This is a genomic window from Stieleria magnilauensis (genome assembly GCA_007753675.1).
In the GTDB taxonomy this organism is placed as follows: Bacteria; Planctomycetota; Planctomycetia; order Pirellulales; family Pirellulaceae; genus Stieleria; species Stieleria magnilauensis.
Map to the genome: position 1 here is coordinate 4,836,114 of CP036432.1, position 230,686 is coordinate 5,066,799.

Sequence of the window (230,686 nt, forward strand, 5' to 3'; positions counted from 1 at the left end):
TCAAAGGGAGGGTGGTAGGAGCGCCAGTGTCAGGAGAACCCGTCGATTCTGTTTTGGATACAGACGACAGCGACGACCTGTTTGTCCTTACCCAAAACGGTATCAACTTGGTGGTCTACCGATATTCGGTCGACTCGGGAGACGATTCGGTGGTCAGGGGCCCCTTCGAGAGTTTTCGCAAACCAGTTGAAGGCACAGACGCTAAAATCGAGATCCAGCCGGTTCGCAATAACCAACCCCGAAAAGTTTATATTGTCGAAAACGACATCGTCACCGTCACGCAGCGAGAGGGCGGCGGTGGCGACTTGAGACGGATCCAAGGGGTCAATTTACCCGCCAGCGAGCAAACCAGTGCACAACTAGACTCCACTGACGTGGAGTTCAACGACGACGGCTCGGAAATCTACATCAACAATGATGCGCAGATACAGACCTATCAACTGGCCGCAGGCGGAGACACCGATGGACAATTTGTCAACCCGGCTGGCAACCCCATAGGCGGTCCGGTACCGATCGCGACTTCAGATTTGCCCGTCTGGAACTTCATCGGCACCGACTCGCTAGCCCGAGATCCACGAAGTGGCAGATTCATCGCCCCCACGGCAAACGACGAGATCACGGTCTTTTCAAACTCGTTGGAAGCCATCCAGACGATCGTCGACGGTGCGCCACCGACCTTCGAGGCCGACTCACTGAAGAAGCTGGTGTTCACGAAGTTTCGGCCCGGGCGGGGCAGCGCCTACGGCATTGCTGAGGGTCCCGAAGGAGGCTATCTAGTCGAGTTTACACGGTCGAAGAAGACCGAAGGAGAATTTAACCCGAGGAGCATCTTGACTCCCGACGATTGGGAATTCGATCTTTTGCGAGACAAGAAACTCGAATTCGCGGAGGACCTGGTGCTGGCCGACGACAAGCACCTGTACGTGGCGACCGCCGGGTCCAACGGGTCCAACGGAGGAATCCAACTTTTCCAGCGTGACCGGGGCACCGGCGACATTGACTTTCAGACAACCTTCGAGGCCTTCGCTCCCTTCGACGACGCCAGGACCTTGAAGCTCAGCCCCGATGGCACAAAGCTCTGGGCCAGTTCATATGACACGATTCGATCTTGGACCCGAGACCCGGACACAGGTTTCCTGACAGAGCCGAAATCCGCACCCCTTTCGCAGCCGACGGAACTTTTCGTCGATCCGGATTCCGATTTGTTGTTCGTCGCCCTCGGTGGCACCGACGGCGGGATCGCCACACGATTGCAAAGCGATGTCAGCAACTCGGTCCAATTCGAATCGCTAGCCAATGCGACCAGCGTCAAACGCATCGGCAATCAATTGTATGCCGGCACAAGCGACGGAATACTGAAGGTCTACAACGTTGACAAAGATGGACAGCTAACACTGCTTCAAACTGCGTCCGGTGGTTCGGGTGGATCCGGCTCGCTTGCGGACATCGTCGATATCGTCTCTAGCAGACGCGATCGATTCGTTTTTGCCGGTTCCGTCGAAGGAACAATCCTCGCCTACGCGCGGGACCGTTCGACCGGTCGGCTGGCATTTGCGCAGCGGATTACGCAGGGCATCGGAAGTTTTAATGCTGCCGAAGGAATCGAGGGCATGACCTCAATGACCTTTGACTTGTCCGAGCAAGACTACTTTGCGGACTTGCTGTATGTCGCCAGTCCCAGCGGCTGGTCGGCAATTCAAGTCCTACCCAGCTTTGCAACGAGTGGTGCCAGCTACCGCGTCGGGTTTGACGGAAACTTCGGTTCCTTGGAAGTCGGTTCGAACGTTTCGACGCCCGGCGGCGACTTCACGGACATCGTCAGGTCTTCCGGGACCGGCAACATCCCGTTGACGATCCGAACCTTCGGTGGTGCTGATGAAATCTCGATTGCCAGCCAGCCTAGTTCCTTGACGCTCGACACCGGTGACGGCAACGACTTTGTCAGTTTGCGTTCGGTGTCGGGGGGCGAAACCGATGTCGACCTCGGTAACGGCGAAGATACGATCGAAGTGAATCTGCCGGGGATCCAGTCCCCTGCTCCGGTCGATGTCGATGGCGGACCGCATTCCAGCGGTGATCAGTTGATCTACATATCGGGAAGCCTGACGGTCGAGGAGCCGCCCTCGGAACTCACTACTCCGACAGGTCAGATCACGATTGGGACCGACAAGATCATTGACTGGGTCGAGATCGAATCACTCTTGGCGCTGGACAACTTGACGGCCGACATCACCAGTGATGATCCGGAAATCGCCGAAGGTGATGAGTTAACGCTGACCGCAACGGCCAGTTCAATCGGCCGCACCATCCCCGATTCGAGTTTCTTATGGGACCTCGATAGTGACGGACTTTATGGCGATGCCATTGGCGGTTCGATCACGCTCGGCTGGGATGAACTTCAGAATCTGGGAATCGACGATGACGGAAGTTACCCGATCTCCGTACAGGTCCAATTCGATGGGTTGCGAAGTGTTGATGTGACCACCCTGACGGTCAACAATACCGTACCGAGTCCCGAAATCACCGTCAGCCCCACCACGGTTGAACAATTCAGCACGATCAGTTTGGTCCTCGCTTCTGACGATCCCGGTAACGATACGATCGAGCGTTGGGAGATCGACTGGGAAAGTGATGGCACCATCGATGACATCTACTTCATTCGGGCCGGAACCGTCACGCATGTCTATCGGACAGCAGGAACCAAGGACATCACGGCGACCGCTTACGACGAAGATGGCGGACCTTATGCAGCACCGACGGCAACGGTCCAGGTCAACGCGATCCCACCCCGCGTGAGGGCGATCACCGGGGATCAGAGCCTGGACGAAGGCGACACGGGAACGTACACGTTGACGGCCAGCACGCTGGAAGCGGGCGGCGGCACGACGACGGCGGTTTCTTGGCTGGTCAATTTTGGTGACGGGACAATCGAAAGCGTCTCCGGCTCAACAGCCGGTCCAACCGTCACGCACACGTATGCCGACGACGGCATGTACACCATCAGTGCTCTCGTCGTTGAAAGCGACGGGACGATCGTGCCCGCTACGACCACCCTGACGGTCAGCGTCGCGAACGTCGCCAACCCGATGATCTCGGTTCCGGCCGATTTTCAATCGAACACCGGACTGGACTTCCTGGGTGCCGAAGGCCGACCGTTTGAGTTGATTCTGACCAATGACGACCCGGGCGACGACACCACCACCGAGTGGCGAATCGATTGGGACGGCGACGGTCCGCTGCCGCCGCAATCCTATACCGACGCCCCGCAAAACCTCACCACCGTCGAGTTCATCTACACGTCCGAGTTCCCGCCCCCGCTGGAAATCAGAGCCGTGATGATTGACGAAGACGGTGAACATCCGACCAATGTGCTGTTTGGCGAAATCGCCAATACGCCCCCGACTCCGCTGATCATTGGAGAAACAAACAACGCGGTTGAAGCTTCACCCTTCGTCGTGACGCTTGATCCGGGAACCGAGTGGATCAACACCCAGATCGTTCGCTGGCGAATCGAACGCAGTGACGGAGCGGAAGTGGAAATCGTCCAGCTTGATCAGCCCTCGACGACCGTCACCACCACGCTCGAATTCCCCGACGGAGATGGGAGCGCGATCACGATCAATGCCTTCGCGATCGATGACGAAGACCAGGAATTCCTGGCGACGCTCAGCGTCCCAGTGCTCAATGTGCCTCCGACCATTCAACTGTCCGGTCCTCCGGAGATCGAAGAAAATAACCTGTTCACGCTCACGTTTGGAGAAATCGTTGATCCGGCGGTCATTGACACCGTTGAGTTCTACACTGTCCATTGGGGCGATGGGACCTCTACGACCTACACCGCTGCCGAAGTTGCCAGCGCGAACGGCGTCGTCGAACACCTGTACGTTGATGACCCGCCGGGCATCCCGGACTTTAGGACAACCCTCAGCGTGGATCTGGAAGACGAAGACGGACTCGCCCCCGAAGCAGGCACCTTCTCCTTCTTCATTGAGAACATCGATCCGGTTGCGGACCCCGGAGGACCGTATCAGATCTTGATTCCCGAGACACAGATCGAGTTGCTCGGAAGTGCGACGGATCAGAGTCCGGAAGACACGTTCACGTTCGAATGGGATTTTGACAATGATGGTGAGTTCGACGATGCGGCCGGACCGACACCAATCTTTGATGCAGTCGCTGCGGGAGCCAGTCCGGGACAGATCTTTTACGTCGCTCTTCGCGTCACCGATGACGACGGAGGAGTCAGCGAACCCGTCACGACCACCGTTCAGTATTTGTCGATTCCTGAAATCACTGATCTCGTGCTGCCGACCGATCCGATCCTGGAAAATCAGCCGTTCACACTGACTGTCCTGTTCGAAGACACCGATCCCAAGCAAACCCATACCGTCACAGTGCTCTGGGGCGACGAAACGTCCAGCGAAGTTCTCTTGTTGGGCGGTGAAAGAGAAGTAGAGATTCCCCATACCTATCTCGATGATGATCCGACCGGAACTCCGGTCGATCCCTACGACATCACGGTGACCGTCGCCAATTCCGCGGCAGATGATGAAGCTTCGACGGCCGTCGATGTCAACAATGTGAATCCCGAAATCGCTTCCTTTACCAGCGACGCCAACTCGCTTAGAACGAAAAGCGTCGACAACCTGGTCTTGGTCTCTGGTGATGTCTCCGATGTCGGCAGCGAAGACACGCACGTCGCGGTGATCGACTGGGGAGATGGGAGCGAATTGGATACGCTCGACGTTGATCAATTGACACGGGGCTTTGCCGCACAGCATGACTATCCCGGGCCCGGGATTTACGAAATCACCGCCACGGTGATCGACGATGACGGTGGTGTCTCGGAGATCGCCACAACGGCTGCGGTGATCCAGGGCGTCGGTCTGGTCGATGGCACGCTATTCATTATCGGCACCGACGGCCGTGATCACGTCACGTTGCACTACAAGGAGAAAAAGGACGAACTCGATCTCAATGTGAAATTCAACCAGGGCGCCGGTCAAAATCATGTCAAAACGACGTTCCAGGCATCGTCAATTCAGCGAATCGTCGCATTCTTGTGTGGTGGCGATGATCACTACCAAGGAAAAATCGATGGCAACAAGGGATCATCGATCTCGATTCGTCAAATCGTCTTCGGTGGTGATGGACGGGACCACTTGCAGGGCGGCGATACCGAAGATGCGCTACTGGGCGGATCTGGGAAAGACGACATCAAGGGCCGCGGCGGTAACGACCTGCTGATCGGCGGTTACGGCGAAGACAAGATCTACGGCGATTACGGGGATGACCTGTTGATCGGTGATGCAATCGGTGCCGACGAAAGTGCGGTGACAACGGTCGGGCGTCTGGATGCGGCACTCCAGTCTTGGGCCGACGCCGCGGATCCAGGCGGTGCCGTGAGTGCGCTTTCTGGCATCATCGACGACGGGGACGACGATCGGCTGCACGATCGCAAAGGAGCCAACGAGTTCATCGAGGGATCGAGTGATCAGCCTTGGATCTGGTGGCTCGATGTTGACGGCAACGGTAAATCAACGGCGCTCGACGCATTGTTGATCATCAACCGTCTATCGCGGACCGACCGTGCCGCAGGCGAAGCGGAAGGGTACGTGCCCGAGACGGATCTCTACGACATCAACCAGGATGGACGCGTGACTTCGCTCGATGCCCTCCAGGTCATCAACGCATTGACGCGTTCGGCAACTCAGTCTGCGGGTGCAGCCCCGAGGTACACACCGCCGGTTGCATCTTGGCAGGACGAGGTCGACACGCTGATGAGTGATCGGGACCGACTGGAACGCTTGTATCCTTCGCTTGACCCACCCATTTTTTGACCCACCGGATCAAAGGGGTCAGGACTCTTTTGTTGAGCGCCACCGGATCAAAGGGGTCAGGCCTCTTTTGTTGAGCGAAATGCATCAAAGAGGCCTGACCCCTTTTCACTCGGCCGGACTCTTTTGTTGAGCGAAACGCATCAAAGAGGCCTGACCCCTTTTCACTCGGCTAGCGGTAGGGCGCGAGCCCTCCGGTGCTTCGGGAACGATGAGGGACCGGAGGGCTTGCGCCCTGCCGCTAACACCTCGTCAAACGCAGGGACTAAATGCTTCACAGCGTTGCCCGGACGGGGTCGCAGCGAATCCCAGCAAACCCGGGCAAGAATCAACGACCGAGCGACGTGACCGCACACGAGGTCGCGCAAGCCCAGCGGGCTGACAGAGTGCTTGCCGGGCCCGTCAGGGCCCGGACTCAGATGCACCTTCGGCGCAGGCCTGGAAGGCCGACACAGTACGCGGCGGGTCGAGGCCGCAGCATGGACTCTGTCGCCCGTCCAGGGCTGTTTCAACAGAGAATGTCTTCAATCCGGCGGCTCGCACCGCCGGCAGACACTGTGTCTGCCCGCCGGGCATCACCCGGGCACTACGCTTGCTCTAATCGTTGCCACTTTCTCCACATCGTCCACTTCTCGAATCAACTGGCCGCCGTTCATCAGCGTTGTGCGGGCAACAGCGCCTCGATCTCATGGGTGCACTTCCAATATCCAAAGCCGCTCGACTCCCAAGGATCGCCGCGTCGTGTGGTCGCTCGGTTTGGTCTTTCAATCAAAGAAAAACACCGCAGACCACACGACGCGAGTCACGGCGGAGTCATGCGCCTACGGATCACACGATGGGCCAGGAGAGATCAAGACGGCGAGCGTATCAAAACGCCGACGACCTGCGGCCAATAGATTCAATAAGCTGGCGTCAGCCTTACGGCCTGACGTCCCACGCAACGCCGACCTACGTGACCGCACATCAACGGTCTAAGCGGTATGCAAGTCGATGAAGTTCAACGTCCACCGCAACCGGGCGACGACGTTACGCGTCGATTTCAGTTTTCGCCGAAGTCGCCGCTTCCGTTCACGCAATGGTCCGCCAACGCATTGCCACTAATTTCCGTGCCGGAGTCGAACCGCACCGGGAAACTCGTAGCCTTCACTACCGAGTCTGGCTGAAATTGAGTCGCAAGTGTTACCATGATTGCGATCGACGAGAAATCCACGCCTCCAATTCGACTCCTCCGACAACACACAATGTTAGCAGACAGTAATAGATCGACGACGTGACCCACGTTGATGGTCCGTTGGCATACAGCCCCAATTGATGAAGTTGCATCAGTGAAAAGTATGCGATCACAACCATTGCGAACCCGCCTGCGAAGCTCGCGGTGCGGGAAGGTGCAATCGGCCCAGCGAACAACCTTCGGGGCAATCGCCAGCAAGTCGTTAACAGTAAGCAAACAAGTCCAAAGAGGAAAGGGAAGCTAGGTTGACCGGCAAGCTTCGTCACGGTTGATTCGACCCCGGTCTGAGCCAATGAACCGACAGCCCATCCAGCGGCAGCGCCAGGTACGCCCCACGCGTGCGCAGCAATGCTTCGCGAATGTGGCGAATCCATTGCTTTTGGTGTCTCATACGGATTAACAGTCACTGACTTGATCTCATTCGGCGCACGGCGCTCATCAGCGGGCGGCAACGAGCAATTCAACCACTCACAAAACGCCTATTTCGCCGCTCCGTTGTATGGTCTTGCTGTTCTAAGGCCTCGGTTATGGAAGGATGGCAAGTGCGTTGTCCAGTATCCATAATTCTTGCCCCTCTCTGATCTCCGATTCTATCGCGTCAAGCAAACTAGTGCCATCCGCGCGGTCAAAGTCGGAAACCATCTTGTCGGCGTCACCGTTGTCGTCGAAAAACTGAACAGCTCGCAATTCATCATGAGCACGCGAAAAACCATCAGCTAGTGAAGTCGCATGCATCCGCTGCAAGCAATTGATCAGATACACAAGCTCGCGTTCGGTAAGCAATTGGTCAAAGACGGAGTTAAAACCGCCCATGTCCATTTCGCAGCGAGTCGAGACAATGTAGTAGATCGTTCGATCATTTTCGGCCAAACCGTCAGGGCGGCCAAGTCCTTTCGCCGCCATATCAGCAACGATGCGGTCGAAGCGTTCAACAACAATGGTTGATGGGTCGTGCATCTTCAATCGAAGAACGTCGATGGTCACCGCGTCGGCGCGATGGACCGGACCTCAAATACAAACTCGACTCTCCGACTCCGTTGCACCACAGGGTTCACACGGATCGGCCACGACGACAGTTTGAGCCACCATCGCTGGTTGCCAATGTACTCGATCGAATTCGCCATGGGAAATCGAGTTTCGCAATCAGCAGTCAGCGCGTCAGGCGTCGGCTTTCAGTGTTACATTGTACAGGCGTCAGTTTGTCTTCTTCGGCCGAGTCGACCGTGCAGTAGGAGAGACCGCAATCAGGCTTAGTCGCTGTTCGGCGACAATTGGTTCTCCGCTTTAGCGACAACTAGAATTCCCGATCACGAAGTCGATTTTTGTTTCGAACCCTTTCGTGATTGTCCAGCTGATTTGGTTTGCCTGGCGGTCTCCACGCGATAGCTCGGCACGTTCAACTCGATGATCACGCTGTGGTGAACCAATCGGTCGATCGCCGCGGCCGTCGTCATCGCATCTTTGAAAATTTGGTCCCACTTGCTGAACGCCAGGTTGCTCGTCAACAACACGCTGCCCCGTTCGTAGCGTTCCGCCAACAGCGTGAACAGCACCTCCATCTCCTCTCGATCCTGTTGCACGTAACCCAAGTCGTCGATCAGTAGACCTTCGTAGCGTGACAGCTTCTTGATGAACTTCTGCAACCGAAGATCCCGTTTGGCGATCAGCAACTGTTGCACCAGCAGGCTGCAAGTCGTCAGCAACATGCTTCGGCCTTGCTGCACGAGTTGATTCGCAAGTGCACAAAGCGCATGACTTTTCCCGGCACCGGGCCGCCCAAAAATCAGGACGTTCTCCCGACGGTCCAAGAACGATCCTTCCCGAAGACTTTCCAGTTGCCGCGTCACCGACAACGGCAAACGATCGAACTTGAATGTCTCCCAGGTCTTGCCCAACGGAAGTCGGGAATTCGTCATTAGACGCTTGATCCGACTCTCGTGGCGGGCCTGGCATTCCAGGTCCGTCAGTTCCGCCAGGTACTCGACATGGCTCAGGTCCTCCGCTGCCGCGCGGTCGGCCGACGATTGAAACTGGTCGCGAAACATCGGCAGTCGCAAGCTGCGGAACTGCTCGGTCAGGCGTTCCTCCATCGGGCCGCTGTCGACTTGCGCCGTCTCTGGCGGGGTCGTCTTGCAGGTCCGCTTTGATGGGGATTGGGTCGCCTTTGTTTGACGCTTGCTGGTGGTAGTAGGGCGGTTCATCGTTTGGACTCTCCTTGTCGAACGTGTGAAGTAATACATCAAAGTCGTTCAAGTCGGGCGGATCGACGTCGATGTCGGTCGCCGGCTTGATTTCGATCGCTTCGCGCACCATCTGCCGAATAAGCTCGACATCAATGGATTGCCCCGATTGGATTTGGTGACGCAGCGCATCCTGCACTGCGTCTTGGCTCTCGCGAGCCGCGATTTGCAGGAGCTGCAGGTAGTTTCGCACCGCAACCTTCCCGCTGTGAGCATCACACAACATGTCATACGCGATCCGAAAGTGACTCGTCGGGAACATGTCTTGCCGATACTTGTAGTTCTCAAATGCCCCCGGTTTGCGGACCAGTGAATCGATCACGTGGCGATAATTAATCGCCGAACCGCCGACACCGATCAGTCGAGGCATCCGCTGCACTTCAATGCCGTGGTGCGTTACATCGATCCATTCGGCACTGATCCTCACGTCGACCTTGTGCTTGATCAGACGACTGGGGACGGAGTAGACATTCTTCTTCACCTTGATCGTACTGCTACTGTCAACGGTGAGCCCCCGCTGGATGTCATCGGTATCGAGCCTGTGATCGGGAAGTCGGCTCAAATGCGACTGTTCGATTTCGAAACGGTCCTTGCGAGCGAGGTTGCTTCGCGTGATCAGAGCTCGCACGAAGTCCATGTAGGCTTTGCGGCTGGCGAAGTCGCGGCTGCCGCGTAGCAGCAGTGCTTGGTCGATTCGGTTCTTGAGATGACCGTGAGACGATTCGACATCACCGTTCTCGTTGGCGCAACGAACGTTGATCCGCTCCGGTTCGACTCTGTAATGATCCATCAATGCCGCATACCGCGCCGTGAGTTCCTTGCGTGATGAATGGTTGTTGACCGCGGCGCTGAGGCTGTCGGTGCGATGACGCTCGGGGACGCCACCGAATTCCCAGAACGCATTCTGGATGCCTTCGCTGAGTGCCTCGAATGATTCGGAGAAGCAGAGCGTGACGGACTCGACGTTGGAGTAGGTCAACACGCAGTGGTACAGCATGTGCTCAAAAGACACTCCCGCAATCGTGACATGAAGTTCGTTCATGACGGTGAAGTCACTCGCGGCAAGGCGAGCAGGGTGATGCTCTTGTGGAAACATGACCGGTTTTCCGGGGCCATGCATGCTGCGCCACTTCCTCACACGCCGTTCGAAAGTTCTGCGAGTCGAGTCCGGATAGAGGCCGGGATAGCAATCTTGCAGCCACTGGAAAAGGGTCTTCGCTTGGAGTCGAGGTTCGGCCTCGAGTTTGCGTTGCACCTCGTCCCAGACTCCGGCGAACGGGTCGATTCGAGTTCGGTACGTCCGCGGCTTCTTGCACTCCGAAGGGAGCCGGTCGTCGTCTCGATAATGCCTTGCTGTTTTCTCATCCATTTCAGTCATCCTTGACGAGGCGGCCAGCGACTTGCCTGATGCTAGCAACCGCCGCAGTTCTTTAACTTGTCCGTCCGTGACCATCGCAATCTCCGTGGAAACAAGGAGTTACGATGATGACCCGAATCCCAAAATCCGGGAATTCTAATTGTCGCTGGCCGAAAACAAGCCAACATGAGATCGCCTCAACCCGGGAAAGCTAATTGTCGGTAACCGGGAAAACCAATTGTCGCTAGACAGTCGCCAAGCCGCAAAGGAGCGGTTTTAAATCTTTGCGACGATGCGTGAGGCCCTTCCAGGAAGAACATCAGCGACCTCTCGAACTTCGCGGAGCGACTGGACGTACTGGTTGGTCAGCGGAATGATGCAACCGGATCACGATCAGTGAACGACCGTGCCAATCAAAGCAAAACCCAATCCGGTCTTACGAAGACTCCAGCCTTCTTCGACAGAGAATTTGAATACCGGCCCGTCCGCCGGAGTTAATGCTCCCCTTCAGTTACGAACAGGCAAAGTGAGAGACACCGTTCGTCATTCACGCGATGTCAAATTCTTATTGGTTATCCGCTGGTTTGCGCTTCATGAAAGTAGTAGCACAACCCATCGGGAGCGACCACAAAGAACACGGTGTACAGTTCACCGTCACGGTCGTCGGTACGGACTTCCCCGGTTTTTGCACCTCTGGATTCCAATTCCTTTTTGATCTCAAGAATATCGGAAACAAGAATCGCAGCGCCGTCCTGTGAAGCATCGCCGCCGTTCTCCGCGAATCCGATCTCAGTTCCATCGCGTTGGAGAATAACGCTTGGTATCGGCTCCAATGTACGCTGCGTCTCCTCCATGCCGAAGTGCTTGCAGTACCACGTTGAGGCGTCGGAGATATCCGCGACCGGCAGCTTGAGAACGTCATGCTGATACGGGAAAGCAGCTTTGAACTTAGGCATTTGTCTAAACGAGTGGTGACGTCGCTCTGAGTTGAGCAATGCTAGTGCGGATAGCGAATTGCGATCTATCTGTGTTCAGGAGACACGGAAATAGATCGGGCGCCGAACTTTGTCGGCCTTCACGTTGGCCGGTGATGAGACTCGATTAGAACGGATCCTGGAGAAGGTTGCCAGCGTTTGCGTCTCAGGTGAACTCGAGTTGACCGGACGAGCGACATTGCTTGTGCGTACAACGTCGGTCCACGGCGCATTACGCCAGCGGCGTACCACATCAAAGCTTGGGGTCGCGTGAGCGCCCCCCAAGATCTGGGAACCACCTCGTCGCCAACCCCAACGGGCAACGCTGTGAAGAATTTTTTCCCTGCGTTTGACAAGGTGTTAGCGGCAGGGCGCAAGCCCTCCGGTCCCTCATCGTTCCCCAAACACCGGAGGGCTCGCGCCCTACCGCTAACAAATGCTTCACAGCGTTGCCGGGCGGGGTCGCAGTGACTTCCAGCAAACTCTGGCAAGAGTCCGCGACCGAAGCGAATTGACCACCCGCGGGGATGCGCAAGCCCAGCGGGCTGACAGAGTGCCTGCCGGGCCCGTCAGGGCCCAGACTCCGATGCACCTTCGGCGCAAGCCTGGAAGGCCGACACAGTGCGCGGCGGGTCGAGGCCGCAGCGTGGACTCTGTCGCCCTTCCAGAACTGTTGCAGCAAAGGAAGCCTCTAATCCGGCGGCTCACCGGGTTGTTGATTTAATCGCGACCGAAACAATGGTGAGCCGATGGCGCTAGCTACGGGCCTCCAACGGCAACGTCGTCACCACTAGGCCCGCGGCTAGCGCCGTCGGCTCACTATCTGACAGGCCGTCACACCGGCGGGCAGACACTGTGTCTGCCCGCCGGGCATCACCCAGGCACGACGCTTGCTGTGATCGCTGCTCGTTTCCCAAACCGTCCGCCTCTGAACGCTCTTGCACGCAGTTCATCGGCGTCGTGCTGGCAACAGCATCTTGATCTCATTGGTGCACGTCCAATATCCGCGGGCGCTCGACTCCCCAGGATCGGCGCGTCGTGCGTTCGCTCGGCTTCGTCGCTCAATAAAAGAAAAACACCGTGGACCACACGAGGCAAGTGGCGGGGGAGTCATGCGTCTGCGGATCACACAACGGGCCACAAGAGATCAAGACGCCTGCTGCACCAAAACGCTGATCACCTGCGGCAAAGGATTCAAGAAACTGGCGTCAGCCTGACCGGATGGAGTCACGCGTTTGCCCGCCCCATCGACACCGCACGTCAACCGTCGAAGCGGAGAGCCATTCGATTGAGTTCATCGGTGGAAATCACCGAGGACGCGCGAACGACTCAGTGCAAACCGATCGACCTGACTCGCGGCCTTCGTGTGTTTCCCATTGTTCTGTCTGTTCGTCGCAGTCGTCAATCACCGGAAACGCCAACAAACGCGAGTTGGGCCGGATTACCATCTTCATAGATCGTGAAATACACTGCGGTCCAGCGTTGCAGTTTTGCAGCAGGAGCGAGCCATCCTGCCGACTCCCAATCTTGAAGTGTTGGTTTATCAGTACCAAATAATTCTCGCCTTCGCGCAAACGAGAGAGGAAACGCTACACCAAAATCCGGTGTTTGCGAGCAACGATCAATGTCGAGAATCGAGTGAGTTCCGGATTCACGAGCAAGATCAACCGCCTCTTCGATTGAACGAGGCCCGCGACCACCACGAGCAACCCATTGGATCACTTCCTGCGCGGCAACAAAGAGAGAGGAAACACCGACAACCAATTTGATCAACAATGGCATGACCCAGAAGGAATGCCGCAAGTTAGACCAATGGTGATCACCGTAGTCACCGGACTCGAACACACGACGGCGCAACACGCGTAACGCCACATTCGCGTCGTCGTCGTAGTCAGTGGTGTAGTACCAACCAGATGCGGCCATACAAAACGGTGATTCAAATGAATGAGAGAACGGTGGCTAACGCGCGGTCGCCGCGAGTAATCTTCCAACTCAAAAACCACGACTCGGCGACTCGTCGTGCATCCATTCTTTACCCGATTCTAACTACTAAGCAATCAAAATCGGTCAGGAGTGAATTTTCAATTCCAGCCCCCCATTCGCAAACGTTGTATTTGCCCTGCCATCCCTTCGATTGGATCACCCAATGTTGTTCGGAAAGCCTTGCATCACCGCGAGCATCAAATCCAACAAACCCAGTTTCCGGCATAAATGCAGGGAACAAGCGCCCACCCGGCGACTCACCCCGCCGGCAGACACTGTGTCGGCCCGCCGGGCCTTGAGCGTTGCATGGAATCCATCCCCGGTGGCTGACACCACCGGCAGACACTCTACCGGCCCTCCGGGCCTAAGACACATTGCCCAACCAACCAAGTACGATCCAACGCTTCCGTTGGATTCGGCAAACACTTAGCGGTCGCCATTTCAGCCATCGGTTCTTTTCGTTCGGCCCAGTCGACCGCGTACCTGTCGAACCGTGACGTCAGGAGCGAATTCCAGGAAACGGAGGTCTGATGAAATCCGTTGGGTGCACTTCGAGCGCACCAATCGCAGCCGGGATGTCAGGCGTTGGACGATGCTGAGAACATCGCAGATGAGGGAACCACGAAACACGCCAAACACACGAAAGAGAGATCGGCACTGTCGTCAGGCGTCGGTTAGCAGCGTGAACGGTTGCGATGTGCGGGCGGCGACGGGAGACATTTCACTTCGAACGCCGCTGCCGCCGCTCCGTCACCCTCGCATGGTTCGCCGCCTGGTTAAGTTACGGTTGGCCCAACTACTTGCGGTAGCGTACATTAGGATCGTACCACAAGGAGCAGTCATGGTTCGCGAAACTCAACAGAATGTAGCAGCTGCAGCCAAGAAGCTGTATGACGAGAAACTCCGAAAATCTTTGGAGCAAGAGCACCGTGACGAATTTGTAGCAATTGAACCGGTGTCGGGCGAGTATTTCCTTGCGAAAACGTTGAGCGAGGCCATCGGCGCAGTGCGATTGAAGTATCCCGACCGGTTGGCCCACGCATTGCGTGTCGGACACAAGTCGACCCTGCATTTTGCATGCAAGTTCGATGAAAGGAATTGTCGACAACGGAGGTCGAGCTCTTTTGACCCTGCAAGTCTGGTCACGTGTCGGATCAGATAACAGTGAAGTCGCGGTTTGGATTGACACTGGGTTCACGGGTGACCTTGTCATTCCAAAAGCGTCGATCGAGATACTGGGATTGCAACAGTCGGGAAGCGTTGATGCGGTGCTTGCAGATGGTTCACAGATAGAGTTGCGAACGTACTGTTGCGAACATACAGTTGCGTCATCGAGTGGTTTGGGGACAAACGCAACCTTGAAGTCATCGCAAACGACGGAGAGTGTCCATTGCTCGGTGTCGGGCTGCTTCTCGGTTTGGAACTGCGAGTCGACTATCGCAACCTCAAGTTGACGCTTGAGCCAGCAGCGAAGGAAACGACATAGTTCGGCGAACTTGTTTATCGCCTGGTCGGCCAGGAAGGGGCACTTGTTTGCCGCCTTATCCTCGGCTGGATCAGTCTTTGACGGCCTTATCGTCGGGTCGGCGATACGCTGTCCCCGAATGATCCAGTTTTTCACCAGAGCCGTAACCTATATGGCTGGGCACGCACCCCCTGGCGAGCCAGCCGCCAGGGGGAGTCGCGGATCCATCGCGAGACGCCGTGGCGGTGCGACACGACGGGCGGAGTGGGAAAAGGCAGAATGATTCGGGGCAGAATGCTGGGGGGACGCGGGGATTTTTTTTCGATTCTTGTTAACCTGCCGGCCGCGGGCGGCATTTCTTTATCATGGAGCCCGTGAACCAACCCCGCACCGACGATTCTGCTGATTCCGCCTTCGTGGGACTGCTGACCGAATGCCAGCTGCCGCTGCGGTTGTACGTCCGCGCCTTGCTGCCGGGCGACCCCGCCGCCGGCGATGTCATCCAGCAAGCCAACGCGAAAATTTGGGAAAAACGCGGTGATTTCGAGCCCGGCACCCACTTCAAGGCCTGGGCGATGGCGATCGCCCGGTTCGAAGTCTTGAACCACCGAAAACGCCAAGCCCGTGACGCCCGGCTCCATTTCTCCGACGAATTGGAAGAAACCGTCGCCACCGAGTTGGCTCAGGTCACCGACGACTTGGCCGAGCGGCAAGCGGCGCTCCGCGAGTGCATGCAGGCGCTAAAACCGGCCAGCCGCGAACTGCTGATGCGGCGCTACGCCACGCAGCAGCCGTTGGCAGAATTTGCCAGCCAGCTCGGACGCTCCGTCGGTGGAGTCAAAGTCACGCTGCATCGGCTGCGGACCGCACTGGCCGAGTGTATCGAACGACGCCTCCTTGCCACGGGAGAAACGGAATGACCCCTGACGAACAAACCACACTGTTCGATGCGCTGCTGGACGGCGACATCAACGAAGCCGACTTCCTGAGACTGGAGGCGGAACTGAGCGTCGATGCCGAAGTCCGAAAGGCTTACTATCGACGGCTAGAGATGGATCTGTTGCTCGAAGAACTGGCGGCGGAGGAAGTTCACCGTTTGCCTCCCCTTGCCGAACCGTTGTTGCAGCGTACGTCGAAGCGTGGTCTGTGGTGGGCCGGCCTGTTGGCCGCGATCGCCGCCGGATTGGTCTTGTTCGTGACGATGTTTGCCGGCCCCGCCGATCAACTCGCCGATCAAAACGATCGACCCCAGGTGGCACAAACCATCCAGAAAAACGAACCCTCGGCGACCGGTTTCGGCGTCTTGAGCGGACAGTCCGATGCGGTTTGGGAAGGCGAGGCGATCGAAAACGGCGGATTGTTGCCGCAGGGCGAGTTGCACCTTGTGTCCGGTTTGGTCCACGTCGAGCTGTTTAGCGGCGTGCAGATGGTGATTCGCGGCGAGGCGATGTTTTCGATCGATTCGCCGATGCAAGTCAGCATGCGGAAAGGCAGCGCGAGGGCTCACGTGCCCGAACCCGCCCACGGGTTCCGTCTGAAAACCGGAGCCGGGGAAGTCATCGATTTGGGCACCGAGTTCACCGTCGATGTGGACGAGACGCGTTCGAGCGTGAAAGTGGTCGACGGCGAAGTGGAATTGCGAACGCGAGAAGCCGAGACGCGGCGACTGCGCGACGGCGAAGGGGTCGAATTGGCTGCCGACGGAACGTTGGCGAAGGAGTCGGCCGAAGACATCGCATTGATCGGACCGGCCGCCTTTCAAGATGTATTGGCCGAGCGACAGTCGGATCAGTTTCGTCGCTGGCAACTCGCCACACAATTACTCCGCAACGACCCGCGGCTGATGGCACACTATTTGGTCGACCCGACGCAAGGCTGGTCGCGAACACTGGTCAATCGGGCGTCGGCGGCAAGCCGGGTCAACGGCACAGCGATCGCTGGCGACGGGGCGGTCGTCGCCGCGACACGGACCCAAGACCGTTGGGGACGTGACGGCGGAGCGTTGGATTTCAGCCGCATGGGCAGCCGTGTCCGAGTTGTGGTTCCCGGAGAGCATCGCGGGTTGACGCTGATGTGCTGGGTGAAAATCAACAGCCTGGATCGATGGTACAATTCACTGTTCCTGACCGACGGCCACGAAGATCGCGAGCCGCATTGGCAACTCATGAATGACGGCCGAATGTTCTTCTCCGTCAAACCACCCGACATCGATCACCTGTCGCCAGCCGAACGGGAGCGCCAAGTGTTTTACTCCCCGCCGTTTTGGGAAACCTCGATGAGTGGTCAGTGGATCATGCTGGCCACGGTTTACGATGTCGACCAGAAACTGGTGACCCACTATGTCAACGGCGCACCGATCAGTCGTGAATCGATTCCGGAGACGTTTTTGGTCGAATCGATCAAGATCGGTGCCGCATCGATTTGCAATTGGAGCGAGCCGATGTACCGCAGCGATGCAACGTTTGTGGTTCGAAATTTGAATGGTTGTGTGGACGAGTTCGCGCTTTTCTCCGGCGCACTCCTGCACGAAGAAATCTCTAATCTCTATCACGCTGGAAACCCGAATGAGCGATAGACCCACCGGAATGCAATCAAGTTACTCCCGACGACGATCGAGCGCATCCCAGACGTGTTCACGCGTGGATGACAGGCCAGCACGTGGCGCTAGCCAGTGGCGCGTGACCGATTTCGTTTCCGGCGCCGCTCGCTCACGCTTCCCGCTGGTGATGGCCGCTCGCTTACGCTTCCCGCTGGCGGTGGTGGCGGTGGTGTTGCTGGCCGGGATGGTGCGGGCGGACGAATCGGCCGAGGGCGATTGGCAGGCGGATTCGGCGCAGGCGGCGGAACGCGATTTCACGCTCAAAGTCTTGCCACTGTTGAAGGACAAGTGCCTGGGATGCCACGGCGGCGACGAAGAGGACATCAAGGGTGAATTCAGCGTGGTCAGCCGCGACCACTTGTTGCGCGGCGGCGAATCGGAAGAGCCGTCGATCGTCCCAGGCCATCCCGATGAGGGCACCTTGATCGAGGCGATCGCTTGGGAAGGCTTGGAGATGCCGCCCAAGGAGAACGATCGATTGAGCGACGAGCAGGTTGAACTGTTCCGCCGCTGGATCAAGAGCGGTGCCCCCTGGCCCGATGAAGAAACCCAGCAACGATACCGTGACGAAGAACGAACCAAGAAATCGACCAAAGATGGCGTGCTGTTCACGACCAGCGGCGGCACCAGCGAGCAGTGGACCGACCGCCGCTACCAGCCCGAGGATCTGTGGGCTTGGGAAAAGCTAAAATCGAAGTCGGAGTTGTTACCAGAAGGCACTCCGACAGAGCGAGCGATCGATTACTTCGTCGACCGCAAGTTACAACAAGCGGACCTGCAAGCCTCCCCGCAAGCCGAACCACGCGACCTATTGCGTCGGGCGACACATGATTTGACCGGATTGCCGCCGACGCCCGAAGAAGTCGACGCGTTTATCCAGGCGTGGGACAAAGATCCGGATGCAGCCTGGTCGAGCACGATCGATCGCTTGCTGGCCAGTCCACGCTATGGGGAGCGATGGGGACGTCACTGGCTGGACGTGACACGCTACGCCGACACCGGCGGCATGTCGAACGATTACGAGCGTTCCAACATGTGGCGTTACCGTGATTACGTGATTCGATCGTTCAACGAAGACAAACCGTACGACGAGTTCATCGTCGAACAACTCGCCGGCGACGAATTGGCAGACGAGTCGGTGCGAACCCGCAGCGGTGGCGATGAAAACGTCGTCGAAGAAACCCGGCTCAACGGCAACTACACGCCCGAAGAATCCGAGTGGCTGGTCGCGACCGGGTTCCTGCGACTCGGCCCGTGGGACAACGCGATGATCGAAGCCGACGAAGCACGACAAATCTACTTGGACGACTTGGTCAACATCACCGGCCAGACGTTCCTGTCGACCACCATGCGATGCTGCAAGTGCCACGATCACAAGTTCGACCCGATCCCCACGCGAGATTACTACCGCATGTACGCGGCGTTTTCGACGACGCACATGGCCGAACGCGCGGTGCCACTGCTGCCCGAAGAATCGACCGACGGGTTTGAAAGCGGTCGGGCACACGTTCAGAGAATGTTGGACTTTGCGGTTTCGGAAAAGAACAAGCTGGTCGAAAAACGTGAAGCGGCGGCAAGGAAATGGTTCGAAGAACACGGGCTGCCCTACAAGAATGAAAACCAGCGAAAGGACTTGCCCGATGAAGAAAAGCCGGAACGGCATGTCGGGCTGGACTACGTCGAACAGGGACAATTAAAGGTCCGCGAGCAAGACGAGTGGATCTGGAAACGACGCTTGGAACGCTACGAGCCGATGGCGCAAAGCGTCTACAACGCGGCATACGCCGAGATGGCGTGGAACGGAGCTCGCAAGCTGCGGATCGGAAAGCCGAAGAAAGAATCGCCTTCGGTTGTCAATCATATCCTGGTCGGCGGAGCATTGACGGCGCTCGGTGATCAGGTCCTGCCGGGTGTCTTGAGTGCGGTGGCGTTGCCGGCCAGTCCGTCGCTGGATCCGGGAGCAAACGAAGATCCCTTCCTGCTGACGCCTGAAATCGACGGACGACGATTGGGACTGGCCAAATGGATCGCTCATCCGGACAACGCACTGGCGCTGCGTTCGATCGTCAACCGAATTTGGCAGTACCATTTCGGAGTCGGCTTGGCGGCCAACGCCAATAACTTTGGCGCCAAGGGCGACAAACCCTCGCACCCGGAATTGCTCGATTACCTGGCCAGCGACTTTGTCGAAAATGGTTGGACGATCAAACGGATGCATCGCATGATCATGCTGTCAGATGCCTATCGACGGTCCACGGTTCCGACCGACAGCGAAACGCTCGCCGAAGTGGATCCGAACAATCGGTTGCTTTCGCATTTCCCACGCCGTCGATTGAGTGCCGAGGAGCTGCGTGATTCGGTGCTGGCAATCACCGGAGAACTGCGTCACTGCGACGGCGGTGTGCCGATCAAACCGGAGATCAACATGGAAGTGGCGTTGCAACCGAGAATGATTCAATTTTCGCTCGCCCCGTCTTACCAACCGTCGCCTAAGGCCGATCAGCGCAATCGTCGAACGATCTACGCGTATCACGTCCGCGGGATGGCCGATCCGTTCACGGAGTTGTTCAACCAACCGAACCCGAACGAGTCGTGTGAACTGCGCGAATCCGCCTCGGTGACACCTCAAGTGTTCACGCTGCTTAACAGCGCCATGATGACCGACCGATCGATCGCGTTCGCGCTGCGGCTGGAAAAGGAACGTGACGCGTTGCCGGCACAAATCGATCGGGCGTTTCGTTTGACGTTCGGCCGCGATGCTTCGGACGACGAGCGCCAGCAGTTGACACGTTATGTTAAAGAGATGCGCAGCTATCACGAATCGGTCGACCCCGCGCCGGTCGAGTATCCGACCACCATCACGCGTTCGCTGGTGGAGGAGTTCTCGGGCAAGGTGTTCGAGTACGAAGAGATTTTGCCGGTCTTTGAAGACTACGAGTACGATCGCAAGGCCAGTGACGTGTCACCGCAGACACGGGCGTTGGCGGACATGTGTTTGCTGTTATGGAACACCAATGAGTTCATGTACGTGGAATGACGGTGCAGAGACCAGCACGTGGCGTCAGCCAGTGGCGCGTGCCGAACACACCTTCAACACAAACAACAAAACTTCATCGCACAGGAAATTAGTCAAATGAATCCATCACTCAATCGTCGCGACGCGTTATTCGGACTCGGTGCTTCCTTAGGTTCGGTTGCCTTTTCGGCGCTGCTTCAAGGCGAAGAGGCGGTGCAACCGGCCGCGGGTGGTTCGCCGCTGTCGCCCAAGCCTCCGATGATGCCGGCCAAGGCGAAGAACGTCATCATGTTGTTCATGGAAGGCGGACCGGGCCAAATGGACACGTTTGACCCCAAGCCTGAATTGACACGTCTGCACAAGACCGAGTCCAAGCTGAAGGCGGGCCAAGAGCAAGGCTTCAAGTTCTTCGTCGGCAGCCCGTTCGGGTTCAACAAGGTCGGTGACACCGGCATCGAAATGTGCGACCAATGGAAATACCTATCGGATCCCTACGTCGCCAACGAACTGTGTAACTATCGCGGTTGCCAAGCCGAATCGCTCAATCACCCCGAAGCGTTGTTCCACATGAATACGGGCAGTCGCTTGGGAGGAGATCCCGCGGTCGGCGCCTGGGCGACGTACGGCTTGGGGACGGAAAATCAGAATCTGCCGGGCTACGTCGTGATGACGGAACTGGCATTGCCACAGGGCGGTCCGACGAACTGGAGCAACGGTTTTCTGCCGCCGTATTACCAGGGCACGCGTCTGCGTCCGGAAGGTTCGCCGATCTTGGATCTGACGCCACAGGATTTCAAGTCGCGTGAACACCAACGGCGTGCGCTCGACGAATTGGCGCGGCTGAACAAGGCGCACCTGGATTCATTGGGCGCCGCGGATCAAAAACTGAGCGCCCGGATGCAGAGCTACGAGCTTGCGTTCCGCATGCAGACCGAAGTGCCGGGCGTGATCGATTTGGCCAAAGAGTCCCAGGACACGATCTCGATGTACGGCATGGACGATCCGGAGACCGAAACCTTTGGACGACAATGTTTGATGGCGCGGCGGTTGGTCGAAAGCGGTGTTCGATTCGTCCAGATCTTCAGCGGCGGATGGGACAGTCACGATTATCTGGAACGCGGTCACTCCTCGCGAATCAAGAGCGTCGACAAGCCGATGGCGGCCCTGATTCGCGACCTGAAACAACGCGGCATGTTGGAAGACACGCTGGTGATTTGGACGGGCGAGTTTGGTCGCACGCCGGACAACAACAAACGCGGCGGCGTCTATTCACTCGGCCGGGGCCACAACAACATGGCGATGACGATGCTGATGGCCGGTGGCGGCGTGAAACCCGGCGTGGTCGGTGCCACGGACGAACTCGGTTCGTCGGCAGTCGAGTGTGTGCACCCGATTCGCGATTTCCACGTGACGCTGTTGAAACTGCTGGGACTGGACGACAACAAGCTGACGTATTTCCACGGCGGCCGTTTCAAACAGCTCAGCCAATTCGGCGGCGAAGTGATCAATGAACTGATCGCCTGACGAGAGGCGATCGAGCAATACGTCTTGAGAGAAGGCGTGAGAGGCTATCACCTGGCTCAAAAGTTGGCGGGCGGATCGATCGAGTCGAGGGTGGTCGAAGGATTCCAGATCCCAATCGCCGCGGTGTTCGATGACCATGCCAATGCGGAGGCGTTGGCAGCGTTCTGCGAATAGCTCTTGGGAGCGGGCTTCCAGCTTGTCGAAATGGTTGGTGTGGTGCTACGTGCCGTCGCGAGAAGAAACGGTGTGTCTTCACGCGCCACTGGCTGACGCCTCGTGCTGGAAGCCACACTCCAACGGGCACGCAGGAGTGAATGTGGGTTAAACTATCGCGTCCATCCTTCCCGCGACCGTTCCCACCGGACACGCTCCATGCGACAGACTGTTTTTTTGCTGCTGACGATTGCGCTAACGATTGCGCTGACTCTTGCCATCGGAGACGTGGCGGACGCAAAGCGTCCCAACGTCCTGATCATCTATGGTGACGATCAAGGTTCGATCGACATGGGTTGTTTTGGCGCCAAGGATTTAAAGACGCCGAACATGGACCGCTTGGCGAGCCAGGGCTTGAAGCTGACCCAAATGTATTCCGCCGCACCGGTGTGTTCGGCCAGTCGCGTCGGTTTGCTGACTGGGCGTTACCCGGCGCGAGCAGGACAACCGGGAAACGGTGACCTGAAGACCGAAGAGGTTACGATCGCAGAAGCGTTTCGCCAGTCGGGTTACGCCACCGGTCACGTGGGCAAGTGGCACTTAGGACGTACCGAGACGATCAATCCCGCCGGCCAAGGGTTCGATCGCTGGTTCGGTCACCTGGAAGGCTGCATCGACAATTTTTCGCACTTCTTTTATTGGTCGGGACCGAACCGTCACGACTTGTGGGACAACGGGACCGAAGTGCATCGCCCCGGTGAGTACTTTCCGCAGTTGATGGTCGATCGATGCAAACAATTCATCGACCGACAATCCGGCGACGGTCCGGACGAAAAGCCGTGGATGCTGTATTGGGCCTTCAACGCGCCGCACTATCCCTATCAGGGAACGCCGGAGTGGCTGGAGCACTACAGCGATTTGCCGACACCCCGTCGTGAGTATTGCGCCTTTGTGTCGACGATGGACCAGTACATCGGAAAGGTGCTGGACTATTTGGACGAGCGTGGTTTGTCGGACAATACGATCGTGATCTATCAGCCCGATCACGGGCACAGTACGGAAACACGCGCGTTCGGCGGGGGCGGCGACGCGGGTCCGTATCGTGGCGCGAAATTCTCCCTGTTCGAAGGCGGGATTCGGGTGCCCAGTGTCGTCCGCTTTCCCGGGCGGCTGCCGGCCGGGGAAACCCGTGACCAGTTCATCACCTCGTGCGATTGGTTTCCCACCGTCGCCCAGTGGTGTGATGTCGCGTTGCCGAAGACCAAGCTGGACGGCGTTTCGATGGTTGAGGTGTTGGCCAAGAACGCCCCCGCACCGCGTGAACAATTTTATTGGCAAATGGGCGCCGGGCGTTCGCCCCAGTGGGCCGTTCGCCGTGGCCACTGGAAGCTGATCGGCAATCCTCGCGACACCACACCGCCGCAGACCCAACAGGTCAGTGGCGGTCAATTGAAAGAAAAACTCTTTCTGGCGGACTTGTCGCGTGACCCGGGCGAGCAACGGAATCTGGCCGGCGAGCACAGCGACATGGTGATCGAATTGATGAAGCTGCGTGAACAGATGATTTCGGATTTCTAGCGACTCTGCGCCGCTGAGGTTTTTTGTCACCGCGGCGGGCATCGTGAGGGGCTCGCGATGCATGCGGGTGGGCCGTGAAGCACAGTCTGATTGACACTGCGGAGGGACCCAATGGCTCGTCTCGATGATTGCGTTGGGCTTGGCGTTGAGCCGGTCGCCGGGTTGGCAATCGGGCCGGAACAGTGCAGGATGATTCGACTGAACCAACCTTCACGCGAACTTTCATCCTGCCATGTCAATCTGTCGCATCCCCGGTCCCGACGGTCGTCCCGAGTACGCTTTCTATCGCGACGGCAAGGTTTGTCCGTTACGTCTGGTGATGGACAGCGCCCCGGTTGAATTGGAATTGTTCGGACTGTCACCGAGTGAGCTTCCGGATCCGACGGGACTCGCCGAGGAGCACTGGTCGCCCGCGCCGGACGTTTTGTTACCGCCGGTGCCGACGCCCGATAAAGTCATCTGCATCGGACTGAACTATCGAGACCATGCGATCGAGACCAATTCGCCGATCCCGTCCGAACCGGTCGTGTTCAGCAAATTCAGCACAGCGGTGATCGGTCATGGGCAAGCGATCGAATTGCCGGAGATTGCCCACAAGGTCGATTATGAAGCCGAGTTGGTGGTGGTGATCGGGCGTGAAGGCCGCAATGTTTCCGTCGACGACGCCATGCAGCATGTTTATGGTTACACCTGCGGACACGACGTCTCGGCACGCGATTGGCAAAAGGGTCGTCCGGGCGGTCAATGGTTGCTCGGCAAGACCTTTGACACGTTTGCCCCGTTGGGACCGTGCATGGTGACGACCGAAGCATTGCCCGACCCGTCAGACGTTCGCGTGCGGATGGAGCTCAATGGCGAAATCGTCCAGGAGAGCACGACGGCTCAATTGATCTTCGACATTCCGACGACGATCGCGCACCTGTCCAAGTTCGTCACGCTGAAGCCCGGCGACGTGATTTTTACCGGAACGCCGCCCGGCGTCGGCGACGCCAAAGATCCGCCGGTCTACCTGAAACCGGGAGATCGCTGCAGTGTGATCGTCGACGGCATCGGAACACTGACCAACGTTTGCAAGTGAGTACTCTGTTCACAACCCGAAAAGGAACCGTCTAATGGCAACTGAGCATCGCACCCTGCGTTTCGAATCGATCGACGCGGCCATGGCGGAAGCCGAGCGATTAGCCGCTGCAGAGACCCGGACGACGGGTCAGTTTTCACTCGGGCAGATTTTTGAGCACTTGGCGCGAACCTTCGAGGTGGTGTTGGGTGAGCGGACGATGCCGCCTTCACCGCTGCCGATGCGAATCTTGTCGCGGTTGATCCGACCGCTGGTATTGCGCAAGGCGCAGACGGGTTTTAAATTACCGTCCAAGGCCCAGAATGTCTTATGGCCCAGTGAAGCGGTGTCGGTCGAGGACGGGCTGCAGCATCTGCGCGAAGCGTGCGAGAAATTCAAGACCACCGATCCACTGCCCCGGCACGTCTTCTTCGGCAACATGACCCGCGCGCAACACGACGCATTGCAATGCCGACACTTCGAAGGACACCTGGGGTTTGTTCACCCGGTTGCCTAGCGAAGTCCGAAACACCGTTTTCCATCGTGCCGAACGAAGCTCCGGTGTCTGCCAGCGGATCTTGTCCTTTTTAACGCAGCGGTGAATCTGACCGCCCCGACTTCCGGCCGACTCAAAACCGCCTCGGTCCATGCAACCTCAGCACGACGAAAACGCTCTCACGACATCCAAGCCATAACGATGACGAACAGTAGCGCAGCGATGCCGAACATGATCATTAGCCCTCCACAGCCAATGGAGTTGTTGGATCCACCTACATCGCCGAAAAGATCAAAGTCGTCTAGCAAGGTACTGACTCATTGGTGATTGAGTGAAAGGCCGATCGCAGTTGGGACTGTTTTTATCGTAACCCGAAACAGCTGGCGCGGTCGCTGCCGACGAGGAGATGCCCTCTGACGAGCTGTCTTTTCTCTCTGCTTCGATCAGTCGGACCTGTCTGATCAGGCCGATCCGGCTGATCTTCCCACGCTGAAGTTGGACAAGTCGAGAGTTCGTGGAAGACTGGCAAATTGCCCTCGGTCCCGAACACCGGCGCTGCACCGGTGGCCGACGCCGGAACATCGAAAACCGGACAGGGCGATTTCGATTAAGGGCGTCACTGAACATGCGAACAGGGCGATCGTCAAGTCAAACGAGCCAACTTGGGGTTCACTGAGGTGAACTTCATTCGTGCAGGCGGTGAATCTGACCGCCGCGCCGAAGCGAAATGGCTTCGAGCTGGCGGTCGATGCATCCGCAGCGCCGAAATGCAACCGACCGCAACGCCGCTAAAGGCTAACATCGTGCCGTTCCGCATCACCGAACAGCGGGGGTTTTACCGGTTGACCACCGCCTCTCCGGATGATGCGACGATTATGTGGCTGCCTGACGTTGCACTCCGTTTTGGTCGAACTGCCACTGTTTTCCAGAGTGTACATCAAATGCCGTCAACCAGCCGCCGCCGTAGCAGTACGTATCGATGCATTTGAGGTACCCTCGATCTAGGGTGTCACCATCCTGTTGTTCAGTGTGCCCCACAATCGCGGTCTTGCGCGTGAAATGGCGTTTCGGCATCTTTGAGTCGAGCGAAAGCCATAGCAGCGTGTACGGATCTTGTTGTGCAAGTGGCTTCTTATGGTCGTAGTTGGCATGCACGAAGAAATGGGTCTCGATCTCGAAGTACAGTTCACACGTCTGCAAAAATGAAAAGTGTTCGTCGCGAAACAGCTCCAGCCCATTGTCTGGGTCGATCGGCGGGTGCCCAGGAATCTCCGTGCGTGACGATTGATTACGTAACAGCAGCTGGTCGTGATTGCCAAGCAAGGGAATCAGCGCACACTGGTCGCGAAGTGCAATGAGTTGTTCAATGACGCCGCGGCCGTCTGGCCCACGGTTTACGTAGTCCCCTAGTGTCACGATGGTGTCGGATCGATTGGGCTGTATGGAATTGATCAAACTGCGTAGAGCGGTCGAACAGCCGTGGACGTCACCAATTGCGATTACGCGCGATGCCATAGAAGTAAAAGATTGTAGAGGCCACATAACGACCGGGATCTGGAGGCCCGTGAGTCGAGAATCCTTTTAGCAAACAAACCACTGGACCTTATGGTCACTGCCGCATCCATATTAGTGACTTGATGAGATTCGGAGCCAGCCAACTCAAGGCCGAAGTCGAACGGCTATCACTCTTTAGTCCCGACACCGCTGCCGATCTGCCGATTTGGGCATTCGCTGGAGACTCCTCTCATTTTGGTCCCAGATCTCGAGAAAAGTGCGCCCAGACGATTTCGCAACGCCGCGCTGGTCGATGCACCCGACAGCACGTAGGAAATGCCGTTCGTGCAGTCGGTGAATCTGACCGCCGCGCTGAAGCCGGATCCGTTCGCTGCGGCGGTCGATGCAACCGCGTGGAGTTGAAAGTGCGATGCCGTGAACGCCAAGGGCGAGCTCCAGACCCTTGAGCAGCCGACGGATTGGCCATTCTGGTGTCAGTAGAACGCGCTTTTGCTTTCTCGCTCCGGCTCAGGTTACTAATGCAGGAAGAACATGGAGTACGAGGTCCACCGCGAAGTGAGCCAACATTGCCGCGATAAGACTACGCCGCCAATACAGGAACCCGAACAAGACTCCTACGAGTGTGTTTCCCATCATCGTAGCCGCGATGCCGACGCCATTGGCTGCCCCATAGGAGGCAAGCTGGGGTAAGTGCATGGCCGCGAAAGCCAATGCAGACACAACAATGGCAGACCATCCGACGACCGGAGAAACTCTGTGATGTCCGGGCAAAAGCAAAAAGATCCAGACAAGAATGGTCATAACTCCGAGGCGCAGCCAGACCTCTTCTCCCACCGCAGCACTGACTGAAACCAACAGTCCGCCCAATACGCCTCGATGTCCAAGGTCCGGTAGCTCAGGTGGCAGATACGGCCGAGCTGCGAACCGAAGCAGGAGCAGCAGGATGCCAAGACCTAGCCCCAGGGAGACGGAAAGCCATGCATCAGAGGATAGTTTCCTACCGGATCCTGGAGCGCGATTGAGTAGGTCCGTCACCAAAGGCGCGCCCAGGCCGATCTTTTGTCCGAGGATTAACCCTGACGCCGCCAGTGGAATTGTGACCGCACACAACACAAGGGCGCTTGGCGCTAGTGCGGATAGGAAGCTCCCGTCAATGGTATAGGCCAAACTACCGAGTTGCGTTATCAGAGTAAGGCACACCAGTACAATGAGCGGAAGAAGAGTTTTGCTTGGCGACGAAACTTGCGGCTGAGGTGTTAGCTCTGTGTCTCCCAGGAAATTCACGCTGTCAACTTTGCCAGAGGATGGGGATGGTCAGGCGAGCGCTCCGTCTCGAATGCTGATCTTGTGAACATTTCAATGGATGCCAAATGAGGAATCCGAACTCGCGGATATTCGCAACTTGCGTATGAATCTTTGCCGCTACCTGCGGGTTTTCTACCGATGCTCGCGATATTCAGGCCGTAGCTTCACCAGATTCTTCGATTCGCCGCAATCTTGCCCAGATTCATGTACGTTCTTGACGAAGTGTGCGTCGAAGGAAAATCGCTAACGCTTAGGATCTTAAAGGTCTTGGTGTCGAACCGACCAGCGTGGCCTCGCATGCTGAGGGTCTACCCAACTCTGTACGCTCAAGATTCCTGGTTGTAGATCACCGGCATCTGACCTTTCCATTTCTCCCAGGCGTCATGGTTCGTGATCAGGTCAGCCGTAAAATGTGCGACATTGATGCGACTCGTTCGCCCTGGATTGAAAATCGCGTTCCTGGTCGGCGACGGATGTAACTCGTAGGCGCTCACGCTGTCTTCGTCGAACAGGCTGTCTGGACGAACGGCCGCCCACTGAATCTCAGTATCATTCTTACCAACCTCCGTTCGCAGGTAGTCCGCGGCTTTCTCGTTATCTCGATGAGGCGGCACCAGCCATCGAAGCAGCCCGATCACGCAGCTCTGAGCGAGTGAAATCGGCTCGTTTAGATCGCGATTGCTGTTTCCGGCCGTGTTCATCAGAACGAACTTATTTGGCTTGTCAGTGCCGTTGGCCCTCATGGCCTGGCAACATCGTTCAGCAGCATCAGTCACGAGTCGGCGCGGCTGGCCGAAGATGCCCTTGAAGGTCAGATTGTGCCCCAAGCAAGATGCCACCGCCTTACATCCGGCTACGTGCTCCGCCATTTCGGTATCGCTGAGATCCAATACGCTCGCACGGATAAGCGATAGACTCTCGTGCTGCCGAAGGGAATCGGGAATCCTGTCGGGTGAACGCACGATCGCTTTGACCTTCAGACCGCGGTCAAGCAGTTGCCGCACCAGCAGCCGCCCCGTCGCTCCAGTGGCACCAAGCACGAGGACTGTCATCGTAACATTCATTTCGTTTCGTCCGATTTCAGAATTGTCGTTCGCGCGGCGCTACGTAAGCCCAATCGCAAGGAGCACGCACGCCAAAATGCATGCTGCCGTGCGAAAATGATTCCATCGCGTCCAGAGCCTCAGGTAGCGGTTCCATTCATGGTTGCTCTCCGGTGCGTCGAGAGGCAATTTGTCGAGAGCGTTGTTCAGTGGGACATTGAATACTGCAGTCACCATGAAACCGCCAAACAAATACGCGCAGGCTCCCGCGACGGCCAAACCGTACTCGGGTGGCCGCTGCCATGCGGAGATGATCGTAACGAGCATACAGGCCAGGGCCGTTCCAAAGAAAACGCTCAGGAATACGGGATTCAGGATCGTCCGGTTGATCAGCTGCATGGCCTTCATTCCCTCCGACGTCGGCATTTGCGCCAAGGCATCCATCACCGAAAAGGAAAAGACAAAGAACAGCCCAGCCATCAGCCCGCTGCCCGCCACCGCAATCACCATAATCGTTGTTAAGATTGTTGCCATCACTGAACGTTGGCTCTCCGGATTCAAGTTTCAGCGTGTTGGATTCGTCGGAACAACGTAACACAAGTGGTTCCGTTTCCTTCGCGGCTTACCGTTGCCGACAGCGTTGATTCTTGTCAAGCAGAGCTCGCGACATTGCGGATCCAACGCTGTTAACAGCTCTCTTCCCTTCTCCTGGGCGATGTCCGATTATACCCGTTCAAGCCAATCTTTGCGTTTTGTTGTAAACCGGATCGGTCGCCCGTGGGGCCCGATCGCGAAACTCCGCGATTGCAGACTCAAGCGTTTTGTATGACGAGCGATCGAAGCACCTCCAAAACATCCGACGGCTCTGCGCGCACGGTGTAGTCCGCAATTCCAAAGGCACTAGCGATCGATCCATCGACGTCGACAATGAAAGTCGCGGCAAGCGGCAGGTCGAATTGTCCGTCTCCGTTGTGTGCTTCAACATTGATCCCAAATGCCTCATAGATGGGACGTAGCCTCGCCGGCAGCGTAAAGACGAGCCCGATTTCTCGTGAGTAGTCTGAGTTGGCGTCGGTGAGTACTTCAAACTCCAACTCGTTCTTCTCGGAGGTCGACAGAGATGCGTCAGGGAGTTCGGGCGTGATGGCGACCAAAGTCGCTCCCGCAGCCTTGATTTCAGGAAGAACTGCCTGGTAGGCCCGCAATTCCAGGTTGCAGTACGGACACCATCCACCCCGGTAAAACGTCACGACGACAGGCCCACGTTCTCTCAGGGCAGCGAGGCTTCTCTTTTTGCCGAGATGGTTGGGCAGCGTGAAGTCTTCGAAAATGTCTCCAGGCTTCGGGGCCAACGCGACGATACCGGATGCGGTCAATTTCTCCGTCTCGTCCACCATGACGGCGGCGAGTTCCTCGGGGAGATTGGCGATGGTTTGTGCTTTAAGTGTAGATAGCTGTTCTTGAAGCGACATTGGATTCTCTTTGTAGCGGGTAGGAATTAGTTTTCGTAAAGTCGAAGCCGGCAATTCGGCTTTGACTGAGTTCATCGGATCGGCCAGATCTTCGCCTCTCGTCGATAGCCACGAGCCGGACATTTCAAACGAGAGCTTCGCCAATTTGGTTTCCATCGATGTGGCTTTGTCATTTGCTCTCATGCGAAGAAAAATGGGAGATCCACAAACTGCTGCTTATTTGACGAGTTAGCCAGGCACGCCATGTACGAGTTTCCGAGCGAACCACGCGTCGGTGTTTTGGATCGATGCACTTGGCGAAATCATCTCATTCTCGAATGCGACGACCCGTTCACCATTGGCAATCCTTCGAGGCCAATCTGGCGTCGCCAGTGCGGCGCGTCCGAGCGCAATCAAGTCAGCATGTTCGTCGAGGATCACGTCATCAGCGAGATCCGGATCATACAGCCCACCGTTGGCGATCACTGGCAATCCGGTAATCCCGCGAGCCACAGTAGAAAGCGGCTCTCGCTTGTCTGAACTCGACTCGCGGAAACCGCGGCCTTCGCCGGCCACATGGATGTAGCTCGCTCCGGCCTCAGCGAGTGCTACGAAAATCGTCTCGGCTTCGGACTTTCCACCCCAGCGGTAGTTAAAGTCGTTGACTTTAGCCTCCGAAACGCGGACTCCAACCACAAAGTCATCGGGGGATGTATCGCGCACCGCGGCAACGATCTCTGCCGGATACCGAATTCGCGCCGACACCGACCCGCCGTACTCGTCATCCCGGCGATTCGTGTATTCGGTAATGAACTGATCAAGCAGATAACCGTTCGCAGCGTGGATTTCGACGCCGTGGAATCCGGCGTCTCGTGCGCGTCTTGCCGCTGTGACAAACCCCTTGCGAACCTGAGCGAGGTCCGTCTTCGTCATGGCCGAAGGCAAGCGATAGGGACCGCTGCCTCCGTATGCTGGCATCATTTCGCCGAGCGGCGGAACAGCGGACGGTGCGATGATGCGAGCTGCTTCTTGCCTTTGCGACAATGCGCCAGCGTGCATCAGTTGCATGATGGCCAAGCTCCCGTGATCGGAGATCGCGGTGGCGATCGGCGCCCAGGAGTTGGCTTGCCGCCGATTCGCAATACCAGGCTGACGGTCGTAGCCCTGGCTGGCATCCTCGTCCGTGTAGACCCCCTCCGTGATGACGATCGCAAAACCACCGCGAGCATACTCGCGGTAGTAATCTTTCATGCGATCCGTCGCGAACCCATCGCCGCTGGCACTTACGCGTGTCATCGGAGCGACTGCCAACCGGTTGCGTATCCTGTGCCCGAACATTTCGACAGGGGAAAGAACTGGCCTTGATAGACTCAACATGTTGCCCGTTGCTTGTTTGAGATCGATGGTTGGGATTCTGGACATCGTTCAACTCGACTTCTGAAAGTGGTTCGGTTGGTCAGCGACGTTCGCCGATCGTTGACATTCCAAAAGGCACGTTCAATGCCAATTGAGGCAGTCTTTCTTAAGGGACTTGTGCAAAAGGAGTTACGGCCATTTCCACGGTCGCGGCCGACGGCACGATATTTCGGAAATCACGAAAATCCGTTGCGCAAGAAACGAAATGTCGTCATTCTTGCCACGCGCCCGATCAGTAAATCCCGCTCACCTCTGTTGGTTTACGGAGGCCAGGTGCTTGGCGTGTTGGGCACCGGTGAAAGCGGCACTGAAAGGGAACTTCTGGCGCGAGGGATCCATTTTCAGTCGTTCGTTTCGCCGCGGCGGTGAATCTGACCGCCGCGCTGAGGGCTGATTTGTAGGGCGCAGCGGTCGATGCAACCTCTACGCCGGCGTGCTGATTCTGAATTCGGGCATCGATTTGTCCGATGGAGTGAAAATCGAGAACGAGCAGGGGGCAAAACGATGCGGGGCAAGACGATTACTATCTGGAATTGTTTTGCCACTCATCCCGAATCGGCCGCTGGAAAAAGGCAAGAAGATTTCGGAGGTAAGAAAATGAATTACGGCTGCAATCCATGGTTGTCGACAATTTCCTTACCTCCAAAATTTTCCTACCCCCGCTTGTTCGTCGTCCGAAGCAACGAAACAACTATCTCAAACTCGCAGAGGTTGGACCAACCGCCTGCGCGAAGCGATTGTCTTTCGTGCGGGCGGTGGCGGACACCGACGGATGTTTTGGAGGTGGTGTCTCTACTGCCTCAGTGGCCGACGCCGGGGCGTGTGTTACACACGGACGTTAGGGCCGATCGGCGGGAAGGGTGACCGCTTGCGACTTTCGCCGAACGCCTTAAGTCGCGTCCATCCAGCGTCGCAGCAGGGTACGCGAGGTCCCGTGGACCAGTCCGAAGAGAAACAGTCCCAACAGCGTCGAGGTGAACACGGCGGCGATCAGGGCGTCGGTTTTGACGAAGCCTTGCCAGTGCGTCATCAGCGTCCCCAAGCCGTCGTAATCGGTGCCATTGCCGACAAAAAACTCCGCCACGATCGCGCCGATCACCGCCAACCCGCTGCTCGTCTTCGCCCCCAACACCAGGTAGGGCACGGCGGCGGGGATCTGTAATCGCGCCAACTTTTTTGCCCGCCCAGCCCCGTACAGCGAAAACAGATCCGACCATTGACGATCGATCGCCATCAGTCCTGCCGTCACGCTATTGACGATCGGGAACAGACACACGATGACCGTCACAATGACCACGGTGCGAAACTGGTATCCGCTCCAGATGATCAACAGCGGGGCGATCGCGACAATCGGCACGGTTTGCAGGAAGATCACGTAGGGAAAGAACGCCAGTCGGACACGCCGCGACTGCGAAAACGCAACGCTGATCAGCGATCCCAGCCCGATGGCCGCCAACAAGCCGGCTGCCGCCGCCAATCCGGTCGCATACAAGGCCTTCAACAATTCCATTCGGTTCTCCGCCGCCGCCCTCCAAACCTCCGCCGGCTTGGGCAACAGCGCCGACGGCATGTCGAATCCCCAAGCGACCAGCTGCCAAATCGCGACGGCGATCACGGCGACCCATAGCGCGGGTCCCCAATGGCGTGCCGCATCGGAGACTTGGGTTGTCAGAGAACGTTTTGCGGCACCGCTCATGACGTGTCCTCCTGCGCTCCAACGGTCGCGGACGAGGGGCCGCGTAGCAAATCGCTGACGACGCCGAAGAACTGAGCGAACTCGGGCGTTCGCATCTGTGACGGGCTGCGCGGCCAGGCGATCGGATTGTCGATCACCGATTCCAAGACGCCGTCGCGCATGATGGCGATTCGATGCGAAAGCAAAATCGACTCGCTGATGTTGTGGGTGACCATCACGGCGGTGAATTGTTGCTGCTGCCAAAGCGACAGCAGCAACCGGCCCAGCTCGTTACGGAGCATGTCGTCCAGGGCGGCAAAGGGTTCGTCCAACAGCAAGATGCTGGGGCCGGTCACCAGGGCGCGCGCGATCGACGCCCGCATCTGCATGCCGCCGGAAAGTTCGTGCGGTCGCTTGTCCCGGGCGTCGGCCAGTTTCACCGACTCCAGCGCATGTTCGGCGGCCTCACGTCGCAGTCGGCTGGTGCCCCGGCCGATCAGTTCCAGCGGCAACAGGACGTTTTGCAGCGTGCTCGCCCACGGCAGCAGTGCGGGTTGTTGAAAGACGAAGCCGATCTGTCCTTCGCTGGCGATGGCGACCGGATCGAGTTCGACTCGGCCTTGGTTCATCGGTTGCAGTCCTGCGATCGCGCGAAGCAGCGTCGTCTTGCCGCAACCGCTGGGGCCGATCAGTGAAACAATTTCCCCGCTCTGGACCGTCAACTCCACACGATCGACCGCGACCGAGGACGGAGCGAATTGGACCGTGACGTCACGGCAATGGATCGATGAGGCGGCCGGCCGATCGTTGGGCATCATTGCGTTCACGCTTCAGCGCTCGACCTGGTCAACGATGGTTTGGGCGATCGCCAACGATGCCGTCGCCGCGGGCGACGGTGCGTTCAAGACATGCACGGCCGCGTCACTTCGCTGAAACAGAAAATCGTCCACCAATTCCCCGTCACGCGAGACCGCCTGGGCACGCACACCGGCGCGGCCCCGGACTAGATCGGACGCGGTCAAACAGGGCATCAACTTTTGCAGCGCGGTGACAAAGGCCGCTTTGCTGAGCGAACGGTGCATTTCTCCCAGCCCGGTTTTCCAATGTCGCAGCGCCAGTTTTCGAAACCCGCCGAATCGAAGGGTTTGCGCCAGGTCCGTCAGCCGAATGGTTTTCCAATCATAACCCGCGCGCGAGAACGCCAGCACGGCATTGGGGCCACACTCCACACCCCCGTCGATCATCCGCGTGAAGTGCACGCCCAAGAAAGGGAACGATGGATCGGGGACGGGATAGATCAGGTTTCGAACCAGTGTTTCGCGGCCAGGCGCCAATTCATAGTATTCGCCGCGGAACGGGACGATTCGAATTTCCGGCGAAACGCCGGACAAGGTTGCAATTCGATCACACTGCAATCCGCCGCAGTTGATCATCATCGCGGCGTGGAAGACCTGGCCGCACGCGGCGGTCAGACGAATCGATTGGGCCCGGGCATCGACCGCCACGATTTCGGATCCGAACACGATCCGCCCGCCGGCGTCTTGGATACAGCGGGCCAGTCTCTTGCACACCGTCGCGTAGTTCACGATCCCGGTTTCGGGCACGTGCAGGGCCGCGATACCGGCCGCATTGGGTTCCAGCTCGCGCAATTGATCGCTATCAAGACGTTCGTAAACGATGCCATTCTCGGTACCGCGGGCGGCGATTTTTTCCATCGACTCCAATTCGTCGGAATCGGTGGCCACGATGACTTTGCCACAGCGATCCCAAGGAATCTGGTGTTCCTCGCAAAATGCTTCCATCGCCGCTTTGCCGGTGCGACAGGTCGTCGCCCGAATGGAACCCGGTTTGTAGTAGATCCCGGAATGCAAGACACCCGAATTGTGGCCGCTTTGGTGAGCGGCGACGTCGGATTCCGATTCGACGACGACGACCGAACAGTCGGGGAAACGCTGCACCAGACGCCAGGCGGTCGCAAGCCCCACAATGCCGGCGCCGATCACAATGAAGTCGTTTTGATCGGCGCTAGAGGGCATCAGGACGAGCGGTACAATGGAAGGGAGCGAACGCAAATCGGCCGGTCGTGATACTATAGCCTTAGAAAAACCTCTCCTCCAACGGTACTGATGGCGTCAAGTCGATCCAAACCGCTGTTCCGCTACCGCATCACGCGTCTGGGATTCCATTTTTTGTTCGTCGCCTTGTTCGCGATGATCGGCGGGTCGCTGCGCGGATTCAATTTGTTGCTGGTGCTGGCGGGATTGCTGATCAGCATCGTTCTGTTGCAATGGCGGCAGGGACGCCATGCGATTCGGCAGGTGCGTTTTCATCGGCATGAGGTGAGCGGCGTGTTTGCCGAGACACCGATGGCGGTCCGCTATGAGATCCACAATGCGGGACGGTTGCTGCCGCTTTGGTGTTTGCGCATCGAAGACCGTGTGACCGCACAGCCAGACGTCGATGCCGACCGTTCCGGCGAATCCAGTGACGATCCATTGCCAAGACCACAGGAATCAGAACTCCGGCAACCGGTCCCCTTGATCGGCAGTGTGGGCCATGTCCCGGCCGGTCAGACGCGTGGCATGTCGGTGATGTGTCGCTTCCATCGTCGCGGCCGATACCAGTTGGGGCCGGTTGTCGTCTCCACGACGTTTCCGTTCTGTCTGATGAGTTGCGAACGGCTTTCTCGTGAGACGGTCGAACCGCTCTACGTCTACCCGCGGCTGATCACGTTGCGTCGCGGGTGGAAGTCGCTGTTGCCGCCACGGCGGGGCGGGGACGGTCATCGGTCGACCGGTGGAAGCAATGAAGACGGTGAGTTCTTCGGGTTGCGTCCCTGGCAATCGGGCGATCACATCAAACACATCCACTGGCGGACGACGGCGCGGATCGGCGAACCGGCCGTGCGACAATTCGAACAGCGGAACCGACATCAAATCTGTCTCGTCGTCGATGCGGTCAACCGCCCAGGGGCACCCGGCGTCGTCGAGCAGGTGTTGGAAGTCGCCGCGACACTGATCAATGAACTGGCGTCACCGACCAGTTCGGTGGCGTTGCTGGTCGCTGACGCCTTTGTCGCCGACGCATCGCCGCGTTCGAACGTCCATGCATCGATCGGCGCGGATGCCACGGCGTTGCTGGAGCGTCTGGCCATTGCCAACCCCGTTCATCTTCAGGCGTCGCAAGACGATCCGTTGGTGCGTGCGGTCGTCGATCGATCGTCCCAGCTTCAGGCTTACGATCTGGTGGTGGTCAGCCCACGAGGATTCAAAGACGCGTGTCAATCGTCGGATCAGTCCGGCCAACAGGCGTTGTCGGTGTGGCGGTACTTTGATCAACGGTCACGGCTGGCTTGGATCGACGTCAGCTCGCCGCCGGTGGGACGGCTGTTAGCCATCGACGCGGACCGTATGGTAAGCGCTGGCAAGACGGAGGAGGCCGGGTATGTCCATGACTGAGCGGGACACCGCGGATCTTCCCGATTCGTTGCGTGGCGAGTTGCTGGCCGTGCCGTCGGTACGGACGCGATTGGAATTTCAGTTTGCGTTGTTATCCGCGGCCGGCGGGTTGGTGTTGGCGGGCGGTCAAGGCACCGAGAGCATCGCCCTGTTGGCTGTTTTTTCTGCGGTCGTCGGATTCGTGTTCGTCGATTGGTTGCGTTTGATCGAATTGCCGCCGATCGGGGCGTACTTGGCGATGGCCGGCGCCGCGGTGTACTGCGTGCAAGATTTCTGGGGGCTGCAACAGCGGGGCGAACCGCAAATGGTCTCCGTGGCGTTGTTGTTGGTCTTGGTCCAAGGCGTGTTGATGCTGCAGCGCAAATCGCGGCGCATTTTGGAACAGTTGGCGGTGTTCTGTTTGCTGGAGTGGGTTGTCGCGGCGATCTTCAGTGATGCAATCGGCTTCGGCGTGTGGATGATTCCGATCGCGATTGTCGGCGCCAGTGCGCTCAGCCTATTGGGGCTGGTCACGATGATGGAGAGCATCGATGTGACCTTGGACCGACCGGTCCCCGAGCCTCCCAAAACCAGACTCGGACGTTTCGTGCGGTTCATCATTGGAGGCCGTGACGACGTGCCGCCGCGCAACGCGATTGTGGCCACATCATCGCCGGAATCGGTGATTTCGATTTATTGGGCGGCCGGGCCTTGGTCACGCTACGCCCTGCTGGTGCTTTCGCCGGCGGTGATCGTGATCGCGGCGGCATTTTTCTACGTCTTGCCGCGTCGTGTCCAGCCATCACGATCGACCGCGCGTGGTCCCGCCATGGTCGGATTTGATGATGAAGTGCGAATGGAACAATTGGGCCCGGTGATGCAAAACGCTGACCCGGCGTTGCGGGTCAAGTTGACCGACAAGGACAGCGGTGAACCTTACATGATCAACGACAGTTTGTATTTGCGGGGGAAAGTGCTGGAGTCCTACGAAGTCGACTACTCCAGGGACCGGCCGATCGCCAAGTGGGTCTCAACCGACCAGAATTCGATCAGTCGCCGCGGCCGCATTCCCAGCGCCGATCGCCCCCGCGGAAGATCCGACCGCACGCCGTATGACCGTGTGCATGTCAAGATCACGTGTGAAGCGATGAGCCGGCCGGCGCTGTTTGCGATCGCTCCCTACCATCAAGACGGCGACGCAATCGACGTGGTTCACGCGATCGATCGCTGGACACTGGCCCGCGAATCTTCCGCGCCGCCGTATCCACGTATCAGTTACGAATTCGGCACGCACGCGTTTTCCGATGGCATTCAGACACGCTGGATCGCTCAAGCGTCGGAGTCGGAGCGAGTGATTTTGCCCTACGAACTGACTCGGCAACAGAGGTTGAACAGCCGCGCGCCGCGGCCGAAACGGGACTACGAAACCGACTTGCTTCGAATCGATCGCGCCAGCGTGCCGACCGCGGTCCGGTTGGCGAGCGAGGTCTTGGACGGCATCAGTGACGACATCACTAGCGACACCCCCAGCCTGGCGCGTGCAGCGGTGGCGATGGAGCAATATTTAAAGACCGATCCTGCGTTTTCCTACACGTTGAACTTGGACGCGACACCGATCCCCGGTGTTGATCCGGTCGAGCAGTTTCTGTCGGTCGATCGACGGGGTCACTGCCAGTACTTCGCTTCGGCACTGGCATTGATGCTCCGCAGCGCCGGGATTCCCTGTCGCGTCATCGTGGGGTACCGGACGGAGGAATACAACAACATCGGCAAGTACTACATCGCCAGGCAGTTGCACGCCCATGCCTGGGTCGAAGCGTTGATCGAACGAGATCAGATCACGGCGGACGGTCGCCTGACCGATCTCGCGGCCCGACGTCTAGGCGGTCAGCGACGATCACCCCGGTATTGGATGCGACTCGACCCGACACCTGCCGAAAGTGCGCTCGACGACGGAAATCCGGAGGGCGTGGATGGACTGTTGAACTTGGCGAACAATGTTTGGGAAGATTACGTCGTCGAGATGGATGCGCAACGCCAACGCGATGATCTGGTGCAAGCGACCGGACTGAACGACGTTCGAAGTTCGTATCAACGTCTGTGGAGCGATCTAAAAAACAAATTGGCTGCGATCCGCGCCGGGCGACTGGAGGGCGGGGAGATCGATTTGCCGCTGCAGTCCTTGGCGATTTCCGTCATCATCGTCGTCGCCGTGATCGCGATGCTCGCCATGTTGCTGCGGTTGCGATGGCCGCAGTTTCGACGGCGCGGCAAGGCACGCGGAGCGGCACACGCCCTGCAGCCCCGGTTGCCTTTTTACGCCGAAACACTGAAACAACTTGGACGCGCCGGGGTCACACGACGTGCAGACGAAACCCCGAGTGAATTGTTGCAACGCGTGGGACAGCGTTATCCCGATTTGCAGTTCTTGACCGACGCCTTTGAACGCTGCCGATATGGACAAACCGAACTCGGCAATCGGGAATCGATCGAACACGCGCTCTCGGCATTAACGGCCGACGTCGAGGGACAACTTCTGGCGGAGCAATCGGCGACGCGTCCGTGAGCCGTTTAGAGACTGATGTCTTGCGGGAGCGGTGCTTTGCGCGACTCGTCGTTTCGCTTGCCCACGTCGGAGCACAGGTTGTGCCACGATTCGAGTTTTTCGCCACACACGACCATCTCGAAGTAGCGGACCAGCTCGTCATCTGGCGTGGGCAGCGGCAACTGGCTGCCGGCCCGGCTGAGATAGTTTGACGCGACGACGGCGGTCAGCGGCGAGAACGACATCTCGTATGCTTTGGTCGGCGTGTGATGCAAGGCGACGATTTCGATAATCGTTTGCGGCAGCCCCCAGACGCTGAGCAGGTGGGCACCGATGGCGGCATGATCGGCGCCGAAGATCTGACGTTCGGCCCGCCACAACGGGATGTCATCGATCTCCGCTTTCAATGCCGCTTGGGCACACGTTTTGGGGTCGATCGAATGCAGCACGAGCTTGCCGATGTCGTGGAGCGTGGCCGCGGTGATGGCGTCTTCGAGAGCCTGGGAATCGAGTCGTTCCCGTCGGCCGATCAGCTTGGTCATCCGGGAGACTCGCAAGCAATGTTGCATCAACACTTCGGCGGAAAACCCGTTCACACCGAGTGCTTCGAATTCCTGGAAAATGCCGATCGCGAGAACGAGTGACTTCAGTGTCGATGCACCCAGCAACGAAACCGCTTTGATCGGGTCGGAAATATGATGGCTTAAACAGAAGATCGCCGAGTTGACCAGCTGCAGCACCTTTGCCGTCATCACGGCGTCCTTGGCGACGATCTTGCCGATGGACGAAATCGAGGCGTCTTCGTTACGCAGTGCGTTGGTCAGTTCTCGATAGACCGCCGGGACACTGGGCAATCGAGAAAGCCCACCGACCAAACGTTGCAAGGAATCGGAAACCAAGACGTCACGCAGCGCGCAGGCGCGGTCAATCGTCGTGCGAAGTTCTGATGCGTCGCACGGTTTTGGCAAAAACTGGTGCATCGCCATGATCGACCGAAGCACGGCATCGCGATCCGATGGCTTGGACAGCACGATCCGCACCGTGTTGGGATGGTGCTTGCTGACATAATTCAACAGCGCCGCGCCATCCATCCCCGGCATTCGCATGTCGGTGACCACGGCGTCATATTTGGCGGTCGCCAACATCTCAATCGCCTGTTCGCCGCTGGTCGCGAAATCGCAATCCCAATCGACATCCTCCGCAATCAGCTGCCGTTCCAGCTGGCGCAGCGCTTGCGGCTCATCATCGACGAATAAGACGGTCACCCTAGCCGACTCCCGGTAACGCAAATCAACGTGATTTGCAATGAAACGTTATTCAAAAAAGCCGTCGACCGCTGTCGGCTGACCTTTTCCTCATGGGAACGCTAACACGCGGTTCACCATGAACCGGGGAAAGCCACCACGTTGAGGGATTTCCTTCGCCGTGTGTCCGTCACGCGGTCTGAACACATCGCTCTTCCCGTGTGCGTCGCTGCACACCCTGATGGGAATTTGTGTGAAATCGGTTCTCGACGGCGTGTTGCCGTTTTCGGTGCCCGACGATTTTGCTACTGAAGAATGATGGATGTCGCTTGTCCATGAGACTTCGATCCGTGGTGTCGCCGCCGGGAAGCTTGGCTGCGATGCGCTTCAGCACCAGGCTTTGAAATGAGATTCAAATTCGTCCTGTTGGCGATTCTTGCCAGCATACCGCTCGCCATGCTCACCTGGGCCGATCCGGTGGTTCAGCCGATCGAACGATCCGAAGGCGTGCTGATGCGTTCCAAGTTGAAACGATCGCAGCACGTTTTGGAGGGTTTGCTTCGCAAAGATTTCCCGGCGATCGCCCGGGGTGCGAAGGAGATGAAGTTGATCAGCGAAGCGGCCGAATGGCCGAGGGCTCGGGACACGGTGTACGAGCATTTCAGTGCCGAGTTTCGTCGTCAATGCACTCAACTCGAAGAGCTGGCCGAGCAAGAGAATCATCAGGGTGTGACGTTCACCTACTTGCAAATGACGAACCTGTGCATTCAGTGTCACGATTATGTTCGCGATTCATTGCGGGTCGCCGAACCGAGGGGACGTCACGGCGTGCAGTTGATCCCCGCCGAATGGCCCGAAGGCAGTCAGTGACACCTGCCGGCGTCGGACGGGACGTTGAAGGCGGTCAGCCGTTTGCCGCGAGCCCACGGGCCCCAACAGGCGAAAGCCACGCGTTACGTCGCGGCATCGCCCACTAGCAACCCTTCGTTTGGTGTTTTAGTTCAGTCCCGCTGCTTCGTTGATCGCGCCCAGGTACATCGACGCAAAGCGGAAGATAAAAAAGATCAAAATGCCGGCGACGGTGAGCCAAATGACGCCGGTGGCGATGCCCGAAAGCGTTCGCATCGCCATTCTGGCTCGCTCTTCGTACTCGACCGCCAAGTGGTCGATGGATTCGCTTTCGGTGCCCGACATCTCGGCGACTTCGACCAGGTGCAAAAACGGATCGGGAAACAAGTCGGTCGCTCGCAATCCGCCGGCGAGCGTGTCACCCCGATCGCGGATCGCCGCCTCAAACATTTCGCCGCCGCTACGGTAATAGTCGCTGTCGGTACTGTCCAAGCTCAGTTTGACGCTGCGGATCGGATCCAAGCCGGCGCCGAGGGCGAGCGAGAGGGTGCGGGTGAATCGGGACAGGGTGATCGTTTGAAGCGAAGGGCCAAATTTGGGAACCATGTACAACAGCGGAACCAGGTTCTGGACGCCGGCGAAGTTCTGTCGATAGGCGTAGTACAGCGACCACAGGATGGCGGCGACACAGGCGATGTAGCCCCAAAAAATCAACACGCCTTTGCCACCGCGAAGCCCGAATCCCAAGATGTCCATCATCTGGCCTCCGGTGGACGGAGTCAGGATTCCCATCAAGTAGATCACAATCGAGATGACGCCCAATCCGAGCACCAGCTGAATCACCGGCCACGCGATCGAGGTCAGAAACAGACGTCGGAGCGTGACCTGTTGCTCGAAGTGCGTCGCCAACGTCAGGAAGGTGCGTTCTAACGTGCCCGTGCTCTCCCCGACACGCGTCATGGACACCATCAAGCGAGGAAAAAAACTGCCACGCTGTTTCATCGCGTCACTGATCTGAAAGCCCGCTTTGACACTTTCCAACACATGCGAAATCGCTTCACGCTGTCGTGGCGAACCGTATTTGGTTTCGGCTTGGAGCAGTCGCAGGACATCGGCACCGGCGCGCAATCCGATTCCCATCCGCCGACAAAACCCGCCGGCTGCTGCTATCCCCATTTGCCTAAAGAACATCCGCTACGCCTGAAAGATCGATAAAAAGAGGTGATGCCAGTGCCCAAGCCCCCACATTGTATCGATCAGGCCGCACGCTGCGCGGTGCAAGCGACGTTCCGCCGGGCCCGTCGTTCTCCCCCACACGCTGGCCGCTGTGACTCTGACTCTAAGCCGCGACTGTGGCTCTAGGCCAATACCACTAAATCGACAAGGTTTTGACCAGAGCTGGGCCCGTAGGCTCGCGCCCAATGCCACCTACTTTGTGGTCATTCGGGTGGTATATCATCGGGCTGCTGTTTTTTTCTTCGAAGTGACTTCTGGAATTTCGTTGTCTTTTGGCGCCGCGGGTGGGCTATGCGTGGGTAGCTGCGAGGCAATTTTCGATTGGGAAGTTTGCGGCCCGCTGCGCTCACCAAAGCGCCGTGATAAGCCAGCCTCCATTCCTCCAGGGTCGTAAGCTTTTCACGTAGCAGATGATGCTTGAACGTCGTCCAAACTCCCGTGAAGCTGAGCTCGCGAGGGTCAACTCGAATCAATTTCGCTGCTTGTTTGCGTAGCTGAGCGACAAGATTATAAGCGATGATCGATCCCATTAGCTCCTTCATCACCGTGTCGACACTCTTGGCGCGAATGTTTTCTGTGTCCATCGTCACTTTGACATCGCGGATATCGAACTCCACATCGTAGCGACGAACGTACAGGGCAGCGGCCGAGTGAGCGTCCGTCTCAAGGCTCGTCACGATCTCCAGCGTGTCTCCATTTTCAAGTTCAATTTGGTGGAGAAAGACTTCGATAGACGTGTCTTTACTAAGATCGAGATTGGTTCGGCGGTCCTTCGGTGTCGGCCGCCAAATCAAGTGAAACGTCTTGTACCCGTCCCCTTGGTCGACCAACGTAGCCGACTTGCGGTACGACCTGAATCGCTGTTTGGTCAGCCGCAGCACGAAGTCTTGATGATGTAATTGGCAGTGGTGGGCGACATTAAAAATCCCAAAACCGCTATCAGCCAGAACGATCGAGCGTTTCGGGAGTCGTTCAATAATCGGCTTGGCTTGCTCAAGTTCACTTTTGTTGTCCGCTCCGTACATCGGATCGACTTGCGGCAACAACGCGCACCCGGTCTGCATTTCATTTGCGACCAGCAATCTCGCAATAGGCCAAACCGTCTCTCCGTGTTGGTTGGACGCCGGCGGGAACGCTTTCTGAAGTGCTTCGGTCGGAGGAAGCGTGATCGTCGTCCCATCGATAATGAATACACGTCGATCGAGAAAGGCTTTGGGAGCGCGGGAAGCAAGGTGATCGCAGATTCGATGGGAAAACTCTTCCACGACAGCGAGCGGAATCCTTTTTCTGGCGGCGTTGTAGGCCGAATTGTTTTCGGAAAGGCGATTCTCTTGAACCCTTCGATTGTCAGGCAAAATATCCGTATGATTTTTGAGCAAATCTGCGACGGCATCGGTTAGTGAGATGCCTCCTTCGAGCCGTTGTAAAACGAGTAGCCAGAGGGTCGGGGCCTGCGTATAGACCATCCGCGCGTTGGCACAATCGTGATCTTCAAAGACCCGTTGTAGTTTGGGTAATTCAAGAAGCTCAGCCAGCAACGCTTTGGCTTTGCCAAAGCGAGACTCTTCATCGGCACCGAGTGTCGTCGGGTCGACCATGGCGATTCCCAGTCAGAAAGGCAGTAAGTGTAAACTTACCTGCCAGGCGCAAAAATCGTGCCAAAACCGGGTTTTTGGGACCGCGCCACCCGATAGGGTCCAGAATAGGTGGCATTGGGCTCGCGCCAAACGTCTGATCATCAATCGACATCGGCCGGTTCGCGTCAGCGACCGGGCGCCCGTAAATCTCGATTTAGCGATATCGGGATCTACGCGGCGAGTCGGCCTTCGCGGCGGGCTTCGCGTTGGTTGCAATACGACGCGATGATCTCGTCGATCTGCTCCAGTTGTTCGCCGGTGGATGCGGTCAGGTCGAGAAACAGGATCTTTTTCGGGCCGATTTGACACCAGCCGGGCATTTGGTCGTCCAACACGATCTTGCGGACTTCAAAGCCCATTTCTTTGGCGGTGCCAATCGCTTGGGCCAATCGCTGGACGATATTAGGAGATTCGGTCACAGAACGTGGGTGGGACTGTTGGGGCACGGTTGGCATCTCTTTCTCCGGAAACTTTTCCGATTGTGCGGGCCGTCACCAGCACTGGCAAGCTTTGCCTGCGGCCCAGGACGGGGTGTAGCAAATCATCCGCGGCAGACGATAGGTCAAAGGAGTCACGATGCAATCGCCAGCCAACCCACCCGGGGATCATGAACGCACCCAACGCCATCCCAACGCCGCCTGCGACGTCAAACCCCTCGTCAAGCGGCAAACCGGTCTCCACCGGTGCGCTGGCCGGTGGTTCCCCGTTGAGTGACGAGCAGCAGTACATCCAACACCTCAAAGCCCAGCTCCGGCAGTCACAGTCGATGGCCACCCTGGGTGAATTGACGAGCACCGCGACGCACGAATTCAACAACGTGTTGATGACGATCATCAACTATGCCCGGCTCGGGATCCGCAATCGCGACGACGCTTCACGCGACAAGGCGCTCGGAAAAATCCTGGAAGCGTCCGAACGTGCCTCAAAAATCACCGGCACGATCTTGGCCCAGGCACGCAATCGCAGCGAATCGTTCGAACCGACCGACCTGGGCGGCCTGATCCTGGACACCCTGGTCCTGCTCGAACGCGAGATGAACAAGTACCGGGTGTCGGTGACGACCGAAATTGAGCCGGGAGTGGCCAAGGCGATCGTCAGTGGCAATCAGATCCAACGCGTGTTGCTGAATCTCTTGATCAACGCCCGCCAGGCGATCGGCGAATGTGGCAACCTGTTGATCCGGCTGGCCAACAGTGAGGACCCCCAGTGGGTCGAATTGGTCGTCCGGGACAGCGGGTCGGGGATCCCTGCGGAGACACTGCCGCAGATTTTTGATCCGTTCTTTTCGACCAAAGTGGGCCCCGACGAATCGGGCAAAGGCGGCACGGGGCTGGGACTGGCTGCGTGTAAAGAGATCATCGACGCGCATCGCGGCAAGATTCGTGTCGAGAGCACGGTGGGCGTCGGGACGGCGTTCACGATTCGTCTGCCGCGGGCGTGAGCTCCCATCCACGAAGCAACGACCGGATCCTCAGCCCCAATCCAGATCGCATCGTGTAGCGAGACGATCGCTGATGCGACCGTCGTCACCGGTCAAGGCGTCCAGCCAAGCGAGCACATTGTCGAGTTTGATGTCCCGCGCTTCATGGATGAGCATGGGCATTGCAGCCCGCGCCTGGAAAGTGGTCAGCGCCACATCGTTCGAGCTGGGGAGCTGCGACTGCAACGTCCGCTGTTCCGATGCATCGCGACTGATCAGGTAGATGCGTTGTTTGCCGCCACATTCCAACAGCGGTGGTCGAACGGCTTCCAACGCGGACTCCGCGGTCAGACTGGGCGGTTTGCTGGGAGACGACCAAGAATGGGTCTGCGTCATCGCGACCGGATCGGATTGCGGATTGAAGCAGGTGGTCTTGCCGAGGATAAGTTCATCGGTCGTTGCGATCGACGACGTTTTGGTGTCCAGGCAGTCCGAACCGCGTGACTCAGACGCCCGGGAGTCGCAGGTCTGCGAATCGCCCAAGGCCGCAATCCCCTCGCGGATCAGACCGGCCGCGATGATCGACATTTCGTTGACCACCGTGTCCGCGGTCACGCTCACCGGGGCTTGGATGATGCGGAACAGTTGACTGACGGCGTTGGCGGTGTGGAGTCGGTCCACGATGCCGGGCAACTGGTCGCGAATCGATGGGGGCAGCATCGACCATTGGTCAACCGCTCGGCTGTCATCGTCGGCCAGATTGGCGATCGCCTGGGCGAGACGGGTCGAGGCGTCGACATAGGTTTCGGTGAGGTCGGCCAGTTTCTCCGCGAGCGTCGTCGCGACCGATGCGGCGGCGCGGCAGGCGATGATTCCGACCAATTGTTCGCCGATGCCACAGGCGCTGCGGAGTGACGCCATCGGCCGTTGCGGTGGCTGGGCACCGACAGTCGTCGGTTGGCCCTCCGACGCTTTGCCCTCGTCGGCGAGTTGGCGAAATCCGTCTTCGGATTTCTGCAGCAGTGTCTGCTGGAGGTCGGTCAGCGCGTGACGGATTTCATTCAGCCCGGTCATCGTCGACGACAGGTTGAGTCTGGTGTCTTGGATTCGAGCGTTGATTTCGCGTTCGATCTGTTCGACGATCTGTCCGGCCAGCACCTCGGTCTGGTCCAGATCGATCACACCTGTCAGCCATTTGACCAGATGCGACCTGACGGCGGCGGGATTCTTGAGCAGCGACGGGTCCAGGCTGCCGAGTCGTTCCATCAGTTTGCCACGACGTTCTTGGCGGTTGTTGCCGAACCATTGTTCGGTTTGACTACGCAGCGCGTCGCCGTCCAATCGGCAGCGTCGCCACACACGTGATGAAAACTCTTTCGCCGCGGGCTTTGCATCGCGCGGGTTGCCCAGCCATCGCAGCAACAGCAATTTAATCGCATGAGGCGCCAGCAGACTCGGTTGTCGTTCCCCGGGGTCACCGATTTGGGCGACGCACATGGTCCGAATGGTCCGCTGCCCCGATGGCGAATCGTCTTCCTCGAGTCGTCCCCTGGCAAACAGCTCGCCACAATCGCTCGCATCGGCCCACAGGTAATCGACGACCGAGTGCAGCGGCGAGGGGGCACCGGGGCGATCGGACTGGGCGATGACATAGGTGTGGTGCAACGGTGTTCGCGCAGCGGGCACACTCGGCCACCCCACGCCGGCGTCTCCGGGATAACTGTTGCCCGGCATCAAGAAGTGCGCCAATTCTCGGATCGCGGATTTGGTCGAGTGCAGGGCGAGCGGTCGCGAGGGATCGCCTTGGAATCGATTGGTCGTCAAAAACGACAAGATCGGCTCGTTTTCCATCGCCGATTCGTCGAGCAAATGACGCAGCAAGTAGACGATGTCGAGATACATTCCGCTGCCGGTCCCACCGGTCAAGGAGCCGACGACATAGATTTTGGGTGGGGCGTTGTCGCCGCTGGCGACGTTCAAGGCTTTGACCGCGTCACGCAACGTCTGCATCACTTGTTCGCCGTGATCGACCAACGCCAGACGCCCCAGTGGCCGCATCCCACCGGTATGGCCGTTTCGTGGAACGTTGTAGATCCAGCGTCGCGAAATGGTCTTTAATCGCTCCGTCCCGCTGTTACGATACTCGTTGGGCGTCCGCAGTCGGGCTTCGACGACGCGGCAGCGCGGGACCACGTCGGTGCCGTCGACCATCAACGCGGTTTGCGTGGTGACGGGGTTGGTATCGATCAGGACGCTGTGCAGGACGACGGGAGATCCGGCGCCGAATTCATAGATCCGCGACCGCAACTCGCTGAGACAATCCGCACCGGTTCCGCCCAAGGCGACCACCAAGGCTTGGCATTGATGCACATCGCTCGCCGAGCCGACGGTGCCGTCGAGTTGCGGCAGATTTTCGACCGCGTGGGCGGCCGGTTCGGTTGCCGCGGCTTCGACGGTGTGGTCCGCGGCGGCGGTATGTCCGGCGTGGGGACGCAGCAGTTTTTCAACGAATTCGGTGCAGGTGGCGAAACGCCGTTCGGGCGACTTTTCCAGTGCCCGTGCCACGCAGGGGCGATCGCTTGCCGGCAGCGGCTTCAGATTCGGCGCGTTGTGAACATGCTGGGTCGCCAGCTGCGCGATCGTCCGTCCGCTGAACGGCCGCGTGCTCGTCAGCAATTCCTGGTACATCACCGCCAGACTGTATTGGTCACTGTGAAGGCTGGGGCGTCCGTCAAAGACTTCCGGCGGCGCGTAGATCGGTGTCAGCCCGCCGACCATGCTGCATTCGACGTCACCGAGATCTTTCAGCAAACCGAAGTCGGCGACTTTGACCCGTCCGCCAACGATCAGCAGGTTGGCCGGTTTGATATCCAGGTGCTGAAGCTTGTAGAGTTGATGCAGATAATCCAGTGCATCGGCGGCATCTTTCATGTAACCGAGCAACACGTCGCGGGGGATGCCGCAGGAACCGCGGCCCTGGTGTTGCTTGAACACGTCCTCCAAGGATCCGTCGGCCAACTCCGTCACGATGACCAATTGGTTTTCGATCAGTTCGAATCGTTCCAGCGTCAGAATGAACGGGTGCTGCACACTCTTGATCCGTTCGAGCGACTTCAGTTCCTGTTCGGCGCGTCGTTCGTCCTGTTGTCCGAAAACGAACTTGACCGCCTTCTTCAATCCACCGGGAGCGACCGCACGCCAGACTTCGCCGTACCCGCCACGGCCGATCCGTTTTTCCAGCACGTAACCTTCGATCGGCTCGTAACCTGCTTGAATACGTTTCGATTTGACAGTTGTCATCTTCCGTTGCTCTGGTGGACTCAGCTCTGGTGGATTCGGGTGGCCGCTACAGGTCGCTAAAGTAGCTGCGGCAAGCGCGTTCCAGGTATTCCGGGCGGATACCCAAGGGCAGTTGTCGGTACCGGCAAAAGGCTTCGATTTGTTTCAGCAGATCGCGTGGATGGCAACGCCGGGGCTTGCGAGATTTTTTCTGATAGAACGACAGCAGATATTCCGCCGCCTCGGGAGTTTCCGGAAAACCCATCTGTCGGGCAACCGTTTTCATCAGTTGCCGATACTCATCCGGCCCCGGATCGCCGACAAAAATTTTGTAGGGCACGCGACGCAAAAACGCTTCGTCGACCAGGTCGCCCGGATCCAGGTTGGTCGAAAAGATCAACATCTGTTCGAACGGCATTTGGATTTTCTTGCCCGTGGGAAGGGTCAAGAAATCGCAACGATTTTCCAGCGGAACGATCCAGCGATTGAGCAATTCTTCCGGTGCGATGCGTTGGCGCCCGAAGTCATCGATCAACAAACAGCCGCAGTTGCTCTTCATTTGCAACGGCGCTTCGCAAATGTTGCTACGGGCGTCGTGTCGGACTTCCAAGTTTTCCATCACCAGTTCGCCGCCGACCATCACCGTCGGTCGTTGGATCCGCAACCAGCGGCGGTCCCATTCCTGAGCCTTCAAAATCTTGGCGGCGGTTTCGGGCACCGGTGCGGGGCGATGAAAGGCGTCGTCTTGAAGTTTGATCAGGTTGCCGTCATCCAGGATCGCGTGCGGGATCCAGATCTCCTGGCCGAGACATTGTGTCAAGCAGCGGGCGATGGTGGTTTTGCCGTTACCGGGTTCGCCGAACAGGAACAGTCCGGTGTTGCTGTTGATCGCCGGCCCGATAAAGTCCAGCAAGTCTTGCTGGTAGGAGATCCCCGAAAGCGCTTGACGCAATTGGTCTTGGGTGACCGGTTCCAAACCGGCCGACTGGGCTTCGACGCTGAGCACATAATCCGACAGCGGGACGGGCGCAGGGCCGACATAGCTGCACTGCTTCATCTGAGCGGCGGCGCGATTCTGCCCCAGTTCAGTCAATGAATAATAGTAGTCGTTGAACGGCGCCGGACGGACGTGCGCGATCATCTTGCGGGTTCGCATCACATCGAGCAGCGGATCGACCACCTTGAAGGGCAAACCGATGAACTCCGACAGGCTGCGTCCGCTGAGCGTGCCGACGCTCAACACGGATTTCAAGATCAACCCTTCGATAAATGAGTCACTCAATCCGGTTTCGGAAAGTGATTGGGTCTCGGCAGGCCAAAAGGTATCGTCGGTCAGAAGGCTGCCGAGCAAGCCCGCATCAACGGCATGGGTTTCGTGGATCGCGGCGTTCATACCGAATGAATGGATTGGGAAGTGGGGTGGGTGTCACAGGATGTCCTCGGAAGGATCGGATCCTGGGGCGCACGACAGATGTCGCAATCACCGGTGGGGCGATCACGGACAGGTTCTGTCAACGCGATTGCATGAAAACTAGCTCATCAATAGCCGGCGTCACGGCGGTTGCGTCCGGGGGGACGTTTCCCAGGCGGGTTTTCCTCCCCGCCCTCGCCGGCGCACCAGATCCCTCCACAGAATCCGCCCCCCCAAAGAAATCCGCAATCGGTTGACGGGGGGGCCAATTCGCGACCTACAGTTACCGTGACACCGATTCACTCGGGGGGATCTGAGTCCATCACCGGACCGGACCATCCCGACCCCACCAATCTGATGCCCCCATCCGCTCGTTACCCAATGACCTCGCTCGACACTTCCGCACTCGATCGACTCTGCCATAGCACGGTGATCGGGAGTGACGTTTGGTTTTTGTCCGGGGCCCTCGAGCCGCGAGACAATCTGCGTCACTTGCCGATCGACGAGCCCGAATTCACGATTGGCAGAAAGCCCGGGTCCTCGCTGAAACTGAATTTTAAAACCGTCAGCGGACGACACGCGATCCTGTCGGCCAAAGATGGCAAGTTGCTGCTGACCGATCTGGGCAGCACCAACGGCACCTACGTCAACGGCGAACGAATCCAAGGTCAAGTCACCGTCGATGAAGAAGATTTGATCCATTTTGCCGAAGCACCCTTTCGAGTCCTTCGGCAATCGCCCACCGGACAGTCTGCCGGGACGATCGCCCGCAACGTCTGCGATGAAGCGTTGGCGCTGGTTCAATTCGATCGAATGATGAGTGAAAAACTGGTGCGACCACACTTCCAGGTGATCGTCGACGTCGAAAGCGAAAGCGTCGTCGGGCACGAAATCCTGGGACGCGGCAGTGTGTTCGGGCTCGAGTCGGTCGCCGCCATGTTTCACGCCGCCAGCCAACTGAATCTGGAAGTCGAACTCAGCGAGCTATTGCGTTGGGAAGGCGTTCGTGTCGGACGAGATCTGCCCGCGCGGCCGAACTTGTTCGTCAACACGCACCCCAAGGAAATGGAGGATGCCGACAAGCTGATCGAATCGCTGGTCCAAGTTCGCCAGATGTCCGGCAATACCGACCTGGTTCTCGAAATCCACGAAGCCAGTGTCACCAATCGCAAGGTCATGCGAGAGTTGTCCGCCGCGGTCAAAGACCTGGAAATCGAATTGGCCTTCGACGACTTCGGTTCCGGTCAAGCGCGATTGGCAGAATTGATCGAAGCACGCCCCGATTACGTGAAATTCGATATCTCGCTGATTCACGCCATCGATCACGCCGATGAGCCACGGCACCGAATGCTCCAAACGCTTGTCCGAATGGTCCGCGATCTGGAAATCAAGGCGCTGGCCGAGGGCATCGAGACGTCGACCGAAGCGGAGGCCTGTCAAAGGCTCGGCTTCGACCTGGCGCAGGGCTATTTCTACGGCCGCCCAGCACCCCTGTAGTGCAAGCCGACCCCTGTAGTGCAAGCCGACCGCTGTATTGCAAGCAGCCTTTGCTGTCATCTCTCGCCTTTGGCGAACTTATGCCGGTTGTAGCAGATCAACCGTCTAGAACCGCCAACGACAGCTGCCGATCACCGAAATTACAGGGATCATCGTTGCGACCTGTCCGATCATCACAACGGTGATCACTCTCTCAACAGGGTGAGCACGTTTGAGATGACGCCCGACCGGACGGCACGGACACGGAAGACCAATGAACCGAACAAAGCGGAAACGGATGACGCTTCGCAATCGACCACGCGTTGTGCTGCTCGGCATCGTGCTCTCTGGGGCCGCTTCGACGCTGAACGCCGCAACGCAAGAGAATCCGTATTGCGCCGACGGCCCGTCCCTTGCCGGCCCGTCCCTTGCCGGCCCGGCGAACCATCCCACCGCAACCGTCCCCTCGGCGGCTCCGTCCACTGGAATCGATAACGCCGGGATCGACGACGCTGAAATCGGGCGAGACGACGTTGCCTTGGTGACCCCACCCACCGTCACGGTGCCCCGACGTTTGCCGCCGGTGCGATCACGCTCGATTCAATCGCCACAGGAATCGACGACACCTGCCCTGCCATCGGCACGGCCGCAGACGGTCGCTGAGCAGGTAGTGACGGCGCCGTGGTTGCAGTCGATCACGGCCGATTCCTGCTTGGCTCGAGCCAGCCGACATCTGGACGATGCGTACCGCGAATATTCCGTCGGGGCATGGTCCTCGGCGGAAGCGTCGGCTTGGAAGGCGTTGGAGTTAACCGCGACGGGAATCGACGTTGCCGATCGACAGACCGCATCGCAGCAGCGTCCCGCGACCGCTGCCAAAGACGTTCGCATCGCCCGAACGGCGATTCGCGAAGCGAGGGATTTCGTTGCTTCGGGGGCGGCGGTCGATGACGAATTGATTGCCGCGATCGCCTCGTCGCACCAAACGCCTGCACTGGCCGGTGCCGGGTCGATCGGTCTGACGCCGACCCAGTCTGCCGACCGCTATTTGGATTTTGCACGCGTGAAACTGGCGCCACTTGCCGCCCGTCACGTGCAAGCCGCCCAGGCGATGGACTTGATTGCGGCAATCCAACTCGGCCGCAATGAAACCAAATGGCTACCGGAAGAGACATCGCTTTGTCTCCGTCGTGCAGCACTCCAGGGCCAACCGTCCAACGCCAGTCTGGCGACGCGTTTGGGCATGCAATTGGCCGACATGGGGCTTGATGCTGAAGCACAATGGACGCTTCAACACGCGATGAAACTTTCCCCCACACAAGAGATCGCAGCGGCTTTGAACCGCGTGACGGCACGACAGACCGATCCGGCTGGCGACGTCTCCTTGGACCAACGTGTGGCCGAAGCCCCGACGACCGCTGCCTCACAGACGCGTTTTCCGAAAGTGATTGAACTTTCGCCGACCCAGTTCGCTTCGATCTCACCGGCGGTCAACACGCTGACACCCCCTTCGACAGTTGCCGGTCCCTCGTCCCGCGATGACGACCAGCGTCAGACATCATCGGTCGAACCGACAGCCCCGATCACGGCGCAGCCGGAGAAAAAGACGTCTCGATTCATCCCCGCCTCGCTGGCCCGGTTCCGGTTGCCGAAACTGAGTTCGAAACCGCAACCGAACGAGCCATCCACGTATGATCCCGATGTGATCGAAGCCAGGGTCGATGAGCGTTATCGCGCTGACGAGTTCGAGGTTTACGATGCGTCGGCGACCGGCCCCGCGACGGGTCAGCAAGGATCGGCGATCAAACGATTCTTCGGTAAGTTCCCAAAATTGTGGTAGCGACGTGTCGCTCGTTGTTCATCCGCGTTCATTCGCAAGCGTTTCCGTCGATCACTCCCAACGTTCATTCGAGTCCGTGAGATTTGGCATGCAGTCTCCATCATCCATTCGCCTGAATCTCGTATCGACACTGATCGTGACTGCCGCAGTCGCCGCGTGCCTGTTCATTTGCCAGGAGGGGTCCGCCCAGACATCGGTGACAGCGGCACCCCAGCAGTCGGTATCCGCCGCAAGCAGGGTCAACGAAACCGATTGTGGCTGTCGAAACGTCCCCGGTGGATATCCATGCCGGGGCGGATGCCCCAAATGCATGATGGCGGTCGACTGTCAGGACCATTGCGGAGCCGAAGGACGTTGGCGAGATATGTCGCCGATGCCGTTTGATGCCTACGGACCGGGCGGCTATGCCGGTCCATCACGTTACGCGCACCTGGGCGAATATCGACTGCGCCCCGGCGATGAACTGCAAGTGATCTATCTGATCACCCGACGCCAAGAACAGGGCGACTATCGGTTGGCCCCCGGTGACGAAGTCTTGATCGAGTCGGTGGCCGATGCGGATCTGCAACGTGGAACACTCGAACGTGGTTTGGAAATTCAGCCCGATGGAACGATCACGGTCCGTCTGCTGGGTCAAGTCCACGCCGCTGGTCTTTCGATCAGTCAGCTGCGAGACGTGCTGGAACAGAAATACAAGAAACTCTATGACGAACCATCGATCGATGTCACGCCCGTTCGAACCAACCGATTGGCCGATGACATTCGAAACGCCGTCGGCGGACAGAGCGGATTGCAGCAACAAGCACTCGCGGTCACCGTGATGCCCGATGGCAAGATTCGTCTGCCCGGAATCGGCGGGCTGTGTGTTCAGGGCTTCTCGCTTCCCGAATTGAAGAAAGAGATCAACCTGCGTTATCGCGAACTGGTCGTCGGATTGGAAGCCGAACCGATCTTGACGCAGCAGGCCAGTCACTTCGTTTACGTGCTCGGCGAGGTCGCGACGCCCAATCGCATTCAATTGGAAGGCCCCACGACGGTGCTCGGCGCGATCGCCCAAGCCGGCGGCCACTTACCCGGCGGTAACATGCGTCAAGTCGTTGTGCTGCGGCGTGCCGAAGATTGGCGTTTGATTTCGACCATGCTGGATTTGCAAGGAGCGGTCTTTGGAAAGCGACCGACACCGGCCGACGAAATCTGGCTGCGAGACAACGACGTGGTGATCGTGCCCCAGCGTCCCATTGTCCGCCTGGACAACTGGATCGAACAGATCTTCACCCGCGGCGTCTATGCGGCGATCCCACCGTTGAACATCGAAGTGCGATAAACGACTTCTGAAAAAGCGAGCGACCGAAACATCGCCCGCGAAGTGTCACAGTGATCACACGATCGACTGATACCACCGTTCCTGTTGTGCGTTTTGGGCATCCACCGTTTGGACGATTTTTCCGTCGAATTCAGGCCGTCGATCAGCAAATCGATCAATCACACGCGATCAACATCGTAAAACAAGCGGAGTAAGAATTGAGAACTCGACGGGAAAAACGGGACGCACATGAGTGACAACGACTTTGATTTTGACCTGTTTGTCATCGGGACCGGCCCCGGTGGCGAAGGGGCCGCGATGCAGGCTCGCAAGGGCGGGCTGCGGGTCGGCATCGCAGAACGATACCGACAGATCGGCGGCGGGTGCACGCACTGGGGGACGATCCCCAGCAAAGCCCTACGGTACACGATCACCAACACGATGAACGTGTTAAAAAACCCAATCTTCCGCGAACTCGGGATTCACACCACCCCGACGATGGAGCAACTTCGTCGCGGGACCGCCGAGATCATCGCCAAACAGGTGACGATGCGTCAGTCGTTTTACGACCGCAACAGCGTACCGATTTATTTCGGCCATGCGAGGTTTGTTGATGACCATACCGTTGAGATCGAGAACGGTGAAACCATTCGCAGCAAGGCGTTCGTGATTTCCACCGGAACACGACCCTATCGACCGCCGGAAGTCGATTTCGATCATCCGCGGATCTTTGACAGCGATACGATTCTGGATCTCCCTGAAAAACCGGGTTCCATCACGATCTATGGCGCCGGCGTGATCGGCACCGAATATGCCTCGATGTTTCGAAACATCGGCGTGAAGATCAATCTGGTCAACACACGGGGTAAGCTGCTGGAGTTCTTGGACGACGAAATCGTCGACGCGTTGTCGTATCACCTGCGTGACCAAGGCGTCGTGATTCGTCACAATGAAACGTTTGATCGTATCGAAGGCCAAGACGATGGTGTCGTGTTGCACTTGCAAAGCGGCAAACAGATCAAGACCGATGTCTTGCTGTGGGCCAACGGACGTACCGGAAACACCGATGATCTGGGGCTCGAGGCGATCGGTTTGGTGCCCAACAAGCGTGGGCAACTGGATGTGGATGAACAATTTCAAACGGCCAGAGAACACATCTATGCCGTCGGCGACGTCATCGGGTATCCCTCGCTGGCCAGTGCCGCCTATACCCAAGGCCGGGCGGCGGGCATGCACGTGCTGGGACGCAAAGACGGCAACCTGCGCGTCAAGGATCTGCCCACCGGAATCTACACCAGTCCCGAAATCAGTTCCGTCGGCCAAACGGAACGGGAATTGACCGAGAATCGCATTCCGTATGAGGTCGGCCAGAGTCAGTTCAAAAGTCTGGCGCGGGCTCAAATCATGGGCACCACCGTGGGGATGCTCAAGATTCTGTTCCATCGCGAAACCTTGAAGATCCTGGGGGTGCATTGCTTCGGGGCCAACGCGTCGGAGATCGTTCACATCGGGCAGGCGGTGATGGATTCCGAAGACCTGACGTTGGAATACTTTGTCGAAACGACCTTCAATTATCCGACGATGGCCGAAGCCTATCGCGTCGCGGCACTGAACGGTTACAACCGGCTGTTTTGACGATCGCCGCGCCGGTATCAACTCCTAGCCCGAGGGCGGCATAAACGCGTACAATGAAGCTGCCGGTGTTTCTGTGGTGCCGCCGGTGAACCGAATGACGTCTTCAAATGGACTTCGAATGACCCCAACATCCGATGCTGCGATGACGTCTTCGCCGCGTGCGCGATCCCGCCAGCCGATGCCTCAGAGCGACGATCCCGGCCCGGCGGAGTCGCCCGGCCCGGCCAACCGATCACGCTCCGCCATCGTTTGGCTGTTGATCGGTCTGTTACTCGGGGCCGGATCGTGGTTGATCATCGTCTCCACCGGCGCGTTCCAGCGGGGCGTGGTCGCGGTGGAGAGTCCGACCCGAAATCCGATTCCCGATCGTTATGATGCTGAGCGGGCGATGTCGTACTTGCAACAACTGTGCGATCTGGGACCGCGTCCCTCGGGCAGCCCCGCGATGGTGCGTCAACAACGTCTGTTGGAAGCGTTCTTCAGCGAGCGTGGCGGCACGGTGACCCGACAAGCCTTTGAAACACGCGACCCCCGCGACGGTTCGCCGTTGACGATGGTCAATCTGATCGCGTCCTGGCATCCCGAGCGTCCGAAACGATTTTTGTTTTGTGCCCACTATGACACCCGCCCCTACCCGGACCGCGATCCGAACAATCCCCGGGGCGTGTTTGTCGGTGCCAACGACGGCGCCAGCGGCACCGCCGGATTGATGGAACTGGCCAATCAGCTGCATGATCTGCCCAGCGACATCGGCGTCGATTTGGTTCTGTTTGACGGCGAAGAATTCATTTGGCAACGTGATGGCGGTCGTTATTTTCTCGGATCAACTTACTTCGCCGAACAATACCGCAACGACCCTCCCGCGGTGCCCTACGCCGCCGGGGTCTTGTTTGACATGATCGGGGACAAGGAGCTGAAACTTTATTATGAAGTCAACAGCATCCGATTCGCCAAAACGGTGGCTCGATCGTTTTGGAAAAAAGCGGATCAGCTCGGTGTTCAAGCCTTTGTCATGCGGACGCGGCATGAATTGCGAGACGACCATCTGCCGCTCAACCAGATCGCCAAGATCCCCACGATTGATGTGATCGATTTCGACTATCCGCGGCCGGGAATCGGGGCGCCATCGTATTGGCACACCGAGCAAGACGTGCCCGAGAACTGCAGCGGCGAGTCGATCGCGGCGGTCGTCTGGGTCGCACACCAGTGGCTCGTCTCGTTGAGTTCCGCCGCAACCGATCCGACTCGATAGGAGTGTCTGCGATGTTCGCCGGAGGGTTGTTGCTGGGCGTCACGCTGTTGTTTTTCGCGTGTTGGTTGCAGTGGACCGAACACCGCGGTTGGCCCCACGACACCTTCGACGGTGATGAAGACGTCGAATACCGCCGCCGCCGCAAAAAGTCTCGTCTGCGCGTCAACGTGCTAATCGGAATCTGTGGGTTATTGATCCTGGCGGCGACGTTTGCCGACGTGGGGGTCGTGTTTGTGGCGGCCTGGTCGATCGTGTCGTTGATCCTGATGGTGATCGTGATCCTTGCCGGGCTGGATGCCTTTCGCACCCACCGTCATCATCAAGACAAGGTCCGACGAATGCGGAAACGGGCACTGGAAGAGTAATCGCCGATCGCACTGGGCCCCGGACAATTGTGGGACAGGCTTCCGGCTCTGTCGAACCTGTACGCGACGGCCTGGATGCCAATCCCACTTGAGTGGGACGACCGAGCTACTATCAGAAGACTGAAATTGTGACGTTCGTTAACACCGCCTTGTTGTTCGCGCTGGCCGCGGTCGGGATTCCGATCGCGTTGCATCTGATCGCGCGAAAAGAACCCAAGCAGGTGATGTTTCCGTCGGTCCGTTTGCTGACTCAACGGTTCGAGACCAACCGCAGCAAGGTCCGGGTGCGACGATGGTGGTTGCTGGCGCTTCGCATCGCCGCCTTCGCCGTGGTCGCATTGGCCCTGGCCCGACCGGTGATCGCCGGTGCGCTCTCGCTGACTTGGTCGACGATCGGAATCCTGTCGATCGCCGGGATCGCGCTGTTGGCGATGGCATCGGTTGCAGCCGGCAGACCGAATCAGAAAACACTGGTTCGCTCGTTGCTCGCCGCGGCAGCCCTCGCGTTGATCGTTGCGGTGGGTTGGGGCGGGTACACGTTGGCCAGCGGCACCAAGCCAGAGATTGATGACGCAACGCCGGTCGCCCTGGCCATCGTCGTCGACAATGCGCCGCTGGCGGCCTGGCGAACCGGTGATGAAACACAACTGAATCGTCTCCGCGCGGCCGCCAAGCAGTTGATCCTGGCCGCCAACCGGGAAAGCCGGTTCGCCGTGATCGATCGGTCCAGCGCCCCCGCCGCGTTTTCACTCGACGTGACCGGGGCGCTCTCCAAAACCGATGCCCTGCGCGCATTGGAAGTGGTGCAACCGCTGGAATCGCGGGTGGAAGCAGCGGCCCGATTGTTGCAAACGAGCGAGATTCCGTCGCGACAAGTGGTGATCTTGAGCGGATTGACCGAGTCGAGTTTCGCCAATGAACTCTCGGGACAGTCGATGGCCGCACTGCTGGAATCGTCCGGCGTCGCCGTGACGGTCTGGGACATGGGCGGTCCCGTCGGCACCAATCGCACCGTCTCGCTGCCAACCCTTTCCGATGTGTCGCCGGCTCCGGAAACCTCGATCACCGTCGCGGCAGTCCTGTCGCTCGAAGCCGCCGCGACTACCGTTGACGAGGCGACCGACTCGGAGACGAATCCAGACGGCGCGCCAGGCGACACGAGCGAAACGCCACCGGGTTCACTCAGCGTCACCGCCGAATGCGTGTTGTTTCCCAGCAGCGCCGCTCTGCCCGTGGTCCGCGACGGCGATATCGTTCGTCCCCAGGCCAAGCCGGTGGACCGCCTGAGTGTCACGATGCAACCCGGACGCGACGTCGAATTGCAGATGACCTTGCCGCCGCTGCCGGTCGGGTTGCATCATGGTGCGATCCGATTGGTCGGTGCCGACGCGTTGGCGGTCGATGACGCGAGTTACTTTAGTGTGGCGGTGTTGCCGCCGAGTCGATTGTTGTTGGTCAGCGACCAAGCCGAAGAAGCCGAAGAGATTGCCTGGGCCGTCTCGGCGCCGGCGCCGATCGATGACCCGACATCCCAGTACGCGATCGAACGCATCGGCTACGATGACATGGCCGCCTCGCGGATGACGGACTTTGACGGAGTCATCTTGCTCGACCCGCCCGACAGCGCGCTCGGCGAGCCCGAACTGATTCGGTATCGCGAGCAGGGCGGCTCGGTGTGGGTCGCCGCAGGTGATCGGCTGGGCGAAGAAAACGTCGCGGTCGAAGGTTGGCCGGTGTTTCGGCGACGTTGGCGCGTCCCCGAACCGGGAACGTTCCTGGAAATCTCTGCCGCATCCCATCCCGCCCTGGTCACGCTGGCCAACACGCCCGGCGGTGTCCCCTTTCAAGATTTTCGAATCCACCAGTATTGGCAACTCGCCCCCTCGGACAACGCCCAGGTGCTGATGCGATACGCCGGCACGGACCATGCCGCGGTCGTCGAATGGCGTTCGAAATCCGCCGCTGAGGGTGCGACACCCGAAAACACATCGGGCTCCGGACGGATTGTGTTGATGACCACACCGATCCCTGCCATCACGCCCCCCTCTTCGTCCTGGAACGAATTGTTTCAAGCCGACGAATACTGGCCGGCGTTTTCGCTAGTTCGCGATGTCACGCGTTATGTGACCGGCCGCAGCGCCGAAAGCTGGATGACCCGCGTCGGCGCGCCGGTTTCGGTTCCGGTTCGTCAACAAGCTGCGATCGAAGTCGATGGCAAACCTCGACGATTGCAATGGTTTCCTCCGGTCGGTGCGACTCCGGTTCCGATCAATGTCCCACAGGGCGAAGACTCGGGCAGCGGTGGGACGTTGCGAATCGTGGTCGGCCAACCCAAACACAGTGGCATGCATTGGATTCGTGGCGATGAAATCGGGCTCGGCTTCACCGCCAATTTGCCCCGCGAGCAATTGGCGACCACGCGGATCGATGCGGCGCGATTGGAACGCCTGTTCGGTCCCGACCGCCTGCGGAAAATCGATTCGCTCGATGAAATGGAGTGGACCTCCAGCGATGACGCTCGGGTCGTCTCGCTGTGGTCGCCGATCATGCTATTGGCGTTGTTCGTTTTCATGCTGGAACAAGTGTTGGGCAACCGATTTTATCGTCGCTCGCCGGCGGCAAAGTCCGGCTCGACAAGGCGGAGATCGGCGGCATGACACGATTCACCCTGGAACCGCTGTATGGATCGATCTGGGTTGCACTGGCGGCAATGATCGCCATCGCCGCAGTGATCACGCTGGTCACGCCGCCGACGGACGATCCCAGGAAGCGAAAGTGGTTGATCTTGCTGCGATCCCTAGCCGCGATCGTGCTGTTGATCGCCGCGATGCGTCCGACGGTGGTACGAACCGACAATCGCCCCGCAGCGGCAACGCTGGTCGTTGCGGTCGATACCTCGCGCAGTATGTCGCTGCCCGACGGGGACAGGGCGGATCGATGGACCAGCCAGCAAACGGCGCTGAGACGCTTGTTGTCTGAAGTCGGCACGCTGGATGAAATGCTGGAAGTGCAACTGCTCCGCTATGACTCCCGATCCGAATCGATCGCCCAAGCCAGGCAACGCGATGCGATCGCGCGACTGGCCGATGCCATCGACGCGATGAAACCGGCCGGCGATGAAACGAACCTGGGGTTGGCGATGCAGGGCGCCATCGATGCAGCCGCCGGCAAACCGATGGCGGGCGTCGTCTTGTTCGGTGACGGCACGCAAACGGCGGTCGCGGATTCCGAAAATCAGACGGCGGACCAAAGTACCGCCGCCCGGCGCGGCGCCGAAGTGCTCGATGCGTTGGCGGTTCCGCTGTGGACGGTCCCGATCGGGCCGCCCAGCACCGACGCCTCGGCTCGTGACGTGGCACTGTCCAATCTGCCGGACAGTTTTCAGTTGTTTGCCGGCAATCAATTCGATGTTTCCGTCACGGTTGAAGCCAGTGGGTTGGCGAATCGACAAATCCCCGTGACCGTTTCTTGGATCGATGCCGAGGGAACCAAGACCGAAGCGCGGTCACGCCAGATCGATCCCCGCGGCGCTCGTGAATCCGTCGCGCTGACCATCCCAATGACGGCTCCCGCGCCGGGGCTGTATCGCTTGCAAGTGGAAGCGGCCGCACAAGACGGCGAATGGGTGACCAGCAACAACGCTCAAACGGCGTTTGTCGATGTCCGTGAAGGCGGCGGTCGTATTTTGATCTTAGAAGGCCCCGGGCGGCCGGAGCAAACGTTCTTGCGACGGTCCCTGCGACGCTTCCCCGATCTGGAACTGGACTACGCGCCGATTCGCGGTGACCGTACCTGGCCGGTTTCGCTGGACGCCGTCTTGAAACCAGGACGCTACGACATTTTTATCATCGGCGATCTGGACTCCAGTGCTTTGGGCGATGCACAGTTGAAACAACTTGCCGAGCGGGTCAGCCAGGGCGCCGGCCTGATCACTCTCGGCGGACTGCAGACCTATGGCACCGGCGGCTACGCTGACGGAGCATTGGCCGACGTGCTGCCGATCAAAATGGATCCGTCGCGACGTCGCCAACCGACGCGCGGTGTGATGAGCGCGGCAGAACGGGCGGCGCGATCAGCGGCGCAGATTCCCGGACCGATCAAAATCGAAGTCGCCCGGCGGCACCCCATCGTTGATCTGGGCGGACGAGATCCCGCATCGGTTTGGTCGTCTTTGCCCGAACTGTCCGGCGCCAACCGATTGGTCGGTGCCAAGGCTGCCGCCGGGGTGCAGACGTTGCTGGCGACCGACAAGCAAGAACCGCTGTTGGTGATCGGCGGCTATGGCAAGGGCCGCGTCGCGTCATTGGCGATCGATGAAACCTATCGTTGGTGGCGGGCGGGGAAAGCGGAGGCCCATCAACGATTCTGGCGCCAGCTGATGTTGTGGCTGATGTCGCGCGAAGAATCCAGCGGCGATCGCTTGATCGCAGAACTGGACCTGCGGCGATTCGAATCTGACCGCGGCCCGGAGTTTCGTGCCAGGCTGATGCGTGTCGGTGAGACCGCGACCGACGTGACACTTTCTGCGACGGTGGTCGACGATCAAGGCACCGAAACGTCACTGGATGTGACCGCAACGGCCAGCGGCGAACCGAGGATCAGCGGGACGATTCCCAAATTAGAACCGGGCTTTTACAAGCTGGTCGTTCGAGCCAGTGACGAATCGATCGAGCCCGATGAAGTCGCGTTTCAAGTGACCGAAACCAGTCGCGAACTGGCGCGGCCGATGGCCGATCCGGTGTACATGAAACAGTTGGCCGACCTGACCTCCGACCACGGCGGTGCCTCGTTCGATCCGCAACAGATCGATGCGTTGATCGATGCGATCGCCCAAAAACGCCGCAGTGCCGAAACGCCGGTGATCGAAAAGAATCGCTTGGGCGATGGGCCCGCAAGCGGCTGGTTGGTGTTCACCCTGTTCGCCGGGATGTTGTCGGCGGAGTGGTTTCTACGACGGCGCTGGGGAATGGTCTAGCGAGAAGGGTTCACCGGCAGGTTAGCACTCGGAAACGACGCTTAACTTAGCTGTCTTAGGGGATGCGACGCATGCCAACGCGTTCGTGCCACTCACAGTCGCTTGGAAGCGATCATGCGTTTACCGGTACCACGGAATTGAATTCGGATCGGGGCGGTCAGGTTGTAGTGGTCCGGGCCGAGTAATGTGGCCACGGTCGCGTTGATCACGGGGTTGATGGTGCTGGAATTGAAATCCCAGTTGTCGTCACCGGCACCGATCTCTGCTTCCACGCGGCGTTCCGCCGAGGTCACCACGAAGACGGTGTTGCGTTTCAAGGCAAAGCTGACGGTGCCGTGAATGTAGGCTGCGTCACCGGCCGAAATGCTGCCCGACGTGATGCCGTAGTCCCCCCAACCGTACAGGTTGGTTGAGATGAACCGATCCCGGTTTCGCACGGTTCCCCGAGCAATCAGGTGCCCCAGCTGGTGCCTGCCCGACGGCAATCGATCGATCGCGCCGATGGCTGACAAGATGGCATCGGCACCGCGTTCGACCACTTGGGGCATGTAACGGGTGTCACCCATCATCACGCCGTTGTCCAAGAAATGGTTGACCAGCGGGAAATCGAGCGCCGTGATGTTCTCACCGTAGCCGCTGTTCATCACCGCAGCCTGCGGCATTTCGATCACCACGTTGCCGAAATCGGGAACGTGGTCGTGGTCGTAACCCGACTGATAAGGGCTGACGGGTTGGCCGTATTCGGCAAAGTTATTGATTTCGGCGTACTGCAAATCCGAAAAGTTGGTGCAGCGCCACACTCGGCTTGCACTGTCGTAGGACCAGCTCACGTTGAATTCCCCGTTTAGAATGCGATCGCATGCGTGATCTTTGGTTTTCGTCGCGCCCAGGGATTCGTTGCTGACTCTTTTCAGAATTTGTCGAATGCTGTTTCGAGGGATCGCTTGATGCGGCCTACTCGCCGTGATGCGGATTTCCGTCGATGGGGCAAAACGATGGGGTGGCAGAACGATGATGACGTTGCGCCATCGCCAGATCACTCACCGGGGTTCATTTTCTTGTCACCCATTTTCCTGTCTCCCTTCCCACCATCTGCCTCTAAACCCCCAGCCTCTCTTTCGCTTCCGCCGCCCAAGGGCTATCGGGGGCGAGTTGCAGGATGCGTTGCCAATGCTGGAGGGCTTGCAGGTCATCGCCGATGCGATCGAGCGTTTTGGCGAGCGTGTAATGGACGTCGGCGTAGTCGTCGTGCATCGACAGGGCACCGCGCAACGCGGCGACGGCCAACTCCAGTTGACCGAGTTCGGCCAGCACGGCGCCCAAGCTGGCGCGGGCTTCGACGAATTCCGGATCAATTTCGATCGCGCTGTAGTAGCGTTCGCGCGCCGCGATCAAAAAGTTCATGCGATAAAGCAGCTCGCCGATCTGGAAACTGACATCGGCACGTGCTCCGTCGCGGGCCAGAATGGTGTGGTACAGATCGATCGCGGTTTCCAGATCGTCCTCATCTTCGGCTTGATAAGCAGCCAGCAGGATCGGATCGTGTTCGGCGGTACTGACCGCGCGCAGCATCGGCGGTTGGTCGGGCGGTTCAAACGCCAACACCTCCGGCGTCGATGCCCCGTCGCTTTCGAGCGCATCAAAATCGAACCGCATCTGTCCGCCAGGCTCGACCAGTCCATCGCCTTGTCGCAACAGCACGTGCTTTCCCTCGACCAAGATGGAAAGCTGATCGAGGGGACGGCGAATATTGGGGAGCACTTGAACCAGGTCCACCAGTCGACGTTCGATCGCCGCGGGACTCGCACCGGCAGAGATCCATCCGGCTAGACGCTTCGCAGTCGCCACCTCCGCATAGTCGAAGTAGGGCAGCTTGTGCAACGTCGTCACCGGAGTGATCAGGCCCCTGCGGTGCCACCGCCGGATCACGCGCACCGAAACTCCCAACAAGTCCGCCAGCATGACCGGTGTGTAATAACGCTGGGCGGAGCGTCCGACATCGAACAGTCCCAGTCGCTGCCAGAGTTCGGTTTCATGGATGATTTCAAGCTCACCGCGGCCGGCGGCATCGATCACGCCGGGCGGCAATAACTCGTCTTGCGAAAGCGGCGGTTGGTCGGCACCGATGACGACCAAGTCGAGCATCATGCGGTCGGCGGGCGGGTCAGAGGGATCGTCGCGTCTCTTTCCGCTCCCAGAAGCGGAGGAACGCCGGGGCAGATCGACGACCACCGCTTGGAACGACTGCAAGACGTTGGCCGCTTCACGTCGACTCATGCTGCCGAATCGGCCGACCAAGGCAACGCGTTTGTCGGCGAAACTGGCCGGATCGGCGTCGCCGGATTTTCCCGGGGACGGTTCAGTGATCAACAACTCCGCGTCCGATTCCCCGTCTTCGCCGTCGCCGTCGCCCTCGCCCTCGCCCTCGCCCTCGCGTTCGCCGGCCAGCGTGTTCTGTGTTACAGCGGCCTGTGTTTCGGTATTCGTCGCCATTGTCACGGGGGCCGCCGTCGCGCGGTGCGGTTCATCGGCGCGGTGCGGCTCGTCGGCGCTGGAAGGCTCGTCCGCGCTGGGCGGCTTGTCGGCGCGGGGCGGTTGGAGCCCGTCTTCGCCCTCGTGCGGGTCATCGCCGGAGAACGAGAGGATGCGAAGGGGGGCCGGATCGTCTGTGTCAGTCGGCTCGGGCAATGCAGTTTCGTCGGGGAAAGTTTCGTCGGGGCAAATTTCGCCCGGGGGGGCTTCATCGGGGGGGAGCTTCGTCAGGCGGCGGCACGTGCAGTCGTTTTCTCGCGATTGTTGCGATCGAACATCGTGTTTCAAGGCGTCAGGGTCAGAGAATCAGAGGTCGGCCGCATGGATTATCGCAGAACGGGCCGCTGGGAGTAGTCGAGTCGGCGGATTCTCTGTAACAATGCACCGAAACGCGAGTTGCTGCGTATCGCGCTAGTCGACTCTCTAACCTGACCGGGGTGATCCCCGGGCGGCGGTCAGGTTTCCTTGTCTTCACTCATTGTCCTTCTCCGTGGTTGCGGACGTCCATGCTGCATGTCGATTCGCTGACGAAATCCTTTCCCCTCGATGATGGTGTGTTGACCGCCGTCGACGACGTTTCGTTTCGTATTTCGCCGGGAGAGGTTTTCGGACTGCTGGGGCCCAACGGGGCCGGCAAGACGACCACGATGCGAATGATCCTGGGATTGCTGGAGCCCGATTCGGGTTATGCGGAAGTCGACGGGGTTCGCACGGCGACCGATCCGATGGCCGTCAAAAGCCGGCTCGGTTTCGTCTCGGCCAGCGACGGGGTTTATCCGTGGTTGACGGTCCGTGAGATGCTGCTGTACTTCGCCGATCTGTACGCCGTCGATGCGACGCTGGCCGAACAACGCTGTGAAAGCTTGGCGGACATGATGGATATCAAGCACCTGCTGGATCGGCGTGCCGGTGAACTCAGCACGGGACAGCGGCAACGGGTCACGCTGGTCCGCGGGCTGATTCACGACCCGCCGGTGATGCTGCTCGATGAACCGACGCGCGGGTTGGATGTCGTCGGCGTCCAAACGATTTTTGATTACATCGATATTCTGCGTCGCGGTGGCAAAGCCGTCGTCGTGTGCACGCATCGCTTGGACGAAGCGGAACGGTTGTGTGATCGATTCGGTTTGTTGCACGCCGGCAAACTGAAATACTGTGGCACGCTCAACGAGTTAAAGGAACAGACCGGCCAGGCATCGTTGGTAGACATCTTCGTGGACTTGATCAGGAATTAGCCGAGCGTGTCAAACGACCCCCAAACTCGCAGCGCGACGACGCAACACCGCCCACGCCGGCAGAAGCACCAACCCGGCAATCGGCTCGTGCGGATGTGTCAAAAGGAACTTCGCGAGACGATGCGCGATCGGCGGACGATCATCACGCTGGTCATGATGCCACTGCTGGTCTATCCGTTATTGAGCATGGCGCTGAATCGTTTCTTGGTTTCGTCGACGGCGGGAACGTCCGAGCAGACGCCGTACACGATCGGCGTCGAAACCGACGACGAAGGGTCGCTGTTGCTGGCGTGGCTGGAAGATCCGATGAGCCAGCCGCCCGCGGCGATCTTGAAGGCCAGCAAGGGGAACCTCGCCACGTTTCGTGTGGTCAACACCACGTCCGTCGGACTCAATCCCAAGCAAGCGCTTCAAGAGAAAAAGATTGATTTGGCCGCCCGTATCGAACTGGGAAATCCGCCGCGATTGCGATTGACGGCGTTCAACGGTGATCCGGCCAGCCAGGGAGCGCAACGTATCTTGACCGAGCGGTTGCATTGGTTGCGATTGGCGCGTGCAGAGGCGCTCGCCGCGTCACAGTTGAGCGACTACACGCCACCGACGGACGTGTCGGTTGAGAACATCGGGGTCGCCGAAAAGCCGTCGATGTTGGGCACGATCGTGCCGCTCGTGTTGGTGCTGATGACGATCACCGGTGCGGTCTACCCGGCGATCGATTTGACGGCCGGCGAGCGGGAACGGGGGACGATGGAATCGCTGATGGCATCGCCGGTGCCACGCTCGTACATCTTGTTCTCAAAATACGTGGCCGTCGTTGTCGTCGCCTTGCTCACCGCGATGGCAAACTTGCTGGCCATGTTCACGACGCTGTGGGCCGGCCGTTTGTTGCCGCTGTTGACCGGCGGTGAAGACGCGTTTCCGTGGCTGGCTGTGCTGCAAATCCTGGGCTTGCTGGTGCTCTTCAGTGGCTTCTTTGCGGCCGTGCTGCTGTCGTTGACCAGTTTCGCTCGCTCGTTCAAAGAAGCCCAGGCGTACTTGATTCCCGTGATGCTGCTGTCGTTGACTCCGGGGATGTTGTCGTTGATGCCCGGCGTGACCTTGAACGGTCCGCTGGCGATTGCCCCGTTGATCAATATCGTCTTACTGGCACGTGAGGTGTTGCAAGGCACGGCGCAAGCCGCCCCGGCGGTGATCACGGTCCTCAGTACCGTCGGTTATGCCGTGGCCGCGATCGCCATCGCATCAAAGCTGTTCGGCAGCGATGCGGTCAGTCGTACCAGCGGACAATCCTTCGGCGCGATGTTGAAACGACCGACGCGGTCGACGCCGACGCCGTCACCCCAAGCGGCCGCGATGACGTTGGCGTTGTTGGTCCCCATTTATTATCTGGTCAGCAATGTCCTGATGCGAATCGTTCCCGAGTTGTCGATCACCTGGGTGTTGTTGCTCAACGCGATCGCGCTCGTGTTGACCTTCGGCCTGATCCCGCTTGCCGCAGTTGTGCTGGCACGCTGCAATTTCTCAACCAGTTATCAACTGGCGACGCCGTCTCCGCTGACGCTGTTCGGCGTGTTGCTGGTCGGGCTGGGAGCGTGGGGGTTTGCACACGAGTCGTTTGTGCTTGCCAAACAGATGGGCATCGGCGGGCTGGACGTCGATCGGATCGAAAAGACGCGACAAACCGTCGAAGCGCTCAAAGTCGCTCCGACGTGGTTGCTGGTGGGGACGTTGGCGTTGGCACCCGCGGTGATCGAAGAATTGTGCTTCCGCGGTTTTCTGTTCACCGCACTGCGAAAGGTCCTGTCGCCGACTCGGGTGATCGTGACCACGGCCGTCATCTTTGGACTATTCCACGTCGTGACCGGCAACATGTTGCTGATCGAGCGATTTCTGCCGACGACGCTACTGGGGCTAATTCTCGGCTGGATCGCCTATCGCACCCAAAGCGTTTGGCCCGGCGTCCTGATGCACTTCACCCACAACGCCCTGCTGAATCTGGCCACAAAGTATCAGGACAAGATCGCGTTTTTGGGCGAAGGATTCGAGAACCAAATGCATCTGCCAGCATCCTGGCTGATCGTGCTGTCGACCACGACGTTGACCGGATTGGCCGTCGTTTGGTTTTCGACCCGCAAGCCGCCGGTCGCCGAGTCGAATTTGGCAACCACCCCAGCCTGAGGCTGAAATCGGGTCGAAAATCGGCGGGTCAAAAAATATCAGATTCGGCTTTCTGGCCGCGCGGTCGATGGTTGGGATTTAATCGGAGCTTGCAACCGCTACAACAATCCACTAACCAGGTGCCCCCTTTGTTGCCCCCCCATCTTTTGCCCCCCCATCTTTTGACCACCCCATTTTTTGACCAGATTCTTTTCCACCCGATATCGTGTAGGATGCCCAGATTAACGCCCGCACGGTTCGAATTCGATTGCATCACGAATGTCTGACGACCATCCCGTCCCCGCAAATGACTCCTCGTACGTCGTTGTCGCTCGCCGTTATCGTCCCCGTAATTTCGAAGAATTGGTGGGTCAGGAGCACGTCGGCCGGGCGCTGACCAACGCGATCGAAACCGGTCGGGTCGGGCACGCCTACCTGTTCACGGGGGCTCGCGGGGTCGGAAAAACCAGTACCGCGCGGATTTTTGCCAAGGCGCTCAACAATCCCAATGGGCCCAGCGCGACATTTGACAACGATGACGATGTCGCCCAGGCGATCGATTCGGGCGAAGACATCGACGTCATCGAAATCGACGGAGCCAGCAACCGCGGAATCGACGAAATCCGCTCGCTGCGGGCTAACGTCGGCGTCCGACCCAGCCGCTCGCGGTACAAAATCTACATCATCGACGAAGTCCACATGCTGACTCAGGCGGCGTTCAACGCGCTGCTGAAAACGCTCGAAGAACCGCCCGAGCATGTGAAGTTTATCTTTTGCACCACCGACCCCGAAAAGATGCCGATCACGGTGTTGAGTCGGTGTCAACGTTTCGATTTTGCGCCGGTCGAGGTTTCCAAAATCGTCAAACGACTGCAAGAGATCGTGACTGCGGAAAACGCCCAAGCCGACGAGGCGGCGCTGGAGTTGGTCGCGCGCCGCGCCGCCGGCTCGATGCGGGACAGCCAATCGCTGCTCGAGCAAGTGCTCAGCTTTAGCGATGGGCATTTGACGGCCGATCAAGTCCACTCGATGCTGGGAACCGCCGACGATGAACGGCTGCACACGCTGGCCCAAGCGATGTGCGAGCGTGATGCCGCCGCCGCGCTCGCCCAATTGGATGCGGCAATCGATGCCGGTGTCGATGCCGGGCGGATCGCTGAACAACTGTTGGGGTACTTTCGCGATCTGATGGCCGTGACCGTCGGCTGCGACGCCACGCTGCAACGCCACACCGCCGCCTCCATGCATGGCGAGCTGAAAAAACTGGGAGACACCTGGGGATTGCAAACCGTGCTGGCCGTCGTGGCGTTGATCGACCAAACGCTCGTTCGGATTCGGCACAGCGTCTACGGACGCGTGCTGCTGGAGTCGACCGTGATTCAGATCTGCAATTTGCCCGATTTGCAAGCCATCGCGGATCTGGCCGCTGCGGCCGGCAGCGGAAAACCGTTGCCCAATGCCCGCGCGACCTCGCAAAAAAAAAAGCTAACGGCTGACCCGTCGTCGCCAGACGCGGGGACTCCGCCCACGCCGGCGTCTTCCTCGTCTGCACTTTCTTCGGCCGCGGCTCCTTCGCCAGCACCCGCCGCGCCGCCAGCACCCGCCGCGCCGCCGGTCCCCGCCGCGCCGCTGGTCCCGGTCGCGGGCTCCCCAGCCACGGTTTCGCCAGCGTCATCGGCTGCGCCGACACCATCGGGGTCGACACCCTCAGCGCCAGCGCCCGCCGCAGGTGCCGCCGAGACGGACGCCACTCTCGGCTCCCCGTCGCCCCAGCGTTCCGACACCGCCGCGTCGGGCTCGCCGCCGTCGCCCAAGATGAAGCTGTCGGTCTCCAACGTTCAAGAAGTTCTGGCCAAGGCGCTGCAGGGCGTTCAGCCGATGACCGCATCGATCGCTTCGATGGCAGAGGCAAAGCTAGAAGGTGCCGCCAAAATCAATCTGGTCTTTCCGGCCGAATCATCGATGTCGATGAAGCGAATGGATTTGCCGGAACACCGCGGGCCGGTCTCCCAAGCGCTCGCCGAGATCGTCGGTCATCCGGTCACCCTTCAATTGGTCGCCGGCGCCGCATCGCCGGGCCGCCCCCAGGCGCCCAAGCCCGCGCCGAAAGCGACCGCAAAAGAACGCATGGAACGGATGCGAGAGATCGAGTCCCACCCTTGGATCCAAGCCTGCGTGCAAACCTTTCAAGCCGAAATCGTCAAGATCGATCCCAAACAATGATCGAACACGGCGTGAATCGCTGAACGTTTAGCGGTCTTGTTCGTTACTCCGCCACAATCACCGTGACGATGGTAAACGACTCAACCATAGCCGTTGACTCTCAAGGTGCACTCCATGCTTGCTAGTCAGCAAGTGAGACGATTCGCGCTTTCAATGATGCGACGACGTGCGTCGGTAACATCATGTCCATCATGTGTGTGGGTTCGGGATTCTGCTCGTTAGGAATGTGTGAACCCACCTTTGCCAACGCGCTTCGTCCTGGTGTCGCAAAGAAATTTTGCAAAATAAATTTTCAGTGAAGGGCAGCGATCGGCCTTAGGTGTCGGTTCGGCGAGGTCCCCTTCCTGTTGCTTAAGGGGGCACTGGATAACATCGCCAAAATTCCCCAACAGCAGAATGGGGGGACATCACTCCGACTTGATCTTGCCCCGGATGAATTCGCTTGACAGTTTTTGAATCGATGTAGAATCGGGACGTCGATTGGCGGCGACACACTCATGACAGAGCGCACCTTTCGCTGGAGCGAAAACTTGAATTGCCAACGCCCCAATGACGACCGCGCAAGCGTGTTCTCATTGAAAATGATTACGGAGATGACGCAGCGATTGACTGATCGATGCTGCGGATTGAAACGGCTCATGGACCGAACGATGGATAACGCGGTGTGCCCGCAAGTAAACCGAGCCGATGCGGTGATCTCTGTTTCTATCAGCCAATTTGCTCCTTGCCAGACGATCTCTCCCTGGCCCTTGGACCGTTTTCCCCTTCACCTCCGCACCGCCGCTCTCGCGCCCGGTGTTGTTCATCTCGACCAGCGTGTAGGGCGACCGCCGCCAGATTCTTTTTGATGACCTGCTTACCGGCATTGGATTGCCCAGCCGACTTGAATTCCAACATCGATTGAGCCGTTGATTGGCTCGCAGTGAGCTGAATTTGCGCACCGTGGGTGCCCTGAAGTTCTAAAAAGTGATCTCGTGACGCCACGTCGAATCGGGATCTAATGCTTGATAAAGCAACTATTGACAAGTGCACAGTTGTTTTGTGAATGGGGTGCATGTCACCCAAGCGGACGAAGTCCGCAGTGATCGATCGATGGTCGATTTTGCGTCCGGTGAATGTCACCCAAGTGGACGAAGTCCAGGTTGAGAAGTGGGGTAAGCATCCTGCTTGCCTGTTCCGGCGAAGCTTGCCTGACACACCGATCAGCGAAGAACGCAAGCTGGAAGCGTACGCCACTTCATGCAAATTTTGAATGAAGAAACCCCTATATCCCACGCTCGCGTTTGCCCTCTTCTCGCTTCAGACGCGCTCCCTCCCTCCCCACTGAAACCATGAAACGTTACCAAGACGAAGCTCTGGATGCCGATGACGGCCCCGAGCTGAATATCGACCTGCTCGGCATCGTTCGCCGCCGTTTCCATTTGATCATGTTGGGCGTCCTGGTCGGCGCGACATGTGCCACGATTTACTTTGTCAAGCAGAAACCGGTTTACGAATCACAGCTGGCCGTACTGGTGGGCCAGTTATCCAGTGAGATGGCGAGTACGGGCGTGCGTAGCACCTCCGATGGCGCCGTGACGATGCAAGACGAAATCTTGTCCACGCACATTGAGCTCTTCGGCAGCCCCAAGGTGCTTCAGCAAGCGATCGATCGAGCGAAATTGAACCGCAGTGTCGGCCAACTGCGAGGCGGTTTATCGATCAGCAAGGGAGGCCAGGGGGCGGGCGCGAGTGCAAGTATCTTGCGAGCGACGTATCGGGATGGCGATCCCGAAGTTGCGGCCAAGGTGCTGCAAGCCATTTTCGATTCGTATCAGCTTTACATCGATGGCCAGTCGCACGATGTGGGAGCCGAAGCGGTTGAGTTGATTGCCAAGGCTCAGGACCAAAACGAAGTCGCACTTCAAAAGGCCGACCAAGAGTACCGTGACTTCGTAGCGTCCGTACCGGCCTTGTTGAACGTCAGCGGCAGCGGAGTAGGAAACCTCGAGGACATCCATCGGACCCGACTAAAGAGCATCGAGAGCGAGCTTGCCAACGTGCGGACGGCCCTCGCGTCAGCTCGCTCACGACGGCTTGTCATTGCCGACGCGGTCAAGGGCAAGACCCCGGAAGACTTGACCGACGCCGCGGTGATGACGCTATTGACCGAAGAAGACATTGCTCGGTTGCAGACACTGATCAGCATCGCGAAAGAACGGAAGGCCGGGGATGATAGCCTCGACATCGCTCGGATCGTCGCGAACACGTCTAGCACATCGAAAGTCAATCGCTTGATGGGGTTGCTCAGTCAGCGACAGGTCATGCGCGCCACCTACGGTGCGGGCCACCCCAGCGTGGTTGCACTGGACACCGAAATCGCCAGCATCCAGAAATTCAGTCCACAGGATGGTGATGAACAGCCCGACTCCGCAAAGAGCGAGTTTGATGTTCCGCCTGCCGAAATCCTGGCGACTTATTACGCCGTTCTGAAGAGCGACATTAACGAGTTTGCCAGACGTGAATCCGAACTGCTCGCACTTTCGCAACAAGAGTCCAAACTGGCCAAGGAAGTTGAGCTGAGCTTCCTCAAAGGGACAGCGCTCAAGGCCAACCTCGACCGGGCGCAGGCTCGTTATGACGAAGTGTTCAAGCGTCTGCAGGAACTCAATCTCACCAACGACTACTCCGGGTTTTCAACGGACTTGCTGGTCATGCCCGTTCCGGCCAGTCTGCCCGTTTGGCCGGCGAAGTCAAAGATCGCAATGATGGGAATCATGGGCGGCATCATGCTGGGCTTGGGACTAGCGATGCTGGCCGAGCTGGCCGACCGCACATTCCGAAATCCCGAGGAAGTCGAAAGCGTGGTCGGAGCGCCGATCTTAGCCCACATGCCGATGCTTCCTGAATCAAAACTTCAAAAACAAGCGATCAAAGATTCCGACATCTCACCGATGGTCGCCGCGTTCCACATTCCTCGGGCGACCGATGCCGAAACCTTTCGTGTCATTCGAACGTCCATCCTGTTTTTGGCAAAGAAACAGTCGAAACAAGTGTTTCTTATAACCAGCCCCAGTCCCTCGGACGGAAAGTCGACGACGATCGCCAACCTGGCTGTTTCGATGGCGCAAGCCGGAAAACGGGTGCTGTTGGTCGACGCGGACTTGCGGCGGCCCATGGTCTCGAAAACCTTTGGCATTGAGCGTTCGCCTGGCCTTTCGGACTATTTGAATCGCGTGGTCTGCTTTTCGGAATGCCTGCACGAATGCGAGCAGATCAATCTGACGTTGTGTCCGGCCGGTTCGCGGACCTCGGCTCCGTCGGAGCTGCTGGAATCGGACTCTTTCGCGGAATTCATCGCGGAGGCGCGCCAATCCTTTGACATGGTATTCATTGACTCCCCGCCCCTGCTGGCGGTGACTGATCCGGCGATCATCACACTGCACGTCGACAGCTGCCTGCTGACGGTGCGGATTGAAAAGAACAACCGAACGCTCGTCGAGCGTGCCGCTGAAATACTCCGGGACCAGTGTGTGCCGATCGATGGCGTGATCGTTAACGGCCGTGATTCACGTCGTCGCGGCTATGGATACAGCAGCTACAACTATTACGGAAAAGACCAGTACGGCTACGTCGACGGCTACCGACGTTACTACGAATCCGACGACGAAGATGCCCCGACTTCCTCCAACGGGCGCTCGCGGAAGCGGGTCAATGGCAAAGCGGCCAAGATGAACGGGCATGCCGCTAGCGATCGCTTGATTACAGGCAAACGTTGATCGGATGCCTTGTCCTCTCAGTTCAATGATGTTTTTTAATCGATCGGGTCACGGAAGAACATGAATGCGATGAGCACGACAGCAAAAAAACCGTCGAACGTCCGCCCGGTGATGCAGAATGTGGTGGCGACGCCCCCGTCCGATTCGGACAGTCGTCTCGATGCCGCGTCGCTGCAAAAGCTTGGCACGTCGACGGCGTTGACCCTGGGTAGAAAACAGGCATGGTATGACTTCCGCTCAACCTTGCCGCTATTGGTTTCCGACATCCTTGCCAGCAGTGTTGCGGTCACAGCCGCGACGCTGGTTCATCGCTGGAATGGTGGAACGCCGCACCCGGCGTTTTGCATCAGCGTGGTGCTACTGGTCGTCTTGATGCACCGCATCCACGGTTTGTACCCCGCGTGCGGTGCAAGTTACGCGCAAGAGTTTCGCGGAATCATGCAGACCTGCATCGTCGTGACCGTGGGTGTCGCGTTCGGGCTGTTGATGAGTTCCAGTTTGAACGCATTCCCTTGGCTCTGCTGGGCCACCCTATCGATCACGTTGTTCTTCAGCCTGGCCGCGGTGCGTCCGATAGCGAGACGAATCCTGAGTCCGTTTGACTGGTGGACCCAGCCTGTGGTCATCGTCGGCAACGGTGCTGCGAGTCGGCAGCTGTATGACCGACTGGACCGATCGCGACACGAAGGATTGCGTCCGGCGGGAATCATTTTTGACCCCACTCGACACTGGGACGGATCCCCGGCGACGCATGCACCCGAACAGAAAACTACGAAGTCCCAAATTCGCGATCAGGCCGACGGTCAGTTCTATCGAATTGATTCGACCGAAGGAGTACGACGCCCGAACGGTAGCCCAAGCGGCAACGGCGCCCCGGTGCGTCGCTCGGAGAGTTGCTGGTTAGGGCCGACGACGGAGCTGGAATCGATCCTTCGTGGAACCGGGGCCTGCCGGCTCGCCCTGGCCGAACAGGACGCCGGCCAATGGCAAGACTTTCACGCCTTTCACGGGATTCCGCACGTGATGCTGCCGATGGACTTCTCCTACCATCCGACCGAATCGGTGCGGCTGGCCGAGCGGGGATCGGGGATCGAGCTGCATTGTTACACGGCGCTTACCAGTCCCCATGCCCAGTTGGCCAAACGGGTGATCGACCTTGTCTTGGTGTTGCTGACCCTCCCGTTCTGGTTGCCATTGATGATCGCCATCGCGATCGCCATCAAGGTGTTTGATCCCGGGCCGGTGTTCTACTACCAAGACCGCGTCGGCAGGTTCCGCAGCCCATTTCGAGCGATCAAGTTCCGCAGCATGGTTTGCGACGCGGATCGTCGGTTGAGCGAGTACCTGCAGAAAAACCCACAGATGATGAAGGAGTGGAAGCGAACCCACAAGCTGCAGAAAGACCCGCGAGTCACAAAGATCGGCGTATTCCTGAGAAAGACCAGCCTGGACGAACTGCCGCAACTATTTAACGTGTTGCTCGGGGAGATGAGTTTGGTCGGGCCACGACCGATCATCGACAGCGGTGACTACGACCGCGAATACATCCAAGAGTATCCGGAAGTCTTTGAGCTGTACCAAATGGTGCGGCCTGGAATCACCGGGCTGTGGCAAGTCTCCGGCCGGAATTCCACCAGCTACACGCAGCGCGTGTTCATGGATCGCTTCTACCTCCACAACTGGTCGATCAGCCTGGACATCTTCATCCTCTGGCGAACCGTCAAAACCGCCCTGCTCCGAGAAGGAGCGTGTTGATGGGAGACAAGGAGATTATGCGGAGCAGGAGACGAGAAGAGGAGCGATTGCAAGCGAATTTTTTCGCGTGGCAGCTACACTCGGCGCTTTTCAACGCGACCTGCTGACGCCCGCCATCCAATCCCTCTCTCCGTGTCTCCCTCTCTCCGTGTCTCCCCCTCTCCGTGTCTCCCCCTCTCCGTGTCTCCCCCTCTCCGTGTCTCCCCCTCACTTTCCTACTGACTATTGCCAACGCTCGTTCTCTTTCTTCCTGCTAACAGCTAACAGCTAACTGCTAACTGCTAACTGCTAACCGCTAACAGCTAACAGCTAACTCTCTGCCCAATGAAAAAAGCACTCATCACCGGCATCACCGGTCAAGACGGATCGTACCTGGCGGAGTTCTTGCTGGAGAAAGGCTACGAGGTCCACGGCATCAAACGCCGGGCGTCTTCGTTCAACACCGACCGGATCGATCACATCTATCAGTCGCCGCACGAAGAGCAACCGCAATTCAAGTTGCACTACGGCGACCTGACCGACACGTCCAACCTGACGCGGATCATCAACGCGGTGCAGCCCGACGAAGTTTACAACTTGGGTGCCCAGTCGCACGTCGCGGTCTCGTTCGAGTCACCCGAGTACACCGCCGACGTCGATGCGATCGGAACGCTACGACTACTCGAAGCGATTCGATTCCTGGGACTGGAAAAGAAGACACGCTTCTACCAGGCCTCCACGTCAGAGCTCTTCGGCTTGGTCCAAGAGATCCCGCAGAAAGAGACCACGCCGTTTTACCCCCGGTCGCCTTATGCGGCGGCGAAGATGTACGCGTACTGGATCACGGTCAACTACCGCGAGTCGTACGGGATGTATGCCTGCAACGGAATCCTGTTCAATCACGAATCACCGCGGCGGGGCGAGACCTTCGTCACGCGAAAGATCACACGAGGGATCTCCAACATCGCTCAAGGCCTAGAAGAATGCCTGTACCTGGGCAACATGGACGCGTTACGAGATTGGGGGCACGCCAAAGACTACGTACGGATGCAGTGGATGATGTTGCAGCAGGAGCAAGCCGATGATTTCGTGATCGCGACGGGAAAACAGATCAGTGTGCGAGAGTTCGTCAAGCTGTCGGCGAACGAGGCCGGCCTGGAGATCGAATTTTCCGGCAACGGTGTCGACGAGATCGCAACGGTCACGCAAGTCACCGACAGCGGAAAAGCCCCGTACGTGAACCCCGGCGACGTGATCGTCCGAGTCGACCCCCGCTACTTCCGCCCGGCCGAAGTGGAAACGCTGCTGGGAGACCCGACCAAAGCCAAAGAAAAACTCGGCTGGGAATGCGAGATCAGCGTCGAGGAAATGTGCGCCGAAATGGTCGCCAACGACCTCGAAAACGCCCGCAAGCACGCCCTCCTCAAACTCCACGGCCACACGGTCAGCGTGGCGGTGGAGTAGCACGCTGATTACCCGACGATCTCAATGCGACGAACACGTAAGTGAAATTGCAATCTGAATCGGAATGCTCCCTCTGGAACCCGGCCAGTTGGTGGTACATCGCAGACCGGTTCTTCAGCCAGCATGCGCGGTTATCGCGAGCTTGGACCCTCGGAAAACTGTGTGGGATCACCGGATCGGCGCAAGTCACGGTACAGGCGATCGGATTCCTAAGCGGATTAGTGACCATTCAATTGCTGCCGCCTCGTGAGTATGCGCTTTACACGCTCGCAACAACGATGCTCGGCACGATGACGTTGCTCGCCGACGGTGGAGTCGCTACGGGGGTTATGGCCCAGGGGGGAAAGGTTTGGCAAGACCGCGCACAACTCGGCAAGGTGCTGGTGACCGGCTTGAAAATGCGAAAGCAATTTGCAATCTGGAGTCTCGTCTTTGGCGTACCGGTGCTGCTCTGTTTGCTTCGACATCACGGCGCATCGTGGCTCTCGTCAGGATTCATCGTTCTCTGTATTGTGCCCGCGCTCTTTACGACATTGTCCGCCAAATTGCTTGAAATTGCGCCTAAACTCACTCAGGACATTGGTCCACTTCAAGGAGTGCAGGTTAGTTTGAATGCCAGTCGGTTCGCCATGGTCGGGCCCTTGCTCCTGCTATTTCCCTCTGCTGGGATCGCACTTCTTGCAAACGGAATCGCTCAGCTACTTGCCAATGGCCGGCTGAGAAAACTTTCGGACGCGTATGCCGACCTCTCCGAGCGGGAGGATCCGGTGGTGCGGCGAGATATCCTTGGAATCGTCAAAAGAGTCTTACCCGGCGCGATTTACAGTACGTTCTCAGCCCAGCTCACGATCTGGCTGATTTCGATTTTTGGATCGACGGAGTCGTTAGCCGAAGTCGCAGCGATCAGCAAGGTGCTGATGGTCTTGTCGCTGTTTACCGTCATTTTTTCGACTCTGGTAGCACCTCGTTTTGCACGATTGCAACGGAATAAGCACAACTTGACGATGGTCTTCGTGAAGGTCCAATTTTCGGTGGTCACGTTGCTAATTTGTGCCGGGCTACTGGCATCCTGCTTCAGCACACAGTTAACTGCGATACTCGGATCAAACTACACCGGTACCGCGTACGTGTTTCAGCTACAGCTAGTCAGTTCGATCTTGAGCGTTATTGGTGGTTGTGGATACAGCTTGCTGACGGCACGGGGAATTGTCCCCGCACCGTATCTCTTTATTCCGATGTCCCTGGTTTTCAAAGTTGCTCCGTTTCTGTACTTCTCGCCCACCAGTGTCGTCGGAGTCCTTCTGGCAGCGATCGTGTCGACCTCACTATATCTTTGCATGCTGCACGCGTTTGCAATCACATCTTTAAGAAAGAGCGGGTAGCGACAGCCCCGTTTCCCACGAATGAACTACCGGCTTGAGTATTACCGTGCCCCAAGTGGCAATTTTGGAGATGACCTAAATCTGCACTTGTTCACCCGTCTGCTCGGTCCGAGCGACCCCACTAGCAAGAACTCACTGATCGCGATCGGCAGTTTGCTTCACCGGCAAACGCTCGACAATCTTGCGATTCCGGACGACAACCGAATCCACGTCTTTGGAACCGGTGCCAGGGGCCCCGAAGCAGCATGTCTGGGAGACAACGTAAGGTTTCACTTCACCCGCGGGCCTTTGACTGCAAGTGTCTATTCCAAACCGTTCATCGCCGATCCTGCTTATTTAGTCAAGTTAGTTGCCTCTCAGGATGCTGGTGCCGACGCCGTCGGGTTTATGCCGCATATTCATAGCGAGAAGCTTGTCAACTGGGCCATGATCTGTTCTACGGTCGGTTGCCAATACATTTCACCTACAAACGATGTGGAGACAACACTAGCGGCGATTTGTCGCTGCAAACTCATAGTGACCGAAGCGATGCACGGGGCGATCGTCGCCGATGCACTCGGTATCCCCTGGGTTCGGTTTCGTTTCGCGTCTCACTTTCGCGAAAGCATCTCGACATCGGAATTCAAGTGGAGTGATTGGCTGCTGTCTGTGAAAGCTGTTCCGGTTGTTTTTGAAATCAATTTTGCTGACGTCCTGGCTCGACTCGACGGAAAATTGCTTGCGTTGCCAGTTCGACGGCTCTTTGAGCGGAAACTCATCCGAAAACTCCGTTCAGCGTCAATCTCTCAGGGAAGTCTATCCAATACAGAGACACGCCGAGACACCTTGGTCGCTCTAGAAGCATCTTTAAGAAACCTTGAGCGTGAGCTTGCATAACAAATGTTGCTTCACAAATGAGTACTCTATCGTGAAACCAACGATTCTCGAAACATCTACTCCATGGTTCGGTGGACACACCGGTTACGAATGCCTGCGACTGTGGATCAGTCAGATATCCGATGTGACGGTCGTCAAACCGAAAAGGAATCTCGTCTCTCGCCTGAAAGGCAAGTGGCTCAGTCTACGTCGTGGATTTGGGAATGCACCACAGCAGCATGTCGCCGCAATTTACAATTTCAGTCAACGCGTAAAGCGATCGGCAGGAGTTGGCCACATCATCTATGGTGAAGAATTCCTTCCCTATGCCGACATCCTCTCGGATGAAGTACTAAGCCGGACTTTGTTCACCTTCCACCAGCCCCTCTGCCAATGGAACAAGCAGCAACTTGAGCGTCTCGGTTCGATTGAACACGCACTCTTCTTATACGACCGAGACAAGCAGGCCTTTCGAAGTTACTTGCGCTCGCCACCTTCATTTATTTTGCATGGCGTTGACACCGATTTCTTTTGCCCGGGTCAGTATGACGAACCAAAACGTTTGCTGTACAACGGAATTCACCTACGCAATGTAGAGATGTTTTATCGCGTGGTTGCCGCTCTGCAGAAAAACTTTCCTTCTCTCTGCTTTGATGCATTGGTGCCGGAACATCGACGTGACTTACCGCTATTCAGGCAACTTGCCAACAATCCAAGAATATCTTGGCATTCGGGCTTAAGCGACAGTGAACTTCGAGACCTATACCAACGCTCCTACCTTACTTTGACTCCGATGAATGACAGCGGTGCGAACACGGCGATCGTCGAGGCACTTGCCTCTGGGCTTCCCATCGTGACGACAGATGTTGGAGGGATCCAAAACTATGGGGGTGGGACGATCTTCCCGATCGTTCAAAACAATGATGACGATGCGATGGTAGAGCTCGTAACAAAGTACCTGAAAGCGCCCGAATATCGGCAAAGCGTGTCGGTGAAGTCCCGTGCGTTTTCAGTCGAAAAACTTAGCTGGAGCTGTGTCGCTGTAGAACACCTGAGGCTATATCAATCGATCGCATCGTCTTGTACTTGAAATGTTAGTCGTATTACTCTCACGGTCCGCGTCGATTCGCATTCCACGGAAACTCGCAAAATGAAATCCTCGGTATGCACACTTTTTGAGGGCCATTACCACTACGGCGTGGCGGCTTTAACGAACTCGTTGTATCAAAATGGGTATCGTGGCACCGTGTATGCTGGCTACCGTGGTGGCCTGCCGGGCTGGACGGTCGAAGCCGAGCGTCGCTCCACAGGACAGTGGTCGGATGCAACGTCCCTGCAGGTGGCCGACGGGCTGGAGATCGTATTTCTTCCGCTGGAAACGCCGTATCACCTGACCAACTACAAGCCCGACTTTATGCTTGAGTTGCTCGACGGACCTGCCGCCGATACGGATGCAATCTTTTATTTGGATCCCGATATCTGCGTCGCCGACGATTGGCAGGTCTTTTGCGACTGGGTGTCCTGTGGAGTCGCATTGTGCGAGGACGTGAACTCGCCGCTGCCTAAGAACCATCCTCGGCGGGTTGGCTGGCGGCGATACTATGAAAACAAGGGTTTTTCGCTGAACTTCAAGGGAAGAGAGTACGTAAACGGAGGATTCGTAGGCCTGCGTTCCGACGCTCGTGGTTTCCTCGAACAGTGGAAGGCACTCATGTTGGCCATGGGGGATGTGATCGGCGGGCTGGGTGCGGCGAAAGTCGAACTTGGCCAGGAGTTCGAAGGCAAGGGATTCTTCTCATGTTTCGACGCGAGCGATCAGGACGGACTAAACGCGGCGATCGAGGCAACCGATTTTGAATTCAGCGTGATCGGCCAAGAAGCGATGGGATTTAAACCGGGGGCTGCGATTTTGCCGCACGCCTTGGGCCAGCCGAAACCATGGAAAAAGCGGTTCCTCGGAGATTCGCTGAAAGGCAAATCGCCCAGACTTGTCGACAAAGAGTTTTTGAAGAACGTGAGTCCCATCGGGTTCTACATGCCAAGCGAGATCTTCATGCGGAGGTTGTCGTGTTTCATGGCGTCGGGGATCGGACGCTTTGTGCGCCGCGCATGACCCAAGATTACCTGCAACACCATCCAGCCTCGGAAAGTGCAGGATCCGAAAGGCTGCTTCTTTCTTTTGTGTGGCATATCAAGATGCATTTCGGTCCGGTCAATAATGTGATTGACTGCGTTATTCCTGGAGTCTGCAATCACGCGAAGGGCGCAGATCAGATGTGTTTAACTTGGCGATCGCACTGGCGCTAACGAGCAATGAATATCGCATTTCTGTGCGGTTGCCTTGAACCGGGGTGTGATGGGGTCGGCGACTACACGCGACGGTTTGCCGGCGAACTTGCTCACCAAGGACATCGGGTTGTGGCGGTCGCTTTAAACGACCATCACGCGAGCCGTTCGGGCCCTGGCAGTGGCCTCAGCGGCACAGTCGATTTTGAAGTTACCGGATCCGTTCAGTCCGTCAATGACTCGAAACTGCAAACCTTGCGTCTGCATCCATCCGTGCCTTGGGACAATCGGATTCAATCGGCAAGAACGTTTCTTCAGTTTCATGACCCCGACGTCGTTAGCTTGCAGTTTGTTCCTTATTCGTTTCATCATAAGGGTATTCCGGTTCGATTGGCTCGGCGACTTCAAAGCATTGGCGGCCACTTCCATTGGCATATCATGTGTCACGAGCTATGGGTCGGACTCGGCAGCTCGCCGCCGTTTCGGCACCAACTCCTGGGTGCAATCCAGAGGAATATTTTGGCATCGATTATTTCACGTTTACGTCCTTGCCGAGTCGATTCTCACGCATCGCCCTATATCGAACTACTTAGGAAGTTGACGAACCATGTCGGTCAGGTGCCATTGTTCAGTAACATTCCCGTGGAACCTCAGCACGCTCCGCATGACGATTCGGGGCCAATCCGATTCTGCTTCTTCGGATCTGTACATGGTGGCTGGGGTATCGAGGAGGCAGCCAGTCTGCTCCATCGGATTACCGCCTCCTATGGACGAACTCCCCTGATCTGTGCAATCGGAAGTGGCGGCGCGGGGGCTAGCAAAACCTGGGAGCGGTTCCGAACAGCCGGTGTCCCAGTCGAGGAAAACGGCAGATGCGCTGAACCCAGGGTGTCGGCTTTACTCCAATCGTGTGATTTCGGATTGAGCGCATCTTCCCCGGACTTGATCGAGAAGAGTGGCGCTGCTGCGGCGATGTTCGCCCACGGATTGCCCGTCGTCGTGACGCGGGCACCGATCTGGGGCGATCGGTTTGTCGATAAAGTGCGTCAGAATTGTCCACTCGCCATTTTTGGTGATGCGATTGACCAGCCGATGAAGCTCACACGACGGCAACCGGCAGAGCAATCTCTGCCTGAGGTCGCGAGCCGATTTGCGGCGTCACTTTCGACTTTGTGAACAAAACTGCAATCGAGGAATACCCATCAAAATTGCTTTGATCGCGACGGGCTTGGGCATCGTTAATCGCGGATTTGAGGTATCGGCAACACAGTGGGCGTCCGCGCTCCGTGCCCACGGAGCCGACATCGAGCTTCTCTCTGGTGGGGCACATCCTACTGCGCGGAAAATTCCATGCCTGGCGCAGACGGGTTGGGTTGCAAGCTGCATGCGAAGCGTAAAGTTAATCAATGACGGGGCGCGGCTTCAGCAACGCAGTTTTTCGCCAATGGCGAAGCGGGCGATATCGCGATTCAGACCCGATTACGTTTGGCTACAAGAAGGGACTCTGGCTCGGTCGCTCCAACGCTGGATTCAGCGGAATCATATTCCCACCCGAATCGTCTTCTGTGATGGCGCCCCCGTCGGCCCGGAGTATTCTTCGGAATTTGACCTCGTCGTGAACCTGACGCCGACGGCCCGTGAGGAACTCGTATCGTATGGGTATCCAGAGTCTCGGACCCGGCTGATACCGCATCCGGTAACGATTCCGGAGCCGACGATGGATCGTTCAACCTGGCGACAATCTTTCGGGTTTCGCGAGACCGACCGACTGGTCATCTCGGTCGCGGCTTGGAATTCGCATCATAAACGAATCGACTATGTGATCCGCGAGATGGAAAAGGTGCGTCGTGATCACGAGCAGTACAAGCTACTTTTGTGCGGCCAACCGACGCCAGAATCGCCCGGGCTCCAGAAGCTGGCACATGAGCTACTGGGAGAGAATGTGCGGTGGATGACGCTTCCGCTTACAGAGTTATCAAATGCTTACCATGCGGCCGATTTGTTTGTTTTGGCAAGTCATAATGAAGCGTTGGGGGCAGTGATTGCCGAGGCTGCGATTGCCGGTTTACCGATCATTTGCAATGATTTCCCTGCTGCTCGCTACATCCTCGGTAACCACCCTGGGATCCTCGACCTGCGTTGCGACGGAGCCCTCGCGGAGGCGATCAGTAGCAGCACGGCCATCCGCGGTGCAGCGAGCGTCACGGAGAGAGTGAAGTCTCAGTTCTGTCCTCGGCGACTCGCGTACGAACTGGTTGAGTTCCTTGAGGGTGTCGATGCGTAGCCAAATGAAGATTGCGGTCTGCATTCCGACATTCAACCAATCCAAGTATCTCCGCATTGCCGTGCGGAGCGCACTTGAGCAATCGGGGGTGGAAACGGAGGTCTGGGTTTCGGATGATGCGAGTACGGACGAGACGCCGATGGTCATGCGCGAGTTCGAGAATGACCCGCGAGTGCGTTATCACCGGCACGCGAAGAATCAAGGGATCGCCGCTAACGCGGGCTGGGTGATGGAACAGCCCGGCACTCCTTATTTCGTACGTTTGGACTCCGATGACGTTTTAAAACCGGACTATTGTCGCGTCTTATCCGAGATGCTTTGCCGGCACCCGGATTCAGCAGTTGCTCACTGCGCCATTGAGGAAATTGACGAACATGGAAAGCATAACCATCATCGGCGGTTAGGGCGCACCTCAGTTGAACAGACTGCCGAAGCAGCCCTTATTGGCGCTACCTCCGGCTATCGGGTGGCCGCGAACATTTGCATGTTTCGTACGTCCGCCCTTCGCCAGCTTCCATATGTCTACCGACCGGAGATGAATTTCGCTGAAGACTGGGATCTCTTTGTGCGACTTGCTGTCGCGGGGTGGAACAATGTCTATTGCAGCGACACACTCGCCGAATATCGAGTCTGGAGTGATGCGGGAGGGTATCGTTCAGGACGCAAAGCAAGTGAAATTCGCGGGGTCCTTCGTCTCTTTGAGGAAACCCTTCAGCCTGAGTGGGACCGACGAGATTGGGAGACCATTGACTTGTGGAAGGCACGTAGGCGACTGGCTGTAACCCACGCTAAAACCCTAGCAATGATCCCGCCCGATACGGAAGATTATCAAGAGGTACACGGCCTGCTTGAAGATTTGGCGGGGAACCGCGAAGTTATCGAATCACATCTGGCGTTTACGAAGTCAACGATCGGCAGATTCACCGAGTCCTTGGCCCAGCCCCGTCGGCGACTACGAGCCCATGCAAAGTCGGTCTACCTCCGAGTCGGCAAGATAATCCCGCTCGTCCAACGCGGCTTTTTTCGGCGATAGTTTGTATGCTCAACGATGATCGATCGATAGGATACCGCGTGAATCAGTCACTGAATCGAAGTCATCGGCGTAGTCCCCGCAACAGTCATGGAACACGCGCATCCAGCGAAACGATGACACGGATTCGATTTTGGATCTGTGTGTATCTAATTCTTTGGTTGATCGAGGGGGGGCTTCGCCGATGGATCCTTCCCGGCTTGGCAACGCCTCTTCTGGTCGTTCGCGATCCAGTGCTACTCGTCATCTATTGGCTGACGCTGAAATCTGGGGTGTTCCCCAAAAACACCCTGATCAGCGCAACGTTCTTTTTGGGGGCAGTAAGTTGGTTTTTTGCGGTCCTCCTGGGACACATGGATCCCCTCGTGGCTTCCTACGGCGTACGCTGTGACTTTTTCCATGTGCCTCTGATCTTTGTGATGGGACGCGTTTTGACACGTGCAGATGTGGATTCGGTTTGTCGAATCTCTCTATGGATTTCAATACCTTTTACGCTCTTACTCATTGCGCAGTTCTACTCGCCGCAAAGTTCCGTTTTAAACCGTGGCGTTGGAGGTGATCTTTCGGGTGCAGGTTTCTCTGGTGCGTTAGGAAGGTTTAGGCCGCCAGGAACGTTCAGCTTCATCAATGGGCCGGCTAGTTTGTATCCTATGTTGTGCTGTGCATGGTTCTATCTTGTTTACCGCCGCAAGATTTCCCTACTTCTGATGGGACTTTCCGGAGGCGCAATTTTATTGGCGATTCCATTTTCGATCAGTCGATCACTGTTTATCGGCGAGTTGATCGCGATCTGCTTCGGCGTCGCTGCGATCGCATTGGGCGGCGCAATGTCGTCCAGACTAATTTTCCGCAGTTTACTTGGAGGCGGCGTGGCAATCGCACTGTTTTGCTGTATCCCAGGGACTTCTGAAGCGTTTGCTGCATTCGCTGACCGATGGGAAAAATCAACGACGAATCGGGGCGGCGTCCAGGAGGCGATCGTGGGACGCGTCGTCGAGGGAATTGTTCGGCCGTTCGCCGACATGCCCGTCATGGGCTACGGGAGTGGGATTTCAACGATCGTTGGGCAGAAACTTGCAACGGGAACGCGGGGATTTGGTTATTCGGAAGGCGAGTGGGGGCGGATCCTCATGGAGGGAGGGCTGGTGCTTGGGCCGCTAGTCCTGAGCTATCGGATTTCAATCTTGTGTGTCTTGGCATGGGCGACGTGCAAAGCGGCACGGAGACGCGATTGGTGCTCGCTCCCCATTCTCGCAGTGAGCGCGCAAATGATTTTGCTCGGCCAATGGGGGCAAGCGACGTCGCTGGGGGCATCAATGATCACCGGAGGGTTTTGCCTGGCTGCTTCAAGACCTGCCAGCGTTGAGCACAGGACACGAAGAAGTCCTCCGCCACGCACCAGGCGACTAGCGAGACACACTTCGCGGCGCCGCGATCACACACCAGGCATTCCGAATCGGCCACCCGGGATTCAGGCTCCCGACGTTGCAACAGGCTACAATTAACATCGGTACCACGGCGATCGATTTGCTCTTGGCTTGCCGTGTGAAACGGCCGAATCTTCTGCGCAAAAGCGACCTTGGTGAACCTGCGCATCTGCGAACACAACTGAACTGGATACATTGATGATTCTAATTTCTCATCCAACCGGAAACAACAACGTTCGTGAAGCTGCGATTTCACTGGCTGATTCGAGGTTGCTCTCAGAGTTCCATCTAGGGATCGCAGCGTGCAACGGAAACTTTTTCGCGCAAGCAGCCCGACTACCCGGATTATCGGAGATACGCCGACGCAGCTACCATTCGAAATTATCATCTTTCTTGAAGCTACATCCCTGGAGAGAATCGGGACGATTGACAGCGTCGCGATTGGGGTGGAACTTCTTAACATCTCAAGAATCGAGCTTCTTCGGTATCGATTCTGTGTATCGGTCTTTTGACCGGGCTGTCGCCCGTCGGGTCGAGGCAATGGAATCGCAACTTGCGGCGGTATACTGCTACGAGGATGGGGCGTTTGAGACGTTTCGAGTTGCAAAACGTCTAGGCCTAAAATGTATCTATGACCTTCCAATCGCATATTGGCGCAAATCACGAGCACTTCTCGAACAGCAAGCGGAACGCTATCCGGCATGGGAACCGACTCTCGTCGGAACCCGCGATTCGAGTTCAAAATGTGCCCGAAAGGACTCTGAGTTAGAACTCGCTGACGCGATCCTATGCCCAAGCGGATTCGTGAGGGACTCACTTCCCCATGGTACAGTTGCCGACAAGCTTGTTAGCGTGACCCCGTTTGGGAGCCCCAGGCTGACACAGGTGTGTCAACAGGTGGTTAACAGTGATGCAGATGGTCCCAGAGGGCAGCAGACGCGGCTAAAGGTCCTCTTCGTAGGATCAATGACGCAACGAAAGGGCTTGGCAGACCTATTTGAGGCGATGAAGCTCCTTGACCCGACGCGGTTTGAACTACACGTTTTGGGGAGTCCGATCGTACCGATGGATTTTTATACCGAGCAGTATGGCGTGTTCATCCATCATGCGACGCGGCCACATGACCAGGTTCTCAAGTTGATGCGTTCGATGGATGCTTTCGTGCTTCCGTCCATTGTTGAAGGTCGAGCGCTCGTTCAACAAGAAGCTTTGGCATGTGGGTTACCCATTGTCGTGACGGCGAATGCCGGTGCGGAGGATCTAGTAGCAGATGAAACTGCCGGATTCCTGATTCCCGTAAACGATCCTCAAGCCATTGCGCTAAGACTCGAGCAATTGCAACAGGATCGCGATCTGTTGGCGGAGATGTCCTCTGCTGCAGTTGAAAAGGCAGCGGAATTGACCTGGGAAAGTTATCGCACTCAAGTTGTCGATGCGGTCAAGCAATGTTTACGAGCAGAAACATGTGTTTTCACGACGTTGCATTGAAGATACTGGGGCACGCGCTGAGACCTCCGATCGAACATTTCACCAAGCGAATTAGGCGTGCCTAAGCTCATCATCATCGGTAATTACCCGCCAGATCGCCAACAGAGCATGGAACGATTTGCTGAGATGTTGCGGCGGGGGGCGGAGGACCAGGGGATTGCCGCCGAGATTTGGCGGCCCGAAGTGCTTTTTGCGAAGAAGCACTCAAGCACGACGTCCGGGATTTCCAAGTGGCTCGGTTACCTCGACAAATGGGTGCGTTATCCACGAGTGCTTCGCAAGCGAATCGCAACGATGCGTCGCGACGGAACACTGCATGACGCTTGTTTTCACGTCGCAGATCACTCCAACGCGTTCTACATGCGGCAACTTCCCCCTGACCAATCTGCCATCACCTGCCATGATGTCCTGGCGATACGGGGAGCCCGGGGCGACGTGGATGCTCATTGCCCCGCATCGAAGGCCGGCAAGCTGATGCAGGCTTGGATCCTGCGGAATCTTACAAGATCCAAGAAGGTTGCAGCCGTCTCTGACACTACGCTCTCGCAGTTGAAGACTCTTTCAGAATCGGTGTCCGATGCCTGCCCGACGACTCAACGTGACTGGAGGGTCGTCCTCAACGGCTTTAACGCGAACTTCTCTCCAATGCCCTGTCATGAGGCGCAACCACTGCTTCAATCCGCGGGCATCGATCCCGAAGAATCGTTCCTTCTTCACATCGGTTCGTCGCTCGGTCGAAAGAACCGGGCGATGTTACTGGAGATGGCAGCGAAAGCTGGGACACAATGGAGGGGGGCAATTGTTTTTGCCGGTGCTCCGCTGACTTCTGAGCTCGAATTGCGGGCTTCGCAGCTGGGACTCGCAGAGAGAGTCATTCAGGTGCGACGTCCCGACCATGAAACGTTGAGGGCTCTCTACAGTCGCTGCTTTGCTTTTGTCTTCCCATCCTTTTCGGAAGGATTTGGGTGGCCGGTCATCGAGGCCCAGGCCTGTGGCGCTCCGGTAATCGCAAGCAACGTACCCCCAATGCCTGAAGTAAGTGGCGGTGCCGCCATTCATGTCGCCCCCGACGACGTTGCAGGTTTTGCTAACGCTCTGTTGAGTCTCGACGACCAATCGACACGGGTAGATCTAATTGAGCGAGGATGGCAGAACTGCGAGCGGTTTGACAGTGGCCGGATGATGGAGTCCTACTTGAATTTGTTTAACAATTCAGGGGCCGCCGTTTGACCGCCATGCGATTCGGGCTGAAGTGTTTGATCGTGTTGATGCCATGGTTCTTGCGACGGCGGATGCTGCAATGGGTGTTCGGTTACAAAATCCATCCTCAGGCCCGCATCCAAGCATCATGGATTTTCCCCCGTTACCTCGAAATGTCAGCCCACACGAGAATCGGTCTATTCAATGTCGCGATCCATCTTGATCGCATCGTGATGGATGAAAACGCGACGATCGGCCGAGGGAATTGGATCACCGGATTTCCAACCGGCACCGGTTCACGCCATTTTTCTCACCAAGTCGGCCGAGTCTCTGAGTTAGTGATGGAGCGTCATTCCGCCGTAACCAAACACCACCACCTCGACTGTACCAACCGAATTCGAATCGGCCGATTCGCGACGGTAGCTGGGTATCAATCGCAATTCCTCACTCACTCAATCGACCTTGTAGATTGTCGTCAATCGAGTGCTCCGATCGATATCGGTGACTACACGTTCGTTGGAACTAACGTCGTGGTCTTGGGCGGTGCCACGCTACCAGCACACAGCGTACTTGGCGCCTCTTCGCTCCTAAATAAGGGGTACGTTACTGAATTCATGCTGTACGGCGGAGTTCCCGCAAAACCGATTCAAGCGATATCCAAAGAAGCAAAGTACTTCCTGCGGACAGAAGGCTTCATCGCGTAATCGCGACTGACGACTATTACTAGCGTGACCAATACCAGAATGAAAGTTCTTCAAGTTGTCTCATCGATGAACCCCGACCAGGGAGGAGTTTGCCAAGGAATTCGGAACACGCTCCCGGCAATGGCATCGCTTAATTGCGACAATGATGTAGTGTGCCTGGACGGCGTCGATGACACCTTCGGAGTGAAGGATGCGTTCCGGGTCATCCGCCTCGGTGAGCGTGTCGGGCCGTGGGCGTATTCCAAGAAGCTCCGAGGCTGGCTGAGGAATTCTCTTCCGGATTACGATGCGGTTGTCATCAATGGATTGTGGACGTATCACTCGTTTGCAGTCACCAGCGTGGTTTCGCAATTACGACGCGAAGGTGTCACCAATTTGCCGCGAGTCTATGTGATGCCCCATGGCATGCTGGATCCGTGGTTTCAACGACAGCCTTCACGGCGACTTAAAGCGTATCGCAATTGGGCTTATTGGAAAGCGGCGGAACACCGAACGGTGCGACATGCGGACGGGTTGCTTTTTACCTGTCGCAAAGAATTGGAACTGGCACGAGAACCGTTCCGCCCCTATCGACCGAAGCAGGAAATTAACGTGGGCTATGGAGTCCCCTCCCCACCCCGATTTACCACGGAAATGAAGTCGGCCTTTTTGGAAGCCTGCCCGCAAGCGGTAAACCGTCCCTATCTGCTGTTCATTAGTCGAATACACCCGAAGAAGGGCGTTGACCTGTTGTTACGGGCCTACGCAGAGATGGCAGGCAAATATAAAACTGCCGAAGGAGTTCCTCTACTCGTTGTCGCTGGCCCCTGTGACTCGGCATACGCCGAGGAGATGAAGGAACTGGCGCGACAACTCGGCTTGTGGAATGCAATGCCCTCGATCGAAGACGGATCCAAGCCGCAAGTGACATTTCCCGGGATGCTTCGAGGCGATGCCAAGTGGGGTGCGTTCTACGGATGTGAGGCCTTCGTCCTTCCGAGTCATCAAGAGAACTTTGGGATCGCCGTGGTTGAAGCGCTTGCCTGCGGCAAACCGGTTTTGATTTCGAACCAGGTGAATATATGGGACGAGATCCAGGATTACGATGCTTGCCTTGTCGAAGATGATTCGCAAATCGGGACGAACCGTCTGATCGATCAATGGCTGAAACTATCTGCTGAAGCGAGAGGTGAGATGGGGCAGTCGGCTCTGCAATGCTATGGCAAGAATTATCGACCTGAATCGGTCGCAGCTCGATTCATCTCAGCGTTATCCGGGGCGTAGTCCGTTGGAATCTGCATCAGTCCTTGACGCATCCCAGACGAAGCCGTCCGAAGGCGGAGCGAGCTTTTCGCTCGGCAGCCGATTGACTCGGCTGGTGTGGAACTTGTCGTGGTTGGTGCTGGCGTCATGGACGCCCGCTCCGCTTCACCGGTACCGTGTCGCCATTCTGCGACTATTCGGCGCCCAGGTGGACTGGACGGCACACGTCTATGGAAATGCAAAAATTTGGCTGCCGGCGAATTTAACGATGGGCGCCCACAGTTGCTTGGGGCCGAGAGTCAATTGTTATTGTATGGACCGGATCACGTTGGCCGACCGCGCTGTCGTTTCCCAAGATTCAACTCTTTGTGCCGGGTCGCATGATATCTCGGATGCGAACTTCCAGTTGATCACCCGCCCCATTGTGATCGGCGAGCAGGCGTGGGTGGCCGCGGAGGTCTTTGTCGGCCCTGGTGTGACGGTCGGGAAAGGTGCGGTCTTGGGCGCGCGGTCGGTCGTTTTCAAAGACGCGATCGAAAATGGTATTTATGTAGGTAACCCGGCCAAACTGGTGAAAGAACGGCAATGGGATGGACAGGAGGCGCAGCGTGCCCCAGCCTGATTTAACAATCGTCATCCCGACGAAAAATGATGGGGAAAGACTCTCGGAATGCTTGCAGGCGATCGGCAGGGGATTCGCGTCCGAAATTGTCGTCGTTGATTCCTGCAGCCAAGATGCGACAGCGAGCATCGCCGCAGAGCATGGTGCCACGCTTGTGCAATTCCAGTGGGACGGCAAATTCCCCAAAAAACGAAACTGGTTCCTCCGCAATCATACGCCAAAGACTCGATGGGTACTATTTTTGGATTCCGATGAGATTCTCTCGGATGATTTCAAACGGGAACTCGCCAACACGCTTCCGAAGTCCAAGGCATCAGGGTATTGGTTGAATTATTCGATCTACTTTCTGGGGCAGGAACTGAAGCATGGGTATCCGTTGAAGAAACTGGCGCTGTTTCGTGTCGGGGCCGGTGAGTATGAGCGGATTGATGAATCGCGATGGAGTCACCTGGACATGGAGATTCATGAGCACCCGATCATCGATGGTGAGGTGGGGAAGATCGAAAGCAAGATCGATCACCGCGACTTTCGCGATGTTTCCCACTACATCGCAAAACACAACGAGTACTCTTCGTGGGAAGCACGTCGGTTCTTGCAGATGAAGACGCGCGGCGAGACAACGATGCCGCTGACGCTGAAACAGAAAATCAAGTATCGGTTAATCGAGTCGCCGTTTGCGGGCATCGTCTACTTCTTCGGCGCGTACTTCATGATGGGCGGCTTCTTGGATGGGAAGCGTGGACTCGCGTTTGCGATCCTGAAAATGGGCTACTTCACGCAGGTGTACTGCAAGATTCAAGAGCTGCGTGCTGAGACGCTCGAAACTGCAAAGGCGGAGGCGCCACGGCCGTTGCTTACGGATGCTGCGGTGGCGCACAAGCCGTAGGCTTGATCGACGGACAGACACAAAAGCACACCGAATGCCCGACAAGAGGTGGGGCAAAACGATGGGGGCAAGACAATGGCAGGCAGAATGACGAGAGGGCAGCGCGATGCGGGTTGCCCTGATTCAATCGCCGACAAACGCTCGCCGTCCGGCCTTCATTTGTGTCCCTGATCGTCGTGTCGGTCTTCCAACAAGGTTGATCTCGTTTAAATGAAAATATTGCTACACGGACTGAATTACGCTCCCGAGGAGATTGGGATCGGGAAGTATTCGGGGGAGATGGTGCGGGAACTTGCCGGACAGGGGCATGAGGTGGTGGTTGTCACTACGCCTCCCTATTACCCGCAATGGAAGATCTTGGATGGATATCGCGGGAGTCTTTATTCGCGAGAAGTGACCGAATCGGTCGATGGCGGGGGACGTGTCGAAGTGATTCGCTGTCCGTTGTGGGTACCTGGCAAGGTGTCGGGACTGAAACGGATCGTGCATCTTGCTTCGTTTGGGGTGTCGAGCATTCCGGTGGTGCTTTGGAAGGCATTGCGGTTCCGCCCTGATGTCGTCATGACGGTCGAACCGGCCGCGTTTTGTATGCCCACGACTTGGTTGGCCGCCCGGCTTTGTGGCGCTAAGGCTTGGCTGCATGTGCAGGACTTTGAGGTCGATGCGGCGTTTGAACTCGGGATTCTGAAACAGCCGTTGTTGAAGAAAGTCGTTTTGGCGGCCGAAGCGTTCCTGATGCGGCGTTTTGATCGTGTTTCGAGCATTTCGCCCAACATGCTGTTGAAACTCGTTCAGAAAGGTGTTGCCGAAGAACGCGTGGTGTCGTTTCCCAACTGGGTCGATTGCGAGGTGATGAAGCCGATCGACGCGGGCGCCGACTTGCGAGCGAAATTTGGCACCCCGCCTGATCGCTGCGTGGCGTTGTACGCCGGAAATATCGGCGCAAAACAGGGATTGGAAATCGTTATCGAGGCTGCCCGCCGCTCCGCCGATCGTGACGACTTGCACTTCGTCATCTGCGGACGCGGTGCGGCTTATGAATCGTTGCTGGAGTTGGCCGACGGGTTGCCGAACGTTCAATTTCTGCCGCTTCAACCGATGGAACGTTTTAACGAACTGATGAATTGTGCCGACATTCATTTGCTACCGCAACGCGCCGATGCGGCCGATTTGGTGATGCCGTCGAAGCTGACGGGCATGCTGGCGACGGGGCGTCCGATTGTCGCCTGCGCCTCGCCGGGGACGCAGATCGCCGACGTCGTCGAGGGGCACGGGATCGTGGTTCCGCCGGCCGATGACGTGGCGTTCGGGGATGCGGTCGTGCGATTGGCCGCCGACGCGCCGCTGCGGGAATCGATGGGCGCTGCGGCGCGGCTATATGCGGTCAAGCATTTGGGGCGGCGATCGATTCTGGCGCAGTGGATTCGCGATTTGAAAGACGCCTGCGAGATCGACGAGGGACGTGTCTGCGTCGCCAGTGTCGGTCCACCCACCGCTGCGATCCCGAGCGACACCGCCTGCGTGGAAGCAATGCGGTTTGATGCGGCCGAAGCGGCTGGCACTCCGGCGATCAATGCGCACTCCCGAGACGGGTTGATCACGGACATTCATCCTACAACAGGACAATGAACCGTGGACGTGACAGATCAGATCGACGGCGGTGGAGACCGTGTGAACCGAGAACGCATTCAAGCTTGGCGTCTTCATTTGGTCAGCGGTTGGCTGGTGATGACACTGTCGATCGCCGCCTACGCAATCTTGAAACCCGGCACGACGGCGGCGGACTTGGCGGTCTTGCCGAACCCGATCATTGCCTGGTTGGATGCAAATTTCAACTTTCGGACGTTTGTGATGGCGCTCGGCGTGTGTCTGGTACCTGCGTTCCTGCTGGTGTCGGAAACGTCGGATCGGCGGCGACGATTGCTGCTTACCGTGGTGTTGACCGTGCTGGTCGGGTTGGAGTTCATGCAGTTGTGGATCCCGACACGCGGGTTTAGCTGGCCGGACGTGGGGTACACGTTTGCGGGTGTCGGTGCGGCGGAGTGTTTCACGTTGCTGGTCCGCCTGATCAGCTCGCCGTCGGCCCCCGCAGCGGACCAGGGCTGTTCGGTTTAGTGCTTTGTCATCTTGCCGTCGTCAGGGTTGACTGATGAAACGTTTTATTGCTTCCGTCTGCTTGGTTTTGGTGGTGGTGCAATTGGGCTACCTGTCTGTGATTGGCTTAGACGGCGAACTGGACAATAGCAAACTTCCTGATTGGATGACGCCCGAAGCTGTCGCGGTCAGCGATACTACAACGGATGGGAAGGGATCCACGGTTGCCGCGCTCGATCGTAACGCCAGAACGCAAGATCTGAGCGACTCGCTTGCGGGGCCGATGACGAGGAAACGAATCGAAGCACTGGGGCGGGCAACGGCAGTCCGGATTGTTGATGCGAACCAACAAATGATCGGCAGCGGAGTCGTCGTTGCGATGCGCGAGGGATCATTCGATGTTGTCACGGCTTATCATGTGATTGAAAAACCGGGCCGGTATGGAATCGAGTCGTTTCGGTCGTCATCGGCAGTGGGCACGACACTTCGTCATGCGCCCTCCGCCGTGACAATCCTTCGCTCCGATCCGGACATCGATTTAGCTTACCTGCGTGTAACGGCACTGATCCGCCCGGCTGAATGTGTTGCGGTGGCTGCCGCGGAGCCGCGACTATTCGACAGCTCTGAACCATCCGATCGAGCGGAGCCATCCATCCTCAACGAGGCGTGGATCGTCGATTGCACGGGTTCGGGTGCGCCGGTCGTCTCAAGAGTCAGCGATGTAACGCGACGAACCGCACGGCGCAGTGAAGACGATGTTGGCGTGGCCTACTGGCGTCTTGGCCAAGAGTCATCTCCAGGAATGTCCGGCAGCGCGTTACTGGACAAACGTGGCCGTCTGATCGGGGTGGCCAGCGGCAACAGCGACGGCAGTGCTTACTACTGTGGAGTCGAAGCGTTGCGCGAGTTTGTCGAGCGTAATAGTGTTCAAGCTGACCTTCCGCCGGACGGGCGCGACGATGCCCCTGATGCGGTTGATTGACATCAGTGGTGTGTATCGCGACGTCTAATACCGCACGCACCAACCGTCCAAAAAATGCGTGTCCACCCATGTGGACGGACGGCGTGTCGAGCGTTGCTCAAGCGCGTGAAGGAGACGCCGAACCGACCGCGCGACTGTCCACCAAGAGTCCATAAAAAACGCCAGTCTGTAGCGGTTGCTCATTGCCCATTGTTGGAAGCTACCGCGTAGCGACATTCCCTACTGCTCGTGAATTCAATCTTCATCTGCGTTGCCCTTGTTGGATCGAAGTAAGGACCTTTAATGGGTCTGACCAACCAAGCGCCTTGGCGGGTTTGATGACGCGCGCTTCGGAGTTTACCTCGCGAGGCTGAGCGTGCGATGACGGGCTTTCCATATATTCACAAACACTCGACGCGGTCGAGCCAAACTTGCAGTGTTCTTTCCAGAGTAGATCAAAAGGTGCTTTATGAAATATTCATCAAAAAAGTTTCGTTTTCTGACGCTCGCGGCGGTGATCGTCGTGAGTTCGTGGGTGACGGCATCGGACGCGAAAGCGGGTGTTGTTTTTGACCAGATTGTGCCCCCCCCGGTGTTTCATGCTGGGAGCACTTTGGGGCTTTCGCAATTAGACACGAATGTCCTCCCCAGCGCTGACCCTTCCGATCTGCGGCAGGACTTCAACACGTTTTACGACGACTTTTCCTTTTCGAGCGATTTGACTGTTACATCGTTCAGTTGGTTGGGTGGTTACGCGTTTAATAATATCGCTGGGGAAACGATTCATGCGGCGGACAAGTTTCAGATCAGCATTTTCGCCGACGACTCCAACAAGCCAGCATTGGCGCCCTTGTACACGTTTGACGTGGGGACGGCATCCGAGACCCCGCTTCTGCCGGGTTACTATGCCTACTCGGCCGATGTCACGCCTTTCTTAGCGATGGGCGGAGAGACTTACTGGTTTTCAGTGGCTGCCGCACTGCCCTACGAGGATACCGGCGCGGGCGGCGGAAATTTGTGGGGCATCGCCTTTTCAGATTCTCCGACTGGTGATGGTCTCGCCATTGAACGACAAGCGGATTTGGTGGGCGATCCATTCACGACAAATATTCACACCACCGACCTCTCGTTCAGCGTGTCGGCGGTTCCCGAGCCGAGCAGTCTGCTGGCATTTGCGGCGATCGGCCTGGTCACAGGACTGCGTCGTCGTCGGCGGCGAATCTGAACGGCGAAAGGTGGCCGACGGGAATAGGTTTTCTATGTCGTCTATCTTGCCAAAAAATGTCTGTAGCCCTAAAGTTAGATCGATTCATCATCCGAGGACTTCAAGTATGAATAAGCTGAAAATTGGAACGTGCGTTGGACTCTGTGTTTTGCTGATCGGCAGCGCGGCTGCCGTTGCGATGGCACCGGTGCCGGCCACGGAAACGTTGGACCTGGCGGAGGCCGTCTCCCTGAGCGAAAATCCCAGCGACGTCGCCGAAGCGGAATTGCTGCAGGATTGGGAATTCACGGCACGCCGAACGCGATGCGGCATCTTCACGCCCGGCGGATTCTGATTCTTCCGGGAAGAGTCGCATTGATTTCTTAGCATTCTGGTTCGCGGGCGGCGAACCGTCTTGCATTGCGAATTCGAAGTCGAGTTCGCAAGTTTCAAATCAAATATCTCGGATTTGAAATTTGTCCTGGTAGCGGAGTGGCCGGGAGCGCGCTGGTGTCTAGGCTTTAGCCGATCGTTGGCTGTGGAACGTCGGGCCGAAATCGCCCGAATGGACTGTCCCGCTTAGGACGACCAAAAGCATCAGCATGCTCGTGTTCAGCTGGTGCGCGGCCATGCCTATCATCGCTTCTCTTGCTTTGACCTCGACCGCGAGCGGTGTGTGACACGAATTCGCGTAGGGGGATCGGTCTGCGACCTCGGAAGGGGCGGCTAAAGCCTGGACACCAACGATTGGGCGGAAAAGTCAATTCATTGAACGCTTCGGATCGTATCGGCGCGTCGTCCCAAGCCGTCGTTGAGGCGTTGCTGCTGGGGATGGTGCTGTGTTCACCTTGGCCCTTCGGGTCTGCAGGGGCAAGTGCCGAATTCTTCTTGTTCTGTGAGCTCGCTTGCGCGTTGCTTGTGTTCTCCGTCTGGCTGATGTTCGGGGCGAGACCTGGATGGAGGGCCGGATGGTCGGGACGACTGATCTTGGTGGGGATGCTGGGCTTGGCGGCGGTCGCCGGACTGCACTTGATCCCGCTTCCCGATTGGGCCGTCGACCAACTCGCCCCAGGCGTCTCGACCTGGACAGCAGACCATGGTTCGGCGGCCTCTCTTGCTGGTCAACGCAGCATCACGACGGATGCTGCATCACCTTGGTTCTCGGGCTCCAAGCTCGGGCTCAATGCGGGCGGAAGTTTCCAGTTTCTGATTCGATGCCTTGCCGCGGCTTGTCTGTTCGGCATGGTGTGCTGCTTTCATTCGCCCGAACGGAGTTTGCGGCGTTTGAGCATCGCGGCGGTCATGGTTGCCACGGCGCTGGCGATTTTTGGGATCGCCCAGCATTTCGGATCCCATGACGGGCTGGCCTACTGGACGTACGAGATCCCGGGTGGATTGGGGTTTGGCCCCTTCGTCAATCGCAACCATTTTCCATTCTTCATGAATCTGGGGTTGGGCCTGACTCTGGGGTTGTTGATGGAACGGTTGGAGAAGATGGGACGGCATTGGCATCGGTTGTTGCTCGCCGACGGCATCGCGACGTGGCTGTTGGTCGCGTTGGTCTTCATCATCGCCAGCTTGATCGTCTGCGTCTCGCGTGGCGGTGTGTTGTCGGCGGTCGTCGCGATCACCGTGGTGTTGTTGCTGCGGATGAGCGTCGGCGGAGTCAAACGCTGGCTGGTTTTGGGCGTTGCCGTCGCGGCCGCCACCACGCTGCTGCTGGCATGGGTCGGATTCGATTTCTATGAATCCCGTCTCAACATGCTCGGCGAATCCGACCGCTACTCCGGCGATGGACGCTGGATTCTGTGGAAGGCGGCACTGTCCAGCGTTCCCGAGTTTCCCTGGTTCGGATCTGGTGGCGAAACGTATCGCTATTGGGAAACGATTCAGATGACCGGGGATCCGCAGTGGACCAGCGAAACGAACAAGTCTATCCGGGCTGACAATGAGTTCCTGGATGTCTTGAACGAGTACGGAATCGTGGGGCTGCTGTCGCTGGTTTTGATGGCCGGTGTGGTTGTGTACCAAATTGCCATCGGGGCACGTCGCAGTGCATTGTCGGCAGGCGCGTGCATCGGATTGCTGGCCGTGCTTGCGCATAGCTTGGTCGACTTCGGTTTGCGTGTTCCGGCGACGGGGATGTTCGCGGTGATCGTTGCCGCACTCCTTTGCTCCCAACGCGTCGGTTCACGGGAGCGTCGACGGCAATCGCAACCTGCCAAAGACCGACCGATGGCGGCGGTTGCGAACGCCTTTGCGCGTTTGGGATTGACCGTCACCGCGTTGACTGTGATTGGCTTCACCTTTTTTGCCCTCTACACCAAGCGTCGCTACCATCTGGCAGAACGATTTTCAATCGCCGCGGCCGAGCGGATGGATCAATCGATGCCGAAGCAGTCACTTGAGAACATGGTCAGTGCGGCCAAGTTGACGCCTGAGGACATCACCCGACAGTTGCAAGTCGCCAAAGCGAGCCAGTTGGCGATGGACCGGTTGGATTCGCCCGCGTCGAAAAAGGTGTTGGTCGATCTGATCAATGAACACAGCATCATCGCGATGAAACTGTGCCCGCTTGCCTGGGAACCCAGTGTTTGGCTGGCCAACTACGGTCGTCACCAAAAGAACAACCGGGAACGACTGGATGACCTGCGTTGGGCCAGGACGCTTCACCCCGGTGATCCAAACCTCGCTTTCCTGACCGGCCAACTGGCATTGAACGAATCGGGATTGTCCGAAGCCGTCGAACACTGGAACGAATCACTGACCTATTCGACGAAGTACTTGCACGATGTGCTGAGCCTGGTTGAAACGAAGCTGGGCCCCGACGAGATCATTGAACGGCTGTTGCCCGCAGACCCGGTGGTCACGTTAGCAGCGGCGTTGTATTTCGATCGCAAACCGGATTCCGATGTTCGTGACCAATGCGCCAAGCGAACACTTCAGCTACTGGCGACACCTTCGGCTACCAAACGACGTCTCGATGAGGGAACGCTTTATGAGATGCAATCCAGGTGCTACGGAATGCTGGGAAAGCCGGAGGAGTCGATCCACTCGTTGCGTCTGGCCCTAAATCATGACCCGACCAAGGTGGCTTGGCGAATCCAATTGGCGCGACGGTTGATGGAATCACGACAACTGGACGCGGCGATTCGAGAGGTCCGAATCGTGCTGACCTTGGACCCAAATGCCAGGGAAGGGCTGGAGTTACAAAAGCAACTCTCCGTGCTCCGCGCGTCGAGCAATCCGTCACGTTGATTCAGAAACCCCTCCCCCATTCGATCGGCGGCGGCTCTGCCGCCGCCGATCGAATGGGGGAGGGCGAGAATTTGGCTTTCCTTTCCTGGGGTGGTGGTCGCTCCGCTGCGCTCGCCCCCTGACCCCAGGCTATGTTGTGGATGCCATTCGGGCAAATGCTACGGATCGGTTTCCGCCTCGCGCGACGAACGGAGGTGGAGCCCCATCGGCATTGCGTTCCAAGGCGGAGCCTCAGAACGAGTTGCAAACCTCGTCAAACGCCCGGGGGAAATGCATTGCAGCGTTTCCCGAACGGAGTTATGCAACGAGCCTTCTCATTCCCGCTCTCGGCTCTCGCCCGTCTCTAAGAAGACAGGTGCTGGTTGATCAAACGAATCATCGCGTCGGATGATTCGATGGCTCCGACGGTCGTCGCCTTGGGGAACAGGAACTTGGGGATCGTCCCGGCACCGGCTTTTTGATACAGCGTGACGTGCTGCTTGATGAAGTCGGCGGGCAAGGTGCTGCGCAAGTGCTGATCCAGTTTGTCGCCGTCGACGGTTGCCTTTGCCTTCGCCATCGCTTGTGCGTAGCCGGGCTGGGCGTCGAACAGGTAACTGTGAAAACCGTCGAATTGGCTGCGGTCGGTCAGCCAAACGGCGATCGCCAGCTTGGCAAGCTCACAGGATTCGCGATGACTGGCATGGGTCGAGCGGATGGTCGGGTTGCACTTGCCGTCGAGTGGGACCGGCAGCGTGACCACCGCGAGACGATCGCCGTACTGCTTTCTGACCTGTTCAATGGTCTCGTGCGTTCGCCGGCAGTGCGGGCAGGTGTAGTCAAACATCTCCACGAGAACCAGCTGCGCATCAGGCTTGCCCAGCAACGGCCAACTGGCGGGGGCCAGTTTCATTCCGTTGAGAATGCTAACGGTGCGGGGCTGGCTGGCCGGTTCGGTGACCTGGAGCGTCAACAGTGACGCCGGATGGACCAGCATCGCGACGACGGACTCGAACTCACGTCCGAGATCCTTGGCTAGCTGATTTGAATCCGCATCCAAAGATGCGACTGGTGATTCAAACAGCATCTCTTCTTGCGGCTCGATCGGCGATGTCACGGATGTCCCAACCTGAGCCGGAGCCGCGTCGGGGTATTCGATCACCTCGAACGTCTCCGGTTCAGCATTCATGCTCTGCAACGCGATCAACCCGATCAAGGAGAGGCCGGCAAACCCTGCCGACCACTTCAGCCCAGCCGAGGTGATCGGGCGATTCCACAGAAACGTCGCGGCGAGAACGATCCCGCAGCTGTGGGCGACCAGGCAGTAGGGACACAGGTGATTGAGCGAAAACACTTGCAGGGCGACAAACCAGATCGCCGCCAATCCGGCGGTCAGCGACGCAGCGCCCAGGATCGTCCAGCGCATTCGTGCAACGGACTCCGACGCCGGATTCCAAAGCAGTAGCGAGATGACGGTGGCGTACAGCGCCAACGCGGGAACGCTGACCGGCAGGGACAAGACCGTCGACCACCGACTGTGCAGCACGTGTTCGCAATTGAAGAGGCTGCCTCCGTCGCAACCGGCGACGGGGGATGCGGTGAAGGACGACCACGCCAGGTAGCCGCTGGTTCCCAGGGCCACGACACTGGCGATCAGCATCACCCACCACGGCCGCGAGTGCGCGTGGAGCTGAAGGGGTCGGTTGACCGTCTCACTGCCCGCCGCACGGTGACGCAACACGCGTCGCTGCTCGTGGCGAAGAGGAAGATAGGCGGGGTGAAGATTGCCGGCGGACATCGCGTAGCTCCGAAACAAGCGGTCGTTACATGGTGCGGGAGAGAAGGTGTGTAGTAACCTCCGCTAAGCCCTCTGCAGAATTTGTGCCAACGTTAAAAAACTTTGAAAACTCTGGAGAAAAACCACACGCAGGGGACGGATTGGCATCAAAGGAGCCACGTTGGTTCCTCCGCCGCCAAATGATGGCTCCATCTCGAACGGGCGACTCCCCTGGCGCACCGATCTCTGGCGGAAAAAAACCTTGCTCCGCCGGATAGTCCTTTTCCACCGGATGGGCGTCTTACTCGCCCGTTCTTGGCTGACCAGACTGACCGCCAGTTGACGGACATCAATCGGTTGGGGAGGCGGTCGGTTCCGGAATGGCCGACGGTGCGTCGGTGTCGGTGACGCCGGTCACGGAGTCATCGATTCCCGAGTCGGAATCGAAGGCGTCAATGGAGAGGGCCGCTGTGCCTTTCACAGTACCGGCTGGGGGTGGTCAAAAGATTTGTTGGTCAAAAAATGGGAGCCGTGCACGGCGATTGATCCGCGTCAGACATTTTCTGACCAACCCATTTTCTGACCAACCCATTTTCTGACCAACAATCGGGTCCTGACGCACAAGCGGGGACAGATCATCTGTCATGATGCACCGTTGTTCGCCCCGAAATTCTACGCGTTTGATCCCACATGCCGATGATACCGCTCCACGTGTCTGCCCATTCAAAGCCATCCCCGCGACAACTTGTCCGCTGGGGAGGGGTCGTCTGTGTCGCGTTTTCGATGTTCCAAAGCAGCAGCAATGCGATCGCACAGTCGTCCACTCCGGTCGTCATGAACGCCGAGATGGCTGAGTCGTGGGCGAAGCTGGTACTGAAAGGAGTCGATACGGAGTTCCCCAACAAACTGTCCTTGGTTTATCTGAACAAGGATCAGATCAAAGCACCGCGTGAGCATTTCCCGGCCTTCTACGGTTGCTACGACTGGCACAGTAGCGTGCATGGGCATTGGGTTCTGGTTCGGTTGTTAAAAGACTACCCCGGCATGGCGTCGGCACCCAAGGTTCGCGAGGTGCTGTCGCGGCACCTGTCGGAAGAGAACCTGAAGCAGGAGGCTGCGTTCTTTGCCCGGGACGAGCAGAAGACGTTCGAGCGGATGTATGGTTGGTCGTGGTTGTTTCGCTTGGTGATCGAACTCGACGGCTGGGACGATGCGGATGCGAAACGATGGCGAGACAATCTGCGCCCGCTGGAAGAAGTCTTGGTGCGACGCGTGAGAGACTATCTGCCAAAGCTGACGTTTCCGATTCGAATCGGCCAGCATACCGACACGGGATTCGCGTTGGGACAGATCTTGGATTATGCCCGTGCGATGGAACAACCTGAATTGCAGGATTTGGTGATCGATCGAGCGAAAGCGTACTTTGCGACCGACCTCGATTACCCCGTGCACTATGAACCTTCAGGGCATGATTTTTTCTCGTCGTGTTGGAACGAAGCCGATTTGATGCGCCGGGTGTTGCCGGGACCCGAGTTCGAGAACTGGTTGACCCAGTTTGTGCCCAAGCTGGCGACGCAATTGACCGACGGCACGATCGCGCCGGTGGTGGTCAGCGATGTGACGGATCCCAAGATCGTTCACCTGGCGGGACTGAATCTCAATCGCGCCTGGTGCCTGCGGTCGGTTGCGTCGGCACTTCGGCAAGACCATCCACTGAAGCGCGTTTTGAATGAGAACGCGGAGTCGCATCTTGCGGCGGGATTGGCGTACATCAACAGTGGTCACTACGAGGGCGATCACTGGTTGGCAACGTTTGGCTTGTATGCGATCGCTAGGGTCGGGGTCGTCGATGGCGGGCAGTGATGGGACGGCGGTCAAGCCGCGAGTCCGGTTTCGGCTCGGCCCAGGCTTGCTGGTCACTGCGGCGTTCATCGGACCGGGCACCGTCATCACGGCCAGTCGGGCGGGAGCCCAATTCGGATGCGACTTGCTGTGGACGATTGTGTTCGCAAGCTTCGGAACCATCGTGCTGCAATCACTCGCCGCCCGATTGGGAATCCTGAGCGGAGCAGGTTTGGGGGAATCGATTCGGCAATCACTCTCACAGTCGCGATGGCTGCGACCGGCGATCGTTTTGGTGATCGCAGCGATCGGTGTGGGAAACGCGGCGTATCAGACGGGAAATCTGACGGGGGCTGCTGCCGGCATCACTTCGGTGACTCATGGAGACGCCGTCGTTTGGTTGGCCATTCTGATCGTATTGACGTCGGGAGTGATTTGGCTGGGGCGATACAAGGTTCTGCACCGCGTCTTGGTCGCCTGGGTGATCCTTTTGAGTGGATCGTTCCTGATCGCCGGAGTGATTTCGATGCCGCCTGCGACGCAGATCTTGAGAGGCGTTTTCCTGCCGCGGCTCAACGCGGAGAACTTGACGATCGTGATCGCGCTGATTGGAACCACGATCGTTCCCTACAACCTGTTTCTGCATGCCAGCGGCGCCGCGGCGACTTGGAGAGGTGCTGATCCCGATCAGGCGATGACGCAATCGGATTGGGACACCGGCTTATCGGTCGCACTGGGCGGGTTGGTGACGGCTTCGATTTTGGTGACCGCAAGCACGGCGTTTCACCAGACCGGAACGCCCTGGACATCGATCGATCAAATCGCCCAGCAGCTCGAGCCCGCCCTGGGCCGAGGTGGCGGCATCGCGTTCGCACTGGGTTTGTTTGCGGCCGGGCTGACCAGCGCGGTCACGGCGCCGATCGCAACCGCGTATGCGATCTGCGGTTCGCTGCAGTGGGACGCGGATCCATCGAGTCGACGCTTTCGGGTGATCGCACTCGGCGTGGTGTTTGTCGGCGGGCTGGTTGCGATCTGGTTTGGCAAGAGTCCCGCACTGACGATTCAATTTGCGCAAGTTGCCAACGGGCTGTTGTTACCGATTGTCGCCTGTTTCCTGTTGTGGGTTGTGGCCAGACAAGGACGAACGACGGGAGAAACCGCTGGGCGGGGGCGGCAAGGTCTGGCGTTGTTCGTGGTGATCGGCGTCGCGTTGTTGGGCCTTTGGCGAATCGTCGGCGTGTTTCGGTAAACGCGACCGTGGTTTGGTTTGCGGCGACACACCCATTCAGCAGGAACCGTTAGGGCTGGCCATCGAGGTGGTGATGATGTGCATGGCCGGTCTCGGTGGTGGCGTCGCTGGAAAACGGCGCAGCTGTGTACGGAAGCGTTTCGAAGTCGGATCGGCCTTCGGTGATGCGGATGAACTGGCTGGCCTGCAAATCCTCAAAAACCTGCGTCTTGCCTGTCGTGGGCCAAAACACTTCCAGTCGCGTGATGCGATTGGACTGTCCCAGTCCGATGTGTTGACGCAGCGGGTTGCCACCAAAACTGCCGCCGCTGTTGACCCAACGATAGATCGAACGCTCCGTTGATCCGTCGCTGAGATCGACGCGGATGCGTGCCCCGATCGCGGCGGCGTTCGACTCGGTACCGACCAGCTTGACGACGATCCAGTGGTTGCCGAATCCAGGATTCTCGAACAACGCGTTTCCATACGCGTCGCCGGCGAACCAGCCGCCGAGTTCATGCAACACGTCCTGGTCTCCGTCGTGATCCAAATCGGCGAACGCGACTGCGTGGCCTTTCTGTAGATGCCCGAATCCGCCCGCGGTGGTCACGTTTGCAAACGATTCGCCGGCGACGTTGCGAAACATCTGATTGGGGACCAGCGCTTCGAAGTCTGGAAATCCGGTTCCCAGGTAAAAATCCAAGTAGCCGTCATTGTCCAGGTCGCCGAAATTGGAACCCATCGGTTGTGTCACCCGTCGCAAGTTTCTCTCCGCAGCGACTTCGGTGAACCCGCCCGCCCCGTCACCTTGGTACAGGCAATCCATTTCCGTACGATGGGGAAGATCCAGAAAGTCGGCGGCGATCGGGTCAACGCTTTGTGAAAAGCTTGCGACAAAGATGTCCAACGCACCGTCGTTGTTGTAGTCCCAAAACCAAAGCGGAAAACTCACGTTCGGCCCCGCGACGCCCAGTTCCGGAGCCACGTCGACGAAACGGCCGTTTCCCAGGTTGCGAAAAAGCCGATTCGGACCGTCTAAATTGGAAACGTACAGATCGGGAAACCGATCGCCATCGTAGTCGCCCCAGCAGACGCCCTTGGTGAATCCCAGATCGGCGACGCCGGCGTCCGTGCCGATTTCAACAAAGGTCCCATCGGAACGGTTCTGAAAGAGCTGGTTCGGAAAACCTTCGTTGCCGACGTACAAGTCCAGATCGCCATCGTTGTCGTAGTCGGCCCACGAGGCGGTTTGTGTGGGGAAGTTGTTGTCGGCCAAGCCGGCGTCAAACGTGACATCGCGAAAGTGGCCGTTGCCGTCGTTGCGCAACAGCGAATTGGGGTGGCGACCGGACTCGCCCAACCAACCGCCACGCAGAACGAACAGGTCGAGGTCCCCATCGTTATCAAAGTCTGTCTGCAGCAAGTTCAACCCACCGTAGATGCCCAACAGCCCGGCCTGTTCGGTCTGGTCAGAGAAACTCCCGTCGCCATCGTGATGGTACAAACGCAGTTGCCCGGCGGGACTCCAAGACGAGACGACGAGATCCAGAAGGCCGTCGCCATCAAAATCGTCCGCGATCGCTCCGCCGGCCAGACTGAAGGTGTTTAGCCCCAGTTCCGGGGCGCGGTCCACAAAGCGAGGAAACGTTTGTTCCGATTCAAATGCGTCGGGTGGGATCAGAAACGACTCGGGAACGTCATCGGGATAACGACCGATCGCCATGTAGGAAAGGTTCAACAACCAGCGCGAGGGCAAGTGATCCGGCCGCGTCTCAAGCACACGGTGAAAGTAGGCGATCGCCCGGAGCGTTTCTTCTTGATGGACATGAACTCCATCCTCTCGGATCGGAAAAATGCAGCTTCCCGCGGTGTGGGCATCGATGCAGTTGTCATTTTCTGCTTTTCGAAGATGCGATACTCCAATGGAAAAGAACAGTTTGTCAAACACACTTTGCGGCACCTCGGCCTGACGGAGCAGATTGAACGCCGCTTTCTGTTGTTGGATGCCCTGGGTCGTCTGCCCCAAAAAGACATTTTTGCTGCCGATTTCAAACAGCAGCGCCCCCCGCATCGCATACGCGTCGTCCGGTTGGACGTCGAGCTGGTTCTGAAAATCGATCAGGTCGGCATCTCCGAGAAAGAAGTTTTGTGTGGGGATGTCGGCTTTGATTTTCGCCAGGGTGTCGAGCATTCGATCATGCGAGTCTTGGGAAGCCAAATCCCCGCGATCGGAACCCGGAGAATCGTCCGATCGTGGCGAGTGGCAACCCGTTGAACAGATCAGTGTGACGATCAGTGCGACGATCGGTGTGACGATTAGTGCGTCTGCAACTGCTCGAATCGCAACCCAAACCATCGGCCGGGCCGCGTCCCTGGGAGATCGGCCCACGCGAGAATTGGTGCGGAGCGGTGTGGTCGTCCGGCGCATCGTCTGTTCCGCGTTTTGCATTGCGTTCACTTCTGTCCGCGAAAGAGTTTCGTTGCTGTGCCGTCGCCTTGGACGATCAAATAGTGGGCGTTGGTTGCCAGGGTGCCGATCTGATCGACCGAGGCATCGGCCCAGACGACGTGAACGTTGGTGACTTCACCGGACGTTCCGACGCCGGCTCGCAAGATGCGTTCGTTGCTACACATGTAGCCATTGCCGGACAGGCACCACAACGATCGGTCTTGACCGTCATGAGAGAAACGAACGATCGCACCGGTCGCATCTCGCGTGCAATCCCGACCGACCAATCGAATGGAGAGGTGACGGTTGGTGGTGGGCGTTTGGTTGATCAACAGCCGAGCCTGTTCGCGTGTGTGGGTGATCATCACGTCGTTGCGGTGGTCGCCATTGATGTCAACGGTCCAGAGCGCGCGGCCGACGTGGGGGCGTGAAAAATAGTCTCCCCAATCATCGTCGTCGAGCAACGCAAACGTGCCGTCGGTGTGACGATGAAATACCTGGAACGGCTGCTCGTAGGCATATTCACCATCATCAAACTCACCAATATGACCGTTCGTGACCACGATTTCGTCGCTCCCGTCATCATCCAGGTCGATCGCTTCGGTTCCAAAGCCGACCGTCGCCAAGGTCGGTTGCAGCAAGCCGACCACTCCGGTCCGGTCGCTCCAAAACCCCGGTGCGACTTGTTCGTAGTAAATGTTGTACTCATTGGCAAAACCGGTCACGTACAGGTCCAGATCGCCATCGCCGTCAAAGTCACTGGCCGCAATTCCCATGGAAGCTTGGGGCCGGGAGGCGGCGTCGACGGCAACGCCACGGGCGACTGCGGTTTGGTCCAATCGCACGGGCGATCCATCGGATTGCGTCGCGTCGGTTTGCGTTGCGGCTTGCGTCAACAATTCATTGGGCGACATGTCATTGGCAAAAAGAATCCCCAGCTTGTCCGGCAGCAGCATGCCCGCTAGCACCCCCATCGTTCGGCCGGGCGAGATGGGATCGGACAGCCGATCGGTTGCTTCGGAAAAACGGCCGTAAGCATCGGCCAAGTAGACTTGGTTTGCTTGGGCACGAAATCGCAGCGGATGACAGGTCCCCAGTGCGCCGGATTCGTTCGGGCAGGGTCGATCGGGGGCACCCGCGGTCGAGCAATAATTGCCGGTCACCAAGTCAGAGATGCCATCGCGGTTGATGTCCACGAACGCGGCACAGGTCGTCCACTCGGCCGTCGTTTCATCGTCGAAAAGATCATCACAATTGCTGAACGATCCGTCGCCGTTGTTTCGCAGCAGTCGATTGGCACCGAGGTTGGCGAAGAACAAATCGGGAAATCCGTCTTCGTTGAAATCGCCGACGCAACACCCCTGACCGAAGTCGGTGTAGGCGACCCCGGCCGGTATTGAGACCGGCAGCAGGCAGTCACCGTTGTTCCTGAGCAGTTGGTTCGGGTGCGAGTCGGATTGCAACATCTCTCCACCGGCCCCCATCACCACGACATCCGACCAGCCGTCAAGATCGTAGTCGATCGCGCCGCCGCCGACGCCCGTCGACCGCGTCAGAGCGCCGCGCCGACCGTCGTCTGGATCACTGCCGGCACCCATGCCGGTCAGGCCCCAGCGATCGCTTTCATCACCCAGACGAATAGAAACAGGCGGTGAAGCCGAGGGGACGCGCGCGAGTTGAGGATCCACGTCGATGTCGTCCGGCGCGGGTGTCATTGGCGTTGTCGCTGGCATCGGCAGATGTGACAGGTCGATGTCGAACTCAGGGTTCCAGGTCGTGGACTGCCAGCGTTGATCCTGCTTCAGTCGATCAATGATCTGTGTTCGGGTACCGGCCAGATCTGCAACCGTGTCGTCGGCAAGCGTCATGGCGACCGCCGCCCAGGCTTCTGCTTCCCAATTTCTGCCAAGGCGGGATAGCGATTTGGCGATCTCGACGGCAATCCGTTGACTCTTGTGTTCGCTCCAAGTGAATGCATTGAGATGTTTGTGCATCAACAACAGGTTCTGCACACGCTGGTCGATCTGATTTAGTTGGGCGTGCGAAACCGAATCAGAAAACTCGTCGGCCGAATTTTGAAGCATTCGCATCGATGTCGCCAATTGAGTCCACGCAACGCTGCTATTGGGATCGCGCCGTGTCGCTTCGTGAAACGCCCGCGCCGCGTGGGCGTGTTCGTCTTTGAATGCCCACCACGTGCCCAGGGCGAGCCAGTAGTCCACCTGGTCCTTACAATCCTTCGACGTGCGGGCGATCCAGGCCACCAATTCCGAATCAAGCTGTTGGGCCGCAAGGACAAACCCAAGTAGCGCTTGGGCCGGCGCAAATCCAGGATGTCGGTCAAGGATCTCGCGACAGACGCCCCGTGACGCTTCAAACTTTCGATTGTCCTTCAGATCGATCGCTTCTCCCAACCGAACTCGCCTGTCGTTGGGATTTCGCTCGATCATCCATTGCACCGTTTGAGTTGAAAACGTGCGGCTCTCGGCATCGGTCAACGCGACCAATAATTGCAGGTCAAAGTTGCGGTTGCGGATCAGCGTTTGGTAGTGTGGCTCGATCAACACATTGCGTTGGGCTTCTTTCAAGAAGCCGACCAATTTGACGCGTAGAGGATGATCGGATGGATTGGCTTGGACCGCATCTTGCAGCAAGTTGATCACGTCGTAGAGACGCCCCACGTCGATCAAGGCTTGGATCGCGTGCTCAACCCGCTGCGGATCGAAGTCGCTGTGCCGAGCGGCCTGGACCATCAGATCAGCCGCTTGCGACGTGCGCCCCGTCCTTGCCGCGATCACTGCGACTTCCGTGATCATCGCTGGATCGTCCGGGGCCAAAAGCAATGCTTGCGGGGCCTGTTCCCAAGCAACGTCCCAGTTGCGGTCTGAAACCGCGCGCCGCATCATCTCGATCGGATCGGACAACTGTTCCTGATTGTTGCCGACCTCGTGTTGAACCGGCTGATTTAGATCGGCGCCACACCCCGAGACCCAACTCAATGCGACGAGCAGACACCAACGTTGCATCGGCGCGAGATACGTTGAACGGTCGGGCGGCAACGTGTTGGACCCAAGTTTGCGGGCCAACTTCGCAATGACTCGGTGGCCAGAATGGAAGGGAGCTGTAGGAAGCGTCATGCCCAACGCGGCAAGTGGAGAGATGAATCGGCGGGACGTTCAGTCTAGCTCCAATCGCATCGAAATGGGGAACGGCAGAATGATTTAAAGTCGCAGAATGATAGAGGACAGAACAATGATCTGCCCACTCGTGATGAGTGAACACAAACACCGCCACTTATGGAGAACACTACAGACCCAGAGTGTGTGCAATGTATCGTTTGGGTTCATGAAATAACAAAAGCGGCATTTTATGCGGAACATTTCGGTCGCTGACGCGGTTCATTGCTCTACATGACTGATAGCAAACCCATCGATGGGCCAGCGAATCAGTTGCCCGCCTAGAAGCAATGCGTTCGCCCACCCAACAGGCATTGAAACTTTCCCTGCTTTAGGGAAGTGGTTCGGAATTTATCTACGTTCATTGATTGGTATTCAATTCGTTGAATGCGATTGGATCTAGAACGGACCACATTGAGCGTGAGGCTATTCGTCGGCGTTATCACTTCCTTCTTTGTTTCATTGGAGCACGAAATGGTCCGAACTCGCACAGCAGGTCGCCCTGCTGGTTTTACACTCGTTGAGTTATTGGTGGTCATCGCCATCATTGGGATCTTGGTGGGGCTTCTCTTGCCCGCGGTCCAGGCTGCACGAGAGGCCGCACGACGAATGAGTTGCAGCAACAATTTTAAGCAACTCGGTTTGGCAATTCACAATTACCATTCGGCATTCAAACAACTGCCTCCGTATGGTGGAGGCACGGGCAAAGGCCATGAGACGCCGCCGGCATGGTGGCGTGCGAGCAACACGGCCAATCGCAAAAGCCTCAGCATCTGGGTCCCGTTGACGCCTTATTTTGAGCAGCAAGGCCTGTGGGATCACATCTCCAACCGAAGCATCCAGACGGTGACCGGCGCCACGCCTCCCGGCCCTCTTAACTTCTGGCCGGAGATGGGGCCGAGCCCCAAGTCTTATTCGACGAATCCGGGATACATCCCCTGGCAGTCGGAGATCCCGACGTTGCGTTGTCCGAGCGACGGAGGAACGGGCCTGCCGGGACGTGGCCGCGTGAATTACGGTGCCTGCTTGGGCGAGGCACCGAAGAACCAGATCATGTCCCACTTTGACACCGCTCAGATGGTGCCCACGACCAATGCCGGCAATGCGAGGAACGCCAAAACACTGCACCGCGGCATGTTTGCCCCGTACTCAAAGTTCGCGTTTCGTGATGTAAAAGACGGACTGTCCAACACAATTGCGTGTGGAGAAATTGTTACCGACCAAGGCGACAAGGCGGTCAAAGGATCCATTTCGTGGGATGCGGGTGGCAATGGCGACCATCACTTCTTCAATCCGATGCACTGTGTCGATTCCAACGAGATCGATCCGGATCGGCCTCGATTCTGGTGTGACAGCCAAAGCACGGGTAACTGCACTCCGCCGGTCAGCGTTGTGGTCAATGAAACCAATGGTCGTGGGATGAGTTGGGCCTCGGCGTTTCGGACTTCGATTCAAGCCGTCTTTACCGTGCGTCCGCCCAACAGTGAACTCTGCATCGGACAGTGGGCCGACAACCTGGGCAACTTTTCACCCAGCAGTTTTCACCAAGGTGGTTGCCACGTGTTGATGGGCGATGGTGCGGTCACGTTCATCAGCGATTCGATCGAAGCCGGTGATCAACGGGCATCGGGAATCTGGTACGACCAGAACCAGTCCCGCCCCGGAGCGGAAAGCCCCTACGGCCTGTGGGGCGCGCTCGGCACCAAGGCTGCCAGTGAAGTGATCGACGAGCAACTGAACCAGTAAATCCTGAATCAGTACGCTTTATTGCAACGTCTGATTGTGAACATCGCGTCTCGTCCTCTTGAATAGGGGACGAGGCCGACAACGTCCTCGCGTGACAGTGATGTGGGCTTCCGGTCTGTCGTTGCATCGACAGGCTGGAATCCTATCCCGCTTCTGCCACCGCTGATCATTAGCAATCCGCGGTTTTCTCGAATATCAATTGTTTATTGTTTTATCTCCTTTGTTCTATAAACTGCACTTTAGGTGATTGACTGTAGCGTCGTCGATCGTCACGCCGCAAACGCGAGCAAGCGTTCGAATCGGTCGCGAATTTTTGTTTCGTCAGGAGCCAGATGCAGATCGTTCAAAAATTCAGAACGCAGCATTTCACGGGTGATTCGGCGACGGCGATCTGTGTGTGAGGGACGACGCGATGGATTGTCCCACGGTCGGTCACTGCGATCAACCAGCTGTTCGGCCGACAGGTCCCAACACTCCAATTCAACCAGGCTGTACATCCACCCGCACAAGTTCCAGCAGGCAATGCTAGACCAAACGTTTCGGACCTGCTGCTCGCCGGCACCCCAAATCTCCTTCACGTCGTGAAAGTGCTCTTCGATCGACCAACGGTCAGAGACCGTTTGCAAGATTGCCTCCACGCTCATCGTCGGATCGGTGCTGATGTACGCTGCCCAATTCCCACTGGCATGCTCCAACAAAACGACTCGAACCTGACCGCCCACGACCTTGCTGGTCGCGACGAACGTTTTGTAACGTCCCTCCGTCTGTACGCCTCGACAACAGTAGGTAATCGCTTTCCAGCCATCTCGGCGTCCAGCTCGCTTGGCCAAGCTGATTCGATTCTTGCCATACTTGCGAGGCCTACCGCGCTGCCCCGGTTTGTTCGCCGGCAGATCGAACAGCTTCGCATCGCGACGAAGCCGTGTGACTACTGTGGCACCTTCAGCGATCAACGGGCGCACAAGGTCCCTGGCCGCATACGCGCCATCGAACACAACAATGAATCTCGCTTTGCTGCCGAGCGCACGAAGCGTGCCAAAGACTTGCCGAAGCAACTCCATGGCGAGTTGGTGTTTGGTACGAAAGTCCCAGTCATATCGTTGTTTCAGCTTGTTGATGTCAACCTGCCGAACGTACAGTCGCGAGAGCAACGGCAACGCCATGACTCCGAACAGCGGATGGCTCAGGACCATTGCCAAGCAAACCCAGTTATGACCATAAAGCCAATCTCCGTCGCCAGGGCCGGGTGTCGGATTGTGGTGAATGTTAGCCGCTTCAACGTACGGCCCAAATCGCTTGGTGGGCGAATCATCGATGGCAAACGTCCAGTGACCGTTCTCGCCGGGATCGAACTTCTTGAAGATGAACATAACCAACGGCAGCATCAACGAGACAGTGTTTCTCCCGATCGATTGAAGCATCTCGTAGAACCGGTCCCAATCATCGTTAACGCCGCCGCAGCGAAACCAACTGGCGGCAGTGCGGCGACCACCGGCGAGCATCGCCCCGGCGATAACGATCGGCAACCGAAAGCCGATTCGTTTGTCAAGCAAGTCACTCATCGAAGCGACCAAAGTTGCGATCGTCCCGCTGAGCGGAATGCTTGCCGTTTTGGTTCGTCTGCGACTCGGATTCGGTGTGTCAAGCCTTCGCCGCTTGTCGTGCTGGGAAGGCGTGGATTTGCGAGAATGTTGAGCTTGCGGTGGTCTGCCGGAGCGTTTACGCTTAGCCATCCTTGGCCCTTTGAGATGTGGATTGGTGTGGTAACCTCCATTTTCTCTGAGGGCCTTTTTCGTGGCAATATCAATCGGTCTGCGATAACTTTTCGCCTAAAGTGCAGTCTATAAAGGTTCTTTGATGAGAAAGTATTTCTTTACATTGATTTGCATCTCCTGCTTGATTCCCGCTGTCGGCTGCGGAGGCTCCGGAGACACGGCGATTGTCGGACCGCCCGAGACAGAAGCGACCAGCGATGTTCCGGTTGAAGGCATGAGCGAGGAAGAGTACGCCAAAGCGATGCAACAGTCGGCGAGTTAATCGCTGCCACTGATTGTCTCGCATCACCCCTACCCGCTATCGTTGCCGGATTGCCTTGGTCAAACGGCCCGGGCAATCCGGGCAACGGGGTTGTCATTGGACCGCCCGTCTCGTTTTCGTTGCCAATGAATCGATTTGCCAATCACGCCCGCGTTGCGGTTCCTGGAGTCGTCGCGGGCCTGTGCATGTTGATGATGTTGTGCCCGTTCGAGACGTTCGATCGGGCTAGCGATCGTGCGATGGCTCAAGATGCTGTTGGAGCGACTGAGCCGACCTATGTCGGCAAACAGGTTTGCCGCGAATGCCACCCAGAGAATTTTGAACTGCATCGCCACTCCGGCCACGCCGATACGTTTGCGACAACGCTCGAATCGGAGATCGCGAAGAAGTATGCCGAGAAAGCGTTGGATGCCGGAGAGCCTTATGGCGTGTTCCAGTATCGGTTCGGACAAGACGGGCTACAGACTCGGCGGATGGCCGATTCAAATCAAGGTGCGTTCCCGCTTCAATACGTTCTCGGGTCTGGACGCAATGCGGTTACACTGCTGACGCTGATCGACGACAAAGGGGCAGATGTCGCCGGGGTCGAACACCGGATCTCTTGGTTCGGGTCTCATGGTGATTTCGGTTTGACACCGGGACACGCTGGCATGGTCCCGGGAAACACAACCGAAGTTTGGGGCAACGTCGTCCGTGGAAAGAGCGTCCAGCAATGCGTCTATTGCCACACGACCACGGGCACCGTTGTCGGTACGGAGATCGTCAATCTGGTTGCCGACGTGAACTGCGAAAAATGTCATGGCCCGGGCAGTGGGCATGTTCGCCAAGCAAGAGCATCGTCGTCACCGCCGCCGTATTCAGTGGGCCGCGAACAATGGGATTTGGAGTCGGAGTTGCAATTGTGTGGCGACTGTCATCGGTTGCCGCGCCACATCGATCCGCTCGCGCTCCGGGAATACACCAGCGAATTGCTTCGCTTTCAACCTGTCGGGCTGCTGAGGAGCGAATGCTACTTGGAATCCGAAGGCAATTTCATGTGTTCGACGTGCCATAACCCGCATCAAGATTCAAAGACCAAGTCAACGGCTGACTACGAACAGGATTGCCGGAATTGCCATCAACCGAATTCCGACGACCATGTCGCGTGCAGTGTGTCTCCGACGGACGGTTGTATCGAATGTCACATGCCGGCGAAAACGTTCGAGCAGGGGATGGTCTTTCACGATCATTGGATTCGCATTCGGAAGGAACCATGAAAACGCTGTCTGGAGGCGGTCTGTCTCAAGCATGCTGCCCATGGAGTTGGCCGAAATCGCTTCGACGAGACGCTTTGTTTGTCGCGACTTGTTTCGGTCTGCTGATTTGCCTTGGTGGTTGTGGTCACGAAAGTCGAGAAACGAACGGCGGCGTGTTTCACTCCGCTGCTTCGAATTCGAACGCTTCGACCGTCGCGGCTGAAATCCAGGTCCACGAACGACGGAGTCCTGAACCGAAGCCCTACGCTCGTCCGATCCTTGATGACGCCTCCACGGAGGAAGAACCGATGCCCGCTCCGGCGACTGCCCCTCCGACGGACACGCGGACAGATTCGCGGACAGATTCGCGGACAGATTCGCGAACAGATTCGCGGACAGATTCGCGGACAGATTCGCCGACAGATTCGCCGACGGATTCGCTGACGGATTCGCTGACGGATTCGCTGACGGCGGCCGAAGCGGGCAAGCTTGCTGCCGAAGCCTTGCGCACCGGTGACATCGACGCGGCCTACCAACACGCCAGGACCGCGATGTCCCAGACGCCCGAGGATCCGCAAGTGATCTTCTTGATGGCTCGTGTGCTGGGATTGCGCCACCGATTTCCCGAAGCGGTCCGGATGCTCGATCGGCTGGTGGTCTCGCATCCGGAAACCCGCTTGCCCGCCTTGGGACAGACGTCCGAGTGGCTTGTTCTGCACGGCGACTACGCGGGCGCCGAATCACGCTTGCGAAGTCTCTTGGATGAGGTGCCCCATGCCGCGATGGCCCATCGCGCGCTGGCAAACTTGCTGCTCGGTTTGGGAAGACGTCTCGAAGCGGCCGATCACCTTCGGACGCTTTGTCGCCAGGGGGACATCCAGGAATCGGAGTTGCTTTCCCTGTTGCAGGTCTCGACCCCGATCGTGGGAACACGCGTGATCGACCCCCTCAATGAGTTGGCCGAAGCGCTCGACTTGATCGCCGCGAACCAACTGCAAGAGGCACGTCGCGTGTTGCTTGAATCCTCGCGTCACGACGCCGATCACAACGCACTGCTCGGACGAGTCTTGGTGCTTCTACATGACACCGAAGGACTTGAAGAATGGAACCCGAACAACAACCTGGACCGCCGCGATCGCCAGACCTGGTTCGCCATGGGGGCACGGCATGCCTGGTCGGACGACCACGCATCCGCGACGCGTTGTTTTTGCGAAGTCGTGCTGCGAGATCCGACGGATGGTCAGGCGTATGAATTATTGAGTCGATCGCTGTCCGAATTGGGACAGGAAGAATCTTCGAACGCTGCGGCCGAGTGCGCCGAGCTGATCGCGCGGACCCAGGTCATCGCCGCCGCGTTGAAGCCATCGGCCAACCAGCGACTGGCTCAGATCGACGAGCTCGTGCAGATTCTTGAGCAACTGCGGCGTCATGACGAGGCACTGGCTTGGCGGTCCGTGCAAGTGCTGTACGGGCAATCGGTGCTCACCAAACAACAGGCGATCGAGCGGATGCGGCAGATCAATCAGCGTCGTGTGGAGCTTCGTCAATCCGGTAGATTTGGGCCCGGTGACTCGTTTGTCGTTTGTGGCGTGGAGCTGGAGGGGTTGCGGGAGACAGAGGTGGGGACAGTGGAGGCAGAATGATGGGGGGCCCCGAGTGAGGGATCAATCACTTGGGCGAAAAATCCGGGATTTTGCAATCCGTCTGCGTGGCGGTGTCGTCTGACTTTTGCACAGGTGGCTTCGAAACGGAGAGATGAAAGATGTATTACAAGCTATTAGCCGACCTGACCGTCGCGGTTCACTTCGGCTACGTGGCGTTCGTCGTCTTGGGGGTTCCGCTCACGATCCTCGGCGCATGGAGGGGTTGGGGTTGGGTGCGGAACCGCTGGTTTCGCGGCATTCATTTGACGATGATTTTGGTCGTCGTCTTGGAAGCCTGGGCGGGCGTGACGTGTCCGCTGACGACGCTAGAAAAGGACTTCCGAGCGGCCGCGGGAGGGCAGACGTACCAAGGCGACTTCATCGCCAATTGCCTGCACGACGCGATGTTCTTTGACCTGCAACCGTGGGCCTTCACGGTCGGTTACACGCTGTTCGGTGCGTTGGTCGTCGCCACACTGGTGCTCGTCCCGCCGCGCTGGCGAAGGCAACACGGCTGAAGGCAAGAACAGGTTGGTCAAAAAATGGGTTGGTCAAAAAATGACAGAGCGTGACGGCTCTTTGGCATGCTCAGCACGCCCGACGCAGTTGTCCCGAGAAGCTATCAGCTATCAGCTAACTGCTAACTGCTAACTGCTACGGCCGACGGGCGGTTCGAACGACACTGTCGATCAATTGCTCGGTCATCCGGGCGCGGTATTCCATCATGCTGTTGGGACCTTGGAACCCGACCACGGTCTCGTCCCAATTGAGTTCTTTGCTGATCATGTGACCGGCGTCCAGGTCGAACTTGATCGTGCCGTTACTGAGTTGTTGGACGACTTGGGCCCGCACGGATTGTTCTTCGATCGGCGTCAGCGGTTCACTGCGGACCGACAGCGTGGCGACGCCGGATTTCACTTTTTCCAGCGTGTAGAGTTCACGGATCTTGATCGGTTTGACCAATCCGTCTTCGGTCCGCGTCTTGATTTCTCGGGGGATTGCCCAGGAGTCGCCGATCGCGATCGGTTCATCGGGCAAGGCCAGGGACAGCGAGCCCATTCCCAGTGACGCTTTACTGCCGCCGTTGTCTTGGCGGTCGGTTTCTTGGCCGCGGGGGTTGATCGTCACAGTAGCCAGTGTTTTGCCGATCTGCTCGGCCACTTTGGAGAACACTCGGGGCGGTTCTTCGCCGGATTGGCTGGACCACCGGATCTCTTCTTTGTCGCCTTGTTGTTGGGTCATTTCGACAGAATCGACGACGTGATCGAACGTCATCTCGTCGCCGTCGACGTGCGTGACGGCCCAATGCCGCTGGCTGACGGTGTGGACCTGTGAGATTTCCTCGTCGCCTTTCAGCCGGGTCTTGGTCTTTGCCACATGCGTGACTTCGTAGCTGAGTTTTTGCCCGCCGGCCAACGAATAACGCAGCAAGTATTTGGTCGATTCATCGTCGGCGGCAAAACCGATCGACCCCAAGGTGGCGAGGGTGAATGCGATGGCGAGGCAATAACGGTCCACGGTTCCGGTCTCCTTACACTGACTCGAGTTGAAGGTGGGCCGTGAAACTCGCAGATTCGCAATCGCGGTGCAAGAGCGATTGAGAGTGGCTGTTCGGAAGCCCAGGGGGCGGGCGCCAACCGGCTGATCATCAATTGACATCAGCCGGTTCGCGCAGCGCGAGCGGCGCCCTTGGCAACGGCGGTGTTAGCGGAACGGCGCGAGCCGTCCGGTAGCAGCATCGAAGATGCGTTGACAGACCGGAGGGCTCGCGCCCTACCGCTAACAAATGACAAGACAGACCGGAGGGCTCGCGCCCGACCGCTAACAAACGACAAGGTATTGGGCCTCGCGGCGTGCCGCGAACAACCCGCTCGACCTGCAAATCAGGGGGCCAAGGGGGCCATCTGCGCGTCGAAGGCCTGCCAGCGATTGATCAGCTCTCTCAACTTATCACGCTGCATCCCGGCCAAGTCATGCTCTTCGGAGGGATCGATTTTCAGATGGTACAACTCGATCGGTTGGCCTCGTTTGGGACGCACAATTTTCCAGTCGCCGCTGCGCAACGCCTGTTTGCCGCCGGGCATTCGCCAATAAAGATGTTGACGACCGGTTGCGATCGGGTTGTCGATCCATTGAAACAGACTGACGCCATCGGCCTGGGCGTCGGCCGGCAGCCCGGCCAAATCCAGTGCCGTTGCCGCGATGTCTAGACTGATCACCGGTCGCGGTTCGGAGACGCCTTCGGGCAACCGGCCTGGGAAACTCCAGACCATCGGGATTCGGATGCCGCCCTCGTACAAGGATCCTTTTCCGCCTCGCAGCGGGGCGTTGCTGCTGGTCAGCTCGGCGGTCGGGCCGCCGTTGTCGCTAAGAAAGACGACGAGCGTGTTGCGGCGCAATCGGTGCTGGTCGATCGCTGAGGTGATCGCACCGACGCCACGATCGAGCGAAATCAACATGCCGGCAAAGATTCGGCGTTGGATGTCGGTGATTCGTCGCAAGGCCTGGCAATCGTCGAGCTTGGCCTGCATCGGGCTGTGGACGGCGTTGTAGCAGACCATCAAACAAAACGGATCATCGTGATGTCGGTCGATGAACGAAACCGCTTCCTCGGTGATCGCTTCGGTGAGATAACGCGACTCTTCGATGATTTCCGTGCCGCGCATCATCGGGTTGTCTTGGTCATAAGACGGTTCACTCATCCGGGCATAATTGCCGCGAATCAAGTTGTCGGTGCGGATCCGTTGACCGACTTCCAGACTGCTGTCGCGGATCATGGTCAACACGTTCTGGTAGGGAACACCGTCGGCGTGTGATCCCGGGACATAGAAGTGCCCTTCGTGCAGGAATCCATAAAACGAATCGAACCCTCGCTGCATCGGATGCCGCGGCGGGGTCGCTCCCAAATGCCATTTGCCGACCAGTCCGGTCCGGTAGCCCGCTTCGTTGAGTTTTTTCACGAAGGTGGTTTCGGAGGTCGGTAGCCCGGCGTCGGGAAGCAGATTTCGTTTTCCGGTCGGATTGATGTCGTATCCGAATCGGGACTGATACCGTCCGGTCAGAATGCCGGCCCGAGAGGGGCTGCAGTAGGACGACGTGACGTATCCGGCGGTGCAACGGACGCCGGCATCAGCCAGGGTGTCGATGTGGGGAGTCGGGATTTGCCGGTTGCCCATCATCCCGGTTTCGCCATAACCCAAGTCGTCGGCGACGATCACCACGATGTTCGGGCGTTCGTCGGCTCGTTGGCGTTCGTTGGCCGAGGCAACGGGGCAGACGCAGAAAGAAACAGCGAACAGCAGTGCCAGCCAACAAGGTTTCATGCTTTCATTCCCTACCGGCTGGCGACCAAGATTTGGCCGACAAACAGCCAGACGAAGGTAAAGAGGATTCCGAAGGAGGTGTGAAGCAGTTCGATGGACACTTGACGTTCTCGTGTAGATTTAGCGCTACCTGGTTGGCCTGCCACCGCTCCCTGGCTGATTCTGATTCGCCGTTTCCGGCATTCGCAACGGTTCCGTTTGTTGTTGCCCGTTGAGCATCCCGGCCGTCATGTCCGGTCACTGTACCATTGTTGCCTCTGGTGGCGGTGTGTCAGCAAAATTCGTCTCGAGTTGGCGGCAATGCGGACGATCATGTCGCTCCAATAGCAGCTAGCAAAACCTTGACGATTGCCGAACCTTGACCGCCTTGGCAAACCTTGCGGCGCGGGCAAGCTTTTTCGCTCGATCGGGTCTTTGCAGTTCCAGCAGCGGTATTCACGTCGGTTGAGTTTGACGGACGATTTTAGCCGACAAGCCTTGTTGGGAAACTGAAACTGGCCCACCTTTCGGACACTGCATGTCGGCCGACCTGATCAACGATACTCCTGCAACGCCGGACTTCGCTCGCGATGTCGGTGCAATCATGCTGATTGCGCTGACGATCCTGCTGACGATTTCATTGGTGACGCGCAACCCGGCCGATCCGCTGGAGGAACCATTTTGGCCGATCAGTTCTCTGCACCTGCCCGATGTCTTGGTTTATCCGCCGGCCGAGCAGATCACCAATGCGTGCGGCTATTGGGGCGCGTTGATCGCGTCGGCGATGATGACGTCGATGGGATTGGCGTCGGGGATCGTGGTGGCGGCGATTGGCGGGACGGCGATTGCGTTGTTGCGCCGCGGCCGGCTCAACGCCCCGGTGCTGCGTTCATTGGGCGGCACGATCATTTTGCTCGGAACGGCCACGGCTGCGGCGATGCTGCCGATCGAGAACGAAGGCATCACCATTTTTGGTGCCGGCGGAGTGTTGGGGGCGATGTCGTCGACGTGGTTGTTGGAACATTTCAACGCCAGCGGTGCGTGGATTTTGACGTTAACGCTGCTGGTGATCGGGACGCTTTTGACGACCGACTATGCGATCTTGTACGCCAGCCGACGCATCGTTGCCGGCGGCGCCCAGGTCTCGCGCCGCGGCGTGAAGCGAGCGGCGCAAGCGATCCCGCCGGCGCTACGCCCGCGCCGTAAACCGTTCCAAGAAACTCCGGCCCCCTTCGCCGCAACACCCGATGCGGAGCAGGCGGATGCGACTGTGGAGGCCACGCAGAACGTGGCGTCGGCAGAAACCGAGTCGCAAGAAGACGCCGACGGCCAATCCGAAACGCCTCGTTCGGAGCCACGGATCAAGCTCCGCGCGGGCAAGCGTCGCAAGGGGGCTGCCGAGGGCGACGCCGCCGAAGCGGACTCCGCCGTCGCCGTTTCGCCACCACCAGACGCGATCGATGAAGACGAAGCCTACGAAGAGTATGAGGAGGATGATTCCGGCTACGACGAGGTTGACCAAGATGATCCCGCGATCCGTGAAATCGAGATCGACGACGAAACCGTCTCGCTACGAGGCGACCAGCCGCACGATGTCCCGGGACCCAAGATTCGATTGCCCAAGAAAAGCAAAACCGAAGATGAATTGGACCAGCTTTACGAGGACATGGTCGAAGACGCTCCGGCGGGAAGCGAAGATTACCACTTGCCCCGAGTCGATTTGCTGGAAGCCAGCGACGACATCGACTACGACGAACAGCTGAGCGAAGTCCGCCGCAAGGCCAAGATCCTGGAAGCGACGTTTGCCGATTTCGGCTTCAACATCCGGGTCGTCGAAATCGAAACCGGCCCCGTCATCGCGCAATACGAAATCGAGTTGGAAGCCGGATTGCGATTGAGCAAGATCACCAGCTTGGCCGAAGACCTGGCGATCGGATTGCGCGTGCCCAGTGTCCGCATCGTCGCACCGATTCCCGGCAAGAACACCGTGGGGATCGAGGTGCCGAACGAAAAACGTCAAGCCGTTCGGTTGCGTGACGTGATGGAAGAGTCGGACATGCGTTCCTTGAAGATGAACATCCCGGTCTTCTTGGGCAAAGACGTTTCGGGCAATCCGATGGTCGTCGATTTGGCCAAGATGCCTCACTTGTTGATCGCCGGACGTACCGGTACCGGTAAAAGCGTTTGTCTCAACGCGATCATCACGTCGATCCTGATGACGTGTCGACCGGACGAAGTGCGGATGCTGATGATCGACCCCAAGATGGTCGAGCTGAGCGGTTATGGAAAGCTGCCACACTTGATGCACCCGGTGATCACCGACATGCGCAAGGCCGAAGCGATTTTGGCTTGGGCGGTCGAAAAGATGGAAGAACGTTACTCGTTGTTGGCCAACGCCGGGGTCCGACACATCAACAGCTTCAACGACTTGGGACGTGACGAAGTGCTGCGTCGCTTGGAGATCGATCCCGAAGACGACAACGGCAGCGTGCCGGACAAGCTGCCGTTCATCGTGATCATCGCCGACGAAATGGCTGATTTGATGATGACCGCGGGCAAGGATGTGGAGCAGCACATCATTCGGCTGGCGCAAAAAAGTCGCGCCGTCGGAATCCACCTGATCCTGGCCACGCAAAAACCGACCGTCGACGTGATCACGGGTCTGATCAAAAGTAACTTGCCGGCCCGCTTGAGCTTTCAAGTCGCCAGCAAAACCGACAGCCGGGTTGTACTGGACGAAAACGGAGCCGACAAGTTGCTCGGCAACGGCGACATGCTGTTCTTGTGGCCGGGGACGAGCACGCTGATCCGTGGCCAAGGGACGTACTTGAGCGATGAAGAGATCGACATGATCTGCGCCCATTGCAGCATGGGCGAGCAGAACTTTGTCGGCGAACTGATGAATTTGAAGGTCGCCAGCGAGGATGATTCCGACGGGCCGTCGCTCAATGAAGACCGACCGGACATCTACGACAGCGCGGTGGAGGTGATCATTCGCGAAGGCCGCGGGTCGTGTTCGCTGTTGCAACGCCACCTGGGAATCGGCTACGGCCGCGCCGCCAAGCTGATCGATTTCATGGCCGAAGACGGCATCGTCGGACAGTACAACGGCAGCAAAGCCCGCGACGTGTTGCTGACGTTGGAACAGTGGCACGAGATGCAGGGGTTGGATCCACCGGAACCCGACGACGAGTCAGAGGAACCGCGGCCAGCTTCCGCGATCGCCGCCGAAGACGACGACGAGGAAGAAGACGACGAGGAATACGAGGAGTATGAAGAAGAGGACGAAGAGGATTGGGAAGAGTGATGAAAAAGGTGTCGGTCACCTCTTTTGGTGGAATGGGTGATTTGAGCGGGCGTAGTGGGGTTTAGCTTGCGACCAGGCGGCCGTCGAGTAACTCTTGACGCTGGTCCATTGCCGCGGCTAACGCGTCGCTGTGGGTGACGCAGATCAGGATCGCGTCGTTTTCTTTTTGCAGCGTTTGCAGGACTGCGGTGACCGACTCGGCGGTGCGCCGATCCAGGTTTCCGGTCGGTTCATCGGCCAGCACCAGTGCGGGGCGCATCAACAAAGCCCGCGCGATGGCAACACGTTCCCGTTCGCCACCGGACAATTCACTCGGCAGATGGCTGGTGCGTTGAATCAGTCCCACCGCTTCGAGCAGCTCGGTCGCCCGCGCGATGTGATCGGCCGAGGCTCGGCCGACGGCGAGCGAAGGCACCAAGACGTTTTCGATCACCGACAGTTGTGGCAGCAGATGGTGGTCTTGAAAGATGAAACCGACGCGTTGGTTTCGCCAGCGCGCCAGTTGCGTGTCGTCGAGCACGAAGGGGTCTTCGCCGTCCAGTTTCACCGAGCCGTCATCGGGGCGATCGAGCGTTCCGAGAATCTGCAACAGCGTGCTCTTGCCGCTACCGCTGGGGCCGACGATCGCCATCGATTGACCGCCGGCCAGTTCCATCGAAACGTCACGAAGGACTTCGAGGGGCTCACCGGCTGTGGGGAACGACTTGGATACGTTTTCGACAGTAAGGATCGTCATGTGTCTGGAAACCGGAGGGCTGTATCGGGGGCGATCGGCGGGTAGTCTAGCAACTGCTACTGCTGGTCTCCAAACCGGTGACGATCAAACCGTCAGCGCCAAGGTTGCCAGGCCGTAGAACGTGTACTCGACGTCGGCGATGTGATCGAGTGCAAACCCGGTGAAGCCTCCGCCGTCGGCTTGCATCGATTCGGCGTAGCGTCGAACGGCTGCGACATCGACCGCATCGACGGCATCCAGATCGACCAGGGTGATCATGCCCGTGCAACTGCTGAGCAAATCGGCGAACGGAATCCGCGTGTTGGCGGTCAAGCCTCCTTCATCGGATTGCATCTCCCCCAGAAAGTCGAGGGTGGTTTCACGGTCGACGCGATCGATGGCGCCGAGTGTTTTCAACGTTCCGATCGCCGCGGCGGTGGGGTTCACCCCGGCGCGTTTGGCGGCGCGGATTTCCAAGTATCCGCCCTCGGGGTGAGCTTGTGAATCCAAGAAGTCCAGGACACGTTCGGGGTTCTGCGGTCGCCGTCCCATCAACTCCAGACAGAGCGTCGAGAGAAACGTTTGGTAGGTGCTTCCGGCGCGACCTTCGGGGCTCTTGGCGAACCCTCCGTCGTCGGTGCGGAGTGATTCCAAGAGTCCGGCCACGTTGTCGATCCAACCGTCGTGTTCACCATCGCGATCGTCGTCACCGATGACTTCCGCACCGACGGCCATTTCACAGATCGCGGCGCCGAAAATCAGCGAGATCAAATCGACGATGCTTTCACGATGATTCAGCCGGCTGCGCAAAAAGTCAGCCGCCGAGTGACCGATCTCGGGAGTCAGGGCGTCGAGGATCCAGAGTCCGCGCAACGCAAACGCGGTGTAGTAGGGATCGCTGCCGCCTTCACGTCCGGCGAACCCGCCGTCGCCGCGCTGCTGGGCGGTCAACCAAGCCGCATGCGTCTGCCGGACGGGTTCATCCAACCGCGTTGCTCCGGCGGCCAACCGAAGGGTCAGGTCCTGCAAGTAAGACAGCACTCAGCTGGCACCGGCGGCGTTGAAGTAGTCGGGCTCGTTGCCGGGCTTCCACTTGATGTTGCAACCCAACGACGCACGCTGCTGGGAGCTCGGGGCATCGCCGGCGAGTACCGCGTCGAGTGCCGCCCGCAGGTCTTCGCCCGTGACGGGAATGTCACTGCCCGGGCGCGAAGAATCTAACTGGCCACGGTAGACCAGTTTTTGATCGGCGTCGAACAGATAGAAATCGGGCGTGCAGGCCGCGGCGTATGCCTGGGCGACGCTTTGGTCGGCATCATACAAATACGGAAACGCATAGCCCCGTTCGGCCTTCTCTTTGGACATCGCTTCGGGCGAGTCGTCCGGGTACTTGTCGGCGTCGTTGCTGCTGATCGCGACGACGGCGACGTCCTTGGCCAAGTAATCGTCGCCGAGCGATTTCAGCTGATCGGCGACGTGTTTGACGTAGGGACAATGGTTGCACATGAAGATCACCAACAGTGCTTTCTTGCCCGCCAAATCCGACAGGCTGACGGTGCCGCCGTCACATTCGGGCAGCGAAAAATCGGGGGCTTGGGTGCCCAGCGGCAACATGGTGCTTGCGGTTCGAACCATGGAATCTCTTGCGGTCGAATGGAAAGAGGATAGGGAGTTTGAAGGTCAGAGCCAACGCGGCAAAAGCCTCTCGCTTGCCAACGCCCTGCGGGCGGTGAGGGCAAGCAGGATGCTCACCCCACTTTAGAACTACAACAAGGCACTAGGACTTGAGGTCATCGAGCAGACGTCCGGGGCTTCCCATGGCGTTGTACCCACCGTCGACGTGCAGGATTTCCCCGGTGATGCCTTGGCTCAAGTCGCTCAACAGGAACGCTCCGGTGCGGCCGACTTCCTGGTGGGTGATGTTTCGTCCCAACGGCGCCATTTTGTCGTACAGCTTGAGCATGTCTTCGACGCCGGCGGCGCGACCGGCCAGGGTCCGCACGGGGCCGGCCGAAAGTGCGTTGACACGGATGTCCGACGGGCCGAGGTCGTACGCGGCGTAGCGGACCGCCGCCTCCAGAGCGGCTTTGCAGATCCCCATCACGTTGTAGCCGGGGACGCATTTCTCGCCGCCGAAGTAGGTCATCGCCGCAATCGCCCCGCCCGGATTCATGATCGGCTTGGCGGCGTTGGCACAGGCCAACAGGGTGTACACGCTGACATCCATGGCCAGGGCAAACCCGGCACGGCTGGTCTCGATGGTGTCGCGGCCGAGGTCTTGGCGGTCGGCAAATGCAATCGAATGGAGGACAAAATCAATTTTCCCAAATTCTTTTGTCGTCTGTTCGAATACGCTGCGGATGTCGTCGTCTTTCTGCGCATCCATGGGTAGTAGAAAAGCTGCGTTTTCATACTTGTCGGTCAACTGGGAGACGCGTCGTCGATTTCGTTGACGATCGTCGTCCGGGCGGTCCGGCAGGTGTGTGAAACCGCACACGCCACCGGCGTTCATGATTTCTTGTGCGATCGCCCAAGCAATCGAATTTTCGTTGGCGACCCCTAAAATAAGCCCCTTCTTACCCTGAAATTGCATCTCGATTCGTATTCCTAATGAAAAGGGAAAAGTCACGCGTCACCATCGCACGCATTTTGCTGCGGGGTGGACAGGATAGCGTGAAGTAGGCGACTTCGTCTATTTGCCAACGGCGGTCCGGCGGCACTTGTCCCGATGAAATGCTACCTGGTCTGCCCCTCGACCGTCCAACATCAACGGCGAAACCTGGACTTTATGACAAATCACTCCTCTTCCACTCGTGCTCGCGAACCGATCCAGCTCCTCGACGAGATCACGTTTGCCACCGAAATCGGCCGTGCCTTGCGTGCTCAGATCAGTCGTCCCGCGTTGGTCCGGCAGCTTTTCCCTCGATTCATCGCGTTGCTGGGGCTGAATTCGGCCGGTCTGGTGACCCAGCAAAAGGGCCGTTGGCACGTCGGCGCCTGGGTCGATTCGTCCGGCGACAGCTCGAACCGGCCCGTTCCGGCCGATCTGCCGATCGATCTGATCAGCGATGCGATCGACCACGGGGGTGGCCGCACCGACGGCCGCTGGTGGGCGGTGCCCTGCCAGGTCGATGTCAACGACGGCGGTGCCATTGTTTCCTCTCCCATGGTCGGCTGCCTGATCCTGGAGTCGGAAAACGAATCGATCGACCCCGATCGTGTGGACCGGCTCTCGCAGCTGCTGGTCACGGCGATCACGCAAACCGAGCTGGATGCACGCCACCGCCATCGAATCGCCCAGTTAACCAGCGTGCTGGAGGCCGCCGCCCAGTGGCAGCAAACCCAGCTGCAGGAGTCCAGTGACGAGAACACGTTGCTGCGGCAGATCGCCGACACGGCGACGGACTTGATCGGTTGCGAGCGAGCCAGCATTTTCTTGTGGGACAAGCGTCGCAAAAAACTGATCGGACGACCTGCCCTGGGAATCGACGACCGGCCGTTGGTCGTACCGGACAACGCCGGGATCGTGGGTGAGGTGCTGGCGACCAAAGCGCCTCAAATCTGGAACGCCAGCAGCGACGACGAGGCGCGCGTCAACCGCGAGATCGATCGATCCCTGGAATTCCGCACACGGTCGTTGGTCGCAGTTCCACTGAACGGTCCGCGCGGTGAAACGATCGGCGTGTTTGAAGCGATCAATCATCTGGAAAACCACTTCGACAATTCCGATGTGCTGTTGTTGTCCGATTTGGCGACCCACGCGGCGGTGGCGATCCAGGCCCAGCGGGCGCAAAAGTCATTGACCGAATCTCGCGATCGTCTCGTCCGTGACGCGGCTCGAAGCACGCCGCTGGTCGGCGCACACCCCGCCGTCGTCGCAGTGCGCGAAAGCGGCACCAAGGTGGCCAAGACCGATTTGACGGTCATGATCCTCGGCAGCAACGGAACCGGAAAAGAAGTCGTCGCCCGACACATTCACTATGAAAGCGAGCGCAAGAACGGTCCCTTCATCGCGGTCAATTGCGCGGCGCTGGTCGAGTCTTTGTTGGAGAGTGAACTGTTCGGGCACGAGCGGGGTTCGTTTACCGATGCCAACGCAACACGCGTCGGCAAGTTCGAACTCGCCAGCGGCGGCACGCTGTTCTTGGACGAAGTCGGTGACATGAGTCCCGGAGGCCAAGCCAAGCTGTTGCGTGTGCTGGAACAGCGGGAAGTCGTCCGAGTCGGGGGCAGTGTGCCGATTCCCGTCGACGTCCGTGTGATCGCAGCGACCAATCAACCGCTGGAACAATTGATTGCCGAAAAGCGTTTCCGCGAAGACTTGTTCTTTCGATTGAACGTGGTGTCCTTGACCCTGCCGGACTTGGCAAATCGTGGACGTGACGTGTTGCTGCTGGCGGACCATTTCCTGAATCATTTCTGTTACCAGATCGGTCGCAAAGTTCCCTCGCTGTCGGATTCCGCGCAAACGGCATTGTTATCACACCATTGGCCCGGAAACGTACGCGAGCTTCGCAACACGATCGAACGGGTCTGTTATCTCTCGACCGGAGACATGATTCACGCTCCCGATCTGGAACTTCGTCAGCCGCCGATCTCAACGTCGAAAGAACACGACCGAAATCAACGGACCTATCGTGTCGATCTGCCGACGTCACTGGCCGAGTCGACACGTCTGTTCCAGATCGATCATATCCGTCAGGCGATCGACCAATGCGGCGGCAACATGACCGAGGCGGCATCGAAACTTGACCTCCATCGATCGAACCTGTATCGAAAGATGAAGCAGTTGGGCATGCGCACCGGTGACGAGGATGGCGAATTGGTCGCGGGGTGATGCAATAAAAAAACTGTCGCCCGCATGCGGGCGACAGTGACCATGATGCGATAGCGCATCGTTGGGGCCTTCTTGTTAGCGGAAGGGCGCGAGCCCTCCGGTCTTTCAAGGTGTTTTCGCGCCGAAACCGGACGGCTCGCTAAGACGTTCGCCAAAACTCCAGGTCAATGCTTCACCGCGTTGCCTTCGATGGGTTAGCGGCGGAAACGACCGAACAGTCCGCGTCGTCGCGCGGTGTATCGCGGGGTGCAGTACGTCGTTCCTTGCGAATAGCCGTACTGGGGTCGCGCGTTGTAGGATCGGTAGCCTGAATTGTAGCCCGGCGTGTAATACATGTTTCGGTTCGAGTAGACACCGTTGTTGTATCGGTACGTCCCTTGGTCGTAACGATCGAACACACCGCCACCGTCAATGACGCCGCCTCCGTCGATGATTCCGGCGCCCGGCGTTGCATCCATGATGCCGCCACCATCGATGATTCCGCCACCGTCAATCACTCCGCTTTTCGGACGCGCATCGAATACGCCGCCGCCGTCGATGACGCCGCCTCCGTCAATGATGCCAGGGCCTTGCGCGTTGCTCGTGGCACTGAAAGAGGCGAGGACCAAACCTGCGGATGCTGCATAGAGGGCCAGTTTCTTCATGATGAACTCCAAGTGGTATCGTTGATGGAACATCGAAACGATTTCGATGCGTGTGACACTGGCCGATGTCGCACAAGCGATGCCAAAGACGCGTTGTTGCCGATCAGATGATTTGAGCGGATTTGGGAAACTGGGCGAAAGCTCCGGAGAAACGCAGCCGATTACTCAGCATTTTCCGGGAGAATCGGGCCGTTTGACGGGCGATGATCGCGCGATCGAAAAATCTGGTGAGGTGTCATCAACGGCCGCCGACGTGTCCGGATTCGTTCCGAATTGGTCGTTCAGGCGCCACGCCGGTGCGCCCGATTGCTAGCAGTCCATCGAGACGAAGCACACTGCATGTGGGGGCGGTTGATGCGGCAGCGGGGCGGGGGCGTTGGCGTTATTGTTGGCGCTACTGTTGGCTGATCAGGCGTCTCAGTTTGGGCAACAGTTCACGCAGTGCCCGGGAGCGATGGCTGAGCGCCCGTTTGACGGTCAGGTCCAGTTCCGCGAACGTCTTGTGATACTCGAGGATTTCGAACAGCGGGTCATAGCCGAAGCCGCCACTTCCCGACGGTTCGGTTCGGATCACTCCGCCACAGACGCCGCCGGTGGTGATCCGCACGTTGCCGTCGGGATCGGACAAACAGACTTCACAGTGGTAGCGTGCGGTCCGTTTTTCCATCGGGACGTCCGCCAATTCACTTAGCAGTTTTGCGTTATTGGCTTCATCGTCGCCGTGTCGTCCGGCGTACCTTGCCGAGTAGACGCCGGGGGCACCGCCGAGCGCGTCGACGGCCAGACCGCTGTCTTCGGCCAACACCCAACGGCCAAGATGTTTGGCCTGTTCGGTCGCTTTGAGGGCCGCGTTTTCAGAAAACGTTTCACCGGTTTCTTCGACGTCGATCGAATCCGGGATCTCGGCGAGCGAATGCAAACTGTAGTGTTCTGCCGGCAGCATCAACCGCAACTCGATCAGCTTCTTGGCGTTGTTGGTCCCCAGGACAAGATCGAACATCAGCAAACCCTACAACAAAAGTGGCGTAAGCTTCCAGCTTGCGATTCCGAGAAGCCCCAGCTTCCAGCCAGTGCATTCATGCGACGCAAGCGTCCTGCCTCCTCCACGGAAAGACTATTGTTTTTCGACGGCTTTGGCGAGCGCGTAGATTTCGTCGGCATTGAGCACTTTGTCGTTCGATTCGAACAACGATTGAATCGCCGCGCGGTGCGTCTTCATCTTCAATCCGCCGACGCCGATCGCGCCATAGCCGACCGCGTCGGAGTCTTCGCTGATCGGTTTGGCTTTGTCCATCACCGCAATGCCACCCAATCCCGCCGGGGGCACGGCGTTGAGGTCGATGGCGACCGCCAAGTCTTTCGCTGCGATCAGATCGGATTTTTCGGCCAGTTGGATGCCGGCGGCCCCACAGGCGATCACGATGTTGGCGGGGGCAAGAATGCTGCCGACTTGATCGGGAGACCCAGATTCGGCGGCCGACAATCGATCCGCAATGTTCTCGCCGGCGTCATGGGCGACTCGGTCGCAAGCCTCTTGGGCGCGCGCCAACGACCGGCTGGTCAGCGTGACCGATGCGCCGTCGCTGGCCAGCAAGCGTGCGACCCGTTGGCCGACCGGTCCGGTGCCACCGAGGACCACGGCATGTGCTCCGGCGAGTTCCAGGTGTCGTGCGGCGGCGACGACGGCGGCCGCGGCGGTCGTGTTGCAACCGTTGGCGTCCATCATCACTGAGACGCGAACGGGTCCGAAGAACGCATCCGTCACGCATTGAAGCAGCGTTTCGGCGAGCGTGACATCGCTGCCACCGAGAAAGATGGCGGTGTTTTTGAGATCGTCGCCGCCGCGGGTGAACATCGCACCGTGGACGAGCGGTTCGATCGATGTCGCTTGGACGCCCGCATACGGAACCAGATGGTCGACGCCGGAATCGACGGCGACGACGGCATCAAACGAGCTGGCTTGGGGATCACAATCGAATTGAAACAGAATGCGTTTCGTCATGCGTTGCCCGGAGGTTAGGGGGCGGGTTTCAGAGGTCGCGTTGATCGACCAATCATGGACCGACCACTTGGAATCGCAGTCATTTGCCGGCGGTCGAGCGAACCGAACACCGCCTGATCAGCAGGCGATGTTCTGGATCACCGATAAAGAAGTCACCCTCCTTGGCAGGAGGGTCGAGCGAAGCGACGGGAGGTGGAACGGGCGAATCGCCAGTTTCGCGTCGTGCTTAGAAGTTGCCCTTGAACGGGTGCGCCGCGGAATCCTTTTGCGCGATCATTTCTTGGGCCGTCGGTTTGCCGCCCATCGCGTTGGCCAGCGATTGCTTGACCGCTTCGTAATTGAAGTTGTAGATCTTTTCGTCATCGTCGGCTTCGGGGTGAATGAACACACCGCAGACACAGACCAAGTCTTCGGCCTGATCGGCGGGGATGACGCCTTCGGCAACCGAGTCGGCGACGGCTTTGGCGACGGCCGCTTGGGCAGGGCCGAACATTTGCACGACCTGCTTGAAACCCTTCAAAGTGACCTTGGTGATCATCACAGTCGACGGTTTGACGGCCACGTTGGGCGCCAGAACGGCCAACAAGTTCGTGTGACCTTCGCTTTGCGTGGACAGGGCGTTGGCGAATGCGGTGCCGACCGGACCGTCTTTGCTGCCGATCATCAAATCGATGTGTGCGACTTCGTTGCCATCGCCCACCAGGGCCTCACCAATGTAAAACTTCATTTCAGTGACCTGTTCAAAAGAAAGTTTGGTTCGAAGACCGGTGGGGAAACACATGTCCGTTGCCCCGCATGACGCTCCGGCAATCGGACCGCTGAGCGCCTGGGGTGGGTCTGGAGTCGGGGAAAAGCTAACAAACCATGACGCCGATGCAAACACCCGGTCAAATTCAAAATTCCCAGTCGCCCCGGACGGCCGATTTTGATCGATCCCGGCGTGGTCCCGTCGTGCTGGTCGGCGCTTCGGTCCGGGCAGCGGCGGAATCGGCACGAATCGCCGGTTTTTCGCCGATCGCCGTCGATCATTACGGCGACCGTGAGACGCTGGCGGCGGCCCGACGCTGGTATCAGCTGGACGATTTCCTGGATTCCCGGGATTCGCGGCCGCTCGATCGCATCGTCCCCGAACGGGCACCGATTGCGCTCGTGGGCGGGCTTGAGCGAGGCTACGGCTGGATCGGTCCAACTCAGCGGTCGTTCTGGGGCGTTTCTCCCGAGCAGTTCTTGACCTGTGACCGCCCCGAGTTTCTGAGGGACTTGGCCGCCCGCGCGGCCGTGCGGTTGCCGGAGACACGCTGTGCGGGCGCGGCGTCCCCGGGTTGGCTGGTCAAGCGTCGCGGCAGTTCCGGCGGCCTGGGTGTGTCCTACGGCGAGGGCGTGGGAGAGATTCCCGCCGGGGCGATCTTGCAGCGGCCCGTTCGCGGCCGCGTCTGCGGGGCAAGCTTTTTCGGCTTGGGAGACCGGGCGAAGTTGCTGGGCGTGTGCCGGCTATTGAAAAAACGAATCGGGCCGTATCCGTTCGTGTTCGCCGGGGCGCTCGGTCCGATCCCCTTGAACGTCGCGCTGGTGAACGCGCTCGGTCGACTCGGCGACGCCTTCTGTTGCCTTTCGCCGCTCGTCGGTCCTTTCAACATCGACGTGGTGCTGCGACACGACACGGTCACGCTGTTGGAGGTCAACCCGCGTTGGAGTGCTTCGATGGAATTGGTCGAGCGGGCGTGGGGCGCGACGTTGAATGAGCCCTGTTCGATGTTTGACGGATCGGCGGATTGGATTCGTCGTGTGGAACAGATCGCGCTGGATCACGCCGGCGTTTTTCCGTCGGACCACACGTTTCTCAAACGCGTGCTGTTTGCGCGAACCGATCGCCGTGTGGATGCCACCGACTTTGACCGGCAGCCGAGCGACGACCGCTGGGTTTGGAAAGACGTTCCCCGCCGGCCGACCGATGTCCGGCGTCACGAGCCGCTGGCGACCTTGATCGCGCCCCTGGAACGCATGTCGCTTCAACAAGCGTTTCGCGTTATGGTTTGATCATGAAAGAACCGCAGACCGGCACCAGCCCCGAACCGTTGGATGTGATAGCCGTCGGATCACATCCCGACGACGTCGAAGTCGCGTGTGGTGGGACGTTGGCCAAGCTTGCCGCGGCGGGGCATCGGGTCGGGATCGTCGATTTGACCGATGGAGAGCCGACGCCGTACAGCGACGGTCCGGAGGCGCGGATGAAGGAAGCCGAGGCGGCAGCAAACGTACTGGGCGCGGTCGTGCGGATTCAACTGGACCTTCCCAATCGTCGTCTGTTGGATTGCTTCGAGCATCGGGTCGCATTGGCGAAAGTCTTTCGTCGCTATCGGCCTCGCATCGTGATCGGTTTTGGCGACAAGACGCCGATGGCATCGCCGGATCATTTCCAAACGATGCTGATCACCGATGCCGCCGTCTTTTACAGTCGGCTGACCAAATGGGAGGAGCACTTTGACGGGTTGCCGGTTCATCAGATCGAACGCCAGCTTTACTTTCGGCTTGCGATTGAGCCGATGACGTTGGCGGGAAATCCGTTTCACATTCTGGTCGACATCGGCGAGACGCTGGAACAGAAGATCGCATCGATGCAGTGTTACCACAGTCAATTCGCGCACAAGCACGCGATGGACGAGCGGATTCGCGCTGCGGCGGTGATGACCGGTTCGATCGCCGGCATCGCGGCCGCGGAAGCCTTCGCCGCGGCGCGGCCGTTTGCGGCCAAGGATCTGATGAGTGCCGTGGGGCTGTAGCGGTCGGTGTCGCTGCGGAGCAGCGAGCGGAAATCGCCTGAAGGCTAGACATCAACGTGCGCTGGTGTCCAGGCTTTAGCCGCCCATTTCGCTGCGGAGCAGCGAGCGGGAGTCGGCTGAAGGCTAGACACCAACACGCGCTGGTGTGCAGGCTTTAGCCGCCCATTTCGCTGCGGAGCAGCGAGTGGGAGTCGCCTGAAGGCTAGACACCAACACGCGCTGGTGTCCAGGCTTTAGCCGCCCATTTCGCTGCGGAGCAGCGAGTGGGAGTCGCCTGAAGGCTAGACACCAACACGCGCTGGTGTGCAGGCTTTAGCCGCCCATTTCGCTGCGGAGCAGCGAGCAGGAGTCGCCTGAAGGCTAGACATCAACGTGCGCTGGTGTCCAGGCTTTAGCCGCCCATTTCGCTGCGGAGCAGCGAAACGGAGATCATCAGAAAACGGTCGATCACGCCGTGTGGATGGCGCGCTTGTCGACGGCCAGTGCGGCTTCGTGCATCGCTTCGGCCAGCGTCGGGTGGGCGTGGCAGGTTCGCGCGATGTCTTCGCTGCTGGCACCGTATTCCATCGCCGCGGCGGCTTCGGCGATCATGTCGCCGGCCCGGGCGCCGATGATGTGGACGCCCAAGACGCGGTCGGTCTTGGCATCGGCCAGGATCTTGACGCGGCCATCGGGCTCGCCCAGGGTTCGGGCGCGGCCGTTGGCGCCGAAGGGACAGACGCCCTTGTTGTAGGCGACACCGGCTTCCTTGAGTTCGTCTTCCATCTTTCCGACGCTGGCGATCTCCGGATGCGTGTACACGATCGCGGGGATGACGTCATAGTTCAGATGGGTCTGCATGCCGGCCATCCGCTCGACGCACACGACCGCCTCTTCCATCGCTTTGTGGGCGAGCATGGCGCCGCCGATGCAGTCGCCGGTGGCGAAAACGTTTTCGACGGAGGTTTCAAAATTTTCGTTGACGGGGATGAAGCCGTGGCGGTCGGTTTCCAGTCCGATCGATTCCAGCCCGATCGAATCGGTCGCGGGGCGTCGGCCGGTGGCCAGCAAGACACGGTCGCACGTGATCGGGTCGCCGTCTTTGACTTCGACGACGCACTTGTCGCCCTTGACACGTGCCGACTGCACGAAGGTCTTCAGCTGGAACTTGAAACCCTGTTTCTTGAACGTGCGGAGCGCGATGCTTGCCAGTTCGGAATCGATGCCGGGGAAGATCCGGTCAAACGCTTCCAGCACGGTGACCTGGCTGCCGAGTCGATTCCAGACGCTGCCGAGTTCCATGCCGATGTAGCCGCCGCCGATGACGACCAGGTGTTCGGGGACTTCGGGAAAGCTGAGCGCGGTGGTGCTGTTACCGATGCGGTCGCCGTCTTCTTCGACGCCCCGCAAGGTGGCCGGGACGCTCCCCGGGCACAGCAGGATCCGGTCGGCTTCGATCACCACCGGTTCTTCGCCCTGGACGACGATCGAATTGAGATCGCGAAGCTTGCCACGTCCGTGGTAGGGCGTCACCTTCTGCTTCTTGAACAGCATGTCGATCCCGCCGGTCAGCGTGTCGACGATCTTCGTTTTGCGATCCATCATCGCGGCGAGATCGAGGTCGAGCGAGCCGATTTTCAGCCCATGCTCTTGGAAGCGGTGCTTGGCCTCTTCGTACAGGTGGCTCGATTCCAGCAACGCTTTGCTGGGGATGCAACCGACGCGCACGCAGGTCCCGCCGAATTGAGCATTTTCATCGATGCACGCGGTATCAAATCCCAGCTGTGCGGCGCGAATGGCGGCGACGTAACCGGCCGGGCCACCGCCGAGGACAACTAATTCGTGTCGGACCGTCTTCATGAGCTTGCGTTGTAAAAGGGAGGCTTGCGGAGATTTGCCGAAAGGAGGCTGACCAAAACTTGCAGTGCACTACCATAGGCGGCCGAGGATTCTTGGTAAATCACGGGGTTGTCCTCAAGCGGCCGGCGGGGACAATTCGGGCGTGACCGATTTCACCCAAGCCCGCCGCCGACGCGACGGGGCGATGGCCCGACGCGACGTTCCCCCTCCTGGCGTTCCTGACCCTTGCCTAAAAAACGCATCCGAAAATATGCCGGTCCGGTGCTCGCGATTGCGTTGTTCGCATTGGCGGTGCGGTTGCTGATTCGCGAAGCCCATCAAATCACGTGGGACGAATTTGTTCGTGGATTGACCGGTGTGCCTGCCAGCCAGATCGTGATCGCGGCGTTTTTGATCGCGCTCAACTACGGGTTGCTGATCGCCTATGACATTTTGGCGCTGCGCTATGTCGCACGCTCGCTGCCGCTGCGACGGATCGCCCTGGTCTCGATCTCCGGATTCTCCCTCGGCAATAACCTGGGCACGCTGTTGGCGGCCGCGCCGATTCGGTTCCGGTTTTATTCCCAGTGGGGACTGCCAGCGGGCCAGATCGTCGCGTTGATCTCGGTGGTCGGGCTGACGTTCTGGAGCGGATGGTGGTTTCTCGGCGGGCTGGTGCTGATCTGGGTGCCCATCCAACTCCCCCCGGATGTGACGTTGCCGTTCGCGACGCAGACGTTGGGCGTCGTGCTGATCTCGCTGGCGATCCTTTATTCGCTGGTCTGCTTTTTGTGGCGAAAACCCTGGCCGATCGGCGAACTCCATCTTCGTCCGCCGCGACCGGGATTGATGTTCGTCCAAGCGTCGGTGGCGGCGGTCGATTTGCTGATCTCAGCGACTGCGTTGTACCTGGTCTTGCCCGGTGATTCGGTGGTCCCGTTTGCTCAAGTGCTGGCCGCCTACTTGGTGGCGATCGGCGTCGCGATGATGACCCAGGTCCCAGGGGGATTGGGAGTGCTGGAAGTCATCTTGCTGACCTTGCTGAAAGGAACCGTCGGCGACACCGTGTTGGCGTCGGTGCTGATCTTCCGTGTGCTCTACTATTGGTTGCCGCTGTTGGCCGGCATGATCGCCCTGGTCGGTTACGAAATCTTCAGCGGAGCGGTGGCCGCCCGCGAGGCATCGGGAATCGTCATTGACCCGGAACGCAGCGTTGGCCCCGAACGCAGCGTCGAGGCGGGACGCAAATCAGTGGCCGGGGGCAAGAGTGATTCGCCAGGCAAGAGCGTTTCAGCAGAGGACGGTGATTCGGGGGGCCTCGGCGACCAGGAAATCCTGCTGCCCGAGTTTCAGGACGACAACAAGCCGGCCGACGGCTGAGAGCTGATCGGCGATCCTAGTTGATCGGCTATACTGGAGGAGACGAATTCCCTTCCACCTCCCCCCGCCGGTCATGACTCTTTCGATGACGTGTTCGTCTCCCGCTGGCTTGTTGTCCCCGCTGCGTCGGCTGACCCTATGCGTGCTGGTCTGTGCCGCGAGCACGCTCGTCTGTGCCGCGGGCAGGCTCGTCGCGGCCGACGCCCAACCGATTGATTCGTCCGGTTCTGGTCAGGCCGACGTCCATCGCGTTGACTTCAATCGTGACGTGCGGCCGATTCTCGCCAAGCACTGTTTCACTTGCCACGGGCCGGATGAAGGCACGCGCGAGGCGGATCTACGGTTGGACACCCAAGCCGGTTCGCGGCAAGACCTGGGCGGCTACCAGGCGATCAAACCGGGTGCGGCGGAGGACAGCGAACTGATCCTGCGCGTGACCAGTGACGACGAGGACCTGCGGATGCCGCCGGCGGACGGGCACCCGCCGCTCGGTGAAGCCGAGATCGCGACGCTCCGCCGGTGGATCGATTCGGGCGGCCAGTACGAAGTGCATTGGTCGTTTCAGCCGGCGGCCGAACCGTCGCTGCCGGCGGTTGAGAATCCCGGCTGGTGTCGCGGTCCGATCGATCGCTTCGTGCTTCACCGGATGGAACAGAACGGGTTGTCGCCGAGTGCCGAGGCCGATCCCGTCGCGCTGATTCGTCGCGTTTATTTGGACTTACTGGGGACCACCCCGACGCCGGAGGAGGTCGACCGGTTTGTCGACAGCGACCGGCCTGATGCCTACGAAGCACTGGTCGATCGCCTACTGGCCTCACCGGAGTACGGCGAACGGTTTGCCCGATCTTGGTTGGACCTGGCCCGTTACAGCGACACCAATGGCTACGAAAAAGATCGCCCACGTACGATCTGGCCCTACCGTAACTGGGTGATCGATGCGCTCAATGCCGACAAGCCGTATGACGCGTTTTCGATCGAACAGTTGGCCGGTGACATGCTTGACGATGCCACCCGGTCGCAGCGTATCGCGACGGGATTTCATCGCAACACGATGCTCAATGAAGAGGGCGGCATCGACCCGCTGGAGTATCGGTTTTATGCCATGGTGGATCGTGTCGCCACGACCGGAACCGTTTGGATGGGATTGACGACCGGATGCGCCCAGTGTCACACGCACAAATACGATCCGTTGACGCACACGGATTACTACGCGTTGATGGCGCTGATGGACAATGCCGATGAACCGGAACTCAACGCGGATCCCCCGGCGGTGATCGAGCAACGTGAATCGATCCAGCGGCGGATCACGGCGACGGAACACGACATCGTCAAACGCGTGCTGTTGGCCGATGACGGCGACGCGACGCTTCAGGCCGCGTGGGCGAAGTGGCAAGCCGAGCGTCTGGAGCAGCTATCGGATTGGCAGACAGTCGCGCCGGATCAAATGGAATCGACGATGCCCACGCTGGCGGTCTTAGACGACGGATCGGTGCTAGCCTCGGGCGACGCAACCAAACGCGACGTGTATTCACTGACAATGCCGGCCATCGATTCCGACAAACCGATCACGGCGATTCGCATCGAAGCGTTGTCGCACCCGATGCTGCCGGCCAAGGGGCCGGGGCTGGCCTTCTACGAAGGTCGACGCGGTGATTTCTTTCTCAGCGAACTGGAGATGTCCATCGGCGAAACCCCCGTGACACTCGCTGTCGGCACGACGTCGGTCCCGGGTGCAAAACCGGGCAACGGCAAAACCTTTCCGGGCAATCTGTTTGACGGTGACGGATCGACCGGTTGGTCGATCCCCGGCGACGCCGGCCAAACGCACCGCTTGGTCATCCCCCTGGATCCGCCGCTGCGGTTGGACCAAGCCTGGTCGCTGGAGATGCTCTTTGAGCGTCATTATGTTGCCGCACTGGGCCGCTTTCGCATCGACGTGACGACCGACGAGCATCCCCAAGCGATGCAGATCTCCAGCGACCTGCAACGTCAATGGCTTGCGTCCAAGACGTCGGGCCAGGTCTCACCGAAATTAAAACAGGACTTGGCCCTGGAGTTCTTGCGGGGGGCCGACGAGATGGCCGAGCATCGCAAGCCGATCGACCGTTTGCGAAATCAGATCCCCGATGATGTTCGCACGTTGGTGATGCAGGAGCGGCCGGAGAGCAATCGACGCGTGACCCGGCGACGCCATCGCGGCGAGTACTTGCAGCCCAAGGAATCGGTCGACGCGGCGGTGCCGGAATTTTTTGCGACCGATCCCGAAGACGGCCCGCGCGATCGGCTGGAATTGGCGCAGTGGTTGGTCAGCGACGCGAACCCGTTGGTCGGACGCGTGACGGCAAATCGGGCGTGGCGTGAATTCTTCGGCACCGGCATCGTGCGGACCGCCGGCGATTTTGGCACGCAAAGCGAGTCGCCCTCGCACCCCGAGTTGCTCGACTACCTGGACGTCCGACTGCGCGACACGTCGGTCGACGGGATCGGTTGGTCGATCAAACGGCTGCACCGAGAAATCGTGCTCTCGGCGACCTACCGCCAATCGATCGGAACGCCCCCATCGGCGGATCCCGACAACCGGTTGCTGTCGGTGTTTCCCTATCGCCGGTACGACGCCGAACGGATTCGAGACGCGTTCCTTTCCGGTTCGGGGTTGCTGTCTCGACAGATCGGCGGCCCGAGCGTTTATCCGCCCCAGCCCGAGTCGGTCGTACAAATGGCCTATGGAAACACGGCGTGGCCGACATCGACTGGGGCCGACCGCTACCGACGATCGCTGTACACCTACAGCAAACGCACCGCTCCGTTTGCCGCGTACACAACGTTCGATGCCCCGTCGGGCGAATTGTGCATCGCCCGGCGCGATCGCAGCACGACGCCGCTGCAAGCGTTGACGCTGCTCAACGATCAGATGTACTTGGAAATCGCCGAGGGGTTTGCCGACGCTGCGGTTCGCGATGCGAAACAGTCCGGTAGCGACGCCAAGCCGCGTGACATCGCCCGACACCTGTTCCGCCGTGTGCTGGTCCGCCAGCCCCGTGAAGGCGAACTGGACGCGATCCTAGCGTTTTACCGAAGCCAATCCGAGCACGAGCGACCTTGGATGCTGGTCGCCCGGGCGCTGATGAACACCGACGAAGCCATCACGACACCATGAACCTGAAAGAACTCACACGCCGACAACTGTTCGGCGCCTGCGGAATCGGGCTGGGAAAGATCTCCCTGGCATCGCTGCTCTCACGTGACGTGTCGGCTGCGGATTCCCCCACACCCGCGTCCGCGTCAGCCGGGCTGCATCACCCGGCCAAGATCAAACGGGTGATTTATTTGTTCATGGCCGGTGCGCCCAGCCAGTTGGACCTGTTCGATCACAAACCCAAACTGGTCGAGTTGGAAGGCAAACCGATCCCGCCGTCGGTGATCGCCGGACAGCGGTACGCGTTCATCCAGCCCGGGGCAGCCGTCTTGTCGCCCCGCTTCAAATTCAACCGCTTCGGCCAATCGGGAGCCCAGATCGCCGAGCCGTTGCCGCACCTGGGCGAGATCGCCGACGACGTCGCGTTCATCCGCAGCGTGCACACCGACCAATTCAATCACGCGCCGGCACAGATTTTCGTCAACACCGGCAGCCCCATTCCCGGGCGCCCGGCGATGGGGTCCTGGCTGACCTACGGGTTGGGCAGCGACGCCGACGACCTGCCCGGTTTTGTGGTCTTGAAAAGCGGCGGAAACCTGTCCGGCGGGGCGGCGATGTGGAGCAACGGATTTCTGCCCGGCGAACACCAGGGCGTCGCGTTTCGCACCAGCGGCGATCCGATTCTGCACGTGGCCAACCCCGCGGGGATCAGTCGCCAGACCCAGCGCGCGACGTTGGATCTGGTCAGCGATTTGAATCGTCGCCGCATGGAATCCCTGGCCGTCGATGGGATTCGTTCGCGGATCGAGTCCTATGAAATGGCGTATCGGATGCAGACACGGGCGCCGGAGTTGATGGATTTTTCCGGCGAGTCGGACGAGACGCTGGCGATGTACGGCACCAAACGAGAGGACACCGGTTCCTTCGCCAAGAATTGCTTGCTCGCCCGCCGCTTGGCCGAACGCGGTGTCCGATTCATCCAGCTGTACCATTCCGGCTGGGACCATCACAGCAACGTCGAAGGCGGGCTGAAGAGCCAGTGCAAGGCGACCGACCAGGGTTGCGCCGCGTTGGTCAAGGATCTAAAGCAACGCGGGATGCTCGATGAGACACTGGTGGTGTGGGGCGGCGAGTTCGGACGCACACCGATGGTGGAAGCCAGCGCCGCGCTGGGCCGATCACTCGGTCGCGACCATCACCCGCAAGCGTTCACGATGTGGATGGCAGGCGGTGGCGTGCGGGCCGGACAAACGATCGGCAAAACCGACGACCTGGGATTTCATCCGGTCGAAGATGCCGTTCACGTCCATGACATCCAGGCGACCATCCTGCACCAACTGGGCATCGACCACGAACGATTGACGTTCACCTTTGCCGGTCGCCCGTTCCGACTGACCGACGTGCACGGAACGGTGATCAAGAAACTGGTCGGGTGAAGGCATAAAAAAAGCCCGATGCCGCGTTGAAGCAGCATCGGGCCTGATGTTTAGGCTCGTAAAGGTTCGAGCTTAGATGTTGGTGTCTGCGTCCGGAGTCGGAGCAGGCGGTGCATCGCTGGCGCTTGCTTCAGCAGCAGCAGGTGCAGCTTCGACAGCCGGTGCTTCGACGACGACGCCGCCATCACAAGCAGCACACGGTGCTGCTGCCGAGACGACAGCTCCGCCACATGCGTTGCACGGTGCCGGTGCTCCACAGCAAGGAGTCGGTGCAGGTGCACAGCAAGGGGTCGGTGCGGGAGCACAGCAAGGTGCAGGCTCAGGAGCACAGCACGGTGCCGGCTCAGGAGCACAGCAAGGTGCCGGTTCGCAGCAGGTGGGCTCGGGAGCACAGCAGCTCTTGCGGGCCTTCAGCTTTGCACACAGACGTGCGAACAGCTTCGGACGGCTGGCGCCACCACAAGCGGGTGCTGGTTCGCAGCAAACTGGTGCCGGCTCGCAGCAAACCGGTGCCGGTTCGCAGCAGACAGGTTCCGGAGCGCAGCAATCTGCACTACGGGACTTGAGCTTGGCCAACAGTCCTCCACCACACGCATTCTTCGCGTGCAGCTTCGAGAACAGTCCACCACCACAGTTGCCAGCGTAAGCCGACGATTCATTCATGGCGAGAGCCGCACCCACCAAAAGTGCAAACGCGGCAATCCCGCTGACCACATTCCGATTCATTGTTTTCTCCCAAGTGTTTCGGATTTTTTGGTGCGATCCTCTACGCACACTTTTTCAAATCAGAAGCCATATCCAGGCTCCCCCGTTGGTTCCAGCGTCGGTGACCATCACCGAAACTTCCGAACACGCAAGATAGGTGCTTTGCGGAATGTTTGCGGACCACGTGATTTCGTGGATAAAGTAACTTTGGCTAGACCCGTGTCAATCGCACCAACCCCCGAAACAAGACAGAAAATCTGTCGCGGAGGTTGCCCGACGAGGTCGCCCGGGTTTTAGGCCCGACGGCTTCCGATTTGCAAAAAAGCCGAGAAAACCGGCGTATCACGAGCTTATCGGCGAGCTAGAGCACCAACCGACACCACTCTCCAGGGTGGCATGTAGGTCAATTTGTCACGCCGGGTCTGGAGCCAAAGGGCGCAAATAGTGGCAAGAAAAGATTGCCTATTTTTCCCAAAGTGGGCGGTTCAGGTTCCGATTTTGCGCTTTCGGTGGTCCGCTTAGCGATTGACAGGCCCCTCTGCCTGTTCCAATGCCGCCAAACGAGCTTCCATTTCGTCCCCGTTTTCGAAATCGAATTCCAACGGTTCCATGCCCTCGCCCTGGTCGATGACGAATCCGCTGACCCGCCAGCCCGCGATTTCTTTGCGGAGCGTCCAGACGACTTCGTATTGGAAGTTTTCGCCGGAATCAATCGGTTCGGTCAGGAAGGTATGCACCCAAACAGCGTCATCTTGGTCTGGGACCGGAAAGGCTTGGCGGACTTCGAATCGGGTGTCAGGTGAACCGGGGAACTGAAACGGGCGGCCGATTCGCGTCAGCTCTTGTTGGGCGAGTTTGGTCAGCAGTTCGTTGGAACTGGCCTCTTGTCCGCCCCGACGGACGCGATCGAGCAGCTGACTGACGACCTCGGCCGGCTGCACTTGGTCCGATTCGGCGTTGATCTGGGTTTCGGGACCGGGACGCTGCGCATCGGCGACGTCGGTGGACTGGCTTCCGCAGCCGGCCGCCAACGAAGCACAGGCTAACAAGGCCAAGATCCGCAACGGGTTTGCGAATAAGCTCTGCACGCCGGCCCCGTCACTCTGCCGTCGGAATTGGCAAGTTTGGAAAGTGGAAGGAGTCGGGCAAGCGTTTGTTTTCCGTGCGGTCGGGTTTGAGGCTTCCATATCGCGATTTTACAATCCAAAGAATCAGGGATTTTGTCCGTCGACGTTGTGACGTTGGTGCGCAAACACCAAATCTCAGCCTTGGGTACCAATTGGGCGTCCGGGGCGTCAACATCGAATCGGACGGCAGATCCACTCCCAGGGGGCGTCCCCGCATCGCGATCGACTCGGCTATCGCTGGGAAAGACTTTCCCGCAAAATGCAGCACCGAGCAAATCCACCCCCGTTCGCCCCGGGGGCAGAAATCAACTGCCTCGCGGTGAGTTCGCCCGGCCGAATCCCCCCAAGCCGCTACACCCCCAACACGGCCGTCAGACGCATTCGTTTGACGATCCATCCCACGTCAACGCGATCAAACATGGCCTCCAGCGCAAACGTTATCCAAGTCGATACCGAACGCATTGATCTGAAGAACAGGTCTCTTGCTGCATTCTTAGCTTGGCTGGTCCCCGGTGCGGGGCATTTCTACCAAGGCCGTCACACCAAGGGCAGTCTGTATTTGGTCTGCATCTTGACCACCTGGATGCTGGGATTTGCGCTCGGCGGCGGCCATGTGGTCTATGCGTCCTGGCAACCCGGTGACCGGCGTTGGCACTACATCTTGCAAGCCGGCGTGGGTGCCGCGGCGTTGCCGGCACTGATCCAAGGCAACCGCATGCGAAAGATGACCGACAAGGGCGTCACGTCGCGGTCTTACGAACCGCTGTGGGGCGGGTTCATGGCGCCGCCCCATCGACCGGTCATCGAAGATCGCACCGATGAGGTTTCGGCATGGTATGCGACGTACGGTGCGGGATACGAAATGGGCACCTGGTACACGATGATCGCCGGGCTGTTGAACATTCTGGTGATCTACGACGCCTATGCCGGCCCACTCGCGGTGCCGATCAGCGGACGCAAAAAGAAAGACGACGAGGACGGCGATTGCGAACGACAGCCGGATTCGGAGCAACCAGACGCCGGCGGGTCCGCTAGCGTCATCCCCCAGGAAAGCAGCGCCCCGACCACTGAGGCCAAGGCATGATTTCGATCTCTCCGACGTACTTGATGTATTATGTCCCGTTGATCATTTCGATCTCCCTGGTCTTCGGCGCGACACGTCATGAGGACACCCAGACGATCCTCAAGCACGCGTTCTATACCGCTCGTTGGATCACCGGTTTCATGGCGATCATTTTTGTCATCCTCTTACTGATCAACTGGATGGTTTAGTGCGCGTATTGACGTTGGGTGCGGGAACCGTCGGACATTGGATCGCGGATATGTTGTGTCGGCGTCGGCATGACGTGACCGTGATCGACATCGATCCTGAACGGGTCCGTCAGATCAACAGCGAGTTGGATGTCCGCGCGATCCAGGGCAGTGCGGCCCAAAGCACGATTTTGTTTCAAGCCGATGTCTGCAGCGCGGACATCTGTTTGGCGGTGACCGGAGACGACGAAGCCAACGTGGTTGCCGCCAGCATGGCCAAAGCCCTCGGCGCCCGACGCAGCCTGGCCCGAGTCTATGCGCCCGCGTTCCGCGACTCCAGCACGTTTGACTATCAGAGTCATTTCGGCATCGACGCGCTACTCAGCTTGGAACAGCTCAGCGCGTTTGAATTGGCCCGTGCGATCCGAAACCCCGACGCGATCCCCTTGGAACACTTTGCCCGTGGGCATTTGGAAGTCTACGAGACGGAAGTGGAAGCGAAATCGCAGGCGACCGATCAGCGGTTACGTGATTTAAAAATGCCGGGGTCGGTTCGGATCGGTTCGATCGAACGCGATGGGGACTTGTGGTTGGCCAGCGGCGAAGACGAACTGCACGTCGGTGACCGGGTCAGTTTGATTGGGATGCCGTCGGCGGTGAATCGGAGTCGCCCACTGTTCGCGTCGTCGACCAAACGCAGCAAACGCCGCAGCGTGCTGATCGCAGGCGGAGGTGAAATCGGATTTCACATCGCACGCGCGCTGCCGACCAGCGATTATCGAATCACGTTGCTGGAGTACGACGAAGACCGCTGTGAACAACTGGCCAAACTGCTGCCCAAGTGCACCATCGTGCACGCCAATGCCAATCGACGCAGTGTGCTCGAAGACGAGGGCGGGGGCTCGGCCGACTATTTCGTCGCCTGCACCGGCAGCGACGAAAGCAACATCATGGCTTGTGTCGAGGCTCGTGAATTGGGATCGCGGCGCGTGATGGCGGTGGTCGGACGCCCGGATTACGCCAACGTGGTTGGAAAACTGGGGATCGATCACGTCGTCAGTGAACGTGATGTCGGCGCCCGCCAGATCCTCGGGTTCCTCAACGAGGGTGCCGTGATCAGCCAGAGCCGATTGCCCAATGGAAAAATTGCGGTGTATGAGCTGGAGGTCGTCGAAGGGGCACGCGTGACCGAAGCCACACTCGCCGATCTGCCCCTGGCCGGCCGCTGCCTGATCACCGCCATCCAACGCGACAGCTTTGTCCGCATGCCCACCGCCGGCGATCAATTGCAACCCGGTGACATCGTCGTCGCACTGATCGACGAGAAACACATCACGGACTGCTTGGCCCTGTTCAATCGCTGATCTTCCTTGGACCAGGCTTTCGGCCTGGTCCACGTCGCGATCGACACTGCCGGCAATCGCTCTCCTCTTTCATGCTCGCAATGCACCTAGTGCTCTGGCTACATTTAATTTTGGGGTAGCACTCCAGAAAGCTTACCGGGCTATCCATCGCAAATAACACCCACGGATAGCAGCGCGAACCCACGGATGACAGGGTGCAAGAAATCCGTGGGTTCGCGCTGCCATCCGTGGGCCCAGTAATCGTTTCATCGTTCCGCAAGTTACAGCCTGACCTTTTTCCGCGGCACCCTAAATCAAAAAGTTGACGGAGCACTCGTTTCATATGTCGCTGCACACCCTTTCTGTTTGCGCCGATGTCGGAGGGACGTTTACGGATTGTCTGGCGGTTTGGACCGACCCGGCCGGAGCGTCCCACTCGGGTTGCATCAAAGTGTTGTCGACCGGGCTGATCCGCTGCCGCGTCACCGACGTGCCGGATGAGACGACGGTGCGGATCCAGATCCCCGACGAACTACTCGGTGGGCTGGCCGCCGGACGGCTACCAGACCACTTCTTCCGCTCGGCGAAACTCGAATGGCTGGTCGAGGGGATTCATCATCGCATCGGCGACATCCGCGGCTACGACTCGGCCACGGCAACCGTGGCGTTGGCCGACGTCGATGCCGAAATCGCCAGCCAGCTTTCCCCCGGTGCGATCGTCGAGATCGATTGCCGGCGTGAAGCCCCGGTGCTGGCCACTCAATTGTTGACCGGGGTTCCCATCGATGATCCGATGCCCCCGATGACGGCCCGCATCGGGACGACCCGCGGCACCAACGCGCTGTTGACACGCAGCGGCGCGGCGGCCGGCCTGGTCGTCACCGAAGGGTTTGGGGACGTCCTGCGGATCGGCGAACAAGATCGCCCCGAGCTGTTCGATCTCGCCTTCGTCAAAGCTCCCCCGCTGGCCGAAAGCACGCTCGAGATCCGGGCCCGGATGGACGCCGACGGCCGGGAGCGGATCGCGATCGATGAAGACGAAATCGCGGCCGGATTGCAGGCGTTGTTCGACGCGGGGATCGAAACCCTGTCGATCTGTTTGATGCACGCTCATCGGAATCCGGCGCATGAGATCGCGGTGGAACAAATCGCGCGGCGCGTCGGGTTTGCCGAAATCAGCCGATCCAGCGAGGTGGCTCCGTTGATCAAGCTGGTCGCGCGCGCCGAAACCACCACGCTGGATGCCTATCTCAATCCGATCCTGTCGGCCTACGTCGCGCGCGTCCGCCGTCAATTCGGCGGGTCGACGTGCCAGCTGCAATTGATGACCAGCGGTGGGAACCTGGTCGGCCACGAAGAATTTCGCGGGCGGGACAGCGTCCTTTCCGGACCGGCCGGCGGCGTCGTCGGACTCCGCCACGTCGCCCAGACCCATCAATGCCCGCTGGCGATCGGATTGGACATGGGCGGAACCAGCACCGACGTCAGCCGCTTCGATGGCCAGGTCGGACGTCGCTATGAAACCCGCATCGCCGACCTGCGGGTGATGACTCCGATGATGGACATCCACACGGTGGCGGCCGGCGGAGGATCGATCTGTGACTTCCAAGGCGGACGATTGGTGGTCGGTCCGTCCAGCGCCGGCGCGGCACCGGGACCGGCTTGTTACGGCAGCGGCGGACCGCTGACGGTGACCGATGCCAACGTCTTACTGGGGCGATTGCGCGTCGATCGATTCCCGTTTCCCCTGCTGCCGACCGCCTCGCGCGAACGGATCGAGCACGTCGCGTCACGCATGCCCGCCGCTCCGGAGACGATCGAATCGCTCGCCGAAGGGTTCTTGGACATCGCGGTCACCCACATGGCCGAAGCGGTCCGCGCGATCACCACGGCACGCGGTGTCGATGTCCGCGACCACGCGTTGGTCGGATTCGGCGGCGCCGCGGCGCAACTGATTTGCCGCGTCGCCGATGCGCTGGGCATCCGCCGGATCGTCGATCATCCCCGCGCGAGTGTGTTGAGCGCCGTGGGCATGGGCGTCGCCACCAGCGGACGCATTGAAACGGTCGGGATCTATCGCCGACTCGATCAGGTCAGCGCAGCCGACTTCCAGGCCGCGGCCGATGACCTGATCGCCCAAACGATCGATTCGCTGCGACACGACCAACCGAAATCGGTGCAGACGCGTCTGGAATGCGACTGTCGCTACGTGGGCACGGATGCCTCGATTCCGCTGACGGTCGAAGATTCACCCGAGCGGATCCTGCAGTCCTTGTCCGATCGGTTTCACCACGAACATCAACACCGATTCGGGTACCGCCGCGACGGCCATCCCATCGAACTGGTCAGTCTGCGATGCGAAGCGACCGGCGGCCTGTCACCGCATGCCGAGCAATGGTTGGCCGGCGACCCGAGCAAGCCGGACCGACGAGATGCCGACGAACAAGATGCGGGCGGATCACCCCGCCGCGACGACCCGGAAACGACGGCCGTGTTTCATCGCGGTCGCTGGTGCCAATTCAAACTGCTCGATCGCGATCAGCTTTCCAGTGGTCAGACGATCGCCCCGGGCAGCATCGTGGTCAGTGACCAGTCGACGCTGATCGTCGAGCCGAATTGGGAGGGCGTCGTCTGTGACGATGGAGCGATCACACTGGCGCTTTGCGAAACGACAGTGTCCGAGGGGGATTCCCAAAGCGAAGCGGGTCAGAGTGCCGGCGAAGCGGTGCAGATGGAGATCGTCGCCCGACGGTTGCAGAGTATTGCCGATGCGATGGGAGAAGTGCTGCGTCGTACCGCGGTCAGCGTGAACGTCAAAGAGCGACTCGATTTCAGCTGCGCGGTGTTCCGGGGCGACGGAACGCTGATCGCCAACGCGCCACATGTCCCCGTGCACTTAGGTGCGATGGGGCACACCGTCCGTGCCTTGGCCGGATTGTTCCCCCAAATGTCCGCCGGCGATTGTTACGTTTCCAACGACCCGTATGCGGGAGGGTCGCATCTGCCCGACGTCACCGTCGTGACACCGGTCTTTTGCAACGACAGTGATAGCGACCATGACCAAGCCGCGTCTGATGCCCAGCCGTCGTTTTTCGTCGCCAGCCGAGCCCACCATGCCGAGATCGGCGGCAAGACTCCCGGGTCGATGCCACCGATGGCCAACTCGCTTGCCGAAGAAGGCGTATTGATACGCGGGTTCGCACTCGTGCGTAACGGGGTGTCGCACGAAGACGAACTGGGCGAATTGCTTTCCAGCGGTCCCTACCCCTCACGCAACGTTGCGGAAAACCTGGCCGATCTGCATGCTCAAATCGCTGCGGGACAGGAAGGCGCCCGAGCGTTGCAACAGATGAGCAAGGAGCTTTCGCTGCGGCACGTCGAAACCATGATGGACCGCTTGTTGGACGTCGCGTCGGATTCCGTCGTCCGCTGGATTCGCAGTTTGCCGAAATCGGAAATGCGATTCAAAGACACGCTCGATGATGGCACCGTGATCGCGGTCCGGCTGCAGCGTGACGGCGACCGCTTGGTGGTCGATTTTGATGGCACCAGCGGCGTGCACCCCAACGGTTACAACGCGACACCGTCGATCGTCTGTTCGGCGGTGCTGTACGTGATGCGGTGTTTCTGTGATTCGAATCTTCCTTTGTGCGACGGAGTGCTGCGCCCGATCGATTTGAGATTGCCGACCGGGTTGTTGTCTCCGCCACGCGACGAAGATCCGGCCCGCTGCGCCGCGGTGGTCGCGGGGAACGTCGAAACCAGCCAACGGGTTGTCGATGTGCTGCTCGGCGCGATCGGTTCGACCAACGACTCCGGTCCCGTTTTTCGCTCCGTCGCCGCCAGCCAGGGCACGATGAACAACGTGCTGATCGGCGACGCATCGTTCGGATACTACGAAACGATCGGAGGCGGCAGCGGGGCGACGGTCTTCGGCCCGGGCGCCGACGGCGTGCACACACACATGACCAACACGCGCATCACCGATCCGGAAGTGCTGGAATCACGGCTGCCGATTCGGTTGGTGGAATTTTCGATCCGTCGCGGCAGCGGTGGCGTCGGTAAACATCGCGGCGGTGATGGATTGGTGCGTGAGTTTGAATTTTTGCGTCCCTTGACGGTTTCCCTGATCACCGGTCGACGGACGACCGCGCCGTACGGTGCTTCCGGAGGAGGGGCCGGGTTGTCGGGACGCAACCGGTTGATACAAACCGGAAAGCCGCCGATTGATTTACCCGCCGCGACGACCATCGAAGTCGGTGCGGGCGATCGGCTCCGCATCGAAACGCCCGGCGGTGGCGGCTGGGGAACACCAGTGGCGTAAGCTTCCAGCTTGCGACTCGGCGTTGAAAACGCGTCGAAAGCCCGTCGGGATCATGCCACCTACGGGGTCGGGCTGACCACCGTGGCGGCCGCTCCGACCGGAGCCTGGGCGGTCGGATGACTTCCGGCCGCGTCGATCACCGAAGGATGCGCCGAGGAGGCGGTGATGGCGACGCAGTTGTTGCGTCCCTTGCGTTTCGCTTCGTACAAACTGGCGTCTGCTTTTTCGAACAGTGTGTTGAAATTGTCGTGGCGTCCGCGGTCGACCCAGCAAACGCCCAGGCTGGTTGTCACACACAACTTGTTGCCACCCACATCGACCTGCAACGTCTCGATCGCGTTTCTCAACCGTTCGGCAACCTTCAGTGTGGAGTCGTAATCGCAATTGCCGACCAGCACGACGAATTCTTCGCCGCCGAATCGATACACCGTGTCGTACTGTCTGCAGTTTCGTTTCAAACAGGCAGCGACTTCACGCAACACATCGTCACCGGCCGCATGCCCGTACGTGTCGTTGAAGATTTTGAAGTGATCGATATCCGCGATGATCAAACCGAATGACTGAGATTGCCGACGAAACTGATTGGACAGCTGAAAGACTTCGGCGTCAAAGGCGGAGCGGTTCTTCAATTGCGTCAAGCTATCCAGCAGCGCGATTTGCCGAAGCTCATGTTGCTGTTCGGACATTTCGCGAATCGTGCGTTCCATGCCCAGCGAAATCTGGACCATGGATTCTTTGGCCCGTGCCTCCAGGTCTTTGATCGATTCAAACGCGATCGATTCGAAATTAAAAAGCGTTTCGTAGCCTTTCCATTCGGCGATCATCGCGTCGAAGAGGGCGTCAAACTGTTCGTCTTGGATGCCCAGCATCTCGCCGGCGGACTTGCGGACACCAACGATCTCCCGGTCCGCCGGTTCGGCCGACAACAGCAGCTTGCCGACCTGTTGACTGACGCAGAACAGTTTGGAAGGCAGGTCAGCGGCATCGGGGTCGTAGGTCTTTAAAACCTCGATCATGGCGACGGGAAAGTTCCACTTTTCCAACAGGCAACTGCCCACTTCATAGCGGTCGGCGCCGCAGATTTCACGTTCGATGTCGACGCTGAGTTTGTCCAACAGCTCATCCGATTCGAACCGAAGTGCCAATTCATCCGAATAAGCGTTACCGATCCCCATCGCACCGATGTTGAATACCAGTCCCAACAAAAAGGACTCGTCGGCGTTCTGTTCGGCTTGCTTGGCGATCAGCTTGGCTGCGATCGCCGTCGCCAGCGAACGACGCCAGAATTCGTCATAGGGAAACCCCGATTGTCCCTGCGTGTCCATCAGCGAGAAAGACAATGACAGCAAGCGAAGTGTTCGCATGCCCAATAACGGGATCGCCTGCTGCAGGCTGCCGACGGTCCGCGCCGAAGCGACGATCGGCGAATTGCAGTAGTCGATCAACTTGGCTGATAACTTGGGATCGGCGCTGATCACTTTGGTGATGTCAGCGATTCTGGCATCAGGTTGGTTGACCAGGTCCAGAAGTCGAGCGGCAATGGTGGGAGGCGAAGGCATGTTTTCGCCCTCAACGATCTTCGCAATGTCAGGATTCATCGTGCTCTTCGTGCTCAGTTCGCAATCCATCATGGATTCTGCTTCTCGTGTTGCTCAATCGCTGGACCGCCGCGTTGTTTTTGCGGCTAACCGCACCACCTTCGGTTCTTCGAGAAACTGTGGGCCGTAATCGGCCGGGGCGGCTTGTGCCGAGGTGCTGAATGAGGGAACTCCGCCAACCCGGAGGGCTCGATGAGGCGTCAATCATGCACGACCCAACCTGGCAGCGGGGGGCGACGGACACATCCCACCTCGTTTTCACGGGCAACCGCGCGGGGACCGGGGACGAGCCAACCCACGATGCCCCGCAGCGACGTGTCGTGCGGGGGAAGGGGCGTTACACCAAGACCTCGGCGTCGATCGCCACATCGCCCAAATCGTCGCGTAGCGTTTCGGCGACCGCTTCGACGCTGCTATCCACACGCACGTAGAAATTCATTCGCGGGACCGGCCAATCGCGCGTGCCGTCTCGGACGATCGATTCGATGCTGGCGCCCGCCCGTTCGGAGAGCAGTCGGCTGATCGCGTAGCGGGTGCCTTGATCCGAGGGGGGCGAATTGCAGGAAAACTTGATTCGGCCGTCCCCGAGGTCGGTCAACTGCGGATACAGCGTGTCCAGGACCGGCCTGAGAATCTCGGCCGTGTTGTCACTTAACCGTTCATCCGGGTTTTCAAGTCGACTGCAGATCCGCCGTTTGACTTCATCTTCCCAATTCTCATTCGAGACGGCCGTGGCATCAAAGGTGAGCACGTCGACGATCAGATGTCGCTCGTTGGGCGGCAGCGTTTCGCCGTCGGTGGCTTGGCCGGCGGGATCGGGGATTTCATAGAGATCAGTCGAACGGATGGCGCATCCCATTTCATGCAGCGCGCCGGCGACCCGCCAGAACAGCCCCGGAAAGTCCCAAGAATAAAGCGTCAATCGGTAGTAGTCGCCGTCACGTTTGAGTTCCACTTTGGGGCGTCCGGTTTGCACGACCGCCGTCAAGGCAAAGATGATTCGGTGGGCGCGTTGCGGATCGAGCGTCTCGGTGCCTTCATAGGTTTGTCGAAGTGAATTGTCGACGTGTGGACTGGCCAGCAACCGGTGGGGCAGCAACGCACCGATCCGCTGGCCGGTGGGGTCAAAGTAGTGATCTTCGAACGATCGACCGCCGACGCCCAATTCGCCGTGCAACAAGTTTTGCGTCAGGTTTTGAATCTTTTGCCATTGCTCCGGCTCCAAACGAATCCGCGCCACTCCCTGAGGGTTGCGAAAATCAAACGCGGCATACGCAAACAACGCGAGGGCTCGAATCGTGTCGGCGGAATCGCGCGAATGCAAGCGTTCGAGTTCCCGCCGCCAACTTTCCAAGACCTGTGGATGGCTTCCCGCTTCGGCCCACTTGAGCAACTCACGTTTCTTCAACAGCAGAAACTCGATCGTGCGGAGTGTCGGCCCGGAAAGTCCCGGCAGGTTACTGAGATGCTCGTTCACATAACGCCGAACGGACTCGCCATAGACTTGCGGATCATAGTCAGGGGGCGCGGTGGGGACGGCAGACATGTACACCGTTTGAGGAATCTCGTCGGTCAACAGCGCCAGCCGCAAGGCACCACGGCCTGAATCACCGATGTCCTGGTACTGACGCAAAAAATAGGCTTCGTCGCGTGAGGTGACCGCGGACCGCTTCAACGTATCGAGGTACTCCAAGCCCTCCAGCCGTTGGACCGCCCGAGCCGCTCGCGTCAGGGTCGCCGCCCGATGCCCCGGCTGATAAAGCTGATTGGAAAGCTCTCCGAAACCGGGCAACAGTTTTTCCAAGACCCCGAAGTCGAACCAATCTTTGATCGCCGGATACACCGGCCCCGGCGACACCATCAGTTTGATCAGCGCCGGATCGGGGCGCAACGATTCGGAGATATTCTTCCGAGCGGCGCGTTTCACGGCGCGATCGATGGGCAACAAGAATCGTTGTTGGGCGCGGTACAAACTGTAAAACATCTCCGTCGCGTCCTTGAACAAGGCATCCGTTCCGATCCGCAACCCGTCCGATCCCCAGACCACCAATCCATCGGTGTCCGGCACGACGACGCCGCGTTCGAGCAGCCGGTCCATGGTCTCGTGACGATACGAGTCGATGATGTCCCGTGCGTTGCGCAGTTTCGTCAACCCTCCGGCACCGAACCGATACAAGAACGCCTCCATATCGGCGGCGTCGAGCAACAGCGGCGAGACCAGTTTTTCACCGGAGTCCCTCGGCCGGCCGGCGGCCTGAGCGGCGCGCCGCTGTTCAATCCAACAGCGGGCCGAAAAGATCACGCCGACTGCTTCCAAGACGGTCGCCGACGGCGCACCCTCGCGATCAAAACGTCTGGTGCTCCGCACTTGCTGGTACACCTGCAGCGACGGGATCCAGCGTTCGAACGAATACAACCACATCGCCAACTGAAACCCGCGCAGCCCGCCCTTTCCGTTTTTGACGTGAAATCCTCCGATGTCACCGGGCGGCTGGGGATGCAGCTGATCAAACCGTCTCAAGTCTTGGTTGACGGCAAAAATAAAATCGAGCCCCAACTCGGCCGCTCGCCCGCGACAGACGCGTCGGATGCGATGGTCCAATTCCGAATCGCCGACCAGCAGATCGCAATCGAGCAATGCGACCAGTGACTTCAAATCAAAGTGTTCGCGGTCTTTGAGATCCGGAAACGCATTCGCTTTGACGACGTTTCGCAGCCCTGGAACGCGGGGCGCGAACGCCCTCAGCCGACTCGAAAGATGACGCAGGAAGTGTTGGTTCTCTTCGATGTTTTCGACGATGATGCCGATGTCGACATCCGAGCCGGGGCAGATTTCACCTCGCCCGGTTCCGCCCAGGGCGTAAACCACGATCGCGCCCCGCGGCGGAGCTTCCGCGATCACCCGCTCGTAAAAACACTTCATCGCATCGCGAATCACACGGCCGCGATGATTGACCAGGGCCCAGCCGTCGGTCAGTCCGGCCAATCGAATCCGCTGATCACTCTGGCTGATCCCGTCGCTCAGGGCCTTGACCCAAGGCAACCCCTCAAAGCCGTCGTTTTCGTTTGTCGGGGCGTTCATTGTGTCACCGGTTTCCCGCTGGTTGCTTAGGGCCACCTCTCCATCCACCAAAATTCTATCGACAATCGGTGTTTTCGACCATCGTCAACACGGCGGGGCACAAAGCCGGTTAGAATCTTCAGCCTGCGTCGCAACTTCGCCCTGCCGGCCGTGCGACCCCCGCCTTCCCTCCCCCCCTTCCTCCGATCGCCCACCATGGAACTCGCTAACCTGACTTGGCCGGTTGTCGATGCGCTCGATCGCAACACACCGGTCATCGTTCCCGTCGCGGCGTTGGAACAACATGGCCGGCACATGCCCGTCTGCACCGACAGCATGTTACTGGGAGAAATCGTGGCGCGTGCGCATCAATCGTTCGCCGAATCGACCTTGATTGCACCGTTGATGTGGCTCGGCAACTCACACCACCACATGGATTTTCCCGGCACGCTTTCGGCCGACCCGCGTGTCTACCTCGACTTGTTAAGCGGGCTGGTGGACAACTTCATCCGCCACGGATTCCGGCGCATCGTGATCTTGAACGGTCATGGTGGCAACGACGTGCCGGCGCGACAGGTGATCTTTGAATTGCGGCAACGCTATCGAGACCGCCAAGATCTGTTGCTGCTGGCGGCCACCTACTGGCATCTGGCCGATCCCTCATCCCAGCTGGCCGGTTTGCGACAGAACGAAATGGGACACGCGTGTGAATGGGAAACGTCGATGATCCTGCGACTGGCACCGCAGCTGGTTCGTGATTACACACAGGTCGACGAGATCCCGTTCGGCAATCCGTTTTTACCCGCGTCGCGTGGCTGGACGATGCCCGATCGCTCCGCCCCCGGACACGTCGGCGACGCGGCCGCCGCGACCGCGGAAAAGGGAGAACAACTGCTGCAACTCTTCGCCGACGCGGTGGTCGGTTTCATTGAACGCGTCGCCGGATGGGATGGCCAATCTTGGGATGGATGAATCCAAACACACTCTCGACGCCGCCCCGACAGATCAGGCGGCACCCTCGGTCAGCCCAGTCCGCATCGCTCTGATCTGTGGACTGTTGCTGCTCGCCTCGGCGCTCAACTATCTCGATCGCCAGACGCTGGCCAGTGCGTCGGCGCGGATTATGCAGGAGTTTGATCTGGTCAACGAGCAGTACGGTGATATCGAAGCCGTCTTCGGATACGGGTTCGTGATCGGATCGATCGTGTTCGGCGTGCTTGCTGACTTAGTCCCCGTCCGCTGGTTGTATCCCGTGGTCGTGATTTCATGGTCCACGGTGACCGCGGCCACGGCGCTCGCGAGCGGGTATCAAGATCTGCTTTGGCTGCGTCTGCTGCTCGGGGTGTTCGAAGCGGGGCACTGGCCGTGTGGCGTGCGAGTGGTCCGCAGTCTGACGCAAGCCCGTGGCCGAACGATGGGCAACGGTTTGCTGCAAAGCGGGACATCGATCGGAGCGGTCGCTGCGCCGCTGATCATGCTGGCGTTGTTGACCGACGACGTCGGCAGCTGGCGTCCGGCGTTTGCGATCGTCGGCGGGATCGGCATCTTATGGGTCGCCGCCTGGTTTGGGATTGTTCAATCGACGGATCTGGCAGCCGACGCCGTGCAACGCAAACAAGCCACACCCTGGCGCGTGTTGTTGCAGCGACGCATGGTGGTGGTGTTGATCATCGTCTGCCTGATCAACACGACGTGGCAGTTGTTTCGCGCCTGGTTGCACCTGTTCCTTCAAGAAGGCCGCGGCTACACCGAAACCCATACCTTGCTGTTTAATTCCGCCTGGTTCGCGGCGACCGATGTCGGATGCCTCGGCGTTGGTGCGGTCGTGTTGTGGCTGTGCGCGAAAGGTTTCACGCCGACACGCTCACGACAAATGGTTTTCACGGCGTGTGCCGTGCTTTGCCTGACGATGCTCACCCTGCCGCTGTTGCCCAAGGGATGGGTGCTGTTGGCCGTGCTGCTGTTCGGCGGGGCGGGGGCGTTGGGTATGTTTCCGCTCTACCACGCCTTCACGCAAGACATTTCCGGCAAACACCAAGGCAAGATCACCGGGATTGCCGGGGTGACGGCCTGGTTCCTGGTTCCGCCGACCCAGAAACTGTTCGGCCGACTCGTCGATGTGACCGGATCCTACGACGTGGGGTTGGCGGCGGCCTCGTGTTTGCCCGCCCTTGCCGCGATCATTCTTTGGATTTTTTGGAGAGACGTACCTGATGAACCAACGCCCATCGAAGATTGACCGCCGCGATTTTCTGGCTCGGTCCGGCACGAAAACGGTGTTCGGATTGGGCGCCTTCGGTTTCGCGCGCGGACTGGCCGATCCACAGCCGGCGGTTGCAGCCGACTCGCCGGCGGTCAGCGGCCGGCGTCCCAAGATCGCGTTCCTGGGCACCGTCGTTCGACGGCATTCGCACGCCCAACACTTTCTCGATCGCCACACGCTGGGATACAGTTGGAACGGCGGCTGGCAACGACCCCGCGTCGATGTCGCGTCGGTATTTATCGATCAGTTTCCCGACGACGACCTCGGCCGCCAGCGGGTCAAACGCCACGGCTTGCGACTGTTCCCGACGATCGAAGAAGCCCTCACGCTGGGGGGCGAAACCTTGGCCGTCGACGGCGTGGTCTTGATCGGCGAACACGGCGATTACCCACGCAACGAAAAAGGACAACATCTCTATCCACGCTACGACTGGTTCAAACGCATCGTCGACGTGTTTCAGCAAAGTGGACGCAGCGTGCCGGTGTTCAATGACAAACACTTGTCGACGGACTGGGACGAATGCGTCGAAATGGTGGACGACTCGCGACGACTGGGGTTCCCGTTTCTCGCAGGGTCCTCGCTTCCCGTCACGCGACGTCTTCCCGCGATCGACATGCCCTACGGCGCGGCGTTGAAAGAGAGTGTTTGCGTGGCGTATGGCGGCATCGACAGTTACGACATCCATGCGTTGGAAACCGCCCAGTGCATGTCCGAGCGCCGCGGCGGAGGGGAAACGGGTGTCAAACGAATCCACGCCTTGCGGGGCGACAACCTTTGGGATCGGTTGGCATCGGATGATTGCCGACGGACGAGACAACTTGTCGTCGCCGCGCTCAGTCGCAGTCACAATCTGCCGGTCGAAGGCGGGTTTCCGACCGACGTGCCGTCGATCGACTGGATGCGTCAAACCATGCCGCAGACGACGGGCTACTTGATCGAGCACCTCGACGGGCTGCGGACGACCATGCTGCTGACCGGGATTCGCGACTTCAATTACGCCGGCATGCTCGCCGACGACACGCTCGTTTCCTGCCAGATGTACTTGCCCATGCCCGGTCACGGATCGACCACCGCCGACTTTTTCAATCCGCTCGTCCGCCATGTCGAAACGACGATGATCGAAGGCAGAACGCCGTATCCGATCGAACGCACGCTGCTGACTTCCGGGATGGTGATCGGCGGCGTCGACAGCCTGCATGCGGGCGAAAAACCGGTCGAAACCCCGCACCTGGACGTCGCCTACACCGCTCCCAAAGCCTCAACCTTCTGGCACAACTAGTGGCGTAAGCTTCCAGCTTGCGTTTCGCCGCATTCCACCGTGATGATGGTGTATCCTGAGTGCGATGACTGTCTTGTTGTCCTCGTCGAGAACCCCGACTCATGCGAACACGTCACCTCAGAGACTTCGTTTTTGTCGTCACGCTCACCGTCTGTATCGCGGCGTTTGTCTCACCGGGTGTTGCCGATGAGCCACGAACTTGGACCGATTCGACCGGCAAGTTTCGCGTCACGGCAAGTTTGATCCAGGTCCAAGACGATGTAGTGTTCTTGAAGACCGACACGGGAAAGACGCTAAAGATCCCTGTCGCGCGACTCAGCCAGGCCGACAAGGATTTTTTAGATGCCGGCGAAAATCCGTTCGAAATGGTCGATGCCGAACCGAGTCCTCGCGTGACTGTTCCGGCCGCTCCGGCAAACACCGGCAACCCGTCGATGTCGGCGTGGACCCATCCGCCGGTGATCAATTGGGACAGTGTGCCGAAGATGGACCCAGGTTTCGGTGAGAGCCAGTGGAACTACACACCACCGGTCAACAACGCGTTACCGTTTGAGCCGAAAGCCGCCTCGCTGCCGGGAAAAGCAAACTTCTTTGAAGGCATGCGGCGTTTAAAGATCAACCCATTGGCCGCACGCTGTGTCGCAGGTTACACGTGGACGTTCAGCACGCCGAAACCGCTCAGCCGTCTCTCGTTGGTGGATTTACCCTCCGGCAAGGCGATCAACTCCGAACCGGTCGAGTGCAACATGTGCCCGCTGACGGTGCTCAACGACGGCAAAACCGTGTTGATGCAAGGAACCGGCGGCGACCGGGACGGTTTTGAAACCGGTGATCAACTTCAGCTCTGGACATTGACCGGCACCAAGGTCACGCGTTCAGGCATCTGGGTGCCTTTTCCAGACGACAAGAAGGCGTTCGGGAAAACGACCAACGCACGTCCCATCAAAGCCGTACCGATCGCAAACAACCTCCTGATCCTTCTCAGCGACAACGGACACCTCGCCTGCTTTGATCTGGCAACGTTGAATCCGGTCTGGCACGCACGCCTGTCACAAAATTTCGCGGTCACGTGCACCACCGATCGACAGCAGATGTTCGTGCTCGATGAACACACTCTGATGTTGGTTGATCCGCTGACGGGTCAAGCCAAAGGCAGCATGCAATTGGAAGGGAAGCCGCGTCTGGGCTGGACCAAGATGCAGCTCAACGAAAGCGGCGACCAAATGTTGATTTCGTTCGTCAACAATTTGCGGATCATAGACCTGAAGACGGGCGAAACACTCGATGAATATTCGCGCGAGGGCGGAGCACCGATTGCGCCAAACGGTCTCAGCTATCCGGCACCCGACTATGCCTTGCTGGACAACCATTTGTTGTTGCACATTCCATCGCGAATCACCGTCTGTGATTACCAGGACGCGGCGGTGATCACGTCGGTCGGCGGAACCGAGTTTGTGGGGTTGCTCTCTGACGGCGGGGGGCTGATCGTTCCGACTTCGATCCCCCACCCCAAAGCGACCGAAGTCCTGCGGCAAGCCGTGGATGATCCGAGCGTGTTTTTGATCCATCCCGGCGTCAACGTTGCGATGGATGCCGGCGGCGTCCCCGACAAATACCGGGCGGAGGTCGAACAGAATCTGAAAAATGCCATTGCAAAAGCCGGATACAAACTGACCAATGGGGCCGCGATCAAGATCAAGGCGGCCATCAGCGGCCCCAAGAACGAAGCCGTTTCTTACATCGCCCGGGGAGCCTACGTGGCGAAGGTTTACCAATCGACGCTCACGATCGAAAGTGACGGCACCCAGGCTTGGTCGCGGTCGGGCGGCAACATTCCCATGATGCTGCAAACGAAACGGGGACAGTCGATTCAAGAGAAATTGGACGAACTGGGAAAACGTCCCAACACGTCCTTCTTCGAAACCGTCGCGCTACCAAAATTGTTACAAGCACCGACGAAATCATCGTCAGGCAACACCCAAAACGCGCTGCTGGTTTCCAAGTTCACGTTGCGCGGGTTGGTGGATTCTGAATGAGCCCCGCTTCGGCGCTCGACGTGTGGTGCAAATCGGACGTTCAATCCTTCGCGTCACTCACCGTAAAATCAGAGAACACGGCGTGCGTGTCGACGACGCGCAGTCCCACGCTGCCTGATTGATAGGTTTCGTCCAACACCGAAACACGCGGACGGCCGTTGTGCGTCACCGTGATCTGGTTGCCCTTCATTTGGACGCGTAATGATTGGGGCTGCGTGACATCGATCTGCGTGGATTCCCGCGCCAGCTCGGTCCAGGCGGATCCGTTCATCTTGCCGACGATCACCAACCCGGTCTTCGGGATCAACCCGGCAAAGTAGCCACGCTGGGCATCGTAACCGACCGCCGGACCGCTGCAGCGAAACAAAACGCCGGCATCGCGAGCATTTGCTTCACCTTGGAAGTCGATCGTGACGTCAGCAACACAGTCTGCAGGGCATGGATCATTGAGCACCACTTTTTCGCCGCTGCGGTAGTCGTTGATCGGATCACGGGGGACGCGTCCCAGATGCAATCCCTCCGGTCCGACTTCAATGAACTGATGATGCCCAAAGAAAGACCAGGTCGCATCGCTCGCGTCGTCACCGAACAAACGAATCGGTAACGAAAGCTCTTGAGGCTTTTCGCCGGAGGGCCGATCCAGCCACTCGCCGGCCCGGATCGGAGACTCCAGAAACGGAAATCCCCGCCGACCCACCTTCATCGGCTGGACGTAAACGGCGCGACGCCAGCCGGGGTTGCGATCTCGCTTGGCATGAAACACGTGCCACCACTGACTGTCGTCCAATGATGGGACAAAACACGAGTGCCCGACTCCATAGACGTCGCGTGTCCCCTCGAACAATGGCTTGTCGCGCTTGGTCCACGAAGCGGGATCCAGCGGATCGCCTCCGGTAAACTCCAAAATGCCCAACTTGTACGTCGGCAACCAAGAGGCGCCGCACGAGTACACGATTGACGTTTTGGTCTTGGATTGAAACACCTGCGGGCCTTCATTCAACCCGCGCCCGGAATTCCCCGGTTCGGTCAGTTCCCAGGGGTAGTCGTCGTTCTCGCACAGCCGAACTCGCGGGCCGCCCAATTCGGTCGGCGATGCGAGCGGGGCGATGTACAGGTACTGTCGATCGGTTCCCGGCGCATCCCAGCCCGACCAAACGGCATAGCGTTTTTCGCCATGCGTCAACACCGTCATGTCGATGGCCCAGACGTTGGGGGAAGCACCATCCGGGCCGTCACCGGTTGCCAACGGCCCGAACAGTTCATACTCGCCCAGCGGGTCATCATCCTTGGACTTCAGCACATACGTCAGATGGTTTCGGTTCTGGCCATCGGAGGCCGCAAAGTAGACGTACCAATGTCCGTCCAAGTGGTGCAATTCCGGCGCCCAGATCTCACGCGAATAGGGGCCGGACGGCGGTGCCGTCCAAACGATCTTGGGCTTGCCCATCGACGTCAATCGATCGGTGGCCTGAATCGAGATCGCCCGGTTGCCGTGGGAAAGGCACCAGAGGAATCGTGGCTGATTCGGATCACACGTTGCCCAAGGATCGGCGCCCTCACCGATCGGGTTGACGAATTGATCAACCGGAACCGAACCGACGCGTTGGTGCCCCGACCAGTTTGGATCTCCCGCGTCAACGGGCAGCGTCGCATTCCAGGCCATCAACAACCGCCGCAAGCGGTCGGCGACGTCGGGATGTTGTTTCGCCAGATTGTTCGATTCCGAGGCGTCGGCTTGGAGATCATAAAGCTGTGGATCGCTGCCGCCGTAGTTAACCAAGAACTTCCACTTTCCGTCGCGGACGGCCAAATCCGGATTGTCTTCACGCCCAGTCCCCGGGCGATCCGGTGGGCGTCGCCAGTAAATCGGTTCGCTTCGGCTTTCCCGTTGATCCCCCAGCAGCGTCGTTGAAAGATCCTCGCCGTCGAAGGCGACGCCGTCCGGCGGATCGGTTTGCGTCAGGGAATAAAGCGACCGATTGACGTCCAAGGCACAGAGGATGGATTCGTCGTTGGTGGTGCCGGCCACGCCATCGGCCAACAGTCCCGGCCCCCAAACAATCAACGGCGATCGCACGCCCCCTTCGTAAAGCCAGGTCTTTGCGCCACGTAGCGGATCCGACGCTCCCGCGCCTTCTTCATGCCCATTGTCGGACATGACCAGGATCAGCGTGTTCTCGCGCAGTGAAGGGTCGTTGCGAATGCGGTCGAACAACTTGGCAAGTTGTTGATCCATCGCATCGAGTACCGCGTAATAAAGCGCCCGCTTGGACTCGTCCGTTTTGTCGCGAAGGACTTCTGGTGGAAAGAACGGCGAATGCACATCGTCGGGCCAAACGTTGACGAAGAATGGCTTGTCGTCGGCTTGCGCCTGATCGATGAACTCAACCGCTTGCTCGACAAATGCGGCCGTCACCACCGAGCGGTCTTCCCAACGAATCGGACCTCTGCCAAGGTCGGCCGATCCCAGGTCGTGCTTTTGCGGCGGCTTGCCATTGTAGGCGTCTTTCAGCGGCAGCACTCTCGGTCCCAAGCCTTCAAAATTGGTCAGACTGCGGTCAAATCCATAGGCCTGGATCAGCGGCGCCTCACCGACATCGCGTTGTCCGCCCATGTGCCACTTGCCGAAATGACCGGTCGCATAACCGGATTGCTGCAAGTAACGGGCGAGCACCGGTGCTTTGGGACCGAGCCACTGCGCCATGCCGCGATCGCGGTTCAGCTTGCGCGCCGCGAGGTACGAACTGATCCGCCAGCGTTGGGGATATTGTCCCGTCGACAACGCGACACGCGACGGCGAACAGATCGGTGAGTTGACGTAAAAGTTGGTGAAACGCAGTCCCTCGGCCGCTAATGCATCGATGTTTTCGGTCTGCGCGCGCGTCCCACCGTAACAGGAGAGGTCGGACCACCCCATGTCGTCGATGAACACCGTGACGACATTCGGCCGCTGAGCTGCCCGCCCGGTCGAAGGTGCAAACGCGATCGAGAACAAAAACAGGCATCCGAGCCACGTGGTGAATTGTCGGTTCATGGAAAAATTTAAAAAAGGAATGAATCGTCCGATCCCACCACAGTCTACCTGCCGTGAAATCGACCGTCGTCCCTGCGATCGAATCACCTGCCGCAACCAGAGACGTGGTTTACAATGGCCGAAACAAAACGAAATCGGCTTCTAACAACTCTGTGCAACACTCAATCATCTATGGCCCCCCTACGAGTCCTGTTGACGATCCTACTCGGCGTCGCTGTCACCACGCAATGTTTCGCCGAAACACCTGACAATCTTCGCGACGAAAATCTGGTTGCCTGGTGCATCGTCCCCTTTGACTCGCAAAAACGCGGGCCGGCCGAGCGTGCCGAGATGGTCAAGCGGCTCGGATTGCGGCGCGTCGCCTACGATTGGCGTGCCGAACATGTACCGACGTTCGAAGAAGAAATCCTGCAATACAAAAAGCACGGGATCGAATACTTCGCATTTTGGGGTGCACACGACGAGGCCCTAAATCTGTTCCAAAAACACGGCTTGCACCCGCAGATCTGGCAGATGCTCGGTTCGATCGAAGGGGAAACGCAAGCGGAACGTATCCAAACCGCCGCGTCTCGGTTGCTGCCGTTGGTCGAGCAGACTCGCAAACTGGGCAGCAAACTTGGGCTGTACAACCACGGCGGTTGGGGCGGCGAACCGGAGAACATGATCGCGGTCTGCGACTACCTGCGAAAGCATCACGACGCCCAGCATGTCGGCATCGTTTACAACCTGCACCATGGTCATGGGCACGTCGACGACTTTGCGACTGTTCTCAAGCAACTCAAGCCTTATTTGTTGTGTCTGAATCTGAACGGCATGACCCGGGACGGTGATCAACGGGGCCAGAAAATCTTGCCGCTGGGCGAAGGCGAATTCGATGTCCAACTGCTCGCCGCCATCCGTGATTCCGGCTACGACGGCCCCGTCGGTCTGATCGGTCACACGCAGGATGACGTGGAACTTCGACTGCAAGACAACCTCGACGGTTTGCATTGGTTGCTGCCACAAATCGACGGCCAACCGGCCGGCCCCAAACCCACACTCCGTACGTATTCACCCGAAACAGCACCTCCCAAGCGAGCATCCGACACCGCCGGAACATTGATCGAGGGCCGCCCGGAATTTCGACGACCGCCGATCACCGTCGAGTGCCGCGTCACGTTGCCCGATGCAGACGGATACAACATCCTTGTCGCCAACGACACCAAACGATCCGGTGACCATTGGGAGATTTTCTCCAACAACGGCACCGGCAACTTCACCGCCTACCTGCCCGGGATGCAACCCGATCACATCCATTCCCAGGCGATGATCTGTGATGGCAAGCCGCATACCGTGACGATGATTTACCAGTCGAATCGTCTGCGATTGCTGGTCGATGGTAAACCGGTAGCCGATCAGCCGATCCGTTCGACCAGCCGCGATGGCCGGGCGGACAAGCTGGCGATCGGTCGATTGGTCGAGGGGGGAATCGGTTGTCGCGGCCAAGTCCACTGGGTCCGCATTTCCGAGGGCGTGCGAGACGTTCCCGCCGATCCGGTGATCGATGCCACCCAAGACGACACGACGCTGCTGTTGTGGCGCAGTGAGAAAACCCCACCGCGCGCCGGATCGCAAGAACCGCAACCCGATGCCGCGCGGCTGGACTTCAAAAACCGAGACTACTCACCCGAGTTGGTCTCCGCATTGGTCGAACAAGCCCGTGCCGATGGCGATCCACATCGAGGCTTGCTGACGTTTGCCAATGCCAATTCGGCGTGCCTGTCCTGTCATCGCATCGGCCCCCACGGCGGCAGCGTCGGCCCCGAGTTGACGTCGATCGGCAAGCAACGTAAACCTGAGGAACTGGTCGAATCGGTGCTGTGGCCCAAACGACACATCCCACCCGAATACGTCGCCCATCTGGTCCTCGACGATTCCGGGCAGACCTACCAAGGCTATCTGGTGCGTCAGGACGAGCGCGAACTCGTGCTTCGCGATCCCTCGGCCGATCAACCGACCGAGACCGCGATTTCGATCGACGAGATCGCGTTACAGCGAGAGGTCGGCACGTTGATGCCCGACAATCTGGCCGGTGCGATGTCCAGCGAAGACGTTAGCGGTTTGTTGCGATTCTTGTTCGCCTTGGGGACCGAGGAGGGCTTGCCGAGCGGCGAGATGGAAACGCTGCTCGCACACGCCCAGACCCACTCGCATGGACCGGCGGAGTTTCCGATCGAGCGACGACCGCTAGCCCCCGAACATTGGCCCAGCTGGCAACACCACGTCAATCGCGATCGGGTGTATGACTTCTACGCCAAACAAGCGAACTTCTTCCGTCAACAAGCCACCGTCCCACCGTTGCTGGCCGAGTACCCCGGTCTCGATGGCGGCGATCAGGGTCACTGGGGAAACCAAAATGACACCACCTGGGCCAACGACCGCTGGAACCAGACCGAACTCGGCAGCCTGATGTGCGGTGTGTTCCGCGTCGGTAAGACGACCATTCCGCGCGGCGTGTGCGTGCGTGTGGGCGAGCACGGCGAACTCGCCGCCTGTTTCAATCCCGACACGTTGACTTACGATGCCGTTTGGCGCGACGGCTTTGTCAAGTTTTCCTCGCACCGGCACGGCTTCTTGGACGGGTTGAAGATCGACGGTGAACTGCTCAGCCAACCGCGGCAACCGAAACCCGACCAGCCGTTTCACTACCTGGGCTTTTACCGGCTCGGCGATCGAGTCGTGTTTGCCTATCGCATCGGCGAAGAAACGTTCCTCGACGCGCCCGATGTGAAAGACGGACGTTTCGTTCGCGTCGTCGCGCCGGCCGAAGAACATCCGTTGCGTCATCATTTAAAAAACGCACCGGCCCAATGGCCGCCAACGATCGAAACCGACATCCGATTCGGCACGGCGAAACCCTACGCGGTGGACACGATCGGTTTGCCTTTCGAAAACCCTTGGAACGCCTTGTTGTTCTGCGGCGGCCATGCCTTTTTGCCGGATGGTTCCGCGTTGGTTTGCACGATGCAAGGTGACGTCTGGCGCGTGACCGACATCGAATACCCTTCGACCAAAGCGACCTGGCGACGGTTCGCGTCCGGGCTGCATCATGCCTTGGGCATCGTGGTCGACCAAGACGGGATCTTCGTTTTGGGCCGCGACCAGATCACACGCCTGCACGATTTGAACGGCGACTTCGAAGCAGATTTTTACGAATGCTTCAGCAATGCCTATCAAACGTCAGCTGCCGGACACGATTTCATTTGTGGCTTGCAGCGTGACCGCAATGGAAACTTTTACATCGCGTCAGGCAACCAAGGCTTGGTCCGCATTTCACCGGACGGTCAACGGGCTGACGTGATCGCGACCGGATTTCGCAATCCCGATGGCCTGGGCTTGCTGCCCGACGGAACCGTGACCGTTCCTGCATCGGAAGGCAGCTGGACTCCCGCATCGATGATTTGCGCCGTTCCCAGGCATACGTCACCCGGCGAAACCGCAGATTCATCGACACGCGCAAACAAGCGTGTGCCGCACTACGGTTACGGCGGCCCACGCGACGGGCAAACTCCGCAACTGCCACTGGCCTATCTGCCGCGCGGATTGGACAATTCCAGCGGCGGACAGGTGTTTGTTGAAAGCGATTCCTGGGGTCCCCTGTCCGGCCAATTGCTACACTTCTCCTTTGGCGCAGGTTCGCATTTCCTGGTGCTTCGTGACCAAGTCAACGGACAGGCCCAAGCCGCGGTCGTGCCGCTGCCCGGCGAGTTCCGCTCGGGCGTCCACCGCGGACGATTCAACCCGACCGACGGCCAACTCTACGTGACCGGCATGCAAGGTTGGGGCTCCTACACGACCGACGACGGTTGTTTCCAACGCGTGCGCTACGACGGCGGCGATACTCAACTGCCGACCGGATTTCACGTCCATGAAAATGGAATTGCGATTTCGTTTTCGATGCCCTTAGACGCCGCGACAGTCACCGACCCCGGCAATCACTTCGCACAAACTTGGAACTACCGCTACGGTCCGGGCTATGGCTCCCCGGAGTTCTCGACACGGCACCCCGGCGTGCGGGGACACGATCATCTGCCGATCACGTCCGCCCATGTCCTCGCCGATCGCCAGACCGTCTTCCTCGAACTACCGGAACTCCAGCGGGCGAATCAATTGCATCTGTCCGTGCAATCGGCGCCCGATCAGTTTCATCAGTTGTTCATCACGGTTCATGAACTCGACAAGCCCTACACCGATTTCCCGGGTTACGTGTCGATTGCCAAGACGATCGCCCCGCATCCGATCCATGCGGACCTTGCCATGGCGACCCGCAGCGTGCCGAACCCCTATCGAAAGAAGCTTGCCGGGGCGCGCGAGATCGAGATCGAAACCGGAACCAACCTGTCCTATGCGACGCGATCGTTTCGCGTCCGCTCGGGCGAGCCGATCGCATTGACGCTTTCCAACCCCGATGTCGTTCCGCACAATTGGGCCTTGGCCAAACCCGGGACGATCGAGCGTGTGGGGGTCTTGGCGGACCGATCGATATCGGATCCCGAAGCCGCCCTTCATCACTACATCCCCTCGACCACCGATGTCTTGGCCTACACCGACGTGGTGTTGCCGGGCGAGAAATTTACGGTTTATTTCCGCGTCCCCGCACAACCCGGGCATTACCCCTACCTGTGCACGTTCCCGGGACACTGGAAAGTGATGAATGGGGTGATGATCGTCGAATAGCCTGACAACATCTCTAAACACTCCGACGGTGTGTCTCAGTTTGTATTGGATTTGGCTTGCTAGAATGCCATGCAAGTCAACCTCTCCCACACGAGACTGCCCCCATGCCCCATCGATCGCCACTTGCGACGCACTTGACGTGCCGATCGCGACGCACGCTGCTGTCACTCGCGTTCCTTCTGATCACCAGCAGCATCTGTCACGCCCAAGCCATCAACGACACCTGGCGTTACACCCTGCGCAAGCCCGCCGCCCAGTGGCAATCGGAGTCATTCGATGATTCGGACTGGCAGGAAGCCAATGGCGGCTTTGGCACCCAAGACACGCCGGGGGCACGCGTCGGAACCGTCTGGGCCACCAACAACATCTGGCTGCGAAAATCGATTGACGTGGCGGCGATTCCCAACAATCCCGCCCTACTGATTCACCATGACGAAGACACCGACGTGTTTCTCAACGGAACCCCGATCGGCCAGTTCAAAGGCTACACCACAGAGTACCAGGTCGTTTCCATCGATCGCGAGAAACGATCGGCGTTCAAGCTCGGCCGCAATCTCTTGGCCGTCCATTGTCGCCAAACCAATGGCGGCCAGTTCATTGACGTACACCTGGTCGATGCTGACAACGTTCCGAAGCTACCGGCTCCGCCACGCGACACCAAACCGTTCCAATCCGAATTAATCACCACCTGGGGCGCAGACGTCACGCCGGAAAATGCGTGGACGGAGTATCCCCGCCCGCAATTGCAACGCGACAGCTGGACCAACCTGAACGGCAACTGGGACTATGCGATCACGCCGGTCGAGCAAACCGAGCAGCCGGACGAGTGGGACGGTGAGATCCTGGTGCCCTTCTGCTTGGAATCAAAACTCGGCAGCGTGCAGCGGTTGCTGGACGCAACCGACGCGCTTTGGTATCGACGAACGTTTCGTGCAACACCATCTGCATCCAAACGAACGTTGCTGAACTTCGAAGCCGTCGATTATCGCTGTGAAGTCTTCGTCAATGGCCAGTCCGTCGGCAAACATCAGGGTGGCAACACGGCGTTCACGTTCGACGTCACCGACGCCTTGCGAGACGGCGACAATGAGCTGGTCGTCCGAGTCGAAGATGAAACCGAAAACTACCAACTACGGGGCAAACAAACGCTCAACGCACACGGAATTTGGTACACACAGGTTTCGGGAATCTGGCAAACGGTTTGGTTGGAAGAGGTTTCACCGAACCACATCGGTGACCTGAAAATCGCCACCGACGCCGACACCGGCAGCATCACCGTCACCCCGCTTGTCGAAGGCGATGGCGAAGTCCGCGTCGTCGTCAAGGACGGCGAAAACATCGTGGCGGAGGGTTCGGGAAGCGACGCCATCGAGTTGACGATCGCCGATGCAAAACTCTGGTCGCCTTCGTCACCACACCTCTACGACATCGAAGCAACCCTGGTCGGCGCCGATGCGGTGACGCTCGATCGGGTCGCGTCCTACGCCGGCATTCGCAACGTCGGCAAAGTCAAAGACGCCGAGGGAAACTGGCGATTCACGCTCAACGGCGACACCATTTTTCACTGGGGACCACTCGACCAGGGATGGTGGCCCGACGGCTTGCTGACACCTCCGTCGGATGAAGCGATGTTGTTCGATATCGAGTGGCTCAAGGACGCCGGATTCAACATGATTCGCAAGCACATCAAGGTCGAACCGCGACGTTATTATTATCACTGCGACCGACTGGGCATGATGGTTTGGCAAGATCAGGTCAGCGCGGGCAACAATCCCAAGTGGACGCGTTTGCAACCCGACCCCGAAGACGCCGTTTGGCCTGACCGGCATCACCGGCAATTCATGGTCGAATTGGAACGCATGATCGCGCTGCTGGAAAACCATCCGTCGATCGTGGTGTGGGTGCCCTTCAACGAGGCCTGGGGACAACATCGCACGCTCGAAGTCGGCAAGTGGACGGTCGATCGCGACCGGTCGCGATTGGTCAACATCGCCAGCGGCGGCAACTTCTGGCCGGTCGGTGATGTCGTCGACGCACACGCGTATCCCCACCCCGAGTTCCCGTTCGATCAAGGCGCCGGCGGACGCTTTGAGGACTACATCAAAGTCATGGGAGAATTCGGAGGCCACGGCTATCCCGTCAAAGGCCATCTCTGGGACGCCAATCGTCGCAACTGGGGCTATGGCGGGCTGCCGCAAAACGAAGCCGAATACAAAGCCCGCTACGTCACGTCATTGAAGATGCTTAACGAACTGCGTGGCAAAGGCATCGCCGCGGGTGTCTACACCCAGACGACCGACGTCGAAGGCGAGATCAACGGTCTGATGACCTACGATCGCAAGGTCATCAAGATCCCGGCGAAGGAATTGGCCCAATTGCACAGGCTGTTGTTTCAGCCGAGCAAGACCGACGCCACCGCCTCCCCCGACTCGGCGTTCATCCCACCAGTTCCACGCGAATGAATTCAATCACGTACCCTGGGCGTAAACGATCAACGAGCAAGGATCGCCTCAAGGCTAGACACCAACGTGCGCTGGTGTGCAGGCTTCAGCCGCCCATTCTCGCTGCAAAGCAGCGACCCAGAATCGCCTCAAGGCTAGACACCAACGCGCGCTGGTGTGCAGGCTTCAGCCGCCCATTCTCGCTGCAAAGCAGCGACCCGGAATCGCCTCAAGGCTAGACAACAACGTACGCTGGTGTGCAGGCTTCAGCCGCCCATTCTCGCTGCAAAGCAGCGACTCGAAATCGCCTAAAGGCTAGACACCAACGTGTCGATTTGCTGCTTCAGCTTCGGATTCAAGAACCCGGCGTCTTGTGCTTGCGTGTAATCGCGCAGACGACCGGCCAGTTGACGAACGATGTCGCGATTCTGGTCCAGGTCGATGGAATTTTTTAATTCGTCGGGGTCGGTTTTCAAATCGAACAGCCACGGGCGTTCCGAAACCGAGAGCACGAGCTTGTACCGATCGGTGATCACTGCAAACCACGACGGCTTGAGTCCCGATGATTGAATGATCGCCACATCGTCCCACGCCACATCGCTCTGGGCGGTCAACAACGGCGACGCATCGCGGCCAACCGCTCCCGTTGTCGATTGTTTTCCGAGCAACGACAACAATGTCGGGGCAAAGTCGACCGTGCCGAGTGCCTGGTCGACTCGCGTCCCCGCCGGGATCAACCCCGGCGCCGCGATGATCATCGGAATCTTTGCACTCGCCTCATACGGGTTGCCCTTGTTCAGCCGTCCATGTTCGAAACAGAGGTCACCGTGGTCCGAGGTGAACACGATGATGGTTTTGTCGGTCAGCTTCAGTTCCGCCAAGGTGTCCAGGATCTGGCCGACGTTGTCATCGATACAACGGACCATGCCGAAGTACAGCGTCATCAGCGCCGGGTTGAATCGTGCCGCCGAGTTTTTGCCTCCAACCGCTGCCCAAGCCGGATTCTCGTTTGCCATCGAAAACGACATCGGCGGTCGAATGACCATGTCGGCAAACATCGTGTCGTAGGGTGGGCGCACCGTGTTGGGACCATGCGGATCCGGAAGACTGAGGTGGTAACAAAACGGTTCGTCGGCATGTTCGCGGATGAAATCCATGGCGCGGTCGGCCAGCCAGTCGGTTGCAAAGGTCTGATCATCGGCGTCACCGACGTCGTAGCTGGGCGCATCATTTTTGTCCCGCGAACCGACTCGTGGCCCGGCGTCGGTCAGCTGAAAGTTTTTCCAATGTCCGCGGTTGAACATGAAGCGATTGTCGCTGAAACCGAATTGTCGTCTCGGGGCCCACTGCGGTTTACCAGGCCCATCGAGGTGCCATTTGCCGGCGTATCCGGTGGCATAGCCATCCCGGCGAAGCACCTCGGCAAAGGTGACGATGTCACTGTCCATCGGCTCGTTGTTGGTATGGCTGCCGGTCCGGTGCGGATACCGTCCGGTGAAGAACGCGGCGCGGGAGGGCGTGCAGACGGGGCTGGTCGCATAAAACGACGTACAAAGGGCGCCGCGCCGGGCAATCGAATCGATCGCCGGAGTCTCCACGAACGCCTCTTTCCCCCACACAAACGCTTGCTCCTCGGACAGCGTCTTGCGATAGCAACCGAGCGTTCGGAAATTGTGCTCGTCGGTCTGAATGATCAAAACATTACGAGGCTCGTCGGCTTGCGATGATGGACTCGCCAACGAACCGGCCAGCGTCAGCAGGAACGCGACCGGAACAAGGTAGCATGGTTTCATCAGATGGATCTCTCGGCGGGCGGCTGTTGCGGAATGGTTTTTTAGTACTTTCCGTTGGTTCCAAACATCTCAAACTTCGACGGCCTCGGTCGCACGCGGACACTGTGATCCGGTTCGCCCGTCACGCGGTCGAATTCATCCGGCGTTCGTCGCGTCGGCAGATAGTCACCGGTTCGCTTGGTCCAGTCTTCCAAGGCGATTGTCAAGCGATCACGGACGCTTTGGTACGCGGGGTCATGGATACGATTGTGCAACTCGCCGGGATCACGCTGCAGGTCGTACAGTTCCCACTTGTCGCGTGGTGCCCGAAAGCACGTTTGTTGGTGTGGCAACAATTTCCCTTGCTGTTGCAGACGCAGCATGTTTTGCCAACTCAGTCCGCGTCCGGCATCGGCCGAGGGCGTCGGCGGCAGATCGATGTAGTCGTTGCGAATCAGTTTGTATCGCTGCGTCATCACGCTGCGGGCATGGTCCTCATAGTCGTGCCAGTGGTCTTCGGCGAACGCAAACTCACGATGCGACAGCGTGGGATCGTCAAGCACCCGGACGAAGCTTTGCCCTTCGGTCGCCAGCGATGACGTGGCACCGGCAAGCTCCAGGAACGTCGGCGCAATGTCTACGGCACTGACCAACGCGTCGGTCGTGATGCCCGGCTTGACCACGTGCGGCCAACGGACGATCCACGGCGTGCGAATGCCGCCATCGTAAAGTGTCGTCTTGTCGCGCGGAAAAGGACGTCCGTTGTCGCTGATGAACAAAATCAAGGTGTTGTCCGCGACTCCCTGCTGCTGGAGCTTTGCAACCACTTTGCCGACGTAGGTATCCAGTCGACCGATTTCGTCATAATACAGTCGCAAGTCTTCGCGGACGTCCGCGGTATCAGGCAAATGTGCCGGCACGATGACGTCTTCGGCACGGTGCGGCGGATCGAGCGCTCCGTCGGTGTATTCACGGTGTGGATCAAGAGCGGCCAGCCAAAGAAAGAACGGTCGATCGGGGGGCCGATCCTCAATCGCTTGCTCCCAGTCCTCACATCCGCTGGGTTGCTTGGCGATCATTTTGGGCGGTTGGCCGTCTTCACCCGATGGCAATACAAATCCCGCCGTCGACGCTTCGTAGATCCGGTCGAAATGGTCTCGCACCGCATCGCCGAGGTGCCACTTTCCGGCCGCCGCGGTGTAGTAGCCGAGCTTCTGTAGTTCGGCGGAAAAGGTCCCATTGCCCTCGGGCAAGGGCCAGTGCAACTGCTCGGCCCCCGTGTTGTGGGGATACTTGCCGGTCAAAATGCTCGACCGAGAGGGGCTACAGGAATTGGTGGTTAGATAAGCGTGCTCAAACCGCAACCCCTCGGTCGCCAAACGGTCGATGTTCGGTGTTCGTATCGCAGGGTGACCGTAGGCGCCGCAATCATCCCAGTTCATGTCATCGGCGATGATCAAAACCAGATTCGGAGGGGCCGCGGGCAAAGGACCGGTCCCGAGGCCGATACCTACCTGAAAAGCAACGGCGAAAAGAACTCCGGCAGTGATCAAACGTTGTAGCGGTCGTGTCATGATTGCAGGTGCAAGACTCAGATGGAGAAGTCGATGTTGATGGCTCCATTAGACACGAAACGGCACGGCCATGCCCCCGCCCGGCAACTCCCCACCCAACGCCCCCACCCAACGCCCTGCGTGTCGCATATAGATCATTAGATGCCGCAATTTGGCCGTCGGCATCGTGGCGATGGGGGTAAACTGTTGGCTATCCCAGCCGTGCGAGACTGTCGCGATCGTTCAGGGGGACGCGACGCCAGCTCCGTCCGTCCGCGCCTTTTCAGTGCCCAAACCTCAGCGCGTCAACGAGGTATCGACCGATCGGGTCTGCCTTTCCCTCTCGACTCCTCCCCCGCTCCCTCCTGACTTGCGTGAATACACGATGAGAAGACCACTGCCACTCTGCGTATTCCTGAGCCTGATTTCGTTGGCCGTGCTCAACGCTGCCGAGCAGACGAAGCCGAACATCGTGGTGTTCCTGGCCGACGACATGGGGTGGGGTGATTCGGCAACTTATGGCCACGAGCTGATTCAAACACCCAACCTGGACAAACTGGCCTCCCAGGGTGTCAAGTTCACTCAGTGCTATTCGGCTTGCGGGGTTTGCTCGCCGTCGCGGTCAGCGATCCTGACCGGCCGGACTCCCTATCGCAACGGCGTCTATCGGCACCTGTCGGGCAATCACGAAGCTCACTTGCGGCGGAGCGAAGTCACGTATCCAAAGCTGTTGAAATCGATCGGCTATGAAACCTGCCACGTCGGTAAATGGCACCTCAATTCGAAGCCGCAATTCAATACGCCGGAGTATCCACAACCTGGCGATCATGGCTACGACTACTGGATGGCGACGCACAATAACGCGGAGCCGAGCCACAAGAACCCCAACAACTTCGTTCGCAATGGAAAGCCCGTCGGTGAACTCGAAGGTTTCTCAGCGCCATTGGTTGCCGCCGAAGCGGCACATTGGTTGAGTGAAGTGCGTGATGATTCAAAACCCTTCGCGCTGTCCATTTGGATCCATGAGCCACATTCACCGATTGCGACCGACCCAAGATTCTCTGAACTGTACAAAGGGCACGAGAACAGCACCTACATGGGCAACATCACACAACTCGACCACGCACTCGGGCAAGTGATGTCAGCGCTCGACGAAGAAGGCGTCAGCGACAACACCTTGGTGATCTTCACGTCGGACAACGGACCGGTCGCAAAGTTTGGCGGCACGACCGGAGGTTTGCGAGGCGGTAAACGCAGCGATCATGAAGGCGGCATCCGAGTGCCCGGTGTTGCCCGCTGGCCGGGCCACATCAAACCCGGCACGGTCAGCGATGTCCCCGTCGTTGGCACAGATATTTTCGCCACGGTGCTGGACATCGCGGGCATTCCGCTGCCGACAGATCGCACCATCGACGGCGTCAGCATGCTACCCGCATTTGCGGGAAAGCCTGTCGAACGAAAGGTACCGCTGTTCTGGAGAACGCACGTTTCGCCACCGGGTGACCGCGTGGCGATGCGGATCGGAGATTGGAAACTCGTCGGCGATGAAACGCTCACTGATTTCCAACTGTATGAAATCCAGAAAGACTGGAAAGAAGAAAACGACCTGTCGGCCGAGATGCCTGAAAAAACCGAACAGATGAAGCGCATTCTGTTCTCCGTCTGGGAGGGCATCGAGTCCGAAGGCCCCGACCAATGGTGGAAGAGCGAGCGACAGAAGCCCGCCCGAGGCGGTAAGCTGAGCTATTGACAAACGGCATCACAATCATGAAGAGCATCTCGAAAAGCACTTGTCTCATCTTCGCCGTCGTGGCGCTGGCTGCGACTCATGTTCAATCACAGCAGCCTGTTTCGATCCAGTCTTTGCTCAGGGAGATGGTTGATCGCGATCAGGTGGCGCGGTACCCGAAAGCCGACTTCCGTCTCAAACAAGCCAGCAGCTACGACCGGGCTTCCAAAACGCCCGACGACCCCAAGGGATGGTTCAGTAACTTTGATCGCAACACGAGCGACAAACACCACAATTTCGTTCGCACCGAAGAAAACCACGGCCGCAAGGAATGGGTGGTGATGGAAGACGAAGGCCCGGGGGCGATTGTCCGATTTTGGGTTCCCTGGCGAAACCAATTGAAGCCCGGATCCGACATCATCATTCGGTTCTACCTCGATGGTGCGTCCGAACCGGCCCTCGAAGGCAACATGTTCGATCTGTTTCAGGGAAAGGGTCTGATTCCGTTTCCACTGGCACACGAGTCGCTGCGGTCAGCCGTTTCGTTTTTCCCGATTCCTTACGCCAAGAGCTGCAAGGTGACGATGTCGGATCACCCGTTCTTCTTCCAGTTCACGTACCGCGAGTACCAGGAAGACGTCGACGTGACGACGTTTTCGATGGAAGAATTCCGGTCCGCCAAGTCATCGATCACCGCAACCTGTGACTCTCTCCTCAACCCGGCCAAGGCCGCGGCAGGCGATGTGGTCAAACTGAAGGAGACCCTCGGCGGCGGCCAGCAGCAGTCTGTGTCGCTGAGAGAGGGCGCCGCCGCGATCCAAACCCTGTCGCTCAAACTGGACCGCTACGACGACGCAAACATTACTCGGCACGTCGTTTTGAAGATCAGCTTTGACGGAAAGGAAACGGTCTGGTGCCCGATCGGCGACTTCTTCGGTTCCGGCATCGGCCTGAACCCGTTTCAGGGATGGTATCGCACGGTTGACAGCGACGGCACGATGACCAGCCGTTGGGTCATGCCGTATCAAAACGATGCAACGGTTTCGATCTTGAACCTGGGCGAGGAGCCGGTTGACGTTGAACTGACGGCAACGGCCGGACATTGGAACTGGGATTCATCCAGTATGTACTTTCACGCTGCCTGGCGAGGTCAATTCCCCGTGCCGACACGGCCGTATTCAGATTGGAACTACGTCACGCTGAAGGGACGCGGTGTCTACGTCGGCGATACGCTGACGATCATGAATCCGGTGGAGCGATGGTGGGGCGAAGGTGACGAAAAGATTTTCGTCGACGGCGAAACGTTCCCGTCAATCTTCGGCACGGGCACCGAAGACTATTACGCGTATTCTTGGGGAGGTCGCAGCACCGACTTTTACGAACACCCGTTTCACGCCCAGACGTTCAGTCACAAGTACAATCAGCTGAACCGCAAACCCAAGATCGACGAGAAGAACACGCAGGGCTTCAGCACCGAAACCCGCACCCGCGCGCTCGATACGATGCCCTTCAGCAGCTCGCTACGACTGGACATGGAAATCTGGTCCTGGACGGATTGCGAGATGGGCTACGCGGTCGGGATGTATTGGTATGGCGATTCAGACACGACCTCCAACCGCAAGCCGGATCCGGAAGAGGTGCTCAACATCCCAGTCTCGCCAGTCGTGCCGGAGATCAAGCATCCAAAACCGCGTTCAAAGTAGACCATGAAACTGTCTTCCTTCGCACCTGTTTTGGGCTGCTTCCTGCTCATTCCAGACTTTCCGCATGATAAGACGACAAACAACCATGAAGAACATTCCCCTGATACTCTCGGCCAGTCTTTTTCTGTCGTTGGCGACGGTTTCATTCTGCCGCGCCGCCGACACACCGCCCAACGTTGTTCTGATCTTTGCCGATGATCTCGGCTACGGCGACCTGGGCTGTTATGGTGCAACCAAGGTGCAAACGCCCAACATCGACCGGCTTGCCGCCGAAGGCCGCCGATTTACCGACGCGCATTCGGTCTCAGCGGTCTGCACCCCATCGCGCTACGCGCTGCTCACCGGCCAATACCCGCTGCGCGGTAACGGGGGCAGGGGCATCTGGGGACCAGCTCCGGTGACCTCACCGCTTCTCGTCGACACCGAGAAAACGACGATCGCAGATGTGTTTATAAACAGCGGCTACAGCACGGCAGCATTTGGAAAATGGCATTTGGGGTTCGGTCAAGATGAGAACGATTGGCAGGAACCGCTACGTCCCGGACCACAAGACCTTGGTTTTGATTACTACTTTGGGATGCCTGTGGTCAACAGTGCTCCTCCGTATGTCTTTGTGGAAAATGATCGCATCGTCGGAAGCGATCCCGCCGATCCGTTGGTTTTTCTGGGCAGAAACCCAAAGGGCGCCACGCCGATCACACCGATTCCTCCGGAGGCCGCGCAGCGCAGTCGCAACCAATTCGGCGGAGCGAAGGAAGCTCACAAATTGTTCAACGATTACCGGGTCGGCACCACGTTGGCGGAGAAGTCGGTCGAGTGGATCAATGAACGCAAGGACAAACCGTTCTTTCTGTATCTGGCAACGACCAACATTCATCACCCGTTTACACCGGCCAAACGGTTTCAGGGCACCAGCCAATGCGGACTTTATGGCGACTTCATCCATGAACTGGACTGGATTGTCGGGGAGGTGATGGCGTGTCTGGAAGAAAACGGTTTGAGCGACAACACGCTGGTGATTTTCACCAGTGACAACGGCGGCATGTTCAACCACGGCGGACAGGCCGCTTTCAAAGCGGGGCATCGACAAAACGGCGACCTGCTGGGATTCAAGTTCGGCGTCTGGGAAGGCGGTCACCGCGTACCGATGATCGTCCGCTGGCCGGGCAAGGTGAAGGCCGGAACGACGTCCAACCAGTTGATCGGAAACGTCGACATGCTGGCAACGTTTGCCGCTGTCACCGGACAAAAGCTGGACAAGGCTGAGCAGGCTGACAGCGTCAACATGCTGGCTGCCTTTGTCGACGAACCGGAGCAACCGCTACGTGACCACCTGGTCCTCGCACCGCACAAGGGCACGCACCTGTCGGTCCGCCAAGGCAAGTGGATGTATATCCCCGGCCAGGGCAGCGGCGGGTTCGGGGGACGCAAACCGGGCGATCACACGTTCGCCGGACCACCGGCGGTTAGCTTTGTGGGTTCGGTCAACAGCGACATCGAAGACGGAAAAATCAAAAAGGACGCCCCTCCCGCTCAGCTTTACGATCTGGAAGCGGACGTCAATCAAACCCGAAACGTATACAAGGAACGTCCCGAGGTGGTGAAGGAACTCGACGCGTTGCTTTCAAGTTACGCGCCTCCCAAGCAAGCGTCCGGCCCGGCGAAACGAAACACGCGTGCGCCAGGCAACCCCGCAAAGAAAACGCCGGCGACACCGAGTCCCCGAACCGCGTCCTTCGATTTCGAGTCCGGCGTGCTGGAACCATGGAAGGTCGTCGACGGCGAGTTCGGACATGCCATCGGTAGCAGAGACCGCTTTTTCAACAATCAAGGAGTCTACAACAAACAGGGCGACTTTTATCTGACGACGCTTGAACCGTCCGCGGAGGCCACCAAGGGCATGGACAAGCAGACCGGCGTGATCGTCTCACCACTGTTCATTCCCCAAGGCGGAACGATGACTTTCCGGATCGGCGGCGGACGCGGACCGTCCACCTACGCCGCGTTGTGCACGGCCGACGGCAAAGAAGTCGCAGTCGCACGCGGCATCAACCACCAGGCCATGCAGCAAGCCGTGTGGGACACCACTCCGTATGCGGGGCAAAAGATGTTCATCAAAGTCGTCGACCATTCGACCGACGGATGGGGACATGTGACAGTGGACGACTTTCAGTTCGATGCCAAAGTGCTGACTGAATACTCCGGTTCGGTGTCTGACTTTTGATTGAAACGACGCTTCACGTCGCAATAGGAGGAGCGCGGACGAGTCTTTTGCGCAGGCTGCGTCGCCGGGGTGCCGCAATTCATTACAATCATGTTGCGAATCCGTATCCCCGAGGCGTTTGATTGAACTATCGTCTGGTTTCCGGCAGAAAATCGTTGCGACGCAAATGCTTTCTGCCGCATGATGCCTCCGCCCACACCCCTGAGAGCATACAGTCAGGAACCGAATGACCGACGAAGACAGCCCATCAGCCGACGCAGCGACCGTTGGCCCGGCCCGCGATTTACCCGTGGTGCCGACTCAGTTCATCTATCCGTTTGTGATTGTCACGACCCTCTTTGCGCTCTGGGGTTTCGCCAACGACATCACCAACCCGTTGGTGCGAGCGTTCAAAGAGATCTTTTTGATCAGCAACGCTCAGAGCAGTCTGGTTCAGTGGGCGTTCTATGGCGGCTACGCGACGATGGCGATCCCGGCGGCGCTCGTGATCCGCAAGGTTTCCTACAAGTCCGGGATTATCGTCGGGCTGTTGCTGTACGCCATCGGCGCCCTGCTGACGATTCCGGCCAGCATGATGATGAACTTCAACGTCTTCCTGGTCGGCTTTTACGTGCTGACCTTCGGGCTGGCGTTTCTGGAAACCACCGCGAATCCGTACATCCTGTCGATGGGCCCGCGCGAAACGGCGACTCAACGACTCAATCTTGCCCAGGCCTTCAATCCGATCGGATCGCTGACCGGCATGGTGGTCGCCAGTACGTTCATCTTGCCGGCTCTGCAGGTTTCGGAGTTTCGGGAGGCGCAACTGCAGGCGCACCCGGAATACGCGACGATGCTGCCCAGTGAAGTCGATGGCTTGATCACCACGGCGATGGAACAGCATGCCGAAGATCACTTTGACGAACGGCAAGCGATGGTGGCGCATGACTTGGACGTCGTGAAAACGCCGTACGTCGTCATCGCAATCGTCGTGCTGCTGGTGCTCGTCGTCTTCGCCGTCTCGAAACTGCCGGACACGGGGCATGAGGAGGAAAAGATCGAACTGAAAGCGCTGTTGAAGCACCTGTTGACCAGTTGGCGATACGTCGGCGGCGTGGTCGCCCAGGCGTTTTACGTCGGCGCGCAGATCATGTGTTGGACATTCATCATTCACTATGGGATGACGCTGGTTGGACTCAGCGCGGCACAGGCGCAGAACTACAACATCATTGCGATGGTGATCTTTCTGGCCAGTCGGTTCATTTGCACGTTCATCCTGAAATACCTGTCGCCCGGTTTGCTGCTGGGAATCTTGGCCGTCGGCGGCGGCTTGCTGACGACCGGAGCGATCTTTGTCCAAGGCATGCCGGGCTTGTATTGCTTGATCGGCGTCTCAGCCTGCATGTCGCTGATGTTCCCGACCATTTACGGAATCGCCCTGAGCGGGTTGACGCCCAATGACGCCAAGCTGGGATCCGCAGGTTTGATCTTTGCGATTGTCGGCGGCGCGTTCATGCCGCGATATCAAGGCGGATTGATTGACGGCCCGGGGATGACGATCGCGGGCCAGACGTTGGAATCCGTTCGCGTGTCGTTCTTCTTGCCGCTGATTTGCTTTGTCGTCATCGCGGTCTTTGGATTCGCGGTCTACCTGTTCTCGGGACAAACTGAAAAAGAAGCCGCTGCGGCGAATTGAGTCGTCACGCTCGAGGTCCTTTGCCACTGCCGGCTTGGAGATAGAGATTCGCGAAAATGAGAGTTGCATCAACGAAGCTTTTTGTTTGCTGCCTGGCGGCAGCAACGATCGGGCTGCCATGCTTTTCGCAGGATGCGACTCAGTCCAACAAGAGGTTGCCGGCATCGCTTGAGACGAAAGGCGAAAAGAAGCTCGATGTCGGGTACAAGGAAGTCGGGGGCAAGAAGCTGTCTTTGGATCTCTACTACCCGACGGACAAGCGTGACAGCAAGTGCCCGTTGATCGTCTACACGCACGGCGGAGGCTGGGCGGCGGGCAGCAGGCACGGCGTCACCAAGGGCTTGTTCAAACCGCTGTTTGAGAAGCTGATCGAAAAAGGCTTCTGCGTGGCTACAGTGGATTACCGGCTTACCAAGAAGGGCAGCGGCGTCTTGATGCGAGACTGCGTGATCGATTGCAAAGATGCGGTGAGGTATCTGGCCAGCAACGGCAATTCGTTGGGCCTGGATCCCACCCGCTTTTTTGTGATGGGAGATTCCGCCGGCGGACAAATTGCCCAGATGCTGCTGCTCTCAGCACCGGAAAGTTTGCCGGGAGACCCAAGTCTCGCCGATGCCAACTACAACATCGTCGCCGGCGTCTCTTGGTATGGTCCGTGCGATTTCGAAAAGGTGGACTTGTTCCAGACCTCTGATTCATCCAAGAACCCGGACCGTTTTGGAAACCGGATTCTGGATCCGGATGCCGACCCGAAAGACAAGTTGTCTCGTTACCGCGAGATGAGCCCCATCAACTATCTGTCCAAGGACAGTTCGCCATTGCTGATGATCCAGGGCGACAAAGACACCACCATTCCGGTCAAGCACGCGTGGTACATGCAAGAGCGAGCGGAAGAACTTGGGGCTCCGGTGGAGGTCATGATCATCCGCAATGCCGGACACAACTGGCGAAAGGTGGGCGCGGAGATTGACCCGTCATTCGATGTCATTGTCGATCGCAGCGTGCAGTTTTTTGTGGAACAGTTATCAAAAGCAAGCAGCAAGTGAACATGATAAAACATCTGTTGGTTCTGTTGTTGGTCGTACTGGCTGGAAGTGTTGGCCGAGCAGCAGAGACCGATGCCGATTGGTACGTCGCCACCAATGGCTCGGACAGTTGGTCAGGCACGTTGGCAGAACCCAACCCGCAGGGCAACGACGGACCGTTCGCGACCTTGCAGCGGGCGCGGGACGCGATCCGGCAGTCGGGAGAGCGGCCATCCAACGATGTCGTGGTGCTCATTCGCGGCGGGACTTACCGACTGGACGAGACCGTCGTGTTTGGATTGCAAGATTCTCCGCAGGACGATGCGATCGTCACCTACGCCGCCTATCCCGGCGAAACCCCGGTGTTCAGTTCGGGCCAAGCGATCGACCGATGGAAGAAGGTCACCGAGGACCTGCCTGGCTTGCCCGACGCGGCGATCGGCCAGGTGTGGGTCGCGGACGTTTCAAATCGTTTTTTCACGCTCTTTGACGAAGAAGGGATGCTGCCGCGAGCCCGCTCGGCTGGGTTTATCCCTCTCAGTGGTGGCAGCCGTAACCGGATTCATTTCCCCAAAGGTCGCTTAAAGAACTGGCCGAATGTGGAGGACGTGGAAATCATCGTCCGCCCGCATCATGCGTGGATTTCCAATGTGCTTCCGTTGGCATCGGTGGACGAACAAACACAAATGGCGAGCACCTCGATCGATGCAACCTACGCCATGAACAAGCTGCATTTCTTGCCCACCGTCGAATCGTGCTGGGTGGAGAACGCACTGGAGGAACTCGACGAACCGGGCGAATGGGTACTCAATACAAAGCAGGGCAAGGTCTACCTTTGGCCGCGAAATCAGACACCCGTGGTGGCACCTCAATTGACGGAGTTGATTCGCATCGAAGGCGACGTCGACAAAGAAGGGCCCAAGGACATCCCGGCCAGGAATCTGTGCTTTCGCGGTCTGACGTTCATGCACGGCGAACGCTATCAGCTAACCGCTGACGATGCGGGACTGCAACACGATTGGGACATGCATGACAAGGCCAACGCGTTGGTTCGTCTTCGCGGCGCCGAGAACTGCATGATCGAAAACTGTCGTTTTGCCCATAGCGGCAGCGGTGCGATCCGCGTGGACCTGCACGGCCAGGAAAACAAAATCTCCGGCAACCATATCGAGCACATGGGAGGAGCCGGCATCTTGCTTTGCGGCTACGGTCCGGGCACCAAGGATGTCAATCGCAACAACCTCGTGTTCAACAATCACATCCATCATCTGGGACGCATCTACCTGCATTCGCCCGGAATCATGGTCTGGCAAAGCGGCAACAATCGCGTGGCGAACAACCTGATTCACGACATGCCGTACTGTGGAATCATCGTCTCTGGTTTCATGTCCCACTTCTTCGACAGAAACGGACGAGAGCTTTGTCGAACCATCCGAAAGCACGAAGTCGGTGATGTGCCTCGCAATCCGACGCTCGACGATGTTCGCCCCTACCTTCACTCACGTGACAATACGATCGAGTCCAACGAGATTCATCACGTGATGGAAACCATGGGCGACGGCAACGGAATCTACATTCGCGGTGCGGGTGCCGGGAATGTGATCCGCCGCAACTACATCCACCACTTGGTGACCCCGATGTTGATGCAGGCGGCGATTCGAACCGACGGCGGCCAGCGTGACACGCTGATCGCGGAAAACCTGATCTACAAGTGCATGGCGCAGGGGATCATTTTAAAACTGAACAATCGCGCCGAAAACAACATCGTGGCCGACATCCTCTCGCCGCCCCGAGGCTACTACTTGTCGTTGCGAGAAGGGCCGATGGACGGTGCCGTGATCAAGCGAAACATCTTTTATTCCATGGGCAACGAAACGGTCTTCATCGATGAATTGGCTCCTGGGAAAGGACGCAAGACCGAGGATAGCAGAGGGCGGCAACTGGCGCGAGCGAAGGATGCCGATACCGATTTCAACATCTACTACAGCTCGACCGATCCGGAACTGGCGAAACAGATGCTGAAAAAACAGCAAGGTGATGGAGTGGACGCCAACAGTCGGGCGACGGACCCGATGTTCGTCGACCCGGAAAACGGCGACTTTCGATTCAAGCCGGGATCTCCCGCACTGGAAATGGGCATCGTCCCGATCGACCTGTCCCTAATCGGATTGCGCAACACCGAACACTCGACTCCGTAGCAAAGATCCACGACTCACGCCCGCACCCAACCCATTCAAAAACCAGCACCCATGAAAACGTTTGCCCCTCCGGAATTGAAGACGATGAACACCTCTGGTATTGCCTGTTTCGCTGTTGCGTTGCTTTCGACGTTGTCATTGGGGCTCGTCCCTGCGGTCCAGGCCGCTCGCCCGAACGTGATCCTGATCATGTCGGACGATCAGGGCTACGGCGACCTCGGATGCACCGGGAACCCGATTATCAAGACGCCAAACATCGACAAGTTGGCTTCGGAAAGCTCCGGTCTGCGGGACTACCACGTCGCCCCGACGTGTTCCCCCACGCGTTGCTCGCTGCTGACCGGTCACTGGACGAACCGCACCGGCGTTTGGCACACCATCATGGGGCGTTCGATGCTGCGTGAAAACGAAGTCACCGTCGGCCAGATGTTCGCCGACGCCGGCTACGAAACGGGCATGTTCGGGAAATGGCATCTCGGCGACAACTATCCCTATCGACCCGAGGACCGGGGTTTCACCGAGGTCTTTCGACACGGCGGTGGCGGTGTCGGCCAAACGCCCGACCTCTGGGACAACGCCTACTTCGACGGCTCCTACTTTCACAACGGTGAAATCGTTCCGGCCAAAGGCTTCTGCACCGACGTCTTCTTTTCTCGGGCCTCCGACTTCATCAGCTCGTGTGCGAAACAGAAGCAACCGTTCTTTGCCTACATTTCAACCAACGCACCGCACGGCCCGCTGCATTGCCCGCAGGAATACCTCGATCTGTATCCTGACCAATCCGACAACATCGCCGCGTTCTACGGAATGATCACCAACATCGATGACAATGTTGGCAAGACCCGTGAGCTGATCGAAGAACTCGGAATCGCTGAGAATACCATCTTCATTTTCACGACGGACAACGGGACGGCCAGCGGTGCAAAGATCTACAATGCCGGAATGCGTGCCGGCAAAGGAAGCCCGTATGACGGCGGCCACCGCGTGCCGTTCTTTGTGCATTGGCCGGCCGGTGGCCTGACCAAGCAGCATCAGGTCGACCAACTCACCCACGCCGTCGACATCGTCCCAACGTTGCTCGACATGACCGGTGTACCAAAGCCTGAATCGGTAACCTTTGATGGCGTCTCGATCGCCAGCTTGCTCGATCCGACCCAAGACGTTGATTGGCCCGAACGCTTTGTCATCAGCGATTCGCAACGCGTTCGCGATCCGATCAAGTGGCGGGGTTCGTCGGTCATGTCGCAACAGTATCGGCTGATCAACGGCAAAGAGCTGTACGACATCGCCGCCGACCCGGGACAAAAGAACAACATCGCCAAGAAACGCCCCGAAGTCGTCGCAAAGATGCGAGAGTTTTACGAACAGTGGTGGGCGGAATTGGAACCGACGTTCTCGCAAACGACCGAGATTTACCTCGGCCATCCCGAACACCCCGTTGTCAGCCTGACCGCCCACGACTGGATCCAGGAGATTTATCCCCCGTGGCACCAAGGATCGATCCGCGCGGCGATTGAACTGCAGAACTCCAAAGAACTCGTCCACAAGGGCCACTGGGCGGTCAAGGTGATCCAAGATGGCAAGTACCAAATCGCTCTCCGCCGCTGGCCGGTCGAGTCGGGAACTGCGATCAACGCACCGCTTGCCGCCGGCGACAACGTCCCAGGAGCCACCAAGGCGTTTCGCACCACGCCCGGAGTTGCCGTCGGTGCGACCCACGGTGTGCTGCGACTGGACGGCAAGGACCTTGACCGAAAGCCGGTCGAGACGGATGCCGAAGAAGTCCGCTTCGTCACGGAACTCAAAAAGGGTTCGCATCAGCTCGCCCCCTATTTTGAAATCAAGGACGGTGAGTTGGGCGCGTACTACGTCGTCGTCACCCACCTCGATTAAGCCGGTTCACATCAAACGACACGTTGGCAAAGAAAGTCTGAAATGAGAGTTGAGAACGTCATGAATAGGTCGAGGTTGGGTTGCGTCCGCACGACCGTCACTTGTCTGGTGCTGCTGTCTGCGCTGTTCGGCTCGGTCGGTATGGCCCATGCGAGCGAGAAGCCCAACATCATTCTGCTTTTGGCAGACGATCTGGGTTACGGAGACCTGTCTTGTTTTGGCAGCCCCGCCGTCAAGACGCCGCACCTCGATCGACTCGCAAGCGAAGGGGCGCGGCTGACGCGTTTTTACGCCGGATCAGCGGTGTGCTCGCCGACGCGAGCTTCGGTATTGACCGGTCGGTACCCGTTGCGATTCGGTATCACGAAGCATTTCAACGATGTGAATCGGTGGCTGCCTGAATCGGCGACGACGGTGGCGGAACTATTGAGTGACGCGGGCTACAACACCGCACACGTGGGCAAGTGGCATCTCGGTGGCCTGCATGTCGACGAACAGGGAAGACGGCTGGACAATCAGCCTGGCCCGCGACAGCACGGGTTCCAGTTCTATCAGACGCAAATCGAGCAGCAGCCCCTGCGCGGTCGCATGGGTCGCGAGCGAACGCTCTTTCGACAGGGCGGAACGGTGCTGCTGCGCAACGATCTGCGTGTCGGCGAGGACGACACCTATCATTCAAAACATTTGACTGATGCAAACGGCGATTATGCGATGGAGCTGATCGAGAAATTCTCGGCCGACCAGAAACCGTTTTTCATCAATCTGTGGTGGCTCGTTCCCCACAAGCCCTACGAGCCCGCTCCAGAGCCGCACTGGTCCGCCACGGCGGCCGACGGCATCAGCGATGACCAGCATCGCTTCCGATCGATGATCGAACACATGGACGCCAAAGTCGGTCTGCTTTTGGCAAAACTCGACGAATTGGGAATCGCGGACAACACCCTCGTGCTCTTCACCAGCGACAACGGAGCAGCGTTTGAAGGCTATCTCGGCGAACTGAAGGGCGGCAAGACAGACTTGCACGACGGGGGGATTCGTGTGCCGATGGTGGTGCGGTGGCCGGCGGCGATTCCCGCCGGTCAGACGTCCGACGCGTTTGGCCATACCAACGATCTTCTGCCGACGTTCTGCGATGCGGCCGGAGTCGAACTGCCAAGCGAATTGCCGCTCGATGGGATGAGTCTGTTGCCTCATCTCAAGGGCGGGCCTGCGCCGAGCGTCGACGCCAGGGGGACCGTGTTCTGGCAGCTTGATCTGTACAAGCACCTTCAACGCCACTACCCGAAACTTAAACCGTTTGCCACCGAAGTCGCCATGCGGGGAAAATGGAAACTGCTCGCACTGCGTGGACAGCCGGTGGAATTGTTTGACGTGGAAGCCGACCCCAACGAGCAGCGAAACGTCATCGACGACCATCCTGATCTGGTCGCCTCATTAACGGATCAGCTTGAGCAATGGCTGAACGCGCCGCGGACACCCAAGTAGAGCGACGATCATGACCAGCCCAAAGAGAGACATCAAATGTCATTAAATTTGAAATCCAGCGTCCTACCCATCTTGGTGATCGCAGCGTTGAGCGGGCTGTTTGCTCAACCGGTCCGGGCGGCAGACCGCAAGCCAAATTTCGTGGTGATCTTCACCGATGACCAGGGCTATGGCGACCTCAGTTGCTTCGGTGGCAAGCACGTCAGCACACCCCGAATCGATCAGATGGCGGCGGAAGGTTCCCGGCTGACGAGCTTTTACGTGGCCGCACCGGTTTGCACGCCGTCGCGGGCCGCGCTGATGACCGGGTGCTATCCCAAACGGATCGACATGGCGACGGGTTCCCATTTCGGCGTGTTGCTCGCCGGCGACCGAAAGGGATTGCACCCGGATGAAATCACCATCGCCGAAGTCCTGAAAACCGCAGGCTACAAAACAGGGATGTTCGGCAAGTGGCACCTCGGAGACCAGCCGCAGTTTCTGCCGACGAAACAAGGCTTCGATGAGTACTTCGGCATTCCCTACAGCCACGACATTCACCCGTTTCATCCGCGGCAAAATCACTACAAGTTCCCGCCGCTGCCGTTGCTGAACAATGACGCCGTCATCGAGATGGAGCCGAATGCCGATTTGCTGACCAAGCGGATCACCGAACGTGCGGTGTCATTCATCGAGCGGAACAAGGACGATCCGTTTTTCCTGTATCTACCGCATCCCATTCCCCACGCGCCGTTGCACGTGTCGCCTCCATTCATGAAAGGTGTCCCAGACGACGTTGTGGCGAAATTAAAAGAAGAAGACGGCAAGATCGATTACCGCACGCGGGACAACCTCTTCCGCCAGGCCATCGCCGAAATCGACTGGTCCGTCGGTCAAATCCTCGACACCCTGGCGGCCCACGGTCTCGACGAAAACACACTGGTCCTATTCACCTCCGACAACGGCCCCCCAAAGAACACCCTCTTCGCCAGCCCCGGCCCATTGCGCGGCAACAAGGGGACCACCTTCGAAGGCGGCATGCGCGAGCCCACCGTCGTCCGCTGGCCTGGAAAGATTCCCGCGGGAAAGCCCAACGACGAACTGATGACCACCATAGATTTGCTGCCGACGTTCGCGAAGTTGGCCGGTGCCATGATCCCCACCGATCGAGTCATCGACGGCAAAGACATCTGGCCGACGCTCATCGGCGAAGCCCCGACACCGCACGAAGCGTTCTTTTACCACGGCGGAAACCAGTTGCGGGCTGTCCGGTCGGGAAAGTGGAAACTCCATACGAGAAACGGAAAACCAGCGCAGCTCTACGACCTGGAAAAGGACATCGGCGAGAAGACGAATGTGATCGACTCGAATCCAGAGGTCGTCCAGAGACTGGTGCAGCACTTAAAAACATTCGCCAAAGACATCGCCGACAACAGCCGGCCCGCCGCGTTTGTCGAGCATCCAAAACCACTTTCAAAATGAGTCGCAACCAATGAATTCGAACCTTGAATTTGGCAGAAGGATGGAGAGAGCGAACTGTTTGTCCGCGACGTTCTTGCCCCGATGGGTCTGGCCCGTTGCAATGTTGCTGCTGGGGTGCTGTTGGGTCAACGCGGCAGAGCGACCGCCGAACTTCATCATCATCTTCGCCGATGATCTGGGGTACGGCGACATCAGTTGCTATAGCCCAAAGGGTGTTAACACGCCGCACATTGATGCGCTGGCCGCGGAGGGATTTCGCAGCACGGATTTCTTCGTTCCGGCCAACGTGTGCAGTCCGTCGCGAGCGGCGCTGTTGACGGGACGCTATCCGATGCGATGCGGGATGCCAGTCGCCCGAACCGAAGCCCCGGGTTCCAAATACAAGGATTATGGATTCGCCCCGGATGAAATCACGATTCCGGAGTTGTTGGGGACCGCCGGCTATCGTTCGTTGATGGTGGGCAAGTGGCATCTGGGACTGGAAGTCGAGGGCTCTCACCCGATCGACGCCGGATTCGACGAACACCTCGGCATCCCCAGCAATTACTCCAAGCCCCGCGGGCCAAACTACAACACGCTGTATCGCGGCAAACAGGTCGAAAAGAAAAATGCCGCCTGCGAAGAACTGACGCAGCGTTACACCGATGAAGTCGTCGAGTTCATCGAGCGACAGAAAGATGATCCGTTCTTCATCTACGTCTCGCACCATATCGTGCATTCCCCGCTGTTGCCCAGCAAAGACTTCGTCGGGACGTCACGCAAAGGTAAATACGGTGACTTCATCAAAGAGCTCGATCACAGCACCGGGCGGATCATGAAGGCGGTTCGCGATGCCGGACTCGATGCCGACACGCTCGTGGTGTTCACGTCTGACAATGGTCCGACGCGAGTGGGATCCACGGGCGGCTTGAACGGCGGCAAGTACTGCACGATGGAAGGCGGACACCGCGTACCTGGCATTTTTCGCTGGCCCGGAAAAATCCCGCCCAACCAAGTGTCCGACGTCACGCTGACCAGCATGGACCTGTTGCCCCTGTTCTGTGAACTCGCCGGAGTGGAGCCACCGAGTGATCGTAAGATCGACGGGAAACAGATCCTTCCGATCCTGATGGGCAATGAGACCGAAACGCCCCACAAGGTTCTTTATTACTACAACGGCACCAATCTGCAGGCGGTGCGTGAGGGCAACTGGAAACTGCATCTGCCGCGGACGACGAAAGATCAGCCGTTCTGGTCCAAGAAGCCGGACAAGACGAAAGGCTTTGTGACCTTGCGTGAACCGAGACTATTCCATTTGAAGAACGACCTCGGCGAGAAACACAACGTCGCCGATGAAAACCCGACGATCATGCAGCGTCTTCAAGCGCGGGCCAAAGAGGCCGTCGCAGAACTCGGCGACGTCCGCGTCACCGGATCCGATCAGCGGAAAATCAACTTGGTCGATCCACAGGAACGGTAATGATCCATCACCTGTCATTCGCCTTCTGCCTGTGCGTCGCGAACGCATTGAACACACCACAGAACTTGCCGAACGAACAGAGACACCTTCGGAGCAACGCATGAATAGAATTTATCTGGTCGTCGCAACAGCGTTCATGGCGGTTGCCGCAGGCGCCGACGAGCCCGCCATTGGAACCGTCACCGTCACGCATTCGCCAGTCGAAGGCATCGGCGCCGAACCCGGCGTCATGCGTCGTGATCCCAGCGACATCATCAAGGTCGACGGGTTGTTCTACGTGTGGTATTCCAAAGGCAAGATCTCGCCGGGGTACGATGCGACCGTCTGGTATGCGACCTCACCGGATGGTCACAAGTGGACCGAAAAAGGCATGGCGCTTGCCAAAGGTGAACCCGGTAGCTGGGAAGGGGCGAGTGTCTTTACACCCAATATTCTGGTTGCCGAAGGACGCTATTGGCTGTTCTACACGGGAACCTCCAGAGAGTATGGAAAGGGATTCAATCCTGATTCGAAGATCGGGATCGCGGTGTCGGATTCGCCCGAGGGTCCTTGGCAGCGACTGGCCACCAATCCGGCTTTAAAGAACAGCGACAACCCGGCGGATTTCGACAGCCATCTGGTCGATGATGCCTGCCTGATCGTTCGCGACGATAAGTATTGGTTCTACTACAAAGGCCGCCAGTTGGGAAAAGGTCCTGGGCAAACTCAAATGGGCCTGGCGATCGCCCAGCATCCGCAAGGCCCCTATGTACGGCACGAGGCGAATCCGGTGATCCCCGGCAATCACGAAGTGCTCGTCTGGCCGCAGGGCGCGGGTGTCGCCGCGATGATCGGCACGACAGGGCCCAAAGCGATCACCAATTCGATTCTCTATGCTGAGGACGGAATCAATTTTTCAAAAACGCACAAGGTGATCGACGGCCCGTGGGCCGGGGGAGCCTATCGTCCTGAAGCGTTTTCGCAGAGCGGGACGGGTGAGATTCCTACATGGGGCGTTGAGATCGGACGGGCGAGAGGCCGGAACACTCGGCTGCCCTTCATTGAGCGGTTTGATGTAACGGAGGAACAATAAGATGAAGATACCGATGATGATTCGTTTGGGAATCGCTGGAGCAACTCTCGGCATGGCAACCCACGGGGCTTCTGCCGGCGACACGTTTGCCGACGACCTGGCCTTTCTGAAAAAGCATACGCCGATCGTTGTGTTGCGTGACGGCGGCGCCGCGGTCGCGGTGGCGCCGGCCTATCAGGGCCGCGTGATGACCAGCACCTTCGACCACCAGTCCGGACCGAGCTTCGGCTGGATCAACCGCCCGGTCATCGAACGGGGCCTCCTTTCCGACGAGCAGAAAAAGGGCACGCTCGAAGAGCACATCTATATCTTCGGCGGAGAAGAACGATTCTGGCTGGGACCGGAAGGCGGTCAGTACGCCTTGTTTTTTAAACCCGGATCGAAATTCGAATTCTCCGACTGGGGCACCCCACCGGCGATCGACACCGAAGCCTACGAACTCGTCGAACAAACCGACGCATCGGCAAGGTTCAAGCACGCGACGGAACTGATCAATTACAGCGGCGCCGAGTTCCAGGTGGGGATTGAACGCACCGTGAAACTGCTGGACAAGCAAGAGGCCGCCGAGTTGTTGGATGTCGAACTCGGTGAGGGGCTGCGGATGGTGGGTTATGAAACGGACAACCGAATCACCAACACCGGTTCGCACGCCTGGAAGCCGGAAACCGGCCTGCTTTCGATCTGGATCCTCGGGATGTACAACCCCTCGCCCGAAACAACCGTGGTCATTCCCTTTCAACAGGGCAGCGACAAGAAGCTCGGGCCAAGGGTCAACGACACGTACTTCGGCAAAGTGCCGCCGGAGTACCTGCAAGTCGAAAACGACAAGCTGTTCTTCCGCGGCGACGGCACGCGTCGCGGGAAGATCGGAATCAGTCCGCAACGTTCGAAGGGGATCGCTGGCAGCTACGACGCCGCCGGAGGAGTACTGAACATCGTCACCTACAACGTGCAAGATGCGCCGCACGGATTCGTCAATTCCATGTGGGAGCTGCAGGATCAGCCGTATTCCGGCGACGTGATCAATTCCTACAACGATGGTTCACCGGAACCGGGCAAGCCCCCACTGGGACCGTTCTACGAGCTGGAAACCTCGTCCCCCGCCGCGGCGCTGAACCCCGGCGAGACGATGCGGCACGTGCAGCGAACCTACCATCTGCAGGGTTCGGAAGACCAACTCGACACGCTCGCGCAGCAGCTGCTCGGAGTCCGCCTGGATGCGATCAAGGACGCGTTCTAAGCCGACGCAGTCATGGTTAGCGGCAGGGCGCGAGCCCTCCGGTCCTTCAACGTGTTTTCAAGCTACAACCGGACGGCTCGCGCCGTTCCGCTAACACTTTCAGCGCAAAGAAAACTTCAGGCCTCCTTTACCGCGTGCTACTGCGACTCAATCGCTTTGACAACAGCTTGGTCGGCCGTGCTGAGTCGGCTGATCGGAACGCTCAACTCCTTTCCGTCCGCGCGTTGCAAAACGACATTTGGTCCGTCCACACGAACGAATTGGGCGTCCACCCGGAAGGCTCCCGTGCTGTCACTCCACTGGCGCATGCCGCGCCCCTCGTCCATCTTTTCGTTCGCCGTCGCAAACGGGTTGCTCGTGTTGGCTGGCGGAGGCGATGAACCGGCCGCCTCGACGACGGGTTCGATCCCTTTCCAAAGATTCTTGGCGGCCAGGCTGACGCCGATCACCTTGTGCGTTTGCAACTCTTTCACCCGCATCGCAACATCAAAATCGTTCGGATGCGGCTTGTACCCCCTCATGCGTCTCAGTCGGTTCGCAATGGTTGGCCATTGCGACGAATTTAAATCGGCCATCACTTCGCGTTTCACCTGATCGGTCAACGGCTTGCCTTCCTGTTCTTTGGCTGCCGCTGCCTGTTTCGCATTCCGTTCAGCCGTCCTCTGTTGGAGTTCGGCGATGCGGTCCTGTCGCGCCTTGACGTGTGCGGCATAGGCTTCGTCGGACATCCGATCGTACGCCACCGTCACCGGGATTTTGACATCGGTGTTCTTGGATTGGATGGTCAGATCGACCTTGAAACGCATTGATTCGGTGACGCCGCGTTGGCGATCAAAGACCCAGGTACCCGTTCCGTTCATCTCAAATCCGGTTTCCTCGCTGTTTGCCGCCGGCGAGGACAGAGAATAGGTTTTGCGAATCGTCACCAGATTCCCAGCTTCACTTTGAATCTCGTAGCTCGCTGTTTCCCCGCCGCCGGTTTTGACCGTTTTGTTTTGGTCATTGGCAAAGGGGCCAAACCTCGGACCGAAGCGGGAGTTGCTTGAAGAACGTGAGGTGATGGTCAGACCACTTCCGTCCTGCCATTTCCGAGTCTCTTGCTCGGGGAGTACGTCAAAGGGCAACAAGGAAAGATTGCCCAACAGGAACGGCAGCTGAGAGTCACCTCGCATGCTCTCCACACCGCCGGTGCTGGTCAAGACCAAGGTACTGGTGGACTGAGCGAGTCCTTGAAAATCGGGGCGATCAAACGGACCGCGCGGCATCGGAGGGCCGCCCGGACGCGGTCCAAACCCGCCTCTTCGCGGACCGCTGCCGGACGATTTCGATTTGACAGATTTGCTTAATCCACCGCTGTACTCAACGGTCATCGTTTCGCCCTCGGTTTGCTTTCCGGTAAAGACAATGACTCCTTGCATGGTTTCGACCGAGCTGGGCGCGTCCGCCGTGATGGTGACCGAATATGGGACCACCTCGTCGGGCGCAATTCGGTATCGCAGCGGTTCCGCATTCGCGACGGCCCCGAGCGTCAACGCTACGAAACCGAACGTCGCCGCTACGACACCGACCAAGAAAAGACGGGATGTCGTCCAAAGCATGTCATGCTCCAATTGCCAAAATGGGTTGAATTGATCCGAAGTCATTCTTTTCCCGGCGACCGATGGCCGGAAAAACCGCCAGAAGCATCTGCTGGGTCAGACCTTGGGCGTCACCAGGCTTTCGCTCTTGTCTGCGAAATTAGGCATCGTGGGCTTCAAGTCAGTCCACTATATCTACTCCGGCACCGTAAAAACTGTGGCACGCAAATTGGAAAAACAATTGCCAACGGCTTGTCGATTGAATCAGCCGTTTGGCGTGAGCCTACGGGCCGCGGTGCGTTTGAGTCTACGAGGCACCGCCGGCATCACCGAGCACCGCCCGCATGTGTTCGCTGACGTCGGGCGTGCGGTCCATCCGGTCAAGCATCTCCAGATAAGTCTGCGCAAACCGCTCGTTGTCGGCGAGGTCGCCGAAGAGTTGTTGGATTCTCAGAAATGACAACCGGTCGTCGCGAGTGGCTTTCGCTGCCTCGTGCAAACTTTCTTTCAGCCCATCGGTCACATCGAGTGGTTGGCCGTGGCGATCGGCGTGTTTCTCGCTGTAATAGCACCACGCCGCAATCACGAGTGCCGCGTGACGAATGCTGCCCCCCTTGGCGAGATTTTCGTAGATGGTGGGGATCAGGAAGACGGGTAGTTTGCTGGAACTTTCCAGACAAATCCTGGCCAGGTTGTCACGGATGTTGGGATTGCCAAACCGTTCGATCAACGTCGCCTTGTACTGGTCTAAGTCGATCCCTTCGACGGCATCGAGTACTGGCGTCGCCTCCACGTCAAAGAACTGTCTCAGGAAATCGCGAAACAGATCGTCGTGGATACACTCGTTGATCGTTTGGTATCCGTAAACGCTGCCAAGAATCCCGAGCACCGAATGGCCGGCATTGAGCAGCCGCAATTTCATTTCTTCATACGGCGTGACATTGGAGCAGAATTGCACGTCGACGTTCTGCCAATCCGGGCGGCCCGCCGAAAAGTGGTCTTCGATGACCCATTGGCAAAAAGGCTCGCAGACAACCGGCCACTGGTCGTCGACGTTGAACTCCGTTCGCAGAAACTCGATGTCGGCATCGGTCGTCACCGGCGTGATCCGATCGACCATCGCGTTGGGAAAGCGGACTTCTGAATCAATCCAGGCGGCCAGTTCAGGGTCTTGCAGCCGAGCAAATCCGACCAGCATTTTCCGTGTCAAGTCGCCGTTGTGCTGAATGTTGTCACAGGACTGAACCGTGAACGCCGGCAATCCGCCATCACGACGTTTCCGGAGCGCCGCGGTCAAGTACCCGAACACCAGCTTTGGTTGTGACGGATGATCGACGTCGTGCCTGGCGTCGGGATTGGACGTGTCAAATTCGCCGGTTTCGGCGTCGACGTTGTAGCCGCCTTCGGTGATCGACAGCGAAACGATTTTCGTCGCGGGATCGGCCATCCGATCGATGACCGACGCGGGATCGTCGCAACCCATCAAGAAATCGACGATCGATCCGATCACTCTCGTTTCGATCTTGCCATCGGGATGTTTGACGATCAGCGTGTACAGATAGTCTTGCTGCTTGAGGATCGTTGCCATTTTTCGATCGGACTGGCGCAGTCCGACACCGCAGATCCCCCACTGGGCGGCAGCATCAGATTCCAGACCATTGGATTCGAGCAGCTGATCGGTATAGAAGGCTTCGTGAGACCGATGGAATCCTCCGACGCCGACGTGGACGATCCCCGTGGTCAATCGGCCGCGGTCATAGGTCGGCCGCGAGAGACGATCGGGAAGACGCGAAAGGTTGGCTTGGTTCAACGCAAGCGGCGTGTTCATGTTGATGCCTGATTAAGCTTTTTGGTTCGCTGCAAGACCCAATAGGCGGAGGCGAAGTAGACGATCGTCAAGACGAAACCCCAGGGATAGAAAATGGCGGCGTTGCCTTCGTACGCATCCATGTCGGAACTGCCGAACATCACGACCAGCGCCAAGATCAATGTTGCCGCCAAGGCCAGCCATTTGACGACGCGCAAAACTCTGGTCAGCGTTGAATCGTCATAAACAAGCGCGTTTCTGGAACGCGCTTGTTCCAATTGAAACTCCTTGATCGCTTGATTTCGTTCCCGCTCCGTAGCCTCTTCGGCCGGGTAGCTTTCCCGCGCACCGTAGCGACTGGCCATGAACGTGTAAACGACGATCGTGAACACCCAGGTCGGCAGGAACAGATAGAAGAACGACATCACTTGCAAGTAATTGAGCCCGAATCCGAAGACCAGCCCTGCCGCCCAGGAGGCGATCGCCGGAGTGCTGTACGTCAAACCTTTGTACTTTGCCCAATACCTCGTCAGCGAGACCCGAGGGAAGAGGAAGTGTTCGGCGAAGACGATCGCGCCGACGGGAACCACCAGCAGGCCGGCATAGGTCAACAGCGGCAAAATCTGTTTGTACACAAACGGAAAACAGGCGATCGCGACCGTCACCACGCCCACGGCGAAGGTGACTCGCATCCGCGAGTGGTTGTAAAAGATCGCCTGCGCCGCCAATCCGGCTCGATAGAGGTTTGCGTTGGCGGTCGTCCACCCGGCGATAATCACGATCACGTAGCCCGACAAGCCCAACGCACGGTAGGCAACGTCGCCCGGATCCAGTTCCACGATCGTTGATTTCATCAGTACCGCGGTGCCCGCCCCCATGATGCCGGCCGCGATCCATGCGATGTAATGCCCGAACAGCATGCCCGCACTGGTACAGAGTCCGTAGATGGGTCGCTTGGCATAACGCAGCAGCGCCATGTCGATCAGACCGAAATGGGTGATCGTGTTGGCGGCCCAGGCGAACCCGATCACTTCCAACAATCCGATGCCGGGTTTGCCATCGCTATTGACACCGGTCCAGATGGATCGGTCGCCAATCGTAATGAAGTCGGCGAAACCGTTCAGTTGGGGCCTGCCAAGCACCGCGTCAGAGACTGCCGGAAACAAAACCAGGGCGCCGCTGACAAACATCACGACCAACCAAGGTCCGCAGAGGCTCGAAAACTCAGCCACCGCGTTGAACCCGTACATCGCCACCAGCACCACGATCATCCCCACCACCAGGACGACCACGACGAACAGGGCGTCGGTCGGATACCATTGCAATTGCGCGGGAATGCCCAGCAACAGCCGAACCGCCGTGCAAGAAACGGTGATCATCGCGGATGAAATCACGCTAAAGATCAGCACGTTGGCCCAGTTGTACAGATCGCTCATCGAATCTCCGGCGATCTTGTGGAGATACGTGTACAGACTCAGCCGAGTCTGAACGGCGATCGGCGTTGTGATCAGGGTCCAGCTCAAAATCGCCAGCACGTTGCCGACCAGCAGCCCAATCAGAATGTCTTGGGTCGAAGCGCCCAACGCTACGAAGGTTGCACCGATCACAAACTCGGTCGCCGCCACATGCTCACCGGCATACAACCCCGCAAAGTGAGTCCATCCGTGCAACTCGTGCTCCGCGACCGGCAGCTGCTCGGGGTTCATTTCAGCAACGGAAATGTCACGAGCGTTATCGGTCATGGCTATCCGCTGCCGGCGTCAGGCTTCAAATGGAAAAGTTAATCGCCTATTGGCGACTTGCGGGCTGATTGCCAGCAGTATCAAGTCTAGACGGCGGCGATCATTCCCACAAGTTCGCTGCAGGGGGTTGCACGGTCAGCGCCGGCCGGGTTTGAAATCGTTGTCGACGCGGAATCGCGGAGGCAGAATTGACGAAGGCTGCCGCGAACGCATGGTCCGCGGCAGCCTTGTCGTCACCAAGCTGCAAATCCGGTTGTGTCTTCTGGCTGAGTCTACTCGTCGTTGGACTCGCGATTGAGTCGCTTCATTCGCTCTTTCGCGTCTTCGTTTCGGTTGATGCCGTAACGCTTGTCCAACTCGCGAGCCCACTGACGGTCAGCCATGTCGGGCCAATGATCTTCGTCGAAGCCCTCTTGGCCTTCGAGTTGTTCCTGCGTGACGTTGAGTACAAGCACATAGTCATCGGCATCGATATCGTCGTCACCGATTTCGTCTGGATCGACTTGCACTTTGAACGCTTCAAACGGCACGGCAAACAGTTTGTTTCCCAAACCGATGAACCCGCCGTAGGTCACCGCGGCGTACTTCACTTTGCCGGTCCGGGAATCGATCACGATATCCTTGATTTCACCGACACTTTCGCCTTGTGAATTCTGGATATTGTAACCCATCAGTTGGCTGACCCGGATGTTCGCACCACGGGTCTTCTCGTCGAGTTTTCCGGCGTCTGCGGAACGCCGTTGAACGCGTTGGCGTTCCTTGGTCTCGGATTCTTGGGCAACCGCGGCAGTCACTGTCATGCAAGCGATCGCGGTGGTCGCCAACAAAGTGTGAATTGCAGTTTTCATAATTTTCGTACTTTTGGTTACGCTCTGAGAGTCGTTTGGTTACACACAGCGGGAAGGAGGTCACAGTGCCCAAACGCTGTGTACTGTTGGGCACTGTGGAATTGCGTTTGGCGGCTAGCAATTGCAAGAGGACTCGAACTCTCGCACTTGGCGTTCTGCTTCATCGCGTGCGATGCCATATCGTTCTTGCACGACACCGACCATCTCTTCGCGTTTGCCGTCGATGCGATCGAGTTCGTCATCGGTCAGTTTGCCCCACTTCTGTTGCGCCTGACCCTTGACTTGTTTCCACTTGCCTTGGATTTGATCCCAATTCATGTTGTTGTCCCCTTATTGAGTGTCAGAAGAATGCCGCCTTGCCGAGCGGCCCAAACGACATCGTGCACGTTGTGGACCAATGCGGAAGAACTTGATCGGCTGTTTGGGCAACGCGGTTTTTGTGAGGGTCTGCCCGCTGGCTTGCGGGCGGTTGGTTGCTAATCGACCACCTCGACGTCCACGTCGCCCGTTTCGCGATCACGTTGGACTTCCACTTCGCCGTCGGGCGTTTCCACTTCTAACACTGTTTCTTTGTTGTCGCAGCCCGCTAAAGCGAAGCCGAGTGTGGCGGCGAACGTCAACAACAATGCATGCATGAAGTCTCGATAGGTTCTCACAGCAGGTTTCCTGAATTTGCGATCAAAGGTTGCAGTGCCGTGCTTGACGCCACGGTCTTGAAGTCGGCCCATCGGCAACAACACCAACAGGACGATGACGGGCGACCCATAGCAAAACTTGTGCCGAGTGCTTTGGCACACTGCGTGCATTTGAGTTACTGCGTGCATTTGAGATTTGAGAGCGTATCCGATTGATACCTGCGACTTGATTCTGGACGCGACTTGATTCACGTACCGACGGGAGACTCCACTGTGATGAGAACAAACCGGTTTGACCTCATTGCGATCGGAACCGGTCCGTCCGCGTCAACGGTAGCTGAGAAGACCGCCGACGATGGCAAGCGTGTCGCGGTCATCGAATCGCGGGAATTTGGAGGCACCTGTGCGCTACGCGGGTGCAATCCGAAAAAGGTCTACACCAATGCTGCGAACTTGATCGATCGGACGCGCGGAGGACAGGACAAGTTCATCAAATCCGACGGGGTTCGTGTCAACTGGGCCAAGCTGTTGGAATTCAAGCGTGAATTCACCGAACCGGTGCTGGAACATAGTGAAGCGTCGTTCCAAAAACGCGGGATCACAACCTTTCATGGAGAGGCGTCATTTGTCGATCCGACGACCATCCGTGTCGGTGAACACCAATTATCGAGCGATCGCATTTTTGTCGGCGTCGGGGGCCACCCTCGACCGCTCGACGTCCCCGGTGGTGAGCTGGCAATTCACAGTGACGAGTTCCTCGAGCTGGAATCGATTCCCCAGCGCTTTGTCTTCATCGGAGGCGGCTATATCTCCATGGAGTTTGCGTGCGTGGCGGCCCGCTGCGGATCCCAGGTCGTCGTGCTGGAACGGGGCGACCGGGTGTTGTCGCCCTTTGATCGAGACTTGGTCAAGCAGTTGGTCCGATACGGGAAGTCGCGTGGACTGGACGTCCGAACCGATGCGGAGGTCACCGAGATTTCCCAAGGGGATGATGGGTCATTCGTCGTGCAATACCGTCAACCGGATCGGAATCACGCGACCCTGCAGACCGATCTGGTGGTTCACGGTGCGGGTCGTGCGCCGAACCTTGACGGCTTGAATCTAAAGGCCGGAAACGTTGCGTTCGGCGACGACGGAATCAAAGTCGATTCTCTGATGCGCAGCGTGTCCAACCCGTCCGTTTTCTCTGCCGGTGACTGCGCCGACACGGGAAAACCTCGCCTGACTCCGGTTGCCAACGAAGAGGCTCGCGTCGTCGTCAAAAACCTGTTCGCCGAACACCCGCAAGTGCGGCCAGACTATGGACAGGTTCCGAAAGTCGCCTTTACCGTTCCGCCGATCGCATCGGTGGGGATGTCACAACACCAAGCAGAAGCATCGCACAAGGTTGTCGTTCATCATCAAGACACGTCGTCATCGGGTTCGGTCCGCAAAACACTTCAACCTTGTGGCGGGTACAAAGTACTGATCGACAAAGACAGTGATCGTATCCTCGGGGCACACCTGATCGGCCCGGCTGCGGACGAGACGATTAACTTGTTCGCACTGGCCATGAAGTTTGGTTTGACAGCGACGGATATCAAGTCGACGTTGTTCGCATTCCCGACGCATGCGTCCGATGTGCGGCAGATGCTTTGAGCCCTCCGCGTTTACGATGTCCTAACCCCGGATGACGGTTCTTAACGAAACGCCGCAACGGCAGGGTTGCTAATTGATCGGTTGGAGGTCAGCCGGATGCCCGGCATACATCAGGGTATCCAGATGCGAGGCTGCCGATCGGCGGCGGCGACGGTCGCGGCGTGAATTCGCATCACGCTGGTTCGCGTCACGCTGGTTCGACGCCTCGCGCGTCTCCGACTGACTTTGGCGGAGTTTTAATGCGGCTTGCTCGGTGTAGGGAGCTTCCATGCCTCTGCGGTTGTGGTAGTGATTGAAGACCCGTTCATACATCGGGCGCAGTCTGCCGCGACTGTTGCTGGAGATCGATTTGTAGTGATAGCGTCCTTCCACACTTCGGTACGCGACGTATGGCACATCGAAACCCAAGTTGTACTTTGCGGTGTACTCAAATCCCTTCAGCAGCCGGTTGTCCAGGGCGCCGTACAGGTCGACGCCCTGGATCCACGCCGTCTCGCAAGTATTGGCTAAGAACTCCAATCCCATCTGGGTGTGGGCCTGGTCTCGACCCGATTCTTGGCATTGCCCGGATTCCATGAAGTAGTTTCCAATCGCGCCGTTGCCTTTGCCGCGGAGAAAATAATCCTTGGCCCGGTCGAACATCTGTTGGTCGTCCAAGAAGACGCCCATCGCGATCATCACCTGCAACATGGATGCGTCCCAATTGCCGTTTGCCGTCGGATAAAAGTCTTTGATCACCGGGTACCAGACGTTTCGCAGCATCGATTCGAATTGTGCTTGCTCCTTCTCAGGCCATTGTCCCCACGTGTGTTTTAGAAGTTCCGCTGCGATGCAAAAGTCGTGCCCGCTCATGCCGATCAGCAATCGGGCATCATGGTTGCCGATCGACTGCAGCGTCCCGGACCACGCGTTGAGGATCTCTGCAGACTTGACGGCGTGCTGCTCCTTTCCCGAAAGAGCCCAGCAGAGCGCATGGTAGTAGGCCGCACGTGCATCACTGCTGAATTCGGACGATCCGATGTTGGGATCGTTGTAGGGACCACGCTCGACGTGTGCGAAAGGCTGCGGTTTCCAGTCGATCGAGGCAGAATGCGAGTTGCGGAGTCGTTCCCACGCATCACCCCACGGTTGTTCCCCCGCCGCGATCTTGGATTTGACAAACTCAATGCCGGCTCGGCTGTGGGCGACGCCGGGGTGGACAAATTCGCCAAACGCGGGCACGCCTTGGGTGCAGGTGAGCACGAGAACGAAGGTGGCGAGCGACACAATTGGCATTTTGTTCATGTGCGTGGTGTCTCGTGCGAGTGGTTGGTATTCTGAGTCCGAACGATCTGTTCGGATGACCTGTAAGACGAAATAGCGGTAAACGAAGCAAGTATACTACGCGGCCATGAACTACCAACAAACAGCGCTTTCGGTCTTTCTCCTCGCGGCGGCAATCTTTGGCGGGGCGCATCCTGAGGCCTCCGCCGCGAACACGGCTACCCCCAATCTTGTGATCATTTTTGCCGACGACCTCGGATACGGGGACGTCAGTTGTTATGGGGCGACAAAGATCAACACTCCGAACATTGATCGTCTGGCGAGCCAGGGGATGCGGTTTTCGGATGCTCATGCGGCAGCCTCGCTGTGTTCGCCCTCCCGTTACGGATTGTTGACAGGTCAATCCCCTTGGCGGCTTCACAGAAAAGGCAATGGTTACCGCCTCAATCCCGGCCAGACCACACTTGCATCCTTCTTGAAGCAGGCCGATTACACGTCGGCGGCGATCGGGAAATGGCATCTGGGATACAGCAAAGACTGGAACGAATTGCCGATCACTGGGCCGCTGGAAGTCGGCTTCGATTACCACTTCGGCGTGCCCTCCAATCACAACGATTCCACTCGGGCGTTCATCGAAAACCACGATCTGGTGGGTCGCAAGCCGGGCGAACCCTATCGCATCGTCAAAGGCCGTGACTTTCCCGAAGGCCTCGCCCAGCCGCGGGTTGAAGACCAAGTCGACAGCACACTCACCGACAAGGCCGTCGCATTTCTGCAACGCAATGCGGACCAACCGTTCTTTCTGTACTTTACCCCCTGCGCCCCGCACACCCACGTCACCCCGGCGGCCGAGTTTCGAGGCAGCAGCAATGCCGGACTGTTCGGGGACCATGTGCAGGAACTCGATGCGCATGTCGGCACGATTCTGGACACGATCGATGCGTTGGGGCTTGCCGACGAAACATTGGTCGTGTTCACCAGCGACAACGGATCCACGCCGAAGGATTTTAAAGGAACCCATGGCGTCAAATTGAATCTCGCCGATGACTCCGGAGACATTCTCAAAAAGTACAAGACCGCCAAGGAAGATGCGAAGAAGATGGGGCACGTCACCAACGGGCCATGGCGCGATGGGAAAGGCTATGCCTACGAGGGCGGCCACCGAGTTCCCTTGATCGTTCGTTGGCCGGGACGAATCGAAGCAGGAAGCTCGTCAGACTGCACGGTCACGTTAACGGACTTGTTCGCCACGTCGGCGGAGTTGATCAGCGGTGAACTTCCGCATCATGTCGCCGTCGACTCGTTCAGCTTGCTTCCGGTGCTGCTGGGCAAGGAACGCCAAATTGCCGGGCGAGAAGCGGTATTGATTCTGGGCAATGGCAAGGACAGTGCGATCGCGGTCTGCACCGGTCGCTGGAAGTTGATCGTGCGGTACGGTAGCGACAAGGACCGAGGGAATGAGTTGTACGACTTGGCCAACGATCCGGGCGAACAGACCGATCTCTCCGAAGAACGGCCCGAGGTCGTGAAACGACTGCAAGCCCTGCTTGAGCAAGCCGAACGAGACGGACGCACCCGGTCTTAATGAACGGGCAAACAAGCGGCGCGTCAACACTCCAGCGGGAAGCGTTAGCGACCGGCGCGCCACCACACCAGCGGGAAGCGTTAGCGACCGGCGCGTCTCCACACCAGCGGCAAGCGTCACGGCTTGTCGGTTGAGTCCGCTCACACGTGGGATCAGCCGTATCGCGCCAGCGTACGGGCCTCAACCAATTCCGCTCGGTCAACCTGAACAACGGCGCCCGTAGGCTCGCGCCAAACGGCTGATTCAATCAACCGGCCAACCAGCGAGCAGCAAGTGTCCCGTCCACCGGCAATCGCGACAGCTTGTTCACATCATCCCGCGCCCAAACACAAGGGCCCACGCAGCGCCCTCGCTTACGTGTTCGGGCCGGCATGATCACGTTGGCCGGTGAACACCCATTTAATCAACCATCGGGTGAGCGAACGGCGCGCGCAGAATTTATAACCGACGCCTGTCCGGGGCTAACATGCCGCTGACGGCGCGTGCAACACAGAACCACCTCGCCGCAGGATGACGCCGACGGTTCCCGTCGACACACTTTGCACCCGTGCGACTAATCCAATTCCTAAAATGCAATGACGAAACTGTATCACAATCCCAGGTGCACCAAATCGCGAGCCGCGCTCGAATTGCTCCAGTCCCGTGGCATCGAATTCGATGTCGTCAACTACCTGGACGATCCACCGAGCCAAAGTGAATTGCGGCAGATCATCAAGATGCTGGGGATCAAGCCGAAAGAACTCGTCCGCAAGGGTGAGAAGCTCTACAAGGAACTGGCGCTGGGCGACCAGGACCTGACCGACAAGCAATGGATCGCGACGCTGACCGAGCATCCCAGGTTGATCGAACGGCCGATCGTGGTGCACAACGGCAAGGCTGCGATCGGTAGGCCTACCGAAAACATCGAAGCGATCTTGGGATCCTGATTCGGCCCAGCGATGGCACTCCCCAATAATCTTGCACGTGTCCGGCAATGATGATCCGGTCAGTCCTCGCGATAGCAGTATGAATAAGATGAAAACGATACGCGTTGTTTTGACGAGTTCTATTTTGTTGATGGTTGCCGCCGTCCAGCCGCCGGATCGGGCGACTGCCGAGGAACTCGTCTTCGCCGGAGTGCTGGGAAATTCTGGGGAGAGCGGTCCGTCACTGGTGACCTTTGCCGATCAGCCGGCGGCGGGAATGGGTCCCGTGATCGACGACGACGCGGCGATTTGGGAGCGGGGTGGATCGACGCAGTTGAACCGATACGCGCTCGACGGACGGTTGTTGGCAAGCTACCCACTGCCCGAATCGACCGACCGCAACGATCAATTGACACGTGCCGGCGACGTCCTGTTGATGAGAATCCGAAACGCCCTCTACTCGCTGCCGCTCGACGCGGCCCCAGGTTCCATGCCGCAGCGATTGGACGTCAAGGCGGATATGATTTCGTCTAATGCGCTGGAGGGTCGCGTGGTGGTGTTTGACAAGCATCAGGATCAGCTGTTCTGGTTCGACCCGTCGACCGATGCGCGGACGAACATCGCGAATCCTGGATCGGATTTGTTCGCACTGCACGTCGGCGACAACGGGACCGTCTATGGCTTCGACGGCAAGCAAGTGCAGGCGTGGCGGGACGGTGTCGTGGTGGCCGGTTTCCCCACAGGCTTTCGCGGCGAACGACCACAACAGATCGGACGGCATTGGTACGCTCACGGTTGGCATGGCACGATCCATCGCATGAACGAGCGGTTCGAACCGGAACCGGGAGTGGTACTGGGTGGGGCGTCGGGATCGTTTATCGGGTATCTGCCGGAGAGTGCCGATCTGACCAATGGGCGCGGACTGGTGCATGTCCGCGACGATGTCTACGCCGTGTCGGGGCTCGCCGGCGTCGTTCAATTGCTACGCTGGAACGATGTGGAACAGAGGTTCGAATTGGCCCGCCGCATCGGAGCGTTGGCGAATCTGACCGGCGTCGCGCTCGATGAGCGGGGTAACATCTGGACGCCGCGCGGCAGTTGGCGGTGGGACGATACCTGCGAGGTGCCGCACACCGTGGGCGACAAAGAGACCGATGTTCACGCACAACCGGTCGTCTTGAACGGGCAGACGCTGTGTCTCGTGAAGAAGCACTACAACGATGTGCAACTTGCCATCGGGGCGTGCATTGATGACAGTGGTTGGTCGCGTTTGGAGAGCAGACGCGCGACCGATCTGGAACTGGCGGAATCGGTCAGCGGTGCGGTGGCCATTCCGCACGACAACGGTTTTTCGCTGCTGGTGGTCCAGCAAGGCGGCCAGGCGGTTGAAGTGGGCCTCACAGCGGACGGACGTCAGCGATCGAAACCCGAACCGGTCGTCATCGAAGGACTGAAAAGCTGTACGAGTCTTGCCTGGTTCGATGACCGATTGATTGTCGCCGACGGTGGAACGGTCATCGCCTACCAACGTGACGGCGACAAGCGGTGGACGGAAGCTTCACGAATCGCGGAATACGAAGCAGAGGCGTATGTCCACAGCGACGGTCGGCGGTTGGCGGTGTGTGATTCCGCCGGCGGGACGCTGCGTCTGTTTGATGCCGGTCTGTCAGAAGTGGCAATCCAAAATCGACTCGGCTCGCCCACGCACGTGGCGGTATCGGGCGATCGTGTGGTGGTCTACGAAGCGGGCCGCCAGCGTCTGGTCAAACTGCGACTCGCCGAACGAGCCGCCGAACCGGGCGCCCAACGGGGCGCCGAACGGGGCGCGGAACAGGTCGTCCGTCACGCTGAAGCACTGACAATCCACCCGGCTGAAACACAGCTCCACACCGATGCCGATTTCCAGGACTTCAGTCGCCCCGCTGGTCTACCGTTCGCCGTCGCCATCACCCCCGATCGACGAGGACTGGCCGTCTCTGTCCGCACGCGGGCGGAATCCGAACCCGAGATCCGAATGGGCATCGCCAACGCCAAACAGACGTTTGCGTTAATCGGCGAGGCTGGATGGCAAGCCGTCCAAGCAAACGATGGAACCGCCGCGGCCGAACAAACGCAGATGCCGACGCGATGGCAGCTTGGATTTCGCTTGCCCGCCGGGGACTGGTCTGCCTTTCGTTTTGCGGCGGCCGTTGAGACACCCCGACAGCGAGAACGGTTTGGGTTCCAAGACCATCGCGCCATTCACGCGCCATTTTCCGATGATCCCGCTGATTGGGCTCCGTTTGATCTGGAGGATTACCGCGAAGGCGTGAGTGGCCGGCGGCAGGAAATCCGGATCGCATTTCAGCAGCCTTCAAACGGCAAAGCGACTGTGGTCATCGAAGATGAATCCGGACGGCGGGTGCGGAATCTCGTGGCTGGGCGGTCGTTTTCCGGCGGACGGCAGACGCTGGTTTGGGACGGACTGGACGACCAAGGCAAACTGGTTCCGCCGGGAAGCTATCGCTGGCGAGGGATCACCCACCCGGGAATCGAACCGGTCTATCGAATGAACTTTGCCAACGGCGGCGAAGACACGACCGCCTCTTGGGGCCCCAACCACAGCACGTTTCATCACGCCGCCACCAACGGCAATCTCGTTTTCTTTGCCGCACCGGTGACCGAAGGCGGTTGGGCGCTCGTCGCGTTGGACGCCGATGGCAATTTCGTTCAAGGCTACGAACACCTACACGGTTACGGCATCGGACACGACGCGATCGCTGTCGACGACAAGTATCTGTACTGCGCCCAGGACGGGTTCACCTGGGGCGGGACCAAGGGGGTTGATCTCGGCAGCGACAACTGGACGGCAACCTGGAAACTCACCCTCGTCCGCTACGACATCGAGTCGGGCAAGATCGCGGAATTCCCCGGCAATCGGCGGGCTTTGGAAATTGATTCGATGCAGGTCGGGCCGGGGTCAAACCATTCGAATCTGGACGAATTCAACTTGGGCGGTCTGGCGATCAAAGACGGCAAACTCTATGTCGGATCGCGCGATAAACAAGCGGTGCTGGTGCTCGACGCCGCAACGGGCGATCGGCTTGAATCCCTGCCGCTGTCCGGTGTTCGGCATCTGACCGCCGGGTCGGAAATCTACGCGGCGACCGATCAAGGGGTGGTGCGACTCCGCGATGGAAAGACCCTTGTTCCCTCCGCAAAGATTGTCCCCGGCCTGGAAAGCGAACCCCAACTCAGCGGCATCACTGTCGCACCCAATGGCGACCTCTTGGTCAGCGACGCCAACTCGCACCAGATTCATCGCTTCAACGCGGAGGGCAGCTTGGTCGCGACGATCGGCGCCCCCGGCGGACCGTACAAGGGGGCCTACGATCCAAAGCGAATGGTCCATCCCGCCGGGCTTGTGTTCGGACCCGCCGGCAAACTTTGGGTGACGGAAAAACGCTGGAACCCGAAACGTGTTCTGGCGTGGGATGCGGCGTCGACAAGCCAGGTCGTCTATGAAAAGTTCGGCATGCCACACTACGGAGGCGACGGTTCAGGGTTCGATCCCGAGAACCCACGCCGCTGGATCGGGCTGGGCTGTTTCTGGGACGTCGATGTGGAACAAGGCTCGGCGCGGCCGACCCACATCGTGTCGTTGCAAGAAGGCCACTTCGGCAACTACGAACCGCACAGCTATCTCTTTTTCCGTGAAGCCGGCCGGACCTTTGTCTGCGCCCGCGGCAAGATTTCATTGATCTCCGAAGTCCTTCCCGACGGGACGCTCCACGACATCGTCGCCGTGTCCGACACGCATCACTTTGCCTACGGTTGCCAATGGGACCCGCCACAAGCCTACATCGATGCGTTCTATGCCAAATGGCCGGAGAAACGGGCCCAGGAAAAGCCTGGTACCAAGGGCGACGGAAAACCGTGGTCCCAGCGCGGCATGGGCGTGCTGTGGGTCGATCGCAATGGCGACGGCCAAACCCAACCAAACGAGTTTGATTTTTGCGGCGACAATCTGGCGTTGGGCGGTGGATCATGGGGGCATTTGCAAACGTCATTGACACTGTACTTGCCGCTTGCCGACGGCCAGCAAGTGTCAATCGTGGCGATCCGACCGCGCGGCTTCTCGCCCAACGGCGTGCCCAATTACCCCACCTTGGATGAAGCGATTGCCGAGGCAACGCCGATCGATCTGACACCCGGCTACAAACGCAACGGCGTGCCCACGGTGCGCGATCGTTTCGGACGTTTCATTTTTAATTCCGATCCGGAAATGAATGCGTATCAAACCGCCGTCGATGGCTCCGCGGTCAAATCGCTTGGTCCGCCGAGCGAACCACGAGCATCGCTCTGGAGTTTTCCGAACCAGTGGAGCAACGTCCATGGATCACACGACGCACCGTTGCCCGAACCCGGCGTGATGCAGGGAACACTCGGCATTCTCGGTCTGGCGTCGCTGGACGATCAAAGCGACGTGTTCTTTTTGAACGGCAACCATGGCCGCTGCTTCCTGCTGACCAGTGATGGGTTGTATCTCGACGAGGCCTTCGTTGACGTACGTGTGAGTTACCAGAACAACGAATACCGGCTGGGCGGCGAAATCTTCGGCGGCAGCTTTGGTCGCTCCGAGACCGACGGGCGGTACTTTGTGCAGATCGGCCACGGACCGTACCGCATCTATGAACTGACGGGATTGAGCGACATCACGCGCATCTCGGGATCCATCGACGTCAGCAAAGAACAGATCCTCGCGGCCCAACGGCAAAACCTGCGACGCGCTGCGGACGGCCAGGCAGCGAAGAAAGTCGACGTGCCTGGAACCTTGCAGTGGGACAAAAGTGGCAAGTTCCGCGTCCAGCTGGACCTGGACGTCGATGCCACGCATCTGCACCTGCATTTTCGGGTGGAAGATCGCTCGCCGTGGATCAACAACGGCCGCGATTGGACCAAGCTGTTCGCGACCGGCGACTCGGTCGATCTACAAATCGCGACCGACCCACAGCTCTCGCCCAAACGCAGCGGTCCTGGCGAAGGAGACAAACGGTTGATGATCGCGCCGTTGGACGGTCAGCCGATCGCAGTCCTGTACGAACACCGCAAACGGGGCGGCAAGAACCCCGTCGAATTCACATCGCCCTGGCGCGGTGAGAAAGTCGACAACGTTCGGCGGCTGCCCGCCGCTGCGATCGAAGCCAAAACCAGCGGCGGCGGGTACGAAGTAAAGGTCTCCGTCTTGCTCAGCGATCTCGGTTTGCATCCCCAGGCCGGACAAACCTATCGGGCCGATTTCGGCGTCACGTATGGCGATGCCGAGGGCACAGACACCAATTTGCGTTCGTATTGGTCCAACAAGAGCACCGGTTTGGTGGATGACATTCCCGGCGAAATCATGCTTTCACCAAACCTGTGGGGTGAAGTGCGATTCGAAACCGGTGCATCACCTGCGTCTCGTTAGAGTGCGCGCTTTTCCAGTCAACTGGTAAGAGCGGTTCCCACCTACCCTCTGCCAGCACGTGCTCTCTGCCGAAGGTCGATCTATACTGTGGCCATGGATGATGATGTCACGCAAATTTTGCAAGCGATCGATGATGGCGACCCGCAAGCGGCCAGCCGGTTGTTGCCGCTGGTTTACGACGAGCTGAGACGATTGGCTGCGCGAAAGATGTCGCAGGAATCACCCGGACATACCTTGCAGCCGACGGCACTGGTCCACGAAGCCTTCCTGAGGTTGATCGGGAATGAGGTTGCCGATCAAGCGGCCGAGCAGTGGGACAGCCGGGGACATTTTTTCGCCGCCGCGGCCGAAGCGATGCGGAGAATCTTGATCGAAAATGCCAGACGGCGAAAAAGCGTCAAACGCGGCGGCAATTTAGCGAAAAACGAACTGCAGGACGGCGACGCATTGCTGGACCCCGACGACCAGGACACCCTGCTGGCGCTCGATGAGGCGCTGACGCGACTGGCAGCGCTCGATGACGACCTGGCCCGTTTGGTGCAACTCCGATACTTCACGGGGCTGACGATCGACCAAACCGCCAAGGTCTTGAACGTCTCGCCACGGACGGCCAAGCGAAACTGGGCGTACGCCCGGGCCTGGTTGCGGCGTGAGATGGAGGACACGGAGTAACTTTCGTCTCGGCGGATTTTTTTGGCCCGCTTCGGAGCCGGATTTCGCATGACAGATACAATCGAGTTGCGTCTGCGCCGTCGACGCAGCCAGCGTTGTGGACTCTGTACCGGCGAAGTCATTTCGCGGCCGAATCAAAATGCACGAATCGTCAGAACAATCCATCTTTCTCGAAGCCCTCGATCTCGAGTCCGCAGAGGCCCGTGCGGGGTATCTGGACAAGGCCTGTGCCGGGAACGCCAAGCTTCGGGCGTCCGTGGAAAAACTACTCGGCGCCCATGTGCTGCCGGAAAATCCGCTCGACCACCCCGTCGCGATCCTTGCGCCAGATTCAACCCAGGATCTGAGCGAGACGCTCCAATTGAACCGGCCGATCGTGGAAGGCCCAGGCACGTTGATCGGCCCGTATCGGTTGATGGAGCAGATTGGTGAAGGTGGTTTCGGCTTGGTCTTTGTCGCCGAGCAACAACGGCCGGTCCGTCGGAAAGTCGCACTAAAAGTCATCAAACCGGGGATGGACTCGCGTGACGTGATTGCGAGATTCGAGGCGGAACGGCAGGCGCTTGCGATGATGGACCATCCGAACATTGCCCGTGCCTTCGACGCCGGGACGACAGCGACCGGCCGGCCCTACTTTGTCATGGAACTCGTCCGTGGCGTTCCGATCACGGAATTCTGCGACCAGCACGAGCTCAGTTTGCGACAGCGTCTGGAGATTTTCACCACGGTGTGTCGTGCCGTTCAGCATGCTCATCAAAAAGGCGTCGTGCATCGCGACATCAAACCGTCCAACGTTCTGGTGACGCTTCACGACGAAACGCCCGTCCCCAAGATCATCGATTTCGGTGTCGCCAAGGCGATCGGTCAAAGTTTGACCGACAAGACGATCTACACCCGATTTACGGCCATGATCGGCACCCCGCTGTACATGAGCCCCGAACAGGCCGAGATGAGCGGGTTGGACATCGACACGCGGAGCGACATCTACTCGCTCGGCGTGCTGCTGTACGAATTGCTGACCGGATCGACGCCTTTCGAACGGGAGCAATTTAATTCTGTCGGTCTCGATGAGGTCCGTCGCATCATTCGCGAAGTCGACCCGCCCAAGCCGAGCACGCGGCTGACCACGGTCGCGGCGGCTCTTTCCACAAGGTCGGCGACACGTGTTCGAAACCCGCAGCAGTTGTCCTCGGCGGTCCGCGGCGATTTGGACTGGATCGTCATGAAAGCGTTGGAAAAGGATCGCGGCCGGCGTTACGCGTCGGCCAGCGAACTGGCCGACGATGTGCGTCGTTTTCTCGCCGAGCAACCGATCGAGGCGCGGCCGCCGTCCCAGCTTTATCAACTCAGCAAATTCGCACGCCGCAACAAAGCAGCCCTCGTCACGGTTTCGCTGATCGCCGCGGCCATGATTTTGGGAACCGCCGTCAGTCTGTGGCAGGCGTCGGTGGCCTTTGGCGAGCGAAACGACAAAGACGCGGCCTTGCAAAAGGCGCTGCGACTGCAGCAGGAAGCGGACGCCGCACGTGAAGAAATCGCTCAATTCGCCACGACCATGAAGGAGGCCAACGTGTTGGTCACCAGCGGCCGGGCCCACGTCGATGGCCAACGCTGGGCAGCCGCCTACGCTGATTTCACCGAAGCGATCAAACGGCAACCCAACTACTACAACGCCTGGACCGAACGCGCGTCGCTGGAAGTCAAACTGGGCTTGTGGGACTTGGCGGCGCGAGATTTCTCCCAGGCCATCGAGTTGGGCGTGCCCGAAGACAACCCGGCCAATTGGGCCATCCCGCAACTGTTTCTACTGACCGGCGACACCGACACCTATCGCGAGTACTGCACAGCGTTGTTGCAGCAGGCCGAGCAGCGGGGCGAGCGCCCCTCGATGTCACTGATTCGCAGCTGCGTGCTGGCCAGCGACCCGGTCGGAGATCCTGAACAGCTGGCCGAACAAGCGGTGGAGTTCCTCGCCGAAATGGACGACGAACACGCCCAGGAATCGCAGCGCCCGCCACGATTTGCGCCCTGGGACCGCAGCGGACCACCGGTTGGCGGACCACTCGAACGAACCGACGGGCGACCGCCACAGTTTCGTGACCCGGGTCGACCACGCGATGGCGGACCGCCCCGACCGGATGAATTCCGACGCATGCGGATTCCCCGCGGCGTGATCCTCTACACGACCGCAATCGCGATGTACCGGGCGGAACGGTACGACGAAGCCGTCGCGTCGTTGAAGGAGGCGTTGACCGACGATCGATGGCGGAACATGCAGCCCGTGTATCCGGCTCTGGCGATGGCGTACCACCGCCTCGGCGATGCCGATCAGGCCCGGGAAGCCTTTGAGAGGTCGCAACAGGAAATCGACGCGCTGACGCAATCGATGGAGCAAGGCCCCGTCGGGTCAATGCCGATCCCGTGGTTTGACTGGATCGAATGCCAGTTGTTGCACCGTGAAGCCTCGATTCTGTTGACCGGATTTGCCCCGGCGGATGACCCGAGGCTGCGAGAAATCCAACAGCGTGGCCGGCGTCAAATCGAAGCCGGCGACGCGTCTTTCTAATGCCATCGCCGGCCCCGACGAGATCTTCATCTTTTCTTCAAGTTTTCTGGCCCGATTCCAGAATCGTTTTCGCATTGCCCTCCGTGAGACCCAAACGGGGCTCGCTCGCCATCCTCTTCCATCAAACCATCGTCGGTCGTGACCGATCGACGCGCAACACTGAATCGGCTCATGGAGTTCCTCGAGATCCCACTGTTTGACGACGACGTTTTCAAGCTGCTGGTGCGGTTCGGAATCGATCTCGCCTTCCTGTTGCTGATCGTCGTGTTTGCGATCTACCCCAACCAGCGAGAACGGGAATTCGCGTTCACGGCGGTGATGCTCAACGTGATCGTGTTTTTCATCTGTTTCACGATGAAAAAGCTGGAACTGGACCTCGGCCTGGCGTTGGGATTGTTCGCCGTCTTCGGCGTGCTCCGCTACCGAACCGACGCCATTCGCCCCAAGGAAATGACGTACCTGTTTATCGTCATCGGGATCGGCGTCATCAACTCGCTGGCCAACAAAAAAACGAGTTATGCCGAGATCACACTAGTCAACTCGGTGATTTTCGCCACCACGATGCTCAAGGAATGGATCGTCGGCAGGGTGCCGACTGAGTCGACGCCCAAAGCCGACGGAACCGCCAATGGTGCCGCCAGCGGCAACGGAAATGGGAATGGAAATGGAAAGTCAGGCGGTGGCAAAAAGGCGCCCAAGTACACCATCGAGTATGACCGGCTGGAATGGCTAGGCGACTCGCATCGAGAAACCCTGTTGGCCGATCTGCGGAACCGGATCGGCATGGACATCACGAAAGTCGAAGTCAAGTCGATCGATCTGTTGCAAAACAAAGCGACGCTGACGATTTGGACAGCGGCTGCGACGTAATCGCGAACCCCGGTTGGGCAACGTCGCCCAACCGTGTCTCCCTCCAACGAAACTGAGAATCTGCACGATGAAACGACGATTTCTACGCTTCACCCTGCTCACGGTCCTGGCCGGCTTGTCGGCCGCGGCGATGGCCCAGCCGCCCCAAGGCTTCGGCGGCCCGGGAGGTCCCGGCGGTTTTGGTGGCCCCGGCGGTTTTGGTGGCCCCGGCGGACCAGGTGGACCGCGCGAAGATCGAAAATTGGTCGAGCAATTCGACGAAGATGAAAACGGCTGGCTCGATCGCCAAGAGCGGGCCAAGGCACGCACGGCGGCGACAGAGGCGGCGGGCGAACAACGCGGAGGGTTCGGGCGTCCAGGCGGCGGACCGCCCGGCGGCGGAGGTCGTGGACCGCGCGGCCGCGGCAACCGCGAACCGGCCAAGCCCGGTCGTCAGCTCGCCGTCGACCAGGTCGAACATTTCCAAGACGCCGGTCTGTACGATCCGACCGTCCTGCGAACGCTGTTTTTCGAATTCGAGAATCAGGACTGGGAAAAGGAACTGGAGGACTTTCACGGCACCGACGTCGAAGTTCCGGCCACGGTGATCGTCGACGGAAAAAGATACACCAACGTCGGCGTGAAATTTCGCGGCCAGTCGTCTTACGGCATGGTTCCCACCGGCTACAAACGATCGTTGAACCTGTCGATCGATTTGGCCGACAAGGATCAGCAACTCTACGGGTACCAAACCCTGAACCTGCTCAACAGCTCCGGCGATCCGTCGTTCATGAGCACGGTGCTGTATTCGCACATCGCCGGTCAATATCTGCCGGCGCCCAAGGCGAACCACGTCCGCGTGGTGATCAATGGCGAAAGCTGGGGCGTGTACGTCAACGTGCAGCAATTCAACAAGGACTTTCTTGCCGAGCACTATGAATCGCCCAAGGGAACACGCTGGAAGGCGAGCGGAAGCCCCCGAGCCGATGCGGGCTTGCGTTACCTCGGCGACGACCTGGAAGAATACAAACAGCGTTTCGAAATGAAGTCCAACGACGGAAAGAAGGCTTGGAAGGCACTGGTCAAACTGTGCGAAACGCTGAATGAAACGCCACTCGATCAATTGGAACACGAACTCGCTCCGATGTTGGACATCGACGAAACGCTTCGCTTCTTGGCCTTGGATGTGGCTCTGGTCAACAGCGATGGATATTGGACGCGAGCGAGCGATTACAGCCTGTTTCTGGATAGCGACAAACAGTTCCACGTGATTCCCCACGACATGAACGAAGCGTTTCAAAGTGGCGGCGGTCGTGGTCCGGGAGGACCCGGCGGCGGTCGTGGTCCCGGAGGACCTGGAGGCGGTCGTGGCCCCGGAGGCCCCGGTGGATTTGGTCCCGGTGGACCGGGTGGTCCCGAAGGTTTTGGTCGGGATGATTTTGGGCCGCCGCCGGGCGGCGGATTCGGCCCGGGCAGACCGGGCGGCGGATTCGGCCCGGGCAGACCGGGCGATGGCCCACCGAGCGATGATGTGGCCGGAGAACGTCGACGCGGCCGTGGCGGGTTCGGCGGCCCAGAAGCTGGCGGCCGTGGCGGACCGGGCGGCCGTGGCGGCGGACCAGGGCATGGCGGTGTCGATCTCGATCCGCTGGTGGCGATCGACAACCCACGGATGCCGCTGCGAAGTCGGCTGTTGTCCGTGCCGAGCCTGCGGAGCAAGTATCTGCAGTACGTGCGAGAAATCGCCGAGCAATCTTTGGCGTGGAATGAAGTCGAACCCGTGATCGCGCGGCACGCCAAGCTGATCGAAGAGGAAGTCGCCGTTGACACGCGAAAGCTGGACACGTTGGAGGCGTTTGAGCAAGCGACTTCCTTGGAAACGCCCGACGAAAAAGGAAGCGGGCCGTCGCTACGCCGATTCTTTGAACAGCGGCAGAAGTTTCTGCTGGAGTACAAAGAGCCGGTCGACGGCTAACGCCGCGAAGACGGACTCGGCGAATAAAGTTCTGTTGTAAAAAGACAGGACCAGAGTTAGAACAGTGGGAAAGACCTTGGTGATCGGTCATTCGACACCGATCGCAAGGTCATCACCCCCCAAGGAGGACCGACGATGGGAGCGATCGCCGATGCGATGTCCGCGTATGCACAGCCACTGCTTGACCAGACCGACGGGTCACTCGAGCAGATGCAAATGGCCCTGAACGTCGCCATGGCCTGTTGGAACATCGGGAAGCTTCCCGAGGACAAACGACAGGCAGCCATCGATTCGCTCACCGAATCCATGGGGCTGGACGAAGCCGAACGGGAAGAGTTTCAGGAGGAGATACTGATGCCGATGATCAGGCGTCACGATGAAATGTTCGGGCAAGTGTTTCAAAGAAAAGCGCCGAGACGGTCAGAGTGGGAATCCACTATAGAAGTCGGTTCGGAATCCGATCTCGAATTCGGTTTGGAAGCACTGCCGCCCAAGGACCAGACCCCAAAACCAGGCCGCTACGATCCCTGCCCCTGCAACAGCGGGAAAAAGTACAAGTTCTGCTGCGAACGCGTGGCACGAGCCCGCTAGCGCTCCGTGTCACCTTGCGTTTCGGGTAGTCCGTAGTGGACGAGGCGACGAGTCCCCCGACAAGGCCGTAGTGGACGAGGCGACGAGTCCCCCGACAAGTCCGTAGTGGACGAGACGACAAGTCCTTGCCAATCTGCCGACTGCAGAGGACTCGTTGCCTCGTCCACGACCGGAAACTTTAGCGAGGCCCGGACGCTGGAGCGAAACGGCTGATCTCAAACGATGATTAGCCGTTTGGCGCGAGCCTACGGGCCACCGCGCGATGCTTCTTGTACGCGGCCGAGCGGCCTGTCGTTCCAGCCAACACCGGACGGCTCGCTCGTTCTACTTCGTGCCGCGCTACTTCGTGCCGCGTTTGGGCCGAACGGGCAACGGCGGAGTCGTCGGTCTCGGTCCTTCCAAATCGAAGAATCGCATGTTTTTGCCGACGTGGTTGTAGTCGCCCAGGTCCGATCGCATTTCGTCGGCAAGCTTCAGTAAAGCCTGCACGACCGCGGAATGGTCGCCCGCCACGTTTGTCGTTTCACCGGGATCACGCTCCAGGTCGACCAAGAACGGGCTGTCAAAACCGATGCGATCGGCCGGGGCGATGTGCACATTCCGGCGGAACTCCACCGCGCCGACGGGCTCGTCCTCACGCGGCAGATGCAGTTTCCAGTTGCCTTGACGGACGGCCTGTAAATGCACGCGCAGATAATAGAAATACGCTTTGTCTGGATCCGCTTTGTCAAACTCGCCGTGCAATAGATGCCGAATGTCTGCGCCGTCGATGACGCGATCAGACGGCAGGTCGGCACCGGCCAAGGCCGCGAACGTGGGCAGGACATCCAGCGTGCTGGCAATCGAATCACAGGTTTGTCCCGCCGGCACGTGACGATTCCCCCAAACGATGCAAGGCACCCGCACACCGCCTTCAAAGGTCGACACTTTGCCGCTTCGCAATCGACCTGCCGATCCGCCATGGTCGCCGGGAAGGTGTCCATCGGCATGGTTTTTGTTCTTGACCAGCCAGGGCCCGTTGTCGCTGGTAAAGATGACGTAAGTGTTGTCTTTGAGCCCCATCTCCGTGACGGCGTCGAGCAGTCGGCCGACGTTGAAATCGATCTCCTCGATCACGTCGCCGTATAGACCTCGTGGGCTGTTGCCTTTGAATTTCGGTGACGCGTCCAGGCGGGTGTGCGGCATCGTATGGGGGATGTAGGCAAAAAACGGTTGCTCCTGGTGTTTTCGCATGAACGCGATCGCCTCGTCGGTATACCGCCGGGTCAGCGTCGCCATCTCTGTTTTCGGTTCGATCAGTTCTTCATTGCGATACAGGTTGACGATCCTGTCGTTGCTCGTCGGCGTGCCAAAGAAATAATCGAAGCCTTGGCGGGTGGGGAATAGGTCCATGTAGAACCCCTGCTGGGCGTGCTTGGCCAGATCCCATTTGCCGAAGCAGGCGGTGGCGTAGCCTTTCGTCTTGAGGATCTCCGCGACGGTGATTTCATCGCTGTGAAGAATTGGGTGGACCTGCTTTGTGTTGCCGCGCTCGGCGACACGCATCGGATAGCATCCGGTCATCAACGCCGCCCGCGACGGACCGCAAATCGGTTGCGCATAGAAACTGGTGAACTTCACACCTTCGGCGGCCATCGCATCCAACCGCGGCGTGCGGATGTCCGTCGATCCGAAGCACCCCACGTCGGCGTAGCCCTGGTCGTCGGTGAAGATGACCACGAAATTGGGCGGACGATCTTCGGCAAACGTCACCGCCGGTGCGAAACACGCCCAACAGATTGTCAACAGACAAATGATTTTCAGCGGCATGGATCGCTCCCTTCGTTCCCTTGATCGGTCGTGCAGTCTTGAATCTCGCCCGGTCGGCGGGCATTGGAATTTGTATCTTAGTCCGTGTTCCGCGCTGCGTAGGGCATGCTGTGCATGCCCTTGCGGTGTCAGGCGTAGCCTGACACCGACGCAAGCTGGAAGCGTACGCCACGTGTAGCCGTGCATGCCATTGGGGTGTCAGGCGTAGCCTGGCACCGACGCAAGCTGGAAGCGTACGCCACGTGTAGCTGTACACCCCAATGCGGCTTATTCTTCAGCCGTCGCTTCCAGCTTCTTGAGAGAATGCTTGATCGCACCGATCAGTTTTTTCGAAGCATTGACGGAGAAACGGTAGCGATGTGACTTTTCCTTGAGTTTGTTTTCCAGATGTACGACTCGGGTATCGTTGTCGTTCGCCGCTGCCAAAGACCACTGAGCGCCTTCGAGCGCGGTCTTGATCTGCACTCCCTCCTTTGTCTCTCCAGGTTTCAATTCAATCGCATCGGTGATCGCTTTGATGAAAGCTCGGGTTTGATCTCCGTTGAGCATCAACATTCCGCCGCCGGGAGGCTGCGATTCCCCCGCTTTCAATGGCACCATCAGCGAGAGCTGCACCGCCGGATCCAGTCCCGAATAATTCGTGGCATTGACGTAGGTGTAACCGGTACGTGAGGACTCGACATGAACAAACGGAGAAGGATCGCCAATCCAGGATCTGTCGCCAATCACAACTGATTGCAGAGTGGGATCAAACGTATCGTCGTCGGCACTCCAGTCATCGGCCAGCAGCAGACCTGTCGATAACAAGAACAATAATGAGCAAAGCGGTCGGGCCATGGTGCACCTCTTCGTAGGTTGATTCGCGCGATCTTGTGGTCGATCTGTCCGCGTCGCCTCAGGATAGACGGATCGTCGGCGTTGTCGCAAGAAGCGGACCTAATCGTTGACGATCGCCCTCGCCGGATCAAGACGCACGCACATTGCCTATTCTACCTTTCACGCTCCACCGCTTTTTTCTCGATCAGGCTCTTCCGCCGATCCAGTTTCCCGTGTCGAGCACTTGTCGACGATACACTGGGTCGCGGAGCAGCCTGATGATTGATCGATAGCGCTCGTTTAGCAACTCCAACCCGCGTTCGTCATGGAGCGTCCTCTTGCTCGCGCGTCGCAGAGCAGCGGCATGTTTCACCAACAACCGACGGTGTGATTCGCTGGATGCCGAAACCGCAACCTTGGCAATCATTTCCATCATGTGGATCGACGCATTGCGGTCGGCCGAGACGTACGGCCGGAGCTGATCGAATACCAGCGACGCGAAATCCTCGAATTGTTCCGGTTCGGCAACCATGCGAAGCGTCTGGTTGTCATCGTATCGGTAGGCGTCTGGCATCTCTCGCTCGGCAAGATTCTCCAGTGCCGATTGAATCCAATCCATGCAGTTGATTGCGGTAAACGGATCGTTCACGCCGGGAGACAGTGCCCGCATCGCCACCTCGATGAGTTGGTCGAAGACAAATCGCAGGTTCTGCTTCGCCGTTCGCTGTGAGCCTGAAACGAACGTCGCAAGCAGTTGTTCAACGATCTCATCGGTAACATTGGATTCGGGGGATGCCAACATCAGCACATTCCCGGGGGTAACATAATCACCTGCGCGAAACCGCATCCGAATGACCAAATCGTTTTGCACGGCAATCTGCATCAGGCCATCCAGATCGACAAACTCCACGTATCCGGGGCACCTTGCTTTGATGGCCGTTGCCGTCTTGTAGAACGATTCGGGTAAATCTGATTCGACTTGCCGCTGGGATTTCTTTTCGTGTGGCTGCCCCGCACGGGAGGGAAATTGGTGCTCAATTTGCCGATTGAGGTCGCGCCCGATGCCCGCCACGATGTTGGGAACGTGAATGCTTTCAGGGATATGGTGAATGAAGTAGATCAGCACTCCTACACTGGCGATCGCCATCAGGATACCGACGATGATCGCGATGTGCGGGACAAACGCGGAAGTCACTGCGTCGGGGCCGCTACCGCTCTCCCCGTTGCGAACCGTCCTCAGGACCATCAGGCAATAGAGGAACGTCGAAATAAAGACGCCCAGGGTGAACTGGTTGCCGGTATCCCGCATGAAGTTCTTCAGAAGCCGCGGACCGACTTGAGAGGTGGTGTAGGAGATCGAGAGAATCGTCATGGAGAACGTGACACCGGCAACGGTAATCATCGATCCGGCGACACTGGAGAGCACGGCACGCGCGCCGGCGGGCTTGTTCGCGTAGAGCCAACTGACTTCCTCAAGCCAGCCGGCGCCGAAGTGGCTGTCGATCCCGGTCGTCACAAACGACAGCATGATCGCACCGACCGCCATCAAGGAGGGGACGAACCAATAGCTGTCACGAACGTGAGCCGCCCAGGTGATCAAAAACGCTTTCATAGTGACTCGGTGGTCGGGACCTGACGACTTACAGCGCACAAGCTGCCATCTGAAGATCTTAGCCCTATTTACCTGGGCAAATACCGTGCCGTCAAAAAAGGGTCAGGAGCCATTTTGGCAGACCGGGGGATTTGGCCGCGTCCGGACTCCGTTTGCAGCTCCTGCACGTTTACAGCCGCCCCTCTTTTTGCTGATCGTGATTGGTGGTTGACCGGCCAGCCAGGCTTGACAGGCACAGCGAAGATCGGATCGCGTTGATTGGGGAGCCTCGATTTCTTCGTCAAGCCGAATCCCTTCGTGTGTTGTGAACGTCCAAGCGGTTTAGGATTTCCGCGTGGCTACATTTCGCCGAGTCGCTGGACTAAAATGCCCGCCCAAATGCCCTTCCCCCCCTTCCTCAACGTCGTGCCCCATAATCTCCCGCACCGGTCATGACGTCCCCAGCCAGATCGCTCGCGATGAATGTCCCGGCAGACGATCGTCGGGAGATGTCGTCCCGCAGCTCGAAGCACTGGAATCGCCGCCAAGACCGGTCGGTCAGAAGTAGAAGAGAGGATTCATGAATACCATTGCCCGCGTGTCGATTCTGTTGTTGTTTGGCGGTGTGTCGTTGGCAGCACCAGCCGAGGATTCCGTTCGCTGGTCACTCGATGCGGTCGATTCGTCCGACATCGAACTCCACGGTAACGCTCGTGCGGGAGATGGAGTCGACAGAACCTGCGTCGTGTTGGACGGCCAGTCGACCCTCGAAGTGAAAGGCGTCGAAAGTACTTTCGAGCCTGACGAATTCACATTCATGATCTGGGTCAACCCCTACTCATTGGATCGCGATCAACAGATGATTGCCGCCAAGAATCGATATTCGATGGACGAACGCGAGTGGTCGCTGATGGTCGACCGCGACGGGCGTTTTCGACTTTATCTCTGGCAGGGTCGCTGGCTGACCGTCGAGGGACCGCAGGCACAACCTGGCCGTTGGCACCAGGTTGGCTTGGTGATGAAACGGGATCGCGCCGAGTTGTTCGTTGATGGAGCGATCAACGGAACCGTCAAGCTAGACCATCCGATCCGTTCGACGGGGGCACCGCTGACGTTCGGTGGCGTGAATGACGACGGGCAGATTCGGCAGACGTTGCTGGGGGCATTGGATGAAGCCCAGTTTGTTTCGCGGGCGCTGACGCCCAATGAGATCGCAGCGCAGTATCGACCGGTGACGGCGACACATCCGATTGCCAAACCGGCACCGCCCTATCCGTTATGGGACCCCGCAGCACCGCTTCCTGAGGCCGACGCGTTGCCGCAATTGACCGACGTTGAATTTCACGTGATCAAAAAGTGGGACAAACCGCGAGACGGCTATACGTTTCTACACGGCGTCTCACTCGCTTGGCACAAGGGACGGCTGTTCGCGTCGTTTGGGCACAACCGGGGTGCCGAAAACACGGTCACCGAAGAAGCCCAGTATCGTGTCAGTGACGATGGCGGGAAGACCTGGGGACCGCTGCAGGTGATCGACGCCGGTGAAGAAGAGAATCTGGCCGTCAGCCACGGCGTCTTCCTTTCTCACAACGAAACCTTGTGGGCGTTTCACGGCGCCTATTACGGACGCATGGATCGCATTCACACGCGTGCCTATCGCTTGGATGAAGCGACCGGCGATTGGGAACCCCTGGGGATCGTTCTGCAACGCGGTTTCTGGCCGATGAATCAACCCGTGCCGATGGACGATGGCAATTGGATCATGCCCGGATTCCTCGGAAAACGCTACTCGGGCGACAAAGCGTTCCCGGCCGCGGTTGCGATCAGTCACGGCGACGACTTCACCCGCTGGGACCTTGTGCCGATTCCCGTCGAAAACTCGGTCAATCGCATGTGGGGAGAATCATCGCTGTTTGTCGACGGCAAGAATGTTTTTAATCTCGCTCGATACGGCGGCGCGGCGGTGGCGTTGGCCGCGACCAGCGAGGACTACGGCCGCACCTGGTCGGCATCCCGTCCCAGCAATCTCCCCATGGCGACCTCCAAGCCTGCCGCCGGGGTGTTGAGTACCGGCCAGCGGTACCTCGTCTGCACCACGGCCGAGGACAACGGGGGAAAGCGAACACCGCTGACGATCGCCGTTTCTCGCCCGAACGAAAACACATTCAGCCGAGTGTTTGTCATCCGCCGCTCCGTGCATCGCGATCAGCCGGGAGAATCCGCCGAACAACTGAGTCTGTCTTATCCCTGCGCGATCGAGCACGACGGCAAATTGTACGTCGGGTATTCCAACAACGGCGGCCGCCGCGGGAATCTCAACAGCGCCGAGCTGGCGGTGATCCCGGTGGAGGCCCTTCGCGTCAGGTAGGGGGATCGATTGGGTCGAGGGAAGAAGGTCAAAAAATGGGTCGGTCAAAACATGAAGGCAGTCACTCGGGCCCGACTCGAGACCCCGCCGCCTGCCGCGCCCCCATTTTTCGACCGCCCCCATTTTTCGACCGCCCCCATTTTTCGACCAACCCATTTTTTGACCAACGTCTCTCACTCCGCAAACGACGCGTTCTGATCGCGAAAATGGTATGATGCCAGACGCCCTGATTCACATTTGACGCCGCAAACGGTCTTTCTGATGCCCCTGATCCGATCCATCCTGTTGGCCATTTCGCTGGCGATGTCTTTCACCGGCGCGGTCGCCGCCGAACACCCCAATGTCGTTCTCGTTGCCATCGACGATCTCAACGACTGGGTGGGATGTTTGGACGGGCATCCCCAAGTGCAAACGCCGCAGATCGACAAACTGGCGTCTCGGGGTGTGAATTTCACCAACGCGCACTGCCAGGCACCGATTTGCAATCCGTCTCGGATCAGCATGTTGCTGGGCAAGCTACCGTCAACGACAGGCCACTACTTTTTGGCTCCCGGTTTTCGCGACGTCGACGTGACCCGCGATGCCGTGACGATGTTCCAACATTTTCGCGCCGGCGGCTATCGCGCCGAGTCGATGGGCAAGGTGTTTCATGGTCCTTCAGACGCGGCATCGTTCGATCATGTTCAGCGATCGAGCGGATACCGGCGTCCGCCCGGACAAAACGAAAAGCTGCGGTACCGGGTGCCGGGTTCGCATCCCGCTTGGGATTGGGGCCAGATCGACATTGCCGACGAAGACCAACGGGATTATCACACCGCGGCGTGGGCCGCCAAGCGGATTCCGGAGTTGGCCAAACGCGATGAACCGTTCTTCCTGGCGATCGGCTTTCATCTGCCCCACGTGCCAATCTACGCCACGAAAAAATGGTTTGACATGTATCCGCTGCAGACGCTGGTGATGCCGCCGGCGCAGGACGGAGACCTTGACGACGTGCCGCCGATCGCGGTTCAGTTGAGTCTGAATCCGACCGCTCCGAGATACGAGTGGATGAAAGACAACGGCGAAGACAAACATGCCGTGCAGGCCTACTTGGCTTCCATCTCATTTGTCGATCATCTGGTGGGAATGGTGACCGATGCGGTCGACGCGGCCGGGCTTGGTGACGATACGATCGTCGTTCTGTTTAGCGATCACGGTTTCCACCTCGGCGAAAAGAACAAGTGGGCCAAGCGTAGTCTGTGGCAGCGAACCACGCGGGTTCCGCTGATCGTCGCCGGACCGGGGGTCACCGGCGGAGCGGTTTGCGACGCGCCGGTGGGTTTGATCGACATCTATCCCACGTTGGCGGAAATGTGCCGACTGCCCATCCCGGACGGACTGGACGGGCACAGCCTGAACGGATTGTTGAACGATGCCGCATCGCCGTGGAGTCATCCCGCGATTTGCACGTTTGGACCGGGGAATCACTCGATCCATTCGCGGGACTATCACTACATCCGTTATCGCGACGGTTCAGAAGAACTGTACGACCATCGTCGCGACAAGGACGAACACAACAATCTCGCCGGCGATCCGAAGCTTGCCGCGATCATCGCTGAGCATCGCCAGTGGGTGCCCGCCCAGGACGCGCCGATGGTCCCCGGCAGCCGGGGCAGCGACTCACCGCTGTACGGCGAAGCCGAAGGGCTGCAAAAGGCGATGAAGCGAGGAAAGTAGAATCGCTGCTGCCGACATGAACGACTGGCAACTGGACCGCGACGGGTTTTGTCTGCTCGAGCAAGCCGTGCCCGCGGAATCGATCGCGAGCTTGCTCGTGGCGTGCAGCCGCGCCTTTGACGATGACAGCCAGGGGGTGCGGGCGCGGTCGAGTCGCGGCCATGTGTATGCGGCGCGAAATCTGATCGAGTCGATTGCGGAGGTGACAACCGTTTGGCAGCGTGATCCACTGTTGCCATTCCTGCGTGAGCGACTCGGCACGGGATTCGGTTTGGTGCGTGCCCTGTTCTTTGACAAGCCACCGGATCGCACTTGGGCATTGGCATGGCACAAGGACACTTCGGTCGCGGTGAAAGACAACTCGATCACGTCCGCATCGTTTTCACGCCCCACCACGAAAGCCGGGGTGCCACACCTGATCGCATGCGACGAAGTCTTGAAGCAGATGCTCACGCTGCGGATTCACTTGGACGACGTCACCGACGAAAACGGCCCGCTGCGCGTCATCCGGGGATCGCATCGATCCAGCAACAGCGAAGGAGAATGCCTGGACGGGGCGGTTGACATTCATGCCGCCGCCGGTGATGTACTGGCAATGCGCCCGCTGATCAGCCATTGCAGTGGTCCGTCCAAGCCGGGCACGACACGTCATCGACGGATCTTGCACCTGGAGTTTGCAGCGTCCTCGACATTGCCCGACAGCGTGCAGTGGCATGATTTCGTCCGCAACGGTTGACTCGACTGGTGGACAGCACTGGTGGCGGTGCAGATACTGAAGTCATACCTTGAAAAAGGATGTCGCAACGGCAGGGCGAATGCATTGCCGATGACGAATCGAATCGGGAAGAATCAGAGAGTTGCGCGTACAACGGCGGTTGCGGATCATGAAGAAACACGAATGGCGTGAGAAAACCAACGAAGGCGCCACGCGTCTGGTCACCGCCACCCGCCACGGCGGCAAATGGAAACTCCAATCGCGACTGAAGTCGGACACCGAATGGACTCAATTTCCGGTCATCGAGTTGGAAGATCTCGAAACCCTGCGTGAATTGCTCTGGAACAAGTATCAGCGCAATCGCATCCCCCACGAACAGGTGCTGGAAATTGATGCCCTGATCGAAGCGGCCAAACAGAACGAATAGGTTCGCGTCGGAACCGGTATAAATTTCACTTCCACTGCTGCCAATGCCGAACCGACGGGCCGTGGTCCGGGGCATGCCTTACGACGACAAGGTATCAAATGGCTTACGCCGTACCGCGGTCGTGCCAGATCGCTTTGGTACACCGTTGAGTTCAGATCGGCATGACCTCGGCTGCGATCAACGCTGATCGGTTTCACGTCAGTCGTTTGATCCAAGATGGCAGATTCGAAACCAACGAATGGTAGAGAACGCGGTCGGACTGATGAATTCGTCCGCTAGACTCGTTCCTCGCAGAGGTTTGTCTATCCTCGAGCCACAAGATGAGGCTGAGACGAACGAGGTTTCAAATGGCACATGATGTGCACCCGGCTTGAGGGACGCACCGAATCCGCTTCCCAAACGCCGAAATCGCCTCCCATGCAAGTCCTCACCACAAAGTGTCCGTTCTGCAAGCACGATGTCGAGACGACGATGGAGCACCTCGATGGCCCGGTCGTTTGTCCGAGTTGTGAGAAGCCATTCGAGATTGAAATGCCGACCGCCGTCGTGTCATCCGTTCACGAAGTGGACGAAAGAACGATTCGCCGCAATGCGAAACAAATGGCGTCCAGACCTGATGAACGTACGCTGGCAGAAGTCCACCCGGTCGTATTCCGCTCTCGACCGATCGCTACTCTCGTGGTCGCCGTTGTCGGTATTGCCGCTGTTGTGCTGATGATCATGTCGGTCGCAGGGATATCGTTAGCGGGCTATACCGATGAAACGATGGTGCTTGGTCCCGCTTCCCTATTGACGTGGCTCTGTGCAATCGTGCTGTTAGTGATTGCATTCGTTGTCGGCTATTGGATGCTGTTGAGCCGGTTCACCACATTGACTGTAACCAACGATCGAACGATCTATCAAAAAGGCATCGTGTCGCGTGAGACATCGGAAGTCCAGCACGACGACGTCCGCAACATTCAGCTCGACCAAACTTTCTTTCAGCGACTGTTGAACGTCGGCGGCATCGGCATCTCGAGTTCCGGCCAAGACGACTTGGAAGTTGTCGCCCACCGACTTCCCCATCCCAAGCGGATCATCGAACTCATCCGCGAGAACCAGACGTAAAGTGCTCGGTCGAGTTTGCCGGAAGGGCAGTGTCTAGGTTTGCAACTAATCAACCAT

General features: G+C 58.6%; 152 protein-coding genes and 1 pseudogene (1 of these 153 running past the window's edge). 99 read left to right on the plus strand and 54 right to left on the minus strand.

Annotated features, from left to right (window positions below):
* On the plus strand, positions 1–5,840 hold the 3' portion of the coding sequence (locus tag TBK1r_RS17005; protein ID WP_145213005.1) for a PKD domain-containing protein. 5,980 nt of this gene lie to the left of the window's left edge; the window shows 5,840 of its 11,820 coding nt (coding positions 5,981–11,820); the start codon falls outside the window, past its left edge; its stop codon occupies positions 5,838–5,840.
* 1,753 nt (positions 5,841–7,593) lie between these two features.
* Here TBK1r_RS17005 and TBK1r_RS17010 read toward each other — a convergent pair.
* From TBK1r_RS17010 to TBK1r_RS17030, 5 genes and pseudogenes are all read right to left on the minus strand, one after another.
* Positions 7,594–8,052 carry a DMP19 family protein gene (locus TBK1r_RS17010; RefSeq protein ID WP_145213009.1) on the minus strand — a complete coding sequence of 153 codons (459 nt, stop codon included), beginning with the start codon at positions 8,050–8,052 and terminating at the stop codon, positions 7,594–7,596.
* 323 nt (positions 8,053–8,375) lie between these two features.
* On the minus strand, positions 8,376–9,269 hold the full coding sequence (gene istB, locus TBK1r_RS17015; RefSeq protein ID WP_419580138.1) for an IS21-like element helper ATPase IstB: 894 nt from the start codon (positions 9,267–9,269) through the stop codon (positions 8,376–8,378).
* A gap of 397 nt (positions 9,270–9,666) precedes the next feature.
* A pseudogene (gene istA / locus TBK1r_RS17020) lies at positions 9,667–10,761 on the minus strand (IS21 family transposase); the annotation flags it as partial.
* 476 nt (positions 10,762–11,237) lie between these two features.
* Positions 11,238–11,621: a VOC family protein gene (locus tag TBK1r_RS17025; protein WP_145213012.1), complete on the minus strand. Its 384-nt coding sequence runs from the start codon at positions 11,619–11,621 to the stop codon at positions 11,238–11,240.
* 1,419 nt (positions 11,622–13,040) lie between these two features.
* Positions 13,041–13,562, minus strand: a complete 522-nt coding sequence (locus TBK1r_RS17030) for a hypothetical protein (RefSeq protein ID WP_145213015.1) — start codon at positions 13,560–13,562, stop codon at positions 13,041–13,043.
* A 1,369-nt stretch (positions 13,563–14,931) separates the two neighbouring features.
* Between TBK1r_RS17030 and TBK1r_RS38610 the strand changes: the two genes are divergently transcribed.
* From TBK1r_RS38610 to TBK1r_RS17065, 9 genes are all read left to right on the plus strand, one after another.
* Positions 14,932–15,108: a hypothetical protein gene (locus TBK1r_RS38610; RefSeq protein WP_419581436.1), complete on the plus strand. Its 177-nt coding sequence runs from the start codon at positions 14,932–14,934 to the stop codon at positions 15,106–15,108.
* 353 nt (positions 15,109–15,461) lie between these two features.
* The gene (locus tag TBK1r_RS17035) at positions 15,462–16,007 is read left to right on the plus strand and encodes a sigma-70 family RNA polymerase sigma factor (protein ID WP_145213018.1); all 546 of its coding nucleotides are present in this window, start codon (positions 15,462–15,464) and stop codon (positions 16,005–16,007) included.
* Entirely contained in the window at positions 16,004–17,662 is a 1,659-nt protein-coding gene (locus tag TBK1r_RS17040) for a LamG-like jellyroll fold domain-containing protein (protein WP_145213021.1), read from the plus strand. Before TBK1r_RS17035 ends, TBK1r_RS17040 begins: the two co-directional genes overlap by 4 nt.
* 103 nt (positions 17,663–17,765) lie before the next feature.
* A complete protein-coding gene (locus TBK1r_RS17045; protein ID WP_419581437.1) occupies positions 17,766–20,723 on the plus strand; it encodes a PSD1 and planctomycete cytochrome C domain-containing protein in 2,958 nt (985 codons plus the stop codon).
* A 96-nt stretch (positions 20,724–20,819) separates the two neighbouring features.
* A complete protein-coding gene (locus tag TBK1r_RS17050; RefSeq protein ID WP_145213024.1) occupies positions 20,820–22,226 on the plus strand; it encodes a DUF1501 domain-containing protein in 1,407 nt (468 codons plus the stop codon).
* A gap of 36 nt (positions 22,227–22,262) precedes the next feature.
* Positions 22,263–22,400: a hypothetical protein gene (locus tag TBK1r_RS38615; RefSeq protein WP_419581438.1), complete on the plus strand. Its 138-nt coding sequence runs from the start codon at positions 22,263–22,265 to the stop codon at positions 22,398–22,400.
* 198 nt (positions 22,401–22,598) lie between these two features.
* Positions 22,599–23,957, plus strand: coding sequence for a sulfatase family protein (locus TBK1r_RS17055; protein ID WP_145213027.1), 1,359 nt, complete (start codon positions 22,599–22,601; stop codon positions 23,955–23,957).
* 232 nt (positions 23,958–24,189) lie between these two features.
* Positions 24,190–25,035 carry a fumarylacetoacetate hydrolase family protein gene (locus tag TBK1r_RS17060; RefSeq protein WP_145213030.1) on the plus strand — a complete coding sequence of 282 codons (846 nt, stop codon included), beginning with the start codon at positions 24,190–24,192 and terminating at the stop codon, positions 25,033–25,035.
* Between the two features lie 34 nt (positions 25,036–25,069).
* The gene (locus TBK1r_RS17065) at positions 25,070–25,531 is read left to right on the plus strand and encodes a DUF1569 domain-containing protein (RefSeq protein ID WP_145213033.1); all 462 of its coding nucleotides are present in this window, start codon (positions 25,070–25,072) and stop codon (positions 25,529–25,531) included.
* Between the two features lie 852 nt (positions 25,532–26,383).
* Here the strand turns inward: TBK1r_RS17065 and TBK1r_RS17070 are convergent.
* From TBK1r_RS17070 to lhgO, 9 genes are all read right to left on the minus strand, one after another.
* Positions 26,384–27,025, minus strand: a complete 642-nt coding sequence (locus TBK1r_RS17070; RefSeq protein WP_419581439.1) for a metallophosphoesterase — start codon at positions 27,023–27,025, stop codon at positions 26,384–26,386.
* 507 nt (positions 27,026–27,532) lie between these two features.
* Positions 27,533–28,309 (minus strand): CPBP family intramembrane glutamic endopeptidase, encoded by a 777-nt coding sequence (locus TBK1r_RS17075; protein WP_145213039.1) that lies wholly within the window; start codon positions 28,307–28,309, stop codon positions 27,533–27,535.
* 347 nt (positions 28,310–28,656) lie between these two features.
* On the minus strand, positions 28,657–29,394 hold the full coding sequence (locus TBK1r_RS17080; RefSeq protein WP_473772515.1) for an NAD(P)-dependent oxidoreductase: 738 nt from the start codon (positions 29,392–29,394) through the stop codon (positions 28,657–28,659).
* A 39-nt stretch (positions 29,395–29,433) separates the two neighbouring features.
* A complete protein-coding gene (locus tag TBK1r_RS17085) occupies positions 29,434–29,907 on the minus strand; it encodes an anthrone oxygenase family protein (RefSeq protein ID WP_419581440.1) in 474 nt (157 codons plus the stop codon).
* Positions 29,908–30,185: 278 nt separating this feature from the next.
* Positions 30,186–31,001, minus strand: a complete 816-nt coding sequence (locus TBK1r_RS17090; protein WP_419581441.1) for a peroxiredoxin-like family protein — start codon at positions 30,999–31,001, stop codon at positions 30,186–30,188.
* A gap of 72 nt (positions 31,002–31,073) precedes the next feature.
* On the minus strand, positions 31,074–32,246 hold the full coding sequence (locus tag TBK1r_RS17095; protein WP_419581442.1) for an oxidoreductase: 1,173 nt from the start codon (positions 32,244–32,246) through the stop codon (positions 31,074–31,076).
* A gap of 883 nt (positions 32,247–33,129) precedes the next feature.
* Entirely contained in the window at positions 33,130–33,936 is an 807-nt protein-coding gene (locus TBK1r_RS17100; RefSeq protein WP_145213043.1) for an ABC transporter permease, read from the minus strand.
* Entirely contained in the window at positions 33,933–34,733 is an 801-nt protein-coding gene (locus TBK1r_RS17105; RefSeq protein ID WP_419581443.1) for an ABC transporter ATP-binding protein, read from the minus strand. Before TBK1r_RS17105 ends, TBK1r_RS17100 begins: the two co-directional genes overlap by 4 nt.
* A gap of 12 nt (positions 34,734–34,745) precedes the next feature.
* A complete protein-coding gene (lhgO, locus tag TBK1r_RS17110; protein WP_145213049.1) occupies positions 34,746–35,951 on the minus strand; it encodes an L-2-hydroxyglutarate oxidase in 1,206 nt (401 codons plus the stop codon).
* 90 nt (positions 35,952–36,041) lie between these two features.
* Between lhgO and TBK1r_RS17115 the strand changes: the two genes are divergently transcribed.
* Together TBK1r_RS17115 and TBK1r_RS17120 are read left to right on the plus strand one after the other, a co-directional pair.
* The gene (locus TBK1r_RS17115) at positions 36,042–37,373 is read left to right on the plus strand and encodes a DUF58 domain-containing protein (RefSeq protein ID WP_145213052.1); all 1,332 of its coding nucleotides are present in this window, start codon (positions 36,042–36,044) and stop codon (positions 37,371–37,373) included.
* Positions 37,360–39,918: a transglutaminase TgpA family protein gene (locus tag TBK1r_RS17120; RefSeq protein WP_145213055.1), complete on the plus strand. Its 2,559-nt coding sequence runs from the start codon at positions 37,360–37,362 to the stop codon at positions 39,916–39,918. Before TBK1r_RS17115 ends, TBK1r_RS17120 begins: the two co-directional genes overlap by 14 nt.
* Before the next feature lie 5 nt (positions 39,919–39,923).
* Here the strand turns inward: TBK1r_RS17120 and TBK1r_RS17125 are convergent, their stop codons facing one another.
* On the minus strand, positions 39,924–41,162 hold the full coding sequence (locus TBK1r_RS17125; protein WP_145213058.1) for a response regulator: 1,239 nt from the start codon (positions 41,160–41,162) through the stop codon (positions 39,924–39,926).
* Positions 41,163–41,546: 384 nt separating this feature from the next.
* Here TBK1r_RS17125 and TBK1r_RS17130 point away from each other — a divergent pair, with 384 nt between their 5' ends.
* Positions 41,547–42,011 carry a hypothetical protein gene (locus TBK1r_RS17130; RefSeq protein WP_145213061.1) on the plus strand — a complete coding sequence of 155 codons (465 nt, stop codon included), beginning with the start codon at positions 41,547–41,549 and terminating at the stop codon, positions 42,009–42,011.
* 126 nt (positions 42,012–42,137) lie between these two features.
* Here TBK1r_RS17130 and TBK1r_RS17135 read toward each other — a convergent pair whose 3' ends face one another.
* The 3 genes from TBK1r_RS17135 to TBK1r_RS17145 all read right to left on the minus strand — a co-directional run bounded on the left by TBK1r_RS17135 (position 42,138) and on the right by TBK1r_RS17145 (position 45,309).
* Positions 42,138–43,181 (minus strand): type II secretion system F family protein, encoded by a 1,044-nt coding sequence (locus TBK1r_RS17135; protein WP_145213064.1) that lies wholly within the window; start codon positions 43,179–43,181, stop codon positions 42,138–42,140.
* A 248-nt stretch (positions 43,182–43,429) separates the two neighbouring features.
* On the minus strand, positions 43,430–44,824 hold the full coding sequence (locus tag TBK1r_RS17140) for an IS4 family transposase (protein WP_145207138.1): 1,395 nt from the start codon (positions 44,822–44,824) through the stop codon (positions 43,430–43,432).
* 209 nt (positions 44,825–45,033) lie between these two features.
* Positions 45,034–45,309 carry a hypothetical protein gene (locus TBK1r_RS17145; protein WP_145213067.1) on the minus strand — a complete coding sequence of 92 codons (276 nt, stop codon included), beginning with the start codon at positions 45,307–45,309 and terminating at the stop codon, positions 45,034–45,036.
* Positions 45,310–45,470: 161 nt separating this feature from the next.
* Between TBK1r_RS17145 and TBK1r_RS17150 the strand changes: the two genes are divergently transcribed.
* The gene (locus TBK1r_RS17150) at positions 45,471–46,304 is read left to right on the plus strand and encodes a sensor histidine kinase (protein ID WP_145213070.1); all 834 of its coding nucleotides are present in this window, start codon (positions 45,471–45,473) and stop codon (positions 46,302–46,304) included.
* A 30-nt stretch (positions 46,305–46,334) separates the two neighbouring features.
* Here TBK1r_RS17150 and TBK1r_RS17155 read toward each other — a convergent pair whose 3' ends face one another.
* Positions 46,335–49,583 (minus strand): protein kinase domain-containing protein, encoded by a 3,249-nt coding sequence (locus tag TBK1r_RS17155; protein ID WP_145213073.1) that lies wholly within the window; start codon positions 49,581–49,583, stop codon positions 46,335–46,337.
* Positions 49,584–49,629: 46 nt separating this feature from the next.
* On the minus strand, positions 49,630–50,955 hold the full coding sequence (locus TBK1r_RS17160) for an ATP-binding protein (protein WP_145213076.1): 1,326 nt from the start codon (positions 50,953–50,955) through the stop codon (positions 49,630–49,632).
* Positions 50,956–51,330: 375 nt separating this feature from the next.
* On the opposite strand from TBK1r_RS17160, the gene TBK1r_RS17165 reads away from it, so the two are divergent.
* The 8 genes from TBK1r_RS17165 to TBK1r_RS17200 all read left to right on the plus strand — a co-directional run bounded on the left by TBK1r_RS17165 (position 51,331) and on the right by TBK1r_RS17200 (position 63,819).
* A complete protein-coding gene (locus tag TBK1r_RS17165) occupies positions 51,331–52,470 on the plus strand; it encodes an EAL domain-containing protein (RefSeq protein WP_372899536.1) in 1,140 nt (379 codons plus the stop codon).
* A gap of 253 nt (positions 52,471–52,723) precedes the next feature.
* Positions 52,724–54,289, plus strand: a complete 1,566-nt coding sequence (locus TBK1r_RS17170) for a hypothetical protein (protein ID WP_145213080.1) — start codon at positions 52,724–52,726, stop codon at positions 54,287–54,289.
* 373 nt (positions 54,290–54,662) lie between these two features.
* Positions 54,663–55,613 (plus strand): polysaccharide biosynthesis/export family protein, encoded by a 951-nt coding sequence (locus tag TBK1r_RS17175; RefSeq protein WP_419581444.1) that lies wholly within the window; start codon positions 54,663–54,665, stop codon positions 55,611–55,613.
* 228 nt (positions 55,614–55,841) lie between these two features.
* Positions 55,842–57,227 carry a Si-specific NAD(P)(+) transhydrogenase gene (sthA, locus tag TBK1r_RS17180; RefSeq protein ID WP_145213086.1) on the plus strand — a complete coding sequence of 462 codons (1,386 nt, stop codon included), beginning with the start codon at positions 55,842–55,844 and terminating at the stop codon, positions 57,225–57,227.
* 178 nt (positions 57,228–57,405) lie between these two features.
* The gene (locus TBK1r_RS17185) at positions 57,406–58,479 is read left to right on the plus strand and encodes a M28 family peptidase (RefSeq protein WP_145213089.1); all 1,074 of its coding nucleotides are present in this window, start codon (positions 57,406–57,408) and stop codon (positions 58,477–58,479) included.
* A gap of 11 nt (positions 58,480–58,490) precedes the next feature.
* Entirely contained in the window at positions 58,491–58,844 is a 354-nt protein-coding gene (locus TBK1r_RS17190) for a hypothetical protein (RefSeq protein ID WP_095739980.1), read from the plus strand.
* A 128-nt stretch (positions 58,845–58,972) separates the two neighbouring features.
* Entirely contained in the window at positions 58,973–61,501 is a 2,529-nt protein-coding gene (locus tag TBK1r_RS17195) for a BatA domain-containing protein (protein WP_419581445.1), read from the plus strand.
* Positions 61,498–63,819 (plus strand): VWA domain-containing protein, encoded by a 2,322-nt coding sequence (locus TBK1r_RS17200; protein ID WP_145213095.1) that lies wholly within the window; start codon positions 61,498–61,500, stop codon positions 63,817–63,819. The genes TBK1r_RS17195 and TBK1r_RS17200 overlap by 4 nt, the downstream gene beginning before the upstream one ends.
* Before the next feature lie 92 nt (positions 63,820–63,911).
* On the opposite strand, the gene TBK1r_RS17205 is transcribed toward TBK1r_RS17200, so the two are convergent.
* Both TBK1r_RS17205 and TBK1r_RS17210 read right to left on the minus strand, forming a co-directional pair.
* Positions 63,912–64,649, minus strand: coding sequence for a hypothetical protein (locus TBK1r_RS17205; RefSeq protein WP_145213098.1), 738 nt, complete (start codon positions 64,647–64,649; stop codon positions 63,912–63,914).
* A gap of 268 nt (positions 64,650–64,917) precedes the next feature.
* Positions 64,918–66,507 carry a MerR family transcriptional regulator gene (locus TBK1r_RS17210; protein WP_419581446.1) on the minus strand — a complete coding sequence of 530 codons (1,590 nt, stop codon included), beginning with the start codon at positions 66,505–66,507 and terminating at the stop codon, positions 64,918–64,920.
* Between the two features lie 350 nt (positions 66,508–66,857).
* Here TBK1r_RS17210 and TBK1r_RS17220 point away from each other — a divergent pair, with 350 nt between their 5' ends.
* The 26 genes from TBK1r_RS17220 (at position 66,858) to TBK1r_RS17350 (ending at position 101,845) form a co-directional block, all read left to right on the plus strand.
* Complete coding sequence (locus tag TBK1r_RS17220) at positions 66,858–67,586, plus strand: ATP-binding cassette domain-containing protein (RefSeq protein WP_145213103.1); 729 nt, start codon at positions 66,858–66,860, stop codon at positions 67,584–67,586.
* A gap of 6 nt (positions 67,587–67,592) precedes the next feature.
* Positions 67,593–69,764 carry an ABC transporter permease subunit/CPBP intramembrane protease gene (locus tag TBK1r_RS17225; protein WP_419581447.1) on the plus strand — a complete coding sequence of 724 codons (2,172 nt, stop codon included), beginning with the start codon at positions 67,593–67,595 and terminating at the stop codon, positions 69,762–69,764.
* Between the two features lie 258 nt (positions 69,765–70,022).
* A complete protein-coding gene (gene dnaX, locus TBK1r_RS17230; RefSeq protein ID WP_145213107.1) occupies positions 70,023–71,966 on the plus strand; it encodes a DNA polymerase III subunit gamma/tau in 1,944 nt (647 codons plus the stop codon).
* Positions 71,967–73,297: 1,331 nt separating this feature from the next.
* Positions 73,298–75,724 carry a polysaccharide biosynthesis tyrosine autokinase gene (locus TBK1r_RS17235; protein ID WP_145213110.1) on the plus strand — a complete coding sequence of 809 codons (2,427 nt, stop codon included), beginning with the start codon at positions 73,298–73,300 and terminating at the stop codon, positions 75,722–75,724.
* Between the two features lie 69 nt (positions 75,725–75,793).
* On the plus strand, positions 75,794–77,479 hold the full coding sequence (locus TBK1r_RS17240; protein WP_419581448.1) for a sugar transferase: 1,686 nt from the start codon (positions 75,794–75,796) through the stop codon (positions 77,477–77,479).
* A 324-nt stretch (positions 77,480–77,803) separates the two neighbouring features.
* Positions 77,804–78,922 carry a GDP-mannose 4,6-dehydratase gene (gmd, locus tag TBK1r_RS17245; RefSeq protein ID WP_145213113.1) on the plus strand — a complete coding sequence of 373 codons (1,119 nt, stop codon included), beginning with the start codon at positions 77,804–77,806 and terminating at the stop codon, positions 78,920–78,922.
* A 41-nt stretch (positions 78,923–78,963) separates the two neighbouring features.
* On the plus strand, positions 78,964–80,304 hold the full coding sequence (locus tag TBK1r_RS17250) for a lipopolysaccharide biosynthesis protein (protein WP_145213116.1): 1,341 nt from the start codon (positions 78,964–78,966) through the stop codon (positions 80,302–80,304).
* 21 nt (positions 80,305–80,325) lie between these two features.
* A complete protein-coding gene (locus TBK1r_RS17255; RefSeq protein WP_145213119.1) occupies positions 80,326–81,180 on the plus strand; it encodes a polysaccharide pyruvyl transferase family protein in 855 nt (284 codons plus the stop codon).
* A gap of 31 nt (positions 81,181–81,211) precedes the next feature.
* Entirely contained in the window at positions 81,212–82,249 is a 1,038-nt protein-coding gene (locus tag TBK1r_RS17260; protein WP_145213122.1) for a glycosyltransferase family 4 protein, read from the plus strand.
* 60 nt (positions 82,250–82,309) lie between these two features.
* On the plus strand, positions 82,310–83,272 hold the full coding sequence (locus TBK1r_RS17265; RefSeq protein WP_145213124.1) for a hypothetical protein: 963 nt from the start codon (positions 82,310–82,312) through the stop codon (positions 83,270–83,272).
* Positions 83,273–84,366: 1,094 nt separating this feature from the next.
* On the plus strand, positions 84,367–84,621 hold the full coding sequence (locus TBK1r_RS38620) for a hypothetical protein (protein WP_419581449.1): 255 nt from the start codon (positions 84,367–84,369) through the stop codon (positions 84,619–84,621).
* 268 nt (positions 84,622–84,889) lie between these two features.
* Positions 84,890–85,729, plus strand: a complete 840-nt coding sequence (locus tag TBK1r_RS17280) for a glycosyltransferase family 4 protein (protein WP_419581568.1) — start codon at positions 84,890–84,892, stop codon at positions 85,727–85,729.
* A 4-nt stretch (positions 85,730–85,733) separates the two neighbouring features.
* Complete coding sequence (locus tag TBK1r_RS17285) at positions 85,734–86,762, plus strand: glycosyltransferase family 2 protein (protein WP_419581450.1); 1,029 nt, start codon at positions 85,734–85,736, stop codon at positions 86,760–86,762.
* Positions 86,763–86,959: 197 nt separating this feature from the next.
* Positions 86,960–88,264, plus strand: coding sequence for a hypothetical protein (locus TBK1r_RS17290; RefSeq protein WP_145213136.1), 1,305 nt, complete (start codon positions 86,960–86,962; stop codon positions 88,262–88,264).
* 462 nt (positions 88,265–88,726) lie between these two features.
* Complete coding sequence (locus tag TBK1r_RS17295; protein ID WP_419581569.1) at positions 88,727–89,674, plus strand: glycosyltransferase family 4 protein; 948 nt, start codon at positions 88,727–88,729, stop codon at positions 89,672–89,674.
* A 183-nt stretch (positions 89,675–89,857) separates the two neighbouring features.
* A complete protein-coding gene (locus TBK1r_RS17300) occupies positions 89,858–90,904 on the plus strand; it encodes a glycosyltransferase family 4 protein (RefSeq protein ID WP_419581451.1) in 1,047 nt (348 codons plus the stop codon).
* Between the two features lie 38 nt (positions 90,905–90,942).
* Entirely contained in the window at positions 90,943–91,578 is a 636-nt protein-coding gene (locus TBK1r_RS17305) for an acyltransferase (protein ID WP_419581452.1), read from the plus strand.
* Positions 91,579–91,617: 39 nt separating this feature from the next.
* On the plus strand, positions 91,618–92,841 hold the full coding sequence (locus TBK1r_RS17310) for a glycosyltransferase (RefSeq protein ID WP_419581453.1): 1,224 nt from the start codon (positions 91,618–91,620) through the stop codon (positions 92,839–92,841).
* A gap of 4 nt (positions 92,842–92,845) precedes the next feature.
* Entirely contained in the window at positions 92,846–93,442 is a 597-nt protein-coding gene (locus tag TBK1r_RS17315) for an LbetaH domain-containing protein (protein WP_419581454.1), read from the plus strand.
* Positions 93,429–94,328 (plus strand): glycosyltransferase family 2 protein, encoded by a 900-nt coding sequence (locus TBK1r_RS17320; RefSeq protein ID WP_419581455.1) that lies wholly within the window; start codon positions 93,429–93,431, stop codon positions 94,326–94,328. Before TBK1r_RS17315 ends, TBK1r_RS17320 begins: the two co-directional genes overlap by 14 nt.
* A gap of 210 nt (positions 94,329–94,538) precedes the next feature.
* Entirely contained in the window at positions 94,539–95,957 is a 1,419-nt protein-coding gene (locus TBK1r_RS17325) for a glycosyltransferase WbuB (protein WP_145213149.1), read from the plus strand.
* Positions 95,958–95,960: 3 nt separating this feature from the next.
* On the plus strand, positions 95,961–96,443 hold the full coding sequence (locus tag TBK1r_RS17330) for a hypothetical protein (RefSeq protein ID WP_145213153.1): 483 nt from the start codon (positions 95,961–95,963) through the stop codon (positions 96,441–96,443).
* 34 nt (positions 96,444–96,477) lie between these two features.
* Entirely contained in the window at positions 96,478–97,404 is a 927-nt protein-coding gene (locus tag TBK1r_RS17335; RefSeq protein WP_145213156.1) for a S1 family peptidase, read from the plus strand.
* A 514-nt stretch (positions 97,405–97,918) separates the two neighbouring features.
* Positions 97,919–98,608: a PEP-CTERM sorting domain-containing protein gene (locus tag TBK1r_RS17340; RefSeq protein ID WP_419581456.1), complete on the plus strand. Its 690-nt coding sequence runs from the start codon at positions 97,919–97,921 to the stop codon at positions 98,606–98,608.
* A gap of 106 nt (positions 98,609–98,714) precedes the next feature.
* Complete coding sequence (locus TBK1r_RS17345) at positions 98,715–98,942, plus strand: hypothetical protein (RefSeq protein ID WP_145213163.1); 228 nt, start codon at positions 98,715–98,717, stop codon at positions 98,940–98,942.
* A 413-nt stretch (positions 98,943–99,355) separates the two neighbouring features.
* On the plus strand, positions 99,356–101,845 hold the full coding sequence (locus TBK1r_RS17350; protein ID WP_145213167.1) for an O-antigen ligase family protein: 2,490 nt from the start codon (positions 99,356–99,358) through the stop codon (positions 101,843–101,845).
* A 343-nt stretch (positions 101,846–102,188) separates the two neighbouring features.
* On the opposite strand, the gene TBK1r_RS17355 is transcribed toward TBK1r_RS17350, so the two are convergent.
* Together TBK1r_RS17355 and TBK1r_RS38625 are read right to left on the minus strand one after the other, a co-directional pair.
* Positions 102,189–103,622 (minus strand): vitamin K epoxide reductase family protein, encoded by a 1,434-nt coding sequence (locus TBK1r_RS17355; RefSeq protein ID WP_419581457.1) that lies wholly within the window; start codon positions 103,620–103,622, stop codon positions 102,189–102,191.
* Positions 103,623–103,950: 328 nt separating this feature from the next.
* Complete coding sequence (locus tag TBK1r_RS38625; RefSeq protein WP_419581458.1) at positions 103,951–104,082, minus strand: hypothetical protein; 132 nt, start codon at positions 104,080–104,082, stop codon at positions 103,951–103,953.
* Between the two features lie 230 nt (positions 104,083–104,312).
* On the opposite strand from TBK1r_RS38625, the gene TBK1r_RS17360 reads away from it, so the two are divergent.
* Positions 104,313–105,464, plus strand: a complete 1,152-nt coding sequence (locus tag TBK1r_RS17360) for a DUF2891 domain-containing protein (RefSeq protein WP_419581459.1) — start codon at positions 104,313–104,315, stop codon at positions 105,462–105,464.
* Positions 105,451–106,692 (plus strand): Nramp family divalent metal transporter, encoded by a 1,242-nt coding sequence (locus TBK1r_RS17365; RefSeq protein ID WP_145222758.1) that lies wholly within the window; start codon positions 105,451–105,453, stop codon positions 106,690–106,692. The genes TBK1r_RS17360 and TBK1r_RS17365 overlap by 14 nt, the downstream gene beginning before the upstream one ends.
* Positions 106,693–106,741: 49 nt before the next feature.
* Here TBK1r_RS17365 and TBK1r_RS17370 read toward each other — a convergent pair whose 3' ends face one another.
* On the minus strand, positions 106,742–108,862 hold the full coding sequence (locus TBK1r_RS17370) for an FG-GAP-like repeat-containing protein (protein WP_419581460.1): 2,121 nt from the start codon (positions 108,860–108,862) through the stop codon (positions 106,742–106,744).
* A gap of 263 nt (positions 108,863–109,125) precedes the next feature.
* Complete coding sequence (locus tag TBK1r_RS17375; RefSeq protein ID WP_419581461.1) at positions 109,126–112,146, minus strand: CRTAC1 family protein; 3,021 nt, start codon at positions 112,144–112,146, stop codon at positions 109,126–109,128.
* A gap of 624 nt (positions 112,147–112,770) precedes the next feature.
* Between TBK1r_RS17375 and TBK1r_RS17380 the strand changes: the two genes are divergently transcribed.
* A complete protein-coding gene (locus TBK1r_RS17380) occupies positions 112,771–114,042 on the plus strand; it encodes a DUF1559 domain-containing protein (protein WP_145213178.1) in 1,272 nt (423 codons plus the stop codon).
* A gap of 269 nt (positions 114,043–114,311) precedes the next feature.
* Here TBK1r_RS17380 and TBK1r_RS17385 read toward each other — a convergent pair whose 3' ends face one another.
* A complete protein-coding gene (locus tag TBK1r_RS17385) occupies positions 114,312–115,775 on the minus strand; it encodes an IS701 family transposase (protein ID WP_145213181.1) in 1,464 nt (487 codons plus the stop codon).
* Positions 115,776–115,899: 124 nt separating this feature from the next.
* Here TBK1r_RS17385 and TBK1r_RS17390 point away from each other — a divergent pair, with 124 nt between their 5' ends.
* The 4 genes from TBK1r_RS17390 (at position 115,900) to TBK1r_RS17405 (ending at position 119,475) form a co-directional block, all read left to right on the plus strand.
* Positions 115,900–116,079, plus strand: a complete 180-nt coding sequence (locus TBK1r_RS17390; RefSeq protein WP_145213184.1) for a hypothetical protein — start codon at positions 115,900–115,902, stop codon at positions 116,077–116,079.
* A gap of 125 nt (positions 116,080–116,204) precedes the next feature.
* Positions 116,205–117,335, plus strand: coding sequence for a multiheme c-type cytochrome (locus TBK1r_RS17395; RefSeq protein WP_145213187.1), 1,131 nt, complete (start codon positions 116,205–116,207; stop codon positions 117,333–117,335).
* Positions 117,336–117,622: 287 nt separating this feature from the next.
* On the plus strand, positions 117,623–118,957 hold the full coding sequence (locus TBK1r_RS17400; RefSeq protein WP_145213190.1) for a tetratricopeptide repeat protein: 1,335 nt from the start codon (positions 117,623–117,625) through the stop codon (positions 118,955–118,957).
* A gap of 119 nt (positions 118,958–119,076) precedes the next feature.
* Positions 119,077–119,475: a DUF2784 domain-containing protein gene (locus tag TBK1r_RS17405; protein WP_145213194.1), complete on the plus strand. Its 399-nt coding sequence runs from the start codon at positions 119,077–119,079 to the stop codon at positions 119,473–119,475.
* 136 nt (positions 119,476–119,611) lie between these two features.
* Here the strand turns inward: TBK1r_RS17405 and TBK1r_RS17410 are convergent, their stop codons facing one another.
* Together TBK1r_RS17410 and TBK1r_RS17415 are read right to left on the minus strand one after the other, a co-directional pair.
* Entirely contained in the window at positions 119,612–120,433 is an 822-nt protein-coding gene (locus TBK1r_RS17410; RefSeq protein WP_372894536.1) for a hypothetical protein, read from the minus strand.
* A 407-nt stretch (positions 120,434–120,840) separates the two neighbouring features.
* Positions 120,841–122,280, minus strand: a complete 1,440-nt coding sequence (locus TBK1r_RS17415) for a sulfatase-like hydrolase/transferase (protein WP_145213200.1) — start codon at positions 122,278–122,280, stop codon at positions 120,841–120,843.
* A 517-nt stretch (positions 122,281–122,797) separates the two neighbouring features.
* Here TBK1r_RS17415 and TBK1r_RS17420 point away from each other — a divergent pair.
* The gene (locus tag TBK1r_RS17420) at positions 122,798–125,566 is read left to right on the plus strand and encodes a DNA translocase FtsK (protein WP_145213203.1); all 2,769 of its coding nucleotides are present in this window, start codon (positions 122,798–122,800) and stop codon (positions 125,564–125,566) included.
* Positions 125,567–125,627: 61 nt separating this feature from the next.
* On the opposite strand, the gene TBK1r_RS17425 is transcribed toward TBK1r_RS17420, so the two are convergent.
* The 4 genes from TBK1r_RS17425 to TBK1r_RS17440 form a co-directional block, all read right to left on the minus strand.
* On the minus strand, positions 125,628–126,296 hold the full coding sequence (locus TBK1r_RS17425) for an ABC transporter ATP-binding protein (protein ID WP_145222760.1): 669 nt from the start codon (positions 126,294–126,296) through the stop codon (positions 125,628–125,630).
* Between the two features lie 90 nt (positions 126,297–126,386).
* Positions 126,387–127,322 carry a prenyltransferase/squalene oxidase repeat-containing protein gene (locus TBK1r_RS17430; protein ID WP_145213206.1) on the minus strand — a complete coding sequence of 312 codons (936 nt, stop codon included), beginning with the start codon at positions 127,320–127,322 and terminating at the stop codon, positions 126,387–126,389.
* A complete protein-coding gene (locus TBK1r_RS17435) occupies positions 127,323–127,916 on the minus strand; it encodes a thioredoxin family protein (protein ID WP_145213209.1) in 594 nt (197 codons plus the stop codon).
* A 142-nt stretch (positions 127,917–128,058) separates the two neighbouring features.
* A complete protein-coding gene (locus TBK1r_RS17440) occupies positions 128,059–128,874 on the minus strand; it encodes an enoyl-ACP reductase FabI (protein ID WP_145213212.1) in 816 nt (271 codons plus the stop codon).
* Positions 128,875–129,069: 195 nt separating this feature from the next.
* Here TBK1r_RS17440 and TBK1r_RS17445 point away from each other — a divergent pair, with 195 nt between their 5' ends.
* Positions 129,070–131,118 (plus strand): sigma-54-dependent Fis family transcriptional regulator, encoded by a 2,049-nt coding sequence (locus tag TBK1r_RS17445; protein ID WP_145213215.1) that lies wholly within the window; start codon positions 129,070–129,072, stop codon positions 131,116–131,118.
* 194 nt (positions 131,119–131,312) lie between these two features.
* Here TBK1r_RS17445 and TBK1r_RS17450 read toward each other — a convergent pair whose 3' ends face one another.
* From TBK1r_RS17450 to fae, 4 genes are all read right to left on the minus strand, one after another.
* Complete coding sequence (locus tag TBK1r_RS17450) at positions 131,313–131,795, minus strand: hypothetical protein (protein ID WP_145213218.1); 483 nt, start codon at positions 131,793–131,795, stop codon at positions 131,313–131,315.
* A gap of 361 nt (positions 131,796–132,156) precedes the next feature.
* Entirely contained in the window at positions 132,157–132,762 is a 606-nt protein-coding gene (gene rdgB, locus TBK1r_RS17455; protein ID WP_145213221.1) for an RdgB/HAM1 family non-canonical purine NTP pyrophosphatase, read from the minus strand.
* 114 nt (positions 132,763–132,876) lie between these two features.
* On the minus strand, positions 132,877–133,764 hold the full coding sequence (locus tag TBK1r_RS17460) for an NADP-dependent methylenetetrahydromethanopterin/methylenetetrahydrofolate dehydrogenase (RefSeq protein ID WP_145213225.1): 888 nt from the start codon (positions 133,762–133,764) through the stop codon (positions 132,877–132,879).
* 226 nt (positions 133,765–133,990) lie between these two features.
* The gene (gene fae / locus TBK1r_RS17465; RefSeq protein WP_145213228.1) at positions 133,991–134,491 is read right to left on the minus strand and encodes a formaldehyde-activating enzyme; all 501 of its coding nucleotides are present in this window, start codon (positions 134,489–134,491) and stop codon (positions 133,991–133,993) included.
* 137 nt (positions 134,492–134,628) lie between these two features.
* Here fae and TBK1r_RS17470 point away from each other — a divergent pair, with 137 nt between their 5' ends.
* Together TBK1r_RS17470 and TBK1r_RS17475 are read left to right on the plus strand one after the other, a co-directional pair.
* Positions 134,629–135,801 carry an ATP-grasp domain-containing protein gene (locus tag TBK1r_RS17470; protein ID WP_145213231.1) on the plus strand — a complete coding sequence of 391 codons (1,173 nt, stop codon included), beginning with the start codon at positions 134,629–134,631 and terminating at the stop codon, positions 135,799–135,801.
* Positions 135,802–135,803: 2 nt separating this feature from the next.
* On the plus strand, positions 135,804–136,544 hold the full coding sequence (locus TBK1r_RS17475) for a PIG-L family deacetylase (protein WP_145213234.1): 741 nt from the start codon (positions 135,804–135,806) through the stop codon (positions 136,542–136,544).
* Positions 136,545–136,991: 447 nt separating this feature from the next.
* Here TBK1r_RS17475 and lpdA read toward each other — a convergent pair whose 3' ends face one another.
* Positions 136,992–138,383 carry a dihydrolipoyl dehydrogenase gene (lpdA, locus tag TBK1r_RS17480; RefSeq protein WP_145213237.1) on the minus strand — a complete coding sequence of 464 codons (1,392 nt, stop codon included), beginning with the start codon at positions 138,381–138,383 and terminating at the stop codon, positions 136,992–136,994.
* 225 nt (positions 138,384–138,608) lie between these two features.
* On the opposite strand from lpdA, the gene TBK1r_RS17485 reads away from it, so the two are divergent.
* The 4 genes from TBK1r_RS17485 to TBK1r_RS38630 all read left to right on the plus strand — a co-directional run bounded on the left by TBK1r_RS17485 (position 138,609) and on the right by TBK1r_RS38630 (position 144,880).
* Complete coding sequence (locus tag TBK1r_RS17485; RefSeq protein ID WP_419581462.1) at positions 138,609–139,742, plus strand: putative bifunctional lysylphosphatidylglycerol flippase/synthetase; 1,134 nt, start codon at positions 138,609–138,611, stop codon at positions 139,740–139,742.
* 85 nt (positions 139,743–139,827) lie between these two features.
* Positions 139,828–142,899: a PSD1 and planctomycete cytochrome C domain-containing protein gene (locus TBK1r_RS17490; RefSeq protein ID WP_419581463.1), complete on the plus strand. Its 3,072-nt coding sequence runs from the start codon at positions 139,828–139,830 to the stop codon at positions 142,897–142,899.
* The gene (locus TBK1r_RS17495) at positions 142,896–144,314 is read left to right on the plus strand and encodes a DUF1501 domain-containing protein (RefSeq protein ID WP_145213243.1); all 1,419 of its coding nucleotides are present in this window, start codon (positions 142,896–142,898) and stop codon (positions 144,312–144,314) included. Before TBK1r_RS17490 ends, TBK1r_RS17495 begins: the two co-directional genes overlap by 4 nt.
* A 110-nt stretch (positions 144,315–144,424) precedes the next feature.
* Entirely contained in the window at positions 144,425–144,880 is a 456-nt protein-coding gene (locus TBK1r_RS38630; RefSeq protein ID WP_419581464.1) for a hypothetical protein, read from the plus strand.
* Positions 144,881–145,537: 657 nt separating this feature from the next.
* On the opposite strand, the gene TBK1r_RS17505 is transcribed toward TBK1r_RS38630, so the two are convergent.
* On the minus strand, positions 145,538–146,107 hold the full coding sequence (locus tag TBK1r_RS17505) for a hypothetical protein (protein ID WP_145213249.1): 570 nt from the start codon (positions 146,105–146,107) through the stop codon (positions 145,538–145,540).
* 457 nt (positions 146,108–146,564) lie between these two features.
* Here TBK1r_RS17505 and TBK1r_RS17510 point away from each other — a divergent pair, with 457 nt between their 5' ends.
* From TBK1r_RS17510 to TBK1r_RS17525, 4 genes are all read left to right on the plus strand, one after another.
* Positions 146,565–147,230, plus strand: coding sequence for a DUF6677 family protein (locus tag TBK1r_RS17510; RefSeq protein ID WP_419581465.1), 666 nt, complete (start codon positions 146,565–146,567; stop codon positions 147,228–147,230).
* Positions 147,227–147,418 (plus strand): hypothetical protein, encoded by a 192-nt coding sequence (locus TBK1r_RS17515; protein WP_095738983.1) that lies wholly within the window; start codon positions 147,227–147,229, stop codon positions 147,416–147,418. Before TBK1r_RS17510 ends, TBK1r_RS17515 begins: the two co-directional genes overlap by 4 nt.
* Entirely contained in the window at positions 147,418–148,761 is a 1,344-nt protein-coding gene (gene trkA / locus TBK1r_RS17520; protein WP_145213252.1) for a Trk system potassium transporter TrkA, read from the plus strand. Before TBK1r_RS17515 ends, trkA begins: the two co-directional genes overlap by 1 nt.
* Before the next feature lie 301 nt (positions 148,762–149,062).
* Complete coding sequence (locus TBK1r_RS17525) at positions 149,063–153,064, plus strand: hydantoinase B/oxoprolinase family protein (protein WP_419581466.1); 4,002 nt, start codon at positions 149,063–149,065, stop codon at positions 153,062–153,064.
* 59 nt (positions 153,065–153,123) lie between these two features.
* On the opposite strand, the gene TBK1r_RS17530 is transcribed toward TBK1r_RS17525, so the two are convergent.
* Both TBK1r_RS17530 and TBK1r_RS17535 read right to left on the minus strand, forming a co-directional pair.
* Positions 153,124–154,662, minus strand: a complete 1,539-nt coding sequence (locus tag TBK1r_RS17530; protein ID WP_419581467.1) for a sensor domain-containing diguanylate cyclase — start codon at positions 154,660–154,662, stop codon at positions 153,124–153,126.
* Positions 154,663–154,999: 337 nt separating this feature from the next.
* A complete protein-coding gene (locus tag TBK1r_RS17535) occupies positions 155,000–157,744 on the minus strand; it encodes a hypothetical protein (RefSeq protein ID WP_145213257.1) in 2,745 nt (914 codons plus the stop codon).
* 195 nt (positions 157,745–157,939) lie between these two features.
* Here TBK1r_RS17535 and TBK1r_RS17540 point away from each other — a divergent pair, with 195 nt between their 5' ends.
* The 4 genes from TBK1r_RS17540 (at position 157,940) to TBK1r_RS17555 (ending at position 163,301) form a co-directional block, all read left to right on the plus strand.
* Positions 157,940–158,695 carry a creatininase family protein gene (locus tag TBK1r_RS17540; protein WP_145213260.1) on the plus strand — a complete coding sequence of 252 codons (756 nt, stop codon included), beginning with the start codon at positions 157,940–157,942 and terminating at the stop codon, positions 158,693–158,695.
* Positions 158,688–159,962, plus strand: coding sequence for an MFS transporter (locus TBK1r_RS17545; RefSeq protein ID WP_419581468.1), 1,275 nt, complete (start codon positions 158,688–158,690; stop codon positions 159,960–159,962). The genes TBK1r_RS17540 and TBK1r_RS17545 overlap by 8 nt, the downstream gene beginning before the upstream one ends.
* Positions 159,937–161,265 carry a hypothetical protein gene (locus tag TBK1r_RS17550; RefSeq protein WP_419581469.1) on the plus strand — a complete coding sequence of 443 codons (1,329 nt, stop codon included), beginning with the start codon at positions 159,937–159,939 and terminating at the stop codon, positions 161,263–161,265. Before TBK1r_RS17545 ends, TBK1r_RS17550 begins: the two co-directional genes overlap by 26 nt.
* 101 nt (positions 161,266–161,366) lie before the next feature.
* Positions 161,367–163,301 carry an SHD1 domain-containing protein gene (locus tag TBK1r_RS17555; protein WP_145213267.1) on the plus strand — a complete coding sequence of 645 codons (1,935 nt, stop codon included), beginning with the start codon at positions 161,367–161,369 and terminating at the stop codon, positions 163,299–163,301.
* A 40-nt stretch (positions 163,302–163,341) separates the two neighbouring features.
* On the opposite strand, the gene TBK1r_RS38635 is transcribed toward TBK1r_RS17555, so the two are convergent.
* On the minus strand, positions 163,342–166,335 hold the full coding sequence (locus TBK1r_RS38635) for a sulfatase-like hydrolase/transferase (RefSeq protein ID WP_419581470.1): 2,994 nt from the start codon (positions 166,333–166,335) through the stop codon (positions 163,342–163,344).
* A gap of 171 nt (positions 166,336–166,506) precedes the next feature.
* Between TBK1r_RS38635 and TBK1r_RS38640 the strand changes: the two genes are divergently transcribed.
* Together TBK1r_RS38640 and TBK1r_RS17570 are read left to right on the plus strand one after the other, a co-directional pair.
* Positions 166,507–171,051 carry a DUF6797 domain-containing protein gene (locus TBK1r_RS38640; RefSeq protein WP_419581471.1) on the plus strand — a complete coding sequence of 1,515 codons (4,545 nt, stop codon included), beginning with the start codon at positions 166,507–166,509 and terminating at the stop codon, positions 171,049–171,051.
* Between the two features lie 104 nt (positions 171,052–171,155).
* A complete protein-coding gene (locus TBK1r_RS17570; protein ID WP_145213270.1) occupies positions 171,156–173,513 on the plus strand; it encodes a glycoside hydrolase family 2 protein in 2,358 nt (785 codons plus the stop codon).
* Between the two features lie 287 nt (positions 173,514–173,800).
* Here TBK1r_RS17570 and TBK1r_RS17575 read toward each other — a convergent pair whose 3' ends face one another.
* On the minus strand, positions 173,801–175,285 hold the full coding sequence (locus TBK1r_RS17575) for a sulfatase family protein (protein WP_145213273.1): 1,485 nt from the start codon (positions 175,283–175,285) through the stop codon (positions 173,801–173,803).
* 41 nt (positions 175,286–175,326) lie between these two features.
* Positions 175,327–176,838 carry a sulfatase family protein gene (locus tag TBK1r_RS17580; protein ID WP_145213275.1) on the minus strand — a complete coding sequence of 504 codons (1,512 nt, stop codon included), beginning with the start codon at positions 176,836–176,838 and terminating at the stop codon, positions 175,327–175,329.
* 364 nt (positions 176,839–177,202) lie between these two features.
* On the opposite strand from TBK1r_RS17580, the gene TBK1r_RS17585 reads away from it, so the two are divergent.
* The 12 genes from TBK1r_RS17585 (at position 177,203) to TBK1r_RS17640 (ending at position 195,981) form a co-directional block, all read left to right on the plus strand.
* A complete protein-coding gene (locus tag TBK1r_RS17585; protein ID WP_145213278.1) occupies positions 177,203–178,567 on the plus strand; it encodes a sulfatase family protein in 1,365 nt (454 codons plus the stop codon).
* 17 nt (positions 178,568–178,584) lie between these two features.
* Positions 178,585–180,249, plus strand: a complete 1,665-nt coding sequence (locus TBK1r_RS17590; RefSeq protein ID WP_419581472.1) for a glycoside hydrolase family 172 protein — start codon at positions 178,585–178,587, stop codon at positions 180,247–180,249.
* Between the two features lie 85 nt (positions 180,250–180,334).
* On the plus strand, positions 180,335–182,473 hold the full coding sequence (locus TBK1r_RS17595; protein ID WP_145213281.1) for a sulfatase family protein: 2,139 nt from the start codon (positions 180,335–180,337) through the stop codon (positions 182,471–182,473).
* 226 nt (positions 182,474–182,699) lie between these two features.
* The gene (gene fucP / locus TBK1r_RS17600) at positions 182,700–184,148 is read left to right on the plus strand and encodes an L-fucose:H+ symporter permease (RefSeq protein WP_145213286.1); all 1,449 of its coding nucleotides are present in this window, start codon (positions 182,700–182,702) and stop codon (positions 184,146–184,148) included.
* A 56-nt stretch (positions 184,149–184,204) separates the two neighbouring features.
* Positions 184,205–185,194 (plus strand): alpha/beta hydrolase family protein, encoded by a 990-nt coding sequence (locus TBK1r_RS17605; RefSeq protein ID WP_145213290.1) that lies wholly within the window; start codon positions 184,205–184,207, stop codon positions 185,192–185,194.
* 2 nt (positions 185,195–185,196) lie between these two features.
* Entirely contained in the window at positions 185,197–187,371 is a 2,175-nt protein-coding gene (locus TBK1r_RS17610; RefSeq protein ID WP_145222771.1) for a right-handed parallel beta-helix repeat-containing protein, read from the plus strand.
* A 51-nt stretch (positions 187,372–187,422) separates the two neighbouring features.
* A complete protein-coding gene (locus TBK1r_RS17615; protein ID WP_372897857.1) occupies positions 187,423–189,264 on the plus strand; it encodes an arylsulfatase in 1,842 nt (613 codons plus the stop codon).
* Between the two features lie 60 nt (positions 189,265–189,324).
* A complete protein-coding gene (locus TBK1r_RS17620) occupies positions 189,325–190,749 on the plus strand; it encodes a sulfatase family protein (RefSeq protein ID WP_419581473.1) in 1,425 nt (474 codons plus the stop codon).
* Between the two features lie 36 nt (positions 190,750–190,785).
* Positions 190,786–192,210 carry a sulfatase family protein gene (locus tag TBK1r_RS17625; protein ID WP_145213293.1) on the plus strand — a complete coding sequence of 475 codons (1,425 nt, stop codon included), beginning with the start codon at positions 190,786–190,788 and terminating at the stop codon, positions 192,208–192,210.
* A gap of 100 nt (positions 192,211–192,310) precedes the next feature.
* Positions 192,311–193,669 carry a sulfatase family protein gene (locus tag TBK1r_RS17630; RefSeq protein ID WP_419581570.1) on the plus strand — a complete coding sequence of 453 codons (1,359 nt, stop codon included), beginning with the start codon at positions 192,311–192,313 and terminating at the stop codon, positions 193,667–193,669.
* Positions 193,670–193,805: 136 nt separating this feature from the next.
* Positions 193,806–194,741 carry a family 43 glycosylhydrolase gene (locus TBK1r_RS17635; RefSeq protein ID WP_419581571.1) on the plus strand — a complete coding sequence of 312 codons (936 nt, stop codon included), beginning with the start codon at positions 193,806–193,808 and terminating at the stop codon, positions 194,739–194,741.
* A 52-nt stretch (positions 194,742–194,793) separates the two neighbouring features.
* Positions 194,794–195,981: a DUF6786 family protein gene (locus TBK1r_RS17640; RefSeq protein ID WP_145222778.1), complete on the plus strand. Its 1,188-nt coding sequence runs from the start codon at positions 194,794–194,796 to the stop codon at positions 195,979–195,981.
* A gap of 137 nt (positions 195,982–196,118) precedes the next feature.
* Here the strand turns inward: TBK1r_RS17640 and TBK1r_RS38645 are convergent, their stop codons facing one another.
* The 6 genes from TBK1r_RS38645 to TBK1r_RS17670 all read right to left on the minus strand — a co-directional run bounded on the left by TBK1r_RS38645 (position 196,119) and on the right by TBK1r_RS17670 (position 202,611).
* Positions 196,119–197,624, minus strand: a complete 1,506-nt coding sequence (locus TBK1r_RS38645; protein ID WP_419581474.1) for an SHD1 domain-containing protein — start codon at positions 197,622–197,624, stop codon at positions 196,119–196,121.
* Between the two features lie 241 nt (positions 197,625–197,865).
* A complete protein-coding gene (locus TBK1r_RS17650; RefSeq protein WP_145213299.1) occupies positions 197,866–199,386 on the minus strand; it encodes a mannitol dehydrogenase family protein in 1,521 nt (506 codons plus the stop codon).
* Positions 199,383–201,107, minus strand: coding sequence for a purine-cytosine permease family protein (locus TBK1r_RS17655; RefSeq protein WP_145213302.1), 1,725 nt, complete (start codon positions 201,105–201,107; stop codon positions 199,383–199,385). The genes TBK1r_RS17650 and TBK1r_RS17655 overlap by 4 nt, the downstream gene beginning before the upstream one ends.
* 272 nt (positions 201,108–201,379) lie before the next feature.
* Positions 201,380–201,955: a PRC-barrel domain-containing protein gene (locus tag TBK1r_RS17660; RefSeq protein ID WP_145213305.1), complete on the minus strand. Its 576-nt coding sequence runs from the start codon at positions 201,953–201,955 to the stop codon at positions 201,380–201,382.
* Positions 201,956–202,069: 114 nt separating this feature from the next.
* Positions 202,070–202,273 carry a CsbD family protein gene (locus TBK1r_RS17665; protein WP_145213308.1) on the minus strand — a complete coding sequence of 68 codons (204 nt, stop codon included), beginning with the start codon at positions 202,271–202,273 and terminating at the stop codon, positions 202,070–202,072.
* 158 nt (positions 202,274–202,431) lie between these two features.
* Positions 202,432–202,611, minus strand: a complete 180-nt coding sequence (locus TBK1r_RS17670; RefSeq protein ID WP_145213312.1) for a hypothetical protein — start codon at positions 202,609–202,611, stop codon at positions 202,432–202,434.
* A gap of 255 nt (positions 202,612–202,866) precedes the next feature.
* Here TBK1r_RS17670 and TBK1r_RS17675 point away from each other — a divergent pair, with 255 nt between their 5' ends.
* Entirely contained in the window at positions 202,867–204,228 is a 1,362-nt protein-coding gene (locus tag TBK1r_RS17675) for a dihydrolipoyl dehydrogenase family protein (RefSeq protein WP_145222782.1), read from the plus strand.
* A 69-nt stretch (positions 204,229–204,297) separates the two neighbouring features.
* Here the strand turns inward: TBK1r_RS17675 and TBK1r_RS17680 are convergent, their stop codons facing one another.
* Entirely contained in the window at positions 204,298–205,512 is a 1,215-nt protein-coding gene (locus tag TBK1r_RS17680; protein ID WP_145213315.1) for an alginate lyase family protein, read from the minus strand.
* A gap of 106 nt (positions 205,513–205,618) precedes the next feature.
* Here TBK1r_RS17680 and TBK1r_RS17685 point away from each other — a divergent pair, with 106 nt between their 5' ends.
* From TBK1r_RS17685 to TBK1r_RS17720, 8 genes are all read left to right on the plus strand, one after another.
* Positions 205,619–207,076 carry a sulfatase family protein gene (locus tag TBK1r_RS17685; protein WP_145213318.1) on the plus strand — a complete coding sequence of 486 codons (1,458 nt, stop codon included), beginning with the start codon at positions 205,619–205,621 and terminating at the stop codon, positions 207,074–207,076.
* Positions 207,077–207,651: 575 nt separating this feature from the next.
* The gene (arsC, locus tag TBK1r_RS17690) at positions 207,652–208,002 is read left to right on the plus strand and encodes an arsenate reductase (glutaredoxin) (RefSeq protein ID WP_145213321.1); all 351 of its coding nucleotides are present in this window, start codon (positions 207,652–207,654) and stop codon (positions 208,000–208,002) included.
* 79 nt (positions 208,003–208,081) lie between these two features.
* Positions 208,082–213,427, plus strand: a complete 5,346-nt coding sequence (locus TBK1r_RS17695) for a FlgD immunoglobulin-like domain containing protein (protein WP_419581475.1) — start codon at positions 208,082–208,084, stop codon at positions 213,425–213,427.
* Positions 213,428–213,520: 93 nt separating this feature from the next.
* Positions 213,521–214,099 (plus strand): ECF-type sigma factor, encoded by a 579-nt coding sequence (locus tag TBK1r_RS17700; RefSeq protein ID WP_145213325.1) that lies wholly within the window; start codon positions 213,521–213,523, stop codon positions 214,097–214,099.
* Positions 214,100–214,238: 139 nt separating this feature from the next.
* Positions 214,239–216,665 (plus strand): serine/threonine-protein kinase, encoded by a 2,427-nt coding sequence (locus tag TBK1r_RS17705; RefSeq protein WP_145213328.1) that lies wholly within the window; start codon positions 214,239–214,241, stop codon positions 216,663–216,665.
* Positions 216,666–216,836: 171 nt separating this feature from the next.
* Positions 216,837–217,535: a DUF4956 domain-containing protein gene (locus TBK1r_RS17710; RefSeq protein ID WP_145213332.1), complete on the plus strand. Its 699-nt coding sequence runs from the start codon at positions 216,837–216,839 to the stop codon at positions 217,533–217,535.
* 67 nt (positions 217,536–217,602) lie between these two features.
* On the plus strand, positions 217,603–219,489 hold the full coding sequence (locus TBK1r_RS17715; RefSeq protein ID WP_419581476.1) for a CotH kinase family protein: 1,887 nt from the start codon (positions 217,603–217,605) through the stop codon (positions 219,487–219,489).
* A 135-nt stretch (positions 219,490–219,624) separates the two neighbouring features.
* A complete protein-coding gene (locus TBK1r_RS17720; protein WP_145213335.1) occupies positions 219,625–220,080 on the plus strand; it encodes an SEC-C metal-binding domain-containing protein in 456 nt (151 codons plus the stop codon).
* Positions 220,081–220,419: 339 nt separating this feature from the next.
* Here TBK1r_RS17720 and TBK1r_RS17725 read toward each other — a convergent pair whose 3' ends face one another.
* The 3 genes from TBK1r_RS17725 to TBK1r_RS17735 form a co-directional block, all read right to left on the minus strand.
* On the minus strand, positions 220,420–221,889 hold the full coding sequence (locus TBK1r_RS17725) for a sulfatase family protein (RefSeq protein ID WP_145213338.1): 1,470 nt from the start codon (positions 221,887–221,889) through the stop codon (positions 220,420–220,422).
* A 267-nt stretch (positions 221,890–222,156) separates the two neighbouring features.
* Positions 222,157–222,726, minus strand: a complete 570-nt coding sequence (locus TBK1r_RS17730; RefSeq protein ID WP_145213341.1) for a hypothetical protein — start codon at positions 222,724–222,726, stop codon at positions 222,157–222,159.
* A gap of 184 nt (positions 222,727–222,910) precedes the next feature.
* A complete protein-coding gene (locus tag TBK1r_RS17735) occupies positions 222,911–224,317 on the minus strand; it encodes a DUF2254 domain-containing protein (protein WP_145213344.1) in 1,407 nt (468 codons plus the stop codon).
* 559 nt (positions 224,318–224,876) lie between these two features.
* Here TBK1r_RS17735 and TBK1r_RS17740 point away from each other — a divergent pair.
* The 5 genes from TBK1r_RS17740 (at position 224,877) to TBK1r_RS17760 (ending at position 230,629) form a co-directional block, all read left to right on the plus strand.
* Positions 224,877–226,664, plus strand: a complete 1,788-nt coding sequence (locus TBK1r_RS17740; protein WP_145213347.1) for an exo-alpha-sialidase — start codon at positions 224,877–224,879, stop codon at positions 226,662–226,664.
* A gap of 261 nt (positions 226,665–226,925) precedes the next feature.
* Positions 226,926–228,380, plus strand: coding sequence for a sulfatase (locus TBK1r_RS17745; RefSeq protein WP_145213350.1), 1,455 nt, complete (start codon positions 226,926–226,928; stop codon positions 228,378–228,380).
* Between the two features lie 16 nt (positions 228,381–228,396).
* Entirely contained in the window at positions 228,397–229,116 is a 720-nt protein-coding gene (locus TBK1r_RS17750; RefSeq protein WP_145213353.1) for a phytanoyl-CoA dioxygenase family protein, read from the plus strand.
* A 148-nt stretch (positions 229,117–229,264) separates the two neighbouring features.
* Positions 229,265–229,522 carry a hypothetical protein gene (locus TBK1r_RS17755; RefSeq protein ID WP_145213356.1) on the plus strand — a complete coding sequence of 86 codons (258 nt, stop codon included), beginning with the start codon at positions 229,265–229,267 and terminating at the stop codon, positions 229,520–229,522.
* Positions 229,523–229,939: 417 nt separating this feature from the next.
* Positions 229,940–230,629 carry a PH domain-containing protein gene (locus TBK1r_RS17760; RefSeq protein ID WP_145213359.1) on the plus strand — a complete coding sequence of 230 codons (690 nt, stop codon included), beginning with the start codon at positions 229,940–229,942 and terminating at the stop codon, positions 230,627–230,629.
* Positions 230,630–230,686: the final 57 nt, after the last annotated feature.

Excerpts from the sequence above, each read along its gene's own strand:
- TBK1r_RS17535 (WP_145213257.1), bottom strand. The coding sequence starts at position 157,744 with ATGAACGCCCCGACAAACGAAAACGACGGCTTTGAGGGGTTGCCTTGG.
- TBK1r_RS17445 (WP_145213215.1), top strand. The coding sequence starts at position 129,070 with ATGACAAATCACTCCTCTTCCACTCGTGCTCGCGAACCGATCCAGCTC.
- TBK1r_RS17475 (WP_145213234.1), top strand. The coding sequence starts at position 135,804 with ATGAAAGAACCGCAGACCGGCACCAGCCCCGAACCGTTGGATGTGATA.
- TBK1r_RS17685 (WP_145213318.1), top strand. The coding sequence starts at position 205,619 with ATGAACTACCAACAAACAGCGCTTTCGGTCTTTCTCCTCGCGGCGGCA.
- TBK1r_RS17120 (WP_145213055.1), top strand. The coding sequence starts at position 37,360 with ATGTCCATGACTGAGCGGGACACCGCGGATCTTCCCGATTCGTTGCGT.
- TBK1r_RS17640 (WP_145222778.1), top strand. The coding sequence starts at position 194,794 with ATGGCAACCCACGGGGCTTCTGCCGGCGACACGTTTGCCGACGACCTG.
- lpdA (WP_145213237.1), bottom strand. The coding sequence starts at position 138,383 with ATGAAGACGGTCCGACACGAATTAGTTGTCCTCGGCGGTGGCCCGGCC.
- TBK1r_RS17395 (WP_145213187.1), top strand. The coding sequence starts at position 116,205 with ATGAATCGATTTGCCAATCACGCCCGCGTTGCGGTTCCTGGAGTCGTC.
- TBK1r_RS17065 (WP_145213033.1), top strand. The coding sequence starts at position 25,070 with ATGGCAACTGAGCATCGCACCCTGCGTTTCGAATCGATCGACGCGGCC.
- TBK1r_RS17255 (WP_145213119.1), top strand. The coding sequence starts at position 80,326 with ATGAACTACCGGCTTGAGTATTACCGTGCCCCAAGTGGCAATTTTGGA.
- TBK1r_RS17070 (WP_419581439.1), bottom strand. The coding sequence starts at position 27,025 with ATGGCATCGCGCGTAATCGCAATTGGTGACGTCCACGGCTGTTCGACC.
- TBK1r_RS17660 (WP_145213305.1), bottom strand. The coding sequence starts at position 201,955 with ATGAAAACTGCAATTCACACTTTGTTGGCGACCACCGCGATCGCTTGC.
- TBK1r_RS17325 (WP_145213149.1), top strand. The coding sequence starts at position 94,539 with ATGAAAATATTGCTACACGGACTGAATTACGCTCCCGAGGAGATTGGG.
- TBK1r_RS17050 (WP_145213024.1), top strand. The coding sequence starts at position 20,820 with ATGAATCCATCACTCAATCGTCGCGACGCGTTATTCGGACTCGGTGCT.
- TBK1r_RS17650 (WP_145213299.1), bottom strand. The coding sequence starts at position 199,386 with ATGAACACGCCGCTTGCGTTGAACCAAGCCAACCTTTCGCGTCTTCCC.
- TBK1r_RS17280 (WP_419581568.1), top strand. The coding sequence starts at position 84,890 with ATGGCGAAGCGGGCGATATCGCGATTCAGACCCGATTACGTTTGGCTA.
- TBK1r_RS17720 (WP_145213335.1), top strand. The coding sequence starts at position 219,625 with ATGGGAGCGATCGCCGATGCGATGTCCGCGTATGCACAGCCACTGCTT.
- TBK1r_RS17540 (WP_145213260.1), top strand. The coding sequence starts at position 157,940 with ATGGAACTCGCTAACCTGACTTGGCCGGTTGTCGATGCGCTCGATCGC.
- TBK1r_RS17700 (WP_145213325.1), top strand. The coding sequence starts at position 213,521 with ATGGATGATGATGTCACGCAAATTTTGCAAGCGATCGATGATGGCGAC.
- TBK1r_RS17460 (WP_145213225.1), bottom strand. The coding sequence starts at position 133,764 with ATGACGAAACGCATTCTGTTTCAATTCGATTGTGATCCCCAAGCCAGC.
- TBK1r_RS17730 (WP_145213341.1), bottom strand. The coding sequence starts at position 222,726 with ATGGCCCGACCGCTTTGCTCATTATTGTTCTTGTTATCGACAGGTCTG.
- fucP (WP_145213286.1), top strand. The coding sequence starts at position 182,700 with ATGACCGACGAAGACAGCCCATCAGCCGACGCAGCGACCGTTGGCCCG.
- TBK1r_RS17705 (WP_145213328.1), top strand. The coding sequence starts at position 214,239 with ATGCACGAATCGTCAGAACAATCCATCTTTCTCGAAGCCCTCGATCTC.
- TBK1r_RS17150 (WP_145213070.1), top strand. The coding sequence starts at position 45,471 with ATGAACGCACCCAACGCCATCCCAACGCCGCCTGCGACGTCAAACCCC.
- TBK1r_RS17400 (WP_145213190.1), top strand. The coding sequence starts at position 117,623 with ATGCCCGCTCCGGCGACTGCCCCTCCGACGGACACGCGGACAGATTCG.
- TBK1r_RS17585 (WP_145213278.1), top strand. The coding sequence starts at position 177,203 with ATGAGAAGACCACTGCCACTCTGCGTATTCCTGAGCCTGATTTCGTTG.
- TBK1r_RS17025 (WP_145213012.1), bottom strand. The coding sequence starts at position 11,621 with ATGCCTAAGTTCAAAGCTGCTTTCCCGTATCAGCATGACGTTCTCAAG.
- TBK1r_RS17715 (WP_419581476.1), top strand. The coding sequence starts at position 217,603 with ATGAAACGACGATTTCTACGCTTCACCCTGCTCACGGTCCTGGCCGGC.
- TBK1r_RS17490 (WP_419581463.1), top strand. The coding sequence starts at position 139,828 with ATGACGTGTTCGTCTCCCGCTGGCTTGTTGTCCCCGCTGCGTCGGCTG.
- TBK1r_RS17370 (WP_419581460.1), bottom strand. The coding sequence starts at position 108,862 with ATGCTCGACACCCTGGCGAAAATCAAAGCCGACATCCCCACACAAAAC.
- TBK1r_RS17175 (WP_419581444.1), top strand. The coding sequence starts at position 54,663 with ATGCCGTTTGATGCCTACGGACCGGGCGGCTATGCCGGTCCATCACGT.
- TBK1r_RS17665 (WP_145213308.1), bottom strand. The coding sequence starts at position 202,273 with ATGAATTGGGATCAAATCCAAGGCAAGTGGAAACAAGTCAAGGGTCAG.
- TBK1r_RS17675 (WP_145222782.1), top strand. The coding sequence starts at position 202,867 with ATGAGAACAAACCGGTTTGACCTCATTGCGATCGGAACCGGTCCGTCC.
- TBK1r_RS17200 (WP_145213095.1), top strand. The coding sequence starts at position 61,498 with ATGACACGATTCACCCTGGAACCGCTGTATGGATCGATCTGGGTTGCA.
- TBK1r_RS17095 (WP_419581442.1), bottom strand. The coding sequence starts at position 32,246 with ATGTCCAGAATCCCAACCATCGATCTCAAACAAGCAACGGGCAACATG.
- TBK1r_RS17580 (WP_145213275.1), bottom strand. The coding sequence starts at position 176,838 with ATGACACGACCGCTACAACGTTTGATCACTGCCGGAGTTCTTTTCGCC.
- TBK1r_RS17605 (WP_145213290.1), top strand. The coding sequence starts at position 184,205 with ATGAGAGTTGCATCAACGAAGCTTTTTGTTTGCTGCCTGGCGGCAGCA.
- TBK1r_RS17030 (WP_145213015.1), bottom strand. The coding sequence starts at position 13,562 with ATGGCCGCATCTGGTTGGTACTACACCACTGACTACGACGACGACGCG.
- TBK1r_RS17545 (WP_419581468.1), top strand. The coding sequence starts at position 158,688 with ATGGATGAATCCAAACACACTCTCGACGCCGCCCCGACAGATCAGGCG.
- TBK1r_RS17625 (WP_145213293.1), top strand. The coding sequence starts at position 190,786 with ATGTCATTAAATTTGAAATCCAGCGTCCTACCCATCTTGGTGATCGCA.
- TBK1r_RS17405 (WP_145213194.1), top strand. The coding sequence starts at position 119,077 with ATGTATTACAAGCTATTAGCCGACCTGACCGTCGCGGTTCACTTCGGC.
- TBK1r_RS17165 (WP_372899536.1), top strand. The coding sequence starts at position 51,331 with ATGCCCCCATCCGCTCGTTACCCAATGACCTCGCTCGACACTTCCGCA.
- TBK1r_RS17415 (WP_145213200.1), bottom strand. The coding sequence starts at position 122,280 with ATGAAACCTTGTTGGCTGGCACTGCTGTTCGCTGTTTCTTTCTGCGTC.
- rdgB (WP_145213221.1), bottom strand. The coding sequence starts at position 132,762 with ATGTTCGATCTTGTCCTGGGGACCAACAACGCCAAGAAGCTGATCGAG.
- TBK1r_RS17680 (WP_145213315.1), bottom strand. The coding sequence starts at position 205,512 with ATGAACAAAATGCCAATTGTGTCGCTCGCCACCTTCGTTCTCGTGCTC.
- TBK1r_RS17115 (WP_145213052.1), top strand. The coding sequence starts at position 36,042 with ATGGCGTCAAGTCGATCCAAACCGCTGTTCCGCTACCGCATCACGCGT.
- TBK1r_RS17285 (WP_419581450.1), top strand. The coding sequence starts at position 85,734 with ATGAAGATTGCGGTCTGCATTCCGACATTCAACCAATCCAAGTATCTC.
- TBK1r_RS38640 (WP_419581471.1), top strand. The coding sequence starts at position 166,507 with ATGGCCCCCCTACGAGTCCTGTTGACGATCCTACTCGGCGTCGCTGTC.
- TBK1r_RS17750 (WP_145213353.1), top strand. The coding sequence starts at position 228,397 with ATGAACGACTGGCAACTGGACCGCGACGGGTTTTGTCTGCTCGAGCAA.
- lhgO (WP_145213049.1), bottom strand. The coding sequence starts at position 35,951 with ATGCCCTCTAGCGCCGATCAAAACGACTTCATTGTGATCGGCGCCGGC.
- TBK1r_RS17040 (WP_145213021.1), top strand. The coding sequence starts at position 16,004 with ATGACCCCTGACGAACAAACCACACTGTTCGATGCGCTGCTGGACGGC.
- TBK1r_RS17440 (WP_145213212.1), bottom strand. The coding sequence starts at position 128,874 with ATGCAATTTCAGGGTAAGAAGGGGCTTATTTTAGGGGTCGCCAACGAA.
- TBK1r_RS17310 (WP_419581453.1), top strand. The coding sequence starts at position 91,618 with ATGAAAGTTCTTCAAGTTGTCTCATCGATGAACCCCGACCAGGGAGGA.
- TBK1r_RS17085 (WP_419581440.1), bottom strand. The coding sequence starts at position 29,907 with ATGGCAACAATCTTAACAACGATTATGGTGATTGCGGTGGCGGGCAGC.
- TBK1r_RS17450 (WP_145213218.1), bottom strand. The coding sequence starts at position 131,795 with ATGTTCCATCAACGATACCACTTGGAGTTCATCATGAAGAAACTGGCC.
- TBK1r_RS17160 (WP_145213076.1), bottom strand. The coding sequence starts at position 50,955 with ATGAACGCCGCGATCCACGAAACCCATGCCGTTGATGCGGGCTTGCTC.
- TBK1r_RS17575 (WP_145213273.1), bottom strand. The coding sequence starts at position 175,285 with ATGAAACCATGCTACCTTGTTCCGGTCGCGTTCCTGCTGACGCTGGCC.
- TBK1r_RS17725 (WP_145213338.1), bottom strand. The coding sequence starts at position 221,889 with ATGCCGCTGAAAATCATTTGTCTGTTGACAATCTGTTGGGCGTGTTTC.
- TBK1r_RS17385 (WP_145213181.1), bottom strand. The coding sequence starts at position 115,775 with ATGGCTAAGCGTAAACGCTCCGGCAGACCACCGCAAGCTCAACATTCT.
- TBK1r_RS17335 (WP_145213156.1), top strand. The coding sequence starts at position 96,478 with ATGAAACGTTTTATTGCTTCCGTCTGCTTGGTTTTGGTGGTGGTGCAA.
- TBK1r_RS17105 (WP_419581443.1), bottom strand. The coding sequence starts at position 34,733 with ATGATGCCCAACGATCGGCCGGCCGCCTCATCGATCCATTGCCGTGAC.
- TBK1r_RS17590 (WP_419581472.1), top strand. The coding sequence starts at position 178,585 with ATGAAGAGCATCTCGAAAAGCACTTGTCTCATCTTCGCCGTCGTGGCG.
- TBK1r_RS17735 (WP_145213344.1), bottom strand. The coding sequence starts at position 224,317 with ATGAAAGCGTTTTTGATCACCTGGGCGGCTCACGTTCGTGACAGCTAT.
- TBK1r_RS17745 (WP_145213350.1), top strand. The coding sequence starts at position 226,926 with ATGCCCCTGATCCGATCCATCCTGTTGGCCATTTCGCTGGCGATGTCT.
- TBK1r_RS17190 (WP_095739980.1), top strand. The coding sequence starts at position 58,491 with ATGTTCGCCGGAGGGTTGTTGCTGGGCGTCACGCTGTTGTTTTTCGCG.
- TBK1r_RS17655 (WP_145213302.1), bottom strand. The coding sequence starts at position 201,107 with ATGACCGATAACGCTCGTGACATTTCCGTTGCTGAAATGAACCCCGAG.
- TBK1r_RS17530 (WP_419581467.1), bottom strand. The coding sequence starts at position 154,662 with ATGAATCCTGACATTGCGAAGATCGTTGAGGGCGAAAACATGCCTTCG.
- TBK1r_RS38635 (WP_419581470.1), bottom strand. The coding sequence starts at position 166,335 with ATGAACCGACAATTCACCACGTGGCTCGGATGCCTGTTTTTGTTCTCG.
- TBK1r_RS17305 (WP_419581452.1), top strand. The coding sequence starts at position 90,943 with ATGCCATGGTTCTTGCGACGGCGGATGCTGCAATGGGTGTTCGGTTAC.
- TBK1r_RS17755 (WP_145213356.1), top strand. The coding sequence starts at position 229,265 with ATGAAGAAACACGAATGGCGTGAGAAAACCAACGAAGGCGCCACGCGT.
- TBK1r_RS17435 (WP_145213209.1), bottom strand. The coding sequence starts at position 127,916 with ATGGTTCGAACCGCAAGCACCATGTTGCCGCTGGGCACCCAAGCCCCC.
- TBK1r_RS17170 (WP_145213080.1), top strand. The coding sequence starts at position 52,724 with ATGAACCGAACAAAGCGGAAACGGATGACGCTTCGCAATCGACCACGC.
- TBK1r_RS17090 (WP_419581441.1), bottom strand. The coding sequence starts at position 31,001 with ATGGAAACCAAATTGGCGAAGCTCTCGTTTGAAATGTCCGGCTCGTGG.
- TBK1r_RS17515 (WP_095738983.1), top strand. The coding sequence starts at position 147,227 with ATGATTTCGATCTCTCCGACGTACTTGATGTATTATGTCCCGTTGATC.
- TBK1r_RS17080 (WP_473772515.1), bottom strand. The coding sequence starts at position 29,394 with ATGAATGTTACGATGACAGTCCTCGTGCTTGGTGCCACTGGAGCGACG.
- TBK1r_RS17615 (WP_372897857.1), top strand. The coding sequence starts at position 187,423 with ATGAAAACGTTTGCCCCTCCGGAATTGAAGACGATGAACACCTCTGGT.
- TBK1r_RS17760 (WP_145213359.1), top strand. The coding sequence starts at position 229,940 with ATGCAAGTCCTCACCACAAAGTGTCCGTTCTGCAAGCACGATGTCGAG.
- TBK1r_RS17185 (WP_145213089.1), top strand. The coding sequence starts at position 57,406 with ATGCCTCAGAGCGACGATCCCGGCCCGGCGGAGTCGCCCGGCCCGGCC.
- TBK1r_RS17140 (WP_145207138.1), bottom strand. The coding sequence starts at position 44,824 with ATGGTCGACCCGACGACACTCGGTGCCGATGAAGAGTCTCGCTTTGGC.
- TBK1r_RS17495 (WP_145213243.1), top strand. The coding sequence starts at position 142,896 with ATGAACCTGAAAGAACTCACACGCCGACAACTGTTCGGCGCCTGCGGA.
- TBK1r_RS17550 (WP_419581469.1), top strand. The coding sequence starts at position 159,937 with ATGAACCAACGCCCATCGAAGATTGACCGCCGCGATTTTCTGGCTCGG.
- TBK1r_RS17710 (WP_145213332.1), top strand. The coding sequence starts at position 216,837 with ATGGAGTTCCTCGAGATCCCACTGTTTGACGACGACGTTTTCAAGCTG.
- TBK1r_RS17100 (WP_145213043.1), bottom strand. The coding sequence starts at position 33,936 with ATGAGCGGTGCCGCAAAACGTTCTCTGACAACCCAAGTCTCCGATGCG.
- TBK1r_RS17635 (WP_419581571.1), top strand. The coding sequence starts at position 193,806 with ATGGCGGTTGCCGCAGGCGCCGACGAGCCCGCCATTGGAACCGTCACC.
- istB (WP_419580138.1), bottom strand. The coding sequence starts at position 9,269 with ATGAACCGCCCTACTACCACCAGCAAGCGTCAAACAAAGGCGACCCAA.
- TBK1r_RS17220 (WP_145213103.1), top strand. The coding sequence starts at position 66,858 with ATGCTGCATGTCGATTCGCTGACGAAATCCTTTCCCCTCGATGATGGT.
- TBK1r_RS17235 (WP_145213110.1), top strand. The coding sequence starts at position 73,298 with ATGAAACGTTACCAAGACGAAGCTCTGGATGCCGATGACGGCCCCGAG.
- TBK1r_RS17630 (WP_419581570.1), top strand. The coding sequence starts at position 192,311 with ATGTTGCTGCTGGGGTGCTGTTGGGTCAACGCGGCAGAGCGACCGCCG.
- TBK1r_RS17420 (WP_145213203.1), top strand. The coding sequence starts at position 122,798 with ATGTCGGCCGACCTGATCAACGATACTCCTGCAACGCCGGACTTCGCT.
- TBK1r_RS17135 (WP_145213064.1), bottom strand. The coding sequence starts at position 43,181 with ATGTTCTTTAGGCAAATGGGGATAGCAGCAGCCGGCGGGTTTTGTCGG.
- TBK1r_RS17155 (WP_145213073.1), bottom strand. The coding sequence starts at position 49,583 with ATGACAACTGTCAAATCGAAACGTATTCAAGCAGGTTACGAGCCGATC.
- dnaX (WP_145213107.1), top strand. The coding sequence starts at position 70,023 with ATGTCTGACGACCATCCCGTCCCCGCAAATGACTCCTCGTACGTCGTT.
- TBK1r_RS17740 (WP_145213347.1), top strand. The coding sequence starts at position 224,877 with ATGAATACCATTGCCCGCGTGTCGATTCTGTTGTTGTTTGGCGGTGTG.
- gmd (WP_145213113.1), top strand. The coding sequence starts at position 77,804 with ATGAAAAAAGCACTCATCACCGGCATCACCGGTCAAGACGGATCGTAC.
- TBK1r_RS38645 (WP_419581474.1), bottom strand. The coding sequence starts at position 197,624 with ATGACTTCGGATCAATTCAACCCATTTTGGCAATTGGAGCATGACATG.
- fae (WP_145213228.1), bottom strand. The coding sequence starts at position 134,491 with ATGAAGTTTTACATTGGTGAGGCCCTGGTGGGCGATGGCAACGAAGTC.
- TBK1r_RS17355 (WP_419581457.1), bottom strand. The coding sequence starts at position 103,622 with ATGTCCGCCGGCAATCTTCACCCCGCCTATCTTCCTCTTCGCCACGAG.
- TBK1r_RS17380 (WP_145213178.1), top strand. The coding sequence starts at position 112,771 with ATGGTCCGAACTCGCACAGCAGGTCGCCCTGCTGGTTTTACACTCGTT.
- TBK1r_RS17570 (WP_145213270.1), top strand. The coding sequence starts at position 171,156 with ATGCCCCATCGATCGCCACTTGCGACGCACTTGACGTGCCGATCGCGA.
- TBK1r_RS17620 (WP_419581473.1), top strand. The coding sequence starts at position 189,325 with ATGAATAGGTCGAGGTTGGGTTGCGTCCGCACGACCGTCACTTGTCTG.
- TBK1r_RS17060 (WP_145213030.1), top strand. The coding sequence starts at position 24,190 with ATGTCAATCTGTCGCATCCCCGGTCCCGACGGTCGTCCCGAGTACGCT.
- TBK1r_RS17390 (WP_145213184.1), top strand. The coding sequence starts at position 115,900 with ATGAGAAAGTATTTCTTTACATTGATTTGCATCTCCTGCTTGATTCCC.
- TBK1r_RS17055 (WP_145213027.1), top strand. The coding sequence starts at position 22,599 with ATGCGACAGACTGTTTTTTTGCTGCTGACGATTGCGCTAACGATTGCG.
- TBK1r_RS17345 (WP_145213163.1), top strand. The coding sequence starts at position 98,715 with ATGAATAAGCTGAAAATTGGAACGTGCGTTGGACTCTGTGTTTTGCTG.
- TBK1r_RS17130 (WP_145213061.1), top strand. The coding sequence starts at position 41,547 with ATGAGATTCAAATTCGTCCTGTTGGCGATTCTTGCCAGCATACCGCTC.
- TBK1r_RS17365 (WP_145222758.1), top strand. The coding sequence starts at position 105,451 with ATGGCGGGCAGTGATGGGACGGCGGTCAAGCCGCGAGTCCGGTTTCGG.
- TBK1r_RS17695 (WP_419581475.1), top strand. The coding sequence starts at position 208,082 with ATGAATAAGATGAAAACGATACGCGTTGTTTTGACGAGTTCTATTTTG.
- TBK1r_RS17375 (WP_419581461.1), bottom strand. The coding sequence starts at position 112,146 with ATGCAACGTTGGTGTCTGCTCGTCGCATTGAGTTGGGTCTCGGGGTGT.
- TBK1r_RS17555 (WP_145213267.1), top strand. The coding sequence starts at position 161,367 with ATGCGAACACGTCACCTCAGAGACTTCGTTTTTGTCGTCACGCTCACC.
- TBK1r_RS17595 (WP_145213281.1), top strand. The coding sequence starts at position 180,335 with ATGAAGAACATTCCCCTGATACTCTCGGCCAGTCTTTTTCTGTCGTTG.
- TBK1r_RS17510 (WP_419581465.1), top strand. The coding sequence starts at position 146,565 with ATGGCCTCCAGCGCAAACGTTATCCAAGTCGATACCGAACGCATTGAT.
- sthA (WP_145213086.1), top strand. The coding sequence starts at position 55,842 with ATGAGTGACAACGACTTTGATTTTGACCTGTTTGTCATCGGGACCGGC.
- TBK1r_RS17470 (WP_145213231.1), top strand. The coding sequence starts at position 134,629 with ATGACGCCGATGCAAACACCCGGTCAAATTCAAAATTCCCAGTCGCCC.
- TBK1r_RS17265 (WP_145213124.1), top strand. The coding sequence starts at position 82,310 with ATGAAATCCTCGGTATGCACACTTTTTGAGGGCCATTACCACTACGGC.
- TBK1r_RS17610 (WP_145222771.1), top strand. The coding sequence starts at position 185,197 with ATGATAAAACATCTGTTGGTTCTGTTGTTGGTCGTACTGGCTGGAAGT.
- TBK1r_RS17240 (WP_419581448.1), top strand. The coding sequence starts at position 75,794 with ATGAGCACGACAGCAAAAAAACCGTCGAACGTCCGCCCGGTGATGCAG.
- TBK1r_RS17295 (WP_419581569.1), top strand. The coding sequence starts at position 88,727 with ATGGAATCGCAACTTGCGGCGGTATACTGCTACGAGGATGGGGCGTTT.
- arsC (WP_145213321.1), top strand. The coding sequence starts at position 207,652 with ATGACGAAACTGTATCACAATCCCAGGTGCACCAAATCGCGAGCCGCG.